The sequence below is a fragment of the Polynucleobacter yangtzensis genome (genome assembly GCF_027924165.1).
In the GTDB taxonomy this organism is placed as follows: Bacteria; Pseudomonadota; Gammaproteobacteria; order Burkholderiales; family Burkholderiaceae; genus Polynucleobacter; species Polynucleobacter yangtzensis.
Map to the genome: position 1 here is coordinate 1546829 of NZ_AP026973.1, position 230686 is coordinate 1777514.

The following is a 230686-nucleotide window of genomic DNA, read 5'->3' on the forward strand; positions in this document are numbered from 1 at the left end:
GCATAAGTAGTCAGTAGAAACGTGAACTCATTCTACTCGCCCAGATCAAAATAGACCCGTTACACTACTAAAAACACAAGGAGACAGCATGAACCACAAGTCATTTGCCAGAAAACTATTGCCGATTGGCGCTAGCCTTTTTATGGGCCTTATAAGCACCTTGGCAATAGCCGATAACTACCCATCCAAACCAATTAAGGCAATTGTTCCATTTGCCCCAGGAAGTGCAACCGACCAAATTGGGCGAGCCTTTGCTGCCAAGATGGCTGAATCACTAGGACAGCCAGTAGTCATTGAGAATAGACCAGGGGCAAATGGAATGATTGGTGCAGATTTAGTGGCAAAAGCGCCAGCGGATGGCTATACCTTACTCTTTGGAACAAATAGCACTAATGCAGCTCTTAAGAGCTTAGTAAAGAACCTTCCATATAACCAAGATACTGCTTTCACACCGATTGGTTATTTTGGATCAGTGCCTCTTATTGTTGCCATCAATAATGATGTGCCAGCAAAATCTTTAAACGGCTTTGTGGCCCTAGCTAAAGCAGATCCCGGAAAGATGACTTTTGCTTATGCAAGCACTTCGCAGCGCGTTTCCTCAGAAATGCTATCGAGCGTTGCAGGCATCAAAATGACTGGCGTCTCATATAAGAGCGGCCCGAATGCAATGACCGATTTGATTGGCGGCCAAGTAAATATGTTTACCGCTGACTTTGCAGTCACTTTACCGCAAGTGCAAGCAGGCAAAATTCGTGGTCTTGCAGTCACTTCGCTAAAGCGCTCCCCAGCCATCCCTGAATTGCCAACCGTTAATGAAGCGCTCGGAATTAAGGGTTATGAGCTGATTGCCTTCTTTGCAGCCTTCGGTCCTGCCGGCATGCCAAAAGATGCGGTGATCAAACTTAATAAGGCAATTAATGATGCTGCTAAATCAAAAGATTTAGTTGAGCGTTTTTCTGCAATGGGATTTGAATCTCAGCCCGGCACACCTGAGGCTTTGGGTCAGAAAATTAAAATGGAAACCGTTAAATGGGCTAAAGCAATTAAAGAAGCCGGAATGGAACCAGAATAATTCTTTGATAAAAATTACGCGTCAATATTAATTTCCATTGCCAAGAGCCAGTACGAAAGGCTCTTGCCATGGGCATCTAAATTCAATGAGAGATTGACGCCGCCATCAAGCACATCATCAATCACAAAATTAAAAGCCATTAAATTAGGTAATTCATAGCGCCTTACTGCACTTGGGCTACGAAAACCAAAATGACTCTTTATTTTTTCTTCGGTTAACTCTTTTTGCAATAGAGAAAAGTCTTCAGGGCGATATGCAATCACGCTGATATTAGATCGATTGCCTTTGTCACCCGTTCTGGCGTGAGCAAGTTTATAAAGTGGCATGGTTTTACTCATGACAACTCAGCCCCAAAAAATTCGTAGGTCGCCTTTACCAATTCTCGTGGAATGAGGCATGCAATAGTATTTAAACGAGGCTTTAGACTGGTTCGAACACCGCCGCCACCCGCTGGCCCACAGGTATAGAGAGCAGTTACCTCTTTACACACTCTCTGCGCCTGAATTCGATCCTGATGAGCGGTTGCAATCCGCAGACGGATATCCTCGAAGCCTAACGTGGACTTAAATTGAGGCCCATTTCCAGCATCACTACTGAAGATGCTAGATGAGCCAATAAAATCTATACGTAATTTCAAATTAGATAGGCGCTCTTTAATAATCTGGGCTGCCAATTGAGCGCGCTCAAGTGCATTACACCCAGCATACGAGATTTCAGCCTCAGCCAACCAGCCGCCATTGATGCACAGATTGGCCTTCAATGTAGTAGGTCTTGGATGTCCTTTGACGCCAGTAACCATCACACGATCACCACCTAAGTCATCAATCTTTGCTTGGCTAATATCCGCTACTACATCAGGGGTTAAATACTGAGTCGGATCATGCAACTCGTACAAAAGCTGCTCCGTTACAGTCATGCGACTCACTAAGCCACCCGTGCCAGGCGGTTTCGTCACGGCAATATTACCTTGAGCGTCAAATTCCACTATTGGAAAACCAATCGCAGCTAAACCAGGAACATCTTTTATTCCAGGATCTGCAAAATACCCGCCCGTAACCTGAGCACCACACTCCAAAAGGTGGCCAGCCATGGTGGCTGCCCCCAAGAAGTTCCAATCATTCCAGTCTTTTTTAAAGTGGGCCATGAGAGGACCAACCGCAAGGGAAGGGTCGGATACTCGCCCCGTCACCACCACTTGAGCTCCAGCAATCAGGGAATCAGCGATCTCTTTTGCCCCAATGTATGCATTCGCACTAATTAACTCGCTTTGTGAAAATGTTTTTTGATCCTCGGGAGTTAGTGCATTTACAACATCTTTGCGCAACTCTAATGCCGAAATATCATCACCCCGAACAATTGCAATTCGAATATCAGGCAAGCCTTTTTGCTTTGCAATTGAATCGATAAGTCTTGCAGCGCTTTCTGGATTGGCAGCGCCAAAATTCCCAATGATCGGGATACCGCCTTTTATGCAATCGAACAAAACTGGTTCTAGCATTTCTAAGAGTAAAGGTTCATAACCTAACTCCGAATTCTGACGCCTTTCCAATTGTGCAAGTGCTAAAGTTCTTTCGGCTAGACTTTCAAAAATAAGACATTTTGATCCGCTATGTTTTAAAAGCTCATCTACCAAAGGCTTAGCAACGTCAGTTCGATCACCAGAAAATCCAGCGGCACAAGCTATACGATAGATGTCGGTCACGTTTTAAAGAAAATTATTGCTGGCTACGATTAGGTGAGTCTTGGAAACCGTTAGAGCGGTAGGTTAAAACCAATGTATCTCGGTATCCGTATTCAGCCACTGGCTGAATAGGTGTTGATTCATGGATCATGCGTTGATCATTCATTAACAGCAAAGACCAAGGCTGTGTGAGAGTAAAGCGCAGGCCCGCAGAACCAGAAGCATCAAATATTCTCGTCTCACCACCTTTGATACCTGAACGATCCAACAAGAAGACCGCTACAAAATCTACGCCATCACGATGAGCGCCCTCAGGCGTGGGGCGCCCAATACCGTCAGTTGTATCAATCCGAAATTGATGAGCCTCAACAAACCAAGTATTGACTTGTTTTAAGCCATTCAAAATATGTGCAAGCCCTAGTAATACCGATTGCCAAGCGGGGTCACCTAACAACTCCTTCTGAATGGGCTCAAACCAACGTTCAATGCCGCCGTGAAGCGCGTTGTAGTCGAGCGATTGCCAATGTGCTCGATGTGGCACCAAGGTCAATTCATCGCCCTTAATTTCATAACTGGCATGGCGACGGAAGCGATATCGACCACCATCCTTTAAATAAGGATCGCGGGGCAAATCCTCCCAAAACCTTGTGAGACTTTGAAGATTGGTCAGATCCACATGACTAAATTGAGCGACGGTCTCGGCAGAAATAACTGCGAAACCATCTTCACGCAAAGCCTGGTCAATCTGCTTAAGAGGGGTCAGAGAAGGCGCAAGGCCGGCAATAGTCATCCGCTTATTTTAGGGCAGATGGCAGAATCGGGTTTGGCCTGTTATCCAGCATTTCATCTCAATGCACTAGATTTAAGCGCCCGCGTACCTCACCCACATGCCCTTTTAGGTCATATAGCTCTTTGGCATCCAACATAGAAACCTTGATATTGCCAACCCGCCTTTCGATAGCCTCGAGATCTTTAAAGTTCTTTTCCTTAAGCTCGGGGTTTTGAGCGTTTCTCTCAATTACCTTAAGCTCTTCGTATACCTGAGCTAACTTCAGTCGCAAGAAGAAATTCTTGGCTGAAGGGATGTAAGTAAATAACGGAATCAAAATTACCAACAATGGAATAACAATTTTGACAAAGCGACCCGCCCAAACTGCAGTCCAAAATGGAAGATGACGATGCAGGAATGAAGGTCCATCTTTTAAATAAATTTCTGCGTCCACATGCAAAGGAAAATCCAATCCAGCGCTTGATGGAAATTCGCCTACTTTTTGTAAGCGCGAATACGATTTCAAAATATCGTATGAAGCTCCAAGCACCAGAGAAACCAATGCTGGATTGATATCCTCATGCGCAACTAATGTGGCTGTAGCAGCCATGACTTGAATGTCTTGACGTGGCTGATCATGCTGAATGCTCAATAACCCTCTGGGCACTGTCACTTTAGACAAATATGTGAGATTGCGGGTATAAGCATCTGCCTGATCAAAGTTCATCAAACGAATCCCTGGAACAGAGTAAAACTTTCTCAGGATTGGAGCCTCAGCTGCGGCGACGATAAATACTGCATCTAACTCACCACTACTTAATTTGGCAATGGCTTCATCTGGTTTAAGTCTCTGTGCGCCAATTTCTTTATCGGTAATGCCGCTGGCCTGCAATAAATCTTTAGTCAAAGCCAAAGTACCACTGCCTTCATTTCCAATGGAAACTTTTTTTCCTTTTAACTGACTCAATATCTTGAGTTGGCCACCATCGCTTTTAAATGCGCCTTCGCGATACCAAACCCAAATAGGCTCATAAAACATGCCCGCTATTGAGACCAATTTAGGGTAATCGCTAACGTTAGCCACACCACCCTGAACCATCGCAAAATCCACTCCAGATTTTGGATCATTTAAGAGAGCCAGGTTATCAATAGTTCCGCCAGTAGAGCGAACCTTGAGATTGACACCCTCCTTAGCTAAATCAGCCTTTAAGCGTTCCCCAAACTGGTAGTACAAACCAGTCGGGAATCCCGTTGCCATTTCAATCGATTTAGGCGGCGGCGGAATTAAGATCCAAAGCACACCAAAAAGGATAATTAAAAGCGCAAAAAAGGTGGCTGCTAGAGCCAAGGGGTTATAGATCTGTCTTTTGATGAAATTCATTAAAGTCTCTTCATGTTTTTTGCATTATGCCCCGACCATGGCGCAAGGAAAAGCTTTCAAATCCAATCACCCAAATCAAGATAAGATGATGCTTTTTAAAAGCCCTAAAGACCATTATGAATTCAGCAAAAACCAAGGTGGCCCTAGTGACAGGCGCAGGAACTGGGATCGGGAAGGCCGCTGCCAAGGCCCTACTCAAAGGTGGCTATCAAGTGGTGCTGACAGGCCGCAATCTCGATAAATTAGAAAAAGCCATTGCTGATATTGGCGGCGATCAGAGCAACTGCCTTGCCGTATCTTGTGATGTTGGCAAACCAGATGAGGTCAAAAAGTTATTTACCGCACTAAGCAATCGGTTTGGGCGCATAGATGTTTTATTTAATAACGCTGGCATGGGCGCCCCCGCCATTCCCATGGAAGAACTTAGCTATGAGCAGTGGATGAATGTCGTGAATGCCAATCTTTGTGGCGCATTCCTATGCTCACAGGAAGCGATTCGCATGATGAAGGCGCAATCCCCTCAAGGCGGCAGAATTATTAATAACGGCTCCATCTCTGCACATACACCACGACCCATGTCTGCACCATATACCGCAACAAAACATGCGATCAGCGGATTAACTAAAACGATTGCATTGGATGGGCGTCCATTTAATATTGCCTGCGGTCAAATTGATATAGGCAATGCCGCAACCGAAATGACTGAACGTATGGCTGCCGGCATTCTGCAGGCTGATCAATCTACTAAAGTAGAGCCGCGTATGGATGTTGATCACGTCGGAGAAGCCGTGCTTCATATGGCTCAACTCCCGCTAGAAAGCAATATTCTATCGATGACAATTATGGCTACCAATATGCCATTTGTAGGCAGAGGCTAAAGCAGTCTTTTGGACTACTGGCGCACTTGATCGATCAGCAGGCGAACATTACTTGCACCTACTTTAACCGTCTGGGCTGATGAGATTAAGTCACCCATCTCTGGTTTAGCCATTCCAGTTTTTGAGATGCGCACTTCGATACTCGCCTCAGATAATTGAGAGAGCGGCGCGCTTGGATTCATTGCCAAAGAATCATTCAAGGTAAAGATCATTGGGAAATCGCTAGCAGCAACCTTTAAGACGGCTACCGGCATACGCTCACCAGGCTTGCGGGCAATGACCATTACAATATCACCCGACTTAATCTTAGACTTCAGGTCTGGTGCTAATTCAATCTTGCCGCTAATCGATTTACCAGCCACTGAAGTAGGAGCTTGCGAAGAAAGTCCACCCTTAGAGCGAGCCTCAGCAATCGAACCCTGGATAGCACGCGCTTCATCGGTATCTGCTGGTATCTGTTTTGCTAATTTCTCCCAAGTCTGTACAGCTGCTTTGTAATTGCCAGAGCTATACGCTGCAGTGCCCGAAAGCCATAGCGCCATTAAATTATCAGGATCAAGCTTTAAAGCCTGATTAATTAACTGCAAAGGCTTTCCGGCAAAATTACCGTCAGCGTTGGTAGCCAATACATCTGCATAGTCGGCTAATAATTGAGGATCAGAATTAATAAAGTCGCCAGCACGTGCATATGCCTTAGCGGCATCCTCATTGCGACCCAAGATGCGATAAGAGCGAGCTAGCATTGCCCAACCCTTCAAGTTGCTAGGATCTTTTTCCATCTTAATGGCAAATTCAGCCACCATTTTTTCAACGCCTTCTTGGGTAACCGGTGTCTCAGAATTTTTTTGCGCTACACGGACTACATCTCCCAATGAAAAATAGAGTCCCGATGAAAGCACGACAATAAAAATACATAAGCCAATAGCGGTCTTTTTCGTAGAACCCGCTACCTCACGATCATCCTCTACGATCGTATCCTGGAAAAGACGTTGCCGCATTTCAGCATGAGCAATTTCATAGTCAACAGAATTGATTACACCAGCCTGATGTTCCGCTTCTAATTTATCAAGCTCTTCTCGATAAATGGCAGCATTCATCTGGCGACGAGATGTTGCTGCACTCTTTGCAGGAAATATAAAAGGTCGCAACACCAGCACTAACACTAGAACCAAGAGTAGAAAGGCGGGAATCAAAAAGCTAGTCACTAAATTCATCCTTCTTTCTTATCGGCTGCATTGAGCAATGCATCAATTTTTTGATTGTCTGCATCAGTCAGAACAACATTAGGAACGCTACTGTTGCGACGGCGTAAATACACTAAGAGGCCTGCAATGCCAATACCCAGGATGACGAATGGGCCAATCCAAAGCAACCAGGTCACCGGTTTAACTGGCGGACGATAGAGCACGAAATCGCCGTAACGCTCAACCATGAATGAGCGAATTTGATCGTCCGACTTACCTTCACTAATCAGAATTCGAATTTCACGGCGCAAATCATTTGCCAAATCTGAGCGCGAGCCCGCCAAGGATTCGTTTTGACATACCAAGCAGCGCATCTCTTCTGAAATACTAATCAAGCGCTGTTCTATTACAGGGTCATCCGCAAGAGGCGCAGCGTCTCTGGCAAATACACTGCCAAGGCTTAACGCGATCAATGTAGCTAGAAAAATCTGCTTCATCATCTTTTAAGCTCGCTCAGCTTGGGGTAAATTTTTTCATTCAATAAGTTCATAGTCAATGGACCAATATGCTTAAAGCGAATCACGCCCGCTTTATCAATAATGTAGGTCTCGGGAACCCCATAGACTCCGTAATCAATACCAACGCGGCCATTGCCATCAAAAGCAGAAAGTACGTAGGGATTACCTTGCTTTGCCAACATTGCTAAAGCATCTTCACGCTTGTCCTTATAGTCCAAACCAATCACTGGGGCTATTTGAGATTTTGCTAGCTCCACCAATACTGGGTGCTCTTCACGACAAGCTACACACCACGATGCCCAAACGTTGAGGACCCACACTTGACCCTTCATGCTTTCTGGCGAAAATGTTTTATTAGGCTCGGCCAATTGAGGAACCTCAAATGCTGGGGCAGCCTTATTGATTAATGGTGATGGCACTTCATGAGGATCGCGATTGAGGCCGATAGCTAAAAAAACTACTAGAGCTACAAACAAAACGAGTGGAATTAAAAATTTTGCTTTCATGCGAGCTTGTTCTTTAATTTCATTCGATAACGCTTATCCGACATCGCCAATACGCCACCTAGGGCCATTAGCAAGCAACCGCCCCAGATCCAATCAACAAAAGGTTTGTAGTAAACACGCACGGCCCATGACTGGTCACCCAACTCCTCGCCAAGAGATACATAAATATCGCGGGTAAGTCCAGCATCAATGGCCGCTTCAGTCATTGGCATTGTGGATGAGAAATAGCTTCTCTTTTCAGGATAAAGACTGGTCTGAGAACCGCCATCTTTTGACAATAAGAATGTGCCGCGCATTGCTTGATAATTTGGGCCGCGAGCAGCGTTAACACCCTGCAATTGAATTTGATAACCACCAACCGTCACCGTATCGCCAGCTGACATGCGCACATCTTTTTCTTCTTGGTAGGCGCCTACCATCGTGACGCCAATGACAAATACCGCAATACCTAGATGGGCTACCTGCATACCAATAAAGGAACGAGTTGGTTTACCTGCCTTTGCTTGGCGAACAATTTGCATGCAGCCTGATGCAATCACCCAAAAAGCCAACATGAAGCCCATACCAGCAAGCCAAGTAAATTGTCCCATGATTAACGGAATTGCAACTCCCGCAACCAAAGCAACCGCGCCCGCAAGCCATAAGCGCTTAATGATGCTGAGTAAGTTGCTTTGCTTCCAGCTTGCCCAAGGACCTATGCCCATCAATACCAATAAAGGAACCATGATGGGAACAAAGACGCTATTGAAATAAGGAGGGCCTACAGAAATCTTGCCAAGATGCAAAGCATCTATCAATAGAGGATAGAGTGTGCCGAGCAAAACAGATCCGGCTGAAACAACTAAAAAAACATTTCCAAGCAAGATAAATGTTTCTCTAGAGCTCAAATTAAATTTACCGCCCATAGTGCTCTTTGGTGCTCGCCAAGCGTAAAGCGCTAAAGATGATCCAACAACTAACGATAAAAAGATCAGAATGAAAATGCCGCGTCTTGGATCGGTTGCAAATGCATGCACTGAGGTCAATACACCAGATCGAACTAGGAAGGTGCCAAGCAAGGACAAGGAGAACGCGGTAATCGCTAATAATACGGTCCAGCTTTTAAAGCCGCCACGCTTTTCAGTAACAGCTAATGAATGCAATAAGGCGGTGCCTACGAGCCAAGGAATAAATGAAGCATTCTCAACGGGATCCCAGAACCACCAACCACCCCAACCTAACTCGTAGTAAGCCCACCAAGAGCCCAGCGCAATACCGAGGGTCAAGAAAACCCAGGCAGCTGTTGTCCATGGGCGTGACCAACGCGCCCATGCTGCATCTAATCTGCCTGACAACAAAGAAGCAATTGCAAAAGCAAAAGCTACTGAAAAACCAACGTAACCCATGTACAACATTGGTGGATGAAATACCAAACCAGGATCTTGTAAAAGTGGATTTAAAGATCGACCGTCTTGAGCGGCCGGCAACAAACGCTCAAAAGGATTTGAGGTTGTTAGTACAAATAACAACAAACCACTAGTGACCAGTCCTAAAACACCAATTACTCTGGCCACCATGAAATCATCCAAGGCCTTAGAAAGTTGCGCTACCAATATAGTCCATGTAGCTAGCAAGAAAACCCACAGCAACAGTGATCCTTCATGACCACCCCATACCGCACCTAATCGATAGATCACCGGCATTTGTGAATTGGAATGCTCAGCAACATAGAGCACAGAAAAATCGTTACTGTAAAAACTCCATGCCAGTATTCCGAAGGCGATCGCCAATAATAAGAAAACAGTCTGAGCGGTAGGTCTTGCCAGAACTAACCAGTCTCGGCGACCAAAGTGGGCGCCTACTAAGGGCAAAACCCCTTGCACGAGAGAAATACAAAGCGCCAAAACTAATGCGTAATGCCCAAACTCTGGAATCATTTAGCGCTTCCGTTTTTTTGCGCCTGGTCTAACGCGTGTTTGGCTTCAGGAGGCATGTAATTCTCATCATGTTTCGCAAGTACTTCGCTGGCAATAAATTCACCATTCGCATTCATGCGACCTTGAATCACCGCACCCTTACCTTCTTTAAATAAATCAGGAAGAATGCCGGTATATGCGACTGGAATGTCCTTCACAAGGTCGGTGATCTCAAAGTGCACAGTGAGGCCATCGCGTTTTACTGAGCCATCTTTTACCATGCCGCCGATCCTAAAAGCTTGGCCTTGAGGTGCCTTACCTGCCGCAACCTCACTTGGCGTGACATACAAAGCTATATTGCTGTTAAGTGCATTCAAGATCAACATCGCAGCAACTCCAATCGCTAGGAGTGCGGCAACAATAATCAATGCACGTTTATGTCTAGGTTTCACTTACTAATCTCTTTATCGAACTGCTCTGCTAGTTGTTGTTGCTTCAATCTGCGGATTACTGCCCTAAAGCGAGCGCGCACAAATAGAGGCTCCAATATCAAAACTAAGGCACAAATGCCAAAACTGCTCCACACATAAAGTGCGTAACCGCCCATGGCAAAAAACTCGGAAGGACTATTCCACATCAGCTTTTCACCTCAATTGATTGTCTCACCCAATCCGCATGGGCTTCACGCTCCAAAATGATTGCCCTCACTCGCATTAAGGTAACTGCAATCGTGTACATCCAGAAACATAGGGCCATTAATAACATTCCCCAGAGCATGGTTTGGGCCATAGCCGGCGATTTAGTCAATGAAACGGATGCTCCTTGATGCAAGGTATTCCACCATTTCACTGAAAAATAAATAATCGGCACGTTTACTACACCTACCAAAGCCAAGATAGCGCTAGCTTTATCAGCGCGGCGCGGATCATCAATAGAGGCTCGTAGGGCAATAAAGCCCAAATAGAGAAACAATAGAATCAGCTCTGATGTGAGTCGTGCATCCCATACCCACCATGTACCCCACATTGGCTTACCCCAGAATGCACCCGTCCATAAAGACAGAAATGCCATCCAGGCGCCTATTGGCGCAAGCGCCTGCGCCATCATGGCAGACAAGCGGGTATTAAAAACAAGTCCAAGCCCCGCCCAAGCAGCCATCACTAAATAGATAAACATCGACATCCATGAGGCTGGCACATGAATAAAGATTATTCGATAGCCCTGCCCTTGAACAGCGTCGACTGGAGCAACAAAAAAACTAACCCATAAACCGACGGCACCAAACAGGAACGTTAAAACCCAGAAAAATGGGATGAGCTTACCTGCCACCGGATAAAAGGTGCTGGGGCTCGATAACTTAAACCAGTTAATCAAGCGGTGGTTAGAAAAGTGATTTATCTGACTCATTCGATTGCAATCTTTACGGCGGCAGTACTTACCCAAGGGACAAATGCTAAAGCCAAAATCAATAATGCGCCCAACAATGAAAAATGACCTGATGTATCTAAACCAACGCTATGAGCATATACAGCGCCAGCACCAAAAATAAGGACCGGAATAAATAAAGGCAATATCAATAAGCTTAGTAACACGCTGCCACCCCTCACTCCTAGGGTCAATGCAGCGCCTATTGAGCCCAGCAAGGATAGCACTGGAGTACCCAATAGTAGAGTGCCCATCAGCACATACAAAGAGCCGGCATCCAAATCAAACTGAATGCCAATAATTGGGGCTAAGAGCACTAGCGGTAGACCACACACAATCCAGTGGGCAATAATTTTTCCAGTCACGAGCAATGCCAAGGGTTGAGGTGACAAAACCAGCTGCTCTAGCGAACCGTCTTGATAGTCAGCTGCAAACATTCGATGCAAGCCCAGCAAGGTAGATAGCAAGGCTGCCACCCATAGAACACCCGGCGCAATTTTGCGCAACAAGGCAGCATCAGCACCTATCCCCAAAGGAAATAAGCTAGTCACAACGACAAAAAAGAATAAGGCTGTCAGCACCTCACTCTTGCGGCGCATAACCAACAACAAATCGCGGTGAATGATTGCCAGTAAAGCCTTCATAGATCCAGCACCCTGACATTAGGAAGCGTTACCTCTTGATGGCTAGTCAAAACCACTAAGCCGCCAAATTCCACATGCTCAGCAATAAGGTCTTGCAAAGCTTGTACCGCATGTACATCCAAAGCATTGAATGGTTCATCCAAAATCCACAGCTTTGCTTGACGCGTCAACATACGGGCCATCAAGACGCGTCGCTTTTGACCGGCCGACAAGCAACTGACTGGCAAGTGTTCGCGCCCGCGCAAACCAAAACGCCAGAGAGCAGACAAAGCTTTCTCATCCGGCAAATGAACATCATCTAGAGCAGCATAGAGTTGTAAATTTTCTAGCGCAGTGAGGTCTTCCTTCAAGGCATCACGATGTCCCAGAAATAAAAGCTCGCGTTGGTAAGTAGAGACAACCTTATTAATGGATAGTCCACCCCATAAAATCTCACCTGCCTCTGGCTTAGATAAACCCGTCAATAGTCTTAGTAGGCTGGTTTTTCCAACGCCATTCTCGCCACGTACATGTAGACACTCTCCACTAGAGACTGTTAAGTTGAGTCCTTCAAACAATCTTCTTTCACCGCGCACGCATGCAAGAGCTCGCGCTTCAAGCGTCAAAGCAGGGTTACTGGAGGAGGAAGATATATTGACTGTCATGTAAGGCAATGGCTTGATTCAAACCACCCTAGGAATTGTCTGAGAATCTATTGGCACTGACAAACCAGAAAAAGTGGAATTAAGGGAATAATCCCTTTCAATTCAATTACTTATGAAATTATAAACCGACTCGACCAAGAACAAAAAAACCACCCGCAGGTGGTTTTCTCTATTAAATCAATTACTTAGCTCACGCTGAGATCACTTCAGACGCTTAGTGATTTCTGCAATACGCTGACCATAGAGTCTGGCAGTCTCTAAGTCGCCCGCATTCACCTCATCCGCACTTGCGTCAGATGGGGTCTGCATCATTGCTCCAGCAGATGAGCCAACGTAGTTAATGTCATCACGCTTGGCAGCTTTAGAGTTGGAAGGCATCAACCCGGTTCCAACCCATATGCCATTGTGCTGCATTGCTAGAGTAAAGAAGTAATGTAAGGTGGAATGCTTATCACCATTCATCGTGGCTGAATTCGTAAAGCCACCAAATACTTTATCTTTCCATTGCTGTGAAAACCATTGCTTAGAACTTGCATCAGCAAACTTTTTAAATTGCCAGCTTACAGTTCCCATATAAGTTGGTGAACCAAAAACAATGGCATCAGCTTCATTTAAAGTTACCCACTGTGCATCCGTCAAATTACCTTCAGCATCAATTGCCACCAATGTAGCATTCGCACCTTTTGCAACTGCCTCCGCCTGTTTTACTGTGTGACCATAGCCACTATGAAATACCACTGCAATTTTTGTCATCAGAATCTTCTTTTCACATTTAACTTGTCTATCATTTTTTCTTTAAAACGCTGTTACTTCATTTCGAGTCTGGCATCAATAGAGTATCCGCCAGCCCCAAATACAGTTAGCAAAAATAAACCGCCTGCCATACTCAGATTCTTCATAAACATGATGTTCTGCAGGTAGACCTGTTCTGGAGGAAATGCCCAGAAGTTATGAAATATAAAGGCTGCCAGGATAGAAAATAAACCAAGAAGTAGGCCGGCAATACGGGCTTTATAGCCAATAATGATCGCAAGACCGCCAAGAATTTCTAAGGCAACTGTGAGCCCAGCGATGATCATTGGAATTGGCAATCCTTTGGATGCAATATAAGCAGTAACTCCATCGAATCCAAACACCTTGGAAAATCCCGCTGAAATAAAAATAGATGCCATTAATATTCTGGCAACCAAGGCTAAGGGTTTAGATGCTGAGTTCATGTTCTCTCTCCGTTCTTGAATAAGTTAATTTGTAAAAATATGGTTAATCACTTGCAAAGACTTGGTCACTTCTGCCAACTCTTTTTCAGATAGTTTTGAAAATGCTTTTTCTAAATGCTGAAGGTGCATTGGAAAAACTCTCTCAAATAAAGCTTGCCCCTCTTTAGTTAGACCAATCATTTGACTGCGGGCATCTTCTGGATTTAACTTGCGCTCCAAAATTCCCTTGACCTCTAAACGCTCTAGCACACCAGTAAGAGTGCCCTTGGTTACCAAAGTCTTTTCCCCTAAATCTTTGCATGTCATTGGTGGCTGATTACCCAATGTTGCAATCACATCAAACTGAGTCGTAGTCAATCCCATTGCTTTGACGTCGGGAGCCGAATATCTCTCAAATGATTGGTAGGCGGAAACCAAATTTCGCAGAGCCGGTAGAAAATTCATTAGATGTCCATAAAGTACTAACTAGAACTAGTTTAGTACTAATACGAACTAATTGCAAGTGCAGGCAACAAAGAACCCACTTTTAAGTGGGTTTTAAGCAGAATTGAAGGATTTCATTTCCAGAAGAGTGAGATCTTTTGGGTTGAGTCAGCCTTTATGGAGACGGATCGCTTTTGAGTTACACCTCCATAAACGGCATCAATCAGGTAATCGCCAGGCACTAGGTTAACTAGCATATAAGGTCCATCTGCTTGAGCATCAAAGACTATTTGCTTTTTAGCTGCACTCATGATTTTGATGGTTGCGCCAAATATCCAGACGCCCCTGCCATTCTCAATTTGAGACATCTCCAAAAGCAATGGCCATTGCTTAGCCTCAGCAAGAATGGCTACCGTCTCATCCTCACCAACACCGCCAGTGATATAGGAAATTCCTTGTGAGTACTGCGTCTCCGGAATTTGCGCCAGAGACAAGGTACTCATTAAAACCAAATGGGTAGATAGGATTATTTTTAAAAGTGTTTTCATACTCCTATCCTACGCCCGATTGAGTTATAAAAAAAGCCCCGATAGACGGGGCTTTTGTACTTTAGACACTTAAGCCTATGGTGTCATCACAATTGCACCAGAAACTTTTCTACCTTCAGCAGCGCGATGTGCATCTGCTGCTTGCTCTAAAGAAAACTTAGCACCAATTTGTACTTTGACCTGCCCTTTAGCAATTGCATCAAATACTGCCTTAGCATTTTCTTTTAATAAGGCTGCAGTTGCGTTGTGCGGAAACACAGAAGGTCTTGTTAAAAACAGGCAGCCTTTCTTGTTTAAGATTTCTGGCTGAATCTCTGGAGCCGGTCCAGATGCAGCGCCGAATAAAGCAACTGTGCCAAATGGAGCAGCACAATCCAATGAGCCCAAGAAAGTAGTCTTTGCAACAGAGTCATAAACTACATTGGCTTTTTTGCCGCCAGTCGCCTTAATGACTTCCTCAACCCAATTAGGCTGTGAGTAGTCGACAACCGCATCGCAGCCCGCCTCTTTAGCGGCAGCAAACTTTGCAGGAGAGCCAACTGTACCAACAACAAAGGCGCCTAAGGCTTTCGCCCAGCCCGCCAAAATCTGACCAACGCCGCCTGCAGCTGCGTGCACAAGCACCACATCACCAGCTTTTACTTTGTATGTTTTCTGGACAAGATATTGCGCAGTCATTGCCTTGAAGAAAACGGCTGCAGCTACTTCATCAGAAATACCATTTGGTATTGACACCAACTTATCCGCCGCAACATTACGTGCACTTGCGTATGCACCGATACCAGCGTTCATATAAACCACGTGATCGCCAACCTTAAAGTCAGTGACACCATCACCCACAGCCTCAACAACGCCTGCAGCTTCATGGCCAAGACCAGTAGGCATTTCTAGAGGGTAAACACCAGAGCGCTGATAAACGTCAATGAAATTAAAACCAATCGCGGTTTGACGAATTTGCACTTCACCTTTTGCTGGTGGAAGCAGTTCTTTGTCTATTACTTTGATTACGTCTGCGCTACCTAGTTCAGTCAGACTAACAACTCGAGCTTTTGTCACGTGTCACCTTATTGTTTTTATAGAGAGAAAATAATCATACAGTAAGGGCATCTTCTTCAATTACTGCCCAGGTACTGTCACCTAACTTCTTCACCGCCATCGAATAGGTCCAACCATCTGGAATACCGCAGCTCCATTCTCTTGGACCATTCTGAATTAAGACATTGACGCTATTTCTGCTGTCGTAATAGAGGTGGTAAATTTTTCCGTGGATTGGATTAAAGCTAAATTTGGCACAATGCACCATCTCGGTAGCATCAAGCCTTGCTTGCAAGGCTTTTGCTTGCTTCATTAAGACTTCAGCTTGCTCCATGATGCGGTCGTATTCCAACTTCGCATTCTGGCGCGCTACGTTAACAGCCTTGTCTTTTTCTTCGGTGACCTTGATAGGCGCAAATACAGGGGCACCCACTTCCATTGGATATTCAATCCCTGCATGACGAGCTGGGTCGGTATCTTCGATTCTCATGAAATGCCCTGTATCTACTAATAAATAAAAACTATGCGTTACTTAATCAAGCCACAAGCAATACGTGGACCAGAATTGCCGGCAGGCTGTGATTTGTAATCATCCGGATCTCTGTGAACAACCACCGAACGACCCACAATTCCAGTTGGACCTGTATTTACAGCAAAGCCATGTAACTTGGCGCTATAGGTTGCATTGCCATTCGCATCTGATTTGATATTAGGAAGATCTCCAGCATGATTCATACCGCTATTTGGCATGCCGTGAGATTTTGTTTCAGGGTTGAAGTGACCGCCTGCGCTAGTTGCATCAGGAGCAGAACAATCTCCTTTTTCATGAACATGAAATCCCTGCTCTGCATTGGGCTTCAATCCAGAAAACTTACCATTGATGAGTACATCATTGCCTTGCCAAACAAAGGTTACTTCACCCTTGGCTTGAGACCCCGATCTAGAATCTAAACTAGCGCTTGCTTTTTGACCGGTGCCTTGCTCCATCGATTGGCAGGCAGCTAAAGAAAAAATGCCTGCAGCAGAAAGAGCAATGGAAACTTGCTTTAATGTGGTTCTCATCTGTATCTCCTTTATTGGAGCCCCCACAGGAGCCCTTGAAGAAAGTGTGACACAAATCCCGTGCTTTTGCTTAGCGCTTGTAGAAGCTCAAGGTTACTTCGCCGAGCTCAATGCCAAACTTACTCATTTTGGCCTTATTGAGCATTACTTTAGGCGTAACTAGATACATCCAATCATTAAATTGAACGTTGTAAATGGTGCCGTCAACGGGCAAGGCAAGGGTATAGGTCCAATTTAGGGCATTGCCAGCGAATTGACCCTGCGCGTCTCCCACCACGTCATCCGCTCTACCAATGTAATTTCCCGGGGACTGCTCTGTAAGTGTCCAAATACGCTTTTGCTTAGTGCCGTCAGAATATTCAAAGCTTTCGTCCAGGGTGCCTACTTTTTTTCCATCAACTATGGTCCAATTTGCTTTGATTAATACCGTAAAGCGTTTCTTTACTTCACCGCTGCGGTCAGTAAAGATGCCATACGCATCGATCGTTCCGGAAAAATATTCACTCAAATCGAGGACGGGTTTTTCATTGGCGTATTGAGAAACTTGTGGCGTTGAGCATGACACCAAAAATAGCCCAAAGAATGCTAATGTGATGATTCGGGAAAAAAGCTTTTTCATGAATTAACAAGCCTCACTAAAAATGGGTGGGGGACAGGATTGTCCAAGTAACTCAGTACGCAACTTAGGAGCACTTGTTTTTGGGTCAAGCCAAATCCCAAAAAATGCTTTTGAAAATTCAGCCCCCGGTACTTGAGCGATCTGCTTGCCGTCGTGATAAAAAGTTGTCCCTTGCTTAGGGGAATATATTGCTGTTAAGGTTTGTCCAGACTCAACATTCGGCAAGAAAGTAGTTAACTCTCTCCCCCAAAGCACTGCCTGAGCCTCTGGCACCCCAATGCGCTTCATCTCTTCAGCGCTACGATTGGCAATGGATGCTCCTGAAAAAGATTTTTGGTAGCGTAAATTCAACGCGAAATCGGGCGATGAAAGTGAGCCAACCCGATAAAACGCAGCATCATATACGTGGAGACCAAACCAAGTAAGTCGACCACTACCCTGCAATTTTGCAGAACTGATATTTGGAGGTAATTCAATTGGCTCGCGAGCAAAGCCATTTGATAAGAACACGGTCAACAAAGTCAGTACCAGAAATAATGGCATCCTCTTCATGACGGAATCACCCCTGATTTGGATTTGACTAAACGAAGTGCGGCCGGCCCAAAAAGACTAGAGATTGCATGTCTATTTTTAGCAAAAAATAGGTACCCTAATTTAAGGAATGGCTGCATGGACTTTCTTGAAAAGAACCAGGCAAGACGCGGTAAATTCGCTCGGCGATAAGCCTCAGGAAATACTGCAACGCCTTGTATTAATTCGCCACTAGCAAATTGGCCATACATGGCTGCTAGGGCAGCCTCACATGAGACACCCAATTTTTGAGGGTCAAACCGCTCAGAATTAATGTCAACAAAGTCCAATAAGTTAGCTTGATTGCGTCCTGACAAAAAAAGAATCTCCGCCTGACATAGTGGGCAAGCGCCATCATAGAACAAAGTGAGTTTCTCTAATTGAGTCATGGTTAAGCAAGTTTACGGCTTATTCAATAAACTGGTTGGCACTAATACTATTAAGGTTGTTATGCAAAATGAGATTGCACTGAATGTATTTGGAGAGCCATTGATTCCCTGCTCCTTTGATCCTCTAACAGGGTTTTTTAGAGATGGTTGCTGCAAAACCAACGAAGAAGATGTGGGTAGTCATTTGGTATGCGCCATCGTTACAGATGCCTTTTTGCAATTTAGCCTGCAAAAGGGGAACGATCTCATTACCCCCAGACCAGAGTATCGATTCCCTGGCTTACTTGCAGGCGACCAATGGTGCTTATGTATCAATCGCTGGGTTGAGGCATTAAACGCCAATTGCGCTCCATATATCAAGCTAGAAAGTACACACATTAAGGCGCTGGAAACAGTGCCGATGAATATCCTCAAGGAATACGCGAGAGAAGTTTGAAGGCTTTTTATACCGACCATTTTGTATTGCCGTTACCTGCAGGGCATCGCTTCCCGATGGAGAAGTACTCACGCTTGCGAGATTTAGTGGGATCGCAAGCAGGTATTGAGCTGGTTGAAGCGCCGTCAGCAACAGATACACAAATTTTGTATGCGCATGATCCAAGCTACCTCATTAAAGTCATAGAGGGAAAACTTTCAGCGCAAGAGCAAAAAGAAATCGGTTTTCCCTGGAGCAGTCAAATGGTTGAGCGCTCACGACGTTCAGCAGGCGCCACTGTAGCTGCAGCCAAAACGGCTTTGCAAGAAGGTATCGCCGCCAATCTGGCTGGAGGCACTCATCATGCCTATCGCGATACCGGAAGTGGATTTTGTGTATTTAATGATTCCGCTATCGCAGCACGGACTCTGCAAAAAGAAATTAACCCATCCCTAAAAGTTGCTGTGATTGATTTGGATGTTCATCAGGGAAACGGCACTGCAGCCATTTTGCAAAATGATGATTCCATCTTCACTCTATCCATTCACGGGGAAAATAATTTTCCCTTTAAGAAAGAGCAAAGTGATCTGGATGTGGGCCTGGCTGATGGCTGCAATGATGAAATCTACTTGCACTCATTGAGTACAGCTCTTGATCAATTAGATTCACGCTTTAAGGCAGATTGCCTCATTTTCTTGGCTGGCGCCGACCCACATGAGGGCGATCGACTCGGAAGACTGAATATCAGCAAGGATGGGATGCGTCTGCGAGATGAAATGGTGTTTCAATACGCATTAGATCGGCAGCTGCCTATTGCATTCTCAATGGCGGGCGGCTACGGCAAAGAAATTGAATCTACCGTGGATATTCATTTTCAGACTATCAAAACCGCCCTGCAATTTCAGAAACAATATTGAACTACAACCTTAAAGGCTCAACCCTTCTTTTTTGAAGAGCCTTTTTGGCTTGAAAGATTGCTGACATTCTCAACGCTCTTCTCAAAATTAGTGAATGAGTCAGCCATTGCAGCACGAATCAATTCAAAATTCTGCAACGCGTTATTGAAAGATGTTTTAAATACGGATACATAAGCCTCACTGCCAACTGGCGCGTTATCAGTAGCTTCATTTACAAAGTGAATAAGATCTGCTTTGGATTCTTGAATCATCGTTTCAGCAATATCTGCTAACTCTTGATTACCACTCTTCAAAACTTGCAATAACTGATTGTGATATTGAGTAATCTCTTTAGCCGCATCCTGCAATACCTCAGCATGAACATACTCGAAAGCAGATTTAGGGTCTTGAGTCTTCATGAGCTCAGACACCCGCCTCTGAATCATCGCAGCCAACTCTTGTGTAGCTTGCTGATTGATCTGCGTAATCGCCTGAGCACTTTCTATCGCCACACGTCCGGCGGCTCTGGTTGCATCAACAGCACTTTGTTGTCCCGGCATAGCTTTCATATCAAATGGTTTCTTGCTCATATCAACCTTTCAGATGGGTAATGTCAGATACCAATCTACTCCCCTAAGGATGGGTTTCTATAGAGAAATACCAGTAGATGGAGCCCCCTGCAGCAAGATAGGCACCAGATATTTGAATAAACTAGCTTATGCAGCCCAGCGAACAGTGGGGGTAAGCATGTTAATCAAACTTGCTAAATCAGCCTCAGCGGGCCTTGTCGATAAATAAGCAAAAATGCAGGCGGCCAAAATAATGAGTGCGCCCGCTACTAAGCTCCAACTTCTAATATTTGAACGCACTTTGCGGCCCTCTACTTAATTAAGCTTGTTAGTATTGTCTATCACCATTCAATCACAAAGAAGTGCAATCCTGGAGATGTCAGACTTTATTTTAAGTGCATACTAGTATCACTATGAAAGCGACACACTGGACACAACACTGGCACCATATCAGCGCCATATCAAGACTGATTATTGTCGCCATTGCTGGCTTTGGGGCATTTTTTCTGCTCTCCTCTGAGTCTTCCTCCACTATTAGCCTAGCCCTCTCTTGGGCGCTAGCAGGAAGTCTTTACCTAGCCCTTACTTACATCATGATGTTCTATTCAACCCAAGAAAATATCATGTTGCTTTCAAAGAAAGAGGATGATGGCGCTGCAATCATCCTGCTCATCATTATTTTGGCAGCAGCTGCAAGCCTGATCACTATCGTGATTATTCTCTCGGGCATCAAAACTCTACCTATTCATTTGGCTATTCGTCACGTTTGCCTAGTGCTAAGCACATATGCGATCTCTTGGTTATTTGTACATACAGCTTTTGCCCTGCATTACGCTCACGCCTACTATCAAGAGTTTGAGAAAACCAAAGAAGCCCCTTTGCTATTTGCCGGCAAGCAAAGGCCTACCTATGTAGACTTTCTTTACTTTTCTATGGTGATTGGCATGACTTGCCAGACTGCTGACGTCAATATTGCCAGCTCACGAATCCGGTTTTTAGTGATGATGCAGGGAATGACTGCTTTTGTTTTTAATGCTTCCCTGCTTGCACTGGCGATTAATCTTATTGCTGGTGTTGTGGCGTTTACTTAAACTCAGTTTATTTTTCTAAGTTGTTGTAGGCAAATAAAAACACCCGCATCAGCGAGTGTTTTTATTAAATACCGACAACAATTAAGAGATATTTACTGCAGGCTAACTGGCTTGCCATCAATCCACGTACCTTTTACTTTAATGTTACGAATATCAGCTGGCGCTGTTTGACGAGGATTCTTTTCCAGAATAACTAAGTCGGCTTGTTTGCCTACTTCTAAGCTACCCACAATATTGTCTGCAAAGATTTGATAAGCAGCATCGATGGTGATAGCGCGGATTGCATCGTCAACCGAAACCGCTTGATCAGGCCCTAATACCTTTTGGGGTGGCAACTGCCATAAGCGCGTTACTTCTTCGCTAACGTAATTCAAAGGACCCACATTTGAAACGGGTGAATCACTATGCAATGTAAATTTACCGCCTGCACGTTTGAAGTCGCCTGCAGGATCTATACGCTTAGCACGCTCTGGACCAATAATATGATCATTAAATGCAGCACCCCAATAATCTACGTGGCCAATAGTGAAGCTAGGCACCACTCCTAACTTGGCTGCCTGCTTTACTTGGGCTTCAGTATTAACAGTGAAATGCTCCATACGCAAACGACGATCTTGAGGCTTAGGATTACCGGCAAGTAATTTTGAATAGCTCGCAAGAGTTTGATCAATTGCCTTATCACCATTAGAGTGAGTAGAAATTTGCCAGCCCTGATCAAAGAACCCCTTCATGGACGCATAAATTTCAGCATCTTTAAAGTTCAACGCTCCACTCCATTTGGAGTTTTTTGGATAGGTATAAGGTGCATTGAGAGCAGCCGTTAAACCTTGAGTAGAGCCATCTGAAATATATTTAATACCAATAAAGCGTAATTTGTCATCGCCTTCATTTGGCTTAACAGAGGTTTTGCCTGTAGGTAAAGCCTCGCTAAATAAATAGCCGCGCATTCTAATGGGTGCTGCATCTTTAGCAAAAATAGCCTTATAAATTGCAACCTCTTTATCAACGCCGAAATTTCCGCCAACACTCATTTCAGAAGCAGTAGTTACACCGGTTGAGGCAATTTTTTTCATGGTGCCTTGAATAGCGCCAAATAATTGAGCCTCAGTAGGAGCTGGCATCTTTGCCATAAATGGCAAGTAAGAAGGGGGCTCTACTAATTTGCCTGTCAGCTTGCCTTTAGCATCCTTCACATAAATACCGCCACCTGGAGGATTTGGTGTTTTATCTGTAACGCCAGCTAACTCCAAAGCCTTGTGATTTACATAGCCAATATGACCGGATTGATTCACGATAAAGATGGGAACATCTTTCGAAACCGTATCCAAATCATCCGCAGTGAGCTCAGCCATAAAAGGCGTGGTGCGTGATGGATCAACACCAAAACCAAAAAGCCATCCGCCAGCAGGCACGTCTTTGAGGGCGGCCTTCATTTTCTTAATCAATGTTTCTTTGGTGTCATAAGGCAAAGTAAAGTTACTTAAATTCAAGCCCAAGCCTTCGAACACTGAGGTCACCAGGATATGCACATGAGGCTCTACAAAACCTGGCATCAAAGTTTGACCTTTTAGATCGATCACTTTGGTAGATTCAGTCTGCCATTCTTTAGTAACCGCATCTTTAGTGCCGACTGCAACAATCTTGCCATTTTGTACTGCGAGCGCCTGAACTTCTTCGTTCTTAGCATTCACTGTCACAATGGGACCACCATAAAAAATCGTATCGGCATTGCCTTTAGCAAAGGTGACTGCGCATTGCGCCATTAACAATGCGGAAAGTAGTTTTGGTGCGAGTTTCATGTTTTTGTCCCAGCGCTTAATTGATTAATCCAGTATGAGGGGTCGGCGTATTTAAAACTTAAATGTTGCAGCTATCTGCGGACCCTTAAAGGTAGTTTTCTGCAAAAGCCCATCACCATTCATGTCGTAGTACAAGGTACGATAGGCAAGCGATACGTCCAACCATTTTTCAAATGTTTTACCCACGCCAAGAACACCCTGCCAAGTCATATTGGTAGTGCCGCCACCACCGCCGATGTCCGCATAAAAGGGAATGTACCAAGTGGAGTCAGCAATACGATAGCGACCCTTAAAGCCGACAATTGGATCAAGAGTGGAGACAGATTTAGAGTCAACCACACCTCTCGAGTATCCAAATGCAGACAAGTCTGCCGAGACAGTAGCAGTTGCCATGATGCCGCGCACACCTAATAACCCATCCAGGTAAATATTCTGATTGCTGAGGACCGTATAGGTTGCCGCTCCAGTAATTATATTTTGTTGCAATGTGACCTTATCTGCAACGTTAACCGGCACTGCTGCGCCACCCAATTGAGGCGGCTTCACAGAAACATTTGAATTACCTGTTGTTTGAAGAGTTGCAGAGACGAGATCGCCGAAGATGCCCCATTTACCGTAATGCGCTTCGGCAGTAATCATGCCGCCTGATTTCAGATCACCCAGCACATTACTCGTAGAAAGCGTGGCTGTATTAAGGTAGCGGTCGTTATAAAAGAGTGAAGAAGTTACTCCGGAGCCCCACAAATAAGGAGTGACTTCAAAGCGCCACTCATCTGCAATTTTGGGGAGTGGCGATAAACCTTGATCAGCATGAGCAACGCTCGCGGCAGTCAAGATTGCTGAAGTTAAGAGGAAGGACGTAAGAATTTTTTTCTTCATAAAAGCCCTATTGGGGATCGATGTTGATTGGGGAATATTTACTGCTAATTTTGAGAGCGATTATAGACTGCAGAGCCAATATCCAAGGGAGGATTGGTGCCTAAAAGTTATAAGAAATCTTCGCATAGGTGGACCAGTCATACTGGCGATAGGTTTGTACCACCTGCTTGCTTCCGCCTATAGCAAATACCCAGTTTTTTGTTAGACGATGTGTCACCATCGCATCAATTGGCACAAACCAGCCTCCGCCAGCAGAGTTATAAACAGCGCCGTTTTCGTCCCAAAAACGCAGCATGGTATTGGGGGATAACTGGAAGCCAACGGTTGGATAAAGCTGCAAGCTTCGCATTAATGCTGGCTGAGTTGGATTCACAACAAGACTATTATTTTTGGTATCAAAGCCGTACATATACCGAATCAGCGGAGAGAAATCTGTCAGACCCAAAAGACTATTAACTGTAGGTACAAACGACCAGTTCAATTGCGGCCCCACTGCCCACTGTCCATTGTTGCCAAATGGAAATATGACGCGCCCACCAATCAAAGCACCCAAAGGCTTCAGAAAAGTTTTGTCCTGCCCCCAGATAGTGACCATGGTGTTACCGGCACTGTACTGCCCTGCATTATTGGCTGAAGAAATCGAGTTGTAACTGGAGGCATAAGAAGTATCTAAACGGATACGCCCTTGCCAATCGCCCGCTTCGAGAGGATTGTAGTAACGTAACTTCAAAACATTTTGATAATTATCGTTATTGTCGTAATTGTGATAACCCCAAAACTCCAGAACCTTATTGTTAGTCAAGCGCTGAGAATCATTGTCGAACTGCGAGAGTGGTACAAACAATTCTTCTGCATGGCTAGCCGAAACGAAAAGAGTGAAAAGGAAAAATAAAAACAATTTCATAAAAGGTGATGGCGCTCGATACTGGCGCTTTTTTACATTTATCTCTTTAATGCGGCACTATAGCCCAAAGATGTACCTAGATCCTTTAAAACCCCAAAAGGTCAATTCCACCAAATAGCGTTATCTAGGCCACCCTGAGGGCGAATGAAGCCCCTAGAGCCTATTATCAATAAATTCGATCATAAATATCAAATTTATTCATTAGACAAATAAACAACTGAGGTTCAAAATCCACTCAGTTGCATTAGCTACTAAAAAGATTGATTAACCAAAACAAGGAGCACAGATGTCCATCATCAATACTGCAGTTCAACCATTTAAAACCGAAGCTTTCCATAACGGCAAGTTTGTAACGATTACTGACGAAACCCTCAAAGGTCATTGGTCAGTTCTGATTTTTATGCCAGCAGCATTTACTTTCAACTGCCCAACAGAAATTGAAGATGCGGCTGAGAACTATCCAGAATTCCAAAAGATGGGTGCTGAAGTGTATATCGTGACAACTGATACACATTTCTCACACAAAGTTTGGCATGAGACATCTCCTGCTGTTGGTAAAGCAAAGTTCCCACTCGTTGGCGATCCAACACACACATTGACAAATGCATTTGGCGTTCACATTCCTGAAGCAGGTTTGGCATTGCGCGGCACATTCATTATCAATCCAGAAGGTGTGATTAAGACTGCAGAAATTCACTCTAACGAAATCGCACGTGACGTTTCTGAAACATTGCGCAAGCTAAAAGCTGCACAGTACACAGCTGCACACCCAGGCGAAGTTTGCCCAGCTAAGTGGAAAGAGGGCGCCGCAACATTGACTCCTTCTTTGGATCTCGTAGGCAAGATCTAAGCTGAAGCTCTAATCCATAGACTCTCTTCGGAGAGTCTATTGGGGAGGACAAGATCCTGCCCAATAGACTCACCTAAAAAAATTACCCAAGGAAATTACCATGCTCGATACCAATATCAAATCTCAGTTAAAAGTGTATTTTGAAAAGATTGTTAGCCCTATCGTTCTCGTAGCCAGCCTAGATGAGGGCGACAGTTCAAAGCAGATGCTTGAACTCTTAAATGAAGTGGCTGAGCAGTCCGACAAGATTACCGTCAAAACAGATGGTAAAGCTACGCATACTCCTAGCTTCACTGTAAGCAAGCTCGATCAAGAAGCGCGCATTACCTTTGCGGGCCTACCAATGGGTCATGAAATGACCTCTTTCATTTTGGCCATTTTGCAAGCCAGCGGCTATCCAGCAAAAGTAGAGCAAGAGATCATTGATCGCATCATTAAGCTTGATAGCAAGCTCAACTTCCAGACTTTTATTTCCTTGTCATGCCATAACTGTCCTGATGTTGTGCAAGCACTCAATCTCATGGCTGCCCTAAACCCAAACGTTACCCATGAAATGGTTGACGGCGCCCTCTATCAAGAATTGGTAGATCAATTCCAAATCATGGCGGTACCAACCGTGATCTTGAATGGTGAAGTGTTTGGCCAAGGACGCATGAGTGTTGAAGAGATTGTGGCTAAGCTCGATACTGCAAGCCCTAAAGAAGAGGCTGCAAAGCTCTCCGCCAAAGATCCATATGACGTTTTAGTTATCGGCGGTGGACCTGCTGGTTCAGCGGCGGCAATCTACGCAGCACGTAAAGGCATCCGTACCGGCATCGTGGCAGAGCGCTTTGGCGGCCAGGTCATGGATACCATGGGCATTGAAAACTTCATCTCTGTTAAAGAGACTGAGGGGCCTAAATTGGTTCAAGCGCTTGAGCAACATGTAAAGAGCTATGAAGTCGACATCATGAATTTGCAGCGTGCTAATGCATTGCGTAAAACTGCCAATGGTCTTGAAGTGGAATTGGTTAATGGTGCGGTACTGAAAAGCAAATCCGTTATCTTGAGCACTGGTGCTCGCTGGAGAGAAATGAATGTTCCTGGCGAACAAGAGTACCGTGGCAAAGGTGTTGCCTACTGCCCTCACTGCGATGGCCCTTTATTCAAAGGCAAGCGTGTTGCCGTCATTGGCGGTGGTAACTCTGGCGTTGAGGCTGCAATTGATTTGGCCGGCATTGTGAGCCACGTCACCTTAATTGAGTTTGATAGCAAATTACGTGCTGATGCAGTGCTTCAGAAGAAAATGGCTAGCCTGCCAAATGTAACCGTCATCATGAGCGCTCTTACCAAAGAGGTATTGGGTGCAGGTGGCAAAGTCAATGGCTTGCGCTACCAAGATCGCACCAATAATTCTGAGCATACTCTTGAGCTTGAAGGCATCTTTGTGCAAATTGGTTTATTGCCAAACACGGATTGGCTCAAAGGTACTCTTGATTTGTCAAAACATGGCGAAGTCATTGTGGATGCAAAAGGTGAAACTTCTTTACCTGGAGTATTTGCAGCGGGTGATTGCACGACTGTTCCTTACAAGCAAATCATCATCGCCATGGGCGAAGGTGCCAAGGCTTCTCTCGGCGCATTTGATTACCTGATCCGCTCATCAGTTACTGAGCCTGAAGAGGCCTTAGCTGCTTAATAGATTCAAGAGGATCTGTAGTAAAAAAAGGGGTCTTAGGGCCCCTTTTTTACATGCAAATGAATTGCCAGTTATTGAGACTATCAAGATATAAATTACACTGAACCATCTATATATATTCACCAATCTTAAAGGAATCAGAATGAGCTTAATTGAGAATCTACAGTGGCGTTACGCAACTAAAAAAATGGATCCGACAAAAGCCGTACCCCAAGAAAAGGTTGAGCAAATTTTAGAAGCTATTCGGCTAACTGCGAGCTCCAGCGGATTACAGCCATATGAGGTGCTAGTCATTACCAATAAAGCTATTCGTGAAAAGATTAAGGCGATTGCTTGGGACCAAACTCAAATAGTTGATTCTTCTCATTTGCTAGTTTTTGCAGCCTGGGATACCTACACAGCAGATCGCATTAATCAATCATTTGATATGACCGAGAAGATTCGTAACTTCAAAAGTGAAGCTGGTGATATCTATCGTCAAAAGTTACTCAGTGGCTACACCTCTCGTGATGCTGAAACCAATTACACCCATGCAGCAAAACAAGCCTATATTGGATTGGGGACTGCACTCATTGCAGCCGCCTATGAGCAAGTAGACTCCACACCCATGGAGGGGTTTGATCCTGTTGCCCTAGATGAGATCCTCAATCTCAAAGAAAAAGGCCTGCGCAGCGTAGTATTGCTTCCACTAGGCTATAGAAAGGCTGATGAGGATTGGTTAATTAACCTCAAAAAGGTTAGAAGGCCCAAGGAAAATTTTATTACTTGGATTGAGTAGGTTGAGTCCTCTTGGAGTAAAAAAGCCAACTAGCAGGTTGGCTTTTTTATTGCCTAAGTGTTCTATAAAAGATCAATACTTCAGTAAGTGCCGCCGAGATTGATCGAGATCAAAATCTATCTGTACGATACTGATCAAATACCTAGATTACTCAATCTCCACTTTAGTTATAAAAGGGGTGCTTTCATGCAAAACTCAGTTAAAGCCATACTCATTTACCTCCTCACTTCTATGGCTTGTTTTAGCCATACAACCATGGCGGCAGAACAAGCGGATATTGTCTTTATGAATGGGCAAATTGAGACGCTAAATACAAAACAACCAAAGGCAAATGCCGTTGCCATCAAAGATGAAAAATTTATTGCTATTGGGTCTGATCAAAAAATCAAAGGCTACATAGGGGCCAATACTCAAGTCATTAATCTCAAGCAAAAGTTAGTGGTGCCTGGCTTCGTTGATGCCCATACACACCCCATGGAAACAATATGGCTCAAAGAGGTATGGGTTGATGCGCGCTATCCAGGAACGCCTTCAGTGAAACAAGCTTTACTGAATATTGCGACCCGCGTTAAAGCGACACCCAAGGACGAATGGATCTATGTAGCCGGCGTTTCAGCCAGTGAAAATAAATTTATTGAAAAACGTCTTCCCACCAAGACTGAATTAGATCAAGTAGCGCCAAATAATCCCGTCATTATGGCCAATGGTGCACACATGGCAATTGCTAATAGTGCGGCCCTCTCAAAGATGGGCATCAAGAAAGGCGTGACAAAGCTTCGTCACGGCGCCGGTGTGTTGGCAGATAAAGATGGGGAGCCAAATGGCGTTATTACCGATGGCATGGGAGACATACCTGGTAGTCCTACTCCACAAGAAATCGCTCGCTACTATGCAACCGACATTGCCAAATTCTGGAACTCTTATGGCTTTACCTCGGTAATGGCGATCACTCCCGCTGCCGCTATTCCAATAATGCAAAGCGTTTCGATCAGCACACCCATGCCAAACATTCGTTATACAGCTTCAGTATGGGCAGCACCCAACGGAGAGGGAATGCCTAAGGATTTAAGTGTTTTTGAAATGCCAGCAAAAGCCAATCCCGCCTACTATCGATTTGCCGCCATCAAAGCATGGGTAGACGGTGAAAATGATTGCAGAACAGGCTTCATGTATGAACCATATGTAGGGGTTCAAGATACAGATCCACCTGGCGGCAAAGGCACCTTAGTGACCAATCAAAGTTTAGCAACTCAATTTGCCTCTTTAGCTAATCAGAACAACAAAATTAGCATGTTGCATTGCTCAGGTGATGCAGCTGCGGATATTGGGCTAAATGCATATGAATCTATTAGTAAAACTCAAGCCAGCAATACTATTAAACGCATAGAACACTTTGGTATGTTTCAACTAACACCAGAGCAACTAAAACGCAGTATTGCTCTTAAGAAAAACAACTTTCATCTTTCATCACAACCTATCTGGTTGCTTGAATTGGTTAATGCAGATTACGAAAACATGGGAACTGCGAGAGCAAAAACTGGCTATCAATTTAGGACCATGATTAACGCTGGTCTCGAACCCGCTGCGAGCACAGATATGACCGGCATCTACCTGGGCAATATAGATCCATTTAAGGCTATATATGCCACTGTGACAAGACAGTCGGACATGGGGGTATTTGAACCCCTGGAAGCTATCAGTGTTCGCGATGCTCTAAAGATGTGGACTATCTGGCCCGCAAAATCAGTTGGCGAGGATAAGGTCAAAGGCAGTATTGAGATTGGCAAGTATGCAGATATGGCAGTACTTTCGGACAACATTTTTACCATCCCCAAAAATGCTTTGAAGGATGCCAAAGCATCTATGACTATTGTTGGGGGCCGAATCGTTTACAAGGTCGAATAAAAAAACTGAGCAATATAAAAACAAAAGCCACCCGAAGGTGGCTTTTTTTAACACTAAAACTAAGCAGCTAATTAAGCAGAAGCTTTACGGCTTTTAGCAGCTGGCTTAGCAACAGCGTATTGACCTTGAATGTTTGCCATAGCAGCATCAACACTCTTCTCAAAGTTAGCAAATGCGTCAGTTGCAGATGCGCGAACTTGGTCGAACTGTTGGAGTGAAGACTCAAATGCAGTTTTGAATGCAGAAACAAATGCCTCAGAACCAGCAGGAGCTGTCTTAGTAGCTTCTTTAACAAACTTAACCAAATCTGCGCGTGCGTCATCAATAGAAGCGTCAACTACTTGAGCAACTTCTTTGTTACCGTTACGAACTACTTGGTTTACTTTAGCTTGGTAAGCAGCAGCGTATTTAGCAGCTTCTTGAGCAGCTTCTGGCTGAGCCAATTTAGCCAATTGTTGTGGATCTTTGATTGCTAACAATTGTGAGCTTGTATCTTGAGCAGCAACCAAAGCGTCTTTAGCAGCAGCTTGGTTGATTTCAGCTAATTCTTGAGCGCTTTCAACAGCAACTTGTGCCAAATGTTTAGCGTTTTCGATAGCTTTTGCTTGTGCAGCAGCGAATTGGTCGTTTAATTGAGCTTGGAACATGATCTATCCTTTATTTAATAAATGGTTTTTTATTGCGATGCACCATTTTAAGAGCCACATTTTCCAAAAGCAAGATATTTTTGTTGCAAAGCAACATATTTTTTACCAAACCGCATTTCAAGGCTTTAAATGAGGTATATCAATAACTTAGATATAAGCTCTTTAGATTTAATTGCCTAATAATTAGGCAGAAATCGCCAGCAGCGACAGGAACTCCTGAGCTAAATAAACTTATTTAACCCAGGTAGTGAATTCCTCAGCAGCCACTCGAGGGGTGTGAAAGGTATTCACCAGGGCATTTTTATCGGCATACCCTAGTGCCATACCGCACACCAGCATCTCATTCTCCTTGGCGCCAATAGCGGGCAAGATGATCTTTGCGTAATCATTCCAAGCTGCCTGCGGGCAAGTATCCAAACCCTCGCCTCTTGCGGCGACCATGATGTTTTGCAAGAACATTCCATAGTCAAGCATTGAGCCTCTACCAAGCTCCTTGTCGATTGTGAAAAATAGACATACGGGAGCGCCAAATGCTTCAAAGTTTTTGCGATGCTGTGTATGCATCTTGTCTTTATCGCCCTTAGTAATTCCTAGCAACCCATATAAGCCCCAGCCATTTTCACGACGCCTATCGATGTAGGGGCTAAACCATTTGGCGGGGTAATACTCATAAGCAGGTTGATATTCTTTTGCTAACTCTGGATTGGCGGCAATACTGTCATACGCCGCACATACTTTTGCACATAGATCTTTGAGAGCAGCCCCTTCTATGACATAAGCTTTCCAAGGTTGAGTATTAGTTCCAGAAGGTGCGCGCGCAGAGATATTGAGTAGCTTGAGAATGATGTCTTTTGAAACACCCTCTTTTGTGAATGCACGCACTGACATGCGCGATGTAATTGCTTCAGCTGGAGTTATTGCTTTCATTACTGACCTTTGAAGGTTAAATATATTGATTACTTAAAGACTCTTGGCCCGCGCCTGATGCAGCTTTCTATAGCTATCAATTAGGCGATGGTGCCTATCAAGCCCCTCTAACTGCATGCTAGTTGGCGTTAATCCGAAGAAGCGAACGCTGCCATCGATAGAGCCAAGTACAGCATCCATACGCGCATCGCCATACATCCGGCGGAAGTTCACTTCGTAATCAACCATTTCAAGCTCATCATCTAGCAAGACTTCCAAGGCTGCATCCATTGCTTGGTAAAACAATTTGCGCTCGACCGTATTGTCGTTGTACTGCAGAAAGGCTCCCACCAAGTCATGTGCCTCTTGATACTGTTTTAAAGCGAGTTGAATCAGCAGCTTTAACTCGAGCACTGTTAACTGACCCCAAACGGTATTCTCATCAAACTCGATTCCAATGAGCGTAGCGATATCGCCATACTCATCAAGCTCATTATTTTCTAAGCGCTCGAGCAGGGATGCTAAGCGCGCATCATCCAAGCGCGATAAATTCAGAATATCTTCACGGAATAACAATGCTTTGTTGGTGTTATCCCAGACAAGATCTTCGATTGGGTAGACCTCAGAATATCCTGGCACCAAAATTCTGCAGGCAATTGCCCCTAACTCGTCATATTCAGCTACATAGACTTCTTTACCAAGCTCTTTGAGAATGCCAAACAAAGTTTCGGCTTCTTTAGTATTGGAATCCTCACCCTTACTCGAGAAATCCCAATCAACAAATTCATAATCGGATTTTGCGCTGAAGAAGTGCCAGGACACGATGCCACTAGAGTCAATAAAATGTTCTACAAAGTTATTAGGCTCAGTTACTGCTTCACTTGCAAATGTGGGTGGTGGCAAATCGTTCAAACCCTCCAAGCTACGGCCCTGTAGTAACTCCGTCAAACTTCGCTCTAGAGCAACCTCTAAGCTAGGGTGCGCACCAAAAGAGGCAAACACACCACCAGTGCGTGGATTCATCAACGTGACACACATCACTGGGTAGATACCACCAAGCGATGCATCTTTTACCAACACTGGGAAACCCTGTTCTTCTAGACTTTGTATGCCAGCCAAAATGCCGGGATATCTAGCTAACACCTCCTGCGGCACATCTGGAAGCGCAATTTCACTCTCCAGAATTTCTCGCTTAACTGCTCTCTCAAAGATTTCTGATAGACATTGAACTTGGGCTTCGGCAAGTGTATTGCCTGCACTCATGCCATTACTCACAAAGAGATTTTCAATCAAGTTCGACGGAAAGTAGACTGTCTTGGCATCGGATTGACGCACATAAGGCAATGAACAGATACCGCGCTGTACATTTCCAGAATTGGTATCCACCAAATGGGATGCGCGCAACTCACCGTCTGGGTTATAGATTTTTAGACAGTACTCATCCAAAATTTCTGTCGGCAACGCATCCTTCTTACCAGACTTAAACCATTGTTCGTTGGGGTAATGCACAAATTCTGCATTAGCAATATCCTCACCCCAGTAAGCACCCGCATAAAAATGGTTATTACTTAGACGCTCAATGTATTCGCCCAAAGCAGATGCCAGTGCACTTTCCTTGGTTGAGCCTTTGCCATTGGTAAAGCACATTGGTGAATATGCATCACGTATATGTAGGGACCAGACATTGGGAATGAGATTGCGCCATGAGGCAATTTCAATCTTGATGCCGAGATTTGCAAGCAATGCCGACATATTGGCAATCGTTTCTTCCAGAGGAAGATCTTTGCCAACTATATGGGTGCTAGCTCCTGCATTGGGTTTTAGGGTCAGTAGACTCTGCGCATCGGCATCTAGATTTGCGACCTCTTCAATAACAAAATCAGGCCCTTCCTGCACTACCTTCTTAACTGTGCAGCGCTCGATAGAACGCAAGATACCCTGGCGGTCTGCAGCAGAAATATCTGTTGGCAATTCAACTTGAATCTTAAAAATCTGTTTATAGCGATTCTCTGGATCAACAATATTATTTTGCGAGAGGCGAATATTCTCAGTAGATAAATTACGAGTCTCGCAGTACAGCTTCACAAAGTAAGCGGCGCACAACGCCGATGAAGCTAAGAAATAATCAAACGGTCCTGGCGCAGAACCATCACCCTTGTATCGAATGGGTTGATCGGCAATTACCGTAAAGTCATCGAACTTAGCTTCAAGACGCAGCTTGTCGAGAAAATTGACCTTAATTTCCATGGGAATGATTCCAAAATAGTGCAAATAATGATGTGAGCACCATTATCCATCGCAATGCCATTCAAGCGCAGCCGCTAGATCAAGACTCTGAAATCAGCCTAATAAATGACCAGTCTTTACAAAAATAGTGCAGCCCTCTTTACTAAAGGGCTGATGCAGGCTCATATGCGGACTTCTAATCCAGGAGCCAGCCGGGTAGCGCCCATGCTCATCTTCAAATACGCCATCCACCACAAAAATTTCCTCGCCACCATAATGCTTATGAGGATTGAAATAAGTTTGAGGCGCCCATCGCACTAAAGTCGATCCGCTACCCTGTGTCATCAACGGCATGACATTAAGACCGGGTACCATTCCCTGAAACCAAGGAGCAGTTTTCGTATTGACTATCTCTCGCTCGACTTGATCTGAGCCAAGGTGTCGCAACTTCACAAAAAGAGTGCAGCCAGACTGGCTGAATGGCGCATGGGAAGATCCAGGCGGGCTCATCATATAAGTGCCAGCAGGATAATCGCCTGTCTCGTCACTAAAGACGCCATCTAAAACAAAGATCTCTTCACCAAATTCATGGGTATGCGTTTGAAATTTGGATCCCGGTTGATAGCGAACAATTGAGGTTGCCTTTGCTACCTCATCACCCATGCGATCAAGCATACGTCTCTCGATCCCTACCTCTGGGCTAGGAACCCAAGGTAGGTCATGGTGGTTGATGACAACTCTCTTACTGTAATCGGAGTGGATATTCACTTATTGCATTTCTGATTTATAAACAGGAGTAAGCATAGCAAGCAAATGAAGGGTTTGCTTGAAAGAAAATTTTGCCGCGTACGCTCATGCGCGATCTGCGCTAAAGTCTCTTCAATCCACCCCATTTATTGAATTTCTTCAACAGAGCAACATGAGCTTACTTCCCAGCCCCTTTCGCGCACTAGTTATTGGCTCTTCCGGAACCATAGGCTCTGCCTTCATGGATCTTTTGAAAACCAACCCCGCATGCTCAGAGGTTGTCGGCATTCATCGCCATACTGAATTTCCAATCGATTATCAAAATCTGGAATCTATTGAATCCTGTGCAACTGCACTCTCTCAACTAGCACCTTTTCAACTCATCATTAATACCATCGGGGTTTTACACACGAATCAGTGGATGCCTGAAAAAAGGCTAGAAGACCTCAATGCCGAGCAACTCATGGAACTCATGACAGTCAATGCCATTGGGCCAGCACTAACCATTCGTCACTTTTCAAAATTACTAGATCCCAAAAATAGCGTCATGGTGACTCTATCAGCAAAAGTAGGCAGCATTGAAGATAACCGTCTTGGCGGCTGGTATAGCTATCGCGCCTCTAAGGCTGCACTCAATATGTTGGTGAAGACAACATCGATCGAATGGGGACGCACAAAACCGAATACCGCATTAATCGCAATGCATCCCGGCACTGTGAACTCTAGACTCTCAAAGCCATTTCGTGGTGAGCAGATTGGCAGGCCTGCAGATCAAGCTGCAGCTGAGATGTTTAATGTGATTGAACAACTTAACAAAGAAGACACAGGAAGCTTTCTGACTTATTCGGGTGAAAAGCTGCCTTGGTAACGGAATAAACGCCCCCCTTTTAAACTTTAGGGCGCATTTAACCACTTCGATCGATAAGCGCCATCAGGATCATGATCCTGAGCTTGCTTCTTCACATTAAATGGGCGCCCTCCGCGTGGATCTGTACCTCTTCCTGCTATGTATAGCCAATTACCCTGGTTGCTATACACATCATAGTCAACCAACTGAGATTCAAACCAAGCAGCTCCAGCGCGCCAATCGCCTTTCATGTCATAAATCCAATAGCTCGCCACTACTTGACGCATACGATTGGATAAAAATCCGGTTTGCTGGAGCTCGCGCATGCCAGCATCAATAAAGTTCTCACCTGTGCAACCAGAAATCCATTGCTGAAATTTCTTTTTATCAAAGCTATTGATCTCTTTATCAATCAAACCATGAGGTCGATAAAGTTTGTCTCCATACTTAAAATGTAGAAAACGGAAATAGTCTCTCCACAATAATTCAAACCACAGCCAATAAGTTCCGTCATTAGCTCCGTATGTTGACTCATAATTTTTTAGCTTCTGCACGATTGTTCTTGCCGAGCAACAGCCAAAAGCCAACCATGGAGAAAACTTACTGGAATAGTCCATGCCGGTCAATTGATTACGAGTTTGCTTGTAGGTATCCGGCAAGCGTCTCTCAAAGTACTGATCTAAATGGGCTAAAGCACTCAGCTCTCCACCACTAAAAAGCGGTTCGACTTGCTTGGGAAATAAGGCTTCCTTTGGCTTAGTCGCAATACTCATCAGCGGCAATGGAGGAATGTGAGCTGGAGTAGAAATCGGTTCCGCATAGAAAAGACCTCTACGCTCAACCTCCTGTCGGAATTTAGTAAATACATCCGGCATCTCCTGCAAATCAAATGGCAAGTCCTTGGGATCAAGCATGCTTGATTGCCAAAATTGCCTGACATTGAAACCCAGATTCTTGATCACATCTACCTCTGCAAGCTCTTCTGGCGCTTGGATTTGCTCGCAATAAATGAAGTCAAATGCAGTTTGGTCTCTTATTAATTGAAAAACCTTTGATGGCTCGCTACTGAGCTCTAGCAAATTAGAGCCCCTAGCAATTAATTGATGACGAAGTTCATCTAACGATTGCTGTAAAAATTCTCTAGAGTGATTAGCAAATCGAGGGAATCCCCAGCCGGTTAAATCATCATTGCTATCCGGATGAATATAAATTGGTAAAAAATGCTTAGCTGATGCGCATGCTTCTTTAAAACCGGGGTTATCTTCCAAACGAAGATCATTCCTAAACCAATAGACGATGGTAGACATAGCGCTTCTTAACTAAGATGAATCACTTGGTTTTGATATTGTCCGGCTAATGCTTTTTTAACGATCTTATAAATATCAAGATCGAATTCAGCATCGCCAGCACTTTTGAGTTCAGTCAACTCATCCTCATTAATGGCAGTACCCAAGTAGCACCATTTATCCAAGACAATCATTTCTCCATTGTCTTTGATGGCTATTGGGCCCTTGTAAGGCCAAACCTGCACCCGATATAACTCCATTGCCGTCCTTAATTGCAGATTATGCATTTCAGTAGGCATGATGCCTATGCATGCGCCACCACATTGCTTCACTTGATATCCAAAGCAGGCTTTTCCATCAACCGCTTTCTCAAGCCCCAGCAATACCTCGCATAAGCGATATTTTTTTGCAATCGCCTTTAGATAGGAGTTAGCCTCTCTTTTGTTATAAAACAAACCAAAAAGATTGTCTTGCAGGCCCGGCATGAGATCTTTGTGGTTCACAAGCGTTGGCTTTAGCACCCCATTAGCATCTTTATTGAGACTCCAAGCACAAAGATCTCTTGATCGTCGAAGCTTGATATTCATACTGGGCATGCGCTCTTTAATAAGCTTAGACTCCAATATTAAAGCCCCTAGCTCTCCACTCGTTTCAATCCAGTCAATATCTCTTACCTGCAAAGATAATTTCATTTCCTTGCGCTGCGTTAACGAGCCTTGAAAGTGCCCCATCACCCTACTGCGCAGGGAAATACTCTTCCCAATATATAAAGGGTTTCTATTTTCTCCATAAAAGATGTAGCACCCAGGCGCATCAGGTATCGAGTCAATTAATTCCTGATCGATGTTCGGTGGCAGACTTGCATTTCCCACCAACTGATTCAGAGCCTCTAGCAAACGCTCTTTACCAACTGCTCTCTCACAAATTTGCCAAAACTGAAAAAGTAAGTCTGCGTCGCCAAGCGCCCTATGTCTAGCACTGACAGTCAAACCATGCTCACGAATGATGGTGTCTAGGTTGTGACGAGCTTGGTTGGGAAATAGGAGTCTTGAGAGTTTGACGGTACATAAAACCTTGGGCTTGAAATCCACACCCATTCTTTTAAAAGAGGCCTTAATAAATCCATAATCAAAGCGCGCATTGTGGGCAACAAATATCTTACCTTCGAGCTCTGCTTTTAGGTCTCTGGCAATTTCTTCAAAGCCAGGCTTGTCAGAGACCATTTGCGGGGAGATCCCAGTGAGTCTTTGAATATTTTGCGGAATATATACATGGGGGTTGATTAAGCTCTCCCAGATAGATGCCCCGTTATTGGAAAGCGTTTTAATGCCTATTTCTGTAATACGATCTCTGTCAAAATTTGAACCAGTTGTCTCGATATCAATAAAAGCAAGAGTTGGATAATCGATCGATTGCTTATTCATAAAATCAGAGAATCGGATGATGGGGCCTCTAGATTAAAGCCCTTCAACCCAAGCTTTAACTTGGACTACGATCCAGGAAGTTTGCAAAGTCAAATACAGAATTAGGCCCACGCGGGACATCTTCCACTTTTTTAAACTGCGCCTTCACTACTTTTTGAACCTCACCCTTTTGTCTTTTCTCTTTTTTGGAATCAAGAGGAACGTAGGATGTCCGCTCGGGTGCTTTTTTGACATCACTAAAGCTGGGAACGTAATCTTTAATAGTGGATGCCAAGGTGACGTTGGCCATACAACTGAGCATATAGGCCTCTAAGGATTGGTAAAGCTCTTTGGCAATATCGGATAACTCTACCTTGCGCTTTTTAATGAGATTCATGGCAAGTACGATATCCTTTATCGTAATCAAGCCAGGATCTTGAGATAATACGTAACCCCCTCTGCGACCTTTAGTGCCCTTAACAAAACCTGACTCCCTTAATGGTCGCAACAAAAGCTCAATCCGACTGATGGATAAATTTTGCCTTTTAGCAAGCTCAGGAACAGGCACTGGTTGGCCGTTAACCGAATGACTGGCTATGTCTACCAGAGTATTGAGAGCCGCTTTTGCTGCTTTATTGAGGTCCATTTTGAACTTAGCAGAAATGTTAGATTACAACTAGTATCAGACTGAATTCATTTTTTTGCTGCAGCGCACTTCTTAACCCTATTTAGCTCATGGTTGAAACTTTTCAAGATCAATATCGCCTAGCTTACCGAATTTTACGATTCAGCTCATACCTATTGTTAGGCGGAGTCATTGCGCAATTTTTTAGCTGCTTAAGTGCCTATTTGATCATTAGCGATTCACAAGCAGCGGGTATGCTAGCGCACATACTGATACAGCACTTGTCTTATTACATATTGGGCTGCACTTTTATTACTTTAAGTCTTGCCAATGTTCTTATCAAAAGAGAGCAATATGGTCTCAGGGTAATTCGTATGCCGGCTCTTGTACTGATCCTAGTCACCGCAACAAGCAGCTTTCTATTAATACCTCGAATGGATTTCTTGCGAGAGACTGCATTACTAGATGGCATGCCCGTAGCACTCTCACCATTTGCAAATTATTTTGCAATCTTGAATGGACTAACTTTTGTCTCGGTAGCCACTCAGATAATTTGTTGTGGATCAATAGCATGGCGCCTTAGCAAACCCCGCTCAACCCAGGTGGCGCCTTACTGAAGCAATCAGTGGTAACTGCTGCTCTTGCCTGATAAATTGGCCAATCTCCACACGTAAGTTTGATTGGCTAATAAAGAAGGTTTTTGCATCCTCAAGAGGGGTTTCTATTTTTGCCCACTGAGTGTTGAATTCATAAACCTTTTCTTTGTAGCCGATAAACTTTTTAACAATCAGACGTTTGCCATCAATCTCAATCGTCTCGCTATCAAGCGCATGCCTGCAATAAATCAAAAATCCGATCGTTACCGCACCTATCTCAACAATCGTAAAAATTGGAATAACCCAGACGCCTGCTAATAAAAATCCAATTGCCACTACAAAAGATAGACATACTAAGACAATGTAAAACTGCAGTAGCTGCTTCGGAGTCAAGGCGCAATTTCTGCGCATTTGCCAAATCTTCATAGCAAACTCAATTACAGGAGATCACTTACTTGTTTTTTCGCTCTTGGGCTTTTGCAAGCTGGTCAGCACTTCTTTGCTGAAAATCAACCATGCTGTGGTAACCCATTTGATAGCACGGGCAATGCTTCCCCAATATCCAGCGGGCGAGCTTAATGCGTAGTTTTTGAACCATTTTGGATCTCCAAGAATTGAATGTCTAATGTAAACGGAAATTGGGTTTATTGCTGGCCGTGGATACAAACATGAGGGGATTTCAGCAGTGAGTTGGTCATCAGCAAAAAGCATCCAAATCCATTACATTGAATACATGACTGAACCTAACTCCGCCCCACGAAAAATCCCGTTATTTCCCCTGGGCACAGTACTTTTCCCGGATGGCGTTATCGCCCTCAAAATTTTTGAAGCCCGCTACCTGGACATGATTAAACAATGCTTGCGCGAGAAGACTGAGTTTGGCGTGGTTAGCATCATCAAAAATACCAATAACGCCAATGACAGCGAACCCCCTACTTTTGCCAGCATTGGGACCCTAGCGTTGATCGAAGACTTTGACCCTGTGCAGCCCGCCCTGTACATGACTAAATCATGCGGCACACAGCGCTTTAAGTTACTAAATAGCACCCAACAAAACAATGGTCTATGGGTTGGTGAAGTAGAGCTGCTGGATAAAGATCCACTCATGCCTATTCCTCAAGAACATCAAGGGGTCGCTAAATTACTCAATGAGATTATTTCGGTCATTCAAAGTGAAGACTTGTTAGGTGATGCCCCTTTCAAAAAGCCATTTAAGACTGATGATTGCGGCTGGGTGTCCAATCGCCTTGCTGAACTCTTACCAATTTCTCTTGCACAGAAAAATCACCTCTTAGCCCAAACCAATCCACGGATTAGACTCGATCTCATTACCGAAATCATTGAGGATGATGATTTAAGAAATCTGAAGATGCACTAAGCCCATGTTGGATGAGCTGATTCGGAAAACGATTCGAGAAATGGTGGGCGGTAGCGGCCCACCAGTAGCATTCTTAGCCCCCAAAGGTGATCGTGGTTTATTTGGCCCCGAATCAATAGCCTGGAAGGTACATGCAGACTTTATTTCCATGATGATTGGCGGTATCAGCTCATTGATTTTGCAGGCTCTGCATCCACAAGCCTTAGCCGGAGTTTGGGATCACTCCTCATTTAGAAAAGACTTAAAGGGTCGCCTTGGTAGAACGGCCTTTTTTATTGCAGCTACTACATACGGTCCTACCGATATGGCAGACAACATCATTCAGAAGGTTAATCAGATTCATACCAAAATTACTGGCCTCGATGAATTTGGAAAACCATACTCAGCCACTGATCCACATTTACTAGCTTGGGTGCATCTCACAGAAACGCGCAGCTTCATGAGCTCTTTTGAAGTTTACCGTAAGGAAAAATTAAACCCAAAAGAGAAAGATCAATATTTTTTAGAAATGAAATCTCTTGGCGAAAGAATGGGCGCCACTGGTATTCCAAACACTTATGCGGAGACTGAGAGCGCCATTAAAGCCTACAAACCAGAGCTATATTTTGGCGACCGAGCTAAAAGCATTATTGATTTGCTCGATCATTTCCCAAGCAATTTAGCAGCTAAACCCTTTATCAAACTCATTAGTCGTGCAGGGTTTCTGAATCTTCCTGACTGGGTGTACCCGATTATTAAAAAACCAACGCCCACTTATTTAGAGCGTCTTGCAGTTCGGAAGAGTATCGACCTCATCGCATACCCTGTGCGTGAAGCCCTGAAGGATGGGGTTGCTGCCCATTCCCTTCGTAGAGTTTATGGATGATTTTTTAGAAAGTGAACATAATGACTAATTACCTCTTGTCTGGCATGGTTGGCATCATGCTGTTTTTTACAGTAGTTGTTGCGCCAACCGTTTTTAAAGTTTTGCCAGTGGAATGGTCAAGCAAATATGTTAGAAACTTTTTCCCAAAGTATTACGCTACTCTGGGTCTCATTACTCTAATTTGCATCTTTACCGAACAAGACTCAAGCAACAAATTATTGCTTGCATTCTGCGCGGCATTATTTGCCTTTACTCTGTTTTATCTCACCGGAAAAATTAATCACGCCAAAGATAGCGGTCAAAATAGACAGTTTCATGTACTTCATGGCGCCAGCGTTGTCATCAACCTATTCCAGCTGATTTCCTTTATCTATCTTTTGGTAATCTCATCATGAAAATACGAAATCTAATTAATTTTGCCTTGCTATCCATAATCATTGCAGGCCCGGTCAGCGCTCAGATCAATGCAGGCAAATCTTTGAACCCAAGCTATGTTGAAAGCTGTATTCAAAGCCAGGTTCAGGCACATCAGAAGATTAAGGAGATTGCCCCAAATGATTTCCGAGCGTATTGCGAATGCACTGCGAAACAACTCGTGAGCAATCTTAGCTCGACGCAATTAGAAGAATTGAGCAAAGGTAATAAATCACCAAAATGGCTTAAATCTGCAGAAGATTCAGCCAGTAAAGCCTGTCTTAAACCCGGGTCTACTACTCAGACTTAGGCTCATCAGAATTCGTTGCTGGGCTTTTATCTTTGGCTGACTGCAAATTCAGGCTAGGGGCTGCCATTTTTTCACCATCCCAAACTTGGCCACACCAACACTCACCCGCATCATTAATAATGCAGACGCCTGATCCACAGCAACGCTTATCTGGAGATTTCATAATCAAGCCTTTGTTAAGAGAACGAATATTGTGTAAGTTGTTTTGGTTCTGATGGCCGCCACAACACAAATAGGAATTAACGCTATTCTAGAGTTTTTATTCAATTAGCGCTTACCGTCAAACCCCCTCAATGAAGCAAAGCTCGTTATTTCGCGCAGATCCAATGCAGTCTAGGCAGAACCTATTACCTAAGGATGGGGCTGCCCATTACTACCCAGAATTTATAAGTCACCACAGTAGCGCTAAATTAATGACACAACTCGTAGAGTCACTGCCCTGGGAGGAAGATCGATTATTGATGTTCGGTAAAGTGGTAACCACTCGTCGAAAAGTAGTTTGGATTGGTGACCCTAAATGTGACTATACCTATTCTGGAATCAAGAGACAGTCCCAAAAATGGACTGCCGAACTACTCTTGGTTAAGGGTCAACTTGAGGATCTCACGAAGTCAAAATTTAATTCCTGCCTACTCAATCTCTATCATGATGGCCTTGATGGCATGGGCTGGCATAGCGATGATGAAAAAGAATTGGATGCAAAATCGCCCATTGCCTCTCTTAGTCTTGGCGCCACACGAAAGTTTGCTTTTCGACATAAGAAAGACAAAACAACACACTCTCTTTTATTAGAAAATGGCAGCGCTCTCATCATGCATTCCCCCACCCAAGAGCATTGGCACCATGCCCTACTTAAAACCAAAAAGATTGATGAACCTCGGATTAATCTGACCTTCAGAAATATTACTCCCAATGACCAGTAAAACCCACTCAAAGCAGATCAGTATTGCCATCATCGGCGCAGGTATTTCTGGCCTCAGCTGCGCTACTCGTTTACAAAAACTTGGGTTTGAGGTTGAGGTCTATGAGAAAAGTCGCGGAGTTAGTGGGCGCATGAGCACTCGCAATGGAGATGGTTGGAATGCAGACCATGGAGCTCAATATTTCACAGCAAGAGATCCCCTTTTCATTGAAGAGCTTAATCACTGGATTCAGAGTGAAGCAGCGAGTATCTGGAATCCATGTCTAAAAGTTTATAAACAAGGCCAGTGGCACGACAGTATCAGCTCTGAAAATCGCTATGTTGGCACCCCCAATATGACTGCGCCGGAAAAATTTTTAGCCAGAAATCTCTCCATCCAGCTCAACCAAACTATTGATCAAATTGCCATTAAAAAAGGTAAATGGTCACTGCATAGCATAGAGGGAGGTGACATTCAGAAAAAATTTGACTGGCTTGTTTTAGCGCTACCTGCGCCTCAGGCATTAGCCCTCACGCAACAAATGGACTTGAAAATTAAGGGCTGGGTATCAAATGCCAATATGCAGGGCTGCTGGACCGTGATTGTTAGTCCTAATCAAAATCTCAATACTGATTTTGATGCTGCGTTTGTCAATAACGAGATCATTAGTTGGATTTCTAGGAATAACTCTAAGCCAAATCGTATCGGTCGTGAAGTATGGATAATTCACGCCAATCCTCAATGGAGCCAGGAATGGATTGAGTTAGATAGGGATGCAGCAGCAAAACTGATTCTAGATTGTGCAAAAAAACTAGGTTTAGACTTTGGTAACTCTAAAGTCTCTATACATCGCTGGCGTTACGCAAGTGGCCACGTTAATCCTGCCTCCGGCCCCATCATCAATCAAGATCTCAGGTTAGGATTTTGTGGTGACTGGCTTCGCGGAGGAAGGGTCGAGGGCGCCTGGCTGAGTGGCTATGAACTAGCCTCCCAAATTGAAATACTTCAGAAATAATCTATTACCCAAAGGGAAAAAAGATGGCTATAGCATGTATTGAATTAAAAGATCTTAAACTGCAAACGCAAATCGGGACCTATGGTCCAGGCGCTATTATTCCAAAACAGCATCTTCTCGACTTAACTCTTTGGATAGATCCAAAACTTGTTCTTATCGCAGAAGATGCCATGGAAAATGTATTTGACTATGACCCCTTAGTCGTTGAGATTGATCGATTAGCAGGCGATGGTCATTATGAAACGCAAGAAAGACTGATGACTCGAATCGCTCAAGCCTGCTCTAAATACCCCGAAATTGAGTCTCTTGAAATTGGACTCAGAAAACTGCCTGTATGCGCAGGATCTGGTTCACTAGGCGTTCGACTCTCCTTAGACAACACCGCCCTCAGGAGCATGAGGGATAAGAGCTGACTAACGTAAATTAGCTCGTATGAAACTGAGAATCTCATCATACAGCTCTCGAATTTTGCGGACTAATTTCATATGTCCACCATCTTAAGCGATTCTCTTTAAAATTAATCATCATGAATATTTTCTTCTCCTTCTTTATAGGTGCATTACTTACCATTGTCGCCATGCCAGCAAGTGCAAACCTTGCAAGTAGCCTTAGCGATGGACAGCATGTTTTACTGATGCGTCATGCTGATGCGCCTGGCTATGGAGATCCTGCGGGCTATCAACTAGATAGGTGCTCTACCCAAAGAAATCTGGGTGATCGAGGCAAGAAGCAGGCAATACTGATAGGCCAGTGGTTGAGTAATCAAGGGATTACTTCTGCAAAGGTGTTGAGCAGTCCCTGGTGTCGCTGTATTGACACTGCAAAACTACTGAACAAGGGGCAAGTTACCATCGCCCCCGCACTCGGCTCTTTCTTTGACGATATGAGCATGGAAAAAGAGCAAACTCGAAATCTAGAAAAACTTATTCAAGCTCAGCTAACTGAAAATCCCAAGACGCCCATCATTTTGGTCACACACCATGTAAATATCCAAGCCTTCACCGGCAAAGTAGTGAACGTTGGAGATATGGTTCTAGCCAAAGTAGATAAGAACGGTAAGTTTTTATCTCAACAAATCTATCCAAGCCCAAGCTTTTAATTTTTTAAATGACAGTCGCTTGCACCCAGAGCTTATTTAATGCCCATAGCCTTAGGGCATAACTCTTTGCTTTCAGGATTTGCTCTCCACTCTTTAAAGCAAGCGCTATCCATATCCAGAGCTAAAGGGGCTCCCTCATCCCAACGACGGCTAGCAATTAAACGTTCCTGATCAATGTATACGGTGTTATTGGCATGCGTTGTGAAATCAACCAGGTGAGCAAGCTCTTTTTTAGGCGCAATATTCGGTGGATAGTAGCCCACTTCTGGGGTCAAGGCATAAACAGCACTATCACCAATATCACGATGTTCGCCACCAATGTAGTTAGCCACCAAAGTGTAAGCCTGAGCATACTTCGCAATGTTGTACCACATCGACATCCCCTTATTGCTAGCATCTAGCACCACACCTTTTGGTATATCAACAGGCCCACCATAATCTTTTTGGTTATAAGCAGTGGGTACCAATATGAGGTCTGCTCGGTAGATGCCATACATTTGAGTTAACTCTGGAATACGCACTTCATCATCCAACATGATTGCAATATTACCAAAATCAGAGGTTCTAATAATAGGGAGCTCGTCTCCTGCAGTTGCCCAAGATTTTTCAACATCATTTAAATGCGACTTACGATAGAGGCCAACTTGTGCACCAGTTCCATTAAATAGAATGGCAGTTTCATAGTACTTGTCACCCCTTTTCTCAGGCATAGAAAATAAAACGTAAGAGCTATATTTCTTTGCCAAACTTGCAGCCATCTGATAGCTCTTGCCATTGAGCTCTTCTGCGTATTGGGCTACGTTACTTTTATTCAGACCTACAGGCCCCAAGAATGAGTTAAATGGTAGAACTGTTAAGTTAAAAACGCCAGAACGCTCCCGAATAAGTTGATCAACCTTTTTATAGTTTTCATCAACATTACCTAGCTTAGGCTCGTATTGGATCAGCGCAGCTGAAACCTGTTTTGGGGCATAGGTTGCAGCCCCATCATCTGGATAACGGTAATTATTAATATCTTGATACAGCTCCGGACGACGATGTTTAAACCAGTATGATTTTTGATCGCTCTTCTTATCAAGATTAATCGTTGCGTAAATAGTTTGTGGTTTGGTTGGGTTGGCTGGCGAAGATAGAGGCGCTGAAATTAGGCGCTTACCTGAGTTATCCCAAATGGATGAGGCTCCATCAAAAAAATCAATCTGCACTGGACCAAATCCCTCAGATCCAGTCGAATTACTTGAAATCACATTTGATGCCATCCAACTCACTGCGGTTGACATATTGGCCATCGTTGAATGATTTGTATAGCTCGCAGCATAAATACTAGCCATCTTATTAGAGCCAATTGGTTGCGCCACAATATCTGCGCCTCTTAATACCGGCAGCAGAAGATTCTGAAGATTAGTATCATCAAAGCAAATTACTAATCCAATGCGGCCAATATCCGTATCAAATACAGGAAAACCTAATTTACCCGGGGTTACTGCAACACCCTCACCAGTTGCCAAGGTATTTTTATGGTACTTGCCGATGTAACCCTTTGGCCCGATTAATACTGCAGCGTTATAGATTTTTTTGGTAATTAAATCTTTCTCCATCATGCCTACCACTACATAGACATTGTATTGTTGGGTTACTTTTGAAAGTGCGGCTGTAGTTTTGCCAGGCACTGTATCTGCATAAGGCATCAGAGATTTTGCATCCGTGTAAGCAAATCCAGTTGTAGCACCTTCAGGCAAGACAATTAACTTTGCGCCATTTTTGGCTGCAACTGTAACCGCATCTACTATTCCAGGAAGGTTTACATCAAAACCAGGTGATTTTGCAGCAAACTCAACAGCGGCAACTTTAATCTCTTTTGCTTGTACGGCAAATGGCAGGAAGGTAAATGCTGCGAGTAAAAATGCTGGGATTTTGGTCATGAATAAGCCTTAAATATGAGCTAGAAACAGTTAATGAACAATATCCAAATTGTAACGGCTAGATGTTTCTTCAGCGGTTAAAAGCCAACCCGAGGGCTGGCTTTATCCATATGTGGTGAATCCACCTAGTATCCCTTTGCTTGATGGACATTCCTTAATGAACAAGCGAGATCTTGTGTAACGCCTGTTAAGTTTCTGGAGCGGGTGAAGGGAGTCGAACCCTCGTCTCTAGCTTGGGAAGCTAGGGTAATAGCCGTTATACGACACCCGCAATAGAGACGAGTCTTATAAACTTAATTCAACAGCAATTGATTCATGCGCTTTACAAAACTGGCTGGATCATTGAGCTGCCCACCCTCTGCTAATAAAGCCTGATCAAATAGGAGATTAGTCCAATCATCAAAATGCTGATCATCGCTTTTGAGCTTGGATAGCAAAGGATGCTCTGGATTAATCTCCAATATAGGCTTCATATTAGGGGCATTTTGACCGGCAGCCTTTAGCATCCGCAGCAAGTTGCCAGACAGTTCATTCTCATCTGCAATCAAACAGGCTGGAGAATCAGTTAAGCGAAAGGTCACCCGCACATCTTTAGCCTTACCTTCCAAGACTTTTTTCATGCGCTCAACCAAGTCTTTGAATTGCTTCTCAGTTTCCTCATGCTCCTTCTTTTCTTTTTCATCACTTAGACTTCCTAAATCCAATCCGCCCTTAGCAACGGATGCTAATTGCTTGCCATCAAACTCAGTAACGAAGGAGAGCATCCACTCATCAACACGGTCAGATAACAAGAGGACTTCAACGCCTTTCTTGCGGAAAATCTCTAAATGCGGACTGTTTTTAGCTGCGTTGAAAGTTTCACCCGTGACATAGTAAATCTTGTCTTGGCCTTCTTTCATACGCGAGACATATTCAGCCAAAGATACTGTCTGCTCAGCCGAATCAGTAAGGGTGCTGGCAAAACGAAGGAGCTTGAGAATACGTTCTTGATTTGCTTGATCTTCGCCAACGCCCTCTTTGAGCACTTGGCCAAATTGCGTCCAGAACGTGCGATATTTTTCTTTCTTGGCCTCATCGTCGCTATTAGCGATCTCTTCAAGCATACTCAGCACTCGCTTGGTAGAGCTTTCGCGAATGACTTTAATATCACGAGACTCTTGCAAGATTTCGCGGGAGACGTTTAGTGGTAAATCAACTGAATCAATCACGCCCGTGACAAAGCGCAGATACATTGGCATGAGCTTTTCAGCGTCATCCATAATGAAAATGCGTTTGACATACAGCTTGATACCGCCACGCTTATTGCGATCCCACAAATCAAAAGGGGCTTTGCTCGGCACAAAGAGTAACTGGGTAAATTCACTCCTACCCTCTACCCGATTTAGCGAATAGCACAATGGATTCTCATAGTCATGAGATAGGTGCTTATAGAATTCGTTGTACTGGTCTTCTGTAATTTCTGACTTATTGCGAGCCCATAATGCTGACGATTGATTGATACTCTCGAGTTCGTCTTTGACAACCTGCTCTTTTTTATCGGTATCCCACTCCTCTTTACGCATCTGGATCGGCAAGGAAATATGATCTGAATACTTACGAATAATTGACTTAAGCTTATAGCTGCTAAGGAAATCATCCTCTCCATCACGTAAATGCAAGGTGATGGATGTACCACGTTGAGGGCGATCAATTTGCTCAATCGTAAATTCGCCAGAGCCATCCGATTCCCAACGCACACCATCAGAAGCAGGCAAGCCTGCACGCCGAGTCTCAACGGTAATACGGTCAGCAACAATAAAGCCAGAGTAAAAGCCTACGCCGAACTGGCCAATGAGGGCTGCATCTTTTTGCTGATCTCCGGATAGCTTAGTAAAGAACTCCTTAGTCCCAGAACGGGCAATCGTCCCCAGGTTATTGATTACTTCTTCCCGGCTCATACCAATTCCATTATCTGAAATAGTCACCGTTCTAGCAGCTTTATCAAATTCGACTTTGATTTTTAGTTCTGGGTCATCGCCATACCAATCAGGGTGAGCAATACCTTCAAAACGCAATTTATCAGCAGCATCAGAAGCGTTTGAGATTAGCTCACGCAGGAAAATCTCCTTATTGGAATACAAGGAGTGAATCATCAGCTGTAAAAGCTGCTTTACTTCCGCCTGAAAACCTAGGGTTTCTTTAGTCGTAACAGTCATTTCAATTTCCCATAGAAAAGATTAACCTCCGTTATTTGGGGATAATTTTTAGTATTTCAAGACCTGCAAACTATCCATCTAAGTGGCTACTCGACTGAAGAATGCCCTTCATCACAAGGGTCTTCCGCAAGAATCTCTTTACGACTCCTTTTTTGAAGATATTCCAAAATCAAGCGCTTGAGCTTAGGCCTAGTAATGGGCTCCTGGTTATTTTCCTGGAGCTCTAAATGGTCAGTTTCGAGCATTTTGCTTTCTCCATGTAATCAGTTAGCTATTAAATTACCTAAAAGTGACAAAAGAAAAATATCCCCAATTTCAATGGGGAATTTTTGTTCTTTGACTTATACATATGGGCAAAAAAAATGAAATTCAAGCCCCTTGAAATTCAAAAAATCCATCCTTAAATAGAGCTTAACTAGATGCCTTAGGGGTCTAGGAAATTGTGAACTTGCTTAAATTTAAGGAGAAAACGATGTCTTATCCATTTGGTAGAAATGTATTACTAAGCTCTGTAGGTTTTGATCGCCTCATTGATGCGATGGAAGAAATGAGCTCTGGGGAGAGCCTCAGCAAGGCCCAAAGCTACCCCCCATACAACATCATTAAAAAGAATGAGCGCGACTACGCCATTGAGATTGCTGTGGCTGGCTTTAAAAATGATGAGATTGATATTACGGCCGAAGGTAACAAGCTAACCGTTATCGGTAAGGTTAAAGCAGAGCAGACTGGCGAATACCTTCACAAGGGAATTGCCAATCGAGACTTTAGTCATGACTTTACCTTGGCAGAGACTGTGATTGTGCGCTCTGCCGATGTCGAGAATGGCTTACTGATTATCAAGTTAGAGAATGTCATTCCTGAGGAGAAGCTACCCCGCAAGATTTTGATTGGTGGTAACTCTAAACTGGTAATTGAGGAAGTCAAGGAAGCGGCTTAATAAAAATTAGCTAGCTCAGATCCATCTGGGCTAGCTAACTGCTCAAACATTAGGTTTATGTGGATACGTATTAATCACGGGATCATCGCTAAGAAACGACCTGCGGAGGGTATTGAGGTGGAATTTACTCCGTTAGTGGCAAATGATTACCTTTCGCGCAAGCTTGAGTCTGGCTACATTGAAATAACCAAAGCCAATGGTGAACCAGCTTTTTTGTCAGAGGAGAAATTCTCTGAGTTACAGAAAACAGATGAATTAGTCGTCATTGAAAAATGAATGCCTTAGGAGAAAATAAATGAAGCAAGTAAGCCCTATAAAACTCAGATACACACTCACTGATTGTGTACAGTCTCTCAAAAAAACGAATGTTGGAAAGTTTCCAAAACACAGCGTATCTGATTGCATTAACTCCATTAAGCAAATGAAGAATGAGAAATAACAAAATCTATCTTCTAAGCCTTGCCATTTTTACTTTTCTAATGGGATTCCTAATAACTTATTGGGATAGCTCACAACCCCTCACAAACGAAATAGGATGGGTTTTGAAGGAATTACCAGAGGTGAAATCTGTAGAGTATTTAGAGACCTTAAAGAAAATCTAAGGGCCACAACAATCTACTTTCGGTTTGTTGCTCCAAACCAGAGTCATGTATCTATTGGGATTTAGTAGTGTTATGTGCTACACACCGACTACACAGAAAGAAAAAACGACTTAGGAATTTCTCCCTAAGTCGTTAATTTCATTGGTGGGCCCACCAGGACTTGAACCTGGGACCAAAGGATTATGAGTCCTCTGCTCTAACCAACTGAGCTATGGGCCCGTTAGTCTTGGATCAATCTTCTTCGAGGAAGGTCTTGAGTTTGTCGCTACGGCTTGGATGACGCATCTTTCTCAGAGCCTTAGCTTCAATCTGACGAATACGCTCACGAGTAACGTCAAACTGTTTGCCAACCTCTTCAAGAGTGTGATCAGTGCTCATCTCAACACCAAAGCGCATACGCAATACTTTTGCTTCGCGTGGTGTCAATGAATCGAGAACGTCTTTCACAACATCGCGCATAGAGTCATGCAATGCAGCTTCAGCTGGAGCCAAAGTATTACCGTCTTCAATGAAGTCGCCTAAATGAGAATCTTCATCGTCACCAATTGGTGTCTCCATGGAGATAGGCTCTTTAGCAATCTTCATGATCTTGCGGATCTTGTCTTCAGGAATCTCCATCTTCAGCGCCAAGGTTGCAGCATCTGGCTCATGACCAGTCTCTTGCAAAATTTGACGGCTGATACGGTTCATCTTGTTGATCGTCTCAATCATGTGAACTGGGATACGGATCGTACGTGCCTGGTCAGCAATCGAACGGGTAATCGCCTGACGAATCCACCATGTTGCATAAGTCGAGAACTTATAACCACGACGGTATTCAAACTTATCTACCGCCTTCATCAAGCCAATGTTGCCTTCTTGAATCAAATCCAAGAACTGCAAGCCACGGTTGGTGTATTTCTTAGCAATCGAGATTACCAAACGTAAGTTGGCTACAGTCATCTCACGTTTTGCTTCGCGGGCACGCTTCTCGCCAGCGATCATTTGCCTATTAACTTCTTTTAATTCTGGCAACGGAATAACGACATTCTTCTGAATATCGATCAACTTCTGTTGTAGTTCTTGAATAGCTGGAACGTTACGTTGCAAGAGTGCGCTGTATGGCTTGTTCTCTTTGAGCAACTTCTCAGTCCAAGTCAAATTCATAGACATCTTAGGGAAGTCTTTTAATACTTCACCACGATTAACACCAACTTTGTCTACTAACAAACTCACAATACCGCGCTCAAGCTTCCATACTTGGTCTACTTGTGAACGCATGGTGTCGCATAACTTCTCAACACTCTTCGCCGTTAAACGGAAACCAAGTAATTCAGCACGAATTGCATCTTGCGCCTTCACGTATGCTGGACAGTTGTAACCATCTTTATCAAATGCACGGCGCATCTTGTCAGCTTGTGTGCGAACGATTGCAAACTTCTCTAAAGAGATTTGCTTTAATTCTTCTAATTGCTTGGCATTTGCTGTTGCAGCACCACCGCCGCCACCGCTGCCTTCATCTTCTTCGCCGCCTTCTTCACTTTCTTCAGCGTCAGGATCGACTTCTGGCTCTTCAGGCCCAAGTTTGATATCTTCTGCGTTAGGATCAACCAATCCATCCACAAACTGATCAATCTCCATCTCGCCACTAGCGATCTTGTCAACGTTGCTCAGAATCTCGGCAATTGTTACAGGGCAAGCAGCCAAAGCCATCACCATGTCTTTGAGACCAGCTTCGATCTTCTTCGCAATCACGATCTCGCCTTCGCGAGTCAGCAAGTCAACCGTACCCATTTCACGCATATACATACGTACTGGATCAGTAGTGCGTCCGAATTCTGAATCAACAGTAGATAAAGCAGCTTCAGCTTCTTCTTCAGCCTCTTCTTCAGAAGCTGCAGCAGCTGTATTGTCAGAAAGGATTAATGTTTCTGCATCAGGGGCTTGTTCGTAAACAGTAATGCCGATGTCATTGAGCAAGCTGATCAAAGTTTCCAATGCATCCGCATCGGACAACTCATCAGACATCACGTCATTCATCTCGCCATGGGTTAAGTAACCCTTGGACATACCCATCTTGATCAAAGTCTTCAAGCGAGCACGGCGTAACTCTTGTTGCTCTTCAGTTCCTAGCTGTTGTGCTGCAAATTCTTTTAAGAGCGCTTTCTCTTTCGCCTTACGCTCACGAGCTTTTTGACGATCCGTTAATACTGGTTCAGCAGCTTCAGCAGGTGCATCCGCTTTGGCTTTGCGACCGCGCTTCTTTTCTTCCTCAACAACTACAGGCGCCTCTAGTTCTGCAGTCTTGGCTTTTTTGCCTTTGACTTCTTTTGCATCTTTAGTTTCTTTTGCTGCCTTTGTTTCTTTAACTGGCTCAGCCTTAGGTGCTGCTACTGCTTTACCTTTTTTCGCTGGCTCAACCTTGACTTCTGCTTTGGCAGATTTCGCGGGAGCTTTTAAAACTGGTTTTGCTGCAGCCTTTACTGGTTTTGCTGGTGCTTTTGCAACAGCCTTAACTGGTTTAGCAGGCGCCTTAGAAACTGCTTTTACAGGCTTAGCTGGAGCTTTCGCTTTTGGAGCTGGTTTAGCAGCAGCCTTTACTGGCTTAGCAGGTGTTTTTGCTTTTGGAGCTGGCTTAGCTGGCGCCTTTGCTTTGGCCACAGGTTTAGCCGCTGGTTTAGCAGCAGCCTTTACTGGCTTAGCAGGTGTTTTTGCTTTTGGAGCTGGCTTAGCTGGCGCCTTTGCTTTAGCAGCTGGTTTTGCGGCAGCCTTTACTGGCTTAGCTGGAGCTTTCGCTTTTGGAGCTGGTTTTTTGGTCTTGGTATTCGGCATTTATTAGCACTTACTCACATTACTGTTGTTGATATCGACTGATGAAACACAGCCCCCGTAGTAATTCATTTACTCACTTACCCACTTACCCCAAATTTCATCAAAATAAAGCGCAAGTGGCTGAATTAAATCGGTTTTTTCTTGGGAACAGAGGATTATAGTCGATTGCGACTTTTTGACCCCCTTCTTACCTAAAAATATGGGGTAATTTCAGGGGATTTCTAGGGGTGTTTTTAGAAATTCTTAGGAGAATTTCAGCTTTTCGCCCAATTCTCGATATCGGGCCCGATCTTGCTCGGTAGCAGTACTTCCGGCGATCTTTTGGGCAATTTCCGTCATTTCTTGCTTGAGGTGGGTTAATTCCAGTTTTTTGAATGCCCCATCCAGGTCGGCGGCAGCACCATCAAGCTCCAAATCAGAGCCCATCACACGATTCCTGAGAACTTCATACAAAGGAGCCAACTCACTACGAGAAAGTTGATCTTGGAACATTGCGAATGCTCCAGCACCTGCGGTAGCCGGTTTATTACCTTCGCCTGGAATCAACTCAACCAAGTCACACTGCGCTAAAAGATCTTTCATCAAAGCATGGGCTTTTTCAGATCTTTGTTCTGCAGCTTTTAATGCAAGCGCTCGCTTATTCTCATCTAGCGCCTTTCCCAAGTGCGGAAACTGAATGATGACTCGCAACATTTGCTCTGCCAAATCGGTTGGCGCTTTAGGTGGTTCAATATTTTGACTCGCAACGCGTTTTGCAGAACCTTTAGATGCTTGCCAAGGTGCGCCTTGACGATTGCCATTACCTGAAAACGTATTCTGATTATTTTGATTGCCTTGAGTGCCTCTAGTTCTGGCTTGCATCGGCTGATAAGTGGTTTGACGCACAGGGGCAGGTGCCACTGTCAAACCACAAAATGCCTCAAGCTCAGCTGGAGTGGTGTTCGTGCGAATGGCTAACTCACGCAAGATTTGTGTGCGTAGTGCAATTGGTGGCATGGAAAGCAGAAGGGGTTTAGCGGCATGATGTGTATGGGCCCTACCCTCCGGAGTAGTTAACTCATGGTCCTCGCTCACCACCTTAAAGAAGAAGCTGGAGATAGACATGGCTTCCTTAATAACCTTCTCGAAAGCGGGTGCTCCATAAGCGCGCACATAACTATCTGGGTCATGCTCTGTCGGCAAAAATAAGAAACGAATTTCTTTATCGTCCGACATGAGAGGCAAACAAGCCTCGAGTGCGCGCTGTGCAGCACGCTGTCCAGCAGAGTCGCCATCAAATGAGAACACCACCTTATCGGTTTGACGCAACAGCATACGCACATGATTGGCGGTACAAGCAGTGCCTAAAGTAGCAACCGCATTTGGAAATCCCAATTGCGCTAATGCCACTACATCCATATAACCTTCGCAGACAAGAACATATTCTTGCGAACGAATCGCTTGCCTTGCTTCAAACAAACCATAGAGCGTATTGCCCTTAGAAAAGAGTGGTGTTTCTGGAGAATTTAAATATTTTGGCTCGCCTTGATCCAAGATGCGCCCACCAAAGCCAATTGTTTGGCCTTTAGGGTTGCGAATCGGGAACATGATGCGATCACGGAAACGGTCATAACGCTTTACATTTGCGCCTTCAGACTGCTCGCCCTGAATGAGTAGACCGCCCTCCAACAATATCTTGGCAACCTCATCATTCGAATAAGTACCAAATACAGCCTCTAGACCTTGCCAACCATCAGGTGCATAGCCTAAGGCATAGCGCTTGGCGATCTCACCAGTAAGACCACGACCTTTGAGGTATTCGACGGCTCGGGTATTGCCCTTGAGTTGCTGGCGATACCAATCTGCTGCAGAACTCATTACCTCACTCAGCGCCATAGCTTGCTGCTGACGCGCAACATCATTTGCTGTGCGTTCTTCTCGAGGCACATCTAAACCAGCTGAGCGTGCCAAGTCTTCGATGGCATCCACATAACCAAGACCGGAGTACTCCATTAAGAAGCTAATGGCAGATCCGTGCGCGCCACAACCAAAGCAGTGATAAAACTGTTTGGTGGGTGATACTGAAAATGAAGGAGACTTCTCCGAATGAAAGGGGCACAAACCCTGAAAGTTTGCACCCGCTTTTTTTAACTTTACGTGCTGCCCAACCACATCAACGATGTCTACCCGATTTAATAGATCGGCAATAAAGGATTGTGGGATGAGTGCCATAAGGCGAGTATGAAACTGTTTTGCTTATTTGAATACTTACTTGGCGAGTGCGGCTTTTACCAAACCAGAAACTTTGCCCATATCTGCTTTACCAGCCAATTGGCCTTTAAGAACGCCAATCACCTTACCCATATCCTGTGGGCCAGCAGCGCCAGTAGAAGCAACGGCAGCCGCTACAGCAGCCTCCACTTCAGCATCAGATAGCTGCGCCGGCAAGTACGTCTGCAAGATCACCATCTCGGCAGCTTCAATCGCAACCAAATCATCGCGCCCAGCTTTTTCAAATTGAGAGATGGAATCTTTGCGTTGCTTAATCATTTTTTCAACAGTAGCAATCACACCGGCATCATCGACTACGATGCGCTCATCAACTTCGCGTTGCTTAATCGCCGCCAACAAGAGACGAATAGTTCCTAAGCGCTCAGTTTCTTTTGCGCGCATAGCGTTTTTCATATCTTCAGTAATTTGATCTTTTAGACTCATGGCTTTATTCCTGATGTTGAATGTATCTAGCGATTAAAAAGCAAAAACCCGCTGCGTTTCACCGTCAGCGGGTTTCAAAGCTTCTCGGTGAAGAGAGCTTTTAAATTCTATTAGTAGAGCTTCTTAGGCAACATTTGGCTGCGAATGCGCTTGTAATGGCGCTTAGCAGCTGCAGCCTTCTTACGCTTACGCTCAGCCGTTGGCTTCTCGTAGAACTCGCGCGCACGCAAGTCTGTCAAAAGGCCATTCTTTTCAATGGTGCGCTTGAAACGGCGCAATGCCACTTCAAATGGTTCGTTTTCGCGGAGGCGGACTGTAGTCATACTTATTTAACTCGTATATGCTCGATAAATATCGAAAAATTAACTGAATTGCGATTCTAGCACGACCAAGCGAAAAAATGATTGTTTTAGGAATAGAAACTTCTTGTGACGAGACTGGGGTGGCTTTATACAACACCACTCCTTGGGAAGAGGGTAAACCGGCATTCCAGGGCATACTGGGCCAGGGTTTGCACTCTCAGATCGCCATGCACCGGGACTATGGGGGCGTTGTCCCGGAATTAGCCTCCCGAGACCATATTCGCCGTGTTTTACCCCTTTTAGACCAATCTTTAGCCCAATCTGGGCTCAAATTGACCGATATTGATGCCGTGGCCTTCACCCAAGGCCCAGGACTGGCTGGCGCCCTCCTGGTGGGCAGTGCTTTTGCCAAATCCCTTGCTCAAGGGCTTAATTTGCCCTCAATTGGGGTTCATCACCTAGAGGGACACCTACTTTCCCCGCTTTTGGGTCAAACAGCCCCCCAATTTCCGTTTATTGCCCTTCTTGTTTCTGGAGGCCATACCCAACTCATGAAAGTCTCCGGCATTGGGCAATATGAGCTGCTGGGCGAAACATTAGATGACGCAGCAGGCGAAGCTTTTGATAAGACCGCCAAATTACTTGGACTCGACTACCCAGGTGGCGCTGCAATTTCTAAATTAGCCGAGCAAGGACGCTCCGGTATTTTTGACTTACCAAAACCGATGCTTCATTCAGGTGATTTAGATTTTTCTTTTTCAGGATTAAAAACTGCCGTTCTCAATCAAGTTAAAAAGTTTGAGGATAAAAAGATTGTCGACACATCTGGAGTGGCGCAGTTTCATGCGGACCTCGCCAGATCGTTTGTCGACGCAATTGTTGCAGTACTGGTGAGTAAATCTGAAAAAGCACTCAAGCAAACAGGTTGCAAACATCTAGTGCTTGCCGGTGGAGTGGGCGCTAATTTGCAACTGCGCAGCGCATTAAATGAAAAAGCTGCACGAAATGGTTTTGAAGTGCACTACCCACCAATAGAACTATGCACCGATAACGGCGTGATGATTGCATTTGCTGGAGCACTACGAATGCTAGCCAAAAATAATGGCTCCACAACATCTGGAGCCTTTGATATCAAACCCCGCTGGGATTTGCAAAGCAATAACTTAATTTAAGAACGCATTTAAGTATTTAGCTTACTAGTTGGTCAATTATTTCTTATGGCTGATGCGGGCAAATGCACTGTGATTGTGAATGGATTCAAAGTTCTCAGCCTCAACCACAAACGACTGGATGCGCTGATCCGCCTTGAGGTTGCCAGCCACATCACGCACTAAGTCTTCTACGAATTTAGGGTTGCTGTAAGAGCGCTCTGTTACCCACTTCTCGTCAGGGCGCTTGAGAAGACCCCACAACTCACTGGATGCTTCACTCTCTGCTGCGGTGACTAAATCCTCTACTGTCATTTTTGTTTCAGTGTCGAGCACTACAGACATCGTCACATGTGAGCGCTGATTATGGGCACCAAAATCAGAAATCTCTTTTGAACAAGGGCACAAACTCATAACTGGAACTTGCGCACGTAAACCTAATTCCACATCAGCATTGCCATTGGCATTTTGTTTAGCTGTAGCCATCCAGGTCACTTCGTAATCCATCAAGCTTTCCACACCAGACACTGGCGCTGCTTTTTTTACAAAGTGAGTGTATGTAAATTGCACATGCCCTTCTTTGGCATCAAGCAATGGCAACATCTCACGAACCATCGCCACTACAGAAGTGCTATCAACTGCGATATCTTGTTTTTGCAACAAAGCCATGAAGCGCGACATATGCGTGCCCTTCACATGCGCAGGCAGAGCAACATCCATTTCAAAAGTACCAACAGATGGAAAGTTACCAGTCTTGCTACGAATCGTCAGCGGGTGACGTACGCCACGAATTCCCACCTGCTCAATTGGCAAAGCACGCTCATCCAAAGTGGATTGCACGTCAGGCATTGCGCTAGGCTTCAAAAAAGCGGGGTTCATGTCATTCATGGCTCTATTTTCAGGCAAAACAGGCTTATTTGCCTACAAGCACAGAATTTTGGGTCAATATCGCTGGAAAACGTTGTTTGATGGAGTTGGCAATACCCTCTACATCTAGGCCGCACTTGGTCATTAGCAAGCTGTAGTCGCCATGCTCAATAAATTCATCGGGAAGACCCAATTGCAAGAGGGGCTTATTTATTCCGAGATTTGATAGTGCTTCCAAACAAGCGCTACCAGCACCACCAGCAATTGCCCCATCTTCAATGGTCACAAAATAATCATGATCAGCTGCCAAGGATTGAATCAAATCCACGTCCAGCGGTTTCACAAAACGCATATTGGCAACAGTGGCATTAATACCTTCAGCAACTTCAAGCGCAGAGTAAAGCAAAGTACCAAACGCTAAGATCGCTACACGCTGACCGGATGGAGCAGTCGATTTGCGACGAATCTCACCCTTACCTAATGGCAAGGTGCGTAATTCTTTTGAAGGTACTGCGCCAACACCTGCGCCACGTGGGTAGCGAACTGCACTTGGATGTGGCTGATGGAATGCAGTGGTTAATAAATCACGGCATTCAGCTTCATCTGCTGGAGTCAGAACCAGCACATTAGGAATGCAACGTAAGAATGGAATGTCGTATGCACCAGCATGGGTGGCGCCATCAGCACCTACCAAGCCTGCGCGATCAAGTGCGAATAGTACTGGTAAATCTTGCAATGCGACATCGTGAATGAGTTGATCGTAGGCGCGCTGCAGGAAAGTGGAATAAATTGCCACCACCGGCTTCATGCCTTCGCAAGCCATTCCGGCCGCAAAAGTCACCGCATGCTGCTCAGCAATACCAACGTCGTAGTAACGCTTGGGAAAATTCTTTTCAAATTCAACTAAGCCAGAGCCTTCGCGCATCGCTGGAGTAATACCAACCAGTAATGGGTCAGCATGCGCCATATCGCACAACCACTCACCGAATACTTGAGTAAAGGTTTTTTTGCTAGCGGCAGGTTTTTTAACACCCTCCTCAGGATTGAATTTGCTTGGGCCGTGATACAGCACTGGGTCCGCTTCAGCTAACTCGTAACCCTGACCTTTTTTAGTCACTACATGCAGGAACTGTGGGCCACGCCCTTCAAGCGCCAAACGACGTACGTTCTGCAGCATTGGAATCAAGGCATCTAAATCATGACCGTCAATCGGACCAAAGTAATTGAAGCCAAACTCTTGAAAGATGGTAGATGGAGACACCATGCCTTTGGCATGATCCTCAAGACGTTTAGCGAACTCACGCAAAGGTGGCGCAATAGATAAAACACTATCAATGCCTTTTTTAGTTGCCGAATAAATATTGCCACTCAGTAATCTAGCAAGATGGCGATTGAGCGCGCCCACTGCTGGAGAGATCGACATATCGTTGTCGTTCAAAATCACCACAAGCGGCAAGTCGTCATACACACCCGCATTGTTCATCGCTTCGAATGCCATGCCGCCAGTCATCGCGCTATCGCCAATTACAGCTACAGCAACATGTCGCTCGCCTTTAGTTTGAAATGCACGAGCCATACCCATTGCTGCTGAGATACTGGTGGATGAGTGACCAGTACCAAATGCATCAAACTCACTTTCAGCACGATGCGGGAATCCAGAAAGGCCTTTGTACTGACGCAAGGTATTCATGCGCTCACGACGGCCCGTCAAAATCTTGTGTGGATAACTTTGATGACCTACATCCCAAACAATGCGATCTGCAGGTGTATCGAAGACGTAATGCAAAGCGATCGATAACTCTACTGTTCCCAAATTGGAGGATAGATGCCCACCCGTTTTAGAAACAGAATCCAACACAAACTCACGCAACTCATCCGCCAAAGCAGGAAGCTCTTCGCGTGAGAGTTTTTTGAGATCGTCAGGTGAGTTAATGGAATGTAAAGTCATTGAATCTAAATAATCCGTACCAATGTATTTCTTTTGTTGCTCTCTTATTTACCGCGATTGACAACCAAGAGGGCTAAATCTTTTAATGCCTGCGCTGATGCGCCAAAACTATCTAAGCTAGCGATCGCTACCTCTTGTAGCTCTTTAGCCTGCTTCTGCGCATAGTCTAAACCCATCAAGGTCACATAGGTGGGCTTATTGGCAGCAGCGTCCTTGCCGGCAGTCTTGCCCAATGTTTGACTATCTGCGGTGGCATCCAACACATCATCCACAATCTGAAATGCCAATCCGAGGGCTTTTGCATAGCTTGCGAGATGAGCCATTTGCGCGGAGCTTAGGTTTGCACAAATACCCCCCAATTCCACTGCACATGACAACAAAGCACCTGTCTTCATGGCATGCATTTGCTTTAAACCTGGAAGATCTAACTTTTTACCAACGCTCTCCAAATCAATTGCCTGGCCGCCAGCCATGCCGCGCGATCCTGAGGCAGCAGCCAAAGCAGCAATCATTTTTAGACGTACCTGCGCATCGCAGTTGGCATTAGCCAGAATTTCAAAAGCGCGGGTTTGTAATGCATCTCCAACCAATAGAGCGGTTGCCTCATCAAAAGCTTTGTGCACTGTTGGACGACCGCGACGCAAATCATCGTCATCCATACAAGGTAAATCATCATGCACCAAGGAGTAAGCGTGAATACATTCAATCGCAACAGCAGCCGCATCCAAAGACTCGGCCTGCGCTACATCCGACTGATTGCCCAGTTGACCTGCCGCATAAACCAGCAGTGGTCGTATACGCTTGCCGCCACCCTGCGCTGCATAACGCATCGCCTCATGCAAACGATGAGGAATGGTTTGAGCAGAATCAAGCAAACGATCTAAGGCCAACTCAGTTCGCTTAGATTGCGAACTAACCCACTCTTGAAATTGAAAAGCAGTATTCATTAAGCCTCGAATACGCGAACCTGCTGCTCAACTTGAGCCAACATGCCCTGACAGTGTTTTAACAAAGCTGCCCCACGTTGATAGGCCAGCAGAGTTTCTTCTAAAGAAAATTTTCCAGATTCCATGTCAGAAATGAGCTTTTCCAGCTCTTTAACAGCTTGTTCGTAGCGCAAATCTGGGTCAATTTGGATCTCTAGACCGGATTTTGAACTCTCAGACTTCTTGGTTGCCATAAGCTTATTTCCTTCGTATTTCCCACACGGATAGCCCTACATATTAAAGCGAGAAGCCCTTTGGATGGGTATAATCCACCCCTTCCTTTCCAATATCGATCCGTCGATGGTTGGATTGGTTATTCCGCTTAGCTTCGGCTGACGTTTTCGGGGGTGGGGAGAATGACTAATCTGGCTACCGCGCAGCAGCTTGCGCCGTCCAATCTACAACTGCCGGTTTCGGCATATTTTGACGCTGACTTGTATCAGCGGGAAATTGAACTGCTTTTTAAGCAGGGTCCAGGCTATGTTGGCCACGAACTCATGGTGCCTGAAGTTGGCTCCTATCAAACTTTAAGCGCAGAAAACGAAGGTCGCATCCTCGTTCGCAATGAATCTGGTGTTGAACTCCTTTCTAATGTTTGCCGTCATCGCCAAGCACTCATGCTCAATGGTCGCGGCAAAGCAGACAATATTGTGTGTCCATTGCATCGCTGGACCTATGATTTAGGTGGCAATCTATTAGGTGCCCCACACTTTGAAGATAAGCCTTGTTTAAATCTTGGCAAATCTCCTTTAAAAAATTGGCAAGGCTTGCTGTTTGAAGGCCCACGTGATGTGCGTACTGATCTCGCTAAACTTGGTGTGGCTGATGATCTAAAGTTTGATGGTTATGTTTTAGATCATGTTGAAGTACATGAGTGCAATTACAACTGGAAAACATTCATCGAGGTGTATCTCGAGGACTATCACGTTGTGCCATTTCATCCAGGCTTAGGTAAGTTTGTTTCTTGTGAAGATCTGCATTGGGAATTTGGCGATTGGCATAGCGTACAAACAGTTGGTATTCATAAAGATCTACAGACACCAGGCTCCCCAACCTATCGCAATTGGCATGAAGCAGTTCTGCGTCAATTTGACGGCAAAGCCCCGCGCCACGGTGCTATCTGGCTAACCTACTACCCTAATGTGATGGTTGAGTGGTATCCAGGAGTCCTCTGCGTGTCGACACTCCATCCAATGGGACCAGGTAAAACTCGCAACATTGTTGAGTTTTACTATCCCGAAGAAATTGCTCTTTTTGAACGCGAGTTTGTTGAAGCAGAACGTGCCGCCTACATGGAAACATGCATCGAAGATGATGAAATCGCAGAGCGCATGGATCAAGGACGCGCAGCTCTTTTAGCTCGCGGTATTAATGAGGTAGGCCCATATCAAAGTCCAATGGAGGATGGCATGCAACATTTTCATGAATGGTATCGCCGTGTCATGAACTTTGAAGGCGCATAATCAAATAAGGTTTTATCGTTTTACCCAACAATCTCGTCACTAAATATAGGAAGCATCATGACTCCTCTGATCTCAGCTAACCAGTTAGAAGAAATCATTAACAGTGGCGAGAATGTCTTGCTCTGTGATTGCCGTTTTGATTTAGTCGATCCTTTGATGGGCAGAAAATCTTACGAAGAAAGTCACATTCCGGGCGCAATCTACGTCGACCTGGATAAAGATTTATCTGGCGCTAAAAATGGCACCAACGGTCGCCACCCTCTTCCAAGCCCTGAAGCTTGGGCCAAAACAAAAGCTCGTCTGGGCATCAGTCCAAACACACTGGTGGTTGCCTATGACAAACAAGGCTCCGTATACGCTAGCCGCCTATGGTGGATGCTTAAAGCAACTGGTCATGCCAATGTTCGCGTCTTGGATGGTGGCTTAGATGCCTGGAATGGCCCTATGGGGTCGATACCCAGAGCACCAACCCCTTGCAATCAACCTATTGCACCCATGCCCTATGCGGGGCTCGTTTTAGTCGATGAGGTTGTTGCCAATCTGGAGACTAAGAAAAACAAAATTATTGACGCAAGAGGTGAAGATCGCTTCCGCGGTCAGAACGAAACGCTTGATCCTGTAGGCGGACATATTCCAGGGGCGATGAATCGCTTCTTTAAAAACAACCTCAACGCTACTGCTTTTAAAACTCCAGAACAATTATTTAAGGAGTTTTCAGAAAGTCTTGGTACAACAAAGCCCTCTGAAGTGATTCACCAATGTGGATCCGGTGTGACTGCTTGCCATAATCTTCTGGCTATGGAGCTAGCTGGATTTAAAGGTTCACGCCTTTACGCAGGCAGCTGGAGTGAATGGTGTGCTGACCCCAAGAGGCCAGTTGAACTCTAAGCGTATTTTTCGTTAATGCAGTAGAGAGAGTAAGACGACAAACCCTACGCCACAAGCAATCAAAATTGTTTGACGCAGTGACTCAGCCCAATGTGGGCGACGGTGCATTTGCGGAATCAGATCACTCACTGCTATATAAATAAAGCTGCTAGAAGCAATGACTAGTAAATAGGGCATCGCAGCATGCGCTCGCTCTAAGAAGAAATATGCCAAAACCCCGCCAACAACCGCTGCTAAGCCGCAGATGAAGTTATAGAGCAAGGCGCGTGCGCGTGAGAATCCCGCATTGAGCAACACAATGAAATCGCCGATCTCTTGAGGAATCTCATGGGCAATGATCGCAATAGCAGTGAAGATGCCCAGTTGATAATCCGCCATAAAAGCTGCAGCAATCAAGATGCCATCAACGAAATTGTGTATACCATCGCCAACCAAAATCATCCAGCCACTACGCCCTGCATTTTCCGCATCATGCCCATGGTGATGATGGTGACCATCACCTTCGTGATGATGGTCATGACGCAACAAAGCAATTTTTTCGAGCAAGAAGAAACCCAACAATCCTGCAAGCAAGGTAGCAAAGAGAAGCTGAGGATTTACACCCTCCATGCTGAATGCCTCTGGCAACGAGTGCAGCAAAGCAGTCGCCAGCAAGATTCCGACCGACAAGCTCACCATATTGTTTACCATCTTTGAAAGCACGGCTAACGAGCAGCTTGCAGCAACCAGGGCGCTTGCAGTACCCGCTAGCGCGGTCACCAGAAGAATGGTTTGTAAAACTGACATACTAATTAAGCTACTCCGTTTTTCTTAAACCAAGCCAGGCACTTTTCCCAACCATCTTTTGCAGGACCCTCACGATAAGTGGCGCGGTAATCTGCATGGAAGGCATGCGGAGCATCTGGATACACTTCAATGATCGACGCTTTGGCAGCAGGATTTTTTGGTGCTGCTTGTGCCAATGCGGTGCGCATTTGCTCCACGCTCTCCAAAGAAATGCCGGTATCTGCGGCGCCATATAAACCAAGTACTGGCGCCTTTAAGTCGGCAGCAATATCTACGGGATGACGTGGACTATTTTCAGTCTTCTCACCAATGACGCGACCATACCAGGCTACGCCAGCGCGAACTTGCGGCAAGGTTGCAGATAACCAGGTGATACGGCCACCCCAACAGAAACCAGTCACACCAACTTTTTTCAGATCGCCACCATTTTTGCCAGCCCAAACTAATGCAGCCTGCAAATCATTCAAAACCTGTGAGTCCGGAGTTTTTGCAACAATATTTTGCTGAATTTCAGCTACCGTTCCATAGGTATTAGGATCACCAGCACGAGTAAAAAATTCCGGGGCAATCGCAAGGTAACCCATTTTTGCAAAACGTCTTGTGACGTCAGCAATATATTCATGCACGCCAAAAATCTCACTCACCACGATCACGATAGGTAGAGCACCCTTTGCTTTTTCAGGACGAGATACATAGGCAGGCATCTGAAAGCTACCTACTGGAATCATCTGCTCGCCTACTTTAAGACCCTTGAAATCAGTTTCAATAGCTGCAGCCATAACTGGCTCAGATGCCGCTACAAATCCTACGCCAAGAGCGGTAGCGCCAATGGCTGATGTCTTCATAAAATTGCGTCGACTATTTTGAATTTCTTTACTCATTTTTTGTCTCCTCGCTTGAATGTTTATTACGATTCTTAATGCGCTTCTTCCCAATTATCGCCAATCCCGATACTAACCACCAAAGGCACCTTCAATCGAGCCACATGGCACATTAAATCGGGTAATTTGGCCTGCAGCAGATCAATCTCATCTAGAGGTACATCAAATACCAATTCATCATGTACCTGAAGCAGCATTTTCGTTTTTAACTGCTCTTTTTCAAGCCAATCTTCTACAGCAATCATGGCTAACTTGATGAGGTCTGCAGCAGTGCCTTGCATTGGGGCATTAATAGCTGCGCGTTCAGCACCCTGGCGACGGGGTCCATTGGAGCCCTTAATCTCGGGCAGCCAAAGGCGGCGCCCAAAAACCGTTTCGACATAACCATTCTCTCTAGCTTCAAGACGGGTGCGCTCCATATATTGAGCAACCCCTGGATAGCGATCAAAGTATTTAGCAATGTAATTTTGCGCGGCTGATCGTTCAATACCCAAGTTACCCGCCAAACCAAATGCACTCATACCATAGATCAAACCAAAGTTAATCACCTTGGCGTATCGGCGTTGCTCAGAATTCACATCATCCAAAGGAACACCAAAGATCTCTGCAGCGGTGGCTTGGTGAACATCCTTGCCGTCTCTAAATGCAGCTAAGAGATTTTCATCCTCAGCAATGTGCGCCATGATGCGTAGCTCAATTTGAGAATAATCGGCTGACAATAATTTGCAACCTTCTGCCGGAATAAATGCCTCCCGTATACGCCTGCCCTCTTCGGTACGCACAGGAATGTTTTGTAAGTTTGGATCGCTCGAAGCTAGGCGGCCAGTAACGGCAGTAGCTTGAGAAAAATTAGTGTGCACACGACCGGTTTTAGGATCAGCCATGCGAGGCAGCTTCTCAATATAGGTCGACATCAGTTTTGCCAAACTGCGATAGTCCAAGATGCGTGCTGGTAGTGGGTAATCCTCTGCGAGCTTTTGCAAAACCTCTTCATCAGTAGATGGCGCGCCAGATGGGGTCTTTTTAATCACTGGCAACTCAAGCTGCCCAAATAAAATCTCTGCAATTTGTTTGGGCGACTGAATATTAAAAGGTTGGCCTGCGAGCTTGTGGATTTCTCCTTCAAGCTCCAAAAGACGTTTGCCGACCTGCTGACCTTGTTTTGCGAGTAATGCAGAATCAATTCGAATGCCATTGCGCTCCATGATGCCAAGTACACGCATGGCAGGCATTTCTACCTTCTCATAAATGTAGAGTAGGCCTTGGCTTTCCTGAATTTGAGGCCAGAGCTCCAGGTGAAGACGCAATGTAATATCCGCATCTTCAGCCGCATAGTCGGTTGCAATCTTCAGATCTACCTGATCAAAGCCAATCTGATGAACCCCTTTGCCGCATACCTCTTCATAGCGAATGGTTTTCATACCCAGATGACGCTCAGCCAAGCTATCCATATTGTGTGGCAGATGGGACTCGAGTACATATGATTCGAGCAAGGTATCGAATGCAACGCCTTTTAATGTGATGCCGTAATTAGCGAAGATATGAGCGTCGTACTTGAGGTTTTGCCCGACCTTTAAATGTGCCTCACTTTCTAACCAAGACTTCATACGCGCCAACACCAAATCACGATCTAGTTGTACCTCGCCATTGCGATGAGCAACCGGAATATAGCAAGCCTCCCCTGGCTTTACTGATAAAGAAATACCCACAAGCTCTGCTGCTAACGCATCGAGACTAGTAGTTTCTGTATCCACTGCAGTCAATGCGGAAGACTCAATCTTTTTTAACCACTTCTCCAGTCCAACTTCATCGACCACACACTCATAGTTACGCTCTATAGCATCTTGAGAGTCGCGAGTTTCTTGTGATAAATCTTTAGTTGGCGCGCTCGCAATCACGCGAGTCTTTTTTTCTTCACCTGAAGCATTTTCGGAAGCGGTAATTGGGCTTCCCGCCAAATCAAATGCAGGTGCCTCACCCTTATCTGTTGGGCCTGTAAGCTGTTTTTCTACATCACGCAACCAAGTCTTAAATGCATAGCGCTCAAATAACTCCCGCAGCAAAGGGGCATCTTCTGACTTCGCATGCAAATCATCTAGCCCAGGCAGGTGAGGAGATAAATCGCAATCTGTTTTTACAGTAATCAGTTGACGAGCGTGCGGCAACCAATCGAGTGAGGCGCGAAGATTTTCGCCAACCACACCCTTAACTTGATCGGCATTAGCCATTAAGTTATCGAGATTGCCAAATTCTGCTAGCCATTTATTTGCTGTCTTTGGTCCTGCTTTCGGAACGCCCGGCACGTTATCGACGGCATCGCCGATGATGGATAAATAATCGACAATCAATTCAGGAGGCACGCCAAACTTTTCTTTAACGCCAGCAATATCTAACTTCTCATTTGTCATCGTATTAATTAGAGTGACGGAAGGATTTACCAATTGCGCTAAATCTTTGTCTCCAGTGGAAATAATGGTTTCCCATCCAGCTTGAGTAGCTTGGCAAGCCAAAGTGCCAATCACGTCATCCGCCTCGACACCGCTCACCATGAGCACAGGCCAACCTAATGCTTTGACCATGGCATGAATAGGCTCAATCTGCTTAACCAGGTCTTCAGGCATGGGGGAGCGATGGGCCTTGTAATCAGAGTACATTTCATCACGAAAGGTTTTGCCCTTGGCATCAAAAACACAGGCAATATGGTCGGCTTTGAGCTCAGAGCGGGCCCTGCGCATCATATTGACCATGCCGTAGATAGCCCCAGTAGGCTCTCCAGCCCCATTTCTGAGGTCTGGCATGGCGTGGAAGGCACGATAGAGGTAGCTAGAGCCGTCTACCAACAAGAGTCTATGTTTAGTCATACCGCAATCGTACAATCTAGTTGTGAATTGCCTACAGGTCTGGTTAAGGAACCGACCGAGAGTGGGCTTAAAAAGGTGAAAAAATGCATTATTTAATGAACTTAATTAGTCACTCCATGAACCAAACCCTGGCTATTGCTAGCTTTTTGGTAGTTTTTGTACTTTTGAGTGCAACTTCAGCTCACGCTCAGAATAACAGCCAGGCATTAAGCCCATCGGAATTAAACCGCATCAACAATCAACCGCTTGCCCCAACCGTAAGTCCGGCAGGCGCTATGAATACCCCTGAACAGCGCAAACCCAACTTTCAGTACAAGGATAAAAACGGAACTACCGTTACCGAATACAAAGACGTAAATGCTCCAACACAGGTAGATGTCAAAACGCCTTACACCAGCTATGAAATGGCTCCACCTACATCAGTGATGCCAGGGCCTCCAAAAGAAACTGATCTGATTAGCGTTCCAAGCATCAGCATCCCCCTTAGATAAAAATCGTTTAATTCATTTAGTCAAATTAGTTTATGGCCGTATTTACTCCGATCAAACTTGAGGACATTGCTCAATGGATTGATCAAGACTTTAACATTGGCCAAGCTAGTGAAATACGCGGTATTCATGGCGGTATTGAAAACTCGAATTTTTTCTTAGACACTACTAAGGATGGCAAGAAGCAGGAATATGTTTTAACCATCTTTGAAAGGTTGACTGCACAGCAGCTTCCTTTTTATTTAGAGCTGATGCGCCACCTTGCAAACAAAGGCGTCCCAGTTCCCAAGCCAATTGAAAATAAGCAGGGCGATATTCTGTTCACCCTAAAGGGCAAGCCTGCAGCTATTGTCACCAAGCTTCCAGGTCTTTCTAGGTTGCAACCTGAGTCTAATCACTGCGCACTAGTTGGCGAGATGCTAGCAAAGATGCATTTGGCAGGAAAAGATTTTTCAAAGTACCAAGAGAATCTTCGCAGCCTCGATTGGTGGCAAAAAACGATTCCTTCAGTATTGCCGCACTTAAATACTTCGCAAAAAGAACTCATTACTCATGAGCTCAAAACTCAAGAAGAATTCTTTTCATCAGGCACGTATGATGTTTTGCCACAAGGCGCGAGCCATTGCGATTTATTTCGTGACAATGTCTTATTTGATCCAAAGGGTTCAGATGTATCCCAAGACCAATTGGGTGGCTTCTTTGACTTTTACTTTGCGGGCACCGATAAATGGTTGTTCGATATTGCTGTAACCGCTAACGATTGGTGTCTTGCCGACAACAAACAAGATCTAGAGCCCGCACGCTTGGATGCATTTATGAAGGCTTACCAATCGGTTCGGCCGCTCACCAAAGAAGAGCAAGCTAGCTGGCCTTTAATGTTGCGTGCAGCTGCTTTGCGCTTCTGGGTTTCTAGATTATGGGATTTCTATTTACCCCGTGATGCACAAATGCTGACACCCCATGATCCCACGCACTTTGAACGCATACTCTTAAGCCGACGATCCCTATGAAACTCAATTACGTAGCTCCAAAAGAAGGCTATACCTGGATAAGACAGGGTATTTGGCTATTCAAACAGAATCCTTTGGGATTCTTAATGCTGGTCTTTATGTACGTATTTGCGGCCCAACTGGCAGTCATCATCCCAGTCATCGGTGTTTTTGCAGTGCTACTCCTTACGCCTACCTTATCGGTAGGATTTATGACGGCTTGTCGTCAAGCCATTCAAAAAGAGCGCATTAAACCTTCAGTCTACATGGCAGCATTAAAGTCTAGCCCGATTGTCCGAAAAAGAATTTTGCAATTAGGCTTGGTATATGCCGCAATGATTGTATTGCTAAGCTTTATCTTAAGCCTCTTGGTTGACTTTGAGTTGCTCCTCCCCCTAATGACGAGTGACAAACCCATCACTCCGGAGGCTCTTCGCCAAGTTTATCTAGTGCTTTTCTTTGGCGCGATGTTGTATGTGCCTGTGGCGATGTTGATGTGGTTTTCACCAGTGCTGGTTGCCTGGGAAGATATGTCAGTGCCTCAAGCCCTATTCTCAAGCGCCTTAGCGTGCTGGTCCAATAAAGCAGCATTCTTTTTGTATCTGTCCATTTGGAGTGCAATTCTGATTGCGATCCCCCTAACTATCGGCATGATCTTTGATGCCATTAATTTGGGGCAAGTAGCCTCTTACATCATTGCGCCCATCTCTATGGCTGGACTCACTGTGATGCACTGCTCTTTTTATGCGACCTGGAAAGCTTGCTTCACTGACAATGAAGTTGTGATGCCTGTCTAACTCAATTCTTCAGTCAATCGCAGCAAGCTTCGCAATACTCAACTGTAGCCATTTAATACCGTGACGCTTGAAATTTACTTGCGCTCTAGCGTCTGCATCAACACCCTCTAAACCAGTCACGCGCCCCTCACCAAACTTGGTGTGGAAAACATTTTGTCCGATAGTGAATGGGTAATTTCCACGTGGGGGTGAAGCCAGTCTCTTCACTTCCATAGAAGCAGAGCCAACTCGCTTAGCAGGCCTTTGACGATCAGAGCCTGAATCAAAAAAATCATTCGACTCGTATTCACGTTGACGGGTATAGCCGTCTTGCCAGGTAGATCCAGATCTTGTATTACCCCCACCCCAACGTGCATCTCTTGCTTTAGGCGTAAGCCACTTCAATGAATCAGAGGGCAGCTCTTCCAAGAAGCGGGAAGGCATGTTGTAGCGTACCTGACCATGCAACATACGTGATTGGGTATGCGATAAATAGAGTCGTTCTTTGGCGCGAGTAATCGCCACATACATTAAGCGACGTTCTTCCTCTAGCCCATTCTGTTCGTTCACACTGTTCTCATGAGGAAATAAACCCTCCTCAAGACCGGTAATAAAGACAGAGGTGAACTCTAAGCCCTTAGCTGAGTGGACGGTCATCAGCTGCACGGCATCTTGGCCAGCCTGAGCCTGGTTATCGCCAGCCTCTAGGGAAGCGTGTGACAGGAATGCAGCCAATGGAGAGACTTCCACCACTCCTGGAGCATTCTCACCTGGCAACATAGCAGCCGCGGCATCTTGGCCATAACCCTCTTCGGCAATGAATGCGGTTGCTGCGTTAATCAATTCTTGCAAGTTCTCTACGCGATCTTGCCCCTCACGCTCAGAAAGATAGTGCTGGATCAAGCCGCTATGCTGAATTACAAACTCAACCGTTTCTGGCAACGTGTTATGACGAGTTGCCTCACGCATATGATCCACTAAGCGAACAAACCCACTCAAAGCTGCGCCCGCCTTACCTTCTAATGTGGAAGCTGCCAAATATAAAGAACATTGCTGTGCTCTTGCTGCATCTTGCAACGCTTCGATTGAGCGCGCCCCAATTCCGCGAGTCGGGAAATTCACCACTCGAGAAAAAGAAGTATCGTCATTTGGATTCTCAAGCAAACGTAAATACGCTAGCGCATGTTTGATTTCAGCACGCTCAAAGAAGCGTAAACCACCATACACACGATACGGAATGCCTGCAGAAAATAAAGCGTGCTCAATGATGCGTGACTGAGCGTTACTACGATAGAGCAAAGCTACTTCAGTACGTTTAATGCCGCTATTTACTAAAGCCTTGATCTCATCTACCAACCAAGCAGCCTCGGCATGATCGCTAGGAGCTTCATAAATTCGGACAGGCTCGCCATGACCAGCATCGGTGCGTAGGTTTTTACCAAGACGCTCTGAGTTGTTAGCAATCAGATGATTTGCGGTATCCAGAATATGGCCATGGGAACGATAGTTCTGCTCTAGCTTCACCATGAGCGGGTGATATTGCTTTTCGTAGAGGCGCATGTTTTCTACATCAGCACCACGGAATGCATAAATACTTTGGTCATCATCACCAACAGCAAAAACGGAACTGCTACCCATGCCACTCACATTGATGCGACTTGCATCATGGCCCGACAATAATTTGAGCCATGCATATTGCAAGGCATTCGTATCTTGAAACTCATCAATCAAAATATGACGGAAGCGCTCTTGGTAATGCGTGCGAATTGCTTCGCTGTATTTGAGTAATTCATAACTACGCAATAAGAGCTCAGCAAAATCTACTACGCCTTCACGTTGGCATTGCTCATCGTAAGCGGCGTAGAGCTGTGCCAGCTTAGCCTGAAAGTCATCGCCAACAGATAAATCTTTTGCACGCTGGCCGCGCTCTTTGGCATGAGCAATAAAGTATTGCAGCTGCTTGGCGGGATATTTCTCATCATCGACTTTTAAGCCCTTTAAAAGACGCTTAATCGCAGAGAGTTGATCCTGGGTATCCAGAATCTGAAAAGTTGATGGCAAACCTGCTTCTTTGTGGTGAGCCCTCAATAATCGGTTACATAAGCCGTGAAAGGTACCAATCCACATGCCACGGGTGTTAATCGGCAGCATGGCACTTAGGCGCAACATCATCTCTTTGGCGGCCTTATTGGTAAAGGTCACCGCTAGGACGCCAATAGGAGATACCTGGCCGGTCTGAATCAACCACGCTATACGGGTGGTGAGGACGCGGGTCTTGCCGCTCCCTGCCCCAGCCAAAATCAAGGCTGATTGGGCTTGGCCATTTTCATTTACGGGCGGGAGGGTCACTGCCTCGCGCTGTTCTGGATTGAGGTTCGCGAGCAAGTCTGAGTACATCAGCCCAATTATAATTTGCCTCTTATGCCAAATGCCTCAAATACCCCTAATTCACCAGCGGCCAGCTCTGCAGACGAGCTCGCCAAATCTTATGAACCTGCCCCGATAGAGGCCTACTGGGGTCCAGAGTGGGAGCGTCGTGGTATTGCCGATGCCACCATGGATGAGGGCAAGGGTGATTTTTCGATTCAGTTACCCCCGCCAAACGTTACCGGCACCCTGCACATGGGTCACGCTTTTAATCAAACCATCATGGATGGCTTGGTGCGCCACGCACGAATGTCTGGCAAAAACACCTTATGGGTACCGGGTACTGATCATGCAGGTATTGCTACTCAAATTGTTGTTGAACGCCAACTTGATGCACAAAAAGTATCTCGTCATGATTTAGGTCGTGAGAAGTTTTTAGAAAAGGTGTGGGAGTGGAAAGAAACTTCTGGCAACACGATTACTAGACAAATTCGTCGCTTAGGCGCATCGATTGATTGGGGCAAAGAATATTTCACAATGGACAGCAAGATGTCCAAAGCAGTAGTGGAAGTATTTGTACGTTTACACGAACAAGGCTTGATCTATCGCGGCAAACGTTTAGTGAACTGGGATCCCGTTTTAGGTACCGCAGTCTCCGACTTAGAAGTAGTGAGTGAAGAAGAAGATGGCTCGATGTGGCACATTCGCTATCCATTGACTGACGGCTCTGGTCACCTCACAGTCGCGACTACCCGCCCTGAAACCTTGCTAGGCGACGTTGCCGTGATGGTGAACCCAGAAGACGAACGTTATAAACACCTCATTGGCAAGTCCGTTGACTTGCCTTTGTGTGATCGTGAAATTCCGATCATTGCAGATGACTACGTTGATTTGAACTTTGGTACTGGCGTTGTAAAGGTGACTCCTGCACATGACTTTAATGACTATGCAGTAGGCCAACGTCATCAATTACCAATGATCAACATCCTCACTCTGGATGCAAAGATTAATGAGAACGCTCCTGCTGCCTATCAAGGCATGGAACGTTTTGCCGCACGCAAACAAGTTGTTGCTGATTTAGAGTCTGCTGGCTTATTAGAAAAAGTTCAGCCGCATAAGTTAATGGTGCCACGTGGTGATCGCACCCAAACCATCATTGAGCCAATGTTGACTGACCAGTGGTTTGTGGCAATGTCTAAACCAAGTCCGGACAACAAATATCAACCCGGCTCATCCATTGCTGGCGCTGCCTTAGATGCTGTCACTAAGGGTGACATCAAACTTGTTCCAGAAAATTGGATCAACACTTATACCCAGTGGTTAGAAAATATTCAGGACTGGTGTATCTCCCGCCAACTCTGGTGGGGCCATCAAATTCCTGCCTGGTACGGTGATGATGGGCAGATATTTGTAGGGCGCTCTGAAGAAGAGGCTAAAGCCAAAGCAGCGGCAGCGGGCTATACCGGCAAGCTCAATCGCGATCCTGATGTTCTAGATACCTGGTTTAGCTCGGCTCTGGTGCCATTTAGCTCTTTAGGCTGGCCAGATGAAACGCCCGCTTTAAATCACTTCTTACCTTCGTCTGTACTGGTTACTGGCTTTGACATCATCTTCTTCTGGGTAGCGCGCATGGTCATGATGACCTGCCACTTCACTGGAAAAGTGCCATTTCATACCGTCTATGTCCATGGACTAGTACGCGATGCCGAAGGTCAGAAGATGAGCAAGTCCAAAGGCAATACTTTGGATCCAATCGATTTGATTGACGGCATTCAGATTGAAGAGCTAGTGGGTAAGAGAACTACTGGTCTCATGAACCCCAAGCAAGCTGAGAGCATTAGCAAGAAAACCAAAAAAGAATTTCCGGATGGCATCCCAGCTTTTGGTACAGATGCACTGCGTTTTACCTTTGCCTCTTTGGCGTCACTTGGTCGCAACATTAATTTTGATCAAAAGCGTTGCGAAGGCTATCGCAATTTCTGCAACAAACTTTGGAATGCCACACGCTTTGTACTAATGAACTGCTCTGGCAGCGATGAAGACAATGGTTTAGCGCCATGCGACAACCAATGTGGTCCTGACGGCTATTTAGATTTTTCGCCCGCTGACAAATGGATCGTCTCTCAACTCCAAAGAACTGAAGCTGATGTAGCCAAAGGTTTTGAGAACTATCGCTTTGACAACATTGCGAGCAGCATCTACCAATTTGTTTGGGATGAGTACTGCGATTGGTATTTGGAGCTTGCTAAGGTACAGCTTCAAACTGGTACCCCTGCACAGCAACGCGCTACCCGTCGCACCCTGTTGCGCGTTCTAGAAACAATCTTGCGCATGGCGCATCCATTAATTCCATTCATTACCGAAACACTTTGGCAAACAGTTGGTCCGAAGTCCGGCAAAGAATTGGCCAAACAAACTAAGCAAACGATTGCACTACAACCTTATCCCGTTGCTCAGCCCGAGAAGATCGATGAGCAAAGCGAAGCTTGGGTTGCGCAAATTAAAGCGATTGTTGATGCTTGCAGAAATTTACGTGGCGAGATGCAGGTTCCCCCGGGTCAAAAAGTACCGCTTTGGATTTATGGTCCAGAAGAATTCCTTGCAAAAGCCACGCCTTATTTGATGGCACTTGCCAAACTCACCGAGGTTAAGATTTACAGCGATGAATCTGCCTTGGAAAAAGATGCTCCCGGCGCCCCTATTGCCCTAGTAGGAGACATCAAGCTGCTACTCAAGATTGAAGTGGATGTTGCTGCTGAACGCATTCGTCTTGGCAAAGAGATCGAGCGCTTGGCGAATGAAATCAACAAAGCTAAGGGAAAGCTAACCAACGAAAGCTTTGTGGCTCGCGCCCCAGCCGAAGTTGTTTCCCAAGAAAAACAGCGTCTTGCTGGTTTTGAGCAAAACCATGAGAAGCTTGTTGCACAATTAGAGCGTCTTAAATAATCTGCAGCCAAATAAAGCGATTGGAAGCCATATGCCGTTAAACACTAAAGCCGTCACCAAAGCAGTCTTTCCTGTTGCGGGTTTAGGCACACGCTTTTTGCCGGCAACGAAAGCTAGCCCAAAGGAAATGCTGAATGTAGTGGATAAGCCGCTCATTCAATACGCCGTTGAAGAGGCAATCGCCGCCGGCATTACTGAAATGATTTTTGTTACAGGTCGCAGTAAACGCGCTATTGAAGATCACTTTGACAAAGCATATGAGCTCGAGGCTGAATTAGAGGCCAAAAATAAACAGGCTCTTCTTGAAATTGTTCGCAGTGTTAAGCCTAGCCACGTAGATTGCGTATATGTACGCCAACCTGAAGCGCTTGGATTGGGTCATGCGGTTTTGTGCGCAGAGAAGTTGGTGCGTGATGAGCCATTTGCCATTATCTTGGCTGACGACTTATTGGATGGCCAGCCTCCGGTTCTCAAGCAAATGCTAAAAGTTTTTGATGAGCAAAATGGATCTGTAGTTGCAGTTGAAAAAATTGATCCCGCTAAGAGCAGCTCTTATGGAATCGTTTCTGGCGCCGAAGTTGCCAAAGGTATCTATCGCCTCAACGGTATTGTAGAAAAGCCACAACCAAAAGATGCGCCGTCTAATTTGGCGGTTGTAGGACGTTACGTTCTCTCCTCCGATATCTTTACCCATATTCGCAATCTCAAGCCTGGTGCGGGTGGCGAGATTCAGTTGACTGATGCCATTGCCTCTTTACTCAAAGAAGAGCCTGTATTTGCTTATGAGTACGATGGTGTGCGTTATGACTGTGGCAGTAAGTTGGGCTACCTCAAGGCTTCAGTCGAGTTTGCCCTGCGCCACCCCGAAGTCTCTGCTGACTTTGCTGCTTACCTCAAGAGCCGCTCATTGACTTAATCATCCTCCACTAAAGCAAAAAAGGCAGAGAGATCTCTGCCTTCTTTATTGGGATTGAGAGCTACTACCTGCGCTTCATGAAAAACACCAGCACATCACCTTCAGTAGCACTGGCAATTAGCTCGTTTCCGGTTTGCTTAGCAAAAGCCGGAAAGTCATGAGCAGCACCAGCATCAGTAGCCTTAATCTTTAAGACCTCGCCTGACTGCATCGTTGCCAAAGCTTTTTTGGTGCGCAAAATTGGTAATGGGCAGTTCATACCAATGGCATCAACCTCTGCATTGAAGGGGATATTTAGAGCATCACTCATTTACTTGCCACCCAGTCTTTAACGCCTGCCAAAGCAGCCCCTAACTTACTTGGATCTGTGCCGCCAGCCATCGCCATCTCAGGCTTGCCACCACCTTTGCCGCCCACTTGCTGAGCCACAAAGTTCACGAGGTCGCCTGCTTTAACTTTGCCAATCGAATCAGCTGTTACACCAGCAATCAAGCTAACTTTATCGCCCTGAACTGATGCCAGCACAATAGCTGCAGTTTTGAGCTTAGCTTTAAGGGCATCCATCGTTTCACGGAGCACGCCTGCATCAGCGCCATCCAAACGAGCAGCCAATACCTTGATGCCATTGACATCAATTGCTTGACCAGCCAGTTCATCACCTTGGCTCGCAGCCAATTTAGAATTCACTTTTTCTAAATCACGCTCTGCTTGACGCAGACTTTCTTGAAGTTGCGCAACGCGATTCACCAAATCACCAGGATGAGTTTTCAGAATTGCTGCAGCTTCATTAATCTTGTCTTCCAAGCCTTGCAAGAATTGCAATGCGTTATTACCGGTCACGGCTTCAACCCGGCGAATGCCAGCAGCAACGCCGCCTTCAGAAACAATCTTTAAGCTGCCAATGTCACCAGTGCGGGACACGTGCGTGCCACCACAGAGCTCTTTAGAACTACCAATCTCGAGCACGCGTACTTCATCACCGTACTTCTCACCAAAGAGCATCATGGCGCCAGTCTTTTGCGCATCTTCTAAAGACATAACCTTGCCCGAAGTCGGTGTATTTTCCAAAATCTCTTGGTTAACAATATCTTCGATGCGACGTATCTGTTCCAAGGTAATCGGTGCATTGTGTGTAAAGTCAAAACGGGTCTTAGTAGCGTCCACCAAAGAACCTTTTTGCTGCACATGATCGCCAAGCACTTCACGCAATGCTTTATGCAAAATATGCGTTGCGCTATGGTTGCGCATTGTGTCAGCTCTTTGCTGTGTATCAACTAATGCATTGATTGAGTCGCCCACCTTGAGTTCGCCCTCAAGTACTTCTCCTTGATGACCAAATACATCCGCTTGAATCTTGAAGGTATCTTCGACTGCAAAACGGATACTCTCATTGCGAAGCTCACCCTTATCGCCAACCTGGCCACCAGATTCGGCATAAAACGGAGTGTTATCCAAAACAATCACGGCTGCATCACCCGCTTTCACGGATGGCACTGCTGAACCATCTACGTAAAGGGCAGTTACTTTAGCGCCCTCATGCTTTAAGGTGTCATAGCCATGAAACTGGGTGGGTGCGCCCTTGTAGTCCAAACCTTGAGCAACCTTGAACTTACCAGCCGCCCTAGCTTGATCGCGTTGCTTTTGCATCGCTACTTCAAAGCCCTCACCATCCACTGTCACACCACGCTCACGACAAACGTCGGCCGTTAAATCCAATGGGAAGCCAAAAGTGTCGTGCAGGCGGAAAGCAGTTTCACCATCAACCACTTTTGCACCACCTGCTAAAGCACCATCCAGAATTTCCATGCCGTTAGCAATGGTTTGGAAGAAGCGCTCTTCTTCTTGTTTGATAACTTCACTCACCTTATCTTGTGCAGCACGCAACTCTGGATAGGCATCACCCATCTCTTTAACAAGCGCAGGAACTAATTGATAGAAGAATGGTTTGCGTGCACCTAATTTATAACCGTGACGGATTGCACGACGCGCAATACGACGTAAGACATACCCGCGCCCCGCATTACCTGGAATCACACCGTCCACTACGATGAAACTACATGCACGAATATGATCGGCAATCACTTTGAGTGAAGGGCTATCTGCATCGCAATTTTCACCGCCAGCAGCATCTACCGCTTCCTTCGAAGCCTTGAGGAGATTGACGAAGAGGTCAATTTCATAATTGGAGTGAACGTGCTGCAACACTGCAGCAATACGCTCAAGACCCATGCCGGTATCAACGCTCGGCTTAGGCAGTGGATGCATCACACCTGCTTCATCTCGGTTGAACTGCATGAAAACGTTATTCCAAATTTCAATATAACGATCGCCATCTTCATCCGGGCTTCCAGGAGGGCCGCCAGCAATGTGGTCACCGTGATCATAAAAAATCTCAGTGCATGGTCCGCATGGGCCTGTGTCACCCATCATCCAAAAGTTGTCTGATGCATAGCGTGCGCCCTTGTTATCGCCAATGCGAATAATGCGATCGGCTGGGACACCTATTTGTTTATTCCAAATCTCAAAAGCCTCATCATCTTCGGCGTACACCGTTACCAAGAGCTTTTCTTTGGGCAACTTAAATGTCTGGGTCAATAAGTCCCAGGCAAACTGAATGGCATCTTTCTTGAAATAGTCCCCAAACGAGAAATTTCCCAGCATTTCAAAAAAGGTGTGGTGGCGGGCGGTATAGCCCACGTTATCCAAGTCATTGTGTTTTCCGCCTGCCCGGATGCACTTTTGAGCAGTCGTAGCACGGTTATAAGGGCGCTTATCGAACCCTAAAAACACGTCCTTAAACTGATTCATACCCGCATTGGTAAATAGCAAGGTTGGGTCATCCCCAGGAACCACAGGGCTGGACGGGACTATTTGGTGGCCTTTTTGGGCGAAGAAATCCAGGTAAGCCTGGCGAATTTGGGAGACTTTCATGCCGATAATTATCGCATTGGCACTAGCATAGGGCAAACGCTAAGGTAGAAGCCCTAAACCTGCCTTACAATCCCACAACATCAATAAAAATCGGCATCTGAGTCGACAATAAGGAGAGCAACTTGAAAATTCGCAATCAACGGGATTTTGGGGCCGGGATCATGTATATGGTCATTGGCCTCTTCTTCGCCATCATGGCCACAAATTACCCAATGGGAACCGCCGCCAAAATGGGTCCCGGCTATTTCCCGTTCTATTTGGGCATTTTAATGTTCCTATTGGGCGTTCTAGTAGCAGTTAAGGCCTTTGGTGCCAAAGCTGCAATTGAATCCATCCCTAAATTTAATTGGCGCATCATGGCGCAAATTACCGGCGCGGTGGTGCTCTACGGCTTGTTGCTTCCACGTCTTGGATTCTTGATTGCAGTAGTGGTTTTGGTTTTTGTTGCCGCTAGCGCAAGCAGAGAATTTACTTGGAAAGGTACTGCGATTAATGCAGCCTTCTTAGTGACATTTACTTATTCAGTGTTTGTAGTCGGTCTGAAACTTCAGTTCCCGCTCCTGCCTGCATTCCTACAACAATAACGAACCGGGACTCTGAAAAATGGATTTATTTACAAACCTAGCTCTCGGTTTTGATACCGCGTTTACATTACAAAACCTGATGTACTGCCTGATCGGCTGTATCTTGGGAACATTGATTGGCGTACTGCCAGGTCTTGGCCCTATCGCAACGATTGCGATGTTGTTGCCTGCTACCTATGCTCTGCCTCCAATTGCCGCTTTGATTATGTTGGCTGGTATTTATTACGGCTCACAGTACGGCGGATCTACCACAGCGATTTTGCTCAACATTCCGGGGGAGACGTCGTCGGTGGTGACCGCGATCGATGGCTACCAAATGGCTAGAAATGGTCGAGCTGGTGTTGCCTTGTTTACTGCTGGTATGGGTTCATTCTTCGCAGGTTGCGTTGCTACTTTGGTTTTAGCTGCATTTGCTGCACCACTTTCTCAACTCGCATTTAAGTTTGGCCCTGCTGAATACTTCTCATTAATGGTCTTAGGTTTGATCGGTGCTGTTGTTTTGGCATCAGGTTCTTTGATCAAAGCGATTGGCATGATCATCTTGGGTCTATTAATGGGCTTGATTGGTACAGACGTGAACTCTGGTGTATCTCGCTATGCGTTTGATATTCCTGAATTGAGTGACGGTATCGGTTTCGTAGCTGTTGCGATGGGCGTGTTCGGTTTCGCTGAAATCATGGGTAACCTTGAAAAGTCTGGCGATGATGAAGGCTTCCTCAACAAACTCACCAGTATGGTTCCTACCAAGAATGATGTGAAGCGCATGATTCCATCAATCTTGCGCGGCACAACGATTGGCTCAATCCTAGGTATCTTGCCAGGCGGCGGCGCAGCGCTTGCAGCTTTCGGCGCTTACTCTGTAGAGAAAAAATCCTCTAAGTACAGCCATGAGTTTGGCAAAGGTGCGATTGAGGGTGTTGCCGGTCCTGAGGCCGCAAATAACGCTGCTGCTCAAACCTCATTCATTCCATTGCTCACATTAGGCATCCCACCAAATGCTGTTATGGCTTTGATGGTTGGTGCGATGACTATTCATAACATTCAACCAGGTCCACAGGTAATGACCAGCAACCCAGCTTTGTTCTGGGGCCTGATTGCCTCCATGTGGATTGGTAACGTGATGTTGATTCTCTTGAACTTGCCTTTGATTGGTATCTGGGTAAAGCTCCTGAAGATTCCTTATCGCTTCCTCTACCCAGCAATTTTGGTGTTCTGCTGTATCGGCGTGTACACCGTAAATAACACCGTGTTTGATGTTTATGTAACTGCAGGCTTTGGCTTGATTGGTTACCTGTTCTTCAAACTGGGTTGCGAACCACCTCCATTGTTGTTGGGCTTCGTGCTCGGGCCAATGATGGAAGAGAACTTCCGTCGCGCCCTATTGTTATCTCGTGGTGACTTCTCCACTTTTGTAACCCGCCCACTTTCCTTAGGTCTACTCATTGCAGCAGCCCTTTTGGTAGTGATCGTGGCTCTGCCAGCGGTGAAGAAGACTCGCGAAGAGGCGTTTGTGGAAGATTAATTCCCGCCACCTCTTCAGAAACAAGCCCGCAGCAGTTTGCGGGCTTTTTCTTTATGGGCCAAGGGTTTTCTCTACAATGTGGCTATGTCCCAAGATAGCAAACCCTCCAAAGCAAATACCGGCGCTGTAGCCGAACCGTCTAACTTCTTACGTCAGATCATTGATCATGACTTGGCAAGCGGCGCTTTTTCACAGCGCACCAATTTAGCTGGTGAGTCTATCCCATCAATCATCACCCGTTTTCCGCCTGAGCCGAATGGATATTTACACATTGGTCACGCTAAAAGCATTTGTTTGAACTTTGGCTTGGCTGCTGATTACAACAATCAAGTAGGTGGCGCGCGCTGCAATATGCGTCTGGACGATACCAATCCAGTCAAAGAAGATGTTGAGTATGCCGATAGTATTTTGGATGCAGTGAAGTGGTTAGGCTTTGATTGGGGAACTCATCTTTATCATGCAAGCGATTACTTTGATCGCCTCTATGAGTTTGCCGAAATTTTGATTCAAAATGGCAAAGCGTATGTTGATAGCCAGAGTGCTGATGACATCCATACCAATCGCGGCAACTTTGGGCAGGTAGGAAAAAACAGTCCTTATCGCGATCGTAGTCCAGAAGAAAATCTGCAACTATTTCGCGAGATGCGCGATGGCAAATTCAAAGATGGTGAGCATGTTCTTCGCTTGAAGATTGATATGGCACACCCGAACATCGTGATGCGTGACCCTGTGGTTTATCGCATCCGCCATACGGATCACCATCGTACCGGCAGCAAGTGGTGTATTTACCCGCTTTATGACTTCACACATTGCATCTCCGATGCCTTAGAGAACGTCTCCCATTCCATATGCACACTGGAGTTTGAGAACAACCGTCCGCTATATGACTGGATTGTGAATTCTCTAAAAGAATTGGGCGTATTTAAAGATCCAGTACCGCATCAGTATGAATTCGCTCGCCTCAATCTGACCTACACGATCACCAGCAAACGCAAGTTATTGCAACTGGTAGAAGAGAAGCATGTTGAAGGCTGGGATGATCCACGTATGCCAACCATCGTAGGCATACGTCGTCGCGGCTACACCCCAGAAAGCATTCGTTTGTTCTGTGAACGCATTGGTGTTTCAAAGGCAGACAGTTGGATTGATATGAGCACTCTCGATCAGGCCCTACGCGATGATCTTGAAGTTAGAGCACCACGCGCTACCGCAGTACTAAAACCACTCAAGCTCGTAGTAGAAAACTTTGATGCTTCAGCAAAAGAGGCCTGTTCTGCACCACGTCACCCTAATCATCCAGAATGGGGTAATCGTGAGTTTAATTTCACCCGCGAACTATGGATTGAAGCAGATGACTTTATGCAAGAACCAATCAAAGGGTTCTTCAGACTGTATCCGCCAATTGGCGATCAACCCGGTAGTCGCGTTCGCTTACGCCATGGCTTTGTAGTCGAGTGCACTGGCTTTGAAACTGATGCGCACGGCAATGTCACGCAAGTTAATGTGACTCACTTCCCTGATAGCAAGAGCGGGACCCCAGGCTCCAATAACTATAAGGTTAAGGGCAATATTCATTGGATCAGCGCCGCTGAGGCTATTCCTACTGAAGTGCGTCTTTATGATCACCTCTTTAGCGACCCTCATCCAGACAGCGGTGATAAGAATTTCCTGGATGCAATCAACTCTAACTCCAAGCAAACCATTGCCGCTTATTTAGAGCCCTGCATGAAAGATGCTAAGCCTGAAGATCGCTTTCAGTTTGAACGCCATGGTTACTTTGTTGCTGACCAAAAAGATTGCCAGCCTGGCAAGCCAGTATTTAACCGTACTGTTGGGCTTAAGGATTCTTGGAAATAGTTTTAAGAAAATGTCCTACGCTTGGATAGCGCAGTGGTGTTTTAAGTTCATGTAAGCGCGCATTAGTCACTCTACGAGATTCGCGCATAAATGACCACAGCATCGGGCTGACAATTTTCTGCAACTCATTGCCAGGTAATCGAGCCGGTCTTTGTAGCCCAAAGGCATCAGCTACTTCATCAAAGTAATCGCCCATCTTCGTTTCACCACCATCGCAGGCATTAATGATGCGCTGAGGTTTGCCGTGATACACCGCCGCACAAACCAACCTTGCTAAATCATCACTTTGGATATGGTTAGAGTAGGCATCCTCTTCGGCGACTAGCGCTGGTGTTTTGGACTCTAGTCGCTCTATTGGTAAACGGTCGGTGGCGTAAATTCCAGGGACACGCAAAATGGTTACGGCCACGCCATTTGCAGGACCCCATAAACGTAGTACTCGCTCGGCATCCACCCTTCTTTTGGCGCGTTCACTTTGGGGGTTTACTGGAGTAATTTCACTCACTTTGGCACCACGATGATCCCCATAGACACCTGTAGTGCTGATGTAGATCAGACGTCTGACAGCATTAGAGCCTTGGGCTAAAATTCGAATTAGGTTGCGGGTTCGGCAATCACGATTTCCACTATTTTGAGGTGGTGCCAAATGAATCACGGTTTGAGCTAAACCGGCCAGGCGCCATAAAGACTCTGGTTGATCCAGGTTGCCCAAAATAGGAGTCGCGCCAACCTCCCTCAATTCCTGAAAGCGACTCTGCTGAGAAGTAAGTGCAAAAACACGATGACTTCGCGAGAGCTGCTTGGCCACCCGAAGACCAATATCTCCGCAGCCAATAATCAGGATTGAAGGTTTACCAAAAGATTGCATAAGTGACATCGTAACGATTTATTGAAAGGAATGAGAGTGTCTTATCAAGTCACGCTCAAAACGAGCGGCAAACAATTTACCGTCAATCCAGATGAAAATGTCCTGGAGGCCGCGCTACGTCAAGGAATCAATCTTCCTTATGGCTGCAAAAATGGTGCTTGTGGCTCCTGCAAAGGCAAAGTCGTAGAAGGTCAAGTGACCCACGGACAGCATAGTGAAAGTGCTCTTTCTAAGGCGGATGAAACTGCTGGCGGTATTTTATTTTGCTGCTCCCACCCTCAATCAGACCTCCTCATTGAAGCGCGTGAAGTCCAAGGCGCCGGTGATATTGCGATTCGCAAGGTGCCTTGCCGTGTAAATGCCATTATCAAACCAAGCAGTGACGTTGTCATTCTGAAGCTGCAGTTGCCCGCGGCTGAACGCTTTCAGTTCTTAGCCGGCCAGTACTTAGAGTTTCTTCTGAAGGACGGTCAACGTCGTGCCTACTCGATTGCTAACGCACCAGAGCAAGAAGGTCCTCTTGAGTTACATATTCGCCATTTGCCTGGCGGTCTGTTTACCGATTTTGTATTTGGTGCTGCTACACCAGCGCTGAAAGAAAAAGATATCTTGCGCTTTGAAGGCCCGCTAGGCAGCTTTTTCTTAAGAGAAGATTCTAAGAAACCGATTATCTTTGTTGCCGCCGGCACGGGCTTTGCTCCCATCAAATCCATCATCGAACAAATGCAGGCCAAAAAGATTCAACGACCAATTCATCTTTATTGGGGCGGTCGTCGCCCTGGCGATTTGTACTTGAATGACCTGTGCCAAGCTTGGGAAAAAGAAATTTCTGACTTCAAGTACATCCCGGTGATCTCAGATGCACTGGCAGAAGATGGCTGGCAGGGTCGCACAGGCTTTGTGCACCAAGCTGTGATGGCAGACCATCCTGACATGCAAGACTTTCAAGTCTATGCCTGTGGCGCCCCAGTCATGGTCAATGCAGCCAGAAATGACTTCTCAGGCAAATGCCAGCTACCCGAGGAAGAATTCTTTGCCGATTCCTTTACCAGCGCTGCGGATTTAGCGACAGCCTAGTAACTGCGAAATCAAATCAGCGGGATAATAGAAGCCTTATTTGCCCTTATTAACTTATCAACCCATACCAGCATGAATAAGCCACTCCAGACTATTGACACCCATTCAGTCATGTTTATTACTCCGCGTCCAGAAGTAGTGATGGTTGAAGGCAAGGGCTCATGGCTAACAGATAACAACGGCAAGCGCTATTTAGACTTTCTACAAGGTTGGGCAGTGAATTGCTTAGGTCACGGCAACCCAGGGATGATTGAAGCGCTCAATGCGCAAGCAAAGAAGTTGATCAATCCAAGTCCTGCGTTCTACAACGAACCGATGATTGGTTTATCCAATCTGCTTACAGAAAACAGCTGCTTTAACAAAGTGTTCTTTGCGAACAGTGGCGCCGAGGCTAATGAAGGTGCTATTAAGTTGGCACGCAAATGGGGTCAGCTCAATAAATCTGGCGCCTTTGAAATCATCACCTTTGATCACAGTTTTCACGGTCGCACATTGGCAACGATGAGCGCCTCCGGAAAGCCGAACTGGGACACTATGTTTGCTCCACAGGTTGCAGGCTTTCCCAAGGCAGATTTAAATGATTTGGAGTCTGTCAAAAAACTGGTGACCGATAAAACAGTTGCAGTAATGCTCGAGCCAGTTCAGGGTGAAGGCGGCGTGATTCCAGCAACTCCTGAATTTATGCGTGAACTACGCAAGTTCACAAAAGAAAACAATATTCTTTTGATTGCTGATGAAGTGCAAGCAGGCTGCGGACGTACTGGCGCCCTCTTTGCCTACCAAAACTATGGCATTGAGCCAGACATCATGACTTTGGGTAAAGGCATTGGTGGTGGCGTTCCATTGGCAGCCTTATTGGCTACCGATGCAGTGGCTTGCTTTGTGCCTGGCGATCAGGGCGGAACATACAACGGCAATCCTTTGATGACTGCAGTAGGTATTAGCGTGATTGAGCAGCTCTTGGCACCAGGATTTTTAGATAGCGTTAAAGCCAAAGGCGCACTTCTCAAATCAGAATTGCTCAAGCTTTGCGCTGAATTTAATCTTGAAGGCGAGCGCGGCGAAGGCTTGCTGCGCGCTTTAATGCTCGGAAAAGATATTGGCCCAAAATTGGTTGAGCTGGCGCGTGATCGTAGCCCCGAGGGTTTGTTGATTAATTCACCAAGACCAAACCTGCTGCGCTTTATGCCTGCTTTGAATGTCTCTGATGATGAAATTCGCCAGATGTGTAATATGCTGCGTGAGTTACTCAAGGAAATAGCGTAAGACTTACCGCAGCTAACTGCCTACTTATTCACCGAGATAGGCAGCTCTCACTCTTGAGTCTTCCAGCAAATCTTTGCCAGAGCCACTGAGAGTAATTAAGCCACTCTCCATCACATAAGCGCGATCTGCCATCTGCAAAGCTAGTCGTGCGTTCTGCTCTACGAGCAAAATAGTCATCCCGCTCGAGGACAAACTGCGAACAACATCAAAAATGGTCTCGACCATGATGGGGGATAGGCCCATTGAGGGCTCATCTAACAGCAATAACTTAGGCTCAGCCATCATCGCCCTGCCCATTGCCACCATCTGCTGCTCACCGCCAGACAGCGTGCCCGCCAGCTGAGATAAGCGCTCTTTTAGTCTTGGGAAATACGAATATACCTCTTCAAGCTTACGCTCGATATCTTTGGGATTGGTTTTTAAGTAAGCACCCATTTGGAGATTCTCTAAAATCGTCATGCGCTTAAATACACCGCGCCCTTCAGGCACCATGCCCAGACCTAGGCGCACCAATTCATAAGCAGGCAACTTCCTAGTTTCCTGATTTGTAAAATGAATCTCGCCAGCTGAAGGTGTCAGCAAACCAGCAATAGCTTTCATGCTAGAACTTTTGCCAGCGCCATTCGCACCAATCAAAGCAACAAGCTCGCCTTGATTGACATGCAAATCTATTCCTTTGACAGCGTTAATGCCGCCATAGGAGACCTTGAGATCTTTTACATGAAGTAAGGCGCTCATCATGCAGCCCCTTGTCCGAGATAGGCTCTGATGACCTCTGGATGAGTACGTACATCTGCAGGCTTCCCAGAGGCAATCACCTTGCCGTAATCAAGCACAGTTAGGCTATCGCAAATACCCATCACCAAGCTCACATCATGCTCAATTAACAAAATCGTTTTACCGTCAGCACGAATACGCAACAATAACTCGCGAAGCTCCAGCTTCTCAGTAGCGTTCATGCCGGCAGCTGGCTCATCCAATGCCAAGAGCTTAGGCTCAGTCGCTAATGCTCTCGCAATTTCTAGGCGGCGCTGATGTCCATACGAAAGATTGCGCGCCTGCATATTGGCGAACTCACCAAGACCAACATAAGCCAAGAGCTGCTGGGCCTTTTCTCTGATGGCGCGCTCTTCGCGCTTAGCAGATGGAAAGCGAAAGATTGCACCTAGCAATCCGGCTTTAGTGCGGCAGTGACAACCTACCATCACATTTTCTAAAACAGACATTTCACCAAAGAGACGAATGTTTTGAAATGTTCTAGCAAGGCCGGATTTAGTTACTTCAGATACAGACTCTGGGAAATAAGATTGACCATCAAATAAAAAGATCCCAGAGTCAGCTGGATATAAACCAGTGATGACATTAAAGAAGGTGGTCTTGCCAGCGCCATTGGGACCAATCAATCCAACGATTGAACTATGCGCCACTTGCAGACCAACAGAGTCTAGGGCCTGAACACCGCCAAAACGTTTTGAAACGTCAGTGACATCTAGAAGCAAGTGATCTGATCTTGTCATTACCTTGCCCCACTCTTTTGCCAAATACCGCCTGGACGATAGAGCATGATCAAAATTAAAGCCAAGCCATAAATCAACTGACGAATGATTTCCACGTCAACAATGACATGACCAAACAGAAACTGTTGAACTGGCTGCGCAATGCCGCGCAATACTTCCGGAAATACCGCCAAAAGTACGGCGCCCAAAATCACTCCTGGAATGTGTCCTATACCCCCTAGAACTACCATAGCCAAGACTACGATCGACTCCCAGAGAGTGAATGACTCTGGAGAAACAAAGCCCTGGAAAGCGGAGAACAGTACTCCTGCCACTCCAGCAAAAGAAGCGCCAATGGCAAAGGCTAGCAATTTCATATTACGGGTATTGATGCCCATCGCTTTTGCAGCGATCTCATCTTCACGAATGGCGATCCAAGCACGTCCAATGCGCGAGTCTTGCAAATGCAAGCAAACGATGGCTACTGCGATTGCCAGCAGAAGGAATAAATAGAAAATCAAATACAAACCGGGTATTTGTATAAAACCCAAATCCAGAGGCTTTATAAATGAGATGCCAAATAACTGGATAGGATCGATTCCGGAGATTCCCTTGGGGCCATTAGTGAGGTTGAGAGGGCGATCCAGGTTATTCATAAAGATGCGAATAATTTCACCGAAACCCAAAGTCACAATCGCTAGGTAATCCCCTCGCAATTGCAAGGTAGGTAGACCCAAGATCAATCCAAAAAGAGCCGCCAAGATGATCGAAAATACTGCAACCATCCAGGGCGAAAAGTGCATACCCTCCGGAAAGGTCGCTGCAATGCTTTCAAACTGAGTTGGTAAATGAGGGGAAGCCATTAAGGCAAAGCTATAGGCGCCTAGCGCATAAAAAGCGATGTAACCCAAATCCAAAAGACCCGCAAAGCCAACAACCACGTTTAAGCCTAAAGCGAGCACGATATAGAGCAAAGCAAAATCGAGCACTCGTACCCAATAGTTACCACCACCAGCTCCCACCACCCAAGGTAGCAACACTAAAGCAATGGCTCCAAGCCATAGGTAGGAAGAGCGACTCAAACGATTGGTAAAAAGGCTTTTAAGCACGATCAGAAACCTTCTCCCCCAGTAAACCAGTAGGGCGCAATACCAAAACCAAAATCAATACCAAGAAGGCAAAGATATCTTGATAGTTAGATCCAAAGACTCCACCAGTGAGCTCACCAATATATCCAGCGCCCAAAGATTCAATCAAGCCCAATAGCAAGCCACCCAACATCGCGCCCTGCAAATTACCGATGCCACCCAGAACGGCGGCAGTAAATGCTTTCAGACCCGGAATAAAGCCCATATAAAAATGAACGTTGCCATAGTTACTGGCAATCATGACGCCCGCAAGACCTGCCAATGCACCGCCCAACATAAACGTAATTGAGATGACACGATTTGGATTAACGCCCATCAATGCAGCAATTTGAGTTTGCTCAGCAGTAGCGCGCATTGCTCTGCCAAGCTTTGTTTTCTCAACCAAAAACAATAAGCCAGCCATCACTACCAAGGCTACGATAATGATCACAATTTCTTTACCAGTAATCGTCGCACCACTACCCCATAAATCAATTGGAGTTGATGGCAGTAATTGTGGGTAGGTCATCGGATTACGTGACCAAATCATCATTGCGATGGTTTGCAGCAAAATGGACATACCAATAGCCGATATCAGTGGTGCCAAACGAGGCGCATTGCGAAGAGGGCGATAAGCAATCCGCTCAATCCAGTAACTCAACCCCGCACAGACTGCCATCGTAATCGGCAAGACAATCAGGAGGGTGAGCCAACCAGGTAAGTCACTTGTTAAGCTCAAGATCAAGCGCAGCAATGAAAGTGAAACCATTGCGCCAATCATCAGGACTTCGCCGTGTGCAAAATTGATGATCCCCAGCACGCCATACACCATGGTGTAACCTAGTGCGATCAAGGCATAGATGCTACCTAGCACTAAGCCATTAATGATCTGCTGAAGAAGAATATCCATGGAGCTTTGGGATTGATTTAGTCTTGATAAAAAAATAGCACCGCAGTAGCGGCGCCATTTTTTATTGAAGCGTCATTACATCTTAATGACATCAAGCACTGTTTTCTTTTTATCTTTGAAGTCGTACAAAGTAATTACACCTTCTTTCATATCGCCTTTGTTATCAAAAGCAATATTACCTACTAAACCTTGTATTTTTGTGTCAGGCATAGCAGCCAAAATCTTTGCAGGATCGGTTGAGTTTGAACGCTTCATAGAATCTACTAAAACATAAACAGCGTCATAAGTGAAAGGCGCATAAATTTGCACATCTGTATTAAAGCGTTCTTTGTAACGCTTCTGGAAGTCCGCACCTTGCGCCATCTTTGATAAAGCCATACCAGCCTCAGAGCAAGTTACGTTAACTACAGCCTCGCCAGCCAATTCAGCAAGCTTCTCGGTACACATACCGTCACCACCGACCACTTTCGCTTTAATACCAAGCTCAGCTGCCTGTTTAGTTAATGGACCACCGGTGGCGTCCATGCCGCCGTACATGATGACATCTGGCTTGCTGCCTTTAATCTTCGTCAAGATAGCCTTGAAATCCGTAGCTTTGTTATTGCTCGCTTCGCGAGTAACTACTTTTACTCCAGCCGCTTTGATCGTTTTCTCAAACTCATCAGCTAAGCCTTTGCCGTACTGAGTGGAGTCATCGATGATGGCTACCGTTTTTGCCTTCAAGGTATTAGCAACATAGTTAGCCAAGGCTGGACCTTGTTGTGCATCAGTTGCCACCAAACGATAAGTCGTTTTAAAACCTTGCTTGGTGTAATCAGGATTAGTAGCAGATGGTGATACTTGTGTAATGCCTGCATCACTATAAATACGTGAGGCTGGAATACTTGTTCCAGAATTTAAGTGCCCCACTACGCCAACCACTTTGGCATCTACTAACTTTTGAGCTACTTGCGTAGCTGTCTTTGGATCTTCTGCATCGTCCTCTGGCACCAAAGTCAGCACTACCTTTTTTCCATCAATGGTTAAGCCTGCTTTATTGATCTCTTCGAGCGCTAAGCGTGCGCCATTTTCATTGTCTTTACCCAAGTGGGCAATGGGGCCTGTGAGTGGAGCAACGTGGCCAATTTTTACTTCAACAGCATCCGATGGAACTGCAGCAGATTTATCGCCACCCTTGCCACAGGCTGCTAGTAGTAAAGCTGAAGCTGCTAAAGCAAGAGCACTTTTTGTTATGTGTGATTTGTTCATGTACAGCTCCTCTGTTATGGATTTATGTATCGATACTTCAATTAACTAAATTTTTTGGTAAAGAAAAGGTGACATCTTCTACAACACCATCTAGTGCGCGCACATGTCGTGGGCCAAACTCCTGAATGCGACTGACGATAGACTGGGCCAAACTTTCCGGAGCAGAAGCCCCTGCAGTTAAGCCAACTCGCTTTTTGCCAGCAAACCATTCCGGCTTTAATTGCTCTGGTGCATCGACCATGTAAGCAGGTACACCAAGCTTTTCAGCAAGTTCGCGCAAGCGATTAGAGTTAGAGCTCGTAGCACTTCCCACCACAATAACCACCTCAACTTGAGGGGCCATAAATTTCACAGCATCCTGACGATTCTGAGTGGCATAACAAATATCTTGTTTACGAGGCTGAACAATATTGGGGAACTTTTGGGTTAAAGCTTCAACAATTTCTTTCGTCTCATCTACTGAGAGTGTTGTTTGCGTAACAAATGCAATCTTCTCTTCGGCTGAGAACGGCAAAGCGCTTACATCACCGAGCTTCTCAATTAAGAACACGCCCTCTTTAACCTGGCCCATAGTCCCCTCAACTTCAGGGTGGCCCGCATGACCAATCATCAATACTGTGAAACCCTCTTTGCACATTTTGACGACCTCAAGATGAACCTTGGTAACCAAAGGACATGTAGCGTCATACACCTGCAAACCTCTTGCTTCAGCGTCTTTACGCACTTCTTGAGAAACCCCGTGAGCACTAAATACAACAATTCCACCCTTAGGGACTTCATGCAATTCATCCACAAACACTGCGCCCTTATCGCGCAGTTCATTCACCACATATGCGTTATGCACAATTTCATGGCGTACATAGATCGGCGCACCAAAGCGATTCAGCGCTTCATTAACGATATTGATTGCACGATCAACGCCCGCACAAAAACCACGCGGTTGCGCCATCAAAATTTCTGCGTTATTGGAATCACTCATCGTTTACAGAATCGCCACAATCTCTGCTTCAAAAGTTACCGGTCTACCTGCAAGAGGGTGATTGAAATCAAACCATGCACCCTCTTCATTAATCGATTGCAAAACACCCGCATACTGAGCACCGCCTGGAGCATTGAACTCGATCACATCTCCAGGATTAAATTCCACATCGTCATCTCTGCCTTCTTTCAAAGCTTTAAGAGATACCCATTGCACTAAATCTTCTTTACGCTCACCAAAACTTTCTTCGGGAGCAAGCAGTGCACTTTTTTTCTCACCAACACCTAAACCCAGCAAGACCTTTTCAAAGCAAGGAGCAAATTGTCCAGACCCCATCAAAACCGTCGCAGGACGATCGATAAAAGTATTGATGTAATCCTCCCCATTAGGCAAAGTGAGCCGATAGTTGAGAGTCAAATAGGAATTAGGCAAAACGGTAAGCTTAGTCATAAGGTGATTGTATCTAGGCCAGCGCTTGCTGTGCATTCTCCAATCACAGATTGGCCCAAAAATGAGCAACCCAGAGAGAAGCTTCGCATAAACGGAGCTGCAGCACTTTCCGACGCAGAATTGCTGGCTATTTTTCTGAGAGTGGGAGTCAAAGGGAAAAGCGCTGTGGCTCTAGCCAAGGATCTACTGCATCACTTTGGAAGCCTCCCACGACTGCTAGCCTGCAGCCCCCAAGAATTAACCCAGATTCACGGCATGGGCCTATCTAAATGGGCGCAAATTCAAGCGGCCTATGAGCTGGTGAAACGAAGCTTGGAGGATGGTCTTACCCAGGACCCTATCTTTTCATCACCCAACCATGTCAGGGAGTTCTTGCAGGCCAAGATTGGCCGCCTTCCCCACGAGGTCTTCCTTTGCCTTTACCTAGACTCCAGGCTGCACTTAATTGAATGTGAGGAGCTTTTTAGGGGCTCCATCACACAGACGGCTATTTACCCCCGGGAGATCCTCAAAGAGGCTCTAGCGAAAAATGCCAGCGCTCTCATCGTCGCGCATAACCATCCCAGTGGCAATCCACTTCCCAGCGATGCTGACCAGGATCTGACAAAGGTGCTCCTAAATGCACTCCAATTGGTAGATATTCAACTACTGGACCATTGCATTGTGAGTGGCAGCGGTTTTTTCTCTTTTTCTGACGCAGGCCTTATGAAAAATGGCAATTAATGATAGTAAACACTAACTTATAGGGTGATTTTAGGTGTGAGGCCCCTATTTAAGACCAACTCCCCCAAACTAAACACAATTAGGGCTAGCCCAAAATAGGCTGGGACTGATACAATCTTCTCTTTTCGCAATTAATGGAGTTATGTCATGGCAAAAGTTTGCCAAGTCACTGGGAAGAAGCCGATGGTTGGCAACAATGTATCCCATGCAAACAATAAAACGAAGCGTCGCTTTTTGCCGAATTTGCAAAACCGTCGTTTCTGGGTTGAATCTGAAAACCGTTGGATTAGCTTGCGCTTAACCAATGCTGGTTTGCGCGTTATCGACAAGAACGGCATCGATGCTGTGTTGTTTGATCTCCGTGCACGTGGCGAAATTTAAGGAGCGCACAAATGGCTAAAGGCGGCAGAGAAAAAATCAAGTTAGAGTCATCAGCAGGTACTGGTCACTTCTACACAACTTCAAAAAACAAGCGTACAAAGCCTGAGAAAATGGAGATCATGAAGTTTGATCCAACCATTCGCAAGCACGTTGCTTACAAAGAAACAAAGCTGAAGTAATTACTTCTTTCAGCAAATAAAAAACCCGCTACATCAGCGGGTTTTTTATTGTCTAGAAATTTATTTAAGCGTAACGACGCAATCTCAAAGAGAACTCACGCAAGCTAGTTAAGCCGCTCTCTTCTGCGTGCTGACACCAAGCGTGCAACTGGGATAGTAATTGTTCTTTGGTGGCTGAAGAACGACTCCAGATTGCTTGTAACTCACGACGCATTTCAATCATCTTTCGCAACTGAGCATTGCTTGCCATCAACTCTTCAAGCTTTAACTTCTCTTGTTCAGTCAAGCGTGACTCGTCCTTGGCTAACCAAGTTCGAGCATCACCCAGATGCGCAGCTAAGACCTGCATGTGCTGCACCTCATTACTAAAGAAGCTACGCAATGTCTTGCTATACCGGGCCATGATTTCATAGCGATTTGCAATGATGGCTTCTAAAGTATTTTGATCTGCAGGACGCAAGTGACTCAGCACTGGTTTAGGAGGTGTTTTTTTCACAGTTGCTAAACCAACAGCGCTCATGATCTGGATATACATCCAACCAATATCGAACTCGTACCATTTATTCGATAGCTTCGCACTTGTTGCAAAAGTGTGATGATTGTTATGCAGCTCTTCACCGCCAATCAAAATTCCCCAAGGCACAATGTTTCTGGAAGCATCTTCGCAATCAAAATTGCGATAGCCCCAAAAGTGGCCAATACCGTTGATCACACCAGCAGCTGTAATTGGGATCCATAACATTTGTACTGCCCAAACCGTTAAGCCAATCGCACCAAATAAAAACACATCAATGATGAGCATGATGGCAACGCCCTGCCAAGAAAACTTGGAGTAAATGTTGTGCTCAACCCAATCATCGGGAGTGCCATGGCCAAACTTATCGAGAGTCTCTTGGTTAGCCGTTTCTTTTTTATAAAGCTCAGCGCCGCGAGAAAGCACAGTATTAATTCCCAAAACTTGCGGGCTATGTGGATCATCTACAGTCTCACATTTAGCGTGGTGCTTGCGGTGAATGGCGGCCCACTCCTTGGTCACCATGCCTGTGGTTAACCAAAGCCAAAAACGGAAGAAATGTGAAACGATTGGATGCAGATCTAAAGCACGGTGCGCCTGGCAACGGTGCAAGAAAATGGTGACTGCTGCAATCGTGATGTGGGTGGCTACCAGGGTAAAAACGGTAATCTGCCACCAAGACCAATCTAAATATCCATTGGCAAGCCAGTGGAGAAACAAATCAAAACCTGAAGCTGTATTCAAAAGGGATTCCCTAAAGAGATCTAAACCTCTATTTTAGTTCTTTAGGGGCCTTCTTGTTTTTGACCTTAGTCTCTTTTTGATCGTCTTTTTCAGATTCAGGGGCTGGGGCGGCTGCCTTCTTTTGGAAAACTGCTCCAAAGAAACCGTCTGTTCCATGAATATGAGGCCATAACTGCCACCAAGGATTGTCAGGACTGCATCCTAAAGGTAATTTTTCCTTTGGAAACAATGGCTTAAGAACTTCGGCAGCTGGAACAACCTCAAATTGGGGGTGTTTTGCCAGAAAATCCTCGGCAATCGCCTGATTTTCTTGAGGCAATAGGCTGCAGGTCGCATAAACCAGGCGACCACCTGGCTTTAATAGCCGTGCAGCCGAGTGCAGGATGTTCATTTGCTTCTGGTTTAACTCCAAAACCCCCTCTGGGGTCTGGCGCCACTTCAAGTCAGGATTGCGTCGCAAAGTACCCATGCCGCTACAAGGGGCATCTACCAGCACTCGATCAATCTTGCCGGCAAGGCGTTTGATCTTGGCATCGTTCTCACTATCAATCCACACAGGATGTACGTTAGAAAGGCCGCTACGGGCTTGTCTTGGCTTCAAATTAGCCAAGCGACGCTCAGATGTATCCAAAGCATATAGACGCCCTGTGGAGCGCATGATGGCTCCAATCGCTAGAGTCTTACCGCCAGCACCAGCGCAAAAGTCCACGACCATTTCACCGCGCTTTGGTGCAAGCAAATAAGCCAAGAGCTGACTACCTTCATCCTGCACTTCAAACATGCCTGCTTTAAAGCCTGGCGTATTTTGTAAGGCTGGTTTACCCATAATGCGCACACCATCAGGTGCATATGGAGTTGGAATTGCTTGATAGCGACCACCTAATGCATTCATCTGCGCGAGCAATTCTTCGCGATTGGTTTTCATGGTGTTCGCACGCAAATCTAATAATGCTGGATGCATTAAAGATTTAGCCAACTCTTCACGAGATTCTTCACCAGGATATTTACCAAATGCATCCCACAACCACTCGGGCAAATTATTACGAACGAGAGGATTTAAGGCAGCGGGATCAACTGTTGCAAAACGTTGCAACCATTCATATTCACCAGCTTTTAATACGTGGGCTAGGTCAGCAATCGCACTCTCAGCGCGGTTAGCAGATCCCAAACCACCTTCAGACAAAGCAGACAGCAAACCCAATAGGGCTAAGCGTCTAGCCTGTGATCCCTCACCGCTAGAAGCAAATTGTGAGAACTCATTTTTACGACGCAAGATCGCAAATGCACTTTCTGCAATCAAAGCGCGGTCACGATTTCCAAGTTGCTTCTCTTCTCTGAAATAACGACTGACTACTCGGTCTGCTGGTTGCTCAAAACTGAGCAACTCTGGAAGCAAGCGCTCGAGATGAATTGCATGCTGTGGCAATGCTTTTGCATTAGAAAAATTCTTTTGACCTTCAGGCGCGATGAGATTACCGCTGGCATTGCGACGCTCAGGTCGACGCAATGGATCTTTCGATTTCGCTGCGTAACTTTTGTGGGGGGCTAATCTGCTGCCAGATTTGCGGGGTGGACGTTCTGCACTCATAATTTAAAAAATTGCGACTCCGGGGGTTGTAACTTCACTTGATTACCTTCTATTCGCAATCGTCCATCGAGGAACCATTTTACGGCCCGCGGGTAAATTTGATGCTCAGCCGTCAAAACACGGGCCGCCAAGGTATCCGCATCATCCCCCTCTAACACCGGAACTGAGGCCTGACAAATAATTGGCCCCTCATCCACACCCTCATTCACAAAATGGACTGTAGCGCCATGCTCTTTGACTCCAGCCTCTAAAGCCCGCTCATGGGTATGTAAACCAGGGAAGGCGGGCAATAACGCTGGGTGGATATTGATTAAACGGCCCTCGAAATGACGAATAAATCCTGGGGTCAAAATTCTCATAAATCCAGCAAGAACCACTAAATCAGCTCCTAAAGCGTCTATCTGCTGGATTAAGGCGGCGTCAAAGGACTCTCGGTTGGGGTGCTCTTTATGCTCAATTGCAAAAGCTGGAATACCCTGCGAGCGAGCAAAATCAAGGCCCTTAGCCGCTGAGTGATTCGCTATCACCCCAGCAAATGTGACTGGCCATTGCTCTTTTTGGGCTGTTTTGTATATGGCCTCGAAATTAGATCCGCGGCCTGAGATTAAGGTGACGATAGAAGGCATGCCCACAATATAATTGATGGCTACCCTGAAAGCGATTTTGTGAACGTATTCCGTGGCCCCACCCAGTTTTCTGCAGGACCAGCTTGTGCCCTAACCATCGGTAATTTCGATGGCGTGCACAGGGGTCATCGCGCCCTACTCAAGGAACTTGTCGATGGCGCCAAGAATCGAGGCTTGGTCAGCTGCGTCATGACCTTTGAGCCACATCCAAAAGAATTCTTCTCCCCAGAACAAGCGCCGCCCCGCATTCTGAATTTGCGTGACAAATTAGCAGCGCTTGCCGATCTCGGAATTGACCGTGTAGTTGTGGAGCATTTCAACTCCGCTTTTGCAAAACTCACCCCAGAACAATTTGTTTCTGAAATTATCGTCAAGCGATTAAATGCTAAATGGATTTTGATTGGCGATGATTTTTGCTACGGCGCTAAACGCGCAGGTAACTTTGCTAGCTTAAAAGCTGCTGGCGAAAAATATGGTTTTGAGGTGTCAAGTATTCAAACGATCCAAGAAGGCGGCGAACGCATTTCAAGCTCTGCGCTGCGCACAGCACTTGCAAGTGGCGATATGCAGTTAGCTGAAAAATTATTAGGTCGTCCTTACGGAATTTCTGGGCACGTTATCCATGGTCAACAGCTCGGTCGTCAATTAGGTTTTCCTACTTTGAACTTGGCGGTTGCCAATCACTTACATCATCGCAAACCAGCGACTACCGGAATCTTCACCGCACAAGTTTTAGGTCTGAGTGATAAGCCGCTGCCAGCAGTGGCCAGCCTGGGCGTGAGACCCACAGTGGAAGATGAAGGCAGAGTATTGCTAGAGACCCATATCTTTGATTACAACGCGGATGTATACGGGAAAATTATCACCGTAGAACTCTTAGAAAAAATCCGTGATGAGGCGAAGTACCCAGACCTCGAAACCCTTACACAAGCGATTGCATCTGATGCAGCGCATGCCAGAAATTATTTCCAGAAAAAAGCTTATGTCTGAAAAAGAAAACTCTTATCCCGTTAATTTGCTAGATACCTCCTTTCCGATGCGAGGTGATTTAGCCAAACGCGAACCACAGTGGGTTGCTAGCTGGCAAAAAAATAATCTCTACGAAAAAATTCGTGCCGCACATGCTAACCAACCAAAGTTCATCTTGCATGATGGCCCTCCATATGCAAACGGCGATATTCATATTGGGCATGCAGTCAATAAGATTTTGAAAGACATGATTGTGAAGTCCCGCTGGCTCATGGGTTTTGATTCTGCATATGTGCCAGGCTGGGATTGTCATGGCATGCCAATTGAAATTCAGATTGAAAAAGAGTTTGGTAAAAATTTACCAACTGCTGAGGTTCAATCTAAAGCACGCGCCTACGCGCATGTCCAGGTTGAGAAACAGAAAAAAGATTTTGAGCGCTTGGGCGTTCTGGGGGATTGGAATAACCCCTATCTCACCATGAACTTCCGTAATGAAGCTGATGAAATCCGTGCTCTGGGCAAGATCTGGGAAAAAGGCTATGTCTTCCGCGGCTTAAAGCCGGTGAACTGGTGTTTTGATTGTGGCTCTGCACTTGCAGAAGCTGAAGTGGAGTATCAAGATAAAACCGATCCAACAGTTGATGTCGGTTTTGCATTTGACGATGCTCAGCGTCCACAGCTAGCAAAAGTATTTGGACTTTCTGAGTTGCCCAATAAGCCAGGTCAAATTGTGATCTGGACAACAACGCCTTGGACTATTCCTGCCAACCAAGCGATGAACGTTCATCCAGAGCTTACTTATGCACTGGTAGATGTTGGCGATAAATTATTAATCCTCGCAAAAGATCGCGTTGAAACTTGTTTGCAGGACTATGGTCTTGAGGGCAAAGTGATTGCGACTTGCCAAGGTGCACAGTTGGCAAATATTTCTTTCTGGCATCCATTGGCGCCATTACACGAAGGCTACAAACGCCTCTCACCAATTTATCCGGCTGAATATGTCACGCTCGATACAGGTACAGGCATTGTTCACTCAGCACCCGCTTATGGTGAGGAAGACTTTAAATCCTGCAAAGCCAACAAACTTGCTGACAAAGACATTCTCAATCCAGTCATGGGCAACGGCGTGTACGCATCTTGGTTACCACTCTTCGCCAATGAATATATCTGGAAAGCAAACCCCAAGATTGTTGAAGCAATTCGTGAAGCGGGCAGCCTCTTACGCGATAAAACCTATACACACTCATACATGCATTGCTGGCGCCATAAGTCGCCGATTATTTACCGCGCTACCTCACAATGGTTTGCGAGCATGGATAAGAAGCCATCCGATGGCAAAGCTAGCTTGCGTGAGACTGCTCTAGCCGGCATTGAGAGCACTGAGTTCTTCCCTGCCTGGGGTAAGCAACGCTTAAACAGCATGATTGCCAATCGTCCTGACTGGACTTTGTCACGTCAGCGCCAATGGGGCGTGCCTATGGCTTTCTTTGTCCATAAAGAAAGTGGTGAGCCACACCCACGCACTGTTGAACTCCTTGAAGAAATCGCCAAGCGAGTAGAAAAAGAAGGTATTGAAGCCTGGCAAAAATTAGAAGTTACCGAACTGCTGGGCAAAGAAGCCGCCCAATACGAAAAGAACAAAGATACTTTAGACGTTTGGTTTGATTCAGGCACAACGCATTGGCATGTCATTCGTGGATCACATCGTGATGAGTTGTTAACTGCTGAGGCAGAAACACCAAACGGTCGCTTGGCTGATTTATACCTTGAGGGCTCAGACCAACATCGCGGCTGGTTCCATTCCTCATTGCTAACAGGCGCAATGCTTGATGGCAAGCCACCATACAAAGCACTCTTGACTCACGGCTTCACTGTAGACGGTCAAGGTCGCAAGATGAGTAAGTCAGTGGGCAATGTGATTGCCCCTCAGCAAGTAGCAGACAAGCTTGGCGCAGAAATTATTCGCCTCTGGGTGGCTTCTACTGACTACTCAGGTGAAATGACGATCTCGGACGAGATTCTCAAGCGCGTGACAGAGAGCTATCGCCGCATTCGCAATACCTTGCGCTTCTTGCTGGCCAACCTGTCTGACTTTGATCCAAGCAAACATACGATGCCCGCTGATCAATGGCTTGAGATTGATCGCTATGCTGTTGCGCTTGCCAATGCATTACAGAGTGATGTGGAAGCGCACTACAAGGCTTATGAATTCCAACCTGCAGTCGCGCGCATGTTGACTTTCTGCTCTGAAGATTTAGGCGGCTTCTACCTCGATATTCTGAAGGATCGCCTCTACACCAGCGCACCCGACTCCCCTGATCGCCGTGCAGCGCAGAACGCTCTATTCCATATCACTCGCAATCTCTTGAAATGGTTATCTCCATTCCTCTCCTTCACTGCAGAAGAAGCCTGGAAAGACTTCCCACATGGTTCAGGAAGCAAGCCTGCTGAATCCATCTTTATGGAAGAGTTTGGCCAGTTCCCAGAAATTGCTCATGCCGATGAATTACTCGCTAAATGGAGTCGCATTCGTGAAATTCGCTCTGAAGTTACCAAGGCAATTGAAGTCGAGCGTGAGGCCGGCAATGTGGGCTCATCCTTACAAGCCGAACTGACAATCAAAGTGGGTGATATCGACTTTGCGATTTTGCATTCGCTTGAAGATGACTTACGCTTTGTCACCATCACCTCTAGTGCCAATATTGAGTTGAGCAATACAGGCTTAGAAGTATTGGTACGTGGCAGCCAATATAAAAAGTGTGGTCGCTGCTGGCATCACACCAAAGATGTGGGCGGCAATACTGATCACCCAGAATTATGTGGTCGCTGTATCAGCAACTTATTTGGCGATGGCGACCACCGCCTGTTTGCCTAAGATACCTTTTTATGAAAAGTCTCACTCTGCTTCGTTACCTCGCAATTGCGATCATCGTGCTCTTGCTAGATCAACTTAGCAAGTGGTCAGCGCTGAGTAATTTGCAAATGGGTGTGCCTGTGGCGGTATTACCATTTATGAACTGGTTGCTCCTCTTTAATCCAGGCGCAGCATTTTCATTTTTAGCAGAGGGTTCTGGTTGGCAGCGCTGGTTCTTTACCATCCTTGGTCTAGGAGCGTCGATTTATATTATTTGGCTGCTGTATAAAAGCCAAAGCGACAAACTATTCTGCATAGCCCTGAGCCTCATCTTAGGTGGAGCCCTGGGCAATGTCCTGGATCGAGTCATGTATGGTGCTGTAGTCGACTTTATCGACCTGTATTACGCTAATTGGCATTGGCCGGCATTCAATATCGCCGATAGCGCCATCTGCATTGGCGCCGCCCTCATCATTTGGGGTGAATTACGCAAGTCATTTGGCAAATCTGCCCAATCCCATTAAGCTGGCGCCATGCAATCACTCTTAAATAAGAAGATCGTTCTCGGCATCTCTGGCGGCATTGCAGCCTATAAAGCTCCAGAACTTGCACGCCAGTTAATGCAAGAAGGCGCTTCGGTACAAGTAGTCATGACAGAGGCTGCGCAGCAGTTTGTAACGCCAGTAACTATGCAAGCCCTCACAGGTAACCCGGTTTACTTAAGCCAATGGGATAGCAGCATTCCAAACAATATGGCGCACATCGAGCTATCTCGCTCAGCAGATGCGATTTTAATTGCTCCCGCAAGCGCCGATCTGATGGCCAAACTTTCATTGGGCTTAGCAGATGACTTGTTGACCACGCTTTGCCTGGCAAGAGATTGTCCACTTCTTCTGACTCCAGCAATGAATAAACAAATGTGGGAGCATGCAGCCACCCAGAGAAGCGCACAAAGACTGACGTCAGATGGCGTCACCCTGCTTGGGCCTGCGAACGGCTTTCAGGCGTGCGGCGAAGTTGGCATGGGCCGCATGCTCGAACCTGCTGAAATTACCGAGCAAGTGATTGCCTTCTTCCAGAAAAAAACTTTAGTCGGTAAAAAAGTACTGATTACTGCCGGCCCTACTTTTGAAGCAATCGATCCAGTGCGGGGCATTACGAACCACAGCTCAGGCAAGATGGGTTTTGCAATTGCAAGAGCCGCTGTCGAAGCCGGTGCTCAAGTCCACCTTATTGCTGGCCCCTGCGATCTTGTTACACCACTGTTGGCAACAGGCCAAATTACCCGCACTAACGTAGTTAGCGCCAAAGAAATGCATGAAGCCACGCTAAGCGCAGCTGAAAGCGATGTTTTCTTTGCAGTTGCTGCTGTTGCTGACTGGGGAATCGCGAAGCCAGCCAATGAGAAATTAAAGCGCCAAGGCAATCAAGCGCCAAACCTGGATTTTGTCGCCAACCCAGATATCTTGTTAGATATTGCCAAGTCAGTGAAGACCAAAAATGGCAAGCCTTACCCTTATTGTGTTGGTTTTGCTGCCGAATCAAATGACCTGGAAAAGCATGCCGACGAAAAGCGTAGGCGCAAAGGCATTCCAATGATTGTCGGCAATATCGGCCCCGATACCTTTGGTAGCGACCTCAATCAATTAATTGTTATTGACGCTAGTGGCAGCAAGAAAATTGCTAAGGCAGAAAAACTGCAATTAGCACGTCAACTCATTCAATTAGTTGCCAAGAAAATTTAAGTAGTGCCCCACTTTTTTACTTACATTCCCCGTTTTAGGAAATTCCATGCAATCTCTCCAAGTCAAAATTCTCGATGAACGTATGCGCGACCAATTGCCAACCTATGGCACACCCGGTAGCGCTGGACTCGATCTGCGCGCTTGTATTGATGAGGCGATCGAAATTGCCCCAGGTCAAACCGTTCTTGTGCCAACTGGCTTGGCAATATATGTGGAAGATCCAGGCTATGCAGCCTTCATTCTCCCGCGCTCAGGCTTAGGTCATAAGCACGGCATCGTACTGGGCAACCTAGTGGGCCTAATCGATTCTGACTACCAGGGTCAACTGATGGTGAGCACCTGGAATCGTGGCTCAACTCCATTCAAACTGGAGCCGATGGAGCGCTTGGCTCAATTGGTGGTGATGCCCGTGCAACAGGTGGAACTTAAAGTAGTAGAAGAGTTCTCCGAAAGCAGTCGTGGTGCAGGTGGTTTTGGCAGTACAGGCAGAGCTTAAGCCATACCCATTTTTTAATGCCTGCATCGTTGAAACAAAAAAGCCACCCGTAGGTGGCTTTTCTTTTGAGCACAAATTGCTTATTTACGAATATGCGCTTTACGAGCAGCATCTTGTGACATGCCAGCGCCAGCGCCTTCACGAGACTCTTTTTCAGCAGTAATTTCTTTGCGGCGCTCTTTGCAAGAACCAGCAATCTCTTGCAACGCTTTACGAGCACGAGCAGCAGAAGCTTTAATGCCTTTGCCTTGAAACTTTTCATTTTCAGCTTTGTAGGCTTCAAAAGCTTCGAGTAATTTATCGTGATGGGACATATTTTCCTTTTTTGGTTTGTATTTATTTAAATAAATGGGTTCATTAAATTTCTTCGGCTGGTGCCACATCAGCCTTAGCACGCTTTCCTGGCAATACCGGTGCATCAAAGTTCAAGAGCACTTTGCCATCCGCATCAATATCAACATCCACATGACCGCCTTGGGCTAGCTTACCAAATAAAAGCTCGTCAGCCAGCGCTTTGCGCACAGTGTCCTGAATGATGCGTTGCATTGGGCGAGCACCCATTAAAGGATCAAAGCCATGCTTAGCAAGGTGTGCACGCAATGCAGCACTGAAAGTAGCATCTACTTTCTTCTCATGTAATTGCTCTTCGAGCTGCATCAAGAACTTGTCAACAACGCGCATGATGATGGACTCATCGAGCGCCTTGAAGGAGACGATGGCGTCCAAACGATTACGGAACTCAGGTGTAAAGAATTTCTTGATATCAGCCATCTCATCACCTGACTCACGGGCATTGGTAAAACCGATGGTAGATTTCTGCATCGCTTCTGCACCAGCATTGGTAGTCATGATGATGATCACGTTACGGAAGTCAGTCTTGCGACCATTGTTATCTGTCAGGGTTCCATGATCCATTACCTGCAAGAGAATATTGAAGATATCTGGATGCGCCTTCTCAATCTCATCAAGCAAGAGTACGCAATGTGGCTTCTTATTGACAGCCTCAGTCAGTAAGCCACCTTGATCAAAGCCAACATAACCTGGAGGCGCGCCAATTAAACGACTCACTGCATGACGCTCCATGTACTCAGACATATCAAATCGCAACAACTCAATACCAAGGATGTAAGCGAGCTGTTTAGCTACCTCAGTCTTACCAACACCAGTTGGACCGGAGAACAAGAAAGAGCCAATCGGACGGTCAATCTTGCCAAGACCGGCGCGAGTCATCTTAATGGCGCTAGCCAATGCTTCAATTGCAGGATCTTGACCAAACACTACGCTCTTAATGTCGCGATCCAAAGTCTGCAACTTGCTGCGATCATCCACGGTAACGGACTGTGGCGGTATACGCGCAATCTTTGCAACGATCTCTTCGATTTCTGGACGACCAATGGTTTTCTTCTGCTTAGACTTAGGCAGGATGCGTTGTGCAGCACCGGCCTCATCGATGACGTCAATCGCCTTATCAGGCAAGTGACGGTCATTAATGTAGCGAGCTGAAAGCTCTGCAGCTGCAACCAAAGCGCCGGCCGCATATTTGACACTGTGATGCTCTTCAAAACGAGACTTCAACCCACGCAGAATTTGTACTGTTTGATCCACTGTTGGCTCTACTACATCTACTTTTTGGAAGCGACGAGATAGTGCGGCATCTTTTTCAAAAATGCCGCGGTACTCTGTAAAGGTGGTTGCGCCGATACATTTAAGCTGACCATTAGATAGTGCAGGCTTTAACAAATTACTTGCATCTAATGTTCCGCCTGATGCTGCACCAGCGCCAATCAATGTGTGAATCTCATCAATAAACAAAACACCATGGGCATGATCTTTAAGGGACTTGAGAACACTCTTCAAGCGCTGCTCAAAATCACCGCGATATTTAGTGCCCGCTAAGAGCGCACCCATATCTAATGAGTAAACCGTAGCATTGGCCAAAATATCAGGAACATCGCCTTTGACAATTCTCCAGGCTAAGCCCTCGGCAATCGCTGTTTTACCTACGCCAGCCTCACCAACCAACAATGGGTTGTTCTTACGGCGGCGGCACAAGACTTGAATAACACGCTCTACCTCGCTCTCGCGCCCAATCAATGGGTCAATCTTGCCTTGACGGGCCATCACGTTAAGGTTCTGCGTGTACTGCTCAAGAGGACTTTCTTTACCAGAAGAACCGGCCTCCTCAGTCTCTTGGGTAGGCTCAGCAGGCTTCACATGCTCAGACTGATCTTTGCGAACGCCATGACTAATGAAGTTCACTACATCTAATCGTGTAACGCCTTGCTGTTGCAAGAAATACACTGCGTGTGAATCTTTTTCACCAAAGATGGCAACCAATACATTTGCGCCAGTCACTTCTTTCTTACCATTCGATGTAGATTGCACATGCATGATGGCGCGCTGAATAACACGCTGAAAACCTAATGTCGGTTGTGTATCGACTTCATCATTACCGGGCACTACGGGCGTATTGTCATTAATAAAGTTTTTGAGCTGGGCGCGCAGCTCTGCAATATTGACGGCGCAGGCTTTTAAAACCTCGACAGCAGTAGCGTTATCAAGCAAGGCCGCAAGCAAATGCTCGACCGTAATGAACTCATGTCGCGATGCCCTTGCGTCAACAAACGCCATGTGCAAACTCACTTCTAATTCTTGGGCAATCATGCTTCCTCCATAGTGCACTGTAGTGGATGACCCGCTTCACGGGAGAGTTCTATAACTTGATGCACTTTTGTGGCAGCAACATCGCGAGTAAAAATTCCGCAAACGCCCTTACCTACCAAATGCACTTGCAACATGATGCGTGTAGCTGTTTCATGATCTTTATTAAAATACTCCTGAATCACCATCACCACAAATTCCATTGGTGTGTAATCGTCATTCAATAGTAAAACTTTATACATCGAAGGCGCCTTAACTTGCTCGACCTGCTTTTCGAGAAGAATGGTGTCTTCAATATATGGATTACCGGGGTTGCCAGTAGTGGGATTTTTTGGTGCGCGACTCATGAGAAGCATTCTAAACACAGATATTGAAACTTTAATTTCATAGGGTCTTGTTGCGAAAACCACGCAAAAACCCCTCTTAAACCCATATTGGGGCATTTTTCGATAAAAAAGGGGGTATTTACTAGGGGGTAGGTGCATATAACTCCTTGACACCCCTCCAAAAAGGGCAAACAATCAGGGGGTAGGCTTCAAGAGAGGTTCTATTTAGGCGTGTTGTGGATTGAGACTGATTAAAAAGTATTTACCCTCATCACGGTTGTTTTAAGTTTATGTAATGGAGTTCGCATGGCGACCGGAATTGTTAAGTGGTTCAATGATGCAAAAGGTTTTGGCTTTATCAAACCTGATGATGGTGAAGAAGAGTTGTTCGCGCATTTCAGCGCAATTACTATGCCTGGGTTCAAAACCCTCAAGGAAAACCAAAAGGTAACGTTTGACATTACCCAAGGACCTAAAGGCAAGCAAGCTACCAATATCCAAGCGGCTTAATAGTCCTTAGATCATTATTAAAAACCCAGGATTCGTTCCTGGGTTTTTTTTCGTCTGCAATTTGCCTCCCTTAAAATGCACAACATGCTTATTTCAAAAAACAACTTCATCAAACTATTCGCGCCCCTCTTTCTCTTTAGCTCCAGCCTTTCGCTAGCCCAAGTCAATACAGGCCTGCCCACCATTGAACTCAAAGCGGGCATCTACCGTATTCAGGCTGAGCTAGCGGATACACCCAAAGCAAGAGAAGTTGGCCTCATGAACCGCACAAGCATGCCAACCAATTCTGGAATGTTGTTTGTGTTCGAACAAAAGGCGGGTCATTGCTTCTGGATGAACAACACCAAGATCCCGCTATCCATTGCATTCATTGCTGATGACGGCAAGATTGTGAACATCGAAGAGATGCATGCAGACACAACCAATAATCACTGCCCTAAAGCTGCCGTGCGTTATGCGTTAGAAATGAACAAACGATGGTTCTCAGAAAGAGTTATCGTTCCAGGCACTGTGGTCACTGGTCTACCGAAGAGGTAAGAAATTAAAAGGTAATAAAAAACGCAGACCTCGGTCTGCGTTTTGCTTTATAGAAATGCTTATTTACTCAAAATGGCAAACATAGTGAACAGGTTGCTCGGCGCGAATAATGAAATAACCGCCCTTTTCCACTTCCCAGCTTTGGCCCGCTTTGAATTCTTGCTCAGGAGCGCCATTGATGCTGACAAAAGCAGTGCCATCAACCACTTCCATAACTTCTCTAGTGCTTAAGTCAAAGCGTAAGGTGCTTGGCAATACAACACCAACTGACTTACGTTCGCCATTTGGCAATGTCACGGTATGAGAAACACATTTACCATCGAAAAATACATTAGCTTTTTTACCTACGGAAACTTGATCAAATTGCATGCTGACTCTTTCTATTCTATTTAGTTCTAATCGTTTATTTGAATTTGCTTTTCGTTATTTCTGAGCACGCTTACGTCTAGCTGTTTCAGCAATACGCATACGCAAGGCATTGAGTTTGATAAATCCGCCAGCATCTGCCTGGTTATAAGCACCGCCATCATCATCAAAGGTCGCAATATTCTGATCAAACAAAGTATTAGCTGAATCACGTGAGATAACGGATACAGAACCCTTGTAGAGCTTCAACCGGACAACGCCATTGACAGCTTGTTGAGTGTGATCAATCAATGTTTGCAAAGCTAAGCGCTCTGGCGCCCACCACAAGCCGTTGTAGATCAAGCTTGCATAGCGTGGCATCAAATCATCTTTCAAGTGGGCTACTTCGCGATCCAGAGTAATACTTTCGATACCGCGGTGAGCCTTGAGCAGGATGGTGCCGCCAGGGGTTTCATAGCAACCACGGCTCTTCATGCCAACAAAACGGTTCTCTACCAAATCCAAACGACCGATGCCGTGCATGCCACCAATACGGTTTAATTCAGCAAGCAATTCATGTGGCTTATACGCTTTGCCATTAATTGCAACAGGATCACCCGCTTTAAATTCAATTTCGATAATCTCTGGAGCATCTGGAGCCTTCTCAGGGGAAACCGTCCAACGCCACATAGACTCTTCAGCTTCAGCATTTGGGTTTTCCAAATGACGGCCTTCATAACTAATATGCAATAAGTTGGCGTCCATGGAATAAGGCGAACCACCTTGCTTATGCTTCATCTCAACTGGAATGCCATGCTTTTCTGCGTAGGCCATCAACTTCTCACGTGACAGCAGATCCCATTCACGCCAAGGAGCAATCACTTTGATTCCTGGCTCCAAGGCGTAGTAACCCAGCTCAAAACGCACCTGGTCATTACCTTTACCAGTAGCGCCGTGAGATACAGAGTCGGCACCAGTTAAACGAGCGATTTCAATTTGACGCTTAGCAATTAAAGGGCGGGCAATAGATGTGCCTAACAAGTATTCACCTTCGTAAATCGTATTCGCACGGAACATCGGAAACACGAAATCGCGCACGAACTCTTCGCGCAAGTCATCGATGAAAATGTTTTCTGGTTTGATGCCAAACTGCAAAGCCTTAGCGCGTGCTGGCTCGAGCTCTTCGCCTTGACCCAGGTCAGCTGTAAATGTCACGATCTCACAGCCATAGGTATCTTGAAGCCACTTCAAGATCACGCTTGTATCGAGACCACCGGAATACGCTAAGACTGCTTTTTTAATATCGGACATTTTTTATTCAATCAAAAATAAATTAAAACGAATTACAAAAATTTTTACTCAATTAATCCAAGCGGCCACAAAGCAAATACTCCATCAAGGCCTTTTGGACATGCAAACGATTTTCCGCCTCTTCCCAAACAATACTTTGCGGGCCATCAATCACTCCAGCTGAAACTTCTTCGCCACGATGGGCTGGCAAGCAATGCATAAATAAAGCATCTGGTTTGGCCACAGCCATTAATTCTTCATCCACCATCCAGTCTTGGAAGGCATTCATGCGTGAAGTATTTTCATCTTCATAGCCCATGCTGGTCCAAACATCGGTGGTCACCAAGTCAGCGCCTTTACAGGCATCTTTAGGATCGCCGCAAATCGTCAAATGCTTTGCCGCATTAGGCGTCAAACGCGCTGGATCCAGTTGATAACCTTCTGGTGCAGAGAAGCGCAACTGAAAATCTAAGCATTCAGCAGCTTGTAGCCAGGTGTACGCCATATTGTTTGCATCGCCTACCCAGGCGACGGTCTTGCCTTGAATTGGGCCACGCGCCTCAACAAAAGTGAAGATATCAGCCAGAACTTGGCAAGGATGAAATTCATTGGTCAGGCCATTTATTACTGGAACGCGCGAATTAGACGCAAAGCGCTCAATAATTTCCTGACCAAAGGTGCGGATCATGATGATGTCAGTCATCCTTGAAATCACCTGCGCAGCGTCCTCTACAGGCTCACCACGGCCTAACTGAGTATCGCGGGTGTTCAGATATACGGCATGTCCACCAAGCTGGTGAATGCCCGCCTCGAACGACAAACGCGTACGAGTGGAATGCTTCTCAAAAATCATCGCCAAAGTTCGGTCATGCAGCGGATGCCAAGTTTCATAACTCTTGAACTTAGCCTTTAGCCATGCAGAGCGCTTGAGTAAATAGTCATATTCCTCGCGAGTGAGGTCAGAAAACTGCAGATAGTGCTTTACCTGACCGGGCACTTGCGGCTTTGCCAAGGATGTCATAGTTGAGCTTTCTACTAAAGTTTTGGCTTGCATTTTTTTCTTCAAACATTCGGCTGCACGAAAATGGACCCTAAAGTCATCTTACGGCCAACCCAGGCTGTTAAGCTAGAGGGCTTAGTAATACTATTTTCTACAACCATCATTACGCGAACTTGAACCACAAAAAGCTTTTCATTCAAGGCATTACCACTTCTGGCAAACCATTTCGGCCCAGCGATTGGGCGGAGCGTCTGTGCGGGGTGATGGCTACTTTTCGCCCACCCGGTGACTCCGGGGACCCTCGCTTCACTTATTCGCCCTACGTCAGACCCGTACTAATTGCAAAAGTGAAATGCGTTGTTATTGATACTAGACTAGGGGACCTAGATCCTAGAGCGCTAGACTTTGTCATGAACTTTGCCAAAGACAACAGCCTACCAATCGAAGAGGCATGTGAGTTCAACCCAGCAGCCCCAACCCAGCCTTAAAAACAAAAACCCGCTCTGATGAGGAGCGGGCTTAGATCGAAACTACTTCGACCAGCCTAAAACTAAAAACGTATTACGCTGCCATCGCCTTGATAGCTGCGGACAAACGTGACTTCTGACGAGCAGCAGTATTTTTGTGAGCAATCTTTTTGTCAGCAATCTTGTCGATTGTTGCTTGAGTCGCTGCGAATACTTTTGCAGCAGCTGCTTTGTCACCAGTTTCAATCGCTTTACGAACTGCCTTGATGGAAGTGCGGAGCTTTGAACGCAAACTGGAGTTATGTTCGTTTTGTTTTACTGCTTGGCGTGCACGCTTGCGCGCTTGTGCTGTATTGGCCATCTTTAAACCTTGCCTCTATAAATTGCAAAATGCGATTAGTTAAAAATCTTGCGGACTTGCCAGATTCATAAGCAAGCTCGCCAAAACCCAAGATTTTACCTTAAAGGGGCAAAAAAGCCCAGCCGACCGATAAATAGGTGAAAATCGGCTCATGAATCTGCTTTCTGCCGCCGCCAAGGTCAGCTCCCTGACCATGCTGTCCCGTATTACGGGCCTGCTTCGGGAGACCCTGATTGCCCGTAGTTTCGGGGCTTCGGAGTGGACAGATGCCTTTAATGTGGCTTTTAGGCTACCTAATTTGCTGCGCCGGTTATTTGCCGAAGGGGCCTTTTCCCAGGCTTTTGTGCCGATTTTGGGGGAAATCTCCAGCAATGGGGACCAAAAACAGGCCCAAATCCTCGTAAATGCGGTCGCTACCCTCTTATTTTGGGCTTTGCTGCTTACGGTATTGGTAGGCGTCATCGGCGCCCCAGTGCTCATTTTGGCCATTGCTACCGGATTTAAGGGTGGTCCGGCTTATGAAGCAAGCGTAGTCATGACTCGGATCATGTTCCCCTACATTGGTCTTATTTCCCTAGTTTCACTCTCAGCCGGAATTCTCAATACATTCCAGCGCTTTGCAATCCCCGCCTTTACCCCAGTTTTACTGAATTTAGCCCTGATCGGTAGCGCCCTATTTTTGGCGCCCCACTTAGAGCAACCCATTTATGCCCTAAGCATTGGCGTTTTACTGGGCGGCGTTTTGCAATTAGCTATTCAGGTGCCAGCACTCTCTCGTCTCGGTCTTTTGCCTCGCATTGGCTTATTGCCAGGAGCAATTAAAGCAGCCGTCTCCAATCCTGATGCAAGACGCGTACTCAAGCTGATGGGGCCCGCAGTATTTGCTGTATCGGTTGCGCAAATTTCTCTCATCATCAACACCAATATCGCTTCGCGCTTGCAGGCTGGCAGCGTGTCATGGCTATCGTATGCAGACCGCTTAATGGAGTTTCCAACCGCACTTCTTGGGGTTGCCCTTGGCACCGTTCTCTTACCTAGCCTGAGCAAAGCGAATGCAAAAAAAGATTTAGTTCACGCCGGTGAACTACTCATCTGGGGTTTGCAACTAACATTCTTACTGGCTGCACCATGTGCCCTTGCGCTCTTTATTTTTGGAGAACCTCTCGCAGCTGTGCTGTATCACTACGGAAAATTCAATGCACTGGATGTGATGATGACCCAACGTGCACTAGCGGCTTACGGTGTTGGCCTCATTGGATTAATTCTCGTAAAAATTCTAGCGCCCGGCTTTTACTCTCGCCAAGATATCCGCACCCCAGTAAAAATTGGTTTACTAGTTTTGGTGGCAACCCAATTGGCTAACCTAGTTTTTGTCCCCTGGCTTGGTCATGCTGGCCTTGCCCTCTCTGTGGGAACGGGTGCCTGCCTAAACGCTGCTCTACTTTGGGTGGGCCTGCATCGCCGCGGGGCCTTGCCTAGCTCAGCCTGGATCAAATACTTGGGACAGCTACTGTTTGCCCTTATCCCCTTCGCGGCAGTACTTTTTTACGCCGCCAGCGCACATAATTGGATCGCCTTACAAGCCGAACCATGGTTGCGAGTTGGCTTACTAGCCGCCTGGTTAGCTATTGCAGCAATTGTTTACTTTGCATCCCTAGGCTTAGTTGGAATTCGCTGGCAAAAATTCTTGCGTCATGCAAAATAGCCCTTATGCCAACACAACAACTCGACTACTTCACCTCCTTAGTTGCTGAAGACGAACACTTCCCTTTAACTGAAGCTGCGATCGCTGTCGCACAACATGCCTATCCGGATTTAGACGTCCAGGGCGTGCTTGATAAGCTTGATCAATTGGGCAATAAATTAAAGTCGCGCGTAACGCCAGATACATCACCGGTTCAGCGCCTGCAAATTCTGAAGCATTTCTTTTATACAGAGTTGGGCTTTGGCCCCAACCAGAATGATTTTTATGCTCCAGAAAATTCATACTTACATTACGTTCTAGAGAATCGCAGAGGCATACCAATCTCATTGGCAATTTTGATGATTGAACTAGGCAATCAAATTGGTTTAAAAATTCGCGGCGTTTCGTTTCCCAATCACTTCATGATGCGCATCTCCTTGCAACAAGGCGAAGTGATCATGGATCCTTTAACTGGCGAATCACTCTCCAAGACGCAGCTACAAGAAATGCTCGACCCTTATTTGGATGCCAAAGGCTATCGAGGTGAGCTCAGTCTGCCACTCAACATCTTCCTACGTGCCTCAAGCTCACGGGAAATCCTGTCGCGCTTCCTTAGAAACCTCAAAATGATTTATTCAGAGCATGAGCGCTGGGAACGTTTATTGGGGATTCAGGAACGCCTGGTGATTCTACTGCCCGACTCCATTGAAGAGGTCAGAGACCGTGGCCTGATCTTTGCGCAGCTTGAGTATTTGCGTCCCGCCCTAGAAGACATGCATCGCTACCTAAGCGAAATGCCAGAAGCTGAAGATGCCGGTGATATTCGCGAGCATATTGCTACACTCGAAAGTCAAACTAAGCTGCACTAAAGCCAATCTAGATTTGGCTTTAGCTTAAGTTTTTTCGTATTCTTTTAAATTTTCTTGCGCTGGAAAATTTTATAGAGCGCCGCCAGCACTACTGGTATCGCTGCTGCGCCAATACCAATCAATACGATTACATTGAGGTTTTGACGTATCACTGGAATATTGCCAAAGAAATAACCTGCAATAACTAAACTGAAAACCCAGAGCAGAGCACCAGTGACATTGAATAACTGAAAGCGCGAGAAGTTCATTTCTGAAACGCCAGCAACAAACGGTGCAAAAGTTCTAATGATGGGCAAGAAGCGCGCAACAATAATGGTCTTGCCGCCATGCTTTTCATAAAAGGCATGGGTTTTTAATAATGCGCCTTGATCAATCCAGCGGGACTTACTACTAAAGACTCTTTTACCAATCCAGCGACCAATGAAATAGTTCACCGTATTGCCTGCAATTGCCGCAACCAATAAACCGATACATAAAGTCCAGATATTGAAATGCTCGGTAGCGCAATAAGCGCCTGCAATAAATAAGAGTGAGTCACCGGGCAGAAATGGTGCAACAACTAAACCCGTTTCCGCAAAAACAATTGCAAATAAGAGGCCATAAGCCCAAGGGCCGTATTGCTGAATCACTACATCGAGATGTTTATCAATATGCAGTAATAAATCGCCTAATTGCAAAAGGGTATCCATTCGCTCGCTCTCTAATTTATTGGTTGTTGCGGATATTAACAGGCTCTTATAATCGGGTATGCCAACTGAACCCTACATTCAGCCTATGCATGCTCTAAATGAAGCCCCCATTCTTTGTATTGTTGGGCCTACTGGTGCAGGCAAAACCCACCTCGCCATGTCCTTGGCTGAGTATGCAAAATCCATTGGTTTAGCGATTGAACTCATCAGCATGGATTCTGCGCTGGTCTATCGCGGTTTAGATATTGGCAGCGCCAAACCTACCAAGGCTGAACAAGCGGCGGTCATTCATCACCTAATTGACATCATCGATCCAACTGAAGTGTATTCAGCGGCTCGCTTTGCCAAGGATGCAAAACGTCTCTGCACTGAGATTCGTGAGCGCGGAAATATTCCAGTAGTTGTTGGTGGAACAATGTTGTATTGGCGCGCCTGGGCACATGGTCTATCTTCTCTGCCACCAGCTAATCCAGAAATTCGCGCCCGCCTGGATGAAGAGGGTAAAAATATTGGGTGGCCAGCTATGCATGACAAACTGGCCAAAGTAGACCCTGATACGGCTGCTCGCTTGAAGCCCAATGACTCTCAACGAGTACAGCGTGCTCTGGAAGTTTTTGAAATTACCGGCAAACCCATGTCAGTGTTGCTGGCTGATTCGCCAAGTGAAGATGGCAGAGAAGGTTCTGCCATTCCATCATGGATTGATTTAGTTTCACTTGAACCCAGCGATCGCAAACGCTTACATCTCAACTTAGAAAAGCGCTTTGATGAAATGCTTGCGGCAGGATTCATGGATGAAGTGAAAGTATTGCGTGCTAACACCGGATTACACGCAGACTTACCAGCGATTCGCTCAGTCGGCTATCGCCAAGCTTGGGAATTTCTCAATGGGGAAATTGATGCCGAAGAAATGCGCTACAAAGCATTGGCAGCAACCAGACAGCTTGGCAAGCGTCAGCTCACATGGCTGCGTGCAATAGATGGAAGAAAAACATTTGATCCCTTCAACCCCAAAGAGTTGAAGGCTGCATTGGAATACTGCAAAAGCAACTTAAAAAAATAAGTTGGTAGCCAACGCCTTAGATAACGATAGTTTGGGGTGCATCTTTTGGACGCTCAACCACTTCACCTACTGCCCAAGCTTTTAGGCCTTGCGCAGTCAATGACTTGATCGCAGTATCCGCTTGATCCGGAGCAACTATAACCACCATCCCGATGCCGCAGTTAAATACGCGCACCATTTCTGCATCTGCTACGCCACCCTTCATTTGCAACCAACGGAAGAGCTCTGGCATTTGCCAACTGTCACGATGCAAAACAGCTTGAGTATTTTCTGGAAGTACGCGTGGCACGTTATCCACTAAACCACCGCCAGTAATGTGTGCCATCCCTTTTACATTGATTTCAGAAATCAATTTGAGAAGTGGCTTCACATAAATTTCTGTTGGTGCCATAACCACATCACCCAATGGGCGACCGCCTAAATCATCGCTTGGCTTTGCGCCAGCGCGTTCAATAATTTTTCGTACCAATGAGTAACCGTTGGAGTGAGCACCACTAGATCCAATTGCTAATACAACGTCACCTGGAACAATCGTCGCACCAGTAATGATTTTGGATTTTTCAACTGCACCCACTGCAAATCCAGCGAGGTCATATTCACCAGGTGGATACATGCCAGGCATTTCTGCAGTCTCACCACCAATTAATGCGCAACCAGATAGCTCACAGCCTTTGGCAATACCACCCACAACCGTTGCTGCAGTATCAACAGTCAACTTGCCGCAAGCAAAGTAATCCAAGAAAAAGAGGGGTTCAGCGCCTTGCACCAGAATGTCGTTCACACTCATGGCTACCAAGTCTTGACCGATGGTTTCGTGACGATTCCATTCGAAAGCCAACCTGAGCTTAGTTCCTACTCCATCCGTACCAGACACCAATACTGGCTCTTTATAGCGCTTAGGCACCTCAAAAAGGGCTCCAAAACCGCCAATTCCAGCCAAAACGCCCTCACGCATGGTCTTTTTGGCAAGCGGCTTAATGCGATCAACCAAGGCGTCTCCGGCGTCAATATCGACACCAGCGTCACGGTAGGAAAGGCCATTTGAGGAGGAATTAGAAGATGAAGTCATATTGGAGCCGGAATATTAGTAAAAAATGCTACTTCGTCAGTAGAATCATTGAATTCTAGAGGATTGAAGCAAGATGGCAGAAATTTTTACCCCTTTTCTCACCGCATTCATTCTGGCGTATGCCCTACGCCCTGTTTGCCTGTGGCTTGAGCAGCATCGCCTACCTCGAGCGCTAGCCGCTTTGGTCAGCATGTTGATAGGGCTATGCCTCGTTTTCTTCATCCTGAGCCTGCTCGTAAGCCTCCTCAAATATGAAATTCCCCTAATTAAGGCCCAATTGCCTGATTGGATCGCCAATACTCAAGCCTGGCTTGGCCCAAAGCTCAGCGAACTGCATATCAACCTCGACTGGGGAACCCTTAGGGAAAGCGCCACTCAAAAAATTACTGAGCACATTAATGACAATGCAGATAGCTTGATGACTTCCACTATCAGCACTGTGTTGATGTCCGGCAGCTCAGTCATTGCAGGTTTTGTAAATGCAGTGCTCATTATTTTTGTGATGTTTTATTTGTTGATGGACTGGAATCATTTTTTTGGACTTATAAAAGGTCTGGTTCCGGTTCGCGCGCAAGAAACTGTTCATCACCTCGCCATGCATACCGATGGATTGCTTTCGCAATACTTGCGCGGCATGTTGATCGTCATCTCGATCATGGCGATTTATTACAGCGCAGGCTTGAGTTTCATTGGCGTCAAGGGTGCGGCAGCGCTTGGCGTGTTTACCGCACTCATGATTGTGATCCCGTATATCGGCATCACTATAGGTCTAACACTTGCAGTGTTATCAGCGCTTCTTCAATTTGGTCCAGGCACTGAAATTGTTGGCGTACTGATCTTGTTTGGCATTGGGCAATTCTTAGAAGGCTTCTTCCTAACGCCCCGCTTGGTTGGCGAGCGCATTGGCTTACATCCAGTAGCAGTATTGTTTGCTTTGCTTTTATTCGGCAAGTTATTTGGCTTCTTTGGCGTCCTACTGGCATTGCCTATCAGCGCTGTCAGCCTGGTCCTAGTTAAGTACCTCTGGTCTATCTATACGCAAAGCGCTTGGTATCAAAAATAAATTTGGCAGTAATGAACACACCTCCGCTTCCAAAACAATTTGCGTTAGATATTAGCCACTCACCCAAAGCGAGCCTAGAAAACTATCTCCCAGGAAAAGATCTCGCACTGATATCTGCTTTACAAAATATCGAAAGCTCATGGAAGGGTTCTTCAAATGAAGGCTCCGACAACCCATTAAATCAGCGCTGGATTTATTGGTGGGGACCGGAAGGATCTGGACGCACACATTTACTAAACGCGATTGGCAATGCGGCAGAGCACGCAGACTTAGAACACATTGCCCTGACAGCATCAGAACCAGCATCCTGGGTTCGGTTAGAAGAAAACATTAGTGCGCTTTCGCAAACTAAAACTCCATCAGTCATTACCGTGGATGATGTAGACCAATTGGATGATCGTCTGGTGGGGTCCTTATTTCGGATTCTGAATGCCGTACAAGCTAGCAAAGCAATCCATATTTTTATGGCTGGCGCAGCTGCCCCAGCAAATTTGAAGCTTCGTGAAGACTTACGAACCAGGCTGGGCTGGGGTTTGGTGTTTCAAACCCAGCTTTTGGATGATGATGAGAAAATACAGGCATTAGGCGAGGCAGCCAAAGCCCGTGGGCTAGTTTTGTCGCCCGATGTGTTGCCTTGGTTATTAAGCCGCTTCTATCGAGATATGCCCAGCTTAATGGCCTTGATCGATGCTTTAGATGCTTATTCTTTAGAAACAAAACGTGCTGTAACCTTGCCGCTTGTACGCGAGCTCTTGCAGCCCAAATAATTAATTAGATATTCATTCGTGACTCAGTTAGCCCTTTTTGATTTAGACCACACCCTGTTGCCCTGCGATAGCGATTATGAATGGGGCCAATTTTTGGCTCGCATTGGCGTTGTTGATAGCGAATACTACGCAAGGCAGAATGAACGTTTTTACCAAGACTACAAAGAAGGCAAGCTCGACATTCATGAATTTCTGCGCTTTGCTCTAAAGCCGCTTTCTGAGCACTCGCGCGCGCAACTCAAAGAATGGCATGACGCCTTCATGAGAGAAGTGATTAACGGACAACTCCGACAAGAAGCACTAGATCTAGTCAAGCGCCACCAAGATGCTGGTGATCTCTGCTGTGTAATTACGGCCACCAATAGTTTTGTAACTCGCCCTATCGTAGAAAGCTTTGGCATTGAACATCTGATTGCTACAGAGCCAGCGACCAAAGACAATCAGCCTTTGGCTAATTACACCGGAGAAGTGAGCGGCATTCCTAATTTTCGGGAAGGCAAGATTCAGAACCTGCATGATTGGCTAGCTTCTCAAAAGCTATCACTGGACACTCTGCCTTACAGTTATTTTTATTCTGACTCGATGAATGATCTACCCTTACTTGAAAAGGTCAGTCATCCTGTCGCCACCAATCCAGACGATCGCCTTCGCAACGAAGCCAAGCAGCGTAACTGGCCTATTCTTGAATTGTTTGCATGATCACTAAATTTATCAAACGTATTTTGCGGCGTGACCCGATGGTCAAGCACACACACGCAAGCAGTACTGGAGCGCCAAAACGTATCCCTAAAAAATCACATCGCATTGACCCTCACTTACTTTCCAAGAATGCAGTTAAGGTAACCCATACTTTGCAGCAAGCAGGTTACGAGGCATTTATTGTTGGCGGTGCTGTACGTGATCTTGCTCTTGGAATTAGCCCTAAAGATTTTGACGTTGCTACTAATGCGACGCCAGACCAAGTTCAAAGATTATTTCGCAAAGCTCGTCTTATTGGGCGCCGTTTTCAGATTGTTCACGTGACCTTTTTTGGTAAGGGCCATCCTGAAATCATTGAAGTATCAACCTTCAGGGCTTTACTGGATAACGCTGGAGACCATGTTGCAGAAAGCGGTCGCATTCTGCGTGATAACGTCTGGGGATCGCAGGGCGAAGATGCTGCGAGACGTGATTTCACTATTAATGCCATGTATTACGACCCATCCTCCGAGACTGTGCTCGACTATCACGGCGGTATGGCAGATATGCAAAAGAAAACTTTGCGCATGATTGGTGACCCAGCCAAACGTTATCGCGAAGATCCCGTACGCATGCTCAGAGCAGTTCGATTTGCTGCCAAAACTGGTTTTGAATTGGATAGCGCTACGCGCGCACCAATTGCAAAACTCGGTAAATTACTAAACGATGTTCCTTCGGCCAGACTGTTTGATGAAATTCTCAAGCTTTTGATGTCAGGCTACTCCTGGCGAGCAATTCAAGGCTTGAAAGAAGCAGGATTGCATCATGGACTGCTACCGCTGCTCGATCACATTCTGGATGATGGTGAGGACTCCAAAGGCGCCAATGATTTTGTAAGGCTTGCTTTGGCGAATACGGATGAACGCATTCAATCAGGAAAAAGTGTTTCAGCTGGCTTTTTATTCGCCACATTGCTTTGGCCTGATCTATTGAAGAACTGGAAAGCCAACTCCAGCAAAGGCATGGCCAATATCCCTGCTCTTCATGATGCTATGGATGACACGATCGCCACCCAAAGTAGCGGCATGACCATTCAAAGACGCTTTGAAAGCGATATGCGTGAGATTTGGTCAATGCAGCCGCGCTTTGAGAGACGCGTAGGCCGCTATCCTTTCCGCCTCATCGAATCCCCACGTTTTCGTGCGGGTTATGACTTTATGCTGCTTCGCTGCGCTACCGGGGAGCTAAATCCAGCAATTGGTCAATGGTGGACAGACTTCATTGCGGCAGATCCAGCCGGGCAAGAGGAGCTCATGGCTAGCGCTAAAAATGAATCCGGAAATACTGCCAGCCCAGCCAAAAGACGACGTCGTAGAAAGCCAAAATCTGCCATCCCTCCAGAGAGTGCAGCGAGCTAAGCAGACTTAGAGAAATTTCAGTAAAGTAGTTCCATCTCTAGTTTGGAACTCTATGGCACGGGCATATATCGGATTTGGCGGCAATATTGGCGATACGCGTCAGCTCATTACTGATGCCATTGTTTGCTTAGCATTACGTTCTGAACTCCAAATTCTGGCAAAAAGCTGCTTTTATCAAAGTGCGCCCGTTGAGGCTACTGGCGGCGATTACATCAACGCCGTTATTGAAGTTGAAACCGAACTGTCTCCTTACGGCCTGCTGCATGTTTGCCAAACGATTGAACAAGAGTTCGGTCGTGAGCGCCCTTATGCAAATGCTCCTCGTACCCTTGATCTCGATATCCTCTCATTTGAAGGGGTGACTCAAAATGAGACGGAGCTCATGCTTCCTCATCCCAAAATCATTGAGCGTTCATTTGTACTCCTCCCCCTCCTGGAAATAGCCCCCGAAATCTTCTTGCCACAATGGGGTGAGCTCAAAGCCTATTTACCGAATGTTGCCCACCAAAGAATTGAAAAACTCCCCTGCAGGAACTGCAATTGCGGGGAAAAAGACGTTTATAGCCAATCGGCGCATTAATTCATTAAACTCTCGCCATGGGTTACTTACAAGGCGATAAGCCAATCACAATCACCAAGCTCCTCGCAATGCATGCTGAGGGTGAAAAAATTTCTATGCTCACAGCATATGATTCAACCATGTCCGCGCTACTGAATCGCTGTGGGGTTGAAACAATTTTGGTTGGTGACTCTCTTGGTAATGTGATTCAAGGTCATTCCAGCACAACCCCGGTGACCGTAGAGCAAGTCGCGTACCACACCGAGTGTGTGGCTCGTGCCAATACACATGCTTTTTTGATTGCCGATCTTCCTTTCGCAAGCTATGGAGATCCAGTTCAAGCATTAGAGTCATCCGCTCAACTGATGCGAGCTGGTGCAGACATGGTCAAACTTGAGGGTGGTGGCGATTGGCAAGTAGATATCATTCGTCACTTGGTAGAGCGCAGTGTTCCCGTATGCGCACACTTGGGCCTACTGCCACAATCAGTTCACGTCCTAGGTGGTTACAAGGTACAAGGCAAATCCAAAGATGCTGCCAGCGTTATGCTCGAACAAGCACTTGCTTGTCAGGAAGCTGGCGCGCAAATGGTTGTGCTCGAAGCCATCCCCTCATCACTAGGCGAAAGAATTACTGCCGAGCTACATATCCCAACGATTGGTATTGGTGCTGGCCCAGATTGCTCTGGTCAGGTATTAGTACTTCAGGATATGCTGGGCGTTAGCCCAGGTAAGCCACCTAAGTTTGTCAAAAACTTTATGGATGGTCACCACTCTGTAGAGGCAGCTATTAAGGCTTACGTACGAGAGGTGAAGTCTGGGAAATTCCCAGGGCCAGAGCACGGCTTTGCTGGCTAATTACCAGCTAGCCGACTCAACAATTTCTAGCTAAAGAAACTCTTCACACCATCAAACCAGCCCTTTTGCTGGGGGCTATGTTTGTCGCCACCAGATTTGAGGCTGTCATCAAACTTCTGCAGCAATTTCTTCTGCTCATCAGTCAGTTTGACCGGGGTCTCCACCAATACGTGAACAAAAAGATCACCCACCAGTGTTGAACGCAAGCCTTTTATACCTTTATTGCGCAAACGGAATGTCTTACCAGTCTGCGTACCTTCTGGAATCGGAAACTCAACGCGGCCAGAGAGTGTTGGCACTTCAATTTCACCACCGATCGTTGCGGTTGCAAAAGAGATTGGCATTTGCACATGCAAATCACTGCCATCACGCTCAAATACTTTGTGCGGCTTTACGCGAACCTCAACATAGAGATCGCCAGATGGGCCGCCGTTAATACCGGGCTCGCCGTTACCAACAGAACGCACGCGCATGCCATCATCGATACCTGCTGGTATTTTGATTTCGAGTGTTTTTTGTTCTTTATGCTTTCCAGTACCGTGACAAGTTTTGCAGGGCTTTGGAATGTATTCGCCAGTGCCGCGGCACTTAGGGCAAGTTTGCTGCATGGAGAAAAAGCCTTGTTGTACACGTACCTGACCATGACCATTACAAGTGGTACAGGTCTCAGCCTTGGACCCCGGCTCTGTACCAGTACCATGGCAGGGCTTGCAATTACTCCAACTTGGTACGCGAATTTGAGTTGTATACCCCTCAGCAGCTTGCTCCAGCGTAATGTCCATGTTGTAGCGCAAGTCTGCACCTTTATAGACCTGTGGGCCAGATTGGCGACCGCCGCCTTGACCAAAAATATCACCAAAAATGTCGCCGAATGCATCGGCAAATCCACCGCCACCGAAACCGCCACCACCAAATCCACCACCCATCGACGGATCAACGCCAGCATGGCCGTACTGGTCGTAGGCAGCTCGCTTATTAGGGTCAGTCAAGGTTTCGTAGGCTTCCTTAACTTCTTTAAACTGAGCTTCAGCCGTTTTACTATCCGGATTGCGATCTGGATGATGTTTCATCGCCATCTTGCGATAAGCCTTTTTTAGCTCTTCGTCGCTGGCGCCTTTTGATACACCCAGCACTTCATAAAAATCGCGTTTACTTTTAGGCACGGCCTATTCCTCTCAACAACCTGAATGACACAAGTCGGCACGAGGCCGACTTGTTATTTAAGTACATCAAAACTACATCAATGAATGTCTGATTTCAGAATTACTTCTTGTCATCAACCTCTTTGAAATCAGCGTCAACAACGTCTGCATCAGGGGCTTGGCCAGGAGCCGCGCCGCCTGGAGCTGCACCAGCAGCAGCGCCACCAGCTTTAGCTTGCTCAGCAGCCATGACTTTTTCGCCCAGCTTCTGACTTGCCTTACCCAATGCTTCTGTTTTTGCTTCAATCGCTTCTTTGTCGCTACCTTTAATAGCTTCATCCAAGTCCTTGAGGGCTGCTTCAATCGCTTCTTTTTCAGAGGCTTCTAAGCTAGCACCATGCTCTTCCAAAGCCTTCTTGGTTGAGTGAGCCAAAGCATCAGCAGTATTGCGGGCAGTAACCAGCTCTAATGCTTTCTTATCTTCAGCAGCATTCGCCTCAGCATCCTTAACCATGCGTTGAATTTCTTCTTCAGTCAGGCCAGAGTTTGCCTTGATGGTGATCTTGTTTTCTTTACCAGTCGTTTTATCTTTTGCAGTTACGTGCAAGATACCGTTGGCATCGATGTCAAAGGTCACTTCAATTTGTGGCATACCACGCTGCGCAGGAGCAATACCCTCGAGGTTAAATTCACCAAGCAATTTGTTAGCTGCAGCCATCTCGCGTTCACCTTGGAAGCACTTAATAGTTACAGCAGGCTGGTTGTCTTCAGCAGTGGAGTAAACCTGTGAATGCTTAGTAGGAATCGTTGTGTTCTTAGGAATCATCTTGGTCATTACGCCGCCAAGAGTTTCGATACCCAATGACAATGGGGTAACGTCCAAGAGCAATACGTCTTTACGGTCGCCAGACAATACAGAACCTTGAATCGCAGCACCAACAGCAACTGCTTCATCTGGGTTAACGTCTTTACGTGGCTCTTTACCAAAGATTTCTTTTACTTTGTCTTGAACCGCAGGCATACGTGTTTGACCACCGACCAAAATGACGTCGTCGATATCTGCTACGTTTACGCCAGCGTCTTTAATGGCAGTTAAGCAAGGACCAGCGGTACGCTTGATCAACTCCTCTACCAAAGACTCCAACTTGGCACGAGTCAACTTCAAATTCAAATGCTTAGGACCGCTAGCGTCAGCTGTCACGTATGGCAAATTGATTTCTGTTTGTTGAGCGGATGACAATTCAATCTTGGCTTTTTCAGCAGCATCTTTTAAGCGTTGCAATGCCAATACGTCTTTGCTCAAATCAACGCCTTGTTCTTTCTTGAACTCAGCAATGATCCAGTCAATGATGCGTTGGTCAAAGTCTTCACCACCTAAGAATGTGTCACCGTTAGTTGAAAGCACTTCAAACTGCTTCTCACCATCAACGTTAGCAATCTCAATGATAGAAACGTCGAATGTACCGCCACCCAAGTCATACACAGCGATCTTGCGATCAGCTTTGTCTTGCTTGTCCAGACCAAATGCCAAAGCAGCTGCGGTTGGTTCGTTAATGATGCGCTTTACATCCAAGCCAGCAATACGGCCAGCATCTTTAGTTGCTTGACGTTGGCTGTCATTGAAGTATGCAGGAACAGTAATAACCGCTTCTGTCACTTCTTCTCCGAGATAGTCTTCGGCAGTTTTTTTCATCTTACGCAAAATTTCAGCGGACACTTGTTGTGGCGCCATTTTCTTGTCGCGTGCTTCAACCCAAGCATCTCCGTTATCAGCGGCAATAATTGAATAAGGCATCAAGCCAATATCTTTTTGCACTTCAGGGTCTGTAAATTTACGACCCATCAAACGCTTCACTGCGTAGATGGTGTTTTTAGGATTCGTCACTGATTGACGTTTTGCAGGCGCGCCAACCAATACTTCGCCATCTTCAACGTAAGCGATGATGGATGGAGTCGTGCGAGCGCCTTCGGCATTCTCGACAACTTTAGGTGCATTGTTTTCAACGACTGAAACACATGAATTCGTGGTTCCTAAGTCGATACCGATAATCTTTCCCATAATTGCTCCAAAAAATTAAATTGTTTGTTGTACTAATGAATATTTCGATACCCAGTAAATGGGGTCTAAAAAAGGGATTTCAAGGGGTTAAATAGCAAAAAAGGCAGAAATCTGCCTTTTTTATCCCTTTTTTGGGGTTTTACCCCGATTTTCTCTTTATTTGGGGGCGCTAACCGTTACCAAAGCAGGTCTGAGGACCCGATCTGCCACGGTATAGCCACGCTGCAGCACTGAAACCACGGTATTAGGTTCTTGCTCTGATGGCACCGAAGCGATCGCCTGATGATGATGGGGGTCAAATTTATCCCCAACCGCAGGGTTAATTTCCGTCATGCGACCCTTCTCAAATGCGGAGAGCAATTGCTTGAGGGTAATTTCTAAGCCCTCTTTAAATGCTTTAGCATCCACCGCATCAGTACTCAATGCTGCATAGAGACTATCTGTCACTGGCACCAAATGCTCGGCAAAACTTTCAATCGCAAATTTATGCGCCTTAGCAATATCTTCAACAGCACGGCGGCGAATGTTTTCACCCTCAGCTTTTGCGCGTAAAAAATTATCTTGTAACTCGCCAATCTTTTGATTGAGTTCAGCAATTTCTTGTTCTGGGGTTTTTACAGCTGGCGTTTCTGCTGCAGCTTCACTGGCCGGATCTGCCGCAAGATTCTCTTGTTCTGGGGATGGGTTTTGATTTTCTTGTGTCATAGACGCTATTTTACTTTTCTCTAAAGATGGCTCTTGCTTTGTAATGTGGGGTCAATCAATTCAATTTCAAGTCTTTGCTTTTTCAGCCAACTCAGCCCTTTCAGCGCGCTTAGCTAATTCAGCCTCAGACTCCGTCCCCAAAGACCAGCCCTGTAAATGATGATGAGCAATATCGCTCAGAGCCTCAATCCACTTAGGGTTGCTGTTAAGGCATGGAATATAACGATAGTCTTTGCCACCATGCTCCAAGAAGGTTTCGCGGGCCTCCATGGCAATTTCTTCCAGCGTTTCTAAGCAGTCGGCCGGAAATCCTGGGCAAAAAATATCAATCCGCTGACAACCTTCTTTAGCCAGCTTTTCAATCGTTGGGGCTGTATATGGCTTTAACCACTCTGCTTTACCAAAGCGTGATTGGAATGTAACAAGGTATTGACCCGGCTCCAAACCAAGAGACTCACCAAGCAAACGTCCTGTTTTTAAACACTCGCAGTGGTAGGGATCACCCTGCATCAAGTTGCGTTTTGGCAATCCATGAAACGACATCACAAAGCGGTCACCCTTAGCAAAGTCTGGTCGCCCATCTTTATCCCAGGCACTTAAAACTTGATCGCGTAGCGCAGCAATATAAGCAGGGTTATCGTGATAGTGCTTTACCAAGCGCAATTCAGGCTGATCGCGCCAAGTACTCAAAACACGAAAGACTTCATCAAAGCTGGATGCTGTAGTGGTGGCAGAGTACTGAGGATACAAAGGTAGTACCAATAAACGCTCCATGCCTTGTGCCTTCAGGCCCTCGAGGGCAGACTGGGTAGAGGGTTGTCCATAACGCATCGCCAAATCCACCAACACTGTATGGCCCTCATTCGCAAATTTATCGCCGAGCTCTTTCGCCTGAAGACGTGAGTAGTGCATTAAAGGAGAGCCTAATTTTGGCAACCAGATAGAGGCATATTTTTTTGCAGAGGCACTACTACGAATTGGCAAAATGATGCCATTCAAAATGCACCACCAAATAATGCGTGGAATTTCTACGACTCGCGGATCAGAAAGAAATTCTTTTAAATAAGCACGCACTGCTTTTGATGTTGGCGCTGAGGGCGTGCCCAAGTTCAGTACTAAGACTGCTGTTTTGGAGGCACGTAGATGCGGGTTCGGATTCAAGATAGTTTGTCTCTTGTTAATTAATAGGTATAGATCGAGGATTAGGAACTCAGCGCCCCGGACAATAATTTTGAGGTGATATCGACAATTGGAATCACTCTGTCATAAGCCATACGAGTTGGCCCAATGACGCCAAGCGTACCTACTATCTGCCCATCAACGCTATATGGGGCGCTGATTACAGCCAGATCTTCATAAGGTAATAAGTCACTCTCACCGCCAATAAAAATCTGAATGCCATCAGCGTGGCTCGATACATCAAGCAATTGCATTAGGACTGATTTTTGCTCCAACATGTCAAACATCTTGCGCAACTTATCTAAGTTAGAACTTAAATCGCCAACATTCAGCAAGCGACGTTCACCAGATAAAACCATGTCGCCACGACTCATGTCGTAATCGGCAACACCGCTTTGCAAAGCCAAAGCCATCAACCCAGAAATATCTGTCCGTAAATTGTCTAAGTCGGATTTCAGATGTAGGCGCACTTGATCAAAACTTTTACCCGCAAAATGGGTATTGATAAAGTTGCCTGCCTCAATGAGTTGACTTGGCGTGTAATCTTGAGTCGTCGGCAAGATGCGGTTTTGCACATCCCCTTCTGGGGTCACCATAATTAATAAGATCTTGCCTTCGCCTAAGCGCAAAAACTCAATGTGCTTAAAAACCTGGGCGCGCTTCGGCGTCATCACCACCCCAGCGAAATGAGTCAAGTTCGACAAAATCTGAGCGGCAGAGGTCAAAACGCGTTGCGGGGAGTCCGGCAAAAGGCCTTTTTCCACCTCTCGAGCTGCTATCTCCTCCAAAGGACGGACTGTCACCATGGTGTCAACGAACAAGCGATAGCCTCGTGGGGTAGGGATGCGGCCAGCAGAGGTGTGGGGACTAGTCACTAAACCCATATCCTCCAAGTCCGCCATGACATTGCGGATGGTGGCTGCCGACAGGTCTAAACCCGAGTATCTAGACAGAGTGCGGGAGCCAATAGGCTGACCCTCCTCGATATAGCGCTCGATGAGGGTTTTGAGTAGGGCGCGGGAACGTTCATCCATGGTGGAAGGGATTTTATGCCTATGGTTTAATCGTTATATGTTAAGCCCATCCCCAAATTCCACCAAGAAGGCATTTAGCCGGGTTGCGATTGTCGGCAAATTCCATGCTGACGGCATTGATGAGCACCTGAAGGACCTGGCTAAGTTGGTCAAGAGTCTGGGTTGCGAGGTCTTTTTAGAGGCAGCCACAGCCCAACATTTGGGTTTAAAAGAATTCCCCACCAAGACCGCAGAAGACTTTGCCGGCGCAATTGATTTGGTCGTAGTCCTCGGGGGCGACGGCACAATGCTAGGAATTGGTCGTCAACTGGCAGGAAGCAATGTGCCGCTAGTAGGCATCAATATGGGACGCCTGGGTTATATGACTGATATCCCCATTCAGTCGGTGCAGGATACCCTTCCAAAAATCATTGCTGGCGAATACGAAGCCGATACTCGTACATTACTTGATGCCGTTGTGTTGCGCAAGGGCAAAGAAATCAATCGCGCATTAGCGCTAAACGATGTGGTCGTAAATCGTTCTGGAATTTCTGGGATGGTGGAATTGGCGGTTCATGTTAATGGTTCATTCATGTACAACCAACGATCTGATGGCTTGATCGTGTCGACCCCAACTGGCTCAACGGCTTACGCCCTCTCAGCAGGTGGACCCATCTTGCATCCCCGTGTAGCCGGCATCTTGCTAGCGCCAATTGCGCCTCACTCACTTTCGAATCGTCCAATCGTGCTGCCAGAAGATTCTGTCACCATTATTGAAGTGGTTGACGGTCGAGAAGTCATTGTCAACTTCGATATGCAATCACAAACTGATTTACAAACAGGTGACAAGATTGAAGTTCGTCAGTCTGAAAAAACAATTACCCTGTTGCACCCACGCAGTCATAGCGACTACAAAACCTTGCGTGAGAAGCTGCACTGGAATGAGTACCCATCGACATTCTGATGTCGAGTTTTTTGCTACGCTAATACATGCTTCAAACCATCTCACTTCGTGACTTTGTCATTGTTGATCAACTAGAGTTAGATCTCACTAGCGGGTTTACCGTGCTGACAGGTGAGACTGGCGCCGGTAAATCCATCCTCCTAGATGCCCTTAGCTTAGCCTTGGGTGAGCGCGCTGATAGCAGCCAAATTCGTGAAGGCTGTAACCGAGCAGAAATCTCCGCCCTCTTTCGCATTGAGCCAAATCAGTCTAAAGAGTTGAGTAAATGGCTTGATGAGCAAGGCTTTCCTCTGGAGGATGACGGACAAAGCTTGGTACTCAAAAGAACGGTGGAGGCCAATGGTCGCAGCCGTGCTTTTATTAATGGCAGCGTTGCCACCTTAACGCAATTGCGTGAAGCAGGCGATCAATTAGTAGATATTCATGGTCAACATGCGCACCAACTTTTGCTAAAGGGAGGCGCTCAACGAGAGCTCCTCGATAGTCATGCTGGATTACTTCCGCTTGCCAGTGAAGTAGCAACAGCATTCAAAACACTTGCAGATTCACGTCGTCGCCTTGAACAAGCAGAAAACGCTGGTCAAGATGTGGAGCGTGAACGCGAGCGCCTTCAGTGGCAGTTAGATGAGCTCACCGACCTTTCCCCACAGGAAGGGGAATGGGCGAACATTCAAAGTGAACATGCTCGTTTAGCCAATGGCGCAAAGCTGATTGGCGGCTGCCAAGAGGCAGTTGATATTTTGAGTGACGCTGATAATTCACTGGAATCCACCCTGTCTAAAGTATGCGTAAATATCAGTGCGCTTGCTGAGCATGACCCCAGCCTTAGCGACATTAGTCAATCGCTAGAGTCAGCAAGCATTCAGCTGGACGAAGCGATTCATGGACTCAATCGCTACTTACAAAAAATAGATTTGGACCCAGCTCGTCTTGCGCAAGTTGAAGAACGTATGCAAGCATTGCATAGTGCCGCTCGTAAATATCGCGCTGAAACTGATGAGCTGCCGAAGCTTCTGCTCGAGACAGCAGAGCGACTAGATGCCCTAACAGCCTCACAAAATATTGAAGCGCTTCGCGAGCAGGTTAAGCAGGAAGAGGCCACCTACTTAAAGCTAGCAAAACAACTCACACAAAAACGTAGTAAGGCTGCAAAAGAACTGGGTGAATTAGTGACTAGCGCTATGCAAGATTTATCTATGGCAGGCGGTCGCCTGGAGATTGCTCTGGTGCCGCTAAACGAAGGTGGATCGCACGGCTTGGAGCAAATTGAATTCCTAGTAGCTGGTCATGCCGGCAGCACCCCTCGCTCACTCGCAAAAGTTGCCTCCGGCGGTGAATTAGCGCGCATCAGCCTAGCTATCAGCGTCATTACCAGCAAAGCCTCATTCACGCCGACCCTCATATTTGACGAGGTCGATGCTGGCATTGGCGGAGCTGTCGCTGAAACCGTAGGTAAGCTATTGCATCAATTAGGCCAGTCCCATCAGATCTTATGCGTAACCCATTTACCTCAGGTAGCTGCGCAAGGTAATCATCACTTTAAGATTAGCAAATCGCAAAGTGGTGAGAAGACCGTTTCGCATGTGCAAGTCCTTGGCAGAACTGAGCGAGTCGAAGAAGTAGCCAGAATGCTTGGCGGCGCCACCATTACTGATACCACTCGTCGCCATGCTCGCGAATTACTAGAGCAAAACTAAAGTAACGATCTTAAGCAACAAGGTGCTCTAGTTCAAACTAGAGGGCGCTTTAAATATTTCTAGCCAAAGTGCTTGAACTGCATCCCTGGCAGCAATGAACTCAGGCTCTTGATCTAAATCGACACGAGTTTTTTCAGCTCCGTCTAAACGTAATCGATGTTGGCGCGCCCTTAATAAGCGATAAGCATCGCCAACGGATTGCGCCGCCTCAGCAGCAATCAAACCAATCTCACCAGCAATCTGTAACAAAGCAATATTACCGAGATTGCCGATCAATTTTGGATGCTGATGAACATAAGCAAGCACCAAGAATTGGACTATGAACTCAATATCTACCATGCCGCCAGCATCGTGCTTTAAGTCAAATTCTGGGTTGGCGTTAGGGTGACCTGCATGGACTTTACGACGCATCTCTAAAATTTCAGAGCGGAGTTGCTCAATGTTTCTTTGTTGGCTTAACACTTCAGAACGAACCGAATCAAAGAATGAGCCCACCAGCGAATTACCCGCTGAGAAGCGTGCGCGCGTGAGAGCCTGATGCTCCCAAACCCAAGCAGCATTGTCACCCTCACGAAGCTGATACTTCCTAAAAGCCTCCGCATTGGTCACCAAGAATCCAGCCGATCCATTAGGACGCAAGCGGGTATCAATTTCAAATAGACTGCCAGTAGAAGTAAACGCTGTAAGCCAGTTAATCATTCTCTTTGCTAACAGAGCATAAATTTCTTGGGCAGCGTAATCAGCCTCATCTGCCTGATATAAAAAGATAATGTCTAAATCAGATGCGTAGCCCAACTCTTTGCCACCCAACTTGCCATAAGAAATAACAGCAAAAGGTGGATTTGTATCGGCAGGTAACTCAAACTTCTTAAGCACGCTTGGCCATACTCGCTCAAAGGTAGTTTGCAGAATCAAGTCTGCCAGCGCAGATAAATGATCGCTTACTTGCTCTACCGGCAAAGCTTGTTGTACGCCAATTCCGAGATCCGTCAATAGCGTAATGAACGTTTCATTGTGATGAGTCACTCGCAAAATATCCATTGCCTGCTCAGAGCCATCACCATCAGACATCACATCATCAAGCTGCATATTGAGATTAGATCTCACATCACCCCAATATTTTTCAGGATCCTCAATTAATGCTCTTTCAGCCTGAGAATTCAATAAGTAATCGAGTAAATGGGGGTGGCGCGTTAAATATTGAGCTCCCCATTGAGAGGCCTTGAGCAAATCCAATACATTTGACAGTGCTCTGGGATACTCGGCCAAAATAGAAAGATATGCACTGCGCCTAGCAATCGCCTCAAGCAAGTCAAAAAAACGTAATAGTGTTTGATCTGCATGAGCTGAATTAGAGCCATCATTTTGCAAACTTTCTGCGGCTTTACACATTAAGTTATCAAAAATTAAACGGCTTTTTTCAGGTAATAACTTTTGCTTTGGGCCATCTACCCAAGCCTGCCAGCGCGCACAAGAGCCAGGGAAGAATGCTTGATCAGGAACCCAGCCAATAGCTAAGGGGATTATTTCAAGGCGCGCACCATCGTCCAACAAGAAGGCCTTTTCGAATAAGTGCGCAACATGATTTTGGTGTTGTTCCAATTCAGCCATAAGATCACCCGCCTGGGCATCTTGACCTTGCATCGAAATCGCCAAGCGCGCACGCGCACTTTCATCGTCTGGCAGGTAATGCGTTTGCTGATCATCCCAAACCTGTATGCGATGCTCTAAACGTCTTAGGAAAATATAAGCAGCTTGTAATGACTCCACCTCATGAGCAGGCAGGATATTGCAATGCTTAATGAGCTCTAACACTTCTAAGCTAGGGCGCACTCTAAAGCGAGGATCCGTGCCCCCCCTCATCAACTGGAACATTTGCGCTAAAAACTCAATCTCTCGTATGCCGCCGCGACCCAACTTAATATCACGTGAACGCCCTTGATGACCCGAGGATCTTTTTTCAGCTTCGGCCTGTATTTGTGCATGCAGATCACGAATAGAGGCAATCACGCCGTAATCTAAATGCCTGCGATATACAAAGGGGCGAATCAGCTGATCAAGTTCTTTTTGACAATGAGCAAAGTCTGGAGACCCTGGTAGTGGCGCAATCAACCTACCTTTAATCCAGGCATAGCGCTCCCACTCTCTACCCTGCACCAAAAGGTATTCCTCTAACATGTCTAAACTACATACCAAAGGCCCTGAATCGCCATTAGGACGAAGGCGCATATCTACACGGAATACAAAACCGTTGGCATCGTGCTCAGCAAGTAACTTGATTAAGCGCTTACCCATTCGAGAAAACCACTCGTGATTAGACAAGCTCTTAGGGCCACCAGCAGTCTCACCCTCATGCTCATACAAAAATATGAGATCGATATCTGAAGAGAGATTTAACTCAAGACCACCCAATTTACCCATACCAACAACCATGAGAGGCATTTCAGATTGGGTCGTATTACTCCAAGGCAAACCAAAACGATTTTTGAGATCTTCTCGAATAAATGCAATCGAAGTGGAAACCGCTAATTCGGCAAAATGACTTAGTGCGTGGGTGACCTCATCCAAATCAGCCAAACCATTTAGATCCCGAAATGCCACCCATAACATTAAGCGCTGCCTTGCCAAGCGCAAATTGGCCATCCACTCAGCCTCATCCTGCTCGTTTGATGCAGAAATTGCCTGGCACTCGTCCAGTAAATTCCTAATACCTTGCAAATCAACCTTTTTTTGCCCCTGAATGGCAAGCCACTCAACCCATTCGGGGCGCGCACTTAGCCAACGTCGCGCATAAGTCGAATGCCGCTGCAAAAAATCGATTTGTTGGGAAAAATCATCCATCCCCCCATCTTAATCCGACCTTGAAATCCCCTGGCATAAGCTTGGCGATGAAGCTAAGGCTGACGGATAATAGGGGTCATGCTGCAAAACATTATTCCGCCTCGCCTTAAGAGCGCGCTTGCTAAACGTCCTCAAGGTTCGAGTCGAACTTGGCGTAAGCGTGCCTTGATTTTGGGGGGCGTAATTCTGATCCTTTCTGTACTGGTGCATGTGGGGGTGCGTTTTGTTCTTTGGCCGCAAATCGAGAAGTCCAAGGCCTCAGTTGAAAAACTCATCAGCGCGCGAATTGGCGCTGATGTATCGATGGACTCACTGCATGTTTCATGGACGGGAATTAGGCCTGATTTTGAAATCGAAGGCTTGCGCTTTAACGTCCCAGAAAAAACAAAACCTCTTTTATTTATACAAAAGATAAACGGACAGTTAAGTTGGGCTTCCTTTTATCATCTCGCACCATTTTTTCAAGAACTCACTTTTGAAGGCGCTGAAATTTATGCACAACGGAATAGCAAGGGCGCTATTAGTGTTGCAGGCATCTCGATTGATGGCAAGACGAATGATTACTCTGCAGAGAATTGGCTTTTTTCTCAAAACGAAATTCGAGTAAAGGATGTCAAATTATTTTGGGAGGACCAACTCAAAAAGAAGCCGTCTACTGCGATAGAGATACAAAGTCTTACTCTCAGTAACGGCATTCGCAGCCACATAGGCTCAATCAGCGCAACAACTCCCTGGACCAAGGGCCCCCTCCTACTGGATATTGATTTAGTCCATCACATAGGCGGCCAAGCAGGCAATTGGCGCGATTGGATTGGAACCATCTCCTGGAATTTAAATACCCTTCAGCTCGGTCAGATTGCGAATGAATTTTCCCTCCCACTAAATACTCTAGAGGGCGCACTCAGCTCAAAGGGGAAATTAAAAATTGATAACGGCAAGCCTGATGGTGGAGAAATTTATCTTGCAGCCGATGATTTAACAATTCAACTATCTAAGAATGAGGATGCAATTGCTCTTGGGCGATTAGAAACAAACCTGACTCAGGAAACTGATAACGGAATGATCTCTATCACTACCAAGACATTTGCATGGCGTGATACCGAAAGCCCAAAATCAACTTCCTTAGAGAATTTAAGCCCCATGACTTTCCGATGGAGACCGCCGGCAGGCGATGAAGAAATTAAAGAGTTTGGCTTTTCATCCCCCAAGATTTCCGTAGAGGATATTGCTTTATTTGCCCTTAATCTTCCACTCTCTAAAAAAGTCCAACAATGGATTAAAGCTTCTAAAGCCGATGGAGAGCTGCAAGATCTGGATATCTCCTGGTCTGAGAGCAAATCCCCTTTATCAGCTCTGAATATTCCCGGTGGCTGGTTTAAATCAAGCAAACTAGGCTTTAATGTGAGCGCAAAACTGATCGATGTTAGTTTTATCGGCATCAACAAATCTATGCCCTCTGTATCAAATCTGTCAGGATTTCTGGCTGCAGACCAAACCAAAGGAAGCTTCACCATCCAATCCAATAATTTAGGAGTGGAGATAAATGATCTATTGGTGGATCCAAAAATAAAACTAGATAAAGCTAATGGTCAAATTTCCTGGTCAAAACAAAAAGGTAACTGGGTTATTAATACAAAGCAGTTAGCACTGAGTAATCCTGAGATTTCGACAACACTCAATCTGAACTACATCATTGGCGAAGTTAATAAGCCAGACTTCATGACACTGGATATGGACTTTGCACAAGCAAATCTACAGACTGCCTATAGATATTTGCCAGTTAGCATGGGAAGCGAAGTCAAAACCTATTTAAGAAAAGCCTTTGATGCAGGAGTAATTAAAAAGGGGAATCTCCATATTAAAGGTGATCCTAATGAGGTGCCTTTCCCAAAAGCAGGCTCCGGAGAATTCACGCTCAATCTACCTATCGTTGGCGCAACCTTTAGCCCGGTGCCCTCCACATCACCTGCACAAGGTTTATGGCCCGCCTTTAATAACGTGAATGGCGTTATTAATATGCAGAATGCCAACTTTACGGTAGACATTGATCAGGCAAGCTACAAACAGGTTGCCCTGAGCAAATTCCATGCTGAGATACCAAGTGTTAGTGCAAAGCAATTAATCCTGACAGTAAATGGCGAAGCACAGGGCGATGCGCCGCAACTCCTGGATTATTTATTTACCTCACCTGTCGGCAAGAAACAGGCTGAGCTTGAGAAAAATTTAAAGATTACAGGGCCTACTAACTTAAATCTTGGCTTAAAAATTCCACTATCCGGCACTGGTGATACCAATACGGATATTCAAATTAACTTCCCTGGCAATAGAGTTCAATGGGCCGACATACCTCCTTTTGAAAATCTCAAAGGCAAAATTCGCATTACCGAAGTCAATCCAGAATTCGAAGATATTACAGCTGAGTTTCTTGGTGGCTCCATTAAAATTTCGAGCACAATACCTAGCCAAAACAGCCAAAGCTACAGCATCGCAGGAAATATTTCTGCGAACTTCATCAAGGATTACTTTGCAAAGGATGCTGCAGTACAGGCATCCCCTATTTTGCAATCCCTTAGTGGTGTGGCTAGGTATGACGGCGTTATTAATTTCAACAAGGGTAATAGCGAAACTAGCCTAAAAATCGACATGCGTGACTGGGGTAGTACTGCGCCCGCACCCCTGAAAAAACAGGCGGGTACCTTGATGTCTGGTCAGCTGAACCTTAAAACCTTCGCCAAAACAAAAAGTAATTCCAGCCGCCTCACTTGGGATGGAAAGATTGGGGACGCCTACTTTATTCAAGGCGAAATTGCTGGTGATGACCTGCTTCGTCAAGCTGTAGGCATTGGCGCGCCCGCCATCCTTCCTCAAGAGGGCCTTGCGCTAAATATTGTTAGCAATGAGTTGAACGCAGATGCTTGGCAAGAATTTTTGAGTAATCAAAACAGAAAAAAATCTGGGGTGAGCGCTAACCCAAACACTACAAGTAATGTCCAAGTTTCAGCACAAGTAAAACAATTAACTTTGTTTGACCGCGTCTGGCAGGATATTAATTTGGCTGCAAGCAATAAAGGTCCTACCTGGCAACTGCGCATGAGAGGATCCCCTCAAGTTGCCGGCAATATCCAATATCAACCAGCTACAACATCTGATGGTAGCGACTTAATTAGCGGACGACTTGTGCGCTTAAAGATTCCTGAAGAGCTTGTTAGCGCAGCAATCCCTACAAAGCAAACTTCAAAAACTCCGCCGACTAAAAATAAATTTGGTCCCGGATCGATGCCTAGTATTGAATTAACCATTGATGATTTTGATTGGAACAAAGCACGGCTTGGTCAGGTAAAAATTAAAACTAAGACCATAGGCAATACTGTCAATTTCGAATCTGTTCAATTCAACAATCCACAAGGTAGCTCAACTACAACTGGTCGTTGGGTTGGGGCTACGCAAACTACCCCCGCACACACCAACTTAAATATTGATTTGGATATTAAGGATGCGGGCCAGATTATTGGTCACTGGACTAATCAAAAGTCAGTAGAGGGCGGGCAAGGTAAGTTGACAATAAATGCAGATTGGGACGGCTCCCCATTTAACCCTCAATATGAGACCCTGTCAGGCAAGGCAAATTTAAGTTTAGAAAAAGGTCGCCTCTTAGAAGTTAATACCAGTGGAGCAAAGCTACTAGATGTTCTGAGTTTGCAAAGTTTATTTAGGTTTGCCACGTTAGACCTAAAAGGTAGTCTAGGAAATATTGTTACCAAAGGAACGCCATTCAATACGATTGATGCCTCGTTTGATTTGAATGCAGGTGTAGCTCAAACCAAGCAATTCACAATGGGCTTAGATCAGGCGCGCGTTGCTATGACCGGACAAATCAACATCCCCAAGCAAACGCAAGATTTACGTGTCACCATTTTTCCAACAATTGATGCAACTGCAGGCTCTTTAGCCGCATTTGCCATCAACCCAATCGTAGGTCTTGGCGCTCTTGTTGGGCAATACCTCATTACCAGCCAAATTAATCGCAACCTACAGTCTGATTATTTAGTGCAAGGATCATGGGATAACCCGGAAGTCATTCCACTTGATCAAAAAGGTCAGCCGATTGATACAAAAACATTAGATACGATTCGTAGCAAGGACTTGCTTAAAGAGCAAAGCAAACCGGACAATACTACGGGGCCACAAACCAACCCAAACAATTCAAGCGCTCCAAATAAAACTGCAAACTAGATTGCTATGAGCACACCTGTAAATTCCTCAAATCTCAAGGTCGCATCTATTCAGATGGTCTCCACTCCCAGTCTGCAAGAGAACCTTTCTACAGCAAGTAGGCTCATCTCATCAGCGGCGGCGGATGGCGCGCAGTTAGCCGTTCTACCAGAATACTTTTGCTTAATGGGTCTTAAGGACACAGATAAAGTCTCTGCACGCGAAAGCTTTGGTAGCGGCCCCATCCAAGAGCAGCTCTCCCAGATTGCCAAACAGAACAAGCTGCACTTGGTTGCTGGCACTATTCCGCTTGAGGCAAGAGATCCAAATAAAGTACTCAATACAACTCTTGTATTTGATCCCGCAGGCCAACAAATCACTCGCTACGACAAAATTCATTTATTTGGCTTTCAAACAGCAACCGAGCGCTACCAAGAATCGGAAACGATTGAGGCTGGAAATGAGCCAGGGATCTTAAAGATTTCTGTTGATGGCAACAATTGGACTTTTGGCTTAAGTATTTGTTATGACCTGCGTTTTCCAGAGCTCTATCGCGCGCTAGGTCAGGTAGATTGCCATATCATTCCGGCCGCATTTACCTACACCACCGGAAAAGACCATTGGGAAATTCTGTTGCGCGCCCGAGCCATTGAAAACCAAAGTTATGTATTAGCGTCAGCCCAAGGTGGCAAACATCAAAACCAGCGTCGCACTTGGGGCAATAGCATGTTGATTGACCCTTGGGGCGAGGTCTTAGCTAATCTCCCTGAAGGAGAAGGCTTTATTTCTGGTGTCTTGTGCAAAGATAAATTAAACGAGGTACGCTCTAAGTTACCTGCACTTGCACATCGCAAGATTTAAAGAAAGATCCGCCCAATCACATGAATGCACCAGAAGCACTATTTCCTGCAAATTGGACTAAAGCCAAAAAGCAAGCAGACCTTATTAAATTAGCCAAATCTATTCTGCTTGAGCCAACAGGATTATCAGAACAAGATTTGCATCACACCTTTGGCCATCTATTTACCCATCGTCTTGATGATGCGGACCTTTACTTTCAACATACTCGCAGCGAGAGCTGGAGTCTTGAAGAGGGCATCGTTAAATCTGGCAGCTTCAATATTGATCAAGGTGTTGGGGTCCGCGCCATCTATGGTGATAAGACCGCCTTTGCCTATTCAGATGAAATTAATTTAGAAGCTTTAAGCAAGGCAGCAAAAGCAACTCGAGTAATCGGACCAGCAGGCGGCAAGCAAGCGGTTGCAAGTAAATTATTTAACCCCGCATCAAATAAGCTCTACTCAGATATCAACCCCCTTGACTCACTACAGCCTAAGGAAAAAATCGCGCTACTAGAAAGCATTGAGCGCCGAGCTAAGGCGCGTGATCCACGCATCATTCAAGTGATGGCAAGTCTTGCTGGAGAGTTTGATGTAGTTTTGGTAGTTAGGGCTGATGGTTTATTGGCTGCCGATGTCCGCCCCCTGGTGCGCGTTTCCGTCCATGTCATTGCTGAACAAAATGGTCGCCGAGAATCTGGATCTTCCGGTGGTGGCGCGCGCCATGACTACCTGTACTTCGATCAAGAACTCATCAATCGCTATGTTGATGAAGCGGTTGATGGTGCTTTAGTAAACCTAGAATCACGTCCTGCCCCAGCAGGCCCAATGACCGTGGTGATGGGGCCAGGATGGCCTGGCGTCCTTTTGCATGAAGCAGTTGGACATGGTCTTGAGGGCGACTTTAATCGCAAGGGCTCTTCTGCATTTGCCGGACGAATTGGACAACGTGTTGCTGCAAAAGGCGTCACTGTTGTTGATGATGGCACCCTATCTGGACGAAGAGGTTCTTTAAACATTGATGATGAAGGTACGCCTACGCAATGCACCACATTAATTGAGGATGGCATTTTGAAGGGTTACATTCAGGACAGCCTCAATGCACGCTTAATGAATATGCCCCTCACCGGAAATGGTCGACGCGAAAGCTTTGCCTCGCTTCCAATGCCGCGTATGACAAATACTTACATGCTGGCTGGCAAAGACGATCCTCAAGAAATCGTGGCCAGTATTAAACGTGGTTTGTATGCGGTCAATTTTGGCGGTGGCCAAGTGGATATCACCAGCGGCAAATTTGTTTTTTCTGCGTCAGAAGCCTACTGGGTTGAAAACGGCAAAATCCAATACCCCGTTAAAGGTGCCACCATTATTGGCAGCGGTCCAGAGTCCCTAAAACAGGTCTCCATGATCGGAAATGACCTCAAACTCGATGGCGGGGTTGGGGTTTGCGGCAAGGAAGGGCAAAGCGTTCCGGTTGGAGTCGGGCAACCCACTCTCCGAATTGACAGCCTTACCGTGGGCGGGACTGCCTGATATTGGCAAATTACGGCTTAAAATAGCCGGATGAGCCAACAAAATACAAATCCCGCTAATTGGTACTCCGCGGTCGACAAGACCTCCGATACCGACGATCAACGCATCGACAAGATTTCTGTTCTGCCTCCGCCAGAGCATTTAATCCGCTTCTTTCCAATCTCTGGAACACCAACAGAAGCGTTGATCAGCAAAACTCGCAAAAAGATTCGCGACATTATTCACGGTAAAGATGATCGCTTACTCGTCATTATTGGACCATGCTCTATTCATGATCCACGTGCAGCACTCGAATACTGTCAACGCCTTTTAAGTGAGCGCGAACGTTTTGCTGGCGAACTAGAAATTGTGATGCGTGTGTATTTTGAAAAGCCACGCACTACTGTTGGCTGGAAAGGTTTGATCAATGACCCGTACCTTGATGAAAGCTATCGCATCGAAGAGGGACTACGTCTTGCCCGCCAAGTGCTAATGGAAATTAATCGCCTCGGCATGCCAGCAGGTAGCGAATTCCTAGATGTCATCTCTCCTCAATATATTGCTGATCTGATTTCATGGGGAGCAATCGGTGCACGTACGACTGAGAGTCAAGTTCATCGCGAACTCGCATCAGGACTCTCTGCGCCTATTGGCTTTAAAAATGGTACCGATGGAAATATCAAGATTGCTACCGATGCTATTCAAGCAGCAGGTCGCCCACATCACTTCTTGTCCGTGCATAAGAATGGTCAAGTATCTGTTGTTGAAACCAAAGGCAATAAAGATTGCCACGTCATTTTGCGTGGCGGTAAAGAGCCGAACTATGAAGCCAAGTTTGTACAGGCCGCCTGCTCTGAGCTAGAAGCAGCCAAGCTTCCAGCTAGTTTAATGGTTGACTTGTCTCATGCTAATTCAAGCAAGAAGCATGAGCGTCAAATCGTAGTTGCTGATGATGTTGCACAGCAAATTGAATCTGGCTCACATCAGATTTTTGGTGTGATGGTAGAAAGTCATTTAAATGATGGTGCTCAGAAATTTACACCAGGCAAAGATGACCCAAGTAAATTAGAGTACGGTCGCAGTATTACTGATGCGTGTATTAACTGGGATGATTCGGTACAAGTATTAGAGCGTCTTGCTACTGCTGTTAAAACACGTAGAAGCAAGAAAAAATAATGCAGAAGTAATCTTGCAAGTAACAACACTAAAGAGACTAAATTACTTAGTCTCTTTTTTTTCGTGCTTCCAAAGTACGTCAGATCCGCCGGCTGCACGATTTAAGATGCGAGCCAACACAAAGAGCAAATCTGATAAACGATTCACATATTGCCTGGGGGAATCATACAAAGGCTCTTCCCAGCCTAAGCGGACAATCGAACGCTCTGCTCTACGGCAAACCGTACGGCACACATGCGCCTGTGCAGCAGCTCGAGTACCGCCTGGCAAAATGAATTCGGTCAAAGGCGGCAGCTGTTGATTGTATTTTTCAAGCCAAACATCTAACTGAGCTACATGCTCAGGATTGAGTAGCTTGTAGTTGGGGATGCAAAGCTCACCCCCCAAATCAAATAAATCATGTTGCACCTGCAGGAAAAGCTCGTGCAATTCAGCGGAAATGCCTTCAGGAATCTGCTCAGTCATCAAAACCCCGATTTCTGAGTTCAATTCATCGATATCACCCATAGCGCAGATACGCAGATGATCCTTCTCCACGCGACTGCCGTCACCCAAGCCAGTCATCCCGGCGTCACCTGTTCTGGTGGCGATTTTTGATAGTCGATTTCCCATAAGCTTAATTATAGGTAAATGGCTAAAATGATTCTTATGAATATGGTGACCCCACCCCCCGAATTAGCCGCTATTAGCGCCCTTCAGTCCAAATTGGTTTCGGCTTTGCGCCCAATCCTTCCGGAATATGCCCTTCTATGGGAGCCAGAAGACACTATTCCCTATGAGTGTGATGGTCTGGCCGCTTATAGAAGAATGCCTTTGGCAGTAGCTTTGCCAGAAACCGAGGAGCAAGTAGCCCAGATTTTGAAGATTTGCTATGCAATGCAAATTCCTGTTGTGCCTCGAGGATCTGGAACTGGCCTCTCGGGAGGTGCAATGCCCCTTTCTCAAGGATTGGTGCTGTCATTAGCCAAGCTTAAGAAAATTATCAGCATTGATCCTTTTACTCGCACTGCAGTTGTTCAACCTGGTGTTCGCAATCTTGCCATTTCTGAAGCAGTTGCACACCTTGGCTTGTATTACGCACCAGACCCTTCTTCGCAAATTGCCTGCTCTATTGGCGGCAACGTGAATGAAAACTCCGGTGGCGTGCACTGCCTCAAATATGGCCTCACCTTACATAACGTTCTGCGCGTCCGCGGAATACTAATGAATGGTGAGATCGTAGAATTTGGCGGCTTAGCCCCAGATGCACCCGGCCTTGATTTGCTAGCAATCATGATGGGCAGCGAAGGTATGCTCGCGGTTGTGACTGAAGTGACAGTTAAATTGGTTGCTAAACCAAAGTTGGCTCGCGTGATCATGGCAAGTTTTGATGACATCGAAAAAGGTGGTAACGCAGTAGCTGCCATCATTGCTGCAGGCATTATTCCTGCTGGCTTGGAAATGATGGATAAAGCCACCACTCGCGCTGTAGAGGAATTTGTACACGCAGGCTATGACTTAGATGCAGCGGCTATTTTGTTATGCGAATCCGATGGCACCCCAGAAGAAGTTGCTGAAGAAATTGAGCGCATGACTAAGGTGTTGGAACAAGCAGGCGCTAGCGGTATACAGATCTCAAAAGATGAAAGTGAGCGCTTGAAATTTTGGAGTGGTCGTAAGAATGCATTCCCTGCTGCAGGCCGCCTAGCCCCTGATTACTACTGCATGGACGGCACCATTCCCCGCCGTCATATCGCCACCTTACTCAAGCGTATCCAAGGCATGGAAGAGAAATATGGGCTTGGTTGCTTAAACGTTTTTCATGCTGGTGACGGCAATATGCATCCTCTGATTTTGTTTAACGGCGCCGATCAGGAAGAGTGGCATCGCGCAGAAGAATTCGGTACTGAAATTTTGGAAGCTTGCGTTGAGCTTGGTGGCACCATTACTGGTGAGCACGGTGTTGGCATTGAAAAAATTAATTCAATGTGCGTGCAATTTGGCGAAGGTGAGCGTGAATCTTTCTGGGGCGTGAAGAGCGCCTTCGATCCTGAGAAACTTCTCAACCCAGATAAAGCAATTCCGACACTTAATCGCTGCGCTGAATATGGCCGTATGCGTATAAGTGGTGGTCAGTTACCCCATCCAGAATTGGAGCGCTTCTAATGAGTCACTCCAATCTACAAGTGGATGCATTTCGCGAACAGATTCTGAATGCAGCCAAGAATAAAACCCCTCTCTCCATTGAAGGTGGGGGCACAAAATCCTGGTACGGCAATCCCAATAACTATGCCAAGCTAGATACTCGCTCTTACTCGGGCATTTTGGAATACCAACCAGAAGAGCTAGTGATTACCGCTTGTGCAGGTACACCACTAAAAGAAATTGAAGCAGTCCTCAAAGAAAAAAATCAGGTGCTTGCGTTTGAGCCTCCACACTTTGGTGAGAATGCAACCTTTGGTGGTGCCATTGCCGCTGGTCTAGCCGGCCCTGGCCGTATCACCGTTGGCAATTTCCGCGACTTCGTATTGGGTGCCCGTATCCTAGATGGCAAGGGACAAGATCTTTCCTTTGGCGGCAAGGTCATGAAGAACGTTGCAGGCTATGACGTATCTCGCTTACTACCAGGCTCCTTGGGCACCCTATCCCTCTTATTAGAGGCTTCAGTAAAAGTATTGCCAAAGCCTGCTGCGACTGCAACTTTACGCTGCCAACTCTCTCAAGAGAAAGCGCTAAAAGCATTAAATGAATGGGCGGGACAGCCACTGCCACTTTCTGCTAGCTGCTGGATTGGGTCAGCTAAAGGCGGAGATGGAGAGCTCACCTTCCGTCTCGCGGGCGCAGCAGCTGCAGTTAAGGCTGCGATCCCACTTATGAGTTCTTTGGTTAATGCGACTGAACTCAATGAAGGAGTTGCCGAGGACTTTTGGAATAATTTGCGCGAGCAAAAAATTTCTGCTTTTGGCAACCTTGGCGCAGATCAAACTTTGTATCGTGTAGCGCTGCCTGCAGCATGTGGACCAATTGCAATTTCTGGCGCTAATGATGAAATTATTTTTGAGTGGCATGGACAGCAACGCTGGATAAAAGCACCTGGTGATGAAGCTACCTTTGCAGCCATCAAAGCCATTGCTAATTATCATGGTGGTCATGCAACTCGCTTTAGACAGGGCGCAAACGTAGACCCTTCCTATCAGCGCTTTACCTTACTCACAGAGCAAGCTCATTCCAAAGCCCTTGAAGCCGTACAAGAGCGCTTGAGATCCGCCTTTGATCCTGCTGGCGTATTTGCCACTAAACGTCTTCCATAAGTATTTCTATGCAAACTCAACTCGCTCCTCAATTTGCCAACACACCGGAAGGTATCGAGGCAGCCCGTATTCTGGGCAAATGCGTTCACTGCGGATTTTGTACCGCTACCTGTCCAACCTATCAAATCCTTGGCGATGAATTAGATGGTCCGCGCGGACGTATCTACCTCATCAAGCAAATCGCTGAGGGCCAAGTACCAACAGAAAAGACACGCCTGCATTTGGATCGCTGCTTAACCTGTCGTAATTGCGAAAGCACTTGCCCAAGTGGTGTGCAATACGGCAACTTAGTTGATATTGGCCGCAAATGGGCAGAAGAAAATACGCCTGAGCGTCCAATTGCTCAGCGCCTAACTCGTTGGGCCCTAAAAGAAGGTTTGACCAAGCCAGCTTTATTCAATACTGCAATGACCTTGGGTCGCTTGGTACGCCCATTAATGCCTAGCGGTATTCAACGCAAGATCCCATTGACCCTCAATAAGGCATTGGCGAACTCAACCGATCCATACGCAAGACCTGCAACTACGCATCAGCGCAAAATGGTTTTGCTAGAAGGCTGCGTTCAGCCAGGCATGTTGCCAAATATCAACTCAGCAACAGCACGTGTACTGAATGCATTGAAGATCCAATTGATTAGTGCGCCAAGCGCTACTTGTTGTGGAGCTTTGCGCTATCACCTCAATGATCAAGCTGGCGGTCTCGATAATGCCAAGCAAAATATTGATGCTTGGTGGCCTTTAGTAGAGGGTGGCGTAGAAGCGATTGTGATGACAGCATCCGGTTGTGGCGTGATGGTGAAAGACTATGGACATCTGTTTGCAAATGATCCTGTCTATGCTGCAAAAGCCAAAAAGATCTCTGATTTAACTAAGGATATTTCTGAGATTCTTCCTGCGTTACAAAATGAGCTTGTGCAACTGGTAGGCACCGATCCCAAATCTGGCGTGGTTTATCACCCACCCTGCACCTTGCAACACGGCCAACAAATCCGCGGCAAGGTTGAGGGACTACTTTCAAGCATTGGCATCGGTGTGCGTTTATGTGCGGATAGTCATCTTTGCTGTGGATCTGCAGGCACCTACTCCGTGACCCAGCCAGAACTTTCTGAACAGCTACGTAAAAACAAGCTCACCCACCTCAATGCTGCATGCGAAGAGTCTGGAGCGGAGATGATTGTTTCAGGAAATATTGGCTGCATTACCCATCTCCAGCAAGATGACACTCCGGTGTTGCATTGGATTGAGATCGTCGATCAACTGGTTGCTAAATCTTCTAAGGCCTCATGAATTCCATTGTTGTTAATTTGATGCAAGTCAGAGAGCGGATTGAACTTGCCGCTCTAGCAGCAAAACGTGAGCCCGAAGAAATTGAACTCTTAGCTGTCAGCAAAACATTTCCGGCTTCAGCGGTAGAAGAAGCAATGCATGCTGGTCAATCTGCCTTTGGAGAAAACTATGTTCAAGAGGCTGTTGAAAAAATACAGAAGCTTGCCAAATTACGCCCTTGGTTGGTATGGCACTTCATTGGGCCACTACAGAGCAACAAAACCCGAGAGGTTGCGGAGCATTTTGATTGGGTTCACAGTGTTGATCGCCTCAAAATTGCAGAACGTCTCTCCGCTCAAAGAGGTGAATTCCCTGATCTAGCCCCATTACAAGTTTGCGCACAAATCAATGTAAGCGAAGAAGACAGTAAAAGTGGCGTCTCACTGGCGGAAGTTGAAGCACTTTGTAATGCCATCACTTCGCTACCTAATTTAGTTCTCAGGGGCTTAATGGCCATTCCTGCACCTAGCCCAAACATAGAGCAGCAACGTCAAGCGTTTGGCGCTGTACGTGAGTGCTTTCTACAGATTCAGGCAGCTCACGATGGTGAGTTGGGATACCAGTTTTTTGACACCCTCTCTATGGGCATGTCCGATGATTTAGAAGCGGCAATCTTAGAGGGAAGTACGATGGTTCGTGTTGGCACAGCCATTTTTGGGAAGCGCGATAAGATTAACAAATGAGCATAAATAAAACCGCACAAAACAATAGCAACGCCCACATCACATTTATTGGTGGCGGCAATATGGGGCGCGCCTTGATTAGCGGCCTCCTTGCGAACGGATTTGAGCCAAATCAAATTTCCGTTGTTGAAGCGAACGCCGTAACGGCTTTAAAGTTGCATGAGGACTATGGCGTTCAGGGTATTGGCGCTTTGGAGCAAATTGCTTTTGACTTCTCTAAAAATAATGTCGTTGTTATGGCAATCAAACCCCAAGACTTTAATGTTGTTGCAAAGGGGTTGGCTGCGAAACTGAAGCATGCAAGCGCGCCTGGCCCACTGATCCTTAGCATCGCTGCTGGCATTCGCCTAAAAGACATGAGTCGTTGGCTGGATCACACACGCTGTGTTCGTGCCATGCCTAATACACCTGCATTAATTGGCAAAGGCATCACTGGACTCTTTGCAGATACAGCAGTTGATAAAGCTGATCGTGCTTTAGCCGAAACCATTTGCAATGCAGTAGGTCAAGCAGTATGGGTGTCTGAAGAAAAACTGATGGATGCAGTCACCGCCGTATCCGGAAGTGGCCCTGCTTATGTTTTTGCCTTTTTAGAAGCAATGCAATCTGCTGGTGAGAAGCTCGGTCTTGATACAGCAACTGCACGCAAACTTGCCTATGCAACCCTTGAGGGCGCTACACAGTTGGCTCATAACTCTGATGAACATGCTGGCGTTTTGCGCGAGAGAGTTACTTCTAAGGGTGGCACCACTGCAGCAGCCTTAGATGTGATGAAGCAACAAGGCTGGCACGAGATTTTGGAAAAAGCAATTGATGCAGCAAGTCAACGTGGCAAAGCTATGGGTGACGAGTTGGGTCAGAGCTAGTTAATAGCCAAACCCAGCACAATTCCAAGAAATAAAAACCCGCCAAGCCAGTTGTTATGGCGGAATGCCTTAAAACAATCTTCTCTATTGCGAGTAGAAACCAGCTTTAGGTGATAGATGGCACAAGCCAAGGCTGCGAACCAGCCTAGTAAAAAATAATTACTAAGGTTGGCCAATTGCGCTACCCACACTTGGCTGATAAATAGCACTCCATAGCTCATAGCAATGGCGATAACATCGTAGCGACCAAAAGTGATGGCTGATGTTCTTAAACCCAGACGCAAATCATCGTCGCGATCGACCATGGCATAGGCTGTGTCATAAGCAATGGCCCAGAAAATATTCCCCACAAACAAGATCCAAGCCTCTAGCGGAACGAAATCCAGAATCGCTGCGTATGCCATTGGGATACCAAACCCAAAAGCTATTCCCAAGACTGCTTGAGGCATCGCAAAGAAGCGCTTAGTGAAGGGATAAATAAAGGCAACCAGTAGCGCAAGAACTGACAGTTGCTTTGTAAATACATTCAGAGGCTGGATCAGTAAAAAAGCGATGAAAGCCAGCGCACCTGCTACAGCCACCGCCTCTTTCCCAGAAATTTTTCCACTTGTGACAGGGCGTCCCTGGGTTCTTTTAACGTGACGATCAAAGTTACGATCAGCGTAGTCGTTAATAGCACAACCCGCGCTACGCATGAGAAACGTACCTAGAGTAAAAATCAACAAGATAGATAAATCAGGGGTACCACTACTGGCTAACCAGAGAGCCCAGAGCGTAGGCCACAACAGCAATAGCGTACCAATAGGTTTGTCTAACCTAATTAAATACCCATAAGAAATGAAACGCTCTTTTAAGCTCATGAAGTAATTATCAAGCTTTTAGAAACTCTGCACGAGATCCAAGCCAGCGCTCTAGGTGTCGCTCCACCAGATCCGCGTGCTCGGCAAGTAATCGGTCAGCCGCCTGCTGCGCAAGCTCAATTAACCAGGCATCGCGTTGGAGGTCTGCAAAGCGCAACATGGCATCGCCTGACTGCTTGGCGCCGAGCAACTCGCCGGGGCCGCGTAGCGATAAATCACGTTCGGCAATCACAAATCCATCTGATGTCTCACGCAAAGTTTGCAAACGTTCTTTAGCAGCCATTGAAAGCGGCTCTGCATACATCAAGATACAGACTGAATCTGCCGACCCCCTACCAACGCGCCCGCGTAATTGATGAATCTGGGCATAACCAAAACGCTCCGCATGCTCAATTACCATTAATGCGGCGTTAGGCACATCCACTCCCACCTCGATCACCGTAGTGGCTACCAGAAGTTGAATTTCATTTGCTTTGAAGGCAGCCATCACTGCCGCTTTTTCTTCTGCCTTTAATCTGCCATGCACCAAGCCTACTTTAAAGTCAGGCAAGGCTTGTGTCAGCTGCTCAAAGCTTTCAGTTGCTGTTTGTAATTGCAGCGCTTCAGACTCTTCAATAAGCGGACAAACCCAATAGGCCTGAAGTCCTTTTGATAACCAACTTTGTAGTCCGCCAATCACTTCATCACGGCGACTAGCTTTGACTACTTTAGTGGCAATTGGTTTGCGCCCTGGAGGTAATTCATCAATAACAGAAACATCTAGATCGGCGTAATACGTCATTGCTAATGTTCTAGGTATGGGAGTTGCAGACATCATTAACTGATGACAATAAAACAATTCTGATCCAACACGTTGCTGAATCTCTAAACGCTGCCTTACCCCAAAGCGATGTTGCTCATCAATGACTGCTAAGCCAAGTTTGGCAAAGCTCACGCTTTCTTGAATAAGCGCATGTGTACCAATAATGAGCTGAGCTTGCCCATTCTCAATCACCTCTTGCGCCAGTCGTTTCTCTTTAGCTTTTAAGCTGCCGGATAACCAAGCGATTTTTACCCCCAAAGGCTCAAACCATTCCTTCATCTTTAGATAATGTTGCTCAGCCAAAATCTCTGTAGGCGCCATGATGGCGGCTTGATAGCCGTGATCCATGACCCGCGCTGCAGACAAGGCAGCCACTACCGTCTTACCACTACCGACATCGCCTTGGAGTAGGCGATTCATAGGAAAAGACTTAGAGAGATCCTTACTGATTTCTGACCAAACGCGATCTTGCGCATTCGTTAATTTAAAAGGCAATACTTTCAGCAAACCTTCTTCAAAGGATTTCTTCTTGTCCTTACTTTGTTCATTCATCTTTCCAAAGCTTGGTGCATTTCGTTCGCGACGAATCGCATGCGCTCGCTTTAAAGAAATTTGCTGAGCCAGCAACTCTTCAAATTGCACCCTGCGCCAGGCGGGATGCGTACGCTCTAACAATGATTGAGTATTGGCGTCAGCGGGAGGCTGATGCAAATAGGTAATTGCAGACTGCAAACTGGGCCAATCATTACTGGGCAATAGCTCTGCCATCAGTTTTTTAGGTAAGAACTCTGCCAAGCTCTCTTGCAAACTAGGGTCACGCAAAGCTTGTGTAACTGCTTTACGAATAACAGTCTGTGAAACGCCAACGCTTGCTGGATAGACTGGAGTAAGGCTATTTGGTAACGGCGCATCTGGAGCTACAGCGCGTACATTCGGGTGAACCATCTCCGAGCCTTGGAAACCATCTCGCACCTCGCCACGCACTCGAACATGGACGCCGACCGCCATCTGTTTTTGCTGGCTGGGGTAGAAATTGAGAAAGCGCAGATTCAGAGTCTCAGTCTCATCCTCAATAGTGACAATCATCTGTCTTCTAGGCCGAAATAAGACTTGGTTGCGAATCACGACGCCCTGGGTCTGGGCTGAGACGAACCTACCCTGGACAATGGCCTCTTCAATGGTGAGTAACTCCGTCTCATCCTCATAACGGGATGGCAAGTGCAAAGCAAGGGCCATAGGGCTGTCTAAACCCATTTTTTGGAGTGTGCTTGGCGCTTGTTTAGTAGTCATCGTTAAAATCTAATACCTGATGGTAATGCTATGCAACTTTCCGACTTCAATTACGAACTTCCCGCCGAACTAATCGCCCAACATCCCTTGGCGAATAGAACCGATAGCCGCCTCTTAGAGGTCAGGGCTGATGGGCCAAATCACGTTCAATTAGTAGATCGGCAGTTTAAGGACATTCTTAGCCTTGTTCAGCCTGGGGACTTATTAGTCTTCAATGACACCAAGGTCATTCCGGCTCGATTACACGGCAAAAAGGAGACTGGTGGCAATGTTGAGCTCCTGATTGAACGCATTAGCGGTGAAATGCAAGCTTGGGTACAAATTAGAGCTTCTAAGGTGCCAAGGACTGGCAGCATTGTTCATATTCACAATAAAGCTGGTGAAACATTTCCAGTAGAGATGATTGGATATGACGGGCGTTTCTATGAAGTCCGCTTTCCTGAGAATGTCTTCTCTTTACTTGAGCGCTTTGGCGAGCTTCCTCTGCCCCCTTACATCGAACATCAACCAGATGGTGAGGATGCGCAACGCTATCAAACAGTAGTAGCCAAAAATCCAGGTGCAGTTGCAGCTCCAACAGCGGGCCTGCATTTTGATGAAGCTATTTTGCAAAAGATCAAAGATTTGGGTGTAAATCAAGCAACCGTTACATTGCATGTTGGTGCAGGAACATTTACTCCGGTGCGCGAAGAAGATCTCTCAAAACACAAGATGCACTATGAGTGGTACTCCATTCCAAAGGAAACTTTAGAGGCAATTGAGACCACCAAGAACAATGGTGGCCGAGTGATCGCTGTAGGCACCACTAGCCTTCGAGCCCTAGAGAGTCAAGCAGCAAGCGGACAAAGCAGCGGGGAGACCAATCTCTTTATTACCCCAGGCTATCAATTTAAAACAGTGGATTGTTTGCTAACCAACTTTCATCTGCCAAAATCTACTTTATTAATGTTAGTTAGTGCTTTAGCGGGAGTGAATAACATTCGTGCCGCCTATCAACATGCTATTTCACAGAAGTATCGCTTCTTCAGTTATGGAGATGCGATGTTTCTTTGCCGACTCGAGAATACAAAAATATGACCAAACCAATTCACTTCAATATCTTGGCGCGTGACTCCCAGAGCCCAGCGCGACTTGGTCAGCTGGATCTTCCGCACGGTAGCGTACAAACGCCGATCTTCATGCCCGTTGGTACGTACGGCACGGTAAAGGCCATGACGCCTCGCGATTTGAATGAAGCTAAAGCACAAATCATTTTGGGAAATACTTTTCACCTTTGGTTGAGACCGGGATTAGATGTCATCAAAAAACATGGCGGCCTTCATCGCTTCATGGGATGGGATAAACCAATCCTGACTGACTCTGGTGGCTTTCAGGTATTTAGCTTGGGTGCATTACGCAAGATCTCTGAAGAGGGTGTTACATTTGCCTCGCCGATTAATGGTGACAAATTATTTATGTCCCCAGAAGTATCGATGGAAATTCAAGCGGTGCTAAATAGCGATATCGCTATGCAGTTTGATGAATGCACTCCTTATGAGATTAAGGGCCAACCTACTTCTGAAAAAACTGCACGCGCCTCACTAGAAATGTCACTTCGTTGGGGTGACCGCTCGCTCAAACGCTTTCGCGAACTAGACACTGGCAACGGCCTCTTTGGGATTGTCCAAGGCGGTATGTTTGAGAATCTGCGTGAATTTTCTCTGGACGCCGTTACCCAGCAAGGGTTTGATGGTATTGCGATTGGCGGGCTCTCCGTTGGCGAACCCAAACCCGAGTTTGAGCGCATTCTCAATTTCACCGCTCCCAAACTGCCAGAACATATGCCGCACTATTTGATGGGTGTAGGCACTCCAGAAGACCTGATTTTGGGTGTCAGCCTGGGCATTGATATGTTCGATTGCGTGATGCCTACCCGTAATGCTCGTAATGGCTGGCTTTTCACCCGCTTTGGAGACCTAAAACTACGTAATTCTGGGTACAAGGACGATGATCGCCCTGTAGACCCAACCTGTGCCTGCTATACCTGCCAAAACTTCACCAGATCCTACTTAAATCACCTCCAAAAAGCGAATGAGATCCTGGGGTCCCAACTCAATACCATTCACAACCTGTCCTACTACCTGCAGCTTATGACTGAGGTCCGCGAGGCACTCAGCAAGGACCGCTTTAGCGCCTATCGCGAGGAATTTCACAGTAATCGCCAGCGCGGCGTAGAGCCTGGACAGGATTAATAGCCCTACAGGGGGCTCAACCCCCTTCAAATCACCTCCAAAGTCCCACACAGTTTAGAATTGCGGGTTACGGCCCAAGGTTCAAAGGTCGAAAAACTCAGCAGTTTTTAATTGGTAATTAATGGAGGTTTTGTATGTGGATTAGTAACGCTTTTGCCCAAGCTCCTGCAGCGGGCGCAGATTCCGGTGGCTTGATGAGCTTCCTCCCTTTGATTTTGATGTTTGCAGTTTTGTACTTCATCATGATTCGCCCACAAATGAAGCGTCAAAAAGAAACTAAAGCAATGCTTGAGTCATTAGGCGTTGGCGATGAAGTAGTTACTGTTGGCGGCATTATGGGCAAAGTAACAGCACTCAAGGACCAAGTAGTGACCGTTGAAATTTCTGCTGGTACTGAAGTACAAATGCAAAAAGGTGCCATCACTACAGTATTGCCAAAAGGCACACTGAAGTCTGCTTAATGCATCCGCTTAATTTGTTTGTTTAAAAGTATCTCAATATGAATCGCTATCCTCTCTGGAAATATCTAGTTATCGCCATTGCATTACTGATTGGCGGACTATATTCATTACCCAATTTCTATGGTGAGGCTCCAGCGGTTCAAGTCTCGTCTGCCAAACCAACCATCAAGGTTGATTTGGCAACACAGGCTCGGGTTGAAAAAATCCTGACTGAAGCGAACATTGGCAACACCGGCATCTTCTTTGAGGTCGCTGGCAATGTAGGCTCAATCAAGGTTCGCTTTAATAGCACCGATATTCAATTGCGTGCACGCGATCTCTTGCAGCAAAAATTGAATAACGATCAAAATGATCCTAACTACACCGTTGCATTAAATTTACTTTCCAATACACCAGGATGGCTTAATGCAATCAATGCATTGCCAATGCCTTTAGGACTTGACTTACGTGGTGGCGTGTACTTCCTTCTACAGGTAGACATGAAAGGCGCCGTTCAGAAGAAGGTTACTTCTTTAGCAACGGATATTCGCAGTCAATTACGCGACAAAAATATTCGTCATCAAGGCATTGAGCGTGGCGCTGACTTCATTTCCATTAGCTTTGGCAGCACTGCTGATGCTGAGGCAGCTCGCTCTGTATTAATGACAGCGCAACCGGAATTAGTTTGGCAGGTTAAGCCTACCGGGCTTTCACCAAAAGTGATCGGTGAATTTAAGCCCACTGCATTAAAAGAAATTCAAGATAACGCTGTTAAGCAAAACATCATCACATTGAATAAACGCGTGAATGAACTCGCGGTTAAAGAGCCCGTCATTCAGCAACAAGGTGCTGAGCGTATTGTGGTGCAACTACCAGGCGTACAAGATACAGCGCGTGCTAAAGACATTATTGGCCGTACAGCCACACTCGAATCACGCTTAGCTGATCCACTCGTATCCACTATCGCTCTAGGCGAAACTCCTCCTCCAGGTATGGATACTTTCCGCTTCGGTGAAAACCGTTTGGGTGTATTCAAAAAATCAGTGATCTTTAGCGGTGATCGCATTACCGATGCAAGCGCTGGCTTTGATCAAAATCAACGCCCTGCTGTCAATATCTCCTTAGATGCGGCTGGTGGTCGCGTGATGCAAGAAGTGACTCGTGAAAACATTGGCAAACCAATGGGCATGATCTTGTTTGAAAAAGGCAAAGGTGAAGTGCTCACGATAGCTACCATTCAAAGTGAATTTGGTTCTAAGTTCCAGATCACTGGTCAACCTACTACCGAGAGCGCCAATGACTTAGCCCTCTTGTTACGCGCAGGCTCATTAGCAGCGCCAATGGAAATCATTGAAGAACGCACTATCGGACCAAGCTTGGGTGCAGAAAACATTGAGAAAGGATTTAAGTCTCTCTTAATTGGTTTTGGTGCTATTGCTATCTTTATGATGGCTTACTACCTCTTATTTGGAACATTCTCAGTTGTGGCGTTAGCAGTCAATCTGCTCTTGCTCATTTCGGTACTTTCCATGTTGCAAGCCACGCTCACCTTGCCTGGTATTGCAGCGATGGCTTTAGCGCTTGGTATGGCGATTGACTCTAACGTGTTGATCAACGAACGTATTCGCGAAGAGTTGCGTAATGGCGCAGCTCCACAAACAGCCATTGCTGTAGGCTTCGACAAAGCCTGGGCAACCATTCTAGACTCAAACGTCACCACTTTAATTGCTGGTCTAGCCTTGTTAGCATTTGGCTCTGGTCCTATTAAAGGATTCGCAGTAGTTCACTGCTTAGGTATTCTGACTTCAATGTTCTCGGCTGTCTTCTTCTCACGTGGCCTTGTTAATCTTTGGTACGGCAGACATAAGAAGATTCAAAAACTCGCTATCGGCCAAGTTTGGCGCCCACAGGAGAAATAAGCCATGGAATTTTTCCGGATCAAAAAAGATATCCCCTTCATGCGCCATGCATTGGTGCTCAATGCGATTTCTTTAATTACTTTTTTAGCGGCTGTCTTTTTCCTCTGGCATAACGGCCTGCACCTCTCCATCGAATTTACTGGTGGCACGGTTATGGAAGTTAGCTATCCACAAACTGCGCCACTAGACTCCATTCGCTCAAAAGTTGAGAAGCTTGGTTACGCAGATACCCAAATTCAAAACTTTGGTAGCTCACGCGACGTGATGATTCGCCTGCCTTTACAAAAAGATGCTGAAGGCAAACTCATCTCCTCCGCTGATCAAAGTACAGCAGTAATGCAAGCGCTAGATCCAGCAGCAACTGGTGTAAAGCTCCAGCGTGTTGAATTTGTTGGTCCACAAGTTGGTCGTGAGCTAGCAATAGATGGATTAATGGCATTGCTATTTGTGATTATTGGCATTGTGGTTTACCTCTCATTCCGCTTTGAGTGGAAATTTGCGGTTGCCGGCATCATCGCGAACTTACATGACATTGTCATCATCTTGGGTTTCTTTGCCTTCTTCCAATGGGAGTTCTCACTCTCAGTTTTGGCAGCGGTGCTCGCGGTTCTAGGCTACTCAGTAAACGAATCCGTGGTGATCTTTGACCGTATTCGCGAAAACTTCCGCAAATACCGCAAGATGAATACCCGTGAAATCATCGATAACGCAATCACCAGCACTATCAGCCGCACTGTTATTACTCACGGCAGTACAGAGATGATGGTTTTAGCTATGCTTATCTTCGGCGGCCCAACGCTCTTCTACTTTGCTTTGGCGCTGACCATTGGTATTTTGTTTGGTATTTACTCTTCAGTCTTCGTTGCTGCAGCGCTAGCTATGTGGCTTGGTGTTACACGAGAAGATTTGGTGAAGGGCGATAAAAAGCCTGATGACGAAGCACGCAAAGATGACCCTAACTACGGGGCGCGGGTTTAAGTCAGTAATTTAGTTTGTTTGATCAAGGGCGGCTAAGATTCTATTAGTCGCACCTTGATGTTTCACTGAGTAGGCCTTCGCTGCCTCGCTCATTTTCTTCAGCTCAGCAGTATTTAAGAGCAATTCTTTCAAAGACTCCATCAAAGCAATTGGCTCTGTTAAGAGGAGTTCTCCCTTAATTCTTTTAGCTGCGCCGCTATCAATCGCATCTAAGGCGGCCTGCTGAAAGTTATAAGTGTGCTCACCCAATAAAACAGGACACCCAGCCGCACAGGCTTCAATAAGGTTTTGACCTCCAAAAGGAAGTAGGCTTCCACCCATCAACACCAAGTCAGAAGCGCTGTAATACATTGGCATCTCACCCATGGAGTCGCCTAGAACAACATCCACACCATCACACTCGCTCGGAATACCTGTCCACTCGCTACGTTTACGGAACTTTAAGCCAGCGCTATTAATCCGATCGGCTACTTCAGTAAAGCGTTCCGGATGGCGGGGCACCAAACATAACAAGGGAGTTGTAGCAAGAGTGTTACTTAAAAGCAAATCATTCCAGGCTTTGAGAATGATGGCCTCCTCGCCATCACGGGTACTTGCAGCGCACACCATTAAGCGATTGCCTGCGTGTATATCCTGTTGCCAAACCTTACCTTGCTCTACGAGACCAGGATCCAATGGAACATCAAACTTGAGATTACCCACAATCTTCACATTTTGAACGCCCAAACTGCGATAACGCTGTGCATCAAATTCAGTTTGAGCCAAGATGCCTGCGAATGCTTGGAACAACGCGCGCCCCGCTTTGCCAAAACGATTAACACGACGCGCACTACGTTCTGATAAACGAGCATTAACTAGAAATAGAGGTAAACCAATTTCTTTGCAGCGAAAGACAACGGTTGGCCAGGCTTCAGTTTCCATAAATAGGCCAAGCTTTGGCTTAAAGGTCTTCAAGAAATGTTCTACAGCCCAACAAATGTCATATGGCAAATAGACTTGTCGGATTTGTCCAGAGGTAATCTCTTTCGTAAATAACTGCTTACCAGTGCGGCGTCCATTCAACGTCATGTGGGTAAGGAGAATTGATTCACCTCTAGACAAATAAGCATCAATCAATGGTTGAGCAGCACGAGTCTCTCCAACCGATACCGCATGAATCCAAATAGACTTTTGAGTGATGGGCTTGCTGTAGCCAAAACCCAGACGCTCTGGGATGTGATGCAGATAAGAAAAAGCATGACGTGCGCGCCAAGCCAATCGAACAAATGCTAATGGCAATAAGAGATGCCAAAGCAATTGATAAACAGCAAACCAGATCCGGGGACGTGCCCCGTATTCTGAATTGGTAGTCAAACTCACTTTTTCAGACGTTCGGTCAGCTCGACCGCCTTACCTAGATAAGAGGATGGAGTCATCTCTAATAGACGCGCTTTTGCATCCTCAGGAATCTTCAAGCCGCGAATAAAGGTTTGCAAATCGGCTTGATTAATGCCTTTGCCACGAGTCAATTCTTTTAACTGCTCGTAGGGATTCTCGATACCATAACGGCGCATGACAGTTTGTACTGGCTCAGCCAATACTTCCCAGCATGCATCTAAATCGGCGGCAATTGCTGCAAGATTGACTTCCAGCTTACCAAGTCCACGCAGGGCGCTGTCATAAGCCAATACGCTATGACCAAAGGCTGGACCCAAATTACGCAACACGGTGGAATCAGTAAGGTCACGCTGCCAACGAGAGATTGGTAATTTTTCAGCAAGATGACGCAACAATGCATTGGCAACACCCAAGTTACCTTCAGAATTTTCAAAGTCGATTGGGTTTACTTTGTGCGGCATCGTGGATGAGCCAATCTCACCAGCTTTAGTGCGCTGCTTGAAATACCCAACAGAGATATATGCCCAGAAGTCACGATCCATATCCAAGAGAATCGTATTAGCACGAGCAATCGCATCAAATAGTTGCGCCATACCATCGTGTGGCTCAATTTGAATGGTGTATGGATTAAAGGTCAAACCTAAACGCTTCTCCACTACATTCTTGGAGAAATTTTCCCAATCAAAATCAGGGTAAGCAGATAAGTGGGCGTTGTAGTTACCAACTGCGCCATTCATCTTGCCTAGCAAAGGCACTGCTGCAATAGCATCGATCGCACGTTCTAAACGTTTAGCAATATTTGCAATTTCTTTTCCAAGAGTACTTGGTGAAGCAGGTTGGCCGTGGGTACGTGAAAGAAGCGGAACCTTGGCGTGCTCAAGGGCCAAGTCAGTCAAAACAGAAAGTACCTTGCGAAGTTGCGGCAAAAGCACTTCATCGCGTGCGCCGCGCAACATCAAACCATGTGAGGTGTTATTGATATCTTCAGAGGTGCAAGCAAAATGAATGAACTCACTTGCTTTAAGCAAATCAGGACGACCAGCAACTTTTTCTTTTAAGAAATACTCAACCGCTTTGACATCATGATTAGTAACCGCTTCAATATCTTTAATGCGCTGAGCATCCGCATCGGAGAAATTCTCAGGAAGAGATAGCAAGAAAGCTTCGTCAGCAGCATTAATTTTTGGCACATCAGGCAAACCAGCTGCAGCCAAAGCCAAAAGCCAATGAATTTCCACAAACACACGCTGGCGCATAAAAGCCGCCTCAGAAAGCCAAGGACGCAAAGCATCTAGTTTTCCGGCATAACGACCGTCTAAAGGGGAAAGAGCATTAAGGGTAGAAAGCGGCTGACTCACGAATATTGCCTTTGCATTGAAGATGTCAATAAAAGCTAATTTTAATGCGTTTGGAAGTCCAGCAAACCCCAATTAGGATGGCTATACTTGATCCCATGAAACTTATCGGATCCCTCACCAGCCCCTATGTACGCAAAGTACGTATTGTTTTTAACGAGAAAAAGGTTGATGTTGACCTCGAATTAGAGAATGTTTGGGCCGCAGACACCAAAATAGGTGCCACAAACCCCCTAGGGAAGGTTCCTTGCCTTATTTCTGACGATGGGGATGCTGTCTACGACTCCCGTGTCATCGCAGAGTACGCAGATGGCCTAAGCCCTGTCAGCAAGCTTATTCCCGCCGATAACCGGGAGCGTGCCGCTGTTAAAACCTGGGAAGCCCTGGCTGACGGAATTATGGATGCCGGTATTTTGGCTCGTTTAGAGCGTACCCTGCGCCCAGCAGAGCAGCAAAGCCAAACTTGGTATGACCGCCAAATGGGCAAGATCGATGCTGCCCTTCGCGAGATGTCGGAGCAACTCGGTGAAAACCCATGGTGTCATGGTAATCAAATGACCTTAGCGGATATCGCTGTTGGTTGCGCCATTGGTTATTTATTGTTTCGCTTTCCTGAAGTGAAATGGCAAGCACAATATTCCAACCTAGATCGCTTGTATCAGAAATTATTGCAGCGACCATCGTTTATGGAAACTGTACCGCCTGCTGCTTAATCAACTTATTACTTAAATAAAAAAGCCAATCAAAACTGATTGGCTTTTTTGTATCCGATGGCTGATGAAATTTATGCGGAGATAATTCCACCGCCTAAACAAATTTCACCGTCATAGAGAACGGCTGATTGTCCGGGTGTTACCGCCCACTGCGCATCCGGAAAGCTTAATTCAAAACTTTGCGGATCATTACCGGCAATTAAAGTGCAAGCTGAATCCGCTTGACGATAACGCGTCTTAGCGGAATAGCTTCCCGGCATTGGCGCTGCGCCAGATACCCAGCTAGCGTCCATTGCAGAAAGCTTATGAGCCAATAGCCACGGGTGCTCGTGGCCCTGTGCTACATACAGGGTGTTATTCGAAATATCTTTACGCGCCACATACCAAGCATCACCATTACCATCCTGACTGCCTCCCAAACCAATGCCTTTGCGCTGACCTAAGGTAAAAAATGCTAGGCCCATATGCTCACCAACAGTCTTACCTTCTGGCGTCTTAATGGGGCCAGGTATACGAGGTAAATAGCGGTTTAAGAATTCTCTAAAAGGACGTTCACCAATAAAACAAATTCCAGTAGAGTCTTTTTTCTTTGCATTGTGCAAACCAATTTGCTCGGCAATTTTTCTCACTTTCGTTTTAGGAATTTCTCCCAGCGGAAACATGACGTTTGCCAATTGCTGCTGCGTTAAGCGATGCAAGAAATAACTTTGGTCTTTGCTCGTATCAACTGCCTTTAATAGCTGGACTTTTCCACCCTCATGACGCACACGTGCATAGTGCCCAGTAGCAATCGCATCCGCACCCAAACTCATGGCGTGATCTAGGAATGCTTTGAACTTAATTTCGGCATTACATAAAACGTCGGGATTAGGTGTTCGCCCTGCAGCGTATTCGCGCAAAAAATCGGCAAATACACGTTCACGGTATTCAGCAGCGAAATTGACGGCTTCAACGTCTATGCCGATCATATCGGCCACCGAAACCACATCTAGCCAGTCCTGGCGAGCAGAACAGTACTCGTCGTTGTCATCATCTTCCCAATTCTTCATAAAAAGGCCAATAACTTCAAAGCCTTGCTCCTTGAGCATCCAGGCGGCAACCGACGAATCCACCCCTCCAGACATGCCAATAACGACTTTCTTGGTCTGGGACGACGGGATTGCGGAAGAATTGAGCGGGATCATCAAAAAATGCGAGAATTCAATATAAGCTGACAGACCATATTGTAGAAGTCTTAGCCCGGTTTCACAGAATTTTGGGCAAAAACCAAGCAAGCGGACTTAGGTGTAAGTAAATAGGTGCATTAAGGCCCATTTAACTAAAATAGATTTTTTGAAAAATTTTGCTTTTGGAGACATGCCATGCGCATAGGAGTGCCACTGGAAACAAGGCCTGGGGAAACTCGAGTAGCCGCCACACCAGAAACCGTTAAAAAACTCATTGGCCAAGGCCATACCGTCGTGATTCAGAAAGACGCCGGCGTAAAAGCTAGTCAACCTGACTCTGCATATGAGGCTGTCGGTGCAACTGTTGGCAGCGCAGCGGATGCGTTTGGAGCCGAGATTGTTCTTAAAGTGCGGGCTCCTGAAGCCGCCGAATTAAAACAAATTAAATCTGGCGCCGTTCTCCTAGGCATGCTCGATCCATTTGATAACGACATGATTGCTGCAATGGCAGCTCAAGGCGTGACTGCATTTTCTTTAGAAGCTGCGCCGCGTACAACACGTGCACAAAGCATGGACGTCTTGTCTTCTCAAGCAAACATTGCCGGATATAAAGCAGTCATGGTTGCTGCCAACGAATATCAACGCTTCATGCCAATGCTCATGACTGCCGCGGGTACTGTTAAAGCAGCTCGCGTACTCATCTTAGGCGCTGGTGTAGCTGGCTTGCAAGCTATTGCTACTGCAAAACGCCTTGGTGCTGTGATTGAAGCATCTGATGTTCGTCCTGCAGCTAAAGAACAAATTGAATCATTGGGCGCCAAGTTTGTTGACGTTCCTTATGAGACCGATGAAGAGCGTGAAATTGCTCAAGGCGTTGGTGGCTATGCCCGCCCAATGCCAGAAGCTTGGATGAAGCGTCAGGCAGCCTTAGTTGCCGAACGTGCTCAACAAGCAGACATCGTCATTACTACTGCGTTGATTCCTGGACGCAAACCTCCAGTCCTACTACATAGCGACACTGTTGCTAATATGAAACCGGGCTCAATCGTGATCGACTTAGCTGCAGGTAAAGGTGATAACGGCTCTGGTAACTGCCCTTTAACTCAAGCAGATAAAGTAATTGATGTGAATGGCGTGAAGATTGTGGGCTATACAAATTTAGCCAGCATGGTTGCAGCGGATGCATCTGCACTCTACTCACGCAACTTGCTCGATTTCATGAAGCTGATTGTGGATAAAGAAGCCAAGCTGGTGATCCCAACTGATGACGATATCGTCACCGCTTGTTTAATGTGTCGTGATGGCCAAGCCATTCGCAAAAACTAACAGTAAAAAATACTAAGGAAACATTATGGATCTCGCTGCCTTTCAAAGCATCCTCACCGTTCAAAACATTACTGTGTTTGTATTGGCCATTTTTGTCGGCTATCACGTAGTTTGGAACGTTACCCCAGCATTGCATACACCTTTAATGGCGGTAACTAATGCAATCTCCGGCATCATCATCGTTGGCGCATTACTTCAAACTGAAGTCATTGGTGGAGATGAAATTACCCTGACCAGCATTATTGGTGCCATTGCCGTATTCCTCGCCTCAATTAATATTTTTGGTGGCTTTATGGTCACCCGTCGCATGCTTGAAATGTTCAAGAAAAAAGCCCCTAAGGCTGATGCGGCTGGAACTAAATAAACCTAGAACAAGACCTATATAGAGACCAAAACTATGTCAAACATAACCGCTATTTCTTATCTCATTTCATCGGTGTTGTTCATCCTCGCTTTGCGTGGTTTGTCTTCACCAACTACTTCACGCCAAGGTAATACCTTCGGCATGATTGGTATGTTGCTTGCTGTGATCACGACATTCTTGATCCCAGACTTCAAGCCTGTATTTTCATTAATCATTGCTGCAATCGTTGGTGGTGCCGTTATTGGAACCATTGCTGCTAAGCGCGTGCAAATGACTAAGATGCCTGAGTTGGTAGCTTTGATGCACTCCTTTGTGGGTTTGTCAGCTGTACTGATCGCGATTGCAGCCGTATTTAATCCAGCACACGACCATACTGGCGCACAAAAGATTGAGCTCTTTATTGGCGCGTTTATTGGCGCGATCACATTCACGGCCTCAGTAATTGCTTTTGGTAAGTTATCTGGCAAGGTTAGTGGCAAGCCAGTAAGCTTTGCTGGTCAACATTTACTCAACCTCCTTTTAGCTATCTCAATGGTTGGCGCTGGTATTGCTTACTACATGGGTGATAGCCACGCAGCCTTCTTGGCAATGTGTGCCATTGCCTTGGTATTGGGCGTTACTTTGATCATCCCTATTGGTGGTGCCGATATGCCAGTGGTTGTATCGATGCTCAATAGTTACTCTGGTTGGGCTGCAGCAGGTATTGGCTTTACCTTAAACAACCCCGTGTTAATTATTGCGGGTGCTTGCGTAGGTTCATCTGGCGCGATTCTGTCCTACATCATGTGTAAGGCAATGAACCGCTCTATCTTGGCTGTATTGCTCGGCGGCTTTGGTGCCGAAGCTGCTGCAGGTGGTGGCGATGACGGCGGTCCTAAGAATTACAAAACAGGCTCACCTGAAGATGCTGCTTTCTTGATGGAAAACGCTGACACTGTGATCATTGTTCCAGGCTATGGCCTAGCGGTTGCTCGCGCCCAACACGCCCTGAAAGAATTGACTGAAAAGTTAACTCACCATGGTGTGACTGTGAAATACGCCATTCACCCGGTTGCCGGTCGTATGCCTGGTCATATGAACGTTCTCTTGGCGGAAGCTGAAGTTCCATACGATCAAGTGTTCGAGATGGAAGATATCAACAGTGATTTTGGTCAAGCTGACGTGGTCTTGGTGCTCGGCGCTAACGACGTTGTTAACCCAGCAGCACGTACTCCAGGCAGCCCAATTTTTGGTATGCCAATCTTGGAGGCGTTCAAAGCAAAAACCATCATCGTTAATAAGCGATCAATGGCGGCTGGTTATGCCGGCTTAGACAACGAGCTTTTCTACATGGATAAAACCATGATGGTCTTCGGAGATGCAAAGAAAGTAGTTGAGGAAATGGTCAAAGCGGTTGAATAAACCCAGGCCTCAATACTTGTAATTAAAGACCGCCTTCGGGCGGTTTTTAATTACACTAAACAAACTACTCAAAAGAGCGACATCACCTTAAAAGAGCTTGCTATGCCAAATTTCGTTGAGAATCACCTCAATATCGTTCAATATGCACCAATCATATTCTTTACCTCCATCCTAATATTCTTATTGATGGGCTGGCTATATGGAAGATATCGGACCCGCACAACCGAACATGTCGTTGTCCGCGATTCATTGGCTACAGCAATTTTTGGATTGTCCGCGCTTGTACTTGGCTTTACTTTTGCCAATGCAACCGATCACTACGACAAGCGGATGAGCTTAATACGTGATCAAGCGCATTCCCTGAAACAGGTTTATCAGTCAAGTAATTATCTAAATCCTACCGATCGTGTTGCTGTGCAAAACACCTTAAAGCAAATACTTAAGCAGAGAATATCTAAGTATGAAAACATTAAAAAAATGGATGATCTTGACGCGAACAATAACGTCTTAACTCAGTCCTTAAACACACTGAATGAAGAAGTCAACAAGGCAATTAGCCGGGCTCCAGTCAGCACCAAGGATTTAGCGGACAATATCTTGAGACCCCAACTTACGCATCTATTGGATACTTTCCAAGAAGGAATACTCAATGGAAAGCACCATCCCCCAGCAATTATTGACCGCTTCCTATTTGCTCTACTCTCAATAGGTGCCCTATTAAGCGGCTACTCAATGGCGATTAAGAAAGAGGAAGATTGGTTTCTGACGGCACTTTACTTGGGCTTGATGGGCTTTGCGCTCTACGTGATTTTTTCGTTGGAATTTCCACATCAACTACAAGATGCGAATCTCCTGAATGCAGACTTTTTAAAACTTCAAAAGGCCTGGCAATAATCACTAAAAATTTACCTTCTTTGATAGCTATTGGATAAGTTGTCTTGCAGTACATACGCAACGCCATTAGCGACCAAGGAGAGGTCTTGATCAAGCATCCGACTACGGTAAGTCCAGCCAGCTGGTAATTTCAGCTGCTCGCTCAATACTGGAAGATCTTTAATGTTGAGTGCAGGATTCACAATTTGTGAATACGATTGCATAACATAAACATCACCTGCTGGAGATGTAAGTTCATAAACAGTACTACCAGCTCTATAGACAAAGTTGGTAGTACGAGCAACTTCATTGGCGGTGTAATTCTTGCTACCCATCAGCTGCTTCAGCAAACTCAACTTTACTGTTGCCCGTAAATTCATCTCAATGCCACCAAAAGTCTCTTTTACGTCATTGACGGTATTTCCGGCAGCCTGAATTTCATCCATCATCCAATAGCGCGGGCCATTTAAGATGGCAATTGAAGCATCATAATCTTTGACAATTGACTCTTTGGTTAACGAACTCCATTGCGCTTCTGGGCAAAGATTAAGGCCCTGAGTGTTAAATACCCTAACTTCAAGCTTGAGCCAATCGCGCTTACCAATCAAGACTTCACAATAGCGCTGATTACGCAGATTGGATATGCTTTTTTCAAAGATTGGAGTTTGTTGGGTAGGAGTTTGAGTGCAAGCCTCGCCTATTGTCAGCACAAGAGAGATCGCCAGAAATACAAATGATTTATTCATGGGTTCACTGTACCAAATAAAAAAACGCCCGGTCTTTTGAACCTGGCGTTTTAGTTTCTACAGCAAGCTAGCTGGAGAGGTGAGGCTATTACATCATGCCGCCCATACCACCCATACCACCCATGCCGCCCATATCAGGCATGCCGCCACCAGCAGACTCATCCTTAGGCGCTTCAGAAATCGCGCAATCAGTAGTCAACAAGAGGCCAGCAACAGAAGCCGCATTTACCAACGCAGTTTTTGTTACCTTAGTTGGGTCAATAACACCTTGTGCAACGAGGTCACCGTATTCACCGGTAGCTGCGTTGTAGCCGTTATTACCCTTGCTTGCTTGAACAGCATTAACAACTACACCTGCGTCTTCACCAGCATTGCTAACGATAGTACGCAATGGCTCTTGCATAGCGCGCAATACGATGCTGATACCAGCGTCTTGATCAGCGTTGTCGCCTTTCAATCCCTTGATACCTTGCATTGCACGAATCAACGCTACGCCACCGCCAGGAACAATACCTTCTTCAACGGCTGCACGAGTTGCATGCAATGCGTCGTCAACACGTGCTTTCTTCTCTTTCATCTCTACTTCAGTAGCCGCGCCAACACGAATCACTGCAACACCGCCTGCCAACTTAGCAACACGCTCTTGCAACTTCTCTTTGTCGTAGTCGCTAGTCGCCTCTTCGATCTGAACACGAATGTTCTTCACACGAGCTTCAATCGCTTTAGCATCGCCAGCACCGTCGATGATGATGGTGTTTTCTTTGCCTACTTCGATACGCTTAGCTTGACCTAAGTGCTCAAGAGTTGTTTTCTCGAGTGTCAGGCCGATTTCTTCAGCGATTACTGTGCCGCCAGTCAAAATGGCGATGTCTTCCAACATAGCCTTACGACGATCACCGAAACCAGGAGCTTTAACAGCACAAGTTTTGATAATGCCGCGGATGTTGTTCACAACCAAAGTTGCCAAGGCTTCGCCTTCAACATCTTCTGCAATGATCAACAATGGACGACCAGATTTTGCTACTTGCTCGAGTACTGGGAGCAAATCACGGATGTTAGCAATCTTCTTGTCAAACAAGAGCACGTATGGGCTTTCCAATACAGCAACTTGTTTTTCTGGTTGATTGATGAAGTATGGAGAGAGGTATCCGCGGTCAAACTGCATACCTTCAACTACTTCAAGCTCGTCTTCCAAAGACTTGCCATCTTCAACAGTGATAACGCCTTCTTTACCTACTTTTTCCATTGCTTCTGCAATGCGCTGACCAATACTGTGGTCGCTGTTTGCAGAGATAGAACCTACTTGAGCGATTTCTTTAGTTGTTGTGCAAGGCTTGCTAATTTTTGCGAGCTCTTCGATTGCGGCTGTAACAGCCTTATCGATACCACGCTTCAAGTCCATTGGGTTATGGCCTGAAACTACATATTTCATACCTTCGCGAACAATTGACTGAGCCAATACAGTAGCGGTAGTTGTACCGTCACCAGCGATGTCAGCAGTTTTGGAAGCTACTTCCTTAACCATCTGCGCACCCATGTTCTGGAGCTTGTCTTTGAGTTCGATTTCTTTTGCAACGGATACACCGTCTTTAGTGATTGTTGGTCCACCGAATGAACGCTCGATCACCACGTTGCGACCTTTTGGTCCCAAAGTTGTTTTCACTGCATTAGCAAGAATATTTACGCCTTCGACCATCTTGGTGCGGGCGCTATCTCCAAATACAACGTCTTTTGCTGCCATGATTAAATTCCTCTCTTAAATACCGAAATTACTTCTGTACAACAGCCATGATGTCGTCTTCACGCATCACGATGAGTTCTTCGCTGTCAACTTTTACTGTTTGACCTGCATATTTACCAAACAAAACGCGATCGCCAACTTTGACGTCAAGTGCGTTTAATTTGCCGCTGTCATCACGTTTGCCTGGGCCTACCGCCAAAACTTCACCTTGATCAGGTTTTTCTGCAGCAGCGTCAGGAATGATGATTCCGGAAGCAGTTTTTGATTCTTGATCTAAACGCTTGATGATTACGCGATCATGTAAGGGACGCAAATTCATCTCTTCTCCTATGTTAGTAAGTGTTAACTATTTAAATAAACTATATAAATCAATGATTTACAATCTCATTACACGGAGTTTTGGGGTAATCAACTGATAAATCACCTTTTTAGCACTCGCGTGTAGGGAGTGCTGATTATATAGGTCTCATTCCCTGTATTTCAAGGGCGGATCACCATAAATTCTTTAAGGATTTGACCTCTTTTTATAATGGGGACAGGCTGGTAGGGCGATTCCTACAGATAAATCAGCCTAAAGCCCTTACCGCTCCAATCCGTCCTGCCTAGACTGAACAGTCACCGATTGGAGAATGCTGATGAGCCCGAAATCCCGGCTGTACACGCTTGTAAAGGCATGGAAGAACAAACCCTTCCACGAAGTACGAGACGCCTGTGGCGACCCCTGGCTTGGCCTTAGTAGCCAAGCTCTCGAAGAACACCAATCCTGGTCTAAGCGACAAGCGATTAGCCATGAACCCATTTTTAACCGCAAGGGAATAAAACTGACAGGATCCTTATTTAGACCATTGCTCGTCGCATCAGATATGCAACTACTGCGCCTCTTTATGGAGGGTCTAGATACCGTTTCGTACTGGTATCGCAGTGGTCGCTTTATTCCTGGAATCTTGCCAATACCAACCCATGCCCTAGCCTCAAGTAGCTATGTAGATGCAATGAGTGAATTGATTTTGAACTCACGTCTACCAGTTGGCTTAGTAGCGATTGGCATTCAATCCGTCCCAGACTCTGCCACTGTTGATGCTTGTAAAGAAGGCTTGCTTCGTTTACGAAGATTGGGCGTCTTGCTGCATTTCTTAAATTTCTGCGGCAGTGCTGAAGAGTTGCATTGGATCACTGATATGCAATTGGAAGGCGTGCACATTGATATGAGCACACTTCGTGAGCACAATCTAGCCAGTGATGCGCTATCCCAGTTAAGACAATCACCATATTCACCCACACAAATTTATGCGGCCAACATTGGCTTAGTACAAGATTTAAAAAATGCATCAACTCTCATTGCAGATCATGCATATGGGGGACTAATGATGGCGCCGGTCAGTCGCCATCAAATGCTTCAAATAAACGATAGCCGTATCGCTAAAGCCATTTTTTCGCTGCACCCTCATCAACACCCAAACCAAAACGGAGACAAGTAATGAGAAAACGCGTGATGTTGGTAGATGACCATCCAGCAATGCTGATGGCTCTTAAAAGTATGTTGCAAGACCAGTTGTTATTTGAGATTGCAGGGCAAGCTCAAAATGGAGAGGAGTGCCTCAGGTCAATGAAAGAAGTAAATCCCAATATGGTCATTCTAGATTTAGATATGCCCAAGACCGATGGGTTTGATGTGATCCGCCGTATCGGCCTCATGTACCCCGATGTGCGCATACTGGTTCTCTCAAGCATGGATGAAGCTGTCTATGGCGGGAGAGTGCGCTCATTAGGTGGCCATGGCTTTGTCAATAAAACAGCAGGGGCGGATGTCATTTTGGCTGCCTGCGTAGCTATATCTCAAGGTTATAACTTTTTCACTCATGGCAAGAATGGCAATAGCTCATTAAGCGACAACGATAAGCTTGCATTGATTTCGGATCGCGAGCTACAGGTCATGAAATATCTGGGCAAAGGCAACACCAATCAACAGATATCTGACATGTTACATATCAGTAATAAGACAGTCGCCACTTATAAGACCAGGGTTTTTGACAAACTCGGGATTAATAATATTGCTGACCTGATCTTGTTCTGCCGCATGAACAACATCATCGAAAGCTAAAGCAATATGCGTCGATCCATTACTCGCATTGCTTTTATCCTATTCAATGGGGTCATAAGCAATTCTTATGCCACTTTGCTGAGCCCAGGCGAGCAAAGATGGGTCGATGCCCATCCTGTAGTCCGTTTTAGCATTCATGAAAAGTACGCCCCATATCTAGAATCAAATGAGAATGGTGAGGCCGGTGTTTTTCACAGCATCCTGAGCAAGCTTAGTGATTTTACTAAGCAGGAATTTCTGCCTAAATGGCGCAAGAGCGATCAAGAAGGATTGCAACAACTCGCTAGCGGGGAAGTCGACTTCATTATTGATCCACCAACTCTAGATGATGAATACCTAAGGTTTGGCTCCCTATCAGAAGCAATTTTTTGGGGTCATGATGCAATTCTGACAAAGCGCTCAGAAAGAAATGCGCCCATCGAACCAATCAATATTGCCTACTTCGATCGTGGTTATGAAAATCCCCCATCTCCAGCCCATCCGCAATCCAGGCTTTCTAGTCACACCGAAAAATTAATCTTTGATCTACTCAAAAATGATATCGAAGCACTAGTCTTACCAGTGCGCCTTGCGCAACAAATCATTCAGAAAGTGAACGGCCAGAAATTGCAATTAAATGGCTTATATAGCAGAGAGCCATTTGAATACCGCTGGCTAATTGCCCATCAGAGCGAGGCCTTGCATGCAGTTCTTGGTGGCTTTCTGGATAACTTAGACCCCATGGAATCACGTAATCTATTTGCCCTTCATACAAACGAGGCATGGGGATACAGCAGCAAGTCTAATAACCCGCAACTTAACTGGATTTCAGCGTTGGCAGCGTTGCTGGGCGGAACCTTGTTACTTTGGTACATAAAAAGAAAAAATCAACTACATACTCATCAAACTGAGAGACTCATGAATTCTAAAGAGCTTGCCGAAAAAGCGAATGCTGCGAAGTCTTCATTTCTGGCTACGATGAGCCATGAAATTCGTACCCCAATGAATGCTATCTTGGGAGTGCAGGAGCTGTTGCTAAAAAGCCCACTCCCGAATAATGAAAAAACATTACTCAAAAGTGCCCACTCATCAGCAGAGTCGCTACTAGGAATCCTTAATCAAGTTTTAGATCTTTCCAAAATTGAAGCGGGTAAGCTCACTCTCAATTTAGAGCCTTGCTGCCTCAATACCCTTATCGACGATATCGATTCCGCATTTTCAACCGTTGCCCAAATCCAAAATCTCACGCTTCACACCACTAAAGACCCTCGGATTGCCCAAGTGTTGATGATTGATGCACTCCGACTGCGGCAAATCCTACAAAACCTCATTAGTAATGCCATCAAATTTACTGAGCATGGTGAGATTTATTTCTCTATTAGCGTCTTGGCAGATGACCATGCGGGACAGTTGATTGAGTTTCGAGTCATCGATACTGGCGTAGGCATGGAGTCCGAAGATATTGAGCTAGCTCTACAAGCATTCGAGCAAATTCCGGGTTCGAGCGAGCAACACAAGGGAACTGGTCTTGGACTCACCATTACTAATCACCTAGTCATCTCAATGGGCAGTCAACTTTATTTTGATAGCGCCCCAGGGTTTGGTAGCAATATTCATTTTTGCGTGGCATTTCCTCGCACTAGCATTGCTGCGCCTGGACAAGCGCCAACAAATGGCAAAGCTCCTCAGTCAAGAAAGCTAGTCTCCAAAGGTCACCACAAATCAAATCGCTCCTTACGAGCCTTAGTAGTCGAGGACCACCCAGCTAGCAGGCAAATTATTTCCCTACAATTAGAGGCGCTTGGGATTGAGGTAGCAGTTTGCGATAACGCGCATACAGCTCTAGATTTGATTACCCAGACCAATTTTGATCTCTTGTTAACCGATCAATCCATTCCGGGAATGCAAGGCTCAGAACTTACTAAGCGAATTCGAGATCTAGGGCATCGCGATCTCATCATCATTGGCGTCACCGCAGATATTTATGCGCTGGATTCACGCCACCAGTTTTTTTCTGCCGGTATGAATAGCGTTCTCATCAAACCACTCAGTCTCATGACCCTAGAAAACGAATTGACTCGCTATTTCTCAACCCAGGAAGTAACTGAAAAAATTATTTCAGAAGTTGGCGCCGATGAATATTCATTTGATGTATTTGCAGGCCTACTAAGAGATAACCCAAATCATATTTTGGTGATATTAGATGAAATCAAGAAAGTCCATGATGAGGCTCTTGAGATACTAGAAAGCAATCAATGTGATGAGGACACTTTCAGCAGCCTGATTCATAAGGTAAAAGGTGGCGCCCAACTACTCAGCGCTAAGGCATTTATTCAGGCCTGTTCTGAGCTTGAGGAAAAGGGCAATTTGAGGCACAGGATCTGCGCGTTTATTCAATTATTGGTACAGGAAAATCAAGTTATTGCCCGCTACAAATCGAAATACATAGAACCCTAAATATTGAAGTTCACCCCCTTCCAATAAGGTGGGTTTATCCTATGAGGAATGCGCTCATATTTTCTTCGTTACTCGACTTTAATAGCGGCCCTCTTTTGGCTTGTCAGCCTCAGCGCCGCCGCTAATAATGCTGCTGTACTGGATATACCTAAATCGGTAACTAGCAGTCTTGAACGCAATCAAATACCCAAAGATGCCATCAGCATCTCGGTAATAGAGATTGAGCCTGGGCGCCCGGGAAAGCATGTTGCCAAAAATATATTGGGTTGGCGTCCTGAGGTAGTCATGAACCCCGCCTCAACAATGAAGCTGCTAACCACTTTGAGCGGTTTGGATATTTTGGGGCCGCAATATCGTTGGCGCACCAATATTTATACCGACGGCATTATTCGTCAGGGAGTCTTGAAGGGTAATTTGTATTTACAAGGCACAGGCGATCCAAAACTCATCCCTGAAGAGCTCGCCAAGATGATGAAAGAACTACAGAATCTTGGTATTCAAAAAATTGACGGTAATTTATTTTTTGATCGCAGTGCCTATGCTCCGAGCGCAATGGAACATAACACGATTGATGGCGAATCTTTGCGTGCTTATAACGTACCGCCCGATCCATTGTTATATGCTTTTCGTACTCTTTCCTTTCAATTGGGTAAGTCACGAACTGCCGACTTTATTGACATCAGCTATACACCAGCACTATCGCAACTGAAGGTATCGAATCAAATGCAGCTGGTAGATCGTCCTTGCGATAACTGGAAAAGCAATATTGGATTTAAATTAGACCCAGAAGAAATCGGCAATACCGATCAAGCCTTAACGGCCCAGTTCTCAGGAGCTTTTCCAAGCTCTTGTAAGGGGGTGAACTTCAATATCGTTGCTTTGGATGCTAATACCTTCTTAACCCAAGGCTTTGCAGCTGCTTGGGAATTGGCTGGTGGCACTTGGGCCAAACCGCCTATTGGCAAGGATGGCAGCGTTCCGCTTGCGGCTCGTCTCTTGCTGCAATTTGAGGGTATCAAGCTAGCCGATGATGTTTTGGACATTAACAAATACTCTAACAATGTCATGGCGCGGCAAGTTCTATTAACGCTTGCTTTAGAAAAAATGGGTAAACCCGCAACGACTGCTAATGGTGATTTAGTAATTCAGAGTTGGCTCAAGCAAAACGGTTTGAATTTTACGGACCTGGTTATTGAAAATGGATCTGGGCTATCTCGCAATGAGGCCATCTCTGCAGAGCAAATGAATCAACTTCTCTTAACCGCTCGCAACCTTCCCGTAGCAGAAGTGTTCTACAACAGCCTTCCGATAGCGGGAACTGATGGCACCATGCGCAATCGTTTGTTAGGTCAACTTCGTAAGTTTTTACATCTCAAGAAAAAGCCTGAGGCCAGAATTAAAACTGGCTCACTAGCAGATGTGCGCGCAATATCAGGTTACGTTTTGAGTAAATCAGGAAAGATGTACGCCGTGACTTCCTTCATTAACCACCCCAATGCCTGGAGAGGTCTTGAAGCGCACGATCAATTGCTGACGTGGCTACTAGAGGATGGTCCAGAACCAAAGCACGCCCGCTGAAGCCTGTCTCTCACGCCATCCCACTCCTCACCTGCTGGTGGCTCAGGAAACAAAATAAGATCCCAGCCTTGCTGATCCAAATCTCGCAAGGAACGATATAGGCGACTAGCAAATGCAGCGCTATCACTTGGCACTTCGACTTCTTCAAAGTGGGCAGATGGGTGACCGTCATCCCCCAAGCAAGAATCCGAATCCCAAACAGCTACTGCAACCCGAGATTTAATATCTGGAAATTCACTTAAAGCATCTAAGACGCGCCCTGGAGCATACAAACGCAAAGGCGTAGTTGGGGCGTAATGAGCCTTGAGACTTCCAGATACTTTAGGAAGATCTTCTGTCAATTCATTTGCTTTTACATCACCGGGCAAATACACCTTGACACCTGTCTTAGCAAAAATCTCGCTTGGTGTAATAGCACCCGGCCTGAGAAGTATCGCTTTATCACCTGAGGACAAATCAATAATGGTTGACTCGATTCCCACTTCACAATCGCCTCCATCCAAGATCATCAAATCGAGCATGCCTTCAAATTCATGACGAACATCTGAAGCGCTGGTCGGTGAAACCTTGCCGAAACGATTGGCTGATGGCGCTACAACGCCACCTTTAAATTTACGCAATAGCTCTTGAGCAATAGGATGTGACGGCGCACGAATCGCTACCGTATCTTGACCGCCAGTCAAATCCGTCAATACGCTTTTATCTTTCTTGAAGACCAGCGTTAGCGGCCCTGGCCAAAATGCATTGATTAGCTTTAAGGCCTCTTCTGATACATCTCTTGCCCAATTAGCCAGTATCGGCACCCAATCCACTTGAGCCTGATCAAACCTATCTGGTGCGGCAAGGTGAACAATTAATGGATGGTTCGAAGGACGACCCTTGGCAGTAAAGATCTTCTTAATGGCTTCAGCATTTTTAGCATCTGCGCCCAACCCATAAACGGTCTCGGTCGGAAAGGCGACTAAACCACCATCACGCAATGTTTGTGCTGCTTCGTTAATTACTGCAGAAGATTGCAGGCTACTGTCGCTGGACATTTCTAGGGCTCGATGCCTAATTCAGTAGCAACGGCTGCACAGTTTTGGCGCGCTTCATTGAGAGCTTCGCCCAGGCAATTGATGTGACCCATTTTTCTACCCATGCGCGGTTCGGACTTTCCATACAAATGCAATTTAGCATCAGGATGAGCTAGCACTTGATTCCAAGCAGGTTCTTTTGGTTGATCTTCGCTACCTTCAAACCAAAGATCACCCAATAAGTTCAGCATTGATACTGGCGCTAACTGACGCGTATCACCTAAAGGCAGACGAGCCATTGCTCTTACTTGCTGCTCAAATTGACTGCTAACACAAGCATCCATGGTGTAGTGGCCGGAGTTATGTGGGCGAGGAGCGATTTCATTAGCGACGATATCGCCATTCTTAAGAACAAAGAACTCCACGCAAAGTACGCCTACGTAATCAATCTTTCGTATGAGTGCCTTTGCCGCTTCTACAATTTTTTTCTCTTGTGCTGGCTTTAGCGATGGCGCTGGCACAGTAGAGGTGTGCAAAATACCATCGCGGTGAATATTTTGTGAAACTGGATAAGCAACCACGGCATCATCGTATCCGCGCACTACTAAGGCAGATACTTCAAAATCTAAATCCATGCGCTTTTCTAATACACAAGGAACTTTGCTTAATTCCGCCCAGGCTGCCGGCAAATCCGCAGCCATGTAAACAGTAATTTGACCTTTACCGTCATAACCCATACGAGCTGTCTTCAATATTCCAGGAAACAAGTCGGCTGGAATATGAGCAATATCAGCATCATGCTCAACAACGGCGTATGGTGCTGGACCAATATTGGTTTCTGATTTCCAGGTAGCTAGAAATTTTTTCTCAGCCACCCTGTTCTGCGCCAAAGAGACACAGCTACTCCGTGGCGCAACAAATACGCCAAGAGCTTCTAACTCATCCAATGCCTGCGCAGGGACATTCTCAAACTCAGTACTTACTGATGGGCAGAGAGCGGCCATCTCTTTTAAGGCAGCTGAGTTTGTGTAGTCAGCTTGAATAAACTTTTCGGCTATAGAGCCTGCGGGACTATCAGCGCCAGGATCTAAAACGCAAACCTTATAGCCCATAGCCTGTGCAGCCTGGGTAAACATGCGCCCCAATTGACCGCCGCCTAAAATTCCTAAATACGAACCCGGCAAAATGGGTTCCATACGATCTGCCATGTAATTAATATCCCGGCAAATTCATTGAACGTGCAGTATCGGACTGCTTCGCACGGAAATCTTCTAAACGCTTAGCCAAATCCGCATCGTGTAAAGCTAAACTAGCAATGACGTGCAAGGCGGCATTGGCTGCACCAGCTTCACCAATTGCAAAAGTGGCAACCGGAATGCCTTTAGGCATCTGCACGATTGAATACAAAGAATCTTCGCCACGTAAATATTTGCTCGCTACTGGCACACCATAAACGGGAACAATTGTTTTGGAAGCGAGCATGCCTGGCAAATGCGCCGCACCCCCGGCACCAGCAATAATGGCTTGCAAGCCATTGGCTTGTGCTTTTTCAGCATACTGGAACATATCGTCTGGCATGCGGTGTGCAGAGAGCACTTTAGCTTCATGAGGGATGCCAAATTGCTCAAGGATTTGAGCGGCGTGCTGCATGGTGTCCCAATCTGAGTTGGACCCCATTACTATTCCGACAATTGGCTTCTTACTCATTTACCTCTCCAAATACCTTCAATTTTTCTCAAGGATCTCATTATCCCCGAGTTAACCTTGCTCAGTAAGCCTGGTTAAGGCTTCGCGATACTTTTGCGCAGTCTTTTCAATGACATCAGCCGGCAATTGCGGTGCAGGGGCTGTTTTAGGCCACAACTTGCCGTCCACCATCGCAGTTTCTAGCCAATCTCGGACAAACTGCTTGTCGTACGAAGGTGGGTTGGAGCCTACATAGTAGGTCTCAGCCGGCCAGAATCTGGAAGAATCAGCAGTCAGAATCTCATCCATTAACACTAATTGATCGTTAGCATCTAAACCAAACTCAAACTTGGTATCAGCAATGATGATGCCGCGAGTAGCTGCGTACTCAGAAGCTTCTTTATACAAACGAATACTTACTTCGCGAATTTGATTGGCTAATTTTTCACCAATAAGCTCAACCACTTTCTCAAATGAAATATTTTCATCATGCTCGCCGACTTCAGCTTTAGCTGCTGGAGTAAAAATAGGCTCAGGTAATTTTTGAGCATTTTCTAAACCAGCTGGCAATGCAATTCCGCACACCTTGCCGGTTTCTTGGTAATCTTTCCAACCACTACCAGCCAAATAACCGCGCACCACTGCTTCAACCAAAATGGGTTTCAAGCGTTTAGCTACAACTGCACGACCTTTAACTTGGCTTACTTCATCTGCAGCTACAACAGTAGCTGGGTCAATGCCAGTTAAATGATTAGGAATAACGGATGCCAACTTATCAAACCAAAAATTTGCCATTTGATTCAGAACCACACCCTTCTCAGGTATAGGCTCGCCCATCACCACATCAAAAGCGGAGAGGCGATCGGTCGTAATCATTAATAACTTGTCATCGTCTAGCGCGTAGACATCACGTACCTTGCCTTTAGAAAGCAATGGCAATGACTTAATAGAAGTTGCGTACAAAGCGGCCATATTTAAATCACTTCACAATTTGAGTTAATTTGCCGCTCTTATATAGCTCAGCCATCTTCTCTAAAGAGATCGGCTTAATTTTTGATGCTTGCCCAGTAGAACCAAAGGCTTGGAAGCGTGCAATACAGACTTTCTTAGCGGCTTCACGGGCTGGCTTCAAATAATCACGCGGATCAAACTTAGATGGGTTCTCAATAAAGTAACGGCGGATTGCACCAGTCATTGCCAAACGAATATCCGTATCAATGTTGATCTTACGAACACCATTCTTAATGCCCTCTTGAATCTCTTCAACAGGAACGCCGTAGGTTTCTTTCATGTCACCACCAAACTCACGAATCTCAGCAAGCAACTCTTGCGGAACACTAGAAGAGCCGTGCATCACCAAATGAGTATTCGGAATACGCGCATGAATTTCTTTAATACGATCGATTGCCAAAATATCGCCTGTAGGCTTCTTGCTGAACTTGTATGCGCCATGGCTGGTGCCAATCGCAATTGCCAAAGCATCGCACTGAGTTGCCTTCACAAAATCTGCTGCTTGTTCAACGTCAGTCAACAACTGTTCACGAGTCATTTTGCCGTCAGCGCCATGGCCATCTTCTTTGTCGCCCTGCATTGTCTCGAGTGAGCCCAATACACCCAACTCTGCCTCGACAGTAACTCCAATGGAGTGTGAGAACTTCACCACCTCTTTGGAGACGTCTACGTTGTATTCATAGCTAGCAACTGTTTTGCCATCAGCCTCTAATGAGCCATCCATCATCACGCTCGTAAAGCCACTCTTAATGGCTGCCATACAAACTGCCGGGCTTTGGCCGTGGTCTTGGTGCATTACTACAGGAATATGTGGATAGGCCTCAACTGCTGCAGAAATCAAGTGGCGCAAGAACGCTTCACCTGCGTATTTACGTGCGCCTGCAGATGCTTGCATGATGACTGGAGAATCAGCCTCATGTGCCGCTTCCATAATCGCTGTCACTTGCTCTAAGTTGTTGACGTTAAATGCTGGTAGGCCATAACCATTTTCAGCAGCGTGATCCAAGAGTTGTCTTAAAGATACTAAAGCCATGATGTTCTCTTAATAAATAGTAATTAGGTTTAAAAATAAATCGTTTAGTTAAAGATGCGAATTACTTCACATGAATAATTTTGAGGGTATTGGTTCCACCAGGCTCGCCCATTGGCTCACCAGAGGTCAGCACAACGGTATCGCCCTTTTTGACCGCGCCCACCTTTTTCAGACATGCCTCTACTTCTTGCAATGCAGTGTCACGATCTTTGGTGTAGTCCAAACCAATTGGGGTGACATTGCGATATGTACTTAATGCACGCTGTGTAGCAATCTTGGAGGTCAACGCAAAAATAGGTACATGAATATTGTGACGACTCATCCAGATCGCTGTTGACCCTGAATCAGTCAAAGCTGCAATGGCGTTCGCATTTAAATGATGGGCTGTGAAAAGGGCTCCAAGAGCAATCGTTTGATCAATGCGAGTGAAGGTTTGATCTAAAAAGTCAGTATCGAGTTTCACACGATCTGACTTCTCTGCTTCTACACAAATTTCTGCCATTGCTTTAATGGTCTGCACTGGATACATGCCTGCAGCTGATTCGGCAGATAACATTACCGCATCAGTACCATCCAACACTGCATTCGCAACGTCGCTTACCTCTGCGCGCGTTGGAACTGGAGCATTAATCATGGACTCCATCATCTGCGTAGCGGTAATCGTAAATTTATCCGCCTCACGCGCCCAAGCAATCATGCGTTTTTGCAGGGCAGGCACAGCAGCATTACCGACTTCAATAGCCAAGTCACCGCGCGCAACCATAATTCCGTCGCTCTCAGCAATAATGCTTTTGAGTGCATCTGGCTCAATGGCTTCTGCACGCTCCACCTTTGCAATTGTTCTGACATTACCAACACCATACTTGGCGCTAGCAGCATCTGCCAGCTTACGGGCATAGGCCATATCAGCACCATCTTTTGGAAAACTAATCGCCAAGAAATCTACGCCCATCGCGATAGCTGCATCTAAGTCAGCGATATCTTTTTCAGTCAGAGCAGGAGCAGTTAGACCGCCTCCAGCACGATTGATACCCTTGTTATTAGAGAGCGGTCCACCTTGTTCAACAACGGTGAAAATCTCTCCGCCTTGAACACTCTCAACGGTAAGAACAACTAAGCCATCGTTCAACAAAAGGCGATCGCCTGGCTTTACATCACCCGGTAATTCTTTGTAGTCAAGACCAACTTTAGTTTGATCACCAAGCTCACAAGCTACATCGAGGGTAAATTTGTCACCCTCTTTTAGCAAAATTTTATTTTCTGCAAACTTGCCAACACGGATTTTTGGGCCTTGTAAGTCAGCCATGATGCCGACTTCTTTGCCAGCTTCCGCAGAGATGGTTCGCACTAAATCATGGCGCGCTTTATGGTCTGCCACAGTACCGTGAGAGAAATTCATCCGCACCACATCGACGCCGGCACGAATCATGTCACGCAACACTTCAGGCTTTTCTGAGGCAGGCCCAAGGGTTGCAATGATCTTTGTTGCTCTCAACATATTTAGTCTTTCGCTCTTTCAGCAAGTACTGCAAAGGCTGGCAAGGTTTTGCCTTCAAGGAACTCCAAGAAGGCACCACCGCCAGTAGAGATGTAATCCACTTGATTCTCAATACCGTACTTCGCGATAGCTGCCAAAGTATCGCCACCGCCAGCAATAGAGAAAGCTGGTGAATGTGCGATAGCTGCTGCCAACATTTTGGTGCCACCACCAAACTGATCAATTTCAAAAACGCCTAATGGGCCATTCCAAACAATCGTGCCAGCATGAGCAAGCATGATTGATAAACGCGCTGCAGTCTTTGGGCCAATATCCAAAATCATGTCATCTTCTGCAACTTGATCTGCAGGCACGCGGTTTGCACGGGCCAATGGAGAAAGTTCATTTGCGACAACAACGTCTTCCGGAATAGGCACATGGGCGCCACGCTTTTCCATGATCTCCATGATTTCTCTGGCCTCATCAACCAAATCAGGTTCAGCAAGAGATTTACCAATAGGTAAGCCTTTGGCCAACATGAAGGTATTAGCGATACCGCCACCAACAATCAACTCATCAACTTTTTCTGACAAAGCCTTAAGGATAGTAAGCTTAGAGGAAACCTTGGAGCCTGCTACGATCGCCACTAAAGGACGTTTCGGACTTGCTAATGCACGACTCAAGGCATCTAACTCAGCAGCCATCAAAGGACCAGCGCAAGCTATAGGAGCAAACTTCGCCACGCCATGCGTAGTTGCTTCTGCGCGATGAGCAGTTCCAAATGCATCGTTTACATAAACATCACACAACGCAGCAATCTTTTTTGCCAATTCGTCGTTATTCTTTTTTTCACCAACATTCAGACGACAGTTCTCTAGCAATACCAGCTCACCTGGATTTACCTCGAAGCCGCCATTCACCCAATCGCTGATCAAAGGAACTTTGCGATTCAGCAGACTCGCAATTCGGTCAGCGACAGGAGCCAAACTATCTTCCGGTTTAAATTCACCTTCGGTTGGGCGACCTAAATGAGAAGTCACCATGACCGCTGCCCCAGCATCCAAACACATCTGTACAGCAGGCATTGATGCCCGAATTCGAGTGTCTTCAGTAATATTTCCAGCCTCATCCTGGGGGACATTCAGATCGGCACGGATAAGAACCCGCTTACCCTTTAATTGACCTGATTGGGCTAATTCGCTTAAACGCTTAACTTTAAATAAGGATTCCGGCATGAGTTTGGGTAAATTTGTGGTTTATGGGGAATGCTCCATTCTAAAGGCTCCGACCCATTTACCCTAAGGATCCAAGCCGACAGACTGCCCTGCCTGCTCTACAATAAGGACTTAAATGCATTCTGGGCTGAAAGACCAATATCTACCGGCCTGATGCCTTACTAAAACCGCTTTTATAGATACTTAATAGACACAAAAGGTAAAGAAAATGTCGATGTCCGACCGCGATGGCTTTATTTGGACTGATGGGAAGCTAATTCCTTGGCGCGAGGCCAATGTTCACGTGTTAACACACAGCCTACACTACGGAATGGGCGTATTTGAGGGCATTAGAGCCTACAAAACCCCCCAGGGAACAGCCATTTTCCGCCTTCCAGAGCACGTAAAACGCCTGTTTAACGGAACTAAGATCTTCCAAATGAACATGCCTTATAGCCCCGAAGAGGTCACCAAGGGCATTATCGATACGGTAAATAGCAACAAGCTAGAAGCCTGCTATATCCGCCCGATCATCTTTATTGGCTCCCAAAAGCTGGGAATCTCCCCAAAAGGGAACAGCATTCATACCTCAATCGCCGCCTGGGAATGGGGTGCATATTTGGGTGAAGATGGCCTAAACAAGGGTATTCGCGTCAAAACCTCCTCTTTTACCCGCCACTTTGTTAATTCCTCCCTAGTGCGCGCTAAGGCCTCTGGCTACTACATCAACTCCATTTTGGCTAACCAAGAAGTGACTGCCAATGGATATGACGAAGCTTTATTGCTCGATACCGAAGGTTATGTTTCTGAAGGCTCTGGCGAAAACCTCTTTATGGTTCGCAATGGCATCGTATACACACCAGACTTAGCCTCTTGTTTGGATGGCATCACACGTGATTCCATTATTCAGATCGCTAAAGACCTCGGCTACGAAGTTCGTGAAAAACGCATCACTCGCGACGAAGTTTATTCTGCTGACGAAGCATTCTTTACTGGCACTGCTGCTGAAGTAACTCCAATTCGTGAACTAGACGATCGCACTATTGGTGATGGCAAACGTGGTCCGATCACTGAAAAAATTCAGAAGACGTATTTCGATGCGGTTTACGGCAGAGACGATAAATACAAATCTTGGCTCACCTACGTAAAGTAACTTCAGTAATTAGGAACAGCATATGACTCAAGCTCAAGTTGTGATGGTGGATGGCAAAGACTTGCCGTTACATTGCCCTACCAATAAAACACCAGCATGGAACTCACATCCACGCGTTTTCTTAGACATTACTAAAACCGGTGAAGCGAAGTGTCCTTATTGCGGCGCAGAGTACAAGCTCATTCCCGGCACTGAGCCACACGGTCACTAAGCCTTATCAGCGCCTCTCAGTGAGGCGCTGAGTCGGGATACATTCATGCACAGTATTCTGATCATCGCCCCAAATTGGATTGGGGATGCAGTAATGACACAGCCCTTGCTGGCGTCTCTCAAAGCACAATATCCAGAATCAAAAATTGATGTACTTGCCAGCACTTGGGTTGCTCCAATCTATCGCGCCTGCTCAGAAGTACATGAAGTCATCGAAGCAAAGTTTGAGCACAAACAATTGCAATGGGGCTTGCGTAAAGAATTAGCCGGTAAGCTCGCACTAAAAAAATATCAGGCGTGTTTTGTATTGCCTAATAGCCTGAAGTCAGCGCTGATTCCATGGCTTGCTAGCATTCCTTTTCGAATTGGCTATCGCGGTGAGTTGCGCTTTGGTTTAATTAACGTAGCGCTAGATAATCCGAGTAAAGTAAATCGGCCGCCGATGGTTGAGCACTATCTTGCATTGGGTCAGCTTTTAAATGGTGAGCATGCTTCACCAACCAACGTAAATATCACGCCAAAGTTAAATGTATCTAATCCAGCTCATCACTCGGTACAGGCTAAATTAAAAACTGCCCACATTGATGGGTCACATATTTACGTGATGTGCCCTGGCGCTGAGTACGGCCCAACTAAACGTTGGCCAACTGGTCATTTTGCGGAGTTGGCGCAAAGCATTGCTACCAATAACCCAAATAATCAAATCATCCTTTTGGGCAGCAAAGGCGATCACTCTCTCGCCCTAGAAATCCAATCCAAAACCAAAGGGGATGGTCATATTCATAACTGGTGTGGCGATACCTCTCTTGATGAAGCCATTGCCCTAATTAGCATGAGTAAAGCAGTCATCAGCAATGATTCCGGCTTAATGCATATTGCGGCAGCCCTCAAAACACCACAAGTTGCCATTTTTGGGTCAAGCGATCCCGCTCATACGCCACCACTGTCCGATAAAGCCAAAGTCATTTGGCTAAACCTTCCTTGCAGCCCATGCCATAAAAGAGAGTGTCCCCTAGGACACCTCAAGTGCTTAAATGACATATTGCCAGCACAGGTATTGGCTACACTAAATACCTTGCCGTCTTAACTCAGGAAAAGTAAGCTATGCCTAAACTTGCCAGACTCTTTCAAAATGCAGATGATGTTGTCGAGGCATGGCGTGATGCACTGAGCCATCGTGACGTACAAAGCGCTTTAGATATTTGGCTTGATGATGATTCCATTACTTGCGTTCTCCCTGAGGGACATCGCCTAACTGGACATGCAGAAATTCGCGAGGGCTTGGAACGACTGCTTGCAAAGCAACCACTATTTCTAGAACCTATCGCATGCATTAGTCACTCAGTACTTGGCGCTGCTGTATATGACACGACTGAAGCTGTTCATTTACGAGCAGATCAAGTTGAAGCAGAATTTTTCCTCAACATCACACTGGTGCTTCTACAAGATAGTCAGGGATGGCGTATTGCGCACTTACACGCAAGTCACTCCACTGAAGACACCTACGACGCACCCACTACACCACACGGCTTGCACTAAATACCATGGATGATCAAGTACTCCGGTCACTGATGAAGTGGCCAAATGTGCCTGATTGCTTTGGTTGGCTTGCTCTAGATCGTCGTGGCCAATGGCGGATGCGCGATGAATTTGCGCAACAAAATCGTCTTCCAGGACAAGTTATTCAACACGTTGCTCTCAATGACTTTATTGCTCGCAACTACGCATGTGATGAATTCGGAAGATATTTTTTTCAAAATGGTCCGCAGTGTGTCTTTATTACGCTAGATGCCACCCCCTGGATTGCACGCATCATCCCCAACGATCAAGGCGAACAATTTCTTACTCAATGTCATAACGTCATTGATCCAGATTCAGCCCTAAGCGATGAAAACGGTAATATTTATATTGTTGGAAAAGTAGATCAAACAATCTGCGATAGCAGCAAGATTAATAATGAAAGCCGGCAATTTCTTAAAAGAGAAACTCAAACAATTGCCCTTTTGCATGATCACGATCTAGATCATTTTTCTGAGCTAGCCAAACTCCGCGAAGAAGCCTGTAGCTTTGGGGGATCCTGGTCTTGGCAAGGAAAGCAGCTTCCACTAGACCCCATACATTCCCAAGAGTTAGCTACGCGCTTTCGTTACCAAGCTACGCCGCAACCTTAACCGGGAGCTTGCTTACCCTGCTCTTTGAGCTCATCTTGATATTGCCTTTGCATTTCACGCAAACGAGCATCAATACTGGAGCCCTGGTAAAAATCGGCCCCACCAGCTGAGCGAGCAATGCGAAGTTGTTCAATTGCTGAAGGCCAAGCCCCCTCAAGGGCATATTTTTCACCAAGCGCGTAATGACGCATGGGGACATTACCAGCCTGATCATAAGACTTGGACAATAAATTCCACCACACAATTTCATTGGGCTGAGATCTTGTTCGCGCCTTTAACCAAGTGATCGCATCATTGGTACGGCCGAGTTTTAGTTCAGCATTAATCATTGCCGCACCGGCTGCATAAGATTGTGGATATGCACGCAAAGTAGCTTGAGCAATTTGCAGGGCCTCTTCACTCTTGCCTTTGGCCAAAGCTAATTCAGAAGCGGTGATATCCAAAGACAGGCTCTGCCTTTGGATCGGCGAGCCTGGCGCACTGGCCTTCTGGGCTAAATTGCGCGCTTGCTGCAAATTGGTTTCGGCTTGATCAATTTTTCCTTGACGCTGAGCAATGAGAGCTAAGCCATAGAAACCTTCTAACTGTTTTCCAATTTGAGGTTGCTTACTCAAGCTATCAAAAGTATTTTTTAAGTCGTATAGCCCACTCGAACTACCAGCTTGTTCCATACGTGCTCGCGCCTTGATGAAATAAAACTCAACGGAACTAGGCACGTTGCGCGTTGCCACAGTCCGCGCCCGATCTTGCATATCGGCAATACGATCTGTTGTTAAGGGGTGGGTGCGTACGTAGGCAGGCACACCTTTATCCATAATACCGGTGGCCTTTTGTAAGCGCTGGAAAAAGCCTGGTGCACCATTTACATCGTAACCACTAGCCTCCAAAATCTGGAAGCCAATACGATCAGCCTCACGCTCTGCATCTCTCGAATAAGAGAGTTGATTGTTAATAGCAGCCGCTTGACCACCCTGCATAAGGCCCGCTGCAGCTTGCGGATTACGAGACATTGCTAAGGCACCAAGCACCATACCGGCAATCGCAATCATCGTATTAGTGGTTTGCTTATCCAGTTGACGAGCTAGATGCCGCTGCAATACGTGGCCCGTTTCGTGCCCCATAACTGAAGCTACCTCAGAATCAGATTCTGCGCTCACAATCAAGCCCGTATGAAAACCAATAAATCCTCCGGGCAATGCAAACGCATTAATACTGCTATCTTTTACAGCAAACACTTCGAAGTTATACGCTCCGCTACCCTGCTCGTTTGCGCCACCAAGCTGCAATTTTTTTGCAGCCTGTAGCAAGCGGCGTTCCATCTGATTCAGAAAATCATAAAGAGGCAAGTCATTTGAGTAATCAGGGTCAGGACGAATCTGGCGCATAATCATTTCGCCATATTTACGCTCATCCACTCGACTTAATGCGTCGCCTCCTGGATCACCCATGTCCGGCAAAACAATGGTTGGTTGACTGCGCAAAGCGCTTCGTGTTGGAGCATTAGCCGGACGCGCATCGGGTGACTGCATGGCCCTGCCAATATTCTGAATAGCAGCAGAATTACCTTCTACGGAGACGTCCCCTGTAGGAGTTGCAGAATAAGCAGGAAAGCCGGAGAAAGTCAGCCCCAACATGAGCCAAATGGCCAAAGTACGGCGCAAAAATATGGTTTTTGGATCTGACTTTATGTCTTGCATCCCTATATGGTAAAACTTATCCCATGAACAAACTAACTCATTTTGATGCCAGCGGGCAAGCCCACATGGTAAACGTTGGCGATAAGCCTAACACCCATCGTATCGCCATCGCTACCGGCAAGATCACCATGCTTCCCGAAACCTTCAAAATGGTCGAAGCTGGCAACCATAAAAAGGGCGATGTTCTAGGTATCGCCAGAATTGCAGGTATTCAGGCATCCAAGAGAACGTCAGACCTGATTCCTCTTTGCCACCCATTAGCCCTAACCCACGTTAGCCTAGAGTTTCGAACCAATCCCCAAGACAGCAGCATTGCCTGCCAAGTAAGAGCCGAAACTACCGGGCCAACTGGCGTAGAGATGGAAGCCCTCACCGCAGTCCAAGTAGCCCTACTCACAATCTATGACATGTGTAAAGCAGTAGACCGAGGCATGGTGATGGGTGATGTGAAACTACTTGAGAAGAGTGGCGGCAAGAGTGGGGAGTGGAAATCTAACAACCCCGCCTAATAATTACTTTGATTTTAAAAATTCAATGTAATTGGTAGCAACCTCTTTAGGGGTCTCAAGCATCAATAGGTGGCCGGCTTCATTAATAACTAAGTATCGATTTTTCGGATACTTTTGTCGCAACCTCTGAATGTCGACAACATCAAAAATCCTATCTTGTTTGCCCCACAGAATAAGAGTAGGGATAGGCGATGGTGGATTTTTTTCAATCTCGTATAAATACAGATTAACGATATCCCATACCTGCTGATAGTGGCGGTTAGACTTTTGATAATCAGCGATTAGACTCTGTTGAAGAGATTCTGGCACTACAGGCGGCTTATAAAATAAAAGTTGATTCTCTAGATTGAGTTGATCCACAGAAATAGGGATGAAGGGATTAATACCCTGATAAAGGACGCTCTTTACCTGTGTACTCCAGCCGCTAATGCCTAATGGCGAACCAATGAAGGCAAGCGACCTTACCTGCATCGGATAGGCTCGCGCATACATACTTGCGATTGCGCCACCCATAGAACTTCCGACAAGATCTAATTTCTGAATATTTAATGCATTTGTAAATTCATGAAGCAGCCTAACTTGATTTTCTAATTTGTAATCAACGATAGGAAAGGGAGCGCTTTTTCCATATCCAGGCAAGTCAGGCGCAAATACTAAATAACCAGCAGCAGATAAATAACAAGCAAGCTCTGACCATTGCTCCTTTTGTGCAAAAAGCCCATGCAATAAAAGAATGGGGGTACCCTTACCCACTTTAAGGTACTCAACAGTGCCGCCACCAATGGGAATAGTTTTCACTTCGACATTGCATGTTCCAGACACAGTCTGAGCGCCGACGCCGCCGATGAATAAAAATATGGTGAAAAATAAGTAGAAAAATTTCAGAAATATGCGATTCATATCTCTACTATACAAATAAGCCGCCCTAAGGCGGCTATTTAACTTATTTATTTGTAATTCTGCATTCAGAGGGCAACAACTGAGGAATTAAATTAGTCTCTGTTGATCTACATGACCATCCACCAGCCCAAGTTGAGCCTTCTGGCTTTGAGAGATCCAATGGCTTAGGAGAATTGGCATCAGGCTCATTTGTAGGGACTAAATGCAGGGTGTTTTTACCCTCTGGCGCAACACTCACTTGGTAGTCGATTGCGATTGCTCCTGACGGAGTAATTTCAATCAGCTTAACACTGCGAGTTGGTGTAAATGTGAAGGCACCATGGGTTGCTTCATCCATTAGTACGGTGCCGCGACTGGCAAAAGCTTCCGTTACTGCCAGCTTGGCACTTGAGGATAAATTCATACCTTCCACAACACGACTTCGAGCAATATAGTCTTGGTATTGGGGTACCGCTACTGCAACCAAGATGCCAATGATGGCCACAACTACCATCACTTCAATTAAGGTAAATCCTGCATCTTCATGAGTATCTGAATTTTGCTTTCCTTGAATGACTTTGTTTTGATTCTGCATCTCTTTAGCTCCCCATTGAAATACCTCATGATCCAGTCTATGCTGTACGCTCACAAGGAAGTTACCAATAAAAAAGCCGGCTTTGAAGGCCGGCTTTTCTGATTCAACTGTAAGGAAATCAATGCGCTTTAGCAGCGTTCTTTTTTTTCAGATAAGTTCCCACCAAAATCACAATAGCAACACCAATTACCTCAAAAGCAAGCTTGGCATCACCTAAAGCAGCCTGAATGCTGTCTTTGATAGCAGGATCATCGACCAACATTCCACCAGCCAACAGACCCAAAAGTCCGGCGCCCAAAGTGATGATGATTGGGAAACGCTCCATCACCTTCAGCAACATAGCGCTACCAAAAATGATTAATGGAATAGACATTCCCAATCCAATGATCAACAAGAGGAGGCGGGTCTCTTCTGGACCTTTTTGTGCCGCAGCTGCAACTGCCAATACGTTATCCAAGCTCATTACTAAGTCGGCGATCAAGATCGTACGAATAGCAGCCCAGATACTGGTCTTGGCTTCCATATGCTCTTCGCCACCGCTATCAGATAAAAGCTGAATACCGATGTAAAGCAATAATAAACCGCCAACAATTTTTAAGTACGGCAAAGTAAGCAACGCTACTGCTGTAATGGTGAGCACGACACGCAAAATAATTGCAGCAGCACTACCCCAGAAAATTGCTTTCTTTTGTTGTGCTGGTGGCAAATTACGTGATGCTAAAGCGATCACAACTGCGTTATCGCCAGATAGCAAAATATTTGCAACGATGATTGATAAAAGCGCCGCCCAAAAGGTAGCGTCAGAAAATGCTGAAAAATCCATGGTGTCTCCTACGTTTCTCTTATGTTTTATTGTATTTTTAACTACTGGGTACTACAGAAAAGGATGCTGTTTTAGCAGCACCCTTTTTCCAAACGCTAATTACAACATGCCCTTCAATAAAGCAGCCATTTCTGATGGGTTCTTTGTTACTTTGAAGCCACACTCTTCCATAACGGCAAGCTTGGCATCTGCAGTATCAGCACCGCCAGAAATCAACGCACCTGCGTGACCCATACGCTTGCCTGGAGGAGCTGTAACGCCGGCAATAAAGCCAACTACTGGCTTCTTCATATTGTCTTTGCACCAGCGTGCAGCTTCGGCTTCGTCTGGACCGCCGATTTCACCAATCATGATCACAGCATCTGTCTCTGGATCTTCATTGAACATTTTCATAATGTCGATGTGCTTCAAGCCATTGATTGGGTCGCCACCAATGCCTACTGCTGTGGACTGGCCTAAACCAATTGCTGTCAACTGACCAACCGCTTCATAAGTCAATGTACCGGAACGGCTAACAACACCAATACGGCCTTTTTTATGAATGTGACCAGGCATGATGCCAATCTTGAGCTCATCTGGAGTGATGATGCCTGGGCAGTTAGGGCCGAGTAACAAAGTCTTCTTGCCGCCAGCAGCTTCTTTTGCGTGCATCTTGTTACGCACTTCAAGCATGTCACGTACTGGAATGCCTTCGGTAATACAAATAACGAAGTCGAGGTCAGCCTCAACCGCTTCCCAAATAGCAGCAGCTGCGCCAGGAGGCGGAACATAGATAACAGAAGTAGTTGCACCAGTTTGCTGTGCAGCCTCTTTAACCGTTCCATAAATAGGAATGTTAAAAATGGACTCGCCAGCTTTTTTAGGATTTACACCGGCAACAAAACAGTTTTTGCCGTTTGCGTATTCCTGACATTTTTCAGTATGGAACTGACCTGTCTTACCAGTAATACCTTGTGTAATGACTTTGGTGTTTTTATTGATCAAAATAGACATATTGAAATTCCTGGATTATTTGTTTTTGGCAACAGCAGCAACTACCTTAGTAGCAGCTTCAGCCATTGAATCGGCGCTTATAATTGGCAAACCAGAGTCTGCAAGAATCTTCTTGCCCAACTCTTCGTTAGTGCCCTTCATGCGCACAACCAAAGGTACTGTGAGGTTTACTGCTTTACATGCAGTAACAACACCGTCAGCGATCACGTCACAACGCATAATGCCGCCGAAAATATTTACCAAAATAGCTTCAACACTCTTGTTCTTCAACATGATCTTGAATGCTTCAGTTACTTTTTCTGCTGTAGCACCGCCGCCAACGTCCAAGAAGTTTGCTGGCTCGCCACCGAACAACTTAATGGTGTCCATGGTGGCCATTGCCAAACCTGCACCATTCACTAAACAGCCGATATTGCCATCTAAAGAAATGTAAGCAAGGTCAAATTTAGAAGCTTCAATTTCAGCAGCATCTTCTTCATCGATATCGCGATAAGCTACGATTTCTGGATGACGGAACAATGCGTTTGGATCAAAGTTGAACTTGGCATCCAAAGCCTTGATTTTGCCGTTGCCTTCAAGGATTAATGGGTTGATTTCAACCAATGATGCATCGGTATCCCAGTAAGTCTTGTAAAGGTTTTTGAATACGTCGCGTGCCATTGGGATAGACGCTTCAGGAACGCCAATACCTTTAGCAACAATATCGCAATCAGCATCTGTCAAACCAACCATCGGATCAACAAATACTTTAATAATTTTTTCTGGGTGAGATTCAGCAACTTCCTCAATATCCATACCACCTTCGCTAGAAGCCATGATCACATTCTTTTGTGTGCCACGGTCTGTAACGATACTGAAGTAGTACTCTTTTTTAATATCAGCGCCATCTTCGATTAAGAGACGATTTACTTTTTGACCCTCTGGTCCAGTTTGATGCGTCTTGAGCTGCATGCCCAAAATTTCAGAAGCATATTTCTTCACTTCGTCCATGCTTCTAGCCAATTTCACGCCGCCACCTTTACCGCGACCACCAGCATGAATCTGTGCTTTTACAACCCATACTGGGCCACCTAATTTTTCAGCAGCTTTCACTGCCTCATCAACACTAAATGCAGGAATGCCATTAGGAACAGGCACATTAAATTGGCGAAGAAGTTCTTTGCCTTGGTACTCGTGAATTTTCATATTTACTCCGAAACGGTATCTTTTTTAGCAAGCGATGAGGATTAGTAAAACCGATGTCGCCACAATCTCATACTTACTCTTGAAGCTGGCTATATTTGCCAAATTTGAATAAATGCGAACGGCTTGACCGACTCCATAAGTCTATCATGCTGCAACGCCGCAAATAGCGTTTTTCGATCCGTAATTGCCCTAATCAGGGGTTTGACCGCCTATGACCTTGGCCACAATATCGGACCCAAACCCCTTGGAAGCTAGGAATCGGTATTGTCTGGCGCGTTCCTTTTGTTCAGTGGCGCGCTGGCCATATTTACGCATCCAAAGGTCATAAGCGCGCTGGAATTCGGTCTCTTTTAAGACTCCCAGTAATTTGGCTGACTGCTTAGAATCTACCCCTGCCCTTTCGAGCTCGTCGGCGATCTTTCTCATGCCGTATCGCTCGCTACGGCGGCGAACCAAGGCCTCAGCAAAACGCTCGTCGGACAACCAACCACGAGCCTCAAAATCATCCAAAACCGCTTCAATCTGGGTATTTCCAGATTCTGGGGTTTGTTCCACCTGATCTCCACCTAACTTACCCCACCTAGCCTCTGATTCAGCCAATTTGGTGGCTAAACCTTTGCGGCTGTATTCTCGCTGCGACAAAAGACGCAAAGCCCGAGCTTTGAGACTCGGGCTTTGTTTAGGCTTTTTATTACTACTTGATTCTGACATTGAATTATTCAACGGGATTATTCGACTTCTTCTTCCTCGGCCAATACATCAGTCACTACAGCTGAGCCGACTTTCACACCAAGCTTCTCACGAATCTTTTTCTCGATATCTTGGGCGATGGCTGGATTCTCTTTTAAGAACTCGCGCACATTGTCTTTGCCTTGACCAATGCGATCACCGTTGTAGCTATACCAAGAGCCTGACTTTTCTACGAGATCAGCCTCAACACCCATATCAATGATTTCGCCTTCTCTAGAAATACCAGCGCCGTACATGATGTCAAAAATGGCTTCACGGAATGGAGGAGAAACTTTGTTCTTCACAACTTTAACGCGAGTTTCGTTACCAACAACCTCATCACCTTTTTTGATACTGCCGATACGGCGAATATCCAAACGCATAGAGGCATAGAACTTCAAAGCGTTACCGCCAGTAGTTGTTTCTGGTGAACCAAACATCACGCCAATCTTCATACGAATCTGGTTAATGAAGATCACAGTGGTATTGGTACGCTTGATGGCGCCAGTCAACTTACGTAAAGCTTGGCTCATCAAGCGTGCTTGCAAACCTGGCAAGGAATCGCCCATGTCGCCTTCGATCTCAGCCCTTGGAACTAAGGCTGCAACCGAGTCGATCACGATTAGATCAATCGAACCTGAACGCACCAAAGCGTCTGCGATTTCTAAAGCTTGCTCGCCAGTGTCTGGTTGAGAGATCAATAAATTATTTACATCAACACCGAGGCGTGATGCGTACTGCACATCAAGAGCATGTTCCGCATCAATAAATGCGCAAGTGCCACCAAGCTTTTGCATTTCTGCAATTGCATGCAATGTAAGTGTTGTTTTACCTGAAGATTCTGGACCGTAAATTTCAATTACGCGCCCACGCGCAAGACCACCAACTCCAAGAGCGATATCTAATCCGAGTGAACCGCTAGAAACTACCTGAATATCTTGACTAATTTCGGCATCGCCCAATCTCATGATTGAACCTTTGCCAAACTGTTTCTCAATTTGTGCCAGTGCTGCAGTTAATGCTTTTTGTTTGTCCCCGCTCATTCCTTCAAATTCTGAAGAGGCTGATTGCTTTTTGTTATCCAAGGCCATTTTTTATTCCCTTTTCACTATGTACTGGGCTTTTTCCCGAAGTTTTATCTACTGTGTAACAACTTAGGAGTTACTGTATATAAAAACAGTAGTCTTTGCAAGCGACTTTTAAAGCGAATTTACGGATTTTTTACTAAGCTGGGCTTGATTGGCTCGATCCCAATAGAAAAAGAGGGGAATAGCTATAGCCCAGACCACCCCAACAAGGATAAATCCAGTGATTTGACCACCTGGGCCCCAACCTCCAGCACCCATCCGGATACCAGCCTCATAAGACATTGGGCCGGCAATACCGCCTAAAACAGCTCCTAAAACAGGTCTGCCTCGCAACCAGGTCAAGGATCCATTGACGGTAGTGGCCACCAAAACCCACAAGACCCACATCCACAGAGGTGACAAATACGGCGATGGCCAATCATCCTGAAAATCCAGATAGCCCAAATGCATGATGAGGGTATCAGCCACCAAACCAAAGATAAAAGCCTTAACCAGAAGGCGCACCTCTGTCTTTGGTGAAGGTGAGCGCCAAGCATGGAAGACGATATATGCGAGAGTGGCAGCTACCGCCCAAAACACTTGTTTATTGGCCGCACCTAGTACACAGGCAAACCAACCAAGCTGGAAAATAACAAAGTTCCAAAATTTAGCCATACCCAGCACCCTAAGAAAAAAGCCACTGCCGAGGGGCAATGGCTTTTAGATTTGGTGGCGAATCAGGGATTTGAACCCCGGACCTGCGGATTATGATTCCGTCGCTCTAACCAGCTGAGCTAATTCGCCGAAGGAATGATTTTAGCGTAATTTAGCCTAGAGAGCTATTTTGAGCCGCCTAGATTCTTCTTCCCCTGAAAAACGGTGTTTTTACGGCAAATCTACGGTGCACACCTTATCTACAGAATTTGTCGTTTAAAACGACCTATTTTGGAAGGTAAGCCTGAAGCATTTTTCGCGTTTCATCAAGAACGGCTGACAAAGCAAGCCTAGTGGCCGTCACGCCCTTAAAAAATTCATCGGGAGTCCGATTGTTTCCTATGCGAGCATTTTGCTCTATGAGGCGATCATAGGCAGCTGCCTGAACGCTCAACTTAGCCATTTGCTCGCAAAGCTCCATAGAAAAATAGTGGGCCTTTTCTACAGCTTCTCTAATTGCTTCTTTTGTTCTTGGTTGCAGCTGAAGGAATGACACGGCATCCTTTAGATCAGTAATTGGATGACCGATGACACCGTCCCCAGCTGGAGCGAAGTCCAATACAACTGATTGATAACTTAGTGCGCTCTCTAGATTAGCAGCAGCACTCATCACAACTTTGCGATTATTTGCAAGGCGCTCATTTTCTTCATTTACTTTTTGACGATAGTAAATTCCAACAGCTGCAACAATTGCACCTACAGATCCAATCGCCTGCACCCAGGCTGCCAAAACATTAGAGTCAAGCTGGCACCACCATGCTGCAATACCAATCCAGCCGTAATTACAAGGCATTTATTTCTCCATTAAATTTCCTCAATTCCACAGTCTTTAAGGAATTGATAGGTTTGGTCATAAAAATCTTTGTGTCGTGTTGGATCAGAATCATCACCCTCTGGAACAAATATCACAACCCCCTGTCTTCCACGAGTTAGCAATACCCGATAAGAGTTAGCAATATATTTTTGTTTTTCTAAGCCATGTACCGTTTGCCACTTAGAGCCAGAGAAGTTATAGGTGACCCACTTGCCATTCTCAATTCTGAAGTTCGCATCCCAGCAAACGCCAACCCAATCTATTTCCAAGCCCTGGACATCAAACTCTGTTGCCACATCCTCTAAATAGTGTGATGAGCGAATATCACTCTTGCCCTTAAGGAACCAAAGTGTCGGGTCTATTTCACCCTTCACAAATATTCCCGATGGTTTAAGCCTTATTGCATTTGATGAAGCAACGAGTCCAATGCGCTCAGTCCCTCTAGCCCAGTCCTTCAATCTATCTTTTGCCCTATCTAGTTTGCGTGTCAAATAAATTGGGTAGTTAGTTAGATGCTGTTTTATCTCTCTTGCCTTATTTGAATCGCCAGAAATCAGAGCACCAACAAAAGCCGATAATTTCTCAGCCCTAAACGAGCGCAAGGAAACAGACAAATTTAAATCTGGCTCAATATGTAAATTGAGTGGACCTTGATCCTCAAGCCACTCTCTACTCAAGGCGTAATCAGATTTAAATATTTCATCTGAGAAATGTATCTCCCAGTCTTGATAGTGCTCTTTTAATGCTGTGATCCACTCTGTAATTCCAGCTTCACCAGTATTAATTTCTTGACCGCCTCCAATCAAACAAACGACCACACACCAATCCTTGTGACGGTTCATTACAGAAAGTAAGAAATCAGGTTCAGACATAGAAAAGTTATCTTGTCCACGCTTACGCTTCATGAATGATGAAGCCTGCTCCTTATTCCAAGCTCGCTGCGCTTCATCAAATATCACGACTTTTTCAACAGGTGGCGCATTGGATGCTAAATTGTCATCCCGGAAGTGGTGAATGTTTTGAATGAAAGCTGCAGCCTTTTGTTCGGCTGGCTTTCTTTTAGTTCTTTCTTCTTTTGGCAAAAGATCATTCTCAGCTAATTGATCCTGCACTAATGCTTCGCGCAATACGGCCACCAATGGTCCATTGCCCGATAAGAAGACGGCATGCTCATTTTCAAGATATCGCATACGTTCAATAGCAATATTCAGCCCAGCCAAACTTTTCCCAGCGCCAGGTGCGCCCGTGATTAGGCAAATTACTTTTTTGTTATTTGCTTTTGCGTCATCAATAACTTTTGATACATGGCCGCAAGTCTTGGTTAGATTTATTGCTCCAGCATCAGATCGTGATATTTCATCTACTTTATGGCCTTTATACAAAGCCTGAGCAGCTTCAACAATAGTAGGGGTTGGATGATAGGTAGAGCTTATCCAAATACCAGGATCTAAGTCTACCTTTGGTAAAGAGGCTGACACAAGATTAAGAGCATCCAATAAATTATTAGAGTTTGCGAAGACGGGGCTTGCTACACCATCATTCCTAATCACTAATTTCTGCACTTTTCCTGGAGCATCTGTAGCCACCAAAATTGGAATGATGTTTAAGTGATGGCTAGCCTTATGAAAATTCTTTAAATCCAAAGCGTAGTCATGGACTTGATCTATTGAGATGGTGTCATACGACTTGGCGCCAACCTTGTACTCCAAAACTACAATAGAGCCATCTAATATGAGAATGGCATCAACACGCTTGCCAATCCTGGGTATCTCAAATTCCAGCAATAAGGTTGCCTTTGGAAAACTAACCAAGACCTGCTTAAGTTCAATAATTTGCCTACGCCAAGCATTAATTTGCTGTTGCTCTAATTGCCTAAATTTATGTTGATTTGTTAGCTGACCCAAGATTTCATCATCTTTAGTCACAAGGAAGCTACTTACTTCCGCCCTATAGGCAAAACGATTAGATAAATTCATTTATACATTTTGACATGAGTTCCTAAGAGCAAATTATTTGTCGTTTAAAACGACAAATTCAGGTTGCCCAAAGCTACACACCGAAATTAAGCTATGTTTTTCAGCTAGAAAAACATGCCCAAAGAAACGGAAGTGCTTGCCCTTTTCTTTCAAAGCACCTCTACCCCTGAAAAATCACCTCAACTCAAATACCTAGAAAACCTAGCTACTGGCAAGCTAGTCCATATGAGGGATGGCAACATTACCCTATATAAGCGAGAGCGCAGTAAGCAATGGCAAATGCGCTTTAGGCTTTATGACAAGAAGTGGCACAGAGTGAGTACTGGCTATGAGGATTTGGAATACGCCAAAAAGAAAGCTGGGGATATTTACGATAGAGCCCGCTTTATGGAAGAGTTGGGATTGCCACCCCTAAACAAACGCTTTGATTCAGCGGCAGAAGCTACCAAGGTAGAACTGCAAAGCGATTTAGATAATGGCGTAGGTAAGAAGATATATGTGGATTACATCTCTGTATTAGATAACTACCTCATTCCATTTTTTGGCAAGAAGTTTCTAACCAATATTAACCACCAAGATATTGCTGAGTATGAGCTATGGCGAGCAGAGAAGATGAAACGCAAACTCATGCGCTCAACCATGATGACGCATTTCTCTGCTTACAACAGGGTATTTGATTCAGCAATCAAACGAGGATGGCTTAGTGATAAACACCCAGTTCCAAGGCTGGGCACTAAAGGCGAAAAGAGCACTCCAAGGCCCGCCTTTACTAGAAAAGAGATTGATTACCTATTTGTCTTTATGAAAACCTGGAGCGAAGGCGGCAAAACAGAAGAAGCGCACAACGGCAGATTATTACTGAGAGATTACATAGAGATACTCATGGCAACAGGTATGCGCCATGGCACGGAAGCAAAGAACATTCAGTGGAAGCACTTGGAATGGCATACAGACAAGAGCGTTCGATATCTACGCATATGGGTAAGTGGCAAAACAGGTCCACGCTGGCTCATTGCTAGGCATGAGGCAGTACCCGTCATTGAGCGATTAAAGCAACGCTTTACTGAATGGGACCACTTAACCCTAGATCAACTCATAGAAGAAAAGCATGAGGAGTATTTGTGGAGGCACCCTAACGGAGAACGTCCATATGATTTTGTCAGTAGCTTTAAGTGGCTAATGAAGGACTCGGGCTTGTTGCTATCAAATAACGGATTAAAACGCACTTTGTACAGCTTTAGACACACCTACGCTACGTTTAGTTTAGTGGAGTGGAATATGGGCATCCACACGCTAGCAAAGCAAATGGGCACGTCTGTACAAATGCTAGAACGCTTTTATAGCAAGCTAACAGCTACGCTAGCTGCAGAGAAATTAGCGGGATGAATAATTAAAACTATACCTATCTGCCTAACCGTACAGCAATTTATAAGGCTATTGATATCTACTACAAACCGCGATTTCGATTCATTAGAGCGGTTTTGCTTTCTCGCCCCTCAAGTAATCCTGAAATGCTTTTACTTCCTCAGGCGATCTTTGCGAAGTAGCTCCCGGTGAAACCTGCTTAACTGGATTCACTGGCGCCTGCTTTTGTGCGGCAACAGGCTGTTGAGTTACAGGCTGCGGAAGAGGCTTAGGCGCTGGCGCATAAGGCGGTCGCTTCGGAGCCTTAACCGCTTTAGACCTTGGCACTTTTGCCTTTGCTGTCTTTTGCCTGCCTTCTACATCTGCCTGCTGTTTAATGGCACTCCAAGTGTTATCAATAATGACACGCAATAAATTTAACTGGTCTTGCGCATTCGTGATTTCTTTAATCTTCATCACAGCTCTCCTTTCCTTATATTTAGCGGAGAGCCTCGATTAATTTATATTTCGCGCGGCAGATGAACTACGTTATCCGCTCCAAATTGTCCTTGTAGAATATAGATAGCCTGCTGAAGACCATCAGCTACTACCATCGTTCTAACCACAAATCCTCCAGCGCGAACGTAGGCTTCAAATGTTTTCATTCAACCCTCCAAAAAAAGCAGAACTAACACCATTAGCAATAGCATTAGTTCTGTACTCATAATTTGTCGTTTAAAACGACATTCCAAGTTAACGACCAAACCCAGCACGAACAGCGCCACTAGCCTGCTCAATTTGGGTATCGAGTTCTCCTGCTTCTACGGCGCCTTTAATAATCTCCAGCGCCTTAATAAGCTCCTCTCCTGAAGCTACCTCTACGGCAGTCTTACCTTTAGCAAACTCAATAATCTTTGCGCCATAACGAATGTTTAAGCAAACCTTTCCATCTGCCGCCACGTACCACCATTGGCGTACACGCTTCTCAATTTCAATATTCTTGCGTGAGCCATCGTAGTCTTTAACTGTTTTAAATTTCTTAACAGTAAAAGTACCGCCTTCCTTTTGAGCTTTGGCTAGCTGGATTTGTTCCCAGACTTTATTGCCTAACTTATGACGGCGATGAAGGATGGGTGGAATTGCTGTTGGTTTTTTAGAATTAACTAACTTCAAACTATTAAGTGTGCTCATCGTTTTCTCCTTTATGTGAATGGGCACAGTTAATTTATTGTCGGCCTTTTTGAAAGAGCAACCTCTTTATGCCTAATGCCACAAGAACCTAATAATCACGCTCACTTTTGTTCTTCTTTTATTAGGTTTTGCTAAATATTTGTATGACAAGCTATAAAACACTTAAAGATATGAAGCTAAGAGATTCTTGGCTTAAGGCAAATGGGTATAACCCAAACACATTCTTTAACCCTGACTTAGAGGCTAACTTTATTCGCGCAAAGGCTGCTGTAAAAAACTTACTAAAATATCAATATCTACTTACTCAAGAACAAATAGCTCAACTGAACTCATTCCCGCTTAATAAAAACAAGGCAACTCCAAGGCAGATATTTCAAGCCCTTAATCTCAACAAAAAAATACGCAGGCAATTACATAGGCAGCAAGGTTAGCCCACCTTAAACGGCAAAAACGCGGGTTGTAATACGTCGGCTAATGAGCCCGCACTTGGCATAACTGCTCTAAAAGTTATGCGCTACAAGTAGGCCGCAGAATTCCCTGTAGTTAGGGTTTGGGGTTTTAATACATCTGTCCCCAATAAATTCTTTTAGAGTCGTGTTGCTGGGGAATGCTTAGTACCAATCTACACGTAGCGGCGGCCATAGTACTTTTATAGTGCTATAGCCGTCGTTTGACAGAAGAATCTATTGCCCAATCAGAGAAAAGAAACAGGTGATGAGCGATAAGCGAAATCACAAGCGAACTAAGTTCGCTTCCTCTTACTCACAAATCAAATCATTAATGTTCTCAGCAATACTTTTGCCCCAATCAAGATTAACTTGATTTACCTCTTCCCACTCTGGACTATCTTCAGGCTCACTAATAAAGCCTTCAATGTTGAATGCGAATGCTGATCCGAACTCATCTTCATCCACTAGCCCATCTTTAGTGATGATGTCATCATCCTCCAAGATAGTCCTAATCATCCCTACATCACTTGAGCCGTCAATACAACTTTCAATCTCTACATCCGTGAGTTCTGAGGGATGACGATTTGGTTTATTCATAGCATTGCTTCCTTATTAATGTTGTATTTACAGGCTAGGCTAACTTTACCAATATAAGTTGAAGCTAGGTTTAAATTTCATAACGATACTTTTAATTGCGTAAATCCTTCGTTTAAGCAGTGATTAAGAATTGTCGCTTAGTTGGGTAGCTGAGCTCTGGATTAAATAGCTTGTAGGGCTTATAAATACTTTGAATAGGTTGTAGTCAAAAAGCCACGAAAACATAATCTAATGTGAAAAAGATTATGAAATTAGCTAAGTCTTTGAATTTTGGAAGGTTCTTTCTTAGCCATTTTCGGTTGCTCTAACCAAACATAAGAAAACATACTGTAGCTCTGTATTTATTACATTTCAGGGAGAACGTATGTCACAAGCTAGAGTTTTAAATCCACAAGAACTACGCAGAGTTTTAGATCACGTCGCTACACGTAGGCACAGCGCACGTAATCGCGCTATGTTGCTACTTACACACTACGCGGGTATGCGAGTAGGTGAAGTTGCCGCACTACGTATAAACGACGTTTTAAACAGCGACAACACAATTAAGGATGAAGTGCGTTTGCTGCCCGAGCAAACTAAAGGCAAACACGCTCGCACCGTTTACTTAAATGAACGAATGCGCAAAGAGATAAGTCAGTATCTACGTGTATTGCGCATTAGAGATGCCAGTAAGCCTCTGTTTTACACACAAAAACAAGCAGGCTTCTCAGCTAACTCTTTAGCTCAGTACTTCTTTTACTTATATCGCGCCTGTTCGCTCGATGGCGCTAGCAGCCACTCAGGGCGGAGGTCATTTTTGACAGCGCTTGCAAACAAAGGCACAGCTATTCATATATTGAAAAGTTTAGCTGGGCACCGCAACATCTCTACCACCGCTTCATATTTGTATTCAAGCCCAACTCAGCTTAAAGCCGCTGTTGAGCTTGTTTAGTTATTTTTTAACTCTACCAATATCGACTACTACTTTGCCCTTGTAGCCCTCAATCACTTCGGTATTTTCTAAGTCCAAAGTAAGCTCTGGGTAGTCAGTTGGAATGCTATGCCCATGCCATAAGCAAAACACTTTTTTGGTGGCTTTGCCTGACTTTGATACCTTGATGTCACTGCCATTCACTACGGCAAAAACTCCGTCAAATTCTGCAAGCCTGTATTTGGCATTTTTCACCTTGATAACTGTTACGCCACTGAGAGTCTTTGCTTTAATTGGTTTCGCAGCCGGGTCCTTGCGAGGGCATTTTTTATCATTCCACTTCGGCGCCGTTAGATAGAAATCCATATAACCCTCATAGTTTGTTATTAATTGTTATAAGAATATCAAAGTGTCTTTTGAAATGTCATTTTTTTGTTAACGGAAATCGCCCTTTTGCGGTATTAGCTATCAATTTCTCTGCATTTGCTATGTATCGCTTCACACTAGCGCCCATTACGTTTCTACGGTCTTGCTGCTCATTGAGACTTATATCGTCCGACGTCATCGCCGTTCGAACCAATCGCATTTGTTCGCCAATTTTCCATAAGGGAACCTTTGGCTTCTCATCTTTGACTTGCAAGTACTTGTCATACACCTGCAATGTCTTTTGTAAGTTCTCAATTGTGTAATTACGTTCCAGTGGATAGCTGGCAGTACTTTGAGCTAGATTACTTTTCTTTCGCCCAGGCTTTTCTGCGTGATGGCGCTTATCTAGCAACCTTATAAGGCGACTTTGAATATATCTTCTGCTTGATGTCAAAGGGATAGCAACGACAAGCACCTCATCTGCTGTCCACGCTTCGTCCCATTGCGATTTATCAGAAAGCTCTCTGAGGGTTAATTCAGGAACGTTTTCAGAAAACAGAGTTGCGCCACGACCTCCTTCTGTCCACCACTTCTTAAAGTTATCTTCTCGCACATCACCAAAATCTTTATACAGTTTGGCAAGCCTGCCTTTGCCGCCTCGTTCACAACAAGCCAAATAGTCTTCATTTCGGCGCAGATACACCCACCACCAGTAGTACGGACTCTGTTGTTGATAGGACAAAGTAAGCGGCTTGTTCTTCGTACCAAAAGTAGGGTGAGGAGCGAGAAATCTTCTTATCATTTCTTAACTTTCTAATTAACATAGTTAGATTGTACCTCTGAAAAATAGTCTATTTCATTAAAATACTTACGTGGCTAAGCGGTTAAATTTCTTAACAAGCACCCATAAATTGAAAGGTAATAAATCATGAATACACTTATGAACGCAGTAGAAACAACAGCAACTAACAATGTCGTTTTAAACGACAAGATGGCACAGGCTAGCGATAAATCACATGTCGCTATTAATGCAGGTAAATTGCTGGCTTCTATGGAGGCTGATAGGCTTAGTTGGGAACAGGGAGCATATAAAGCAAGTAACTTGGAGCGCAACCAGTTACTTGCTAAGTGCTTAACATTTTCGGGCGAATTATCAGTAGCTGAATCCAAACAACGTAGCGCGGCTTTGGAAGCATTCTTTAAAGAACGTGGCTATAAATATAAAAAAGACTCGCACATCATTGCTCGCGTGGTTCGTGCCGTATTTGGAAATATTGACCGTCGTCGTGTTAGTACATATGCACTGGTATTGCGTCAGGCTCAAAAATCCAAGGTAGAACCAACTCAATTGGCGCAATGGATTGAAGATAACGGCGGCATTCAGGAAATCAAACTTTCGCGAAGCGCAACTTTCGTAAGTCCAACCGCTAAGGCTTCTATTGCCAAAGCTGACATTGCGAATCTTCCAGTGTTAGCCATTGCTAAGTCAGAGCAACTTAGCCAATTAGCTGATGCTGGCTATGTAGGCGAAGACTGTGTACTTATTGCTGAGCAGATGGCTGATGGTGGTTTTGCCATCCGCGCCCTAGTTCGCAAGGACGGCGCAGTGAATGCGGCTTTCACAGCTTTATATGGTGATATCAAATCACAACAGATTGCCGCCCAGAAAGAAGTAAATGCGGCCAACGATGCTGATGGTGCTATCGCCAAACAAGCCTAACCAATACTGCTGGGGGCGTTATGAGCGCCCCCTCACTTAACAACACAAAGGAAATGAAATGACAAACAAGAAAGGTTTCAAATATGAACCCAAAACAATTAATGACATCATCTGGGGTAACACTGAGAGTCGTTTGCGAATCGAAGATATTGTCAGCGGCACAGAGGCGTTACCTTACTGCGGCAAATCAGCCATTCTTCTTTACGGAGTCTTTGGTACAGGCAAAACCACTCTGGCAAAGATGCTACCTAACGCAATCGAGATTGGCAAATCAGGGCAAGGCTTAATGCTCCCCGAAAACCTTATTGCTTGCCAGCAAGGCTTTAATGGCCCGCAGGTGATGGTTCTAATTGAGAATGCACTAAACAAAGTCTCTTTGAATGAGAGCGGCTTGCACTATTTCATTTTGGATGAGGTAGATAACCTAACAAGCTCCGCTCAACAAAGTTTAAAGTCCGCTCTCAATACCGATAGAGGTATCTTCATTTTGACTACAAACAACATATCCGAGCTTGATAAGGGCTTAAAAGATCGTTGTGTATTAGTTGAGATGAATGCTGCGCCAATTAGCGGGTATTTGCCATTGGCCAAGAGCTTAATAAGCGATATGGGTGTTGTTATGAGCGACATCGAATTATTGCCTACTATTACCGCCGCTAATGGCTCATTACGCAATCTTATCCATAACGTAGAAAGACTTGCGAGACGCAACAAGGGGGTCGTATGAAACAAGTATGGATAGTTCAAGCAAATGAAGATAAGTATGTTGTGGATGCTTTTGATAATGAAGCCGCCGCAAAGGATTGCGCTGACTTTTATCGAGGCTGGATTCATAAATGCTATTCGGTTGATATTGAATCAAGATTTATAAAGCCGAGTGACTGGGAAGACTACGACGACTAACAATTAGATAGAATGTGCACACCATACTAAAGCCCGCTTATTAGCGGGCTATTTTATTTGTCGTTTTAAACGACACTTCATTACACATGGATCAAATACCGCTCTAGTCATTTGAATTAGCTAGAGAAATTATTAGTACGATCTATTACCACTCCGAGAGTCTAATAAAAAACACTACCATTTCTGGTGAGGACCTGACCTAGGACTAAAGGATTTCGGTTCGTGTAATTTTCACAACTCCCCGGACTATGCCTTCAACATATTCATTCCTGAACTTAGCAAGTGCCGTCCAGTCTCTAAACCTTCAACAGCACACAAGACTTTTGGCAATATCACCACCCTTCTGAGTGTTGTTTGTCGGTTCTAGGAGAATTTCTGCGTTCTAAGCGCGGCTTATTACTACTGCGCCGTCGGTTTTAGAAAAAAATCAATTGCCAACCCAACCACTGCCGGCTCAATGCGGTGAGGGCCCATGAATTCCAATGAGGTTACGTCATAACCTACGGCCTTAAGTTTGGCTACGTGAGGACGCGCACTAGTTTCAATTGGTAGCTGCTCGTCTTCCAAACCATGGGCAATGAAGATGCGGGGTGTACCATTTTGCTGAAAGGCTGACATGAAGCCTGCGGAAAATGCGATCACGTGGCTTACGACGTCGCCATTGGTCACACCCACTGACAGCGCATAGCTGCCTCCGTCTGAAAACCCAGCAAACCCCAAGTGGGATGGATCGATATAAAAACGTGACGCCACTTCGCGTAACGCTTTTTCCAACCGCTCTAGATCCGGGCCGTTACCACCCACGACCAAGTCCCAAGTTGGAAACTGAGACTGTGGCAGCAGAAGCAAAAAGCCATGCTGAGACGCATGGTCGATCAGGAATGGCAGCACTTTGTCGGCGCTACCACCTGCGCCATGAAACATCACGAGCAGAGAGACTGGAACCCCAGGCTGCAGGCCGTCCGGCACGATCAATACAGCATCGCGCTCGCTAGCAATACCCAGGTTGTGGCGACCAGCGGGCAAGGCTTGCTTGTCAGGTAGAGTACCAGATCGAAAACTGAGCCGGCCCAGCAGCGAATCCCCAAGGAAAGAAGTGTCAAATGTTGCCATCTTAGATGGGATTACCGATGCTACGGAAAGCTGCGCACTGAGTAAAGGCTTCCTCGCTAAGCAACAAATTCCTACCCTTACAAAACTTGAGTGTCAGCTTGAGTAACTCTTTGATATCGCGACCGCTTGCATCTGCGTATGTTATTACTAAATGCTCAACTAGGTCGTCGGGCAAGTCGGTATTAAACTGCTGCGCTAGCGATTTCCATAATAGTTTTGCCTGCACCTGTGTAGGTGTCTCGAACTGGATGATGGCGATGCAGCGCGACAAAACGGCATCATCAATGTCGGCTACGCGGTTGGTAGTCATGAATAGTAAACCGTTGAAGTACTCGAGGGTACGCAAAAACTCAGCCACGATTGCGTTGTGCTGCAGATCGTTATCGCGGCGACGGATGTAGACGTCAGCCTCGTCAAGCAACAGCACCGAATCCCAGCGTGCCGCGCGCCGCAGGATTTTCGAAAGGTTCGCTTCCACTGAGCTTGCCGTCACGCCGAGTTGACCAGAATGTACGCGGTATAGTGGTTTCTGGACGACCTCGGCATAGACCTCTGCTGTCAGCGTCTTGCCTAGGCCAGGCGCGCCTTTGCACAGAATGGTTGTACCGCCCGACTTACCCTCGACGATGTCCTCCATCAGAAAGTTACGATCAGCGGTCAAGATATCAATCAGCTCGCGATGTGCATGCGGCAGAACCAGCTTATCACGCAATTCTGGTTTGTAACGATAGACTTCAACATTTTGCACATGCACCCATACGCTGCGGTGGTAGTCCAAGTGGAATAGGTGTAGATAGCAATGCTGGGGAATTCGCTCAAAACCTTCGCTGATACCGCTGCTGCGCCAGAAGGTTGCATCGGCAGTGGTATCAAAGTGGCGTTCTAACAGCTCTTCGTCATTGACGCAGCGGGCGGTTGTGCCTGCCTGCAGCCGCATGCATTCGAGTTGTGGACGAGACCCTTCGCTAGAAATCCAGACAGTACCGGAAACAGTAAACTGCGCGCCAAACTTCGGCTGCATCTGCATGAAATGCTTTAAGTGTGTCTCGTATTCGTTTTTGAATTCCGCACATTCTTTAAAGTAACCATAACCCGTCATTAATTCGGGAATCGTACAATCCAGAATGTCTTCAGCATAAAAGGTAATGCTGTTGGTCATGCCGGTGCGCCTTAGTCTCGGATCGGTAACTGGACCTCGTTCTGCCGCCTGCAAGGTATTAGCCAGAAGGCTGATGATGACGTAAGCTGCGCCATCGACAGGCTGCACATAGCGCATAGAATGGACCAGCCAGGGTAGCAACACTCCATCCTTACCGAGTTTATAAAGCCAGCCATCGATCATGTCACGCGACAGCCATGCGATCAGACCAGGGATCAACATCTCCAAGCTGGGGATTTTTCGGGCAGCTGGCGCAGCGTGGATATTGTCGAGCGCCAGCATTTGAAACATCAACTCACGCTCATTAGCCGTACGGCACAGGCCGTAGAGTGTGTTAAGCGAGGTGGCGTCGAAAAGGTGGCTAGGCACCACACGTTTGCCACGTGAAAGGCTGTACTCACTCAGCCGCCTAGCAAGCGGTGAATCCTCATTGATTATCTCGAGTAGCGCATTGGCGAGGGTTTCTGGTATTTCGAATTGCATGTGTTCTTTTTACTCTTTCGGGTGAATGGCAAAGTTAAGCCAAAAAAAGGTTGTCCCAATAAAGCCGATCATCATCCCTTTTGTTTCTTTTGTCATTCTGACTCCTAACAACATATTTTATTGAGCCTAATAGGCAATGCACCTTTAAAACAAGACTTGTTTTGAAATGGCTAGATATACTCCAATTTTTTCTTGGTGCGAGCCATAAATTGTTCTTTATCTACAATCATCCGTTCGTGCTCACCTCGAGAAATTAAATCAATGCCATCATGAGCTTGAACCTTAAACTTGAGTTTTCTTCCATCAACATCTACAAGTTCAACATTTGCGGTTACTTCAAGTCCAGGAGGGGTTGCCGCAAGGTGAGTTATAGAAATGTAGGTTCCAACAGCCTGCTCCTCAGGCCAATCCAGATGAGGAATAATTGCTTTCACACAAGCCAACTCTAAAAACCCAACTAAAAAACCTGTGGCAAAAACTTCGGGTCTTATTGCGCCCTCATCAGATGCTGGGAACATAGCAGGAACAGTTTGATTTTTCGTTACAGTAAATGAGTATTCATATTTAATGCCCGGCTTAAGGGAAGTCTTCATTACAAACCTAGCTCCAGTAATTTAATTGGATTCAACCTCTTCACTTGAGGAGCGAAAATGCTCTCGGTACTCAAGTGGAGTAATACCCAACCTTCGAACAAATATTCTGCGAAGAGCCTCAGCACTCTCCAATCCACAACGCTGAGCTATGTCCTTGTATCCCATATCTGTTGATTCAAGATATCGTCTTGCAAAGTCGATACGAGCATCATTTACATAGTTCATCGGGGTCATGCCGCATTCTTTCTTAAAAATACGAGTTAAATTTCTTGGACTCATATTCAAATGCTCAGAGATTGACTCTAAACTATGACGAGCCTCAGGATTATCAAGAATATAGCTATGAACACATGCGACTACGGAATTTTCAGCAGCTTGAGATTCAAGCAATGGGCTAAATTGACTTTGCCCTCCAGATCGGCGCAAATACACAATCAAGTATTTCGCCACATCAAGCGCCATCTTCTTATTAATATCTTCCTCAATAAGAAGAAGTGATAAATCTATGCCAGCAGTTACTCCAGCAGTCGTATAGATATGACCATCTTTTACGAAAATACGGTCTGGCTCGATAACGGCACGCTTAAACATGCTAGCTAATCGAGGCACATCCATCCAATGAGTAGTGACTGTCTTGCCATTTATCATTCCTGCGGCACCTAATGCAAAGACCCCATTGCATATGGCGCTGATCCTTCTGCACTCATCACCCTGCCTGGCAATCCAATCAATCACAGTGGAATCCTCAAGAAGATTAAAGATTCCAAGACCGCCAGGAATAATCAAAGTATCAAAATGAGGGCATGGATCAAAAATCGTGCGATCAGGCGTTAAAGTAATTCCGCTTGAAGACTGTACTGGACCCCTGGTTGTACCAACAGTAAAAATTTCATATTCTGATTCACCATTGCTCAGAACCTTAACCTCTCCGAAGGCATCACAAGGGCCAGCCAGATCAAGTAATTGAAAGCGCGGAAATACGAGAATGCCGATAGTGATCTTACGCATAGGATTGACACTCTACACAGCAAGCCAATTAAGCTCCATGTATAAATTGGATGATGTCCACATATGAAAATATTGTGCCTTATTTGCACTCTTACATGACTTAAATTGTCTGGACAGTACAAAAGAGACATTTCAAACTCCCTTGGGTGTCGTTTAAAACGACACTTCTCGCCACTACCCTCCGATCCAAGCCTTACGCTAGAACGCTTTTGTCCAGAAAAGCCTTATTCTTCGGTACTTTGCGGGTGGTGTGTCACACGGTGTGTGCTACGGTGAAAACCTTAGTTTTCTAAGTGCTTGATTTTATTGGGGAAAGGGTCGGAAACCTCAGAACCTTGTGCTTTATGATTCCGTCGCTCTAACCAGCTGAGCTAATTCGCCGAAGGTGAGATTTTAGCTTATTTGACCAAAATGCTCAATGAACTCACCTTGGACTCAATATTTAGGCAAATCAGACGATCTTTATCACCAAATCCGGCAAATTATCGATACTGCAACGAACGATGTCCCCGCGCACAACTGGGCCGACATTCTCAGGTGTTCCCGAGTAAATAATATCCCCGGGGAATAATTCATTTGCTTCTGAAAGCTTCGAAATCTGCTCTGCAACAGACCAAATCATTTGGTCTAGGGTGGCTTTTTGCTTTGTCACGCCATTGACTGAAAGTGAAATTGTTCCCTTGGTGAAATGCCCCACTTGATTCACCGGAAAAATCGGTCCAATCGGTGCAGAGTAATCAAATGATTTACCAATTTCCCAAGGCTTCTTCTGGTCGCCCATGAAACGCTGCAAATCGCGACGCGTCATATCAAGACCTAAGGCATAACCGAATACATGCTCAAGCGCCTTTTCAACGGGGATATTTTTACCACCCTTGTTTAGTGCCGCAACCAACTCAACTTCATAGTGATAATTTTTAGTTAGCGATGGATAAGGATGATCAACTATCTTGTTTGGCGCCACAAACTGAATAGCATCTGTCGGTTTTTGAAAAAAGAATGGCGGTTCACGCGTTGGATCTGACCCCATCTCGCGAGCATGCGCTGCATAATTTCTACCGATGCAATAAATGCGACGTACCGGGAATTCTGCATTACTTCCTGCAATCGGTATTAATGTTTGAGACACAGAAAATGGGGTTGTTATTGCATCCGCCCCTTTATGAGCTTGAGCGCCTGCTGCAATACCCGTCAACGAAAGTGAAGCAACGCCAAGCTTGATTGCATTGCGGCGATTTAACAACTCATCATTTTTAACTGACATTACCTAACCTCCTCAATAAACGGACTTCACCGTCTTTCTATTTATTTACACATTACAGCAACATTACACCCGGAAATAGGATTGGCGAATTATTTAATGATGAAAATGCTCTCAGCTTGGTCGCGACCATACAAGACATTAAATTCAATTTTCTTAGCCAAAAAGAGTTTTTTTAGAACCTCGTCTTTGTTATCAAAAACAATTGCCGTTTGCTCCGGGTAACGAGAAAAAGGGTCGCTAGTAACATCCACCACCACCCCATCGATCTTGATTTGTTTGATAGAGCGTTTATATAACCTGTCAGGGCGTATAAAAATAAGGCGCTTCACATACTTATCTAATACGAGCTTTTGTCCTTGCTCGTTCGTCTTGTAGTAATAGACCAGCTCTTCCTTGCCATTGGTAGTCGTATCGCGCTCTTCATCCCATTTAGCAAAAGCTGCTTGACTGATGAGCAGACTCAGAAATAGAGTGGCAACAAGCTTATAAAAGTGCATCATTTACCTTCTTCAATAGATAACTTGATCTTATCAGTCATTCTTACTTATGCGCCTTCTCACCATCTCCGCCGGCAAGGTCATGCCTCTGTTCGGTAACCATCACCCCGACTACAAATCCGTTGCATCGGCAATTCGTAAGAAAGCGGTAAGTGCTTTAGACACCCCCACTACCGTCGACATTACTACCCTTGGCGTTAAAGGTGATGAGCAGGCAGACTTATCCGTACACGGCGGCATTGAAAAAGCCATCTATGTTTATCCGGCAGAACACTACGCGTTTTGGAACGAACTACTGACTCGTGAGACTAAGCAGTCGGTTCATTTAGAGCATGGGGCTATTGGCGAAAATTTCACAATAGAAGGCCTGCTAGAAACAGAGGTGTTTGTTGGTGATCGACTGCGGATTGGGGAATTGGAATTTGCAGTCGTCAAACTACGTGAACCCTGCTTTAAATTTAATGCCGCAATGCGCTATAAAGGCGCCGCAAAGTCAATGCTGCAGTCTGGCTTTAGTGGCTGGTATTTGCGGGTGATCAAAACTGGGGCGCTTGCTGCTGGTGCCCACATTGAACTCATCCCAGGATCAAGAGAAACCTCTATTGCTCAACAAAATCACAAGCTCTTAAATAATCGGAATCAAAAAGATTTATGGGAATAAAAAAACCCGACCATTTCTGATCGGGTTTCTTATTTGTTACAGACTAAAGAAGCTTAGTCACGTGCGTAGATATCTACGTCTTTGGTTTCTTTAACAAACAGTGTACCGATTACCAATGTCATCGCAGCGATGATGATTGGGTACCAGAGACCGTAGTAAATGTTACCGTTTTGCGCAACCAAGGCGAAGGAGATCGTTGGCAATAAGCCGCCGAACCAACCGTTACCAATGTGGTATGGCAATGACATAGAGGTGTAACGAATACGAGTTGGGAACATCTCAACAAGCATCGCAGCAATTGGACCATAAACCATGGTTACCAAGATCACCAAGAACACCAATATCGCTAACACAGCTGCGTAGTTGATCTGCGCTGGATCAGCTTTAGCTGGGTAGCCTGCAGCATTCAACGCATCACGGATTTGCTTCTTGAACTCAGCATCTTTAGCTTTCAAATCTGCTGGAGCCATACCTTTTGCTGAGTAACCAGTGATTTCTGTATCACCAATCTTCACAACAGCTGTACCACCGGCTGGGCCAGGGATAGTTGTATAGCTTGCAGAGTTAGACGCCATCACTTGTTTTGCAATATCGCAAGAACTTGTGAACTTCGCTGTACCTGTTGGGTTGAACTGGAATGTACATTCATTGATATCAGCAGTAATCGTAGCTGGTGAAGTTGCCATCGCTTTTTCTAACGCTGGGTTAGCAAAGTGTGTCAAACCATTGAATACTGAAACTGGTGTATTTGGAATGTAAGTAATGATCGCAAGCAATAAGCCGCCCATGATGATTACTTTACGGCCGATCTTGTCAGACCATGCACCGAAGATCACGAAGAATGGTGTGCCGATTACCAATGAAGCAGCAATCAACAAGTTCGCAGTCTTAGCATCTACTTTCAACACTTGTGTGAGATAGAACAACGCATAGAACTGACCTGTGTACCAAACCACCGCTTGACCTGCAACCAGACCAAACAATGCCAAGATAACAATCTTCAAGTTCTTCCATTGACCGAAAGACTCGGACAAAGGAGCTTTTGACAATTTGCCTTCTTCTTTCATCTTCTTGAAAGCTGGGGACTCATTCATGGACAAACGAATCCATACAGAAATACCGAGCAATGCGATAGAAGCGATGAAAGGAATACGCCAGCCCCAAACATCAAAGTCTGGACCAGTGAATTCACGTGTGAACAAAATCACGAGCAAGGAGAGGAACAAACCTAAAGTAGCAGTTGTTTGAATCCAAGCTGTGTAGGCGCCACGCTTACCGTGAGGGGCATGTTCTGCAACATAAGTAGCAGCACCACCGTACTCACCGCCCAAAGCCAAACCTTGAAGCATACGCAATGCGATCAGGATGACTGGAGCAGCAACACCGATAGTTGCGTAGTTAGGCAGAATACCTACGATGAAGGTTGCGCCACCCATTAACAGGATGGTGACTAAGAACGTATATTTACGTCCGATCAAATCGCCTAAGCGACCGAACACCAACGCGCCGAATGGACGCACGATGAAACCAGCAGCAAACGCTAACAAAGCGAAAATGAAGGCAGAACCAGCATCTAAGCCTGAGAAAAACTGCTTGGCAATAACGGCAGCCAAAGAACCGTAAAGATAAAAGTCGTACCACTCAAAGACTGTACCTAATGAGGATGCAAAAATAACTTTGCGCTCTTCAGGGGTCATTGGGGCTGCTTTAGTTGATGTTGACATCAGTAGCTCCTAACTATTTTTATTAAATAAAAAACAACGGGTCGATTATGCTTTGAAAAAATTCAAAGAAATCCACTAGTTAGGGTAATTCCTCATCAAATAGACTCGGGGTTTTCCCGAGAAATGTGGATTTATTGCAACGCATTTAAGCCATGATGCGAAAAGGGTTTAGCACTAACTTGAAGCAATAAGCCCAAGTGAGGTGCATTTCTGGAAATCAGGGTGCAAACCTCTCGAATCACACTTGTTGCACTTCGCTTTAATTGATCTTGTAGTTAGTAAAAAGGCATAAGCAAAAAAAATGCCATCAAATAATTAATAAACAAGGAGCAAGGCAAATGAAAAGACGTGACTTCCTAGGTAAGACCGCACTTGGCGCTGCCGCAGGCGTATTGGCTGCGCCAGCAATCGCACAATCCATGCCAGAAGTGAAATGGCGCTGCGCATCTAGCTTTCCTAAAAGCTTAGATACGATTTATGGTGGTGGCGAATTCATCTCTAAACGAGTAGCCGCTTTAACGGATGGTAAGTTTCAGATCCGCATCTTTGGTGCTGGTGAAATTGTGCCGGCTTTTGGTACAGTTGACGCAGTGCAGCAAGGTACCGTGGAATGTACGCACACGGCTGGTTACTATTTTGTTGGCAAAAATAAAACGTTCGCTTTTGATACTACCGTTCCGTTTGGCATGAACCAGCGTCAGCAAAATGCTTGGATGTACTGGGGTGGAGGCTTAAAGCTACAGCGTGAATTCTTACGTGACTACAACATCATTTCTTTTCCGGCAGGTAATACAGGAACACAAATGGGCGGTTGGTTTAAGAAGCCAGTAAAAACCGTTGCAGACCTCAAGGGCCTCAAAATGCGTATCGCCGGCCTCGGCGGAGAAGTGATGTCCCGCTTAGGCGCAATCCCACAACAAATTGCTGGCGGTGATATTTACCCAGCTCTTGAAAAAGGTGTGATTGACGCAGCTGAGTGGGTCGGACCATACGACGATGAAAAATTGGGCTTCTACAAAATTGCCCCTTACTACTACTACCCAGGATGGTGGGAGGCTTGCTCTATGTACTCCATGTATGTCAACATTAAGGAGTGGGAAAAGCTACCTAAGCAATATCAAGAAGCCTTAGCCTCAGCATGTGCTGAATGCAATATCGACATGATGGCTGAGTACGACTATAAAAATCCAATTGCCTTACAGAGCTTAATCAAGAATGGCGTCAAGTTGCAGTCTTACTCCACTGAAATTATGAAAGCCGCATCAAATGCAGCTTTTGAAATGTATGAGGAGGAAGCTGCTAAAAACCCATCCTTTAAGAAGATTTACGAGCCTTGGAAAAAATTCCGCAACGATCAAATGTTGTGGAACAAGGTTGCCGAACAAACTCTCATGAGCTTCATGCTAACTAACCCAGTCAAATAAACTTTAAGCGAGTAACTGAAATGCCAAAACAATTTTTAGTTTTTGCAAATTTCGTTGATCGCCTAAATGACCGTTTTGGAGTTTTAGCAAGTTGGATGGTTCTTATTGCCGTACTGGTTAGCACTGCAAACGCGCTAATCCGGTACGGCTTTAACATCAGCTCAAACGGTTGGTTAGAAGCACAATGGTATTTGTTTGCCGGCATGGTGATGTTTGGTGCAGCCACTACATTTCGCCTCAATGAGCACGTGCGAGTTGACGTGCTCTATGCCTTGTATCCCAATAAAGTACGCCTCTGGTTAGATTTTTGGGGGGGAATTATTTTCTTCCTTCCAATGACCGTCATTATTGGTTACTACTCTTGGGAATTCTTTATCACTTCGATTATTCAAAATGAAACCTCGAGTAATCCAGGGGGTCTTATTCGTTGGCCAGTGCGCGGCGTGATTACTTTGGGCTTTTTCTTGCTAACACTCCAAGGTATTTCAGAAATCATCAAGCGCTACGCAGCCATTATCGGCATGATTCAAATCGATCCTAAATACGAAAGACCACTCCAATGATTAGCCAAGATCTAATGGCCCCCATCATGTTTGGGGGTTTGATTGTATTTTTATTAATTGGATATCCCGCTGCGTTTTCTCTAGGCGCTGTTGGTTTATTCTTCTCGTTCATTGGTATCGAGATGGGCATGTTTCAGCCTACCTTCTTGCAAGCACTACCGGACCGAGTCTTTGGCATTCTTTCGAATGATTTGTTGCTCTCGATTCCATTCTTCACCTTCATGGGCGCGATTCTTGAGAAGTGTGGATTAGCAGAAGATATGCTCGAAGGCTTAGGGCAGTTATTTGGCCCTATCCGTGGTGGCTTAGCCTATGCAGTCATTATTGTTGGTGCGATTCTTGGCGCTATCACTGGTACCGTAGCAGCCTCTGTCATTGCGATGGGATTAATTTCTCTTCCAGTAATGCTTAGGTACGGATACAACCCGCGAGTTGCTACTGGCGTGATAGCGGCATCGGGCACAATTACCCAGCTCATTCCGCCATCACTCGTTTTAATCGTGTTGGCTGACCAGCTAGGTAAATCTGTTGGTGATATGTATGCCGGCGCCATTGGACCATCCATCATTCAGATAGTACTGTTCTGCTTATTCATTTTCTTCTTGTCGATTTTTAGACCTCAAGATGTGCCAGCACTTCCACCAGAAGCGCGTCCAAAAATTGATTGGAAGCTATTCAAGAAAATTCTCTGGGGCATTATTCCTTCCATTGCGCTGATTTTCTTGGTGCTGGGAACAATCCTGATGGGTCTTGCAACCCCAACTGAAGGTGGCGCCATGGGTTCTGTGGGGGCATTAATACTTGCTGCCATGAATAAGCGCTTACAAAAGCCCTTGGTCTGGGAAGCAATGACTTCCACTATGCGTATCAATGCCATGGTGATCTTCATTCTGATTGGCTCCACTGTCTTTGGCCTAGCATTCCGTGGCGTGGATGGTGACCTTTGGATTGAGCATCTATTATCGGGATTGCCAGGAGGCCAAATAGGCTTCTTAATTGTGGTGAACTTATTTGTTTTCTTCTTAGCCTTCTTCTTGGATTATTTTGAAATTGCTTTCATCATCATTCCATTATTGGCTCCGGTTGCAGAAAAGCTTGGCATTGACTTAATTTGGTTTGGCGTGCTTCTTGGTGCCAATATGCAGACCTCATTCATGCATCCACCCTTTGGCTTTGCCTTGTTTTATTTGAGAGGAGTGGCAGATAAAACTGTCAAAAGCTCAGATATCTACTATGGGGCTTTACCATGGGTTGGTCTGCAATTGATTCTGGTGGCGATCATTATTTTTATCCCAGAAACAGTTACCTACTTTGTAGATAAGCCAACTGCAGCCTTTGATGCAAGCGCTCCATCTGTTGATCCATTGGCTGGTGTAGAGCAAAATGAGATTACCGTAGACTCGAGTGCAGATATCGAACGGCAATTGCGAGAAAATAAATAAAACTAAAAAATTAAGATAAAAAAATAGAGGGGATTTACTATGCAGGCAAAGTGGGGCATCCGGGGGATGGCGGTAGCACCGCACTCCCTCGCTTCTGAATCAGCTTTAGCAGTCCTCCGGGAAGGCGGTAACGCTTTAGAAGCAATGGTGGCGGCAGCCGCAACGATTGCTGTTGTCTATCCACATATGAACTCGATAGGTGGCGACTCATTTTGGGTCGTTCATTCACCCGGTAAGGCCATGGGCGGCATTGATGCCTGTGGTGCAGCCGCAGGTTTAGCCACTAAGCAATGGTATGCAGAGCGTGGTATTACTAAAGCAATCCCGTTTCGTGGATCGATAGCAGCCAACACGGTTGCCGGAACAATCTCTGGCTGGGGCGCCGCTCACAAACTATCTAAACAAGGACTAGGCGGCAAGATTCCCTTATCTCGCCTATTGGCTGATGCTATTCATTACGCCGAAGCAGGTGTACCGGTTACTTATAGTCAATCGAGTTTGACTGAAAAAAAACGGAAAGAGTTAAGCCCGATTCCAGGCTTCTCTGAAACCTTCTTGGTCAATGGCAAGGCACCTGCGGTAGGCAGCATCTTCAAACAAGAACGTCTAGCCAAAACCTTGCGTCAAATTGCCACTAAGGGAACGGATGATTATTACCGCGGTGATCTTGCTGAACTTCTTGCAAAAGAGTTAACCGACATTGGTAGTCCATTGCGCCTCGATGACTTACATCGTCATCACGCCAAACTCATTGACCCCTTAGAACTCAAACATAGTCTAGGTAAGGTGTACAACATGATTCCACCTACTCAAGGTGTTGTGTCGCTAATGATCATTGGCATCTTGGATCAGTTGAACTTAAAACGCTTTAAGGTCGACAGTGCAGAGTATGTTCATCATTGTGTTGAGGCCACAAAACAAGCGTTCAAGATTCGCGATCAATTTGTCACTGATCCTGCATACATGACAAAAAATGCGCAGTCTTTTTTAGCGCCTGCTTTCCTTAAAAAACTTGCTAAGAATATTGATCCCAACAAAGCTTTACCTTGGGGCCAAGGTAAAGGACCGGCCGATACGATTTGGATGGGCGTCATAGATGGTGATGGGAATTGCGTCTCATTCATTCAAAGTATTTATCACGAGTTTGGCGCTGGTATTGTGCTACCTAAATCTGGTGTGAACTGGCAAAACCGTGGCTGCAGTTTTTCATTAGATCCGACAACACTAAATCACCTCGAGCCCTACAGAAAACCATTCCACACATTGAATCCAGCGATGGCTTTATTTAAAGATGGTCGTTCGATGGTTTATGGAACGATGGGTGGCGATGGTCAACCGCAAACGCAATGCGCAGTATTTACTCGCACTGCCACTTACGGCTTAGACCCACAAGATGCTATTAGCCGTCCACGTTGGTTGCTCGGTCGCACTTGGGGCCAAACGAGCGATAGCTTAAAACTCGAGTCTCGCTTTAGTCCTTGGGTTGCAAAAGAACTGCATGCCTTAGGTCATGAGATAGAAATGCTCGATGCATTTGATGAAACCGTGGGGCATGCGGGTTGCATTATTCGTGACTCATCAGGTACTTTGCGAGGTGGATGGGATCCTCGCAGCGATGGTGCGGTTAGCGCGTTTTAGTAATAAACATTTTAGGCACGCGCAGATCCCAATAAATAGCAGCTGCGCGTAGCCCAAAAATTCCGAGCATACAAATCACAGAACCTTCAACCACATACTGTGGCAAGAAGTTCAGCACTAAAACATAAGCAACACAACCCAAGGTCACCGGAATTGCATAAAGCTCATGCGACATGATTAACGTTTTTCTGCCAGCAAGTACATCCCGCAACAGGCCACCACCGATCGCGGTAATTACCCCTAAGATGACTGGTGCAACAGGCAAACCAAAATTCATATTCCAAGCTTTATCGGCACCCTGAATTGCAAATAGTGCAGCACCAAATCCATCGATGTACAACATCCAACGATAAATTTGTGGTTGGGTAAAAAACGATTCTGCGAAAAATGTCAGCACACTTGCGCCTAAGGCAAGCCATACATATATTTGATTGTCCGACCAGAAAGTAGGTACTTCCAAAATAATGTCGCGAATAGTGCCCCCACCAATGGCGGTAATCAAACCAAGCACTAGAACGCCGAAAAGATCAACACCACGATCTGCGATAGCCAAAACCCCCGTAACCGCAAAGGCCATGGTTGCAATGATGCCGATCCAGAAACTAATCTCTTCCATAGCAAAGAGTCTAAAGCACTTTGCTTACGCGCTAACTTAAATAACTATTCTGAATATACTGTTAGCCATGAACTCCGATAAGACATCAATATGACCCCCAAGCTATACAGCTTTTGGCGTAGCTCTGCAGCCTATCGGGTACGTATCGCCCTCAACCTTAAGGGTATGGACTACGAAATTATTCCAATCCACCTCAGTAAAAATGGTGGCGAGCAAATGGGAGAGGTATATAGCAGCAAAAATCCCAATCGCTTAGTACCTTTATTTGAAGATGGGCAGAAAAGTATTCATCAATCGCTGGCAATCATTGAATACCTTGAAGAAGCTCAGCCTGCGCCAGCGCTTCTTCCTAAAGTGGCAATTGATCGAGCTTGGGTGCGATCTGTTGCAATGGATATCACCAGCGATATTCATCCAATTAACAACGTTCGCGTACTGCGCTACCTCATCAAAAAACTTGGCATTAACAACGAAGCTAAAGATGAGTGGTACCAGCACTGGGTCAAAGTAGGACTGGAGAGTATTGAAAAACAATTGAGTAATGACTCTAGGGTTGGGAGGTTTGCCTACGGCGATCAACCAGGCTTAATTGATATCTGCTTAGTGCCGCAGCTATTTAATGCACTCAGTGCAAAAGTAGATGTGGAGCCCTACCCCACACTCATGAGCATTTTTCATGAGTGCATGAAGTTGCCCGCTTTTATTGATGCATCCTGGGAAAAACAAATCGATGCTGAAGGGTTAAACCCCGTTGCTCCACCAAAGAAATAATGAGAGCGTAAGCAAAGAGCTCACCGTAGTAATTAATACCACTCTAGAAATAATGCTGCCATCTGCCTTGTAATACTGGGCCAACATAAAGGGCCCGGTGCCAGTGGGCAAGGCGCTCAAAATCACAATAGCGCTTACCCATAATTCAGGCAAGCCCAAAATCGGACCCGCAATCATCCAGGCAATTAAAGGTTGCAGTATTAACTTTGACAAACTAATACCCCATGCCCTTCCTGGAGGAGCAGTACTTTTTTGGATGAGAAACAAACCGATTGAAATTAAAGCGCATGGCGTAGAAGCGGCCGCCAAAAATGAGATCACTTGTGCAATCGGATCATACAAAGTCAATTCGCTAGAAGCCCATATCAAACCAGCGACTGGAGCTATGAGTAATGGATTGGTACACAAGGATTTAATAACGCTTAAGACAATCTCATGTGACTTCTTGTGTGACAAGATGCCAATCTCTATAAATACTGTTGCTAAAGCAAACATCACAAATACTATGAAGGTTGAAATAATGGCTGGAGCCAGTCCATCTTGACCAAGGGCGAGTGCGCACAGTGGAATGCCCATGTATCCAGTATTTGAATAAGAAGCACTGAGCCCATCAAAGCTGGCGGCAGCTAAGTCTCGATGACGTATCCAGCTCACCAGTAACACTAAGGCAAAAACAATTAAGCAACTCAGGAAAAATGCCGTGATAAAGCCAGGCTGCCATAGTGTTTGCCATCCGCTATTGACGGCAAAGTTAAATAGTTGAGCAGGTAAAGCGAGCCAAACAACAAACCGGTTTAACTCAGTAGAGGCATTGATGCCCAACTTACCAGCGCGCCCACCAACATACCCAATCAGTATGAGCAAGAAAACAGGTAAAACTACATTGAATACGTAGAGCAAAATTTATTGAGGAGGTTAGGCAATCTTTTTCAGCGTCTTGACATAACGCTGTGCATTTTTCACGTAACGTCCAGCGATATCGTGAATCCCCGCTATTTGCTCTGCAGTTAGCTCTTTCACCGCTTTTGCTGGCGTTCCTAAAATCATAGAGCCGTCCGGAAATTCTTTTCCTTCGGTAACAAGAGCACCGGCACCCACTAGGCAATTTTTACCAATCTTGGCGCCATTCAAAATTACTGCGCCAATGCCAATCAAACTGCCGTCGCCAATCTGACAACCGTGCAGCATCACTTGATGTCCAACAGTGACGCCCTTACCAATCATGAGTGGATATCCAGGATCGGTATGCAATACAGATGCGTCTTGCACATTACTACCTGCGCCAATTTGAATGAGGTCGTTATCGCCACGGATCACGACTTTGGGCCAGATGCTTGCATCTTGATGAAGCTCTACTTTGCCGATCACTTCTGCACTCTCAGCAACCCAAGCGCCCTCAGCTAAATGAGGGGCATTTCCGTCTAGTTCAAATATAGCCATGACTCATTATAGGTATGAATCAGGCTATAGATGAACAGCCTTGCACTAAAAAATCAATTACCAGTTAGGCTCGCGATCCGGTGATGAAGAAATGCGATGCACACTTAAATCAGCGCCTTCAAATTCCTCTTCTTGAGACATGCGAATACCTAAGGTCGCCTTCAGGGCTCCGTATACAACAAAACCACCGATCAGTGCGATACCTACCCCTAAGGCACTACCAATCAGCTGCCCGGTAAAAGTGATACCGCCGAGACCACCAAAAGCTTTGGTACCAAAAATACCTGCGGCTAGACCTCCCCACAAACCGCACAGACCGTGTAATGGCCAAACACCGAGAACATCATCCAACTTCCAGCGGTTTTGTACCAAGGTAAACATATATACAAACAGTCCACCAGCAACCAATCCAACAAACAAAGCGCCAAGGGGGTGCATTAAATCTGAGCCTGCACAAACTGCTACCAAGCCAGCGAGAGGGCCGTTATAGGTAAAACCTGGATCGTTTCGACCAACTACCCAAGCAGCCAATGTACCACCAACCATTGCCATTAAGGAGTTCATTGCAACCAAGCCACTGATCTTGTCGATTGTTTGAGCGCTCATCACGTTAAAGCCAAACCAACCTACCGCCAAAATCCAAGCGCCTAAGGCCAAGAAAGGAATGCTTGATGGTGGATGAGCAGAAATTTGACCTTCTTTTGTATAGCGTCCACGGCGAGCGCCTAACAGAATAACGGCCGGTAATGCAATCCAACCACCAACGGCATGCACGACAACTGAACCTGCAAAGTCATGGAACTCTTCACCTGTTAGACCTTTAATCCAAGCCTGAATACCGTAATGTTGATTCCAGGCGATACCCTCGAAGAAGGGGTAAATAAAACCCACCAAGATAAAAGTAGCAATAAGCTGAGGATTAAATTTAGCGCGCTCTGCAATACCGCCAGAAATAATTGCTGGAATAGCTGCAGCAAAAGTAAGTAAGAAGAAAAACTTCACTAACTCATAGCCGTTCTTCTCAGCGAGCAACTCTGCACCAGAGAAAAAGTTCACACCATAAGCGATGCTGTAACCAATGAAAAAATACGCAATGGTTGAAACCGCAAAGTCCACCAAGATTTTTACCAAAGCATTTACCTGGTTCTTCTTGCGTACGGTACCCAGTTCTAAGAATGCAAAGCCTGCATGCATGGCAAGAACCATGATTGCACCAAGCAAGATGAATAAAGCATCACTACCTGTTTTCAAAGTTTCCATGAATTTCCCCTCTTATTTTTTGCATCATTATGGGGAATAAAGAAGTCCAAAGAAGTGCGATATGCACCCTATTAGTGCATGATTTGGGAAGTATATGGTTTATTATCGTTTTTACATACACCTAAGGGAGAACCCATGAAGAAATTCCTCATTGCATTGGCTGCTTTAGCCTCTTTTTCAGGCTTTGCACAAGCACAAGAAACCATCAAGGTTTTAAGCACACAAGAACTCGCTAATGTTTGCAAACTACCTGCAAGCCCAGAATCACGTAGTTTTTGCATTGGCTTCACTACTTCTGTTTATGAAACCTATTTAGCTACACGTCACCCACAACGTGCAAAGCCATTTATTTGCGTAAAGCAACCAGCTCCAGCACGTGATGAAGTAATTGGTGATTTTGTAAAGTTTGCACAAAGTAATCCACAAGTTGCTGACAAACCAGCAGCAGGTGTTTTCTTGGGCTTCTTAGCTTCACGCTTCCCTTGCGCCAGAAAATAATTCCAGCGACTTAGCCAAACTAATACATTTTTAAAGGATCAGTTGAGATGAAAAAAATTATCGCAATTACCGCAGCAACTTTAGCAATCGTTGGTTGCTCAAACATGAGCAACACTGAACAACGCACACTCTCAGGCGCGAGCATTGGCGCAGCAGCTGGCGCTGTTGGCACTGCAATCTTCCACGGCAATCCTATCTGGGGCGCAGTTGGTGGCGCAGCCGTTGGCGCAGCTTCTGGTTATGTATACGACGCTTATAAGAAAGAGCAAGCATCTGAGTACAACTCTGGCTACAACGCTGGAAAAAATAATCAGCCAGCTAAGGCGCCTAATTAAGTCGTCTAGTTAAGCTTTATATTCAGGGCCTCTCTGGCCTGGATGCCGCAAAACAACCCAGCTCGTATTAATTTACCAGCTGGGTTTTTATTTGGATCTGCCCGGCCAATGCTTTGTGAATCGGGCACTTATCAGCAATCTCCAGCAAGCGCTCTTTTTCTTCTGGACTTAAATTTCCCCGCAATAGAATCTCGCGAGAAAAGACTTCAACATCATTCGTTCGCTCGATATCTACAGTCACAATGGCGTTCTCTAAATTCATTGCTTTGCGACCGGAATACATTTTCAAAGTCATTGATGTACAAGCTGCCAATGCGGCACCAAGATACTCATGAGGACTAGGTCCAGCTCCCTCACCGCCTTTAGAGACTTCCGCATCCGATAAGAAATGTAAATCACCAGCAGTCAATTTTTGCTGAAGTGGACCATTGCCAAACTGTGACACGACTTTTCTCATAAAGATCCTAAATAAATAATTGATACTTGAACACGATTAAAGATGACTTTAACTGGAATGGGGTTTGCTTGCTTTTTCCACCGTTGGTAATTGTGCTTTCTTCCACGCACTAAAACCGCCCTCCAAATGACAAATATTGGGCACGCCCATTCTCTGCAGCGTTTGAGTGGATAGAGCTGAACGCCAAGCGGAGGCACAATACAAAATGAGTCTCTTACCTTCGCCGAAAATTGGCTTGTAATAAGGGCTATCAGGATCAACCCAGAACTCCAACATTCCTCTGGGGGCATGAAAAGCATTGGGAATCATGCCTTCTCGCTCCAATTCACGGATATCACGAATATCCACAAACACCACGTTGGGGTCTGTTAATAGTTGCTGTGCTTTTTCCAGAGACAGAGTCTCGATTTCAGTCATCGCACTTTGAATGAGCTCTTGATATCCAATCTTTAATTTCACCAAAATCTCCTAAATTAACAATGCCTCATTTTTATTAAGTACCTGCTACCATTCTGCTATGAACTTTACCCCGACAGAACTTGGCGCAAGTATTATTTTTACAATTGCAGTTTTGCATACTTTTTGCACTGGTTATTTTGAATCTATCGCCAAAAAATCTCCACGGCACGCAGGGCTTTGGCACCTTCTCGGCGAAGTAGAAATCGTTTTTGGCTTTTGGGCCGCCATCTTGGTTATTTTCATCTCTTTAAATGATGGCCTAGCTACTGCTAAAGATTTTTTAAATAAACGCAACTTCACTGAACCGCTATTTGTTTTTGCCATCATGATTGTGGCCGGCACAAAACCTATTTTGTATTTTGCGACGAAAATTCTGCATGCTTTAGCTACAGTATTGCAATATCTATTACGCATTAAAAGTGCTCCCGCTTTATATTTTCTAACTCTGGCGATTACCCCTCTTCTAGGCTCAGTCATCACCGAACCAGCTGCGATGACCCTGGCAGCCTTTCTGCTGCGTGATTTGGTCTATCGCCATAAATGCTCAACAGCCCTCCTATTTGGAACGCTCGGGGTTCTCTTCGTTAACATCTCAATCGGTGGAACACTCACTAACTTTGCTGCGCCACCAGTACTGATGGTGGCCTCTACCTGGGGATGGAGCTCAGCATTTATGTTTGCCAACTTTGGCATCGAGTCCTGCATAGCCATTTTTATTAATGCTCTAGCAGTCACACTTTTATTCCATCGCCAACTGGTTGAGCCCAATACAGACAAGAAAGAAGTCAAGATTCCATTGGCCGTAATTTCAGTGCACCTACTCTTCTTGTGTGGAGTAGTGATCTTTGCACATGATCCGATTATTTTTACCTGGATTCTGTTGTTCTTTATCGGCTACACCACTGCTTACCCAAAACATCAAAGCCCATTAATTCTGAAAGAAGCTTTGCTAGTCGGCTTCTTCTTGGGCGGCTTAGTCGTAGTAGGCTCATTACAAGGCTGGTGGCTACAACCCATTCTTGAAAGAATGAGTCCTACCGCAGTGTTCTATGGCAGTCTGGTTCTCACCGCCTTTACTGATAATGCAGCGCTCACTTATTTAGGCTCATTGGTAACTGGAACATCACCAGAATTCAAGCTTGCTTTAGTAGGAGGTGCAGTAGCAGGTGGAGGTCTAACCGTTATTGCCAATGCACCTAACCCAGCCGGCATTGCCATCCTGCGACAACACTTCCCAAATGGTGCAGTTTCGGCACTCTATTTATTAATCGCCGCCATTCCACCCACAATTGTGGCTATCTTGGCTTATCGACTCATCTGAGGCCTCGACAAGACTTAGGCAGTAAAATCTGAGCTTCGCCCCCAGCTATAAACCTGAGAACGGCATATGAAAAAGCTCTATATCAAAACCTTCGGCTGTCAAATGAACGAGTATGACTCGGGCAAGATGGCCGACCTATTACATGCCGACGAGGGCATGGTCATGACAGATCGACCAGAAGATGCCGATGTTGTCCTTCTCAATACATGCTCTATTCGCGAAAAAGCTGAAGACAAAGTCTTTTCGGACCTAGGTCGACTTCGCGAGCTTAAGAAAACAAAACCCAACCTATTGATTGGTGTTGGTGGCTGCGTAGCAAGTCAAGAAGGTCAGCAAATTGTCAGTCGCGCACCATATGTTGACGTGGTCTTTGGCCCGCAAACATTGCATCGCCTCTCTGATCTCATTGCAGAAAGACGTAAAACAGGCATCTCTCAAGTAGACATTTCATTTCCAGAAATTGAAAAATTTGATCATCTGCCGGCATCACGACAAACCCGTGGCTCAGCCTATGTATCGATCATGGAAGGCTGCTCTAAATACTGTAGTTACTGCGTTGTACCTTACACACGCGGCGAAGAAGTTTCCAGGCCTTTTGACGATGTACTCACCGAAGTAGCGGGCCTTGCCAGTAAGGGTGTGAAAGAAATCGTCCTGCTAGGTCAAAATGTGAATGCTTATTTAGGTAAGATGGGCGGTACCGAAGAGATCGCAGACTTTGCTCTTCTCATCGAATACATTGCTGAAATTCCAGGGGTTGAACGAATTCGATTTACTACTAGCCACCCTAAGGAATTTACACAGCGCCTCATTGATGTCTATGCAAAAGTACCGAAGCTTGTAAGCCACTTACACCTCCCTGTCCAACATGGATCTGATGCTATGTTGTCAGCCATGAAACGTGGCTACACAGCATTAGAGTTCAAAAGCATCATTCGCAAAATGCGCGCAGTGCGGCCTGATCTCACTCTATCGAGTGACTTCATTGTGGGCTTTCCAGGAGAGACTGAAGCAGACTTTGAGAAGCTACTCAAGATGGTCAAAGAATTAAATTTTGACAATAGTTTTTGTTTTATCTTCAGCCCACGCCCAGGAACACCAGCTGCAAACTTACACGATGACACGCCTTACGATGTCAAGCTGAAGCGCCTTCAAACATTACTAGCTCTTGTTGAGGGTCAGGCAAATCAAATTAGCCAAAAAATGTTGGGTAATACTGAACGAGTGCTGATCGAAGGTCTTGCTAAAGACGGTATTAACTTGCAAGGACGTGCCGAAAATAATCGCGTCATTCATTTCACGGCACCGGATCAAGATATTGAGAGTCTCATTGGTCAGATCGTAGACATACGCATCACCGAAGTCCTTAACTACACCCTTAGGGGTGAATTGGTAGAAGTAAATGTCAGCTAAGAACAAAGTCAATCCACCTAAACTGAAAATTGACTTGCAATACGCTAGTACCGCAATTGAATCTACTCTTAGCAAAATCGCTTCGCCCGCTTTAATAAAAAAATGGGTTAAGAGTGCAACACCTCTTGGCGGCGTGATGACACTTCGCTTTGTAAATGCCACCGAAGGCAAAAAGTTAAACCTAGCTTTTCGCCAAAAAGATTACGCAACTAATGTGCTCACTTTTCCTTACGAGCTTTCAAAAAATGAATTGGTAGCAGATATCATTTTCTGTCTCCCTGTATTGCAGAAGGAAGCAAAAGAACAAGATAAATTACTGAAGGCCCATATGGCGCATTTAGTTGTGCATGGCTGCCTTCACGCCCAAGGCTACGATCACGAAGCGGCCAAAGATGCAAAGAAAATGGAAACCCTGGAAATCCAGACTCTCCAAAAAATGGGCTTTGCTAACCCTTATCAATGATTTGACTTATTTCTACGCTATTCTTGCTATATGCCTGACCCCAATAAATCCCTTTTAGACCGTTTAGCTGATTTTTTAACCCCTCAGCCAACGGAGCCTGGCGAACGCCGTCAAGAACTGATTGAAACCCTTCGTGAGGCACAAGCCGAGGGCTTAATAGATGCAGATGCCCTCTCAATGATTGAAGGCGTCTTTCAGGTAGGTCAATTATCCGCACGTGACATTCTTGTACCGCGCGCCCAGATTGATTGGATCGACATCGGTCAAGCGCTTCCTGAGATTATTAAGAATGTGATCGAAGCGGCACACTCCCGCTTTCCAGTATTTGAAGGTAGTCGAGATAATGTCATCGGCATTTTGCTAGCCAAAGATTTATTGCGTCACGCCACAGAAAAAGATTTTCAGGTGCGCGACTGGTTGCGACCTGCCGTCTTTATTCCAGAATCCAAACGTCTTAGTGTTTTATTGCGCGACTTTAAAGATAATCGCAATCACTTAGCGATTGTGGTTGATGAATATAGTGGCGTAGCAGGAATTATTACGATCGAGGACGTCCTTGAGCAAATCGTTGGCGATATTGAAGATGAGCATGACGTTGATGAAGAGGCAGATAATCTCATTTCCCTAGATAACGGAGACATCCGCGTCAAAGGTATTACGGAGCTTGAGCAATTTAATAAAGCACTGGGCACCCACTTCGAGCTTGAAGATATCGAGACAGTGGCTGGTTTAGTTATTCAACATCTTGGCCGTGTACCTAAGATGGGTGAGCTTATTGAAATCGACGGAATTGAATTTAAGGTGCAGCGCGCCGACCCAAGACAAATTCATATTTTGCTTGCGCGACAAACCAATAAAAAATCTGACTGAGATTTACCTTGTTTGATCAGCACCCCTATCAGCAGCACAAAAGCGTCACAATATTTTCAGTGTTTATCTTGCTGTTATTGGGGGCAGCACTTGCTCTGGCTGCAGAGCTTCCTTACGGCGGCTGGATTCAGATTCCTCTTTTAAGCATTCTCTGGTGGCGTTTTGATTCCCACCCTTCACCCTCTGTCAAAAAACAATTTGCTTTAGGTCTCACATTTGGTATTGGATATTTTGTCGTAGGTCTATGGTGGTTGTACATTAGCTTGCATGACGTTGGCGGTATGAATGCACTACTTGCTTGCATGGGAGTATTTTTACTCTCTGCTTACGTGGCCATCTACTTTTCGATAGCTACACTAGCAATTCCTTTATTTAAAAAGAATCGATTCACTGGTTTGTTTCTAGCAGCAAGCTGGGTTATTGCAGAATTTTTGCGTGGCTACATCTTTACGGGATTTCCCTGGATGGGTTTTGCTGAAACCCAATTTACTGGACCATTCGCCCTAATTGCGCCCTTCTTTGGTGGGCTGACTTGCACCTTCCTGGCAGTCTGGGCCTCCTGGGAACTTTATCAAGCTCGCAAACACCGCGCTTCCAGCGCGCTCCTGATTGTGGCAGCTATTAGCCTGACTCAATTTGCCGGCCTATTTACCTTTACTAAGCCCATTGGAGAACCTATTAGCGTTCGACTCATTCAGGGCAACTTTGAACAAAGTCTGAAATTTAATCCTCAAGCGATTGGCCAACAGATTGATTTTTATGCCGGTGAAATTACCAAGAAAGCAGCCAATCTCATCATCATTCCTGAGACTGCATTCCCATGGCCTATTCCGAATTTACCAATCGGCCTACTAAATTACCTACAAGATTTCTCTAACAGCAGTGATAGCAATGTTCTTGTTGGTTTAATTGGTGAAGTGCCTGGGGAGCTTGGCATACAGTATTCCAATCGCGCTACTGGACTCTCGCCAAATACACCAGCTTATCAATACGATAAAGCGCACCTTGTTCCTTTCGGAGAATTTATTCCACCTGGATTCCAATGGTTCGTTAAAGCATTTCACGTACCAATGAGCGACTTTGCTAGAGGAAAACTAGATCAACCTCCGTTTGCGATTGTGCGCAAGGGTCAAGCAGATATTCATGCTGCTATTACGATTTGCTATGAGGATGTCTTTGGTGGTGAGTTGGCCTCTCGGATTCAGCACAGCGCCCAGCCAGTGAATTTACTTATCAACATGACCAATCTTGCATGGTTTGGTGAATCTCAGGCCTCGACCCAGCAACTCAGGCTCTCACAGCTACGCTCTTTAGAAACTGGGCTGCCTGCTTTGCGCGCCACCAACACAGGCATTACAGCCGTCTTAGGCCCTGATGGCAAAGTATTGCAAGATCTTCCTGAATTTACCCAAGGCACCCTAAGCACCCAAGTCCAAGCCTATTCTGGAAAAACACCTTATGTCATTTGGGGCAATTTACCGATTTTGGGTCTTTCTTGCCTTCTCTTGCTCTGGGGTCTCATTCGCCATAGACGTTTTTAGGCATTTTTAACTCTTGAGTGCCCTAGCCATGTAAAATCAATGGCTTAGCCAGGTTAATCATGCTTACTTTTCAGCAAATCATTCTCAAACTTCAAGATTATTGGGACCAACAAGGTTGTGCCCTATTGCAACCTATCGACCTCGAGGTAGGCGCCGGTACATCTCATACCGCCACCTTCTTACGCGCCATTGGTCCAGAGCCTTGGAAAGCTGCCTACGTGCAGCCATCGCGTAGACCCAAAGATGGTCGTTATGGTGAAAACCCAAATCGCTTGCAGCACTACTATCAATACCAGGTAGTACTTAAACCAGCCCCAGAAAATATTCTCGATCTTTATCTAGGATCTCTCGCTGCACTCGGCTTAGACCTTAAAGAAAATGATGTCCGCTTCGTGGAAGACGACTGGGAAAACCCAACGCTTGGCGCCTGGGGTCTCGGCTGGGAAGTTTGGCTTAACGGGATGGAGGTGACACAGTTCACCTACTTCCAACAAGTTGGTGGCTTAGATTGCAAGCCTGTCCTTGGTGAAATTACTTACGGCATCGAACGTTTGGCAATGTATATCCAAAACTGCTCTAACGTATACGACTTAGTGTGGGCAGATGGCATTTCTTACGGTGATGTGTATCACCAAAATGAAGTTGAACAATCTTGCTACAACTTTGAACACTCCAATACTGATTTACTCTTTGCCAACTTCACAAACTATGAAAGCGAAGCAAAGCGTTTGATGGAAGTTCCACTTGCTCTGCCTGCTTACGAAATGGTTTTAAAAGCAGCACATACATTTAACTTGCTGGATGCTCGTGGCGCTATCTCTGTTACTGAGCGCGCAGCCTATATTGGACGCATCCGCAATCTCTCTCGTGCTGTTGCCCAGGCTTACTTTGAGTCCAGAGAAAAGCTGGGTTTCCCAATGTGTCAACGTCAAGCTAAAGCTCAGGCTTAAGCGCATCGAGATTTCTGCATTCCATCTATGAGCACATCTAATTCAAAACCACAATCAGCCACTTTATTGATTGAGGTATTTACAGAAGAATTGCCTCCAAAGTCATTACGTCGCCTAGGTGACGCCTTTAGCGAAGGTATATTCACTGCACTTAAGTCTGCTGGCTTAGCAACTGAAGGTTCTAAAGTTACTGGGTTTGCAACACCCCGTCGCTTAGCGGTTCAAATTACGGACGTTTTAAATCAAGCGCCGGACTATCCCGTACGTGAAAAATTACTGCCAACGAGCATTGCATTCGATGCTGAAGGTAAAGCAACTCCACCCCTACTTAAAAAATTAGGCGCCCTTGGATATGCAGATGTTGATCTCGCCACATTAGAAAAAGCTGGTGAAGGTAAAAATGAAGCTCTTTACCTTAATGTCATTGCCAAAGGGGCCGCACTTGAGCAAACTGCTCAAACCGCTCTTGAGCAAACATTAA

The 230686-nt window shown here is 45.7% G+C and carries 230 protein-coding genes and 3 tRNA genes (2 of these 233 cut by a window edge); 104 read left to right on the forward strand and 129 right to left on the reverse strand.

Features of this window, described 5'->3' with window-relative positions:
• Window positions 1–4, reverse strand: the 5' portion of a protein-coding gene (locus tag QMF28_RS07750; protein WP_281742118.1) for an MFS transporter. 1232 nt of this gene lie to the left of the window's left edge; only the first 4 of its 1236 coding nucleotides appear in the window; the start codon lies at window positions 2–4; its stop codon lies beyond the left edge, outside the window.
• Between the two features lie 84 nt (window positions 5–88).
• Between QMF28_RS07750 and QMF28_RS07755 the strand changes: the two genes are divergently transcribed.
• Complete coding sequence (locus tag QMF28_RS07755) at window positions 89–1072, forward strand: Bug family tripartite tricarboxylate transporter substrate binding protein (protein ID WP_281742119.1); 984 nt, start codon at window positions 89–91, stop codon at window positions 1070–1072.
• A 14-nt stretch (window positions 1073–1086) separates the two neighbouring features.
• Here the strand turns inward: QMF28_RS07755 and QMF28_RS07760 are convergent, their stop codons facing one another.
• The 4 genes from QMF28_RS07760 to QMF28_RS07775 are packed head-to-tail and all read right to left on the reverse strand — an operon-like array spanning window position 1087 to window position 4903.
• The gene (locus QMF28_RS07760) at window positions 1087–1410 is read right to left on the reverse strand and encodes an AtuA-related protein (RefSeq protein WP_281742120.1); all 324 of its coding nucleotides are present in this window, start codon (window positions 1408–1410) and stop codon (window positions 1087–1089) included.
• Entirely contained in the window at window positions 1407–2774 is a 1368-nt protein-coding gene (locus QMF28_RS07765) for an acyclic terpene utilization AtuA family protein (protein WP_281742122.1), read from the reverse strand. Before QMF28_RS07765 ends, QMF28_RS07760 begins: the two co-directional genes overlap by 4 nt.
• A 13-nt stretch (window positions 2775–2787) precedes the next feature.
• The gene (locus tag QMF28_RS07770) at window positions 2788–3543 is read right to left on the reverse strand and encodes a 2OG-Fe dioxygenase family protein (protein ID WP_281742123.1); all 756 of its coding nucleotides are present in this window, start codon (window positions 3541–3543) and stop codon (window positions 2788–2790) included.
• 58 nt (window positions 3544–3601) lie between these two features.
• Entirely contained in the window at window positions 3602–4903 is a 1302-nt protein-coding gene (locus QMF28_RS07775; RefSeq protein WP_281742124.1) for a TAXI family TRAP transporter solute-binding subunit, read from the reverse strand.
• 116 nt (window positions 4904–5019) lie between these two features.
• On the opposite strand from QMF28_RS07775, the gene QMF28_RS07780 reads away from it, so the two are divergent.
• The gene (locus QMF28_RS07780; RefSeq protein WP_281742125.1) at window positions 5020–5781 is read left to right on the forward strand and encodes an SDR family oxidoreductase; all 762 of its coding nucleotides are present in this window, start codon (window positions 5020–5022) and stop codon (window positions 5779–5781) included.
• Between the two features lie 14 nt (window positions 5782–5795).
• Here the strand turns inward: QMF28_RS07780 and ccmI are convergent, their stop codons facing one another.
• From ccmI to QMF28_RS07875, 19 genes are all read right to left on the reverse strand, one after another.
• Window positions 5796–6995, reverse strand: coding sequence for a c-type cytochrome biogenesis protein CcmI (ccmI, locus tag QMF28_RS07785; protein WP_281742126.1), 1200 nt, complete (start codon window positions 6993–6995; stop codon window positions 5796–5798).
• Window positions 6992–7465 carry a cytochrome c-type biogenesis protein gene (locus tag QMF28_RS07790; protein WP_281742127.1) on the reverse strand — a complete coding sequence of 158 codons (474 nt, stop codon included), beginning with the start codon at window positions 7463–7465 and terminating at the stop codon, window positions 6992–6994. Before QMF28_RS07790 ends, ccmI begins: the two co-directional genes overlap by 4 nt.
• The gene (locus QMF28_RS07795) at window positions 7462–7989 is read right to left on the reverse strand and encodes a DsbE family thiol:disulfide interchange protein (protein ID WP_281742129.1); all 528 of its coding nucleotides are present in this window, start codon (window positions 7987–7989) and stop codon (window positions 7462–7464) included. The genes QMF28_RS07790 and QMF28_RS07795 overlap by 4 nt, the downstream gene beginning before the upstream one ends.
• Window positions 7986–9905, reverse strand: a complete 1920-nt coding sequence (locus tag QMF28_RS07800; protein ID WP_281742131.1) for a heme lyase CcmF/NrfE family subunit — start codon at window positions 9903–9905, stop codon at window positions 7986–7988. Before QMF28_RS07800 ends, QMF28_RS07795 begins: the two co-directional genes overlap by 4 nt.
• Window positions 9902–10336 carry a cytochrome c maturation protein CcmE gene (gene ccmE, locus QMF28_RS07805; RefSeq protein ID WP_281742133.1) on the reverse strand — a complete coding sequence of 145 codons (435 nt, stop codon included), beginning with the start codon at window positions 10334–10336 and terminating at the stop codon, window positions 9902–9904. The genes QMF28_RS07800 and ccmE overlap by 4 nt, the downstream gene beginning before the upstream one ends.
• Window positions 10333–10521, reverse strand: a complete 189-nt coding sequence (ccmD, locus tag QMF28_RS07810) for a heme exporter protein CcmD (protein WP_068324488.1) — start codon at window positions 10519–10521, stop codon at window positions 10333–10335. The genes ccmE and ccmD overlap by 4 nt, the downstream gene beginning before the upstream one ends.
• A complete protein-coding gene (locus QMF28_RS07815) occupies window positions 10521–11291 on the reverse strand; it encodes a heme ABC transporter permease (RefSeq protein ID WP_216212220.1) in 771 nt (256 codons plus the stop codon). The genes ccmD and QMF28_RS07815 overlap by 1 nt, the downstream gene beginning before the upstream one ends.
• On the reverse strand, window positions 11288–11953 hold the full coding sequence (gene ccmB / locus QMF28_RS07820; RefSeq protein WP_068324493.1) for a heme exporter protein CcmB: 666 nt from the start codon (window positions 11951–11953) through the stop codon (window positions 11288–11290). The genes QMF28_RS07815 and ccmB overlap by 4 nt, the downstream gene beginning before the upstream one ends.
• Window positions 11950–12597 carry a cytochrome c biogenesis heme-transporting ATPase CcmA gene (ccmA, locus tag QMF28_RS07825; RefSeq protein ID WP_281742135.1) on the reverse strand — a complete coding sequence of 216 codons (648 nt, stop codon included), beginning with the start codon at window positions 12595–12597 and terminating at the stop codon, window positions 11950–11952. Before ccmA ends, ccmB begins: the two co-directional genes overlap by 4 nt.
• Window positions 12598–12798: 201 nt before the next feature.
• Complete coding sequence (locus tag QMF28_RS07830; RefSeq protein ID WP_281742136.1) at window positions 12799–13350, reverse strand: flavodoxin family protein; 552 nt, start codon at window positions 13348–13350, stop codon at window positions 12799–12801.
• A gap of 53 nt (window positions 13351–13403) precedes the next feature.
• Window positions 13404–13814 (reverse strand): DoxX family protein, encoded by a 411-nt coding sequence (locus QMF28_RS07835; RefSeq protein ID WP_281742137.1) that lies wholly within the window; start codon window positions 13812–13814, stop codon window positions 13404–13406.
• A 24-nt stretch (window positions 13815–13838) separates the two neighbouring features.
• Window positions 13839–14258: a MarR family winged helix-turn-helix transcriptional regulator gene (locus QMF28_RS07840; protein ID WP_281742138.1), complete on the reverse strand. Its 420-nt coding sequence runs from the start codon at window positions 14256–14258 to the stop codon at window positions 13839–13841.
• A gap of 113 nt (window positions 14259–14371) precedes the next feature.
• Entirely contained in the window at window positions 14372–14785 is a 414-nt protein-coding gene (locus tag QMF28_RS07845; RefSeq protein WP_281742141.1) for a carboxypeptidase regulatory-like domain-containing protein, read from the reverse strand.
• Between the two features lie 75 nt (window positions 14786–14860).
• On the reverse strand, window positions 14861–15841 hold the full coding sequence (locus QMF28_RS07850; RefSeq protein WP_281742143.1) for a quinone oxidoreductase family protein: 981 nt from the start codon (window positions 15839–15841) through the stop codon (window positions 14861–14863).
• Between the two features lie 34 nt (window positions 15842–15875).
• Complete coding sequence (locus tag QMF28_RS07855) at window positions 15876–16310, reverse strand: DUF2452 domain-containing protein (protein ID WP_281742145.1); 435 nt, start codon at window positions 16308–16310, stop codon at window positions 15876–15878.
• Between the two features lie 38 nt (window positions 16311–16348).
• Window positions 16349–16882: a superoxide dismutase family protein gene (locus QMF28_RS07860; RefSeq protein ID WP_281742147.1), complete on the reverse strand. Its 534-nt coding sequence runs from the start codon at window positions 16880–16882 to the stop codon at window positions 16349–16351.
• 70 nt (window positions 16883–16952) lie between these two features.
• Complete coding sequence (locus tag QMF28_RS07865) at window positions 16953–17501, reverse strand: DUF3833 domain-containing protein (RefSeq protein ID WP_281742149.1); 549 nt, start codon at window positions 17499–17501, stop codon at window positions 16953–16955.
• A gap of 3 nt (window positions 17502–17504) precedes the next feature.
• Entirely contained in the window at window positions 17505–18044 is a 540-nt protein-coding gene (locus tag QMF28_RS07870) for a chalcone isomerase family protein (protein ID WP_281742151.1), read from the reverse strand.
• Between the two features lie 5 nt (window positions 18045–18049).
• The gene (locus QMF28_RS07875) at window positions 18050–18460 is read right to left on the reverse strand and encodes a thiol-disulfide oxidoreductase DCC family protein (RefSeq protein ID WP_281742152.1); all 411 of its coding nucleotides are present in this window, start codon (window positions 18458–18460) and stop codon (window positions 18050–18052) included.
• Between the two features lie 61 nt (window positions 18461–18521).
• Here QMF28_RS07875 and QMF28_RS07880 point away from each other — a divergent pair, with 61 nt between their 5' ends.
• Together QMF28_RS07880 and QMF28_RS07885 are read left to right on the forward strand one after the other, a co-directional pair.
• Complete coding sequence (locus QMF28_RS07880) at window positions 18522–18896, forward strand: DUF2237 family protein (RefSeq protein ID WP_068324675.1); 375 nt, start codon at window positions 18522–18524, stop codon at window positions 18894–18896.
• Window positions 18893–19792: a histone deacetylase family protein gene (locus tag QMF28_RS07885; protein ID WP_281742153.1), complete on the forward strand. Its 900-nt coding sequence runs from the start codon at window positions 18893–18895 to the stop codon at window positions 19790–19792. The genes QMF28_RS07880 and QMF28_RS07885 overlap by 4 nt, the downstream gene beginning before the upstream one ends.
• Before the next feature lie 17 nt (window positions 19793–19809).
• On the opposite strand, the gene QMF28_RS07890 is transcribed toward QMF28_RS07885, so the two are convergent.
• Window positions 19810–20361, reverse strand: a complete 552-nt coding sequence (locus QMF28_RS07890) for a phasin family protein (protein WP_281742154.1) — start codon at window positions 20359–20361, stop codon at window positions 19810–19812.
• Window positions 20362–20753: 392 nt separating this feature from the next.
• Between QMF28_RS07890 and QMF28_RS07895 the strand changes: the two genes are divergently transcribed.
• Window positions 20754–21431, forward strand: coding sequence for a DUF1345 domain-containing protein (locus QMF28_RS07895; protein WP_281742155.1), 678 nt, complete (start codon window positions 20754–20756; stop codon window positions 21429–21431).
• Between the two features lie 92 nt (window positions 21432–21523).
• On the opposite strand, the gene QMF28_RS07900 is transcribed toward QMF28_RS07895, so the two are convergent.
• The 3 genes from QMF28_RS07900 to QMF28_RS07910 form a co-directional block, all read right to left on the reverse strand.
• Window positions 21524–23230 carry an amidohydrolase gene (locus tag QMF28_RS07900; protein ID WP_281742156.1) on the reverse strand — a complete coding sequence of 569 codons (1707 nt, stop codon included), beginning with the start codon at window positions 23228–23230 and terminating at the stop codon, window positions 21524–21526.
• A 51-nt stretch (window positions 23231–23281) separates the two neighbouring features.
• Window positions 23282–24109: a hypothetical protein gene (locus QMF28_RS07905; RefSeq protein ID WP_281742157.1), complete on the reverse strand. Its 828-nt coding sequence runs from the start codon at window positions 24107–24109 to the stop codon at window positions 23282–23284.
• Between the two features lie 100 nt (window positions 24110–24209).
• Window positions 24210–25013: a hypothetical protein gene (locus tag QMF28_RS07910; protein ID WP_281742159.1), complete on the reverse strand. Its 804-nt coding sequence runs from the start codon at window positions 25011–25013 to the stop codon at window positions 24210–24212.
• 286 nt (window positions 25014–25299) lie between these two features.
• On the opposite strand from QMF28_RS07910, the gene ahpC reads away from it, so the two are divergent.
• From ahpC to QMF28_RS07930, 4 genes are all read left to right on the forward strand, one after another.
• Window positions 25300–25863, forward strand: a complete 564-nt coding sequence (gene ahpC / locus QMF28_RS07915; protein ID WP_068324539.1) for an alkyl hydroperoxide reductase subunit C — start codon at window positions 25300–25302, stop codon at window positions 25861–25863.
• Between the two features lie 100 nt (window positions 25864–25963).
• A complete protein-coding gene (ahpF, locus tag QMF28_RS07920; protein WP_281742161.1) occupies window positions 25964–27541 on the forward strand; it encodes an alkyl hydroperoxide reductase subunit F in 1578 nt (525 codons plus the stop codon).
• Between the two features lie 142 nt (window positions 27542–27683).
• The gene (locus QMF28_RS07925; RefSeq protein WP_281742163.1) at window positions 27684–28319 is read left to right on the forward strand and encodes an NAD(P)H-dependent oxidoreductase; all 636 of its coding nucleotides are present in this window, start codon (window positions 27684–27686) and stop codon (window positions 28317–28319) included.
• A 186-nt stretch (window positions 28320–28505) separates the two neighbouring features.
• Window positions 28506–30224: an amidohydrolase gene (locus QMF28_RS07930; RefSeq protein WP_281742165.1), complete on the forward strand. Its 1719-nt coding sequence runs from the start codon at window positions 28506–28508 to the stop codon at window positions 30222–30224.
• 71 nt (window positions 30225–30295) lie between these two features.
• On the opposite strand, the gene QMF28_RS07935 is transcribed toward QMF28_RS07930, so the two are convergent.
• The 4 genes from QMF28_RS07935 to QMF28_RS07950 all read right to left on the reverse strand — a co-directional run bounded on the left by QMF28_RS07935 (window position 30296) and on the right by QMF28_RS07950 (window position 34771).
• On the reverse strand, window positions 30296–30871 hold the full coding sequence (locus QMF28_RS07935; protein WP_068324549.1) for a phasin family protein: 576 nt from the start codon (window positions 30869–30871) through the stop codon (window positions 30296–30298).
• Between the two features lie 231 nt (window positions 30872–31102).
• The gene (locus tag QMF28_RS07940; protein ID WP_281742167.1) at window positions 31103–31798 is read right to left on the reverse strand and encodes a nitroreductase; all 696 of its coding nucleotides are present in this window, start codon (window positions 31796–31798) and stop codon (window positions 31103–31105) included.
• 33 nt (window positions 31799–31831) lie between these two features.
• Window positions 31832–34024 carry an OsmC domain/YcaO domain-containing protein gene (locus QMF28_RS07945; protein WP_281742169.1) on the reverse strand — a complete coding sequence of 731 codons (2193 nt, stop codon included), beginning with the start codon at window positions 34022–34024 and terminating at the stop codon, window positions 31832–31834.
• A 93-nt stretch (window positions 34025–34117) separates the two neighbouring features.
• Window positions 34118–34771 (reverse strand): cupin domain-containing protein, encoded by a 654-nt coding sequence (locus tag QMF28_RS07950; protein ID WP_281742171.1) that lies wholly within the window; start codon window positions 34769–34771, stop codon window positions 34118–34120.
• Between the two features lie 151 nt (window positions 34772–34922).
• On the opposite strand from QMF28_RS07950, the gene QMF28_RS07955 reads away from it, so the two are divergent.
• The gene (locus QMF28_RS07955; protein WP_281742173.1) at window positions 34923–35618 is read left to right on the forward strand and encodes an SDR family NAD(P)-dependent oxidoreductase; all 696 of its coding nucleotides are present in this window, start codon (window positions 34923–34925) and stop codon (window positions 35616–35618) included.
• A 26-nt stretch (window positions 35619–35644) separates the two neighbouring features.
• On the opposite strand, the gene QMF28_RS07960 is transcribed toward QMF28_RS07955, so the two are convergent.
• The 5 genes from QMF28_RS07960 to QMF28_RS07980 form a co-directional block, all read right to left on the reverse strand.
• Window positions 35645–36904 (reverse strand): DASH family cryptochrome, encoded by a 1260-nt coding sequence (locus QMF28_RS07960; protein ID WP_281742175.1) that lies wholly within the window; start codon window positions 36902–36904, stop codon window positions 35645–35647.
• Window positions 36905–36912: 8 nt separating this feature from the next.
• A complete protein-coding gene (locus QMF28_RS07965; RefSeq protein WP_281742177.1) occupies window positions 36913–38307 on the reverse strand; it encodes a 3'-5' exonuclease family protein in 1395 nt (464 codons plus the stop codon).
• 55 nt (window positions 38308–38362) lie between these two features.
• Window positions 38363–38932, reverse strand: coding sequence for an RrF2 family transcriptional regulator (locus tag QMF28_RS07970; RefSeq protein ID WP_281742179.1), 570 nt, complete (start codon window positions 38930–38932; stop codon window positions 38363–38365).
• Between the two features lie 572 nt (window positions 38933–39504).
• Entirely contained in the window at window positions 39505–39933 is a 429-nt protein-coding gene (locus QMF28_RS07975) for a DUF2244 domain-containing protein (RefSeq protein ID WP_068324682.1), read from the reverse strand.
• A gap of 25 nt (window positions 39934–39958) precedes the next feature.
• Window positions 39959–40105: a hypothetical protein gene (locus tag QMF28_RS07980; RefSeq protein ID WP_161484718.1), complete on the reverse strand. Its 147-nt coding sequence runs from the start codon at window positions 40103–40105 to the stop codon at window positions 39959–39961.
• A 135-nt stretch (window positions 40106–40240) separates the two neighbouring features.
• Here QMF28_RS07980 and QMF28_RS07985 point away from each other — a divergent pair, with 135 nt between their 5' ends.
• The 3 genes from QMF28_RS07985 to QMF28_RS07995 are packed head-to-tail and all read left to right on the forward strand — an operon-like array spanning window position 40241 to window position 42145.
• The gene (locus tag QMF28_RS07985) at window positions 40241–40885 is read left to right on the forward strand and encodes an LON peptidase substrate-binding domain-containing protein (RefSeq protein WP_068324572.1); all 645 of its coding nucleotides are present in this window, start codon (window positions 40241–40243) and stop codon (window positions 40883–40885) included.
• Window positions 40886–40889: 4 nt separating this feature from the next.
• A complete protein-coding gene (locus tag QMF28_RS07990; protein WP_281742185.1) occupies window positions 40890–41750 on the forward strand; it encodes an oxygenase MpaB family protein in 861 nt (286 codons plus the stop codon).
• 20 nt (window positions 41751–41770) lie between these two features.
• Window positions 41771–42145, forward strand: coding sequence for a DUF4149 domain-containing protein (locus tag QMF28_RS07995; RefSeq protein ID WP_281742187.1), 375 nt, complete (start codon window positions 41771–41773; stop codon window positions 42143–42145).
• Window positions 42146–42460: 315 nt separating this feature from the next.
• Here the strand turns inward: QMF28_RS07995 and QMF28_RS08000 are convergent, their stop codons facing one another.
• Window positions 42461–42637, reverse strand: a complete 177-nt coding sequence (locus QMF28_RS08000) for a hypothetical protein (protein ID WP_167345998.1) — start codon at window positions 42635–42637, stop codon at window positions 42461–42463.
• A gap of 130 nt (window positions 42638–42767) precedes the next feature.
• On the opposite strand from QMF28_RS08000, the gene QMF28_RS08005 reads away from it, so the two are divergent.
• The 4 genes from QMF28_RS08005 to QMF28_RS08020 all read left to right on the forward strand — a co-directional run bounded on the left by QMF28_RS08005 (window position 42768) and on the right by QMF28_RS08020 (window position 45490).
• Window positions 42768–43397: an alpha-ketoglutarate-dependent dioxygenase AlkB family protein gene (locus QMF28_RS08005; protein WP_068324584.1), complete on the forward strand. Its 630-nt coding sequence runs from the start codon at window positions 42768–42770 to the stop codon at window positions 43395–43397.
• A complete protein-coding gene (locus QMF28_RS08010; protein ID WP_281742191.1) occupies window positions 43387–44391 on the forward strand; it encodes an NAD(P)/FAD-dependent oxidoreductase in 1005 nt (334 codons plus the stop codon). The genes QMF28_RS08005 and QMF28_RS08010 overlap by 11 nt, the downstream gene beginning before the upstream one ends.
• A gap of 23 nt (window positions 44392–44414) precedes the next feature.
• Window positions 44415–44804, forward strand: a complete 390-nt coding sequence (locus tag QMF28_RS08015; RefSeq protein WP_068324590.1) for a dihydroneopterin aldolase — start codon at window positions 44415–44417, stop codon at window positions 44802–44804.
• 113 nt (window positions 44805–44917) lie between these two features.
• Complete coding sequence (locus QMF28_RS08020) at window positions 44918–45490, forward strand: histidine phosphatase family protein (protein ID WP_281742193.1); 573 nt, start codon at window positions 44918–44920, stop codon at window positions 45488–45490.
• Between the two features lie 32 nt (window positions 45491–45522).
• On the opposite strand, the gene QMF28_RS08025 is transcribed toward QMF28_RS08020, so the two are convergent.
• From QMF28_RS08025 to htpG, 3 genes are all read right to left on the reverse strand, one after another.
• Window positions 45523–47412 (reverse strand): carbon-nitrogen hydrolase family protein, encoded by a 1890-nt coding sequence (locus tag QMF28_RS08025; RefSeq protein WP_281742194.1) that lies wholly within the window; start codon window positions 47410–47412, stop codon window positions 45523–45525.
• 196 nt (window positions 47413–47608) lie between these two features.
• Window positions 47609–47683: transfer RNA gene (locus QMF28_RS08030), tRNA-Gly, on the reverse strand.
• A gap of 22 nt (window positions 47684–47705) precedes the next feature.
• The gene (htpG, locus tag QMF28_RS08035; RefSeq protein WP_281742196.1) at window positions 47706–49607 is read right to left on the reverse strand and encodes a molecular chaperone HtpG; all 1902 of its coding nucleotides are present in this window, start codon (window positions 49605–49607) and stop codon (window positions 47706–47708) included.
• Between the two features lie 472 nt (window positions 49608–50079).
• Between htpG and QMF28_RS08040 the strand changes: the two genes are divergently transcribed.
• Window positions 50080–50544: an Hsp20 family protein gene (locus tag QMF28_RS08040; RefSeq protein WP_068324602.1), complete on the forward strand. Its 465-nt coding sequence runs from the start codon at window positions 50080–50082 to the stop codon at window positions 50542–50544.
• Window positions 50545–50601: 57 nt separating this feature from the next.
• Complete coding sequence (locus tag QMF28_RS08045) at window positions 50602–50820, forward strand: hypothetical protein (RefSeq protein WP_068324604.1); 219 nt, start codon at window positions 50602–50604, stop codon at window positions 50818–50820.
• Window positions 50821–51288: 468 nt separating this feature from the next.
• Here QMF28_RS08045 and QMF28_RS08050 read toward each other — a convergent pair.
• The 5 genes from QMF28_RS08050 to rpsU all read right to left on the reverse strand — a co-directional run bounded on the left by QMF28_RS08050 (window position 51289) and on the right by rpsU (window position 56974).
• A tRNA-Ile gene (locus tag QMF28_RS08050) sits at window positions 51289–51365 on the reverse strand.
• A 12-nt stretch (window positions 51366–51377) separates the two neighbouring features.
• The gene (gene rpoD / locus QMF28_RS08055) at window positions 51378–53957 is read right to left on the reverse strand and encodes an RNA polymerase sigma factor RpoD (protein ID WP_281742199.1); all 2580 of its coding nucleotides are present in this window, start codon (window positions 53955–53957) and stop codon (window positions 51378–51380) included.
• A gap of 243 nt (window positions 53958–54200) precedes the next feature.
• Window positions 54201–56168: a DNA primase gene (gene dnaG / locus QMF28_RS08060; RefSeq protein ID WP_281742200.1), complete on the reverse strand. Its 1968-nt coding sequence runs from the start codon at window positions 56166–56168 to the stop codon at window positions 54201–54203.
• 36 nt (window positions 56169–56204) lie between these two features.
• Complete coding sequence (locus QMF28_RS08065; protein ID WP_216212315.1) at window positions 56205–56651, reverse strand: GatB/YqeY domain-containing protein; 447 nt, start codon at window positions 56649–56651, stop codon at window positions 56205–56207.
• Between the two features lie 110 nt (window positions 56652–56761).
• A complete protein-coding gene (gene rpsU, locus QMF28_RS08070) occupies window positions 56762–56974 on the reverse strand; it encodes a 30S ribosomal protein S21 (protein ID WP_011903537.1) in 213 nt (70 codons plus the stop codon).
• Window positions 56975–57051: 77 nt separating this feature from the next.
• Between rpsU and tsaD the strand changes: the two genes are divergently transcribed.
• Window positions 57052–58125 (forward strand): tRNA (adenosine(37)-N6)-threonylcarbamoyltransferase complex transferase subunit TsaD, encoded by a 1074-nt coding sequence (gene tsaD, locus QMF28_RS08075; RefSeq protein ID WP_281742223.1) that lies wholly within the window; start codon window positions 57052–57054, stop codon window positions 58123–58125.
• A 36-nt stretch (window positions 58126–58161) separates the two neighbouring features.
• On the opposite strand, the gene folE2 is transcribed toward tsaD, so the two are convergent.
• From folE2 to xseB, 4 genes are read right to left on the reverse strand one after another with little or no spacing between them, the layout of a single operon-like run.
• Window positions 58162–58989 carry a GTP cyclohydrolase FolE2 gene (gene folE2, locus QMF28_RS08080; RefSeq protein WP_281742224.1) on the reverse strand — a complete coding sequence of 276 codons (828 nt, stop codon included), beginning with the start codon at window positions 58987–58989 and terminating at the stop codon, window positions 58162–58164.
• Between the two features lie 25 nt (window positions 58990–59014).
• Entirely contained in the window at window positions 59015–60916 is a 1902-nt protein-coding gene (gene dxs, locus QMF28_RS08085) for a 1-deoxy-D-xylulose-5-phosphate synthase (RefSeq protein ID WP_281742225.1), read from the reverse strand.
• Window positions 60917–60960: 44 nt separating this feature from the next.
• Window positions 60961–61863 (reverse strand): polyprenyl synthetase family protein, encoded by a 903-nt coding sequence (locus QMF28_RS08090; RefSeq protein ID WP_281742226.1) that lies wholly within the window; start codon window positions 61861–61863, stop codon window positions 60961–60963.
• Window positions 61863–62096 carry an exodeoxyribonuclease VII small subunit gene (gene xseB, locus QMF28_RS08095; RefSeq protein WP_216185795.1) on the reverse strand — a complete coding sequence of 78 codons (234 nt, stop codon included), beginning with the start codon at window positions 62094–62096 and terminating at the stop codon, window positions 61863–61865. The genes QMF28_RS08090 and xseB overlap by 1 nt, the downstream gene beginning before the upstream one ends.
• Window positions 62097–62258: 162 nt before the next feature.
• Here xseB and QMF28_RS08100 point away from each other — a divergent pair, with 162 nt between their 5' ends.
• Both QMF28_RS08100 and QMF28_RS08105 read left to right on the forward strand, forming a co-directional pair.
• Complete coding sequence (locus QMF28_RS08100) at window positions 62259–63365, forward strand: aromatic ring-hydroxylating oxygenase subunit alpha (RefSeq protein ID WP_281742227.1); 1107 nt, start codon at window positions 62259–62261, stop codon at window positions 63363–63365.
• Between the two features lie 57 nt (window positions 63366–63422).
• On the forward strand, window positions 63423–64253 hold the full coding sequence (locus tag QMF28_RS08105) for a sulfurtransferase (protein WP_281742228.1): 831 nt from the start codon (window positions 63423–63425) through the stop codon (window positions 64251–64253).
• 12 nt (window positions 64254–64265) lie between these two features.
• Here QMF28_RS08105 and QMF28_RS08110 read toward each other — a convergent pair whose 3' ends face one another.
• The 3 genes from QMF28_RS08110 to polA are packed head-to-tail and all read right to left on the reverse strand — an operon-like array spanning window position 64266 to window position 68781.
• Entirely contained in the window at window positions 64266–65039 is a 774-nt protein-coding gene (locus tag QMF28_RS08110) for a ZIP family metal transporter (protein WP_281742229.1), read from the reverse strand.
• A 5-nt stretch (window positions 65040–65044) separates the two neighbouring features.
• On the reverse strand, window positions 65045–65920 hold the full coding sequence (locus QMF28_RS08115) for a dienelactone hydrolase family protein (RefSeq protein ID WP_281742231.1): 876 nt from the start codon (window positions 65918–65920) through the stop codon (window positions 65045–65047).
• A 35-nt stretch (window positions 65921–65955) separates the two neighbouring features.
• Window positions 65956–68781, reverse strand: coding sequence for a DNA polymerase I (gene polA, locus QMF28_RS08120; protein ID WP_281742232.1), 2826 nt, complete (start codon window positions 68779–68781; stop codon window positions 65956–65958).
• Between the two features lie 95 nt (window positions 68782–68876).
• Here polA and QMF28_RS08125 point away from each other — a divergent pair, with 95 nt between their 5' ends.
• The 3 genes from QMF28_RS08125 to QMF28_RS08135 are packed head-to-tail and all read left to right on the forward strand — an operon-like array spanning window position 68877 to window position 71055.
• Window positions 68877–69272 (forward strand): hypothetical protein, encoded by a 396-nt coding sequence (locus QMF28_RS08125; protein ID WP_281742234.1) that lies wholly within the window; start codon window positions 68877–68879, stop codon window positions 69270–69272.
• A 32-nt stretch (window positions 69273–69304) separates the two neighbouring features.
• Window positions 69305–70279: a homoserine kinase gene (locus tag QMF28_RS08130; protein WP_281742235.1), complete on the forward strand. Its 975-nt coding sequence runs from the start codon at window positions 69305–69307 to the stop codon at window positions 70277–70279.
• Window positions 70276–71055 carry a BPSS1780 family membrane protein gene (locus tag QMF28_RS08135; protein ID WP_281742237.1) on the forward strand — a complete coding sequence of 260 codons (780 nt, stop codon included), beginning with the start codon at window positions 70276–70278 and terminating at the stop codon, window positions 71053–71055. Before QMF28_RS08130 ends, QMF28_RS08135 begins: the two co-directional genes overlap by 4 nt.
• Window positions 71056–71064: 9 nt before the next feature.
• Here the strand turns inward: QMF28_RS08135 and QMF28_RS08140 are convergent, their stop codons facing one another.
• Window positions 71065–73431 (reverse strand): UvrD-helicase domain-containing protein, encoded by a 2367-nt coding sequence (locus QMF28_RS08140; RefSeq protein WP_281742238.1) that lies wholly within the window; start codon window positions 73429–73431, stop codon window positions 71065–71067.
• A 24-nt stretch (window positions 73432–73455) separates the two neighbouring features.
• Here QMF28_RS08140 and QMF28_RS08145 point away from each other — a divergent pair, with 24 nt between their 5' ends.
• Window positions 73456–76347 (forward strand): valine--tRNA ligase, encoded by a 2892-nt coding sequence (locus tag QMF28_RS08145; RefSeq protein WP_281742239.1) that lies wholly within the window; start codon window positions 73456–73458, stop codon window positions 76345–76347.
• Between the two features lie 31 nt (window positions 76348–76378).
• The gene (gene galU, locus QMF28_RS08150) at window positions 76379–77263 is read left to right on the forward strand and encodes a UTP--glucose-1-phosphate uridylyltransferase GalU (protein ID WP_068320791.1); all 885 of its coding nucleotides are present in this window, start codon (window positions 76379–76381) and stop codon (window positions 77261–77263) included.
• A 64-nt stretch (window positions 77264–77327) separates the two neighbouring features.
• Here the strand turns inward: galU and QMF28_RS08155 are convergent, their stop codons facing one another.
• Together QMF28_RS08155 and alaS are read right to left on the reverse strand one after the other, a co-directional pair.
• Window positions 77328–77555, reverse strand: a complete 228-nt coding sequence (locus tag QMF28_RS08155; protein WP_281743665.1) for a sulfurtransferase TusA family protein — start codon at window positions 77553–77555, stop codon at window positions 77328–77330.
• Window positions 77556–77569: 14 nt separating this feature from the next.
• Window positions 77570–80194 carry an alanine--tRNA ligase gene (alaS, locus tag QMF28_RS08160; RefSeq protein WP_281742241.1) on the reverse strand — a complete coding sequence of 875 codons (2625 nt, stop codon included), beginning with the start codon at window positions 80192–80194 and terminating at the stop codon, window positions 77570–77572.
• Window positions 80195–80316: 122 nt separating this feature from the next.
• Here alaS and QMF28_RS08165 point away from each other — a divergent pair, with 122 nt between their 5' ends.
• The 3 genes from QMF28_RS08165 to QMF28_RS08175 all read left to right on the forward strand — a co-directional run bounded on the left by QMF28_RS08165 (window position 80317) and on the right by QMF28_RS08175 (window position 84157).
• On the forward strand, window positions 80317–80778 hold the full coding sequence (locus QMF28_RS08165; RefSeq protein WP_068320795.1) for a tripartite tricarboxylate transporter TctB family protein: 462 nt from the start codon (window positions 80317–80319) through the stop codon (window positions 80776–80778).
• A gap of 19 nt (window positions 80779–80797) precedes the next feature.
• Window positions 80798–82300 (forward strand): tripartite tricarboxylate transporter permease, encoded by a 1503-nt coding sequence (locus tag QMF28_RS08170; protein ID WP_068320796.1) that lies wholly within the window; start codon window positions 80798–80800, stop codon window positions 82298–82300.
• Between the two features lie 84 nt (window positions 82301–82384).
• Window positions 82385–84157 carry a glutamine--tRNA ligase/YqeY domain fusion protein gene (locus QMF28_RS08175; RefSeq protein WP_281742243.1) on the forward strand — a complete coding sequence of 591 codons (1773 nt, stop codon included), beginning with the start codon at window positions 82385–82387 and terminating at the stop codon, window positions 84155–84157.
• On the opposite strand, the gene QMF28_RS08180 is transcribed toward QMF28_RS08175, so the two are convergent.
• The gene (locus QMF28_RS08180; protein ID WP_240480873.1) at window positions 84138–85034 is read right to left on the reverse strand and encodes an SDR family oxidoreductase; all 897 of its coding nucleotides are present in this window, start codon (window positions 85032–85034) and stop codon (window positions 84138–84140) included. The two genes, QMF28_RS08175 and QMF28_RS08180, sit on opposite strands and share 20 nt — an antisense overlap.
• A 27-nt stretch (window positions 85035–85061) precedes the next feature.
• Between QMF28_RS08180 and QMF28_RS08185 the strand changes: the two genes are divergently transcribed.
• Together QMF28_RS08185 and QMF28_RS08190 are read left to right on the forward strand one after the other, a co-directional pair.
• A complete protein-coding gene (locus tag QMF28_RS08185; protein ID WP_068320948.1) occupies window positions 85062–86102 on the forward strand; it encodes a CDP-6-deoxy-delta-3,4-glucoseen reductase in 1041 nt (346 codons plus the stop codon).
• 72 nt (window positions 86103–86174) lie between these two features.
• Window positions 86175–87368 carry an acetylornithine transaminase gene (locus tag QMF28_RS08190; protein WP_281742245.1) on the forward strand — a complete coding sequence of 398 codons (1194 nt, stop codon included), beginning with the start codon at window positions 86175–86177 and terminating at the stop codon, window positions 87366–87368.
• 24 nt (window positions 87369–87392) lie between these two features.
• Here the strand turns inward: QMF28_RS08190 and QMF28_RS08195 are convergent, their stop codons facing one another.
• The 7 genes from QMF28_RS08195 to QMF28_RS08225 all read right to left on the reverse strand — a co-directional run bounded on the left by QMF28_RS08195 (window position 87393) and on the right by QMF28_RS08225 (window position 93578).
• Window positions 87393–88109, reverse strand: coding sequence for an ABC transporter ATP-binding protein (locus QMF28_RS08195; RefSeq protein ID WP_281742247.1), 717 nt, complete (start codon window positions 88107–88109; stop codon window positions 87393–87395).
• Window positions 88106–88885, reverse strand: a complete 780-nt coding sequence (locus QMF28_RS08200) for an ABC transporter ATP-binding protein (RefSeq protein ID WP_068320804.1) — start codon at window positions 88883–88885, stop codon at window positions 88106–88108. The genes QMF28_RS08195 and QMF28_RS08200 overlap by 4 nt, the downstream gene beginning before the upstream one ends.
• A complete protein-coding gene (locus QMF28_RS08205; protein WP_425594892.1) occupies window positions 88885–89973 on the reverse strand; it encodes a branched-chain amino acid ABC transporter permease in 1089 nt (362 codons plus the stop codon). Before QMF28_RS08205 ends, QMF28_RS08200 begins: the two co-directional genes overlap by 1 nt.
• Entirely contained in the window at window positions 89966–90901 is a 936-nt protein-coding gene (locus QMF28_RS08210; RefSeq protein ID WP_281742249.1) for a branched-chain amino acid ABC transporter permease, read from the reverse strand. The genes QMF28_RS08205 and QMF28_RS08210 overlap by 8 nt, the downstream gene beginning before the upstream one ends.
• A gap of 75 nt (window positions 90902–90976) precedes the next feature.
• Window positions 90977–92149: a branched-chain amino acid ABC transporter substrate-binding protein gene (locus QMF28_RS08215; RefSeq protein WP_068320812.1), complete on the reverse strand. Its 1173-nt coding sequence runs from the start codon at window positions 92147–92149 to the stop codon at window positions 90977–90979.
• 37 nt (window positions 92150–92186) lie between these two features.
• Complete coding sequence (gene ispH / locus QMF28_RS08220; RefSeq protein ID WP_281742251.1) at window positions 92187–93128, reverse strand: 4-hydroxy-3-methylbut-2-enyl diphosphate reductase; 942 nt, start codon at window positions 93126–93128, stop codon at window positions 92187–92189.
• A gap of 3 nt (window positions 93129–93131) precedes the next feature.
• Window positions 93132–93578: an FKBP-type peptidyl-prolyl cis-trans isomerase gene (locus tag QMF28_RS08225; RefSeq protein ID WP_068320950.1), complete on the reverse strand. Its 447-nt coding sequence runs from the start codon at window positions 93576–93578 to the stop codon at window positions 93132–93134.
• Window positions 93579–93581: 3 nt separating this feature from the next.
• Here QMF28_RS08225 and radC point away from each other — a divergent pair, with 3 nt between their 5' ends.
• The 3 genes from radC to rpmG all read left to right on the forward strand — a co-directional run bounded on the left by radC (window position 93582) and on the right by rpmG (window position 94861).
• The gene (gene radC, locus QMF28_RS08230) at window positions 93582–94301 is read left to right on the forward strand and encodes a RadC family protein (RefSeq protein WP_281742253.1); all 720 of its coding nucleotides are present in this window, start codon (window positions 93582–93584) and stop codon (window positions 94299–94301) included.
• 147 nt (window positions 94302–94448) lie between these two features.
• The gene (gene rpmB / locus QMF28_RS08235) at window positions 94449–94682 is read left to right on the forward strand and encodes a 50S ribosomal protein L28 (RefSeq protein WP_281742255.1); all 234 of its coding nucleotides are present in this window, start codon (window positions 94449–94451) and stop codon (window positions 94680–94682) included.
• 11 nt (window positions 94683–94693) lie between these two features.
• Window positions 94694–94861, forward strand: coding sequence for a 50S ribosomal protein L33 (rpmG, locus tag QMF28_RS08240; protein ID WP_015421876.1), 168 nt, complete (start codon window positions 94694–94696; stop codon window positions 94859–94861).
• Between the two features lie 64 nt (window positions 94862–94925).
• On the opposite strand, the gene QMF28_RS08245 is transcribed toward rpmG, so the two are convergent.
• The 3 genes from QMF28_RS08245 to purN are packed head-to-tail and all read right to left on the reverse strand — an operon-like array spanning window position 94926 to window position 98333.
• Window positions 94926–96119 (reverse strand): DesA family fatty acid desaturase, encoded by a 1194-nt coding sequence (locus QMF28_RS08245; protein WP_281742259.1) that lies wholly within the window; start codon window positions 96117–96119, stop codon window positions 94926–94928.
• 28 nt (window positions 96120–96147) lie between these two features.
• Window positions 96148–97707, reverse strand: coding sequence for an RsmB/NOP family class I SAM-dependent RNA methyltransferase (locus QMF28_RS08250; protein WP_281742260.1), 1560 nt, complete (start codon window positions 97705–97707; stop codon window positions 96148–96150).
• Window positions 97704–98333 carry a phosphoribosylglycinamide formyltransferase gene (purN, locus tag QMF28_RS08255; RefSeq protein WP_216212397.1) on the reverse strand — a complete coding sequence of 210 codons (630 nt, stop codon included), beginning with the start codon at window positions 98331–98333 and terminating at the stop codon, window positions 97704–97706. The genes QMF28_RS08250 and purN overlap by 4 nt, the downstream gene beginning before the upstream one ends.
• A 39-nt stretch (window positions 98334–98372) precedes the next feature.
• On the opposite strand from purN, the gene QMF28_RS08260 reads away from it, so the two are divergent.
• The 5 genes from QMF28_RS08260 to dut are packed head-to-tail and all read left to right on the forward strand — an operon-like array spanning window position 98373 to window position 104397.
• Window positions 98373–99323: a bifunctional riboflavin kinase/FAD synthetase gene (locus tag QMF28_RS08260; RefSeq protein ID WP_281742261.1), complete on the forward strand. Its 951-nt coding sequence runs from the start codon at window positions 98373–98375 to the stop codon at window positions 99321–99323.
• Window positions 99298–102177, forward strand: a complete 2880-nt coding sequence (gene ileS, locus QMF28_RS08265) for an isoleucine--tRNA ligase (RefSeq protein WP_425594916.1) — start codon at window positions 99298–99300, stop codon at window positions 102175–102177. The genes QMF28_RS08260 and ileS overlap by 26 nt, the downstream gene beginning before the upstream one ends.
• Before the next feature lie 11 nt (window positions 102178–102188).
• Window positions 102189–102680 (forward strand): signal peptidase II, encoded by a 492-nt coding sequence (gene lspA / locus QMF28_RS08270; RefSeq protein ID WP_281742264.1) that lies wholly within the window; start codon window positions 102189–102191, stop codon window positions 102678–102680.
• 9 nt (window positions 102681–102689) lie between these two features.
• Window positions 102690–103901, forward strand: a complete 1212-nt coding sequence (gene coaBC / locus QMF28_RS08275; RefSeq protein ID WP_281742266.1) for a bifunctional phosphopantothenoylcysteine decarboxylase/phosphopantothenate--cysteine ligase CoaBC — start codon at window positions 102690–102692, stop codon at window positions 103899–103901.
• A 46-nt stretch (window positions 103902–103947) separates the two neighbouring features.
• The gene (gene dut, locus QMF28_RS08280) at window positions 103948–104397 is read left to right on the forward strand and encodes a dUTP diphosphatase (protein WP_281742268.1); all 450 of its coding nucleotides are present in this window, start codon (window positions 103948–103950) and stop codon (window positions 104395–104397) included.
• An 80-nt stretch (window positions 104398–104477) separates the two neighbouring features.
• Here dut and QMF28_RS08285 read toward each other — a convergent pair whose 3' ends face one another.
• Genes QMF28_RS08285 through clpS form a run of 3 tightly spaced genes read right to left on the reverse strand, consistent with a single transcriptional unit; the run spans window position 104478 to window position 107414 of the window.
• Complete coding sequence (locus QMF28_RS08285; protein ID WP_281742270.1) at window positions 104478–104711, reverse strand: hypothetical protein; 234 nt, start codon at window positions 104709–104711, stop codon at window positions 104478–104480.
• 43 nt (window positions 104712–104754) lie between these two features.
• Window positions 104755–107061, reverse strand: coding sequence for an ATP-dependent Clp protease ATP-binding subunit ClpA (gene clpA, locus QMF28_RS08290; protein ID WP_068320834.1), 2307 nt, complete (start codon window positions 107059–107061; stop codon window positions 104755–104757).
• The gene (clpS, locus tag QMF28_RS08295; protein WP_425594917.1) at window positions 107058–107414 is read right to left on the reverse strand and encodes an ATP-dependent Clp protease adapter ClpS; all 357 of its coding nucleotides are present in this window, start codon (window positions 107412–107414) and stop codon (window positions 107058–107060) included. The genes clpA and clpS overlap by 4 nt, the downstream gene beginning before the upstream one ends.
• 276 nt (window positions 107415–107690) lie before the next feature.
• Between clpS and QMF28_RS08300 the strand changes: the two genes are divergently transcribed.
• Together QMF28_RS08300 and QMF28_RS08305 are read left to right on the forward strand one after the other, a co-directional pair.
• Window positions 107691–107894: a cold-shock protein gene (locus tag QMF28_RS08300; protein WP_011903586.1), complete on the forward strand. Its 204-nt coding sequence runs from the start codon at window positions 107691–107693 to the stop codon at window positions 107892–107894.
• Window positions 107895–107978: 84 nt separating this feature from the next.
• Window positions 107979–108431 carry a DUF192 domain-containing protein gene (locus tag QMF28_RS08305; RefSeq protein ID WP_281742274.1) on the forward strand — a complete coding sequence of 151 codons (453 nt, stop codon included), beginning with the start codon at window positions 107979–107981 and terminating at the stop codon, window positions 108429–108431.
• 63 nt (window positions 108432–108494) lie between these two features.
• On the opposite strand, the gene ppnP is transcribed toward QMF28_RS08305, so the two are convergent.
• The 3 genes from ppnP to argF are packed head-to-tail and all read right to left on the reverse strand — an operon-like array spanning window position 108495 to window position 111087.
• Window positions 108495–108800 carry a pyrimidine/purine nucleoside phosphorylase gene (gene ppnP, locus QMF28_RS08310; RefSeq protein WP_068320837.1) on the reverse strand — a complete coding sequence of 102 codons (306 nt, stop codon included), beginning with the start codon at window positions 108798–108800 and terminating at the stop codon, window positions 108495–108497.
• A gap of 54 nt (window positions 108801–108854) precedes the next feature.
• A complete protein-coding gene (locus QMF28_RS08315; protein WP_281742275.1) occupies window positions 108855–110087 on the reverse strand; it encodes an argininosuccinate synthase in 1233 nt (410 codons plus the stop codon).
• A 52-nt stretch (window positions 110088–110139) separates the two neighbouring features.
• Complete coding sequence (gene argF / locus QMF28_RS08320) at window positions 110140–111087, reverse strand: ornithine carbamoyltransferase (protein ID WP_281742277.1); 948 nt, start codon at window positions 111085–111087, stop codon at window positions 110140–110142.
• A 152-nt stretch (window positions 111088–111239) separates the two neighbouring features.
• Between argF and QMF28_RS08325 the strand changes: the two genes are divergently transcribed.
• Window positions 111240–111554 carry a DUF3579 domain-containing protein gene (locus QMF28_RS08325; RefSeq protein WP_068320842.1) on the forward strand — a complete coding sequence of 105 codons (315 nt, stop codon included), beginning with the start codon at window positions 111240–111242 and terminating at the stop codon, window positions 111552–111554.
• Between the two features lie 73 nt (window positions 111555–111627).
• Here QMF28_RS08325 and rpsT read toward each other — a convergent pair whose 3' ends face one another.
• On the reverse strand, window positions 111628–111894 hold the full coding sequence (gene rpsT / locus QMF28_RS08330; protein WP_068320845.1) for a 30S ribosomal protein S20: 267 nt from the start codon (window positions 111892–111894) through the stop codon (window positions 111628–111630).
• A gap of 151 nt (window positions 111895–112045) precedes the next feature.
• On the opposite strand from rpsT, the gene murJ reads away from it, so the two are divergent.
• Together murJ and QMF28_RS08340 are read left to right on the forward strand one after the other, a co-directional pair.
• Window positions 112046–113599: a murein biosynthesis integral membrane protein MurJ gene (murJ, locus tag QMF28_RS08335; RefSeq protein WP_281742280.1), complete on the forward strand. Its 1554-nt coding sequence runs from the start codon at window positions 112046–112048 to the stop codon at window positions 113597–113599.
• A gap of 5 nt (window positions 113600–113604) precedes the next feature.
• Window positions 113605–114447 (forward strand): SirB1 family protein, encoded by an 843-nt coding sequence (locus tag QMF28_RS08340; protein WP_068320847.1) that lies wholly within the window; start codon window positions 113605–113607, stop codon window positions 114445–114447.
• A 44-nt stretch (window positions 114448–114491) separates the two neighbouring features.
• Here the strand turns inward: QMF28_RS08340 and QMF28_RS08345 are convergent, their stop codons facing one another.
• Entirely contained in the window at window positions 114492–115136 is a 645-nt protein-coding gene (locus QMF28_RS08345) for a VTT domain-containing protein (RefSeq protein ID WP_068320849.1), read from the reverse strand.
• A 58-nt stretch (window positions 115137–115194) separates the two neighbouring features.
• On the opposite strand from QMF28_RS08345, the gene miaA reads away from it, so the two are divergent.
• Complete coding sequence (gene miaA / locus QMF28_RS08350) at window positions 115195–116199, forward strand: tRNA (adenosine(37)-N6)-dimethylallyltransferase MiaA (protein WP_281742281.1); 1005 nt, start codon at window positions 115195–115197, stop codon at window positions 116197–116199.
• Window positions 116200–116215: 16 nt separating this feature from the next.
• Here the strand turns inward: miaA and purM are convergent, their stop codons facing one another.
• A complete protein-coding gene (purM, locus tag QMF28_RS08355) occupies window positions 116216–117268 on the reverse strand; it encodes a phosphoribosylformylglycinamidine cyclo-ligase (protein WP_281742282.1) in 1053 nt (350 codons plus the stop codon).
• 73 nt (window positions 117269–117341) lie between these two features.
• Between purM and QMF28_RS08360 the strand changes: the two genes are divergently transcribed.
• The 6 genes from QMF28_RS08360 to panB are packed head-to-tail and all read left to right on the forward strand — an operon-like array spanning window position 117342 to window position 122610.
• The gene (locus QMF28_RS08360; RefSeq protein ID WP_281742283.1) at window positions 117342–118331 is read left to right on the forward strand and encodes an AI-2E family transporter; all 990 of its coding nucleotides are present in this window, start codon (window positions 117342–117344) and stop codon (window positions 118329–118331) included.
• Between the two features lie 11 nt (window positions 118332–118342).
• A complete protein-coding gene (hda, locus tag QMF28_RS08365; protein WP_281742285.1) occupies window positions 118343–119098 on the forward strand; it encodes a DnaA regulatory inactivator Hda in 756 nt (251 codons plus the stop codon).
• 18 nt (window positions 119099–119116) lie between these two features.
• The gene (locus QMF28_RS08370; protein WP_281742286.1) at window positions 119117–119797 is read left to right on the forward strand and encodes a histidinol-phosphatase; all 681 of its coding nucleotides are present in this window, start codon (window positions 119117–119119) and stop codon (window positions 119795–119797) included.
• Window positions 119794–121194 carry a polynucleotide adenylyltransferase PcnB gene (gene pcnB / locus QMF28_RS08375; RefSeq protein ID WP_281742287.1) on the forward strand — a complete coding sequence of 467 codons (1401 nt, stop codon included), beginning with the start codon at window positions 119794–119796 and terminating at the stop codon, window positions 121192–121194. Before QMF28_RS08370 ends, pcnB begins: the two co-directional genes overlap by 4 nt.
• A 52-nt stretch (window positions 121195–121246) precedes the next feature.
• On the forward strand, window positions 121247–121774 hold the full coding sequence (gene folK / locus QMF28_RS08380; protein WP_068320865.1) for a 2-amino-4-hydroxy-6-hydroxymethyldihydropteridine diphosphokinase: 528 nt from the start codon (window positions 121247–121249) through the stop codon (window positions 121772–121774).
• A 17-nt stretch (window positions 121775–121791) separates the two neighbouring features.
• The gene (gene panB, locus QMF28_RS08385; RefSeq protein WP_281742288.1) at window positions 121792–122610 is read left to right on the forward strand and encodes a 3-methyl-2-oxobutanoate hydroxymethyltransferase; all 819 of its coding nucleotides are present in this window, start codon (window positions 121792–121794) and stop codon (window positions 122608–122610) included.
• 26 nt (window positions 122611–122636) lie between these two features.
• Here panB and dnaJ read toward each other — a convergent pair whose 3' ends face one another.
• The 5 genes from dnaJ to hrcA all read right to left on the reverse strand — a co-directional run bounded on the left by dnaJ (window position 122637) and on the right by hrcA (window position 128729).
• Window positions 122637–123773 carry a molecular chaperone DnaJ gene (gene dnaJ, locus QMF28_RS08390; RefSeq protein WP_281742290.1) on the reverse strand — a complete coding sequence of 379 codons (1137 nt, stop codon included), beginning with the start codon at window positions 123771–123773 and terminating at the stop codon, window positions 122637–122639.
• Between the two features lie 100 nt (window positions 123774–123873).
• Window positions 123874–125811 carry a molecular chaperone DnaK gene (gene dnaK / locus QMF28_RS08395; protein ID WP_068320872.1) on the reverse strand — a complete coding sequence of 646 codons (1938 nt, stop codon included), beginning with the start codon at window positions 125809–125811 and terminating at the stop codon, window positions 123874–123876.
• Between the two features lie 156 nt (window positions 125812–125967).
• Window positions 125968–126516, reverse strand: a complete 549-nt coding sequence (gene grpE, locus QMF28_RS08400; protein WP_281742291.1) for a nucleotide exchange factor GrpE — start codon at window positions 126514–126516, stop codon at window positions 125968–125970.
• A gap of 66 nt (window positions 126517–126582) precedes the next feature.
• Window positions 126583–127677: a ferrochelatase gene (hemH, locus tag QMF28_RS08405; RefSeq protein WP_281742293.1), complete on the reverse strand. Its 1095-nt coding sequence runs from the start codon at window positions 127675–127677 to the stop codon at window positions 126583–126585.
• 41 nt (window positions 127678–127718) lie between these two features.
• Complete coding sequence (hrcA, locus tag QMF28_RS08410) at window positions 127719–128729, reverse strand: heat-inducible transcriptional repressor HrcA (RefSeq protein WP_068320877.1); 1011 nt, start codon at window positions 128727–128729, stop codon at window positions 127719–127721.
• Window positions 128730–128766: 37 nt separating this feature from the next.
• Here hrcA and QMF28_RS08415 point away from each other — a divergent pair, with 37 nt between their 5' ends.
• Window positions 128767–129672, forward strand: coding sequence for an NAD kinase (locus tag QMF28_RS08415; RefSeq protein WP_281742294.1), 906 nt, complete (start codon window positions 128767–128769; stop codon window positions 129670–129672).
• Window positions 129673–129698: 26 nt separating this feature from the next.
• Entirely contained in the window at window positions 129699–131369 is a 1671-nt protein-coding gene (recN, locus tag QMF28_RS08420) for a DNA repair protein RecN (protein WP_281742295.1), read from the forward strand.
• Between the two features lie 27 nt (window positions 131370–131396).
• Here recN and glnE read toward each other — a convergent pair whose 3' ends face one another.
• Entirely contained in the window at window positions 131397–134210 is a 2814-nt protein-coding gene (glnE, locus tag QMF28_RS08425; protein WP_281742297.1) for a bifunctional [glutamate--ammonia ligase]-adenylyl-L-tyrosine phosphorylase/[glutamate--ammonia-ligase] adenylyltransferase, read from the reverse strand.
• A gap of 78 nt (window positions 134211–134288) precedes the next feature.
• Between glnE and QMF28_RS08430 the strand changes: the two genes are divergently transcribed.
• Genes QMF28_RS08430 through QMF28_RS08445 form a run of 4 tightly spaced genes read left to right on the forward strand, consistent with a single transcriptional unit; the run spans window position 134289 to window position 141949 of the window.
• Window positions 134289–138443 (forward strand): YhdP family protein, encoded by a 4155-nt coding sequence (locus tag QMF28_RS08430; protein WP_281742299.1) that lies wholly within the window; start codon window positions 134289–134291, stop codon window positions 138441–138443.
• A gap of 6 nt (window positions 138444–138449) precedes the next feature.
• Window positions 138450–139283 carry a carbon-nitrogen hydrolase family protein gene (locus QMF28_RS08435; protein ID WP_281742300.1) on the forward strand — a complete coding sequence of 278 codons (834 nt, stop codon included), beginning with the start codon at window positions 138450–138452 and terminating at the stop codon, window positions 139281–139283.
• A gap of 20 nt (window positions 139284–139303) precedes the next feature.
• Complete coding sequence (gene tldD / locus QMF28_RS08440; RefSeq protein ID WP_281742302.1) at window positions 139304–140794, forward strand: metalloprotease TldD; 1491 nt, start codon at window positions 139304–139306, stop codon at window positions 140792–140794.
• Between the two features lie 30 nt (window positions 140795–140824).
• Window positions 140825–141949 (forward strand): 3-deoxy-7-phosphoheptulonate synthase, encoded by a 1125-nt coding sequence (locus tag QMF28_RS08445; RefSeq protein ID WP_215347654.1) that lies wholly within the window; start codon window positions 140825–140827, stop codon window positions 141947–141949.
• Between the two features lie 42 nt (window positions 141950–141991).
• Here the strand turns inward: QMF28_RS08445 and QMF28_RS08450 are convergent, their stop codons facing one another.
• Window positions 141992–142561, reverse strand: coding sequence for a cob(I)yrinic acid a,c-diamide adenosyltransferase (locus QMF28_RS08450; RefSeq protein WP_068320888.1), 570 nt, complete (start codon window positions 142559–142561; stop codon window positions 141992–141994).
• Window positions 142562–142603: 42 nt separating this feature from the next.
• Between QMF28_RS08450 and QMF28_RS08455 the strand changes: the two genes are divergently transcribed.
• From QMF28_RS08455 to proC, 5 genes are read left to right on the forward strand one after another with little or no spacing between them, the layout of a single operon-like run.
• Complete coding sequence (locus tag QMF28_RS08455) at window positions 142604–144094, forward strand: FAD-linked oxidase C-terminal domain-containing protein (protein ID WP_281743667.1); 1491 nt, start codon at window positions 142604–142606, stop codon at window positions 144092–144094.
• Window positions 144094–145239 carry a glycolate oxidase subunit GlcE gene (gene glcE / locus QMF28_RS08460; RefSeq protein ID WP_281742304.1) on the forward strand — a complete coding sequence of 382 codons (1146 nt, stop codon included), beginning with the start codon at window positions 144094–144096 and terminating at the stop codon, window positions 145237–145239. The genes QMF28_RS08455 and glcE overlap by 1 nt, the downstream gene beginning before the upstream one ends.
• A gap of 8 nt (window positions 145240–145247) precedes the next feature.
• A complete protein-coding gene (gene glcF / locus QMF28_RS08465; protein WP_281742305.1) occupies window positions 145248–146525 on the forward strand; it encodes a glycolate oxidase subunit GlcF in 1278 nt (425 codons plus the stop codon).
• Entirely contained in the window at window positions 146522–147247 is a 726-nt protein-coding gene (locus tag QMF28_RS08470; protein WP_281742306.1) for a YggS family pyridoxal phosphate-dependent enzyme, read from the forward strand. The genes glcF and QMF28_RS08470 overlap by 4 nt, the downstream gene beginning before the upstream one ends.
• Entirely contained in the window at window positions 147244–148113 is an 870-nt protein-coding gene (gene proC / locus QMF28_RS08475) for a pyrroline-5-carboxylate reductase (protein WP_281742307.1), read from the forward strand. Before QMF28_RS08470 ends, proC begins: the two co-directional genes overlap by 4 nt.
• On the opposite strand, the gene ubiA is transcribed toward proC, so the two are convergent.
• Both ubiA and recG read right to left on the reverse strand, forming a co-directional pair.
• On the reverse strand, window positions 148110–148973 hold the full coding sequence (gene ubiA / locus QMF28_RS08480; protein WP_281742308.1) for a 4-hydroxybenzoate octaprenyltransferase: 864 nt from the start codon (window positions 148971–148973) through the stop codon (window positions 148110–148112). The two genes, proC and ubiA, sit on opposite strands and share 4 nt — an antisense overlap.
• A gap of 10 nt (window positions 148974–148983) precedes the next feature.
• A complete protein-coding gene (gene recG / locus QMF28_RS08485; protein ID WP_281742309.1) occupies window positions 148984–151065 on the reverse strand; it encodes an ATP-dependent DNA helicase RecG in 2082 nt (693 codons plus the stop codon).
• A 30-nt stretch (window positions 151066–151095) separates the two neighbouring features.
• Between recG and queA the strand changes: the two genes are divergently transcribed.
• The 5 genes from queA to secF all read left to right on the forward strand — a co-directional run bounded on the left by queA (window position 151096) and on the right by secF (window position 156633).
• Complete coding sequence (gene queA, locus QMF28_RS08490; RefSeq protein WP_281742311.1) at window positions 151096–152142, forward strand: tRNA preQ1(34) S-adenosylmethionine ribosyltransferase-isomerase QueA; 1047 nt, start codon at window positions 151096–151098, stop codon at window positions 152140–152142.
• Window positions 152139–153296, forward strand: a complete 1158-nt coding sequence (tgt, locus tag QMF28_RS08495) for a tRNA guanosine(34) transglycosylase Tgt (protein WP_281742312.1) — start codon at window positions 152139–152141, stop codon at window positions 153294–153296. Before queA ends, tgt begins: the two co-directional genes overlap by 4 nt.
• Before the next feature lie 134 nt (window positions 153297–153430).
• Entirely contained in the window at window positions 153431–153757 is a 327-nt protein-coding gene (gene yajC / locus QMF28_RS08500) for a preprotein translocase subunit YajC (protein ID WP_068320905.1), read from the forward strand.
• A gap of 38 nt (window positions 153758–153795) precedes the next feature.
• Window positions 153796–155655, forward strand: a complete 1860-nt coding sequence (secD, locus tag QMF28_RS08505; RefSeq protein WP_281742315.1) for a protein translocase subunit SecD — start codon at window positions 153796–153798, stop codon at window positions 155653–155655.
• Window positions 155656–155658: 3 nt separating this feature from the next.
• Complete coding sequence (secF, locus tag QMF28_RS08510; RefSeq protein WP_068320913.1) at window positions 155659–156633, forward strand: protein translocase subunit SecF; 975 nt, start codon at window positions 155659–155661, stop codon at window positions 156631–156633.
• 9 nt (window positions 156634–156642) lie between these two features.
• Here secF and QMF28_RS08515 read toward each other — a convergent pair whose 3' ends face one another.
• Both QMF28_RS08515 and purB read right to left on the reverse strand, forming a co-directional pair.
• Window positions 156643–157992: a 3-deoxy-D-manno-octulosonic acid transferase gene (locus QMF28_RS08515; RefSeq protein ID WP_281742316.1), complete on the reverse strand. Its 1350-nt coding sequence runs from the start codon at window positions 157990–157992 to the stop codon at window positions 156643–156645.
• Window positions 157989–159368 carry an adenylosuccinate lyase gene (gene purB / locus QMF28_RS08520; RefSeq protein WP_215347678.1) on the reverse strand — a complete coding sequence of 460 codons (1380 nt, stop codon included), beginning with the start codon at window positions 159366–159368 and terminating at the stop codon, window positions 157989–157991. Before purB ends, QMF28_RS08515 begins: the two co-directional genes overlap by 4 nt.
• A gap of 95 nt (window positions 159369–159463) precedes the next feature.
• Between purB and QMF28_RS08525 the strand changes: the two genes are divergently transcribed.
• Complete coding sequence (locus tag QMF28_RS08525; protein WP_281742317.1) at window positions 159464–160078, forward strand: glutathione S-transferase N-terminal domain-containing protein; 615 nt, start codon at window positions 159464–159466, stop codon at window positions 160076–160078.
• A 71-nt stretch (window positions 160079–160149) separates the two neighbouring features.
• On the opposite strand, the gene mnmA is transcribed toward QMF28_RS08525, so the two are convergent.
• Complete coding sequence (mnmA, locus tag QMF28_RS08530) at window positions 160150–161262, reverse strand: tRNA 2-thiouridine(34) synthase MnmA (protein WP_281742318.1); 1113 nt, start codon at window positions 161260–161262, stop codon at window positions 160150–160152.
• Between the two features lie 177 nt (window positions 161263–161439).
• Between mnmA and QMF28_RS08535 the strand changes: the two genes are divergently transcribed.
• From QMF28_RS08535 to QMF28_RS08550, 4 genes are all read left to right on the forward strand, one after another.
• The gene (locus QMF28_RS08535; RefSeq protein ID WP_281742320.1) at window positions 161440–162570 is read left to right on the forward strand and encodes a Re/Si-specific NAD(P)(+) transhydrogenase subunit alpha; all 1131 of its coding nucleotides are present in this window, start codon (window positions 161440–161442) and stop codon (window positions 162568–162570) included.
• A gap of 25 nt (window positions 162571–162595) precedes the next feature.
• Window positions 162596–162934, forward strand: coding sequence for a proton-translocating transhydrogenase family protein (locus QMF28_RS08540; RefSeq protein WP_068320920.1), 339 nt, complete (start codon window positions 162596–162598; stop codon window positions 162932–162934).
• A 33-nt stretch (window positions 162935–162967) separates the two neighbouring features.
• Window positions 162968–164335, forward strand: a complete 1368-nt coding sequence (locus QMF28_RS08545) for an NAD(P)(+) transhydrogenase (Re/Si-specific) subunit beta (protein WP_068320921.1) — start codon at window positions 162968–162970, stop codon at window positions 164333–164335.
• A 102-nt stretch (window positions 164336–164437) separates the two neighbouring features.
• Window positions 164438–165229, forward strand: coding sequence for a hypothetical protein (locus tag QMF28_RS08550; protein WP_068320929.1), 792 nt, complete (start codon window positions 164438–164440; stop codon window positions 165227–165229).
• A gap of 11 nt (window positions 165230–165240) precedes the next feature.
• Here the strand turns inward: QMF28_RS08550 and QMF28_RS08555 are convergent, their stop codons facing one another.
• From QMF28_RS08555 to QMF28_RS08565, 3 genes are all read right to left on the reverse strand, one after another.
• Entirely contained in the window at window positions 165241–165954 is a 714-nt protein-coding gene (locus tag QMF28_RS08555; RefSeq protein WP_281742324.1) for a hypothetical protein, read from the reverse strand.
• Between the two features lie 88 nt (window positions 165955–166042).
• Window positions 166043–167695 carry a chaperonin GroEL gene (gene groL / locus QMF28_RS08560; protein ID WP_068320933.1) on the reverse strand — a complete coding sequence of 551 codons (1653 nt, stop codon included), beginning with the start codon at window positions 167693–167695 and terminating at the stop codon, window positions 166043–166045.
• A gap of 28 nt (window positions 167696–167723) precedes the next feature.
• Window positions 167724–168014 (reverse strand): co-chaperone GroES, encoded by a 291-nt coding sequence (locus QMF28_RS08565; RefSeq protein WP_068320934.1) that lies wholly within the window; start codon window positions 168012–168014, stop codon window positions 167724–167726.
• A gap of 316 nt (window positions 168015–168330) precedes the next feature.
• On the opposite strand from QMF28_RS08565, the gene QMF28_RS08570 reads away from it, so the two are divergent.
• From QMF28_RS08570 to dacB, 4 genes are read left to right on the forward strand one after another with little or no spacing between them, the layout of a single operon-like run.
• A complete protein-coding gene (locus QMF28_RS08570) occupies window positions 168331–169173 on the forward strand; it encodes a diguanylate phosphodiesterase (RefSeq protein ID WP_281742327.1) in 843 nt (280 codons plus the stop codon).
• Window positions 169173–169796 (forward strand): response regulator transcription factor, encoded by a 624-nt coding sequence (locus QMF28_RS08575; protein ID WP_068319419.1) that lies wholly within the window; start codon window positions 169173–169175, stop codon window positions 169794–169796. The genes QMF28_RS08570 and QMF28_RS08575 overlap by 1 nt, the downstream gene beginning before the upstream one ends.
• Before the next feature lie 6 nt (window positions 169797–169802).
• Window positions 169803–172232, forward strand: coding sequence for an ATP-binding protein (locus QMF28_RS08580; RefSeq protein WP_281742331.1), 2430 nt, complete (start codon window positions 169803–169805; stop codon window positions 172230–172232).
• A 48-nt stretch (window positions 172233–172280) separates the two neighbouring features.
• Window positions 172281–173810: a D-alanyl-D-alanine carboxypeptidase/D-alanyl-D-alanine endopeptidase gene (dacB, locus tag QMF28_RS08585; protein WP_281742333.1), complete on the forward strand. Its 1530-nt coding sequence runs from the start codon at window positions 172281–172283 to the stop codon at window positions 173808–173810.
• Here dacB and QMF28_RS08590 read toward each other — a convergent pair.
• The 7 genes from QMF28_RS08590 to QMF28_RS08620 all read right to left on the reverse strand — a co-directional run bounded on the left by QMF28_RS08590 (window position 173756) and on the right by QMF28_RS08620 (window position 181268).
• Window positions 173756–174847, reverse strand: a complete 1092-nt coding sequence (locus tag QMF28_RS08590) for an L-threonylcarbamoyladenylate synthase (protein ID WP_281742334.1) — start codon at window positions 174845–174847, stop codon at window positions 173756–173758. The genes dacB and QMF28_RS08590 overlap by 55 nt on opposite strands.
• A 2-nt stretch (window positions 174848–174849) precedes the next feature.
• Window positions 174850–176034 (reverse strand): 5-(carboxyamino)imidazole ribonucleotide synthase, encoded by a 1185-nt coding sequence (locus tag QMF28_RS08595; RefSeq protein WP_281742336.1) that lies wholly within the window; start codon window positions 176032–176034, stop codon window positions 174850–174852.
• A gap of 4 nt (window positions 176035–176038) precedes the next feature.
• The gene (gene purE, locus QMF28_RS08600; protein ID WP_281742338.1) at window positions 176039–176533 is read right to left on the reverse strand and encodes a 5-(carboxyamino)imidazole ribonucleotide mutase; all 495 of its coding nucleotides are present in this window, start codon (window positions 176531–176533) and stop codon (window positions 176039–176041) included.
• A gap of 51 nt (window positions 176534–176584) precedes the next feature.
• Window positions 176585–177484 (reverse strand): phosphoribosylaminoimidazolesuccinocarboxamide synthase, encoded by a 900-nt coding sequence (locus QMF28_RS08605; protein WP_281742340.1) that lies wholly within the window; start codon window positions 177482–177484, stop codon window positions 176585–176587.
• A gap of 7 nt (window positions 177485–177491) precedes the next feature.
• Complete coding sequence (fba, locus tag QMF28_RS08610; protein ID WP_281742342.1) at window positions 177492–178556, reverse strand: class II fructose-bisphosphate aldolase; 1065 nt, start codon at window positions 178554–178556, stop codon at window positions 177492–177494.
• A gap of 61 nt (window positions 178557–178617) precedes the next feature.
• The gene (pyk, locus tag QMF28_RS08615) at window positions 178618–180054 is read right to left on the reverse strand and encodes a pyruvate kinase (RefSeq protein WP_281742344.1); all 1437 of its coding nucleotides are present in this window, start codon (window positions 180052–180054) and stop codon (window positions 178618–178620) included.
• Window positions 180055–180056: 2 nt separating this feature from the next.
• Window positions 180057–181268 (reverse strand): phosphoglycerate kinase, encoded by a 1212-nt coding sequence (locus QMF28_RS08620; protein WP_068319438.1) that lies wholly within the window; start codon window positions 181266–181268, stop codon window positions 180057–180059.
• Between the two features lie 208 nt (window positions 181269–181476).
• On the opposite strand from QMF28_RS08620, the gene QMF28_RS08625 reads away from it, so the two are divergent.
• Genes QMF28_RS08625 through QMF28_RS08645 form a run of 5 tightly spaced genes read left to right on the forward strand, consistent with a single transcriptional unit; the run spans window position 181477 to window position 184781 of the window.
• Window positions 181477–182400, forward strand: a complete 924-nt coding sequence (locus tag QMF28_RS08625; protein ID WP_068319439.1) for a branched-chain amino acid transaminase — start codon at window positions 181477–181479, stop codon at window positions 182398–182400.
• A 22-nt stretch (window positions 182401–182422) separates the two neighbouring features.
• On the forward strand, window positions 182423–182611 hold the full coding sequence (locus QMF28_RS08630; protein ID WP_215360214.1) for a zinc-finger domain-containing protein: 189 nt from the start codon (window positions 182423–182425) through the stop codon (window positions 182609–182611).
• 45 nt (window positions 182612–182656) lie between these two features.
• The gene (waaF, locus tag QMF28_RS08635; RefSeq protein WP_068319443.1) at window positions 182657–183697 is read left to right on the forward strand and encodes a lipopolysaccharide heptosyltransferase II; all 1041 of its coding nucleotides are present in this window, start codon (window positions 182657–182659) and stop codon (window positions 183695–183697) included.
• 17 nt (window positions 183698–183714) lie between these two features.
• Window positions 183715–184149, forward strand: coding sequence for a nuclear transport factor 2 family protein (locus QMF28_RS08640; RefSeq protein WP_281742348.1), 435 nt, complete (start codon window positions 183715–183717; stop codon window positions 184147–184149).
• Between the two features lie 32 nt (window positions 184150–184181).
• The gene (locus QMF28_RS08645; RefSeq protein WP_425594893.1) at window positions 184182–184781 is read left to right on the forward strand and encodes a DUF2946 family protein; all 600 of its coding nucleotides are present in this window, start codon (window positions 184182–184184) and stop codon (window positions 184779–184781) included.
• Here QMF28_RS08645 and QMF28_RS08650 read toward each other — a convergent pair.
• Complete coding sequence (locus QMF28_RS08650) at window positions 184778–186478, reverse strand: M48 family metalloprotease (protein ID WP_068319449.1); 1701 nt, start codon at window positions 186476–186478, stop codon at window positions 184778–184780. The genes QMF28_RS08645 and QMF28_RS08650 overlap by 4 nt on opposite strands.
• A gap of 23 nt (window positions 186479–186501) precedes the next feature.
• On the opposite strand from QMF28_RS08650, the gene moaC reads away from it, so the two are divergent.
• Window positions 186502–186987, forward strand: a complete 486-nt coding sequence (gene moaC / locus QMF28_RS08655; RefSeq protein ID WP_068319451.1) for a cyclic pyranopterin monophosphate synthase MoaC — start codon at window positions 186502–186504, stop codon at window positions 186985–186987.
• A gap of 3 nt (window positions 186988–186990) precedes the next feature.
• Here the strand turns inward: moaC and QMF28_RS08660 are convergent, their stop codons facing one another.
• The 11 genes from QMF28_RS08660 to QMF28_RS08710 form a co-directional block, all read right to left on the reverse strand.
• The gene (locus QMF28_RS08660; protein WP_281742350.1) at window positions 186991–187887 is read right to left on the reverse strand and encodes an alpha/beta fold hydrolase; all 897 of its coding nucleotides are present in this window, start codon (window positions 187885–187887) and stop codon (window positions 186991–186993) included.
• A gap of 43 nt (window positions 187888–187930) precedes the next feature.
• Window positions 187931–188515 carry a pilin gene (locus tag QMF28_RS08665; protein ID WP_281742351.1) on the reverse strand — a complete coding sequence of 195 codons (585 nt, stop codon included), beginning with the start codon at window positions 188513–188515 and terminating at the stop codon, window positions 187931–187933.
• Window positions 188516–188579: 64 nt separating this feature from the next.
• Window positions 188580–189284, reverse strand: coding sequence for a TerC family protein (locus tag QMF28_RS08670; RefSeq protein ID WP_068319457.1), 705 nt, complete (start codon window positions 189282–189284; stop codon window positions 188580–188582).
• Between the two features lie 99 nt (window positions 189285–189383).
• Entirely contained in the window at window positions 189384–190277 is an 894-nt protein-coding gene (gene sucD, locus QMF28_RS08675; RefSeq protein ID WP_281742352.1) for a succinate--CoA ligase subunit alpha, read from the reverse strand.
• A gap of 15 nt (window positions 190278–190292) precedes the next feature.
• Entirely contained in the window at window positions 190293–191462 is a 1170-nt protein-coding gene (gene sucC / locus QMF28_RS08680) for an ADP-forming succinate--CoA ligase subunit beta (protein ID WP_011903667.1), read from the reverse strand.
• A gap of 189 nt (window positions 191463–191651) precedes the next feature.
• The gene (gene recX / locus QMF28_RS08685) at window positions 191652–192173 is read right to left on the reverse strand and encodes a recombination regulator RecX (RefSeq protein WP_068319465.1); all 522 of its coding nucleotides are present in this window, start codon (window positions 192171–192173) and stop codon (window positions 191652–191654) included.
• Between the two features lie 17 nt (window positions 192174–192190).
• Window positions 192191–193276: a recombinase RecA gene (recA, locus tag QMF28_RS08690; protein ID WP_082786353.1), complete on the reverse strand. Its 1086-nt coding sequence runs from the start codon at window positions 193274–193276 to the stop codon at window positions 192191–192193.
• 114 nt (window positions 193277–193390) lie between these two features.
• Entirely contained in the window at window positions 193391–193933 is a 543-nt protein-coding gene (locus tag QMF28_RS08695) for a DUF2878 domain-containing protein (RefSeq protein ID WP_068319469.1), read from the reverse strand.
• A 52-nt stretch (window positions 193934–193985) separates the two neighbouring features.
• Window positions 193986–194062: transfer RNA gene (locus tag QMF28_RS08700), tRNA-Met, on the reverse strand.
• A 136-nt stretch (window positions 194063–194198) separates the two neighbouring features.
• On the reverse strand, window positions 194199–194765 hold the full coding sequence (locus tag QMF28_RS08705) for a hypothetical protein (RefSeq protein ID WP_281742353.1): 567 nt from the start codon (window positions 194763–194765) through the stop codon (window positions 194199–194201).
• A gap of 11 nt (window positions 194766–194776) precedes the next feature.
• The gene (locus tag QMF28_RS08710; protein ID WP_281742354.1) at window positions 194777–196762 is read right to left on the reverse strand and encodes a DUF2075 domain-containing protein; all 1986 of its coding nucleotides are present in this window, start codon (window positions 196760–196762) and stop codon (window positions 194777–194779) included.
• Window positions 196763–196876: 114 nt separating this feature from the next.
• Between QMF28_RS08710 and QMF28_RS08715 the strand changes: the two genes are divergently transcribed.
• Complete coding sequence (locus tag QMF28_RS08715; protein ID WP_281742355.1) at window positions 196877–198148, forward strand: tyrosine-type recombinase/integrase; 1272 nt, start codon at window positions 196877–196879, stop codon at window positions 198146–198148.
• Between the two features lie 84 nt (window positions 198149–198232).
• On the opposite strand, the gene QMF28_RS08720 is transcribed toward QMF28_RS08715, so the two are convergent.
• The 3 genes from QMF28_RS08720 to QMF28_RS08730 all read right to left on the reverse strand — a co-directional run bounded on the left by QMF28_RS08720 (window position 198233) and on the right by QMF28_RS08730 (window position 199297).
• The gene (locus QMF28_RS08720) at window positions 198233–198583 is read right to left on the reverse strand and encodes a hypothetical protein (RefSeq protein ID WP_281742356.1); all 351 of its coding nucleotides are present in this window, start codon (window positions 198581–198583) and stop codon (window positions 198233–198235) included.
• 44 nt (window positions 198584–198627) lie between these two features.
• Window positions 198628–198771 (reverse strand): hypothetical protein, encoded by a 144-nt coding sequence (locus tag QMF28_RS08725; RefSeq protein WP_281742357.1) that lies wholly within the window; start codon window positions 198769–198771, stop codon window positions 198628–198630.
• 88 nt (window positions 198772–198859) lie between these two features.
• Window positions 198860–199297, reverse strand: coding sequence for a DUF6641 family protein (locus QMF28_RS08730; RefSeq protein ID WP_281742358.1), 438 nt, complete (start codon window positions 199295–199297; stop codon window positions 198860–198862).
• Between the two features lie 143 nt (window positions 199298–199440).
• Between QMF28_RS08730 and QMF28_RS08735 the strand changes: the two genes are divergently transcribed.
• A complete protein-coding gene (locus tag QMF28_RS08735; RefSeq protein WP_281742359.1) occupies window positions 199441–199728 on the forward strand; it encodes a hypothetical protein in 288 nt (95 codons plus the stop codon).
• Window positions 199729–200055: 327 nt separating this feature from the next.
• Here the strand turns inward: QMF28_RS08735 and QMF28_RS08740 are convergent, their stop codons facing one another.
• The gene (locus QMF28_RS08740) at window positions 200056–200343 is read right to left on the reverse strand and encodes a hypothetical protein (protein ID WP_281742360.1); all 288 of its coding nucleotides are present in this window, start codon (window positions 200341–200343) and stop codon (window positions 200056–200058) included.
• Window positions 200344–200707: 364 nt separating this feature from the next.
• Here QMF28_RS08740 and QMF28_RS08745 point away from each other — a divergent pair, with 364 nt between their 5' ends.
• Window positions 200708–201274, forward strand: coding sequence for a tyrosine-type recombinase/integrase (locus QMF28_RS08745; RefSeq protein WP_281742361.1), 567 nt, complete (start codon window positions 200708–200710; stop codon window positions 201272–201274).
• On the opposite strand, the gene QMF28_RS08750 is transcribed toward QMF28_RS08745, so the two are convergent.
• Together QMF28_RS08750 and QMF28_RS08755 are read right to left on the reverse strand one after the other, a co-directional pair.
• Window positions 201275–201619: a hypothetical protein gene (locus QMF28_RS08750; protein ID WP_281742362.1), complete on the reverse strand. Its 345-nt coding sequence runs from the start codon at window positions 201617–201619 to the stop codon at window positions 201275–201277.
• A gap of 58 nt (window positions 201620–201677) precedes the next feature.
• Entirely contained in the window at window positions 201678–202421 is a 744-nt protein-coding gene (locus QMF28_RS08755) for a hypothetical protein (RefSeq protein WP_281742363.1), read from the reverse strand.
• A 126-nt stretch (window positions 202422–202547) separates the two neighbouring features.
• Between QMF28_RS08755 and QMF28_RS08760 the strand changes: the two genes are divergently transcribed.
• Genes QMF28_RS08760 through QMF28_RS08770 form a run of 3 tightly spaced genes read left to right on the forward strand, consistent with a single transcriptional unit; the run spans window position 202548 to window position 204242 of the window.
• Window positions 202548–203339: a hypothetical protein gene (locus tag QMF28_RS08760; protein ID WP_281742364.1), complete on the forward strand. Its 792-nt coding sequence runs from the start codon at window positions 202548–202550 to the stop codon at window positions 203337–203339.
• A 58-nt stretch (window positions 203340–203397) separates the two neighbouring features.
• A complete protein-coding gene (locus QMF28_RS08765) occupies window positions 203398–204066 on the forward strand; it encodes an AAA family ATPase (RefSeq protein WP_281742365.1) in 669 nt (222 codons plus the stop codon).
• Window positions 204063–204242, forward strand: a complete 180-nt coding sequence (locus tag QMF28_RS08770; RefSeq protein ID WP_281742366.1) for a hypothetical protein — start codon at window positions 204063–204065, stop codon at window positions 204240–204242. Before QMF28_RS08765 ends, QMF28_RS08770 begins: the two co-directional genes overlap by 4 nt.
• 399 nt (window positions 204243–204641) lie before the next feature.
• Here QMF28_RS08770 and QMF28_RS08775 read toward each other — a convergent pair whose 3' ends face one another.
• The 6 genes from QMF28_RS08775 to QMF28_RS08800 all read right to left on the reverse strand — a co-directional run bounded on the left by QMF28_RS08775 (window position 204642) and on the right by QMF28_RS08800 (window position 210362).
• Entirely contained in the window at window positions 204642–205355 is a 714-nt protein-coding gene (locus QMF28_RS08775) for an alpha/beta hydrolase (RefSeq protein WP_281742367.1), read from the reverse strand.
• A gap of 1 nt (window position 205356) precedes the next feature.
• Window positions 205357–206997, reverse strand: a complete 1641-nt coding sequence (locus tag QMF28_RS08780) for an AAA family ATPase (RefSeq protein WP_281742368.1) — start codon at window positions 206995–206997, stop codon at window positions 205357–205359.
• A 170-nt stretch (window positions 206998–207167) separates the two neighbouring features.
• A complete protein-coding gene (locus tag QMF28_RS08785; protein WP_281742369.1) occupies window positions 207168–207590 on the reverse strand; it encodes a thioesterase family protein in 423 nt (140 codons plus the stop codon).
• A 21-nt stretch (window positions 207591–207611) separates the two neighbouring features.
• Window positions 207612–208598 (reverse strand): GlxA family transcriptional regulator, encoded by a 987-nt coding sequence (locus tag QMF28_RS08790; RefSeq protein WP_281742370.1) that lies wholly within the window; start codon window positions 208596–208598, stop codon window positions 207612–207614.
• Between the two features lie 451 nt (window positions 208599–209049).
• Window positions 209050–209862, reverse strand: coding sequence for a fumarylacetoacetate hydrolase family protein (locus QMF28_RS08795; protein ID WP_281742371.1), 813 nt, complete (start codon window positions 209860–209862; stop codon window positions 209050–209052).
• Between the two features lie 89 nt (window positions 209863–209951).
• On the reverse strand, window positions 209952–210362 hold the full coding sequence (locus QMF28_RS08800) for a hypothetical protein (protein ID WP_281742372.1): 411 nt from the start codon (window positions 210360–210362) through the stop codon (window positions 209952–209954).
• A gap of 46 nt (window positions 210363–210408) precedes the next feature.
• Here QMF28_RS08800 and QMF28_RS08805 point away from each other — a divergent pair, with 46 nt between their 5' ends.
• Window positions 210409–211020: an MOSC domain-containing protein gene (locus tag QMF28_RS08805; RefSeq protein ID WP_281742373.1), complete on the forward strand. Its 612-nt coding sequence runs from the start codon at window positions 210409–210411 to the stop codon at window positions 211018–211020.
• Window positions 211021–211073: 53 nt separating this feature from the next.
• Here the strand turns inward: QMF28_RS08805 and QMF28_RS08810 are convergent, their stop codons facing one another.
• On the reverse strand, window positions 211074–212744 hold the full coding sequence (locus tag QMF28_RS08810) for an MFS transporter (RefSeq protein ID WP_281742374.1): 1671 nt from the start codon (window positions 212742–212744) through the stop codon (window positions 211074–211076).
• Between the two features lie 338 nt (window positions 212745–213082).
• Between QMF28_RS08810 and QMF28_RS08815 the strand changes: the two genes are divergently transcribed.
• From QMF28_RS08815 to ggt, 4 genes are all read left to right on the forward strand, one after another.
• Entirely contained in the window at window positions 213083–214168 is a 1086-nt protein-coding gene (locus tag QMF28_RS08815; protein ID WP_087910349.1) for a TRAP transporter substrate-binding protein, read from the forward strand.
• A gap of 20 nt (window positions 214169–214188) precedes the next feature.
• Window positions 214189–214731, forward strand: coding sequence for a TRAP transporter small permease subunit (locus QMF28_RS08820; protein ID WP_281742375.1), 543 nt, complete (start codon window positions 214189–214191; stop codon window positions 214729–214731).
• Window positions 214728–216173 (forward strand): TRAP transporter large permease, encoded by a 1446-nt coding sequence (locus tag QMF28_RS08825; RefSeq protein ID WP_281742376.1) that lies wholly within the window; start codon window positions 214728–214730, stop codon window positions 216171–216173. Before QMF28_RS08820 ends, QMF28_RS08825 begins: the two co-directional genes overlap by 4 nt.
• 66 nt (window positions 216174–216239) lie before the next feature.
• The gene (gene ggt, locus QMF28_RS08830; RefSeq protein WP_281742377.1) at window positions 216240–217811 is read left to right on the forward strand and encodes a gamma-glutamyltransferase; all 1572 of its coding nucleotides are present in this window, start codon (window positions 216240–216242) and stop codon (window positions 217809–217811) included.
• On the opposite strand, the gene QMF28_RS08835 is transcribed toward ggt, so the two are convergent.
• The gene (locus tag QMF28_RS08835) at window positions 217798–218427 is read right to left on the reverse strand and encodes a trimeric intracellular cation channel family protein (RefSeq protein WP_068319507.1); all 630 of its coding nucleotides are present in this window, start codon (window positions 218425–218427) and stop codon (window positions 217798–217800) included. The genes ggt and QMF28_RS08835 overlap by 14 nt on opposite strands.
• 90 nt (window positions 218428–218517) lie before the next feature.
• Between QMF28_RS08835 and maiA the strand changes: the two genes are divergently transcribed.
• Complete coding sequence (maiA, locus tag QMF28_RS08840; protein WP_281742378.1) at window positions 218518–219198, forward strand: maleylacetoacetate isomerase; 681 nt, start codon at window positions 218518–218520, stop codon at window positions 219196–219198.
• Here maiA and QMF28_RS08845 read toward each other — a convergent pair.
• Genes QMF28_RS08845 through QMF28_RS08855 form a run of 3 tightly spaced genes read right to left on the reverse strand, consistent with a single transcriptional unit; the run spans window position 219169 to window position 221898 of the window.
• Complete coding sequence (locus tag QMF28_RS08845) at window positions 219169–220098, reverse strand: AEC family transporter (RefSeq protein ID WP_281742379.1); 930 nt, start codon at window positions 220096–220098, stop codon at window positions 219169–219171. The genes maiA and QMF28_RS08845 overlap by 30 nt on opposite strands.
• A gap of 15 nt (window positions 220099–220113) precedes the next feature.
• On the reverse strand, window positions 220114–220638 hold the full coding sequence (locus tag QMF28_RS08850; RefSeq protein ID WP_068319510.1) for a gamma carbonic anhydrase family protein: 525 nt from the start codon (window positions 220636–220638) through the stop codon (window positions 220114–220116).
• 57 nt (window positions 220639–220695) lie between these two features.
• Complete coding sequence (locus QMF28_RS08855) at window positions 220696–221898, reverse strand: ammonium transporter (protein ID WP_068319511.1); 1203 nt, start codon at window positions 221896–221898, stop codon at window positions 220696–220698.
• A 135-nt stretch (window positions 221899–222033) separates the two neighbouring features.
• Here QMF28_RS08855 and QMF28_RS08860 point away from each other — a divergent pair, with 135 nt between their 5' ends.
• Both QMF28_RS08860 and QMF28_RS08865 read left to right on the forward strand, forming a co-directional pair.
• A complete protein-coding gene (locus tag QMF28_RS08860) occupies window positions 222034–222396 on the forward strand; it encodes a Rap1a/Tai family immunity protein (RefSeq protein WP_068319516.1) in 363 nt (120 codons plus the stop codon).
• Between the two features lie 47 nt (window positions 222397–222443).
• Entirely contained in the window at window positions 222444–222731 is a 288-nt protein-coding gene (locus QMF28_RS08865; RefSeq protein WP_281742380.1) for a glycine zipper domain-containing protein, read from the forward strand.
• Window positions 222732–222798: 67 nt separating this feature from the next.
• Here the strand turns inward: QMF28_RS08865 and QMF28_RS08870 are convergent, their stop codons facing one another.
• The gene (locus tag QMF28_RS08870; RefSeq protein ID WP_281742381.1) at window positions 222799–223188 is read right to left on the reverse strand and encodes an OsmC family protein; all 390 of its coding nucleotides are present in this window, start codon (window positions 223186–223188) and stop codon (window positions 222799–222801) included.
• Between the two features lie 48 nt (window positions 223189–223236).
• Window positions 223237–223647 carry a rhodanese-like domain-containing protein gene (locus QMF28_RS08875; protein ID WP_281742382.1) on the reverse strand — a complete coding sequence of 137 codons (411 nt, stop codon included), beginning with the start codon at window positions 223645–223647 and terminating at the stop codon, window positions 223237–223239.
• Between the two features lie 58 nt (window positions 223648–223705).
• On the opposite strand from QMF28_RS08875, the gene QMF28_RS08880 reads away from it, so the two are divergent.
• From QMF28_RS08880 to glyS, 7 genes are all read left to right on the forward strand, one after another.
• Window positions 223706–224968, forward strand: coding sequence for a putative Na+/H+ antiporter (locus QMF28_RS08880; RefSeq protein ID WP_281742383.1), 1263 nt, complete (start codon window positions 223706–223708; stop codon window positions 224966–224968).
• Between the two features lie 66 nt (window positions 224969–225034).
• Entirely contained in the window at window positions 225035–226381 is a 1347-nt protein-coding gene (gene miaB, locus QMF28_RS08885; RefSeq protein ID WP_281742384.1) for a tRNA (N6-isopentenyl adenosine(37)-C2)-methylthiotransferase MiaB, read from the forward strand.
• Complete coding sequence (gene ybeY / locus QMF28_RS08890; RefSeq protein WP_281742385.1) at window positions 226371–226844, forward strand: rRNA maturation RNase YbeY; 474 nt, start codon at window positions 226371–226373, stop codon at window positions 226842–226844. Before miaB ends, ybeY begins: the two co-directional genes overlap by 11 nt.
• 30 nt (window positions 226845–226874) lie before the next feature.
• The gene (locus QMF28_RS08895; RefSeq protein WP_281742386.1) at window positions 226875–227714 is read left to right on the forward strand and encodes a CorC family transporter; all 840 of its coding nucleotides are present in this window, start codon (window positions 226875–226877) and stop codon (window positions 227712–227714) included.
• 8 nt (window positions 227715–227722) lie between these two features.
• The gene (lnt, locus tag QMF28_RS08900) at window positions 227723–229255 is read left to right on the forward strand and encodes an apolipoprotein N-acyltransferase (protein ID WP_281742387.1); all 1533 of its coding nucleotides are present in this window, start codon (window positions 227723–227725) and stop codon (window positions 229253–229255) included.
• Window positions 229256–229314: 59 nt separating this feature from the next.
• Complete coding sequence (gene glyQ, locus QMF28_RS08905; protein ID WP_068319536.1) at window positions 229315–230205, forward strand: glycine--tRNA ligase subunit alpha; 891 nt, start codon at window positions 229315–229317, stop codon at window positions 230203–230205.
• 27 nt (window positions 230206–230232) lie between these two features.
• On the forward strand, window positions 230233–230686 hold the start of the coding sequence (glyS, locus tag QMF28_RS08910) for a glycine--tRNA ligase subunit beta (RefSeq protein ID WP_281742388.1). It continues 1685 nt past the right edge of the window; only the first 454 of its 2139 coding nucleotides appear in the window; its start codon is at window positions 230233–230235; the stop codon falls past the right edge of the window.

Bases quoted from the DNA above. Each gene is read 5' to 3' on its own strand.
- QMF28_RS07955 (WP_281742173.1), top strand. From the start codon at position 34,923: ATGAGCTTACTTCCCAGCCCCTTTCGCGCACTAGTTATTGGCTCTTCC.
- QMF28_RS08660 (WP_281742350.1), bottom strand. From the start codon at position 187,887: ATGAATCGCATATTTCTGAAATTTTTCTACTTATTTTTCACCATATTT.
- QMF28_RS07840 (WP_281742138.1), bottom strand. From the start codon at position 14,258: ATGAATTTTCTACCGGCTCTGCGAAATTTGGTTTCCGCCTACCAATCA.
- ccmB (WP_068324493.1), bottom strand. From the start codon at position 11,953: ATGAAGGCTTTACTGGCAATCATTCACCGCGATTTGTTGTTGGTTATG.
- QMF28_RS07910 (WP_281742159.1), bottom strand. From the start codon at position 25,013: ATGAAATTGTTTTTATTTTTCCTTTTCACTCTTTTCGTTTCGGCTAGC.
- QMF28_RS08855 (WP_068319511.1), bottom strand. From the start codon at position 221,898: ATGGAAACTTTGAAAACAGGTAGTGATGCTTTATTCATCTTGCTTGGT.
- QMF28_RS08815 (WP_087910349.1), top strand. From the start codon at position 213,083: ATGAAAAGACGTGACTTCCTAGGTAAGACCGCACTTGGCGCTGCCGCA.
- QMF28_RS08250 (WP_281742260.1), bottom strand. From the start codon at position 97,707: ATGAGTGCAGAACGTCCACCCCGCAAATCTGGCAGCAGATTAGCCCCC.
- QMF28_RS08580 (WP_281742331.1), top strand. From the start codon at position 169,803: ATGCGTCGATCCATTACTCGCATTGCTTTTATCCTATTCAATGGGGTC.
- QMF28_RS08105 (WP_281742228.1), top strand. From the start codon at position 63,423: ATGACTCCTCTGATCTCAGCTAACCAGTTAGAAGAAATCATTAACAGT.
- fba (WP_281742342.1), bottom strand. From the start codon at position 178,556: ATGGCTTTAGTATCTTTAAGACAACTCTTGGATCACGCTGCTGAAAAT.
- QMF28_RS08625 (WP_068319439.1), top strand. From the start codon at position 181,477: ATGTCGATGTCCGACCGCGATGGCTTTATTTGGACTGATGGGAAGCTA.
- QMF28_RS08570 (WP_281742327.1), top strand. From the start codon at position 168,331: ATGAGCCCGAAATCCCGGCTGTACACGCTTGTAAAGGCATGGAAGAAC.
- galU (WP_068320791.1), top strand. From the start codon at position 76,379: ATGCCGTTAAACACTAAAGCCGTCACCAAAGCAGTCTTTCCTGTTGCG.
- QMF28_RS07860 (WP_281742147.1), bottom strand. From the start codon at position 16,882: ATGAGAACCACATTAAAGCAAGTTTCCATTGCTCTTTCTGCTGCAGGC.
- QMF28_RS07985 (WP_068324572.1), top strand. From the start codon at position 40,241: ATGACTGAACCTAACTCCGCCCCACGAAAAATCCCGTTATTTCCCCTG.
- QMF28_RS08020 (WP_281742193.1), top strand. From the start codon at position 44,918: ATGAATATTTTCTTCTCCTTCTTTATAGGTGCATTACTTACCATTGTC.
- QMF28_RS07960 (WP_281742175.1), bottom strand. From the start codon at position 36,904: ATGTCTACCATCGTCTATTGGTTTAGGAATGATCTTCGTTTGGAAGAT.
- QMF28_RS07870 (WP_281742151.1), bottom strand. From the start codon at position 18,044: ATGCCATTATTTCTGGTACTGACTTTGTTGACCGTGTTCTTATCAAAT.
- QMF28_RS07930 (WP_281742165.1), top strand. From the start codon at position 28,506: ATGCAAAACTCAGTTAAAGCCATACTCATTTACCTCCTCACTTCTATG.
- QMF28_RS07880 (WP_068324675.1), top strand. From the start codon at position 18,522: ATGCAAAATGAGATTGCACTGAATGTATTTGGAGAGCCATTGATTCCC.
- htpG (WP_281742196.1), bottom strand. From the start codon at position 49,607: ATGACTGTTACGACTAAAGAAACCCTAGGTTTTCAGGCGGAAGTAAAG.
- QMF28_RS08865 (WP_281742380.1), top strand. From the start codon at position 222,444: ATGAAAAAAATTATCGCAATTACCGCAGCAACTTTAGCAATCGTTGGT.
- QMF28_RS08040 (WP_068324602.1), top strand. From the start codon at position 50,080: ATGTCTTATCCATTTGGTAGAAATGTATTACTAAGCTCTGTAGGTTTT.
- pcnB (WP_281742287.1), top strand. From the start codon at position 119,794: ATGATCACTAAATTTATCAAACGTATTTTGCGGCGTGACCCGATGGTC.
- dut (WP_281742268.1), top strand. From the start codon at position 103,948: ATGCAATCTCTCCAAGTCAAAATTCTCGATGAACGTATGCGCGACCAA.
- QMF28_RS07790 (WP_281742127.1), bottom strand. From the start codon at position 7,465: ATGATGAAGCAGATTTTTCTAGCTACATTGATCGCGTTAAGCCTTGGC.
- QMF28_RS07975 (WP_068324682.1), bottom strand. From the start codon at position 39,933: ATGAAGATTTGGCAAATGCGCAGAAATTGCGCCTTGACTCCGAAGCAG.
- QMF28_RS08565 (WP_068320934.1), bottom strand. From the start codon at position 168,014: ATGAATTTGCGTCCCTTACATGATCGCGTAATCATCAAGCGTTTAGAT.
- QMF28_RS08125 (WP_281742234.1), top strand. From the start codon at position 68,877: ATGAACTTAATTAGTCACTCCATGAACCAAACCCTGGCTATTGCTAGC.
- QMF28_RS08430 (WP_281742299.1), top strand. From the start codon at position 134,289: ATGCTGCAAAACATTATTCCGCCTCGCCTTAAGAGCGCGCTTGCTAAA.
- QMF28_RS07925 (WP_281742163.1), top strand. From the start codon at position 27,684: ATGAGCTTAATTGAGAATCTACAGTGGCGTTACGCAACTAAAAAAATG.
- QMF28_RS07895 (WP_281742155.1), top strand. From the start codon at position 20,754: ATGAAAGCGACACACTGGACACAACACTGGCACCATATCAGCGCCATA.
- QMF28_RS08805 (WP_281742373.1), top strand. From the start codon at position 210,409: ATGCGCCTTCTCACCATCTCCGCCGGCAAGGTCATGCCTCTGTTCGGT.
- rpoD (WP_281742199.1), bottom strand. From the start codon at position 53,957: ATGCCGAATACCAAGACCAAAAAACCAGCTCCAAAAGCGAAAGCTCCA.
- QMF28_RS08730 (WP_281742358.1), bottom strand. From the start codon at position 199,297: ATGAGCACACTTAATAGTTTGAAGTTAGTTAATTCTAAAAAACCAACA.
- QMF28_RS07830 (WP_281742136.1), bottom strand. From the start codon at position 13,350: ATGACAAAAATTGCAGTGGTATTTCATAGTGGCTATGGTCACACAGTA.
- QMF28_RS07990 (WP_281742185.1), top strand. From the start codon at position 40,890: ATGTTGGATGAGCTGATTCGGAAAACGATTCGAGAAATGGTGGGCGGT.
- ubiA (WP_281742308.1), bottom strand. From the start codon at position 148,973: ATGAGCTTAAAAGAGCGTTTCATTTCTTATGGGTATTTAATTAGGTTA.
- QMF28_RS08195 (WP_281742247.1), bottom strand. From the start codon at position 88,109: ATGATGAGCGCCTTACTTCATGTAAAAGATCTCAAGGTCTCCTATGGC.
- QMF28_RS08895 (WP_281742386.1), top strand. From the start codon at position 226,875: ATGCCTGACCCCAATAAATCCCTTTTAGACCGTTTAGCTGATTTTTTA.
- recN (WP_281742295.1), top strand. From the start codon at position 129,699: ATGCTTCAAACCATCTCACTTCGTGACTTTGTCATTGTTGATCAACTA.
- sucC (WP_011903667.1), bottom strand. From the start codon at position 191,462: ATGAAAATTCACGAGTACCAAGGCAAAGAACTTCTTCGCCAATTTAAT.
- QMF28_RS08575 (WP_068319419.1), top strand. From the start codon at position 169,173: ATGAGAAAACGCGTGATGTTGGTAGATGACCATCCAGCAATGCTGATG.
- recG (WP_281742309.1), bottom strand. From the start codon at position 151,065: ATGACTACTAAACAAGCGCCAAGCACACTCCAAAAAATGGGTTTAGAC.
- QMF28_RS08435 (WP_281742300.1), top strand. From the start codon at position 138,450: ATGAGCACACCTGTAAATTCCTCAAATCTCAAGGTCGCATCTATTCAG.
- QMF28_RS07835 (WP_281742137.1), bottom strand. From the start codon at position 13,814: ATGAACTCAGCATCTAAACCCTTAGCCTTGGTTGCCAGAATATTAATG.
- QMF28_RS07795 (WP_281742129.1), bottom strand. From the start codon at position 7,989: ATGAAAGCAAAATTTTTAATTCCACTCGTTTTGTTTGTAGCTCTAGTA.
- QMF28_RS08015 (WP_068324590.1), top strand. From the start codon at position 44,415: ATGGCTATAGCATGTATTGAATTAAAAGATCTTAAACTGCAAACGCAA.
- QMF28_RS08535 (WP_281742320.1), top strand. From the start codon at position 161,440: ATGCGCATAGGAGTGCCACTGGAAACAAGGCCTGGGGAAACTCGAGTA.
- QMF28_RS08190 (WP_281742245.1), top strand. From the start codon at position 86,175: ATGAATAAGCCACTCCAGACTATTGACACCCATTCAGTCATGTTTATT.
- QMF28_RS08545 (WP_068320921.1), top strand. From the start codon at position 162,968: ATGTCAAACATAACCGCTATTTCTTATCTCATTTCATCGGTGTTGTTC.
- QMF28_RS08285 (WP_281742270.1), bottom strand. From the start codon at position 104,711: ATGTCCCATCACGATAAATTACTCGAAGCTTTTGAAGCCTACAAAGCT.
- QMF28_RS08010 (WP_281742191.1), top strand. From the start codon at position 43,387: ATGACCAGTAAAACCCACTCAAAGCAGATCAGTATTGCCATCATCGGC.
- moaC (WP_068319451.1), top strand. From the start codon at position 186,502: ATGAACAAACTAACTCATTTTGATGCCAGCGGGCAAGCCCACATGGTA.
- glcE (WP_281742304.1), top strand. From the start codon at position 144,094: ATGAGTCACTCCAATCTACAAGTGGATGCATTTCGCGAACAGATTCTG.
- dnaG (WP_281742200.1), bottom strand. From the start codon at position 56,168: ATGGCACTCATCCCACAATCCTTTATTGCCGATCTATTAAATCGGGTA.
- QMF28_RS08135 (WP_281742237.1), top strand. From the start codon at position 70,276: ATGAAACTCAATTACGTAGCTCCAAAAGAAGGCTATACCTGGATAAGA.
- QMF28_RS08305 (WP_281742274.1), top strand. From the start codon at position 107,979: ATGCTTATTTCAAAAAACAACTTCATCAAACTATTCGCGCCCCTCTTT.
- QMF28_RS08740 (WP_281742360.1), bottom strand. From the start codon at position 200,343: ATGAATAAACCAAATCGTCATCCCTCAGAACTCACGGATGTAGAGATT.
- QMF28_RS07995 (WP_281742187.1), top strand. From the start codon at position 41,771: ATGACTAATTACCTCTTGTCTGGCATGGTTGGCATCATGCTGTTTTTT.
- miaA (WP_281742281.1), top strand. From the start codon at position 115,195: ATGCCAACTGAACCCTACATTCAGCCTATGCATGCTCTAAATGAAGCC.
- QMF28_RS07875 (WP_281742152.1), bottom strand. From the start codon at position 18,460: ATGACTCAATTAGAGAAACTCACTTTGTTCTATGATGGCGCTTGCCCA.
- QMF28_RS08000 (WP_167345998.1), bottom strand. From the start codon at position 42,637: ATGAAATCTCCAGATAAGCGTTGCTGTGGATCAGGCGTCTGCATTATT.
- ispH (WP_281742251.1), bottom strand. From the start codon at position 93,128: ATGAGTGATTCCAATAACGCAGAAATTTTGATGGCGCAACCGCGTGGT.
- QMF28_RS08870 (WP_281742381.1), bottom strand. From the start codon at position 223,188: ATGAGAAAAGTCGTGTCACAGTTTGGCAATGGTCCACTTCAGCAAAAA.
- ppnP (WP_068320837.1), bottom strand. From the start codon at position 108,800: ATGCAATTTGATCAAGTTTCCGTAGGTAAAAAAGCTAATGTATTTTTC.
- lspA (WP_281742264.1), top strand. From the start codon at position 102,189: ATGAAAAGTCTCACTCTGCTTCGTTACCTCGCAATTGCGATCATCGTG.
- QMF28_RS08745 (WP_281742361.1), top strand. From the start codon at position 200,708: ATGTCACAAGCTAGAGTTTTAAATCCACAAGAACTACGCAGAGTTTTA.
- QMF28_RS08825 (WP_281742376.1), top strand. From the start codon at position 214,728: ATGATTAGCCAAGATCTAATGGCCCCCATCATGTTTGGGGGTTTGATT.
- proC (WP_281742307.1), top strand. From the start codon at position 147,244: ATGAGCATAAATAAAACCGCACAAAACAATAGCAACGCCCACATCACA.
- QMF28_RS08705 (WP_281742353.1), bottom strand. From the start codon at position 194,765: ATGCCTTGTAATTACGGCTGGATTGGTATTGCAGCATGGTGGTGCCAG.
- tsaD (WP_281742223.1), top strand. From the start codon at position 57,052: ATGATTGTTTTAGGAATAGAAACTTCTTGTGACGAGACTGGGGTGGCT.
- QMF28_RS07890 (WP_281742154.1), bottom strand. From the start codon at position 20,361: ATGAGCAAGAAACCATTTGATATGAAAGCTATGCCGGGACAACAAAGT.
- QMF28_RS08005 (WP_068324584.1), top strand. From the start codon at position 42,768: ATGAAGCAAAGCTCGTTATTTCGCGCAGATCCAATGCAGTCTAGGCAG.
- rpsU (WP_011903537.1), bottom strand. From the start codon at position 56,974: ATGACTACAGTCCGCCTCCGCGAAAACGAACCATTTGAAGTGGCATTG.
- recX (WP_068319465.1), bottom strand. From the start codon at position 192,173: ATGTCAGAATCAAGTAGTAATAAAAAGCCTAAACAAAGCCCGAGTCTC.
- QMF28_RS08695 (WP_068319469.1), bottom strand. From the start codon at position 193,933: ATGGCTAAATTTTGGAACTTTGTTATTTTCCAGCTTGGTTGGTTTGCC.
- QMF28_RS08835 (WP_068319507.1), bottom strand. From the start codon at position 218,427: ATGGAAGAGATTAGTTTCTGGATCGGCATCATTGCAACCATGGCCTTT.
- ybeY (WP_281742385.1), top strand. From the start codon at position 226,371: ATGTCAGCTAAGAACAAAGTCAATCCACCTAAACTGAAAATTGACTTG.
- QMF28_RS08415 (WP_281742294.1), top strand. From the start codon at position 128,767: ATGTTAAGCCCATCCCCAAATTCCACCAAGAAGGCATTTAGCCGGGTT.
- QMF28_RS08785 (WP_281742369.1), bottom strand. From the start codon at position 207,590: ATGAAGACTTCCCTTAAGCCGGGCATTAAATATGAATACTCATTTACT.
- QMF28_RS07940 (WP_281742167.1), bottom strand. From the start codon at position 31,798: ATGAAAGCAATAACTCCAGCTGAAGCAATTACATCGCGCATGTCAGTG.
- QMF28_RS08710 (WP_281742354.1), bottom strand. From the start codon at position 196,762: ATGAATTTATCTAATCGTTTTGCCTATAGGGCGGAAGTAAGTAGCTTC.
- QMF28_RS08045 (WP_068324604.1), top strand. From the start codon at position 50,602: ATGTGGATACGTATTAATCACGGGATCATCGCTAAGAAACGACCTGCG.
- sucD (WP_281742352.1), bottom strand. From the start codon at position 190,277: ATGTCTATTTTGATCAATAAAAACACCAAAGTCATTACACAAGGTATT.
- QMF28_RS08595 (WP_281742336.1), bottom strand. From the start codon at position 176,034: ATGGCAGATCGTATGGAACCCATTTTGCCGGGTTCGTATTTAGGAATT.
- QMF28_RS08140 (WP_281742238.1), bottom strand. From the start codon at position 73,431: ATGTACTCAGACTTGCTCGCGAACCTCAATCCAGAACAGCGCGAGGCA.
- coaBC (WP_281742266.1), top strand. From the start codon at position 102,690: ATGCAATCACTCTTAAATAAGAAGATCGTTCTCGGCATCTCTGGCGGC.
- argF (WP_281742277.1), bottom strand. From the start codon at position 111,087: ATGACATCCTTGGCAAAGCCGCAAGTGCCCGGTCAGGTAAAGCACTAT.
- QMF28_RS07770 (WP_281742123.1), bottom strand. From the start codon at position 3,543: ATGACTATTGCCGGCCTTGCGCCTTCTCTGACCCCTCTTAAGCAGATT.
- QMF28_RS08130 (WP_281742235.1), top strand. From the start codon at position 69,305: ATGGCCGTATTTACTCCGATCAAACTTGAGGACATTGCTCAATGGATT.
- QMF28_RS08645 (WP_425594893.1), top strand. From the start codon at position 184,182: ATGAAGTGGCCAAATGTGCCTGATTGCTTTGGTTGGCTTGCTCTAGAT.
- queA (WP_281742311.1), top strand. From the start codon at position 151,096: ATGCAACTTTCCGACTTCAATTACGAACTTCCCGCCGAACTAATCGCC.
- QMF28_RS07755 (WP_281742119.1), top strand. From the start codon at position 89: ATGAACCACAAGTCATTTGCCAGAAAACTATTGCCGATTGGCGCTAGC.
- purE (WP_281742338.1), bottom strand. From the start codon at position 176,533: ATGAGTAAGAAGCCAATTGTCGGAATAGTAATGGGGTCCAACTCAGAT.
- murJ (WP_281742280.1), top strand. From the start codon at position 112,046: ATGAATCTGCTTTCTGCCGCCGCCAAGGTCAGCTCCCTGACCATGCTG.
- QMF28_RS07900 (WP_281742156.1), bottom strand. From the start codon at position 23,230: ATGAAACTCGCACCAAAACTACTTTCCGCATTGTTAATGGCGCAATGC.
- QMF28_RS08360 (WP_281742283.1), top strand. From the start codon at position 117,342: ATGGCAGAAATTTTTACCCCTTTTCTCACCGCATTCATTCTGGCGTAT.
- QMF28_RS08850 (WP_068319510.1), bottom strand. From the start codon at position 220,638: ATGGCTATATTTGAACTAGACGGAAATGCCCCTCATTTAGCTGAGGGC.
- QMF28_RS07815 (WP_216212220.1), bottom strand. From the start codon at position 11,291: ATGAGTCAGATAAATCACTTTTCTAACCACCGCTTGATTAACTGGTTT.
- groL (WP_068320933.1), bottom strand. From the start codon at position 167,695: ATGGCAGCAAAAGACGTTGTATTTGGAGATAGCGCCCGCACCAAGATG.
- QMF28_RS08455 (WP_281743667.1), top strand. From the start codon at position 142,604: ATGGTGACCCCACCCCCCGAATTAGCCGCTATTAGCGCCCTTCAGTCC.
- QMF28_RS08525 (WP_281742317.1), top strand. From the start codon at position 159,464: ATGAAACTTATCGGATCCCTCACCAGCCCCTATGTACGCAAAGTACGT.
- QMF28_RS08810 (WP_281742374.1), bottom strand. From the start codon at position 212,744: ATGTCAACATCAACTAAAGCAGCCCCAATGACCCCTGAAGAGCGCAAA.
- QMF28_RS08860 (WP_068319516.1), top strand. From the start codon at position 222,034: ATGAAGAAATTCCTCATTGCATTGGCTGCTTTAGCCTCTTTTTCAGGC.
- folE2 (WP_281742224.1), bottom strand. From the start codon at position 58,989: ATGAATGACATGAACCCCGCTTTTTTGAAGCCTAGCGCAATGCCTGAC.
- QMF28_RS08450 (WP_068320888.1), bottom strand. From the start codon at position 142,561: ATGGGAAATCGACTATCAAAAATCGCCACCAGAACAGGTGACGCCGGG.
- QMF28_RS07945 (WP_281742169.1), bottom strand. From the start codon at position 34,024: ATGGAAATTAAGGTCAATTTTCTCGACAAGCTGCGTCTTGAAGCTAAG.
- dacB (WP_281742333.1), top strand. From the start codon at position 172,281: ATGCGCTCATATTTTCTTCGTTACTCGACTTTAATAGCGGCCCTCTTT.
- QMF28_RS08880 (WP_281742383.1), top strand. From the start codon at position 223,706: ATGAACTTTACCCCGACAGAACTTGGCGCAAGTATTATTTTTACAATT.
- QMF28_RS07970 (WP_281742179.1), bottom strand. From the start codon at position 38,932: ATGGACCTCAATAAAGCAGCAAAAGCGGCTCTCAATACTCTGGTAGAC.
- QMF28_RS08800 (WP_281742372.1), bottom strand. From the start codon at position 210,362: ATGATGCACTTTTATAAGCTTGTTGCCACTCTATTTCTGAGTCTGCTC.
- QMF28_RS07800 (WP_281742131.1), bottom strand. From the start codon at position 9,905: ATGATTCCAGAGTTTGGGCATTACGCATTAGTTTTGGCGCTTTGTATT.
- QMF28_RS07980 (WP_161484718.1), bottom strand. From the start codon at position 40,105: ATGGTTCAAAAACTACGCATTAAGCTCGCCCGCTGGATATTGGGGAAG.
- alaS (WP_281742241.1), bottom strand. From the start codon at position 80,194: ATGAAAGTCTCCCAAATTCGCCAGGCTTACCTGGATTTCTTCGCCCAA.
- maiA (WP_281742378.1), top strand. From the start codon at position 218,518: ATGACCCCCAAGCTATACAGCTTTTGGCGTAGCTCTGCAGCCTATCGG.
- pyk (WP_281742344.1), bottom strand. From the start codon at position 180,054: ATGTTGAGAGCAACAAAGATCATTGCAACCCTTGGGCCTGCCTCAGAA.
- folK (WP_068320865.1), top strand. From the start codon at position 121,247: ATGGCACGGGCATATATCGGATTTGGCGGCAATATTGGCGATACGCGT.
- QMF28_RS07905 (WP_281742157.1), bottom strand. From the start codon at position 24,109: ATGAAGAAAAAAATTCTTACGTCCTTCCTCTTAACTTCAGCAATCTTG.
- glcF (WP_281742305.1), top strand. From the start codon at position 145,248: ATGCAAACTCAACTCGCTCCTCAATTTGCCAACACACCGGAAGGTATC.
- polA (WP_281742232.1), bottom strand. From the start codon at position 68,781: ATGACTAAACATAGACTCTTGTTGGTAGACGGCTCTAGCTACCTCTAT.
- rpmG (WP_015421876.1), top strand. From the start codon at position 94,694: ATGGCTAAAGGCGGCAGAGAAAAAATCAAGTTAGAGTCATCAGCAGGT.
- xseB (WP_216185795.1), bottom strand. From the start codon at position 62,096: ATGGCAACCAAGAAGTCTGAGAGTTCAAAATCCGGTCTAGAGATCCAA.
- secF (WP_068320913.1), top strand. From the start codon at position 155,659: ATGGAATTTTTCCGGATCAAAAAAGATATCCCCTTCATGCGCCATGCA.
- QMF28_RS07760 (WP_281742120.1), bottom strand. From the start codon at position 1,410: ATGAGTAAAACCATGCCACTTTATAAACTTGCTCACGCCAGAACGGGT.
- QMF28_RS08340 (WP_068320847.1), top strand. From the start codon at position 113,605: ATGCCAACACAACAACTCGACTACTTCACCTCCTTAGTTGCTGAAGAC.
- QMF28_RS08550 (WP_068320929.1), top strand. From the start codon at position 164,438: ATGCCAAATTTCGTTGAGAATCACCTCAATATCGTTCAATATGCACCA.
- QMF28_RS08175 (WP_281742243.1), top strand. From the start codon at position 82,385: ATGTCCCAAGATAGCAAACCCTCCAAAGCAAATACCGGCGCTGTAGCC.
- rpmB (WP_281742255.1), top strand. From the start codon at position 94,449: ATGGCAAAAGTTTGCCAAGTCACTGGGAAGAAGCCGATGGTTGGCAAC.
- QMF28_RS08555 (WP_281742324.1), bottom strand. From the start codon at position 165,954: ATGAATAAATCATTTGTATTTCTGGCGATCTCTCTTGTGCTGACAATA.
- tldD (WP_281742302.1), top strand. From the start codon at position 139,304: ATGAATGCACCAGAAGCACTATTTCCTGCAAATTGGACTAAAGCCAAA.
- QMF28_RS08760 (WP_281742364.1), top strand. From the start codon at position 202,548: ATGAATACACTTATGAACGCAGTAGAAACAACAGCAACTAACAATGTC.
- QMF28_RS08115 (WP_281742231.1), bottom strand. From the start codon at position 65,920: ATGAGTAAAGAAATTCAAAATAGTCGACGCAATTTTATGAAGACATCA.
- QMF28_RS08820 (WP_281742375.1), top strand. From the start codon at position 214,189: ATGCCAAAACAATTTTTAGTTTTTGCAAATTTCGTTGATCGCCTAAAT.
- clpA (WP_068320834.1), bottom strand. From the start codon at position 107,061: ATGATTGCCCAAGAATTAGAAGTGAGTTTGCACATGGCGTTTGTTGAC.
- QMF28_RS08715 (WP_281742355.1), top strand. From the start codon at position 196,877: ATGCCCAAAGAAACGGAAGTGCTTGCCCTTTTCTTTCAAAGCACCTCT.
- QMF28_RS08300 (WP_011903586.1), top strand. From the start codon at position 107,691: ATGGCGACCGGAATTGTTAAGTGGTTCAATGATGCAAAAGGTTTTGGC.
- rpsT (WP_068320845.1), bottom strand. From the start codon at position 111,894: ATGGCCAATACAGCACAAGCGCGCAAGCGTGCACGCCAAGCAGTAAAA.
- QMF28_RS08770 (WP_281742366.1), top strand. From the start codon at position 204,063: ATGAAACAAGTATGGATAGTTCAAGCAAATGAAGATAAGTATGTTGTG.
- panB (WP_281742288.1), top strand. From the start codon at position 121,792: ATGGGTTACTTACAAGGCGATAAGCCAATCACAATCACCAAGCTCCTC.
- QMF28_RS07865 (WP_281742149.1), bottom strand. From the start codon at position 17,501: ATGAAAAAGCTTTTTTCCCGAATCATCACATTAGCATTCTTTGGGCTA.
- ccmA (WP_281742135.1), bottom strand. From the start codon at position 12,597: ATGACAGTCAATATATCTTCCTCCTCCAGTAACCCTGCTTTGACGCTT.
- QMF28_RS08605 (WP_281742340.1), bottom strand. From the start codon at position 177,484: ATGGCCGCTTTGTACGCAACTTCTATTAAGTCATTGCCATTGCTTTCT.
- QMF28_RS08780 (WP_281742368.1), bottom strand. From the start codon at position 206,997: ATGCAATTCGAAATACCAGAAACCCTCGCCAATGCGCTACTCGAGATA.
- QMF28_RS08795 (WP_281742371.1), bottom strand. From the start codon at position 209,862: ATGTCAGTTAAAAATGATGAGTTGTTAAATCGCCGCAATGCAATCAAG.
- dnaK (WP_068320872.1), bottom strand. From the start codon at position 125,811: ATGGGAAAGATTATCGGTATCGACTTAGGAACCACGAATTCATGTGTT.
- QMF28_RS08445 (WP_215347654.1), top strand. From the start codon at position 140,825: ATGAGCCAACAAAATACAAATCCCGCTAATTGGTACTCCGCGGTCGAC.
- QMF28_RS08200 (WP_068320804.1), bottom strand. From the start codon at position 88,885: ATGACAAGATCAGATCACTTGCTTCTAGATGTCACTGACGTTTCAAAA.
- QMF28_RS08750 (WP_281742362.1), bottom strand. From the start codon at position 201,619: ATGGATTTCTATCTAACGGCGCCGAAGTGGAATGATAAAAAATGCCCT.
- QMF28_RS08630 (WP_215360214.1), top strand. From the start codon at position 182,423: ATGACTCAAGCTCAAGTTGTGATGGTGGATGGCAAAGACTTGCCGTTA.
- glnE (WP_281742297.1), bottom strand. From the start codon at position 134,210: ATGGATGATTTTTCCCAACAAATCGATTTTTTGCAGCGGCATTCGACT.
- QMF28_RS08720 (WP_281742356.1), bottom strand. From the start codon at position 198,583: ATGAAGATTAAAGAAATCACGAATGCGCAAGACCAGTTAAATTTATTG.
- purN (WP_216212397.1), bottom strand. From the start codon at position 98,333: ATGCCTTCTATCGTCACCTTAATCTCAGGCCGCGGATCTAATTTCGAG.
- QMF28_RS08025 (WP_281742194.1), bottom strand. From the start codon at position 47,412: ATGACCAAAATCCCAGCATTTTTACTCGCAGCATTTACCTTCCTGCCA.
- QMF28_RS08210 (WP_281742249.1), bottom strand. From the start codon at position 90,901: ATGGATATTCTTCTTCAGCAGATCATTAATGGCTTAGTGCTAGGTAGC.
- QMF28_RS08100 (WP_281742227.1), top strand. From the start codon at position 62,259: ATGACTAATCTGGCTACCGCGCAGCAGCTTGCGCCGTCCAATCTACAA.
- ccmI (WP_281742126.1), bottom strand. From the start codon at position 6,995: ATGAATTTAGTGACTAGCTTTTTGATTCCCGCCTTTCTACTCTTGGTT.
- purM (WP_281742282.1), bottom strand. From the start codon at position 117,268: ATGACTTCATCTTCTAATTCCTCCTCAAATGGCCTTTCCTACCGTGAC.
- QMF28_RS08225 (WP_068320950.1), bottom strand. From the start codon at position 93,578: ATGACTAAGCTTACCGTTTTGCCTAATTCCTATTTGACTCTCAACTAT.
- hrcA (WP_068320877.1), bottom strand. From the start codon at position 128,729: ATGGATGAACGTTCCCGCGCCCTACTCAAAACCCTCATCGAGCGCTAT.
- QMF28_RS08640 (WP_281742348.1), top strand. From the start codon at position 183,715: ATGCCTAAACTTGCCAGACTCTTTCAAAATGCAGATGATGTTGTCGAG.
- QMF28_RS07845 (WP_281742141.1), bottom strand. From the start codon at position 14,785: ATGAAAACACTTTTAAAAATAATCCTATCTACCCATTTGGTTTTAATG.
- QMF28_RS08315 (WP_281742275.1), bottom strand. From the start codon at position 110,087: ATGTCCGATATTAAAAAAGCAGTCTTAGCGTATTCCGGTGGTCTCGAT.
- QMF28_RS08725 (WP_281742357.1), bottom strand. From the start codon at position 198,771: ATGAAAACATTTGAAGCCTACGTTCGCGCTGGAGGATTTGTGGTTAGA.
- ahpC (WP_068324539.1), top strand. From the start codon at position 25,300: ATGTCCATCATCAATACTGCAGTTCAACCATTTAAAACCGAAGCTTTC.
- QMF28_RS08345 (WP_068320849.1), bottom strand. From the start codon at position 115,136: ATGGATACCCTTTTGCAATTAGGCGATTTATTACTGCATATTGATAAA.
- QMF28_RS08590 (WP_281742334.1), bottom strand. From the start codon at position 174,847: ATGTCCAGCGACAGTAGCCTGCAATCTTCTGCAGTAATTAACGAAGCA.
- QMF28_RS08775 (WP_281742367.1), bottom strand. From the start codon at position 205,355: ATGGCAACATTTGACACTTCTTTCCTTGGGGATTCGCTGCTGGGCCGG.
- QMF28_RS08670 (WP_068319457.1), bottom strand. From the start codon at position 189,284: ATGGATTTTTCAGCATTTTCTGACGCTACCTTTTGGGCGGCGCTTTTA.
- QMF28_RS08180 (WP_240480873.1), bottom strand. From the start codon at position 85,034: ATGTCACTTATGCAATCTTTTGGTAAACCTTCAATCCTGATTATTGGC.
- QMF28_RS08755 (WP_281742363.1), bottom strand. From the start codon at position 202,421: ATGATAAGAAGATTTCTCGCTCCTCACCCTACTTTTGGTACGAAGAAC.
- clpS (WP_425594917.1), bottom strand. From the start codon at position 107,414: ATGCTTCTCATGAGTCGCGCACCAAAAAATCCCACTACTGGCAACCCC.
- waaF (WP_068319443.1), top strand. From the start codon at position 182,657: ATGCACAGTATTCTGATCATCGCCCCAAATTGGATTGGGGATGCAGTA.
- ahpF (WP_281742161.1), top strand. From the start codon at position 25,964: ATGCTCGATACCAATATCAAATCTCAGTTAAAAGTGTATTTTGAAAAG.
- miaB (WP_281742384.1), top strand. From the start codon at position 225,035: ATGAAAAAGCTCTATATCAAAACCTTCGGCTGTCAAATGAACGAGTAT.
- QMF28_RS07965 (WP_281742177.1), bottom strand. From the start codon at position 38,307: ATGAATAAGCAATCGATCGATTATCCAACTCTTGCTTTTATTGATATC.
- QMF28_RS08215 (WP_068320812.1), bottom strand. From the start codon at position 92,149: ATGAACAAATCACACATAACAAAAAGTGCTCTTGCTTTAGCAGCTTCA.
- QMF28_RS08170 (WP_068320796.1), top strand. From the start codon at position 80,798: ATGGATTTATTTACAAACCTAGCTCTCGGTTTTGATACCGCGTTTACA.
- QMF28_RS08065 (WP_216212315.1), bottom strand. From the start codon at position 56,651: ATGAGTCTAAAAGATCAAATTACTGAAGATATGAAAAACGCTATGCGC.
- QMF28_RS08790 (WP_281742370.1), bottom strand. From the start codon at position 208,598: ATGCGTAAGATCACTATCGGCATTCTCGTATTTCCGCGCTTTCAATTA.
- QMF28_RS08735 (WP_281742359.1), top strand. From the start codon at position 199,441: ATGACAAGCTATAAAACACTTAAAGATATGAAGCTAAGAGATTCTTGG.
- QMF28_RS08765 (WP_281742365.1), top strand. From the start codon at position 203,398: ATGACAAACAAGAAAGGTTTCAAATATGAACCCAAAACAATTAATGAC.
- mnmA (WP_281742318.1), bottom strand. From the start codon at position 161,262: ATGATCCCGCTCAATTCTTCCGCAATCCCGTCGTCCCAGACCAAGAAA.
- grpE (WP_281742291.1), bottom strand. From the start codon at position 126,516: ATGACACAAGAAAATCAAAACCCATCCCCAGAACAAGAGAATCTTGCG.
- ggt (WP_281742377.1), top strand. From the start codon at position 216,240: ATGGCGGTAGCACCGCACTCCCTCGCTTCTGAATCAGCTTTAGCAGTC.
- QMF28_RS08620 (WP_068319438.1), bottom strand. From the start codon at position 181,268: ATGCCGGAATCCTTATTTAAAGTTAAGCGTTTAAGCGAATTAGCCCAA.
- QMF28_RS08650 (WP_068319449.1), bottom strand. From the start codon at position 186,478: ATGCAAGACATAAAGTCAGATCCAAAAACCATATTTTTGCGCCGTACT.
- yajC (WP_068320905.1), top strand. From the start codon at position 153,431: ATGTGGATTAGTAACGCTTTTGCCCAAGCTCCTGCAGCGGGCGCAGAT.
- dxs (WP_281742225.1), bottom strand. From the start codon at position 60,916: ATGACTTTACATTCCATTAACTCACCTGACGATCTCAAAAAACTCTCA.
- QMF28_RS08540 (WP_068320920.1), top strand. From the start codon at position 162,596: ATGGATCTCGCTGCCTTTCAAAGCATCCTCACCGTTCAAAACATTACT.
- QMF28_RS07935 (WP_068324549.1), bottom strand. From the start codon at position 30,871: ATGTTCCAAGCTCAATTAAACGACCAATTCGCTGCTGCACAAGCAAAA.
- QMF28_RS08090 (WP_281742226.1), bottom strand. From the start codon at position 61,863: ATGAATACTGCTTTTCAATTTCAAGAGTGGGTTAGTTCGCAATCTAAG.
- secD (WP_281742315.1), top strand. From the start codon at position 153,796: ATGAATCGCTATCCTCTCTGGAAATATCTAGTTATCGCCATTGCATTA.
- QMF28_RS08145 (WP_281742239.1), top strand. From the start codon at position 73,456: ATGCCAAATGCCTCAAATACCCCTAATTCACCAGCGGCCAGCTCTGCA.
- QMF28_RS07775 (WP_281742124.1), bottom strand. From the start codon at position 4,903: ATGAATTTCATCAAAAGACAGATCTATAACCCCTTGGCTCTAGCAGCC.
- QMF28_RS07780 (WP_281742125.1), top strand. From the start codon at position 5,020: ATGAATTCAGCAAAAACCAAGGTGGCCCTAGTGACAGGCGCAGGAACT.
- QMF28_RS08470 (WP_281742306.1), top strand. From the start codon at position 146,522: ATGAATTCCATTGTTGTTAATTTGATGCAAGTCAGAGAGCGGATTGAA.
- ccmD (WP_068324488.1), bottom strand. From the start codon at position 10,521: ATGTGGAATAGTCCTTCCGAGTTTTTTGCCATGGGCGGTTACGCACTT.
- glyQ (WP_068319536.1), top strand. From the start codon at position 229,315: ATGCTTACTTTTCAGCAAATCATTCTCAAACTTCAAGATTATTGGGAC.
- QMF28_RS07855 (WP_281742145.1), bottom strand. From the start codon at position 16,310: ATGAGAATCGAAGATACCGACCCAGCTCGTCATGCAGGGATTGAATAT.
- tgt (WP_281742312.1), top strand. From the start codon at position 152,139: ATGACCAAACCAATTCACTTCAATATCTTGGCGCGTGACTCCCAGAGC.
- hda (WP_281742285.1), top strand. From the start codon at position 118,343: ATGAACACACCTCCGCTTCCAAAACAATTTGCGTTAGATATTAGCCAC.
- QMF28_RS08110 (WP_281742229.1), bottom strand. From the start codon at position 65,039: ATGTCAGTTTTACAAACCATTCTTCTGGTGACCGCGCTAGCGGGTACT.